Below are 230,686 nucleotides of genomic sequence, written 5' to 3' on the forward strand. Positions count from 1 at the left end.
TTGATTGAAAGAGTTGCTTTCATCTTACCATTGATCTGGACTGCAATCTCTACTGTAGACTCAACAGTCTTTGCCTCATCAAATGTTGGCCATGATGCCTGATAAAGATATCCATCGTAACCAAGAATACTCCACATTTCCTCTGTGATATGTGGTGCAACCGGATTCAATAATGTAAGGAGTGTCTTCATCTCACCCTTTGTCACTGCATTCTTCTTATAGAAATCATTTACAAGTGCCATCATAGCAGCAATAGCTGTATTATACTTCAGATTCTCAAAGTCAGTTGAAACCTTCTTGATCGTCTGATGCATCTTTGTCTCCATATCCTTAGAGTAAGCATCACCATCTACTACGATATCCTGCAGTTTCCATACTCTCTCAAGGAAACGACGACATCCCTTTACACCATCATCTGACCATGATGCAGCAAGATCAAAGGCTCCAATGAACATCTCATATGTTCTTAATGTATCTGCACCATATGCATTTACAATATCATCCGGATTTACAACATTTCCTCTGGACTTACTCATCTTCTCGCCATTCTCACCAAGGATCATACCATGGGAAGTACGCTTCTGATATGGTTCCGGTGTAGGAACAACGCCCTGATCATACAGGAATTTATGCCAGAATCTGGAATAAAGCAGATGAAGTGTTGTATGCTCCATACCACCATTGTACCAGTCAACCGGCAGCCAGTATTTTAATGCTTCCTTGCTTGCAAGTGCCTCTGTATTCTTTGGATCCGTGTATCTCAAGAAATACCACGATGAACCAGCCCACTGAGGCATGGTATCTGTCTCACGCTTTGCAGGACCTCCACAACATGGGCACTTCACATTTACCCAATCCGTCATAGCTGCAAGTGGAGATTCTCCATTATCCGTTGGCATATAGCTCTCTACCTCCGGAAGCATCAGCGGAAGTTCACTTTCATCAAGAGGTACATAGCCACATTTATCACAATGAATGATCGGAATTGGCTCGCCCCAGTATCTCTGACGGGAGAAAACCCAGTCACGGAGCTTATAATTAACTTTTGCCTTACCGATTTTCTTTTCTTCCAGGAACTCGATCATCTTCTCTTTTGCATCTTTTACCTGTAAACCATTTAAGAAGCCGGAATTGATCAGAACACCTGTTGCAACATCTGTAAATGCTGCTTCATTGATATCTACTTCTTCTCCATCCTTTGCTACAACCTGAATCAGCGGCAGATTGAATTTCTTTGCAAATTCCCAGTCTCTTTCGTCATGTGCAGGAACCGCCATGATCGCACCTGTACCATATGACATCAGTACATAATCGGATACCCAGATCGGGATCTCTTTCTCATTTACAGGATTGATTGCTACCAGACCATCAATAGCTACACCGGTCTTATCCTTTGCAAGCTCAGAACGCTCAAAATCAGACTTTCTGGCAGCCTGCTCTCTGTAGCTTTCGATCTCAGACCAGTTCTTGATCTCATCTTTATATTTATCAAGCAATGGATGCTCCGGTGATACAACCATATAGGTTGCTCCAAATAATGTATCACATCTGGTTGTGTAGATACGAAGCTTATCTTCTTTTCCTTTGATCTGGAAATCCACTTCTGCACCTGTAGAACGTCCGATCCAGTTCTTCTGTGATACCTTCACACGCTCAATATAATCAACAGTATCGAGACCTTCGATCAGCTTATCTGCATATTCTGTGATCTTTAACATCCATTCAGATTTGACCTTACGGACAACCGGTGCACCACAACGCTCACAGACACCATTTACAACTTCCTCATTTGCAAGACCAACCTTACAGGATGTACACCAGTTGATCGGCATTTCTTTCTTATATGCCAGACCTGCCTTGAATAACTTCAGGAAGATCCACTGTGTCCATTTGTAATATTCCGGATCCGTTGTATTGATCTCACGATCCCAGTCAAATGAATATCCAAGGGAATGAAGCTGTGCCTTAAATCTTGCTACGTTATTCTTTGTTACTTCCTTTGGATGGATCTTGTTCTTGATCGCATAATTCTCGGTCGGAAGTCCAAATGCATCCCAACCCATTGGATAAAGAACATTATAGCCCTGCATTCTTCTCTTTCTGGCTACAATATCGAGTGCTGTATATGGCCTTGGATGACCAACATGAAGTCCCTGTCCGGATGGATATGGGAACTCAACTAATGCGTAATATTTTGGTTTACTGTAATCATCTGTTGCAGCAAAAGCCTTGTTATCATCCCAGACCTTCTGCCACTTCTTCTCAACAACTTTATGATTATATGCTGTTGCCATGTCATTTCCTCCTGAAAAATGTTTGTAAAGTGTAATAGGAGCCTAATCATATATGACCAGCTCCTACTATCTCTCTTATATTCTGATCGAATTAAACTCTTGAAAGATACTCGCCTGTACGTGTATCGATCTTGATCGTATCTCCTTCATTTACAAATAAAGGAACATAGAGTGTTGCTCCTGTCTCAACTACACAAGGCTTTGTAGCACCTGTAGCTGTATCACCCTTTACACCAGGCTCGCACTCTGTGATCAGTAATTCTACAAATAATGGTGGCTCTACACCAAATACAGAACCATTATGGGAAACAAGCTTACAGATCTCGTTCTCCTTAACGAACTTTAATGCATCTCCGATTGCTGCTTTATTCAATGGAATCTGATCGTATGTCTCCGGATCCATGAAGTAGTAAAGATCACCATCATTGTACAGATACTGCATATCTTTTCTTTCGATATGAGCCTTCTCGCACTTCTCTGTTGGACGGAATGTCTTTTCTACAACACCACCACTCTTGATATTCTTAAGCTTTGTTCTTACAAATGCAGCACCTTTACCAGGCTTTACATGCTGGAACTCTATAATCTGATAAATATTTCCTTCAAATTCAATCGTAACACCATTTCTGAAATCACCTGCTGAGATCATCTCTGCCATAATTTTCTTTTCCTCCTTAAGATATGAACTTCTTGTGACATTTTATAATATTCTACAGAATATTTCAACTACTTTTTACCAATTCACGGATTCCCGGACGATTGGTGGCCGTGATATGTCTCTTTCATAAGTCGCTTACGCTCTATTATTTTAAAAACAAAACATTGCGTATTAGTTTTTGCTTTTAATTAAGTACATAGTTTATACTATATTTTGCTTATTATTTCTTCCACTATATGCTCAGGAGTCAATTCTGTGACAGGGATTGTCAGATCTGCCGCACGTTCATATAACGGGGTGCGGTAGGTTAAGAGATCTCGTACCTTTTGTTCCGGATTGCCGCCTGCCAGAAGTGGTCTGGTGTTGTCACCGGATAATCGTGATATGACTTCTTCCGGAGTGATCTGTAAATAAACGACTGTTCCAAGAGTTGCAAGCTCTACAGCATTCTCCTCTCGAAGCGGAAGTCCTCCGCCGGTCGAAAGTACCGCGTGTGTCAATGACGTATTTAATTCTTTTAATGTATCTGTCTCCAATTGTCTGAAATATGCTTCGCCCTTTTTACTGAATAATTCTGCGATCGTACAGCCACATTTTTCTTCTATATACTGGTCAGTATCTATAAATGTATATCCATATTTTTCAGATAAAAGCTGTCCAACTGTTGTCTTTCCGGATCCCATAAATCCTGTCAAAATAATATTATCCCGTGTTTTTTTCAACAGTTTCTGATAGATCATATCTGCTGTTTTCTCATCCACCGATATATCATTCCACAGTTCATATGCAATTATTCCTTGATATAACAGCATCTTCAGACCATTATAACTCTTTGCTCCTGCCTGTCTGCACAAAGACATAAATCTGGTACAGAATGGTTTATAGATCAGATCAATTCCCACTGATACCATCTGGTAAAATGCCGGATCTTCAATTATTACCTCATCACTATGCGGATACAGACCCTTTGAAGTTGACTGGAATACAATATATTTTTTCTCCGGAAGTTTGTGATAGTCTTGAATGCTCATAGCAGTCATATTCTGCTTTCCAAAGAAATCATTCATATGATCTGCGATTGCCTGTGCTTTCGATACCGTACGGTTTAAGATATATACATGTCCTGCTCCATTTGCCCCACACATATAGGCTACAGCCTTTGCAGCTCCGCCGGCTCCTAAAATAATGACATCATGCGCATCAAGTTCTACTCCATAAGATCTCACCTCACGAAGAAGCCCCAGCATATCCGTATTATAGCCTTTATATCCATTTTCTGTCCGCACCAGGGTATTAGCAGCACCGATCGCCTGTGCCCCTTCATCCAGCTCTGACAAATATTTCATAACCTCATTCTTATGCGGTACAGTCACATTTAAGCCCAGAATATTCAGTGCATAAGCTCCTTTCACTGCCTCTCCAAGGTCTTCTGCTTTTGTGTGAAATGGTACATACACATTATTTAGTCCAAGTGTTTCACTTAATGTATTGTGGATCAGCGGCGACATTGTATGCTCTACCGGATCTCCTAACAGACCAAGCGTTCTTGTCTTTCCATCTATCATCATTTACCTCTTCTCCTTATGATCTGTCTTAACCAAAATGGCTTATTTTTTTCTCTTTCTTCCGCTCATATACATATGTTCTCTCACCGCATTATGTAATAAAAAGGAAACATTAACATAGTAGCATCTTCTGTTTGTTCTTACAAGAATTATTCCAAATATACAGAAATAAGGCGGACATTACTGCCCGCCTTGTAATATATAAGATTGTTTGTCAATTCTTATATTTGTTAAGCCAATACAAATTTTTTCGTATAAGCTACATCATTTGCTGCAACCTGAATTGCACTATCTGATTGTGTCAGATTGAACAATGGATCAGATGCTTTTACCTTGATCATTGTATAGATCGGTTTTGTCTTACCATTGTAGTATACTTCTACAACTATGTAGGTGTAGTTTCCACCATATGGTGCGAACAGTTCATCTGTTGGCTTCAGGTTATTGGAATCTGTAAACTTATCCTTAATCTGTATCTTCTTTGTCGATGCACTATCTTCCACAATGCCTGCTTTTTCCTTATCGGATGCCGGTGTATTCCAGATCATACGATCTGTACCCTCTGCATATGCTGGACGATTGTTTGCCATATCTGTATCATCATAATCCAGATCATAGTATACGTTAATTGCATCCACTGTTACATCATTTGGAACATTGATCTTGAAGTCGAATTCCGGTGATGTTGTCTTATCTGCTACTTCATCCAAATATACGGTCTTACCAATTGACTCAGATATCTCTTCGTCCTTTGCCATTTCTTTCTTGAAATCTGTATCAGGATCATAAACATATAATGTAGGTTTTTCCTTTACTGCTTCTGCACTGTTTACAATAACGTTGATGAAGAGCTTTCTTTCATCATTATTTCTTGTTGTAGGACCTGTAACCGATCCATGACCGGCTCCACAGTATGTAATTGCTCCGTTACCATAAGATGTTGTGTAGATGTAGTAGTTCTCCATTCCATCATATGGATCTGCTGCATACAGGGATGATCTCTTCTTCGCATCACTTGAGTTGTTAGAACCTGCCAGTGTATACCATACAGTTACATCGCCTGCTTCCAGATCAAGTGCATATACCTGCTGATGTGTACCTGAAATATTCAGGGAATCACCAATCTTGTATGGATACAATGTGATCAGACCTTCATTTAACTGTTTTGCCTTTACAGTCTGTGAATTTGCTGACTGATCGGCTGTTGATGATGCTGACCATGCTGTCGCACTCTGGAAATCACTCTGTGCATATACATATGGTAAGGTGTATGTTGCACCACCGCCACCATTCTTATCATAGTACAAACTGGTCATTGACAATGCACTTACATACATTCCAATGTTTCCAACCTTGTTATAGCTGGATGCGATCTGTGTCATATTAGCATTAATACTGTTTACAAGACTCTTTCCTGCGATTGAATTATTTACATATGGTGTAAGATAATACAGGTCAGCGTCCTCCGACTTGTATGCCAGTGATGTATTCTTGTCTGAATACGTTGGCTTGCCGCCCTCCTGATAAATGTATCCTGAGGTTCCAGCCTTTGCTTCTGTCTTTGTAAAATATCCGGTATCTACGCCGCCCCAGTCGTTGATATATGAATACTGGTCATATGTTACTGCATCCTGATAAATGTATCCGGACGTTCCTGCTGTAGCTTTCTTTTTATAGAATGTACGGGTATAATTTGCTGTTAAATCCATGTAAGCATTATCTTTTTCCCATCCATTCAACGGACCCTTCCAATCATGTGTTGTTCCATATGATTCCGGCTCATAAATATATCCATCTTCTGCCAAAGTTCCCTTTATCATTCCGGCTGGTGAACCAGATGAATTCTGCTTTGTATAGATATATCCATCTTCTGTCAATGTTCCCTTTACAAGGCCTTCCCGTGTAACACCTGTAACATATCCGTCATTTACGACCTCATATGTGTTGGCATTATTTGTAAGATCTACATGGAATCTGTTCATTCCAACAATATCAAGTAATGACTTTGTCAGATTAACAGCACCTGCATCTGCATACGGTGTCATTGTGTCATGGAAGAAGAATAAATCTCCACCATTTGATACATAATCCAGAATGTATTCACAAGTACGCTGCTTCAAGTCTACCTTGAATCCACCAAAAGAATCGGATGGACCAAGAACCAGAATTGAATACTGCTTCTTCATGAAATTTTTACCATAAGAACGTCTTAAATCTTTCTTATACACATCTAATGCATCTAATTCTTTATCCTTTGCATCTCTGTACTTCTCATACAGTTCTACAAATTCACTGCCGAACATTGTAGATGAAATCTTTCCGCTGGCAAATGTAATATCTGTATTTGTACTGTATACAGGCCAGAATACCATATAGTACTCACCGGTATCGATCGTATAATTAAGGAGATCGATCAGGTCACCGTTTGAAACAGATGACTTGAAACCACCAAGGAACGTATTATAAGTACCTCTTGCTCCATAATTTGTAGAACCTGTATATGTGCCCTGTAAGGACTGAATAGCACCCTTGATGTAGCTATCCAGGTCTTCTTTTGGCTTAACGGTCTCAGATACATATTTGTTATAAGCTGCCAAAGCAATTGTTGCATCTGTTGCATACTGCTTCTTGTTTCTACCTTCTACTGTACCGCCATTCTCCAGCTTATCTGCCTCTTCTACCCAGGTATCCAGACAGTCATATGTGTCTGCCTGATTATCCTTTGTTGTAAAAGCAGCTTTATCAGCTGAAGCTACTACCATATCAAGACTGATATCGTAATCCTCTGCTAAGGTATCTGCAAAATTTGAAAGATAATCATCATTACCCTTCTGTGAACCATAGAACAGATCTGTGTCATATGGAACGATACCAAAACGATTCTCATGACGTCCCAGACATTTATACTGTGCAACATCTGCTGTATCAAGTGCTGTCTGATTTGCATAGGTGTTATACTTCAGAATCTTATGTGCTGTCTGTGACTGAATATCAAAGTACAATGTATCTGTTGCTCCCCAGGATGTTGCTCCCTGTCCTTCTGACATGGTCTGAACCTGTAAAACATTGATATCACTGATTCCGTCTGTGTTGTTTACGATCTTGCAGATACCACGCTCTTCTGCAATGATATTATCCTTACTATCCATAATAAGGATCTGCCAGTATGCAGAACCGAAGAAATCCTGATCCAGTGCAATATTTACTGTCTTATTCTTTACTGCAGAACCGGATGTTCCTGTTGATGTATCTATATCACCTGTTACATAATAGTCAATCGTCTTATCATGATCAAACTGTGTATTCTTATTCTTGTCAATACAGATTGAATATTTATAACTCTTTTCCGATCCTGCTACAGAGAAGGTAAATGATAAATTGGTTGTCTTCAGATATGTGCTTGTAATACCCTCTGAATATTCAACCGGTGCACTTGTAACTGTAAGACGCGCTCTTGATGTAGACTGTTTAACAAGATTGTTAATCGCTGCATTTGTATCCTCTGAGAATACTGTTGCATACGACTTGATAGCCGTCTCATCTGTTGCATCCTTATACCATGTCTTCTGCTGTGCCTCTGAATCAAGCATTGTCTGCTTTTCAGCAATCTTATAAGTGTACAGTGTATCACCATACTGCTTATTTGAATTATCAATCTTCTGTGTATCGGTTGCATCTACGCCCCATAATACATTTGTTCCTTTGGATCTTCTGTTATTGATCACATTCAAAAGGTCATACATTCTGGATGATGGATCCAGATAGAAGTTCTTTCTTTCCAGCTTGCCTGCATTATACCAGTAGCCCTGACTCTTCTGCGCATCTGTAAGACCATTGCCGTCTGCATCTGTTCCATTTACCTTTTCAAATACCGAAGTCAGTTCATTGCCAACCATGATCGGTCTTCCAAGATTAACGTAAGATACAAGCTCATCATACTTATTCTTTGTCAGGTCATTACCATTTTCAACAACATATGTTGTCTTATACTTTGTTGAGCCAATCACCGGTGTTGCCATAAGCTCAGAACCTGTGATTGATCTTGTCATCTTGTAAGAACCGGTACCACCCATCTCCTTCAGAACACCTGTATGGTAATACATAACAAATGTAGGAATTGCGGATACTAACTGTTCTGCGCTTGGTCCGATATAAGCAAATACACTGGAATCGTATATCTTACTCAGATCTCTGTCCAGAGCGCTGATATCTCCACCGATATATACAAGGTCATATGTAGCAGCGATATCATCTGTCATACCGATCAGTGCCTCTGATGAAACCTGTGTAAGCTCAATATCTGAATATGAGATACCATCGATCGCATATGCAATCTTTGCCTTCGTCAGATCAAAATCATAATACTCACTGCCCGGTGAAAGCTCCTCCACTGCATAGCCCTCAGCTACATCCGATGGAACGGTATAATAATTACCATAGATTTTTTCTCCGTGTGTATTGGTACCATTTGTCCATGCACCGGATCCATTCTTAACCGATGAAGATCTTGCGAGTTCTTCATCAATTGGATAATCCGGCTGAATTTCCAGAACTCTGAATTTATTATCACTGCCTCTTCGGTATACACCGGCATTGATAATATCTGCGATCACCTTTGCTGATGGACTGTTGATAATAATCTTATCTGGATCACCTGATCCACCACCATTATTGTTTCCGGATCCAATACCGTCTCCGGCTTCACTGCTTGCGATTACATACACACCCTCTTCTACTGCTGAACATAACTTCTGGTATGCTGAATCACCGATCTCATCTTTATAATCACCTGATTCAATAAAGATAAAATCATACTCTGTAAAATCAATTACATTCGTTCCTGTAACTTTTGGCAACAGGACATCATTTTTATACTTTTTATACTGAGCATCTACATAAGCATATACCTGTTCTGATGTCTCAAAGATAAGATCATCTGTATATACATCTGTTGTATAGTTTGTCGGATCAGCAGCACACTTGTCTGTGTATTCTTTATATTCATCGCAGTCATTTGTGTAGTCGTAAGCATCATCTTTGCTTTCTCCCTTTACAGAAACGATGAAATCATAGCCATTGCTTCCGATCACATAATCCTCGGTAATTGCATCCGGATTCGTTGCCGGATCAGAGCCATCGCCTGTGCCGGTGTTATCGCCTGTGCCGGAATTATCGCCTGTACCTGCATTATCACCTGTGCCGGTGTTATCGCCTGTGCCGGAATTATCGCCTGTGCCTGCGTTATCTCCTGTGCCGGAATTATCGCCTGTACCTGCGTTATCGCCTGTACCGGAATTATCTCCTGTGCCTGCGTTATCGCCTGTACCTGCGTTATCTCCTGTGCCGGAATTATCACCTGTACCGGAATTATCTCCTGTACCTGCGTTATCGCCTGTGCCTGCGTTATCGCCTGATGTATCAGAATCATCTCCATTGTCTTCATATGAAGATGGATCCACTGTTGCCTCCAAAAGAACACTGTAATCATAATCAGCATTTACTTTAGGAAATCCATATTCATATGTATAGATACCTGTCTCTTCATCATATGATCCATTTCCATCTTCACCGGTTGTAAGTTCACATGCCAGAACTGTACCATCTGTATTACCAGCCAGTTTGCTTGCTTCTCCCTTTGGAGTTACAACCAGATAAACAACAGAGCCTGCAAGATCTCCCTTAGACTTGATCGTACCGGTAATCTGCTTTGCAGCAACATCCTGGAAATAAGTCTTAGCAAGATCATTTGCTGTATACTTTGCTCCCTTTGAGCTGTCAACCGCATTTAACAGATCCTTACTCTGAATCTGATAGATATTTGCTCCACTTGGAACAAACTTATAACCCTTACCGGCATAAGCATCACTTGTAAAGTCGCTGTTTGGAGCTTTTACAACAGACTCCCACTTCTTTGTTTTACTATTATATACATAATTTTCTGCAGAGCACTGCGGTGCATCATTCTTTGATGCCAGTTCTGAGAACATACTGTTTGATGTACCATCTGTGATCACCAGAACATTTGCATTATCAAATTTCCATTCATGTCTGGAACCTGATATACCCTGCGTATTTCCAGATATCTTTGCGTATGCAGAATCAACCTTATCGGTCTTATTATTTAAGAAGTTTTCCATCTTATCATCTGTATACCATTTATAATATCTGTTCTTATTGATGTAATCCTTTCCGCCTTCTGTTGCAGAACGTTCAGCAGTCAGAATAAAGTCCGATATTGTCTTTGTGGTATTTGTCATTGGATCTGGCTTTTTACCACTTGCTTCTTTATAAAGGACATTGAAGAAACCAGGTTCTACACAGAGAACATTATCTGTTCTTCCCTTTAATGTTTTTGTTACATATTTGTATGCCAGAGATCCCATACGATACTGGTCATTATTACCTGTGATCTTTTCAGGCTCCGCTGTACATAATGCATATCGATCAAAGATGATCGGATGCTTTCCTGCATATACATCCAGCCAGTTATATAAGCTCTCGCTGATATCTGTACCGCCTGCAGCATAATCATTTGCTGTTGTTGCAACGATATAGATAAAATCCGCATTTGCAAGTATTTCCTGTGCCTCTGTACCCATGCCGTTCAGATCACTGACTGTTTTAGTCGTCAATTGAACTGCACCCGGTGCCATATCATCTTTAATATTCTTATAACCATTGAAAACTGCATATCTGAAGTATTCTCCATCATATACATATTTCCACAGATCAGATGTGCCTTTATATCCTGCTTCATCACTGATCTTTCCTGAGTAACCGGAAGCAGTCACAATCTCTGTCATTGATGTATCTGCTGTTGCATAAGATCCCAAACCATCCGGAAGGATCTGAACAATGTGATACTTATCCTCGCCTGTCTTCTTCAGACTGGAATCGTTTGAGTTAAGAATCGCCTGATCAATGTTTGAGCTGCCCACCAATGTTGAACTGCCACTTGTGTCCGCTTCACTTTTTTCAACAGGAGTTCCAGAATTAGCCAACGTAAAGTTTACGAATATAGCACATACTATAAGTGTAAATATTATCGCTACAGATGATAATACTACTTTTCTGTTCTTAAACACTATTTCTTTCCTCCTTAATCCCATGTATGCTTTTTAAGCACATATGAATTTCGAATGCCAACAACACCATTTATCTTATAAGATGCCGCCGTTGTTGAATCTTCAAGTTCCAGTGTAATTGCAATACTGTCCTCGTCCGGATTGATCTGTAATTTGAAATCCTTTACATCCTTACAAAGAACAGTGCCATCTGCTTCACTTGCATCAGTGATTCTATCTGATTGCGGTGTTTTAAACACATAAAGCTTTTTTTCGGTCTTATCATATGTGATCGTACAGGTCGTGATAACACTGTCACCGTTACTCTGTAATGCAGATGCATAATCTACTTTCAGATATAACTTCCCGGAATCATCCGGAATAATATATGTCGTGTCATCTGTCGATGGTGATGTGACATCACCAAACGACTTCATATCTGCAATATCATAACATGGACCCTTTGGTGTAAGACCAGCTCCACCCGCTTTCTCGATATAAACAGTACGTCTTCCAATACCACCAGCAGACATTAATTCACCTCCGCTGCCCTTTGTATCTGTATCATCCGGAACAATAAATACTCCGGAAACCGGGCTGTAAGATGTGACGCCCGCTGATGTAGTAGCCACATATGCGCTTCCCAATATCTTCACATCAGTCGCACCCATGATCATATCTGATATGGTATCATATGTTTCACCGGCTTCGTTCTGTATTTTCTTTCTATTTGTCATCTTTCTATTGGAGGATACCACTGTACCAACAAGTGAGGTTACCGCAACCATGAACACACTTAAAATTCCAATGTACAGTACTAATTCAATGAAAGTGAAACCTTTATTATTATTTTTCTTCACGCTTCACCCCTCCTCATGATCCTGTGTAATGGCTGCCTGTTGCCTGATTCAGTGTTACCTTTCCAACGGCATCATTGGATCCGTCCTTATAAAAGGTATATACACCACTTCCGGTTTCAACAGAACCATCTGACTTATTAAACTTAATGATCATAGATGAAACTTCACTTCCTGCGGAAGAACCATTATTTGAATAGTAAATCGTTACACGATCCAGAATCTCACGATCCTTTGAAGTATCTTCTGTGAAATCCGATCCATTCTTGCTCTTACCATATACCAGGTTATATTTTCCATCTACTTTTTCCAGTTTCATTGCCCAATCGCTTTCCTGTGTTTTTGTCAGGGACTGCAGAGTTGACAATTCCTGATTGAACGACTCCTTTGATGAAGTCGCACGAGCTGTCCGTATCGAAGAAATCGACACTGCCGCAAGTCCTGACATAACTGCGATGATAGCAAGAACAATAATCAATTCAACAAGGGAATATCCGGAATCATTTTTTATTTTTCTTATCATATTCACCCCTCCTACTCTACATTCTTCTTCCAGTTCTGGAATGCAAGAATGTCGCTATAAGAGATGTCTGATAAGCTTGAACCAGAAACCTCTGAATTGTTTTTATCGTCTACTTTAACATAGTTCTTTAAGATCTCTCTTGTGATCAGACTCAGATCTTCTACATCACTCTTGGAACACTCTTCCAGTACAGTTGCTGTAAAGGATGCGTCTGCTGAGATATCTACGCTGCTGTTACAGATAATCTTTGCACCTGATATGATCATTCCTCGGAATGACTTTACACTCTTATCAAATGTTACATTACCACCACAGATAACGATACCCTGTAAAGCACCATCAGCGGCTGTGGATTTTAATGTTACATCATTTGCATTGATGATAACAACTGCATTTGTCTCTGGCTCTACCTTGTTGATACTAAGATTTTTGGAGAAGATCTTATCATAATCAACATATTTGGTAAGAGGTGTCAGACTGTAGTTGTAATCAAATGTATCAAGGTTCTTTCCGTCAGATCCTTTGATCGGAGCGTATGTGTATGTACTTCCGTTCTTTGTATATCCGGCCACTTCCCATGCAGAAACATCTGTATCTGTATCATCCTTTTTATCTACTACAGACAGATGATCTTTCATATTGATATACATATAATTGATCTGATTGCTGACCTTCTCCTCTTTGCTAAGAGTGGTCTGATCACCAAGTGCCTCTGAATTCTTTTTAATATCTGCAAATGTATTATTATTCTCTGTAATACCCTTATTACCAAGTAACACTGAGAATGTCTTTGATCCTGTTGCATTTTTTAATGCTGTATCAACCTGCAGAGATGTATCTGCAGATGCCTTAACAAATAATGAATTGTCACTGTTCTGAGCAGTTACAGCTCCACTTGTTTTGATCTTGCTTCCATCCACATCACCATCTTTGCTTGGCAGAAGTAATTTAACTTCAAAATTTTCATAGTTAGCAACATTGTACAATTTCTTTTTCGTTTCATCGATGCCTGTGTTTAAGAGATCATAATACTTCTCTACAAACTCCTCAGCATCGTTTACTCCATCCTTATCTTTATCGCCATCCTGAATGTACAGATAATAATAATCATGTCCGGAAACTGTCTCCTTGATTGCTTCTACAATATAATTATTAGATGTGAGCTGTTTTACGAAATCAGTATACAGCTTGTTAATTTGGACATCATTTGAAAATGTCTTAGGGAACTTTAATGTTACATGTGTATAACCGTTCTCATCCACAACCTCAGTATTATCATACAGATCCCACTGTGTCAGGAAGATCAACTGATTGGACTTAACATCAAGAGACTGACCGGTTGAATAATCGTTTAATGCTGTGAATGCATAATCAGAATCTTTCGTAAGACCAAAGTTTTTTCTTTCTTTCTCATCTGTGATCGTATTTGCTGCGATCTTGGAGAATTCGATATAGGACTTACCTGCAATATACAGAGATTCCAGACTTGAAAGATCCAGAGTTGAATTCTTTCCATTGACAATGATTGCACTGTCACTGAAGTGTGATTTTAATTTGAATCCTGTTGCAAGGTTACCGGATGTACGAAGAAGGTTAATGCTTCTTACGTCATCTGCTGTATAGCTGTATCCAAAATAAGTTCCTCTTGTAAATGTAAGCTCAGATTTCTCTGCATTCAGCTCTGTATCATCATATACATAAGCATTTGCTGCCGCTTTGATCTGTCCGCCCTCATCGCCTCCGATGATGATGTTATCGGTCCAGAGTTCTGATAACAGGGATGTACGTCCTGAAAGATTAATCTTCGCACCATCAAAAGCTGCGAGAGATCCTGAGTTAACGATAATATCGGAATTCAGTGTCAGATTCGCTCTGTCACCCTGTACAAAGATACCGGAATATGCACTCTCATCTGTTGATCCCCATTTGGTTTCAACTGTACGGCTGTATTCATTTGTTACCTTTGTATCTGTTTTTCCATTATAATCTTTATTGTAATAGTCAGAAGCAGTATAAATGTTACCCTTTATATTTACTTCTGTGTCTGCTGCTGTTCCGGATACCTGAAGTCCCATATCAGCAAGCAATGCGTAATTATATAAGCTGTCACTGTTTGCACCTGCCATATCAAAAGAAACATTATATTCCGGTTTCTTTAATACAAGATCTGTTGTGATCGTCTGTACATAAGTTCCAGGCGCCATTGCTCCGCTCGCGGAATCTGTGCTGCTTAATGTGATTGTACGCTTTACACCAATATTTCTGAATGTAATCTCTTCGATATTATTCTCATCGATCGTATTGGCACTTGCTACACCTGTAACTTTTCCATTCTTTCCAGCTACATATTTGATGTACTTTTCACGACCTTCTTTATCCTTGAATACAATTCTCAGATTGTCACAGGCAAGTGATACATCCGGATCTGTAATATAGCCCTTTAAGGTTTCGATCAGAGTTGGCATATTGCTGAATGTCTTATCTGATTTGATACCCTGCATAAAGAACTGCTTAAACAGATCATTCGCTTCATCTTCTGTCAGATTGTTATACTGACCATCCTTGTAATACACAACAATCTCAGCCGTTGTCGTATACGCGGAATACAAATGCTCATTTGTCGCTGCACCAATTCCGGCATATATCTCATCCATGGCTTTTTCAACACTGTAAAAGTTATTCAGGGAATTCAGCTTATAAAAACGAAGTTTATATGCCAAAAGAGTTCCCATTAACAATGCTGACACCAGTATGCTTAAGAAAGTTGCTGATACAATAACAAGGACAAAACTCGAGCCGCGGTTATCCGCTAATTTAAGCTTGTTTTTTAACTTTTTCAGCATCTCTTATTTCCCCCTTGTTCCTGATATTTCTGTCTTATTGCCATTACTGTCTGTCAATGTAACATGAATATCATACAGGTATGTTTCATCACTTGTATCATCTGATGTGTTCTTAACTTTAATAGCAGTTGTATCTGTTTCATCATACTCAGTTCCGAAGTTTGAATATGCCTCAATCTTTCCCTTGGTATCATCACCAGTGCGGTTCACATATACCTTAACAGAAGAAGGCGAACTTGTATGACTGGTGCTCTGGTAAACCAGACTGTCAATACTGCTTACGCCAAGTGTATCGCAAATAATCTCCTCATATTTCGGATCAATTGAAGCAATTGTTTCAAATAAGTAGATCTTTGCTTTTTCATCATCATCAAGTCCTGATGTCTCAACTCTGATATAATCATTATTACAATATACACCATTACATACTGCAGGTGCATATAACAGATAGATTGGAGGAAGTATCTTGTATTCCTTCTGATATACAATTCCTTCTCCGTATTTTCCATCCGGTTTATAGGTATCGCTTGCAATTCCATTCGTGTATGCCTTAATGATAGGATTAAACGATGGTTTATCCTGATATTCTACAAAACACTGTACCATATAACCGGATAAAGTCTTTGAAACCTTAATCGTGGTTGTTTTCTGGAACGAATCATTATCCAGATAGGTAGCACCGGACAGATACTGATTATATAAAACGGAATTTCCCTTTAAGATATCCACTTTCACATCTTTAAAATATGCCGCTGCCTGATTATCCAGACTGTTTCCTTCTATACCACTGGTTGCTCCCATATAGGTTGCTCCAGCAATGATCGCTGACTGCTTGTTATCAAGATTACGTACTGTACCAACACCTGATGTAAGGCGGACATACTCAGAACCGTCTTTCTTCAGGTCATTTGTATTGGCATCCCATACATATCCCTTTGTTGCAACTGCATGCGCAATATCATTTACAGTTACTGTGCAATCATACTTCTCGTATTCTCCCCCGAGCGATATTCCACTGCATGAATATGTATTAATGTGATAATCTACAGTTCCCGCACTTTCCGGGAGGGTATAAGTCTGTGTCTGGGAATCATCCAGACCAAACTCATAATTACCTGTAGAATTGCCATCAGGGATACTGATGGCACTTCCTTTCATATTTGCAGTTTTAAAGCTTTCCATGATCTCTTCAGCTTTTTCAATCGCATATTGTTTCTTTGTTGACTTCGTATTGACATTGATCGCTGAAATCAACTGGGCGGTAAGGGGAGCAATTAATATAGCAAATACTGCTACAGCTATGATTACTTCAATCAAGCTAAAGCCTTTGTTATTATTCTTTGCCATTCTTACTTCTCACTCCGTTCAAATCGAATCTACGGGTTGCAAGTCTACATCCTACTGATTGCTATCTGTAGTTGTAGTTGTCGTACTACTCTTTACGGTTGGATTTCCGAAAATGTTATCTTTACCGGTTTGAACATTTACGTTAACCTGATCTGTGGTTCTGTCTCCACCTGTAACAGCATATTCAGAGAATGACATATCTCCTGTGTAATCACCAGTCTCCTCATCAAATGCGATTGAGATAGAGTCAACTGTCATACGGAAATCGCTCTTCTCGATGTAATCAACAACATCTTTAACAGACTGATAAGAACCTGAATATGTAACCGGGAAGCTTGCTGAATAGCAGTTGAAATTATTTTCTCCTGCTACTGCTGCAGTAGCATCTGTGCCAGCGGCTGCAGTCTCTGTTGTAGCTGCTGTTGTAGCTGCTGTAGTATTTGCATCTGTAGAAGCTGTTCCTGTTGCTGCACCATCTAATGTAGCATCACCAACAGCACCGGTTCCAAGTGTATAGAAGAGCTGTTCCTCTCCCATTGATACATCTGTGAAACGGAACTTATATTCGTCCTTGATCCCCTGTAAATACATGATTGTATTTTCCTGATAGATCTCTGATGGGAATTCTGCAAGGATTGCTTCATATTCTTTCTTATAGTTCTCTGTATCCTTGATGTACTGATCTCTGTTTACATCTTTTGCTTTCAGGCTGTTATAATAAACCTGCTGTTCATCCTTCTTTGAAACAAGCTCTTTACGGTCATCAAAATTGCTTAATGCCACAAATCTGATCGGCACAAATAAAATAACAACACCGAGTAAAAATAATAATAAATTTCTTTGTCCTTTTGTCATTGCATCCATGTTCTATGCCCTCCCTTACTCAGCTAATGTAGCATCTGTTTCAGTTGTATCAGCATCTGCCGCTGATGCGTCAACATAGATACACGTTACTGTGAAATCATATGTTATTTTACCTGTGTCTTCATCTACATTTTCTGTGATACTTCCAATGAATGAGTTATCAATACAGTCAATTTCTTTTAAGCTGATCGCAAGTCCTGCAATATCATCATATTCTGTTGCTGTTCCTGAAATTGAAACACCTGTTGAATCGGATTCAAATGCTGTGATATCAGTTCCCTTTGGCATCTTCTCTTCCAAAGCCGTGATAAATGTTACAACATTCTCATTCAAGTTCTTTGTGTAGCTGTACATGCTCATGGCATCAACATAAACGCTTTCTGCATTTTCATAATCCTTTACGATCGTCTCAATATCCTGAATAGAAGCGATCTTCTTATTTACATCATCCAGCTCTGTCTGTGCCTGATTCTTTAATACAAATGACACAGCCGTTAATCCGCCTGCCACTAACACAGCCAGGATCAGGAATGCAACTACCAGTGGAGTTGTATCCATCTGACCTTCCTTCTTGCCGGAAGCTCCGCCTTCTGAAATTGTGAATCCCATAGGTGCAAAAGCAGCACCGATTGGAACCATAAGGTATACAGGATTATATATCTTCAAATCAATCTTTGGGTCAAATTTGATATTGAATAAACTGTCCATAACTCTTGTTGAAACATTGAGCTGTACCTTGAAAAGACCATCAATTCCCTTGATCAGGGCGCCATCGCCTGTCAGGAATACATCATCGATCGGCTTATCAGGATTCTTTGATGCAAAGAAATCCATTACACGGCCAATGTTGTTGATCAGGTAACGGAAAGATCCTGTGATCGCATTATCATCAAAATCAACCGTGATCAGTCTTTCATTCTGGAGTAATGTCATTGCTGTTGTAGCATCAACACCCTTTGCATCCATTACTTCATTTACAACAACATTGGTACCATATGGTACAGTTCTCTGTAACAGAAGGATATCTCCTTTTACGATATTAAGTACAGTAGATTCGCTACCTAACTGGATTACCATAGTCGTCATGTTCTCGCTGGTCTGTGTTTTGATCAACTGCAACATGGCATTTCCAATGTAATCAAGAGCAACTACCTTCAGTCCTGCAAGTGCTGCAACTTCATAATATGAACGAACCATACTGGTTGGTGCTGCAACTGCAAGAACTCTTAACTGTTTGTTATTTTCTTCATCAGTAACTGTCTCTAATACAGAATGGGATACTGTGTAATCCTCTATATTAACAGGGAAATACTCTGATGAGTTCGCATTAATAATTCCTTTAATTTTGTTTTCCTTAACGAAAGGTACAAGAACCTCTCTGTTAACGATCTTTGTAGAGGTAAGAACGAATATTGCGTTCTTGTTAGTGATTCCGTTTGCAGCAAGCTGTGATTTGATCGCCTCTGCAATTCTTTCCTTGTCTCTAATGAAACCATCTTCATAAGCATCTTCCGGTGTCTCGAAGATGATGGCATTATGAACTGTGGAAGTCTTTTTTTCAGAAGCTGTTACTTCTGTAATAGTAATACTTTCATTTGTGATGTCGATTGTTAAGACTTTGTTATTACTCGCCATTTTAAATAGCCTCCCTCGCTAATCAGTAGTTTTTTGTGGAATATGTATATTCCAATTGCCTGAGTACCAGCCTACAAGCTGTTCACCCCACTTAAAATAAAATACAATATGCCTGTATGTACAGGCTGAAAGGTAAACAATCTGTCACCTTTAATCATAAGCACACGGATGATTGACCCGTTCATCTTTCATGCCTATTTTTCAGTTTCCAGCTTTTTTGTAAGCCGGCTGCCGCCATTAGTTCAATGCCGTTGTCATTCGCGTTTCTTCTTTCTACATTTATTCGTTTCAGACACAAACAATATAAAACCGCTGACTGCAAAATAGTCACTCGTATGTTATATAAATCTCTTCTTATTATATAAAGCTTATATAAAACGTGTGACCATGAAAGAGATACCAACATGCATATTTTTCATACATGTTGACGTTTCATGTTGTTAGACAATTTTGAAGGGCGACAAACAAGATCGAAAAACGAGGATTCTTACCAACTTATTCATCACCCTTCTGATGTCTGACTGATGTAATGATTATCTGTTTAACATCAGATCCTTACATCTGTTCACTATGCCCGCCTTTTATTATGGCTGAGGTGAAACCTGCTGAGAACCAGCTTTAACGATAACTGTGTTACCAGCTACATTGATATCAACTGTGAATTCATTTCCTTTGTCGAAGTACTTTGAAGTAATTGTGCTGTTACCAAGAATGCTGCTGATCTCTGTGCTGAATGCACCGTAGCTTGACTTCAGGTCTGAAACGCTTGCGCCTGTAACGCCTGTTCCGATTGCAACCATTGCATCTTCATCTGACATAGCTGTCTGACATGCTGTACGGATTGTGTCAGCATTTGAAATATCAGCACTTCTTCTTGACTTGTTGATGTACTTGATAAGGGCTGGTGCAAGAGCACCTGCAAGAATTGCCATAATAGCGATTACGATAATTAACTCTACTAATGAGAAACCTTTGTTGTTCTTCTTCATAATTGTTCTCTCCTTTTAAATTGATATTCTTTGTTGTTTGTTGATGCATCTTCCGATGCTATATTAAAACCAGCATCCTCGTACTGCCGGATCTAATCAATACTATAATATGTAACAGGACTTGTATTAGTACTGGTCAAGTGCACTGTACATACTCATGATAGGACCGTATACAGCCGCAACAATCATTCCTACGATACATGCAAGGACTACCATGATTAATGGTTCCATTGCTGCTGTCAGCTTGTTTGTTGCCTCTTCTACTTCTTCATCATAGTAGTCAGCAACCTTACTAAGCATCTCTTCTATATCACCGGTTTCTTCACCGATCTTTGTCATGGCGGAAAGCATTGGTGGAAGCATCTCCATATCCTTTAATGGTTTGGAAAGTGGAATACCTTTTGCTACCTGCGTCTTGGCATCTAACAGACCATCGCGAATGATCTTGTTATCCATCATCTTTGCCACCTGTTCAACAGCATCGATCATGGAAATACCGGATGCCATCAGTGTACTCATTGTTCTTGCAAATCTGGAACATGCTGACTTGATTGTCAGGTTACCAAAAATCGGCATCTTGATCGCCATATTCGCGAAAAGCTGTTCGCCAACAGAACTTCTCTTGAATGCCTTGCAGCCAACAACGATAGCTGCAACGATGATGATCAACAGCCACCACTTATGTATAATGAAATTACTTGCCGCTACCATAATTCGTGTTGCCAGCGGAAGCTGTGTTCCCATCTCCGCAAACATACTTGAGAAGTTAGGAATAACCATTACCATTACCACGATTACTACGATGATCATGACGATGAATACTACGATAGGATATGTCATCGCACCCTTGATCTTTGCTGATAACGCGTTATCTTTTTCAAAGTGCTCTGTCAGTCTGTCGAGACAGATCTCCAGGTTACCGGATAACTCTCCGGCTGCGACCATGTTGATCATGATCGGTGGAAATACCTCTGAGTTTACACGAAGTGCATCTGCAAGCGTTCCACCCTTTTCAACATATGTCTTTGCATCCATAACTGCTCTCTGCAGTGTTTTGTTTTCTATCTGGTCTCCCATCAGTTCCAGTGCTGATATAATCGTAACACCAGCTCTTATAACTGCTGAAAACTGTTTACAGAAGACTGCCAAATCTTTTGATTTTACCTTCTTCTTAATCAAACCCCCTGAAAATGGACTGTTCTGCTCTGTCAGGCTCATGATCGCATAACCATCTGCCTTCAGCTTCTTCTCCGCTCCATCTCTGTTCGGGGCCTCAATGGTACCTTTTTTATTCTTACCATTTTTGTCAACAACCTTGTAGTTAAATACTGCCATTGTTTCTCCTCCGACCCTGTCATATTTCTTCTTTTTTGTAATAGTTTTCTACTATTACCAGCTAAAAGTGCGCGTAAATTCACGGACTTTTACATATACTATACCTGTTATATTACTATATTTCTCAACCACATTCAATAATTTCTTATGATTGCAGTTTTTTTTGTAAGAATTGCACAAAAGGATTGTACATCTTATTGTCCGTTGATCTTCTTTCTGAGATACTGCTGATCCTGTGCATATGTCATAGCCATCTCTCTGGTGATCGTGCCGGACGAGAACAGATCATACAATGCATCATCCATTGTGATCATTCCGAGCTGTCTGCTGGTCTGGATCGTCGACTGGATCTGATGTGTCTTCGCTTCTCGTATCAGGCTTCGGATCGCCGGTGATGCAAGCATTACTTCAAATGCTGCAACTCGTCCCTGTCCGTTCGCTGTCGGAAGCAGTGACTGGGAAATAACACCTTCCAGTACCATCGCAAGCTGTACTCGTACCTGTTGCTGCTGGTTTGTCGGGAAGATATCGATAATACGGTCGATCGTACTTGCCGCACCGATCGTATGCAGAGTCGAGAATACCAGGTGTCCGGTCTCGGCTGCAGTGATCGCTGTTGAAATCGTTTCAAGATCTCGCATCTCTCCTACAAGAATAATATCAGGATCTTCACGGAGCGCTGCACGAAGAGCATTCGCATAACTGAGTGTATCCATACCAACTTCTCGTTGATTAACGATTGCCTTGTTGTGATGGTGAATATACTCGATAGGATCCTCCAGTGTAATGATATGATCGGTCAGGTTTTCATTTGCCTTATTAATAATAGAAGCAAGTGTTGTTGATTTACCGGAACCGGTAGGTCCTGTTACAAGTACCAGACCTCTCTTTCTCTTATATAATTCAACAACCTCTCTCGGAATACCGAGCTGATCTGGTCTTGGGATCTGTGTTTCTACTCGTCTGTATGCCGCAGCCATATTACCACGATCCATATATACGTTTACACGGAAACGACCGGTTTCTGGTGAATCGAATGAGAAATCGACCTCACCTCTATCTTTTAAAATTGCTACATGTCTCTCTTTCATCGTTGCTCCGATTGCTTCAGCCGCATCAGCCGGTGTAAGCGGAGGAACTTCAACTTCTGTCAGTCGTCCATTGATTCTGAGTTTCGGTGGTATGCCTACGGCAATATGTACATCCGACGCTTTTGCCTCAACCGAGAATGCCAGGAGCTCTTTCATATCCAGCATACTGTTTCCTTCCTTTCTTTGTTGCATTCATAATTTCAATTTTATTTTTACAGAGCCTGATCACATATTCTTCTCTGCTAAAAATCTTTTTTATCCACGCCGGTTTATCACCGGACCGGATCTTTTAATATTCATCACCTGTTGTATATACGATCTTCTTCATCTCTGACATGGAAGTAATTCCATTCAGCACATGTTTGGCAGCACCCATCTTCAGAGTAAGCATACCTTCTGCAAGTGCCTGTTTTTCAATCTTATCCGCTGTCGCTCCGGTCGAGATAACCGCCTGCAGTGCTTTGGATACCGGCATCATCTCGTATACACCGATTCGTCCTGAATAGCCTGTATCATTACACAACGGGCAGCCAGACGGCTCATAAATGATAACATCTTCTTCATCCTCCGGCACGCCGAGTACTATTCTCTCTTCATCTTCTACGAGACGAGGCTGTTTGCAGGTCGGGCACAGTCTTCTTACAAGTCGCTGTGCAATAACACCTACAACCGCATCACCTACAACATAAGGTTCGATTCCCATATCTTCCAGACGGGTGATCGTACTTGCTGCTGAGTTTGTATGGAGTGTTGATACAACCAAGTGTCCTGTGATAGCGGCCTGAACCGCGATCTGAGCAGTCTCACCATCTCGAATTTCTCCGATCATTATGATATCCGGATCCTGACGAAGAATGGATCTTAAGGCTGCTGCGAATGTCATATCTGCTTTATTATTTACCTGTACCTGGTTAATACCATTGATATTCGCCTCGACAGGGTCTTCTACTGTGATAATGTTTACATCCTCTTTGTTCAGCTCACTTAAGGATGTGTACAGTGTCGTTGATTTACCGGAACCGGTAGGTCCTGTTACAAGGATAATTCCGTGTGGATTACTCAGGATTCCATCAAATACCTTGATCTCATCCTCATCCAGACCAAGTCCGCTCTTCGGTTTTGTAAGTCCGTCCTTGGAGGTAAGTCGCATAACCGTCTTCTCTCCATATACAGTCGGAAGGATAGATACACGGACATCAAACTCTCTGCGGTCTACAAAGATCGTGATACGACCATCCTGTGGCTTTCTCTTTTCTGCAATATCCATACCACCGATGATCTTGATTCGGGCTGTGATACCCGCAAGAATACTTAAGTCGTAGGACATAACCTGTTTTAATGCACCATCGATCCTGTAGCGGACACGGACACTGCTTTCCAATGCCTCAATATGAATATCGGACGCTCTCTGTCGAACTCCGCCTTCTATGATCTGTTTTACAAGCAAAACGATAGGAGAATTATCTATATCTTCATTTACTTCATCTTCATCTCCGCCGCCAAGTGCATCTGCCTGTTCCTGACGATACATCTCAGCCGCTTCCATTGCTTTGGAGCTTCCGTAATACTTGCCGATGGCATCATTGATCTGATCCTCTGTTGCAAGCATAGGCTCCACCTGCATATTGGTTACAAGTCCAATATCATCGATCGCATTGATATCCATCGGATCTGACATGGCAAGTTTTAAAATATTCGGGTTATCCGGATCGATCTCGATAGGAATAACTTTATATTTTGCTACCATATTCTCCGGAACCAGATGAAGCACCTTCTCTTCTATCTTTGCTCCCTTTAATTCTATGTAATCAATGCCAAGCTGCTGTGTCAGAAGCGTTATCAGAATCTCATTACTGATCATACCAAGATCAACAAGAACATTTCCGAGTTTTCCGCCATTCTCTTTCTGATATGCCAGAGCCTCCTGTAACTGTTCTTCTGTAATAGCTCCTGCCGCTACGAGAATATCACCTATTCTAATCTTTTTACGACCCATTCCTAATCGCATACCGGTCTGTCCCTCCTACATTTCTGAAATATACAAGCATTACTTACAGAGTATAGCACAATCTAATAAAAAATTAAACATTTTGAACAGATTTTAGTCATTTTTTTTAATTTTTTTCACATTTTACCAATTTTATTTTTTGGGATATGCACTTTTTCCACATTTTAATCATAAAATATATACAAATCGCTAGGGGTCTATTTTCTATGCAGGCATTTAAAAAACCCCTTTTACCGGATCAGGAAGAATATTATCTGAAATTATGCAGGGCAGGGGATGCCGATGCGCGGCGGATTCTGATCGAATCCAATATGCGTCTGGTCGCCCATATTGCAAAAAAATACATTGGAACCGCTGACAATGATGATCTGCTCTCCGTCGGAACCATCGGTCTTATCAAGGCGATCGATTCCTACGATCATGCCAAAGGCAACCGTCTGGTCACATACGCTTCCAGATGTATTGACAACGAGCTGCTCATGATGCTCCGTCACTCCAGAAAATACGCCCGCGAAGTCTCCCTGTTTGAACCGATTGGTACCGACAAAGAAGGAAATGAGATCAATCTGATCGACATCATCAGTCAGGATGAAGCAACTATTCTGGATTCTATGGTGCATGCTTACCACATAAACCGTCTTCCATACTGTCTGAAGCACTGTCTGTCCGAGCAGGAAGCCAGCCTTATCATCCGTCGTTATGGTCTATACGGTCACCCTCCACGCACACAAAAAGAGATTGCCAGCCAGATGGGGATTTCCCGTTCCTATGTCTCCAGAATCGAAAAACGGGCATTACAGAAGATCCGCAGGCAGCTTGAAGCCTGACCTATTCCGAAAGCTCCTGCCGTCTGAGTATCATTCCCGCTGATACCGGGCGGTCCAGCTTTACATACAACTGCATCTTTGGATGCGGTGCTGATTCCATCGGTTCCATCCGGTCATTGTAGATCTCCTCAACCCGGCAGACCGTATTGGTTCCATCAAAGTTCATACATTCTATCTCTTCTCCGACTGAGAATTTGTTTTTCTGTTCAAATGCAACCAGTCCGTCCTCTGTAACCTCCTGTACATTGCCTATATAAGTACAGTTTTTAATATATGTGTTATTATCATAGATCTGAGAATCCTGATCTGTTTTTCCAAAATAAAATCCAGTTGTAAATTGACGGTATGTGCATTTTGCAATTTCTGATTTATAATATTCCATATTTGACCGGTACAGCTCCGGAGATTCCATATAGTCATCAATTGCTTTACGATAGGTTCTTGCTACCGTTGCAACATATAGTGCCGTTTTCATTCTTCCCTCAATCTTAAAGCTGTCAATTCCGGCATCGATCATTTCCGGGATATGCTCAATCATACAAAGATCTTTGGAATTAAAAATATAAGTACCCCTGTCATCTTCATTGACCGGCATGTACTCGCCCGGTCTTGTTTCTTCTACAATGTGATACTTCCATCTACATGGATGTGTACATGCTCCACGATTTGCATCTCTTCCTGTAAAATAACTGCTGAGCAGGCAGCGTCCGGAATAGGAAATGCACATTGCTCCATGCATAAAGGACTCAATCTCCATATCCTCCGGAATATGTTCTCTGATCTGTTTAATCTCCACAAGTGACAGTTCTCTGGCTGTGACCACTCGTTTTGCCCCCATATTATACCAGAAATTATACGTCAGGTAATTCGTGTTATTTGCCTGGGTGCTGATATGAAGTTCCATATCAGGCATGATTTCCTTTGCCAGCATAAAAATACCCGGATCTGATACCAGAACCGCATCGACACCGGTATCCTTCAACTGCTCAAAATATGCCTTCATTCCTTCAATATCATAATTATGTGCAAATATATTTGCTGTCACATATACCTTTGCATTCTTTGCATGCGCATATTTCACAGCCTTTTTCATTTCTTCAATCGAAAAATTATCTGCTTTTGCACGAAGTCCATATGCCTGTCCGCCAATATAGACTGCATCCGCACCATAATCTACTGCAACCTTTAATACCTCAAGACTACCTGCCGGAACAAGCAGTTCCACTTTACGTTCTGCCATATCTTTCAAAACCCTCTTCTTTTCTTTCCGTACAGATGACATCACCTTTTAGTCTGTTGCCATCCGCCTGTTAATATCTTCTTGTTTTTTCATTGATCCACTACTTTTTCAATGATCCTTTTTATCAGCCGTTTTTTTCACCGATAGGCTCATTCCATCTCCTATATTCAGGATGGCTGTATCCAGCCGTTCATCATGCTTTAATTCATACAGATATTCCCGCATTCTGGCATGAATTGTCCGGTTTCTTCTGGTTACTGCAAACCGCGATTCCAGTACATCTCCATCCTGCAGTACATTATCACATAGCAGGATTCCTTCCGGCGCAAGCAAAGGAACCACCTTCTGGAAAAAGCTTCCATACTGACCTTTTGCAGCATCCATAAAGACCAGATCATATTGATCCGACAATGTCGGCAGGATCTCATTTGCATCTCCCTCTAACAGAGTGATCTTCTTTTCTGCACCTGCCAGCTTTATATTCTCTTTTGCCCGATCAATTCTCGGCTGATAGTTTTCAATTGTTGTGATATGTCCACCCTCTGCAATAAACCTGCTCATAAAAATAGCAGAAAAGCCTACCGCAGTTCCTATCTCCAGTATATTTACCGGTTTCTTCATTCTAAGAAGAAGCCTGATAAATTCTCCGGCCTCTCTTCGTATGATAGGAACCCCCTGCTCTTCTGCTTCTTTTCTGATAGCAGTTATTGCATCATCATAGTCATTGTTGAATGAATTTATGAAGGATGCAATTCTCTCATCTGTTATCATTTATTATCTCCACTTTTCTTACTGTCACTATCCAGAGTTCCACCTGTTATGATCGTTATGATCTCATCATTTGTATAACTTGGTGCGATCTCATATGTTCCAGGTTTTATCTTTGCTGCATAAGATCCGATTCGGATACGTACCATCAGCGCATATGCATTTTTTACAACTCCGGCATCATCCAGAGTCTCGCATACATCCTTGATCGAAGAATCCGGCAGAACTGTGACTGTGACTACCTTTGTATCAGATTTATCCTTACAGCTATTGCTGGCAAATACATCATAGGCAAAGCTAAAGCCAAACGCAAACACTTTCACAAGTATAAACAGGATAAATACATTTACCAGTAAGCCTATCGCAAACCGCAATATCCGTTTCATTGTTACAGCACTATCTATAGCCATATCTGTTCTCCTTATCTTACGGTGTCCATCCAGACACTTCTCGTAACTGTTTTATCATATCCTACTGCTTTATGTCAACATCCAGACCATCTGCAATCTCATCATACATCGTTTTCAACATCCTGCACAGCTTTCGTTCTGCCCGAAGGAAATCATTCACGATCGTGTCGTGAACGATTGCGTCATACTCCTCAAACAGTGCAACCACCTCATCGTATGGATTATCCACAGAGCCACGGTTCTGGATCTCTGAATTTCTTTTCTTGAATTCATTCAGTCCCCGGAGAAGATCCGGATGTTCATACAGCCGTTCACGGCAGGCCAGATAATTTCTGTAGAATTCTGACTCCTTTATCGTTTCATTCAGTTTTTTGCTGAGTTCAACAACATCACTCATGTCTGTTTCCTCTTTTCTTCTTAACCTGCATCTGTGCATGGACACTATTTTTCAGGACAATTTATACTTCGGTAATGATCGGAAGGATCATCGGGCTTCTCTTCGTCCGCTTCCAAAGGAATTCACTTAAGGAATCCTTGATGGTTGTCTTGATCTTGCCCCAGTCGGTAATATTCTTCCGCAGGCATTTCTCCAGTGCTTCTTCTACTACGGCACGGCAGTCTTCCATCAATGTTTCCGATTCTCTGACATATACAAATCCACGGGAAACGATATCCGGTCCTGCAATCAGGTTATTGCTGTATTTATCGAGTGTCACTACGATGATCAGAAGACCATTCTGCGACAGAAGCTGTCTGTCTCTTAAAACGATATTTCCAACATCTCCAACTCCAAGTCCGTCAACAAAGACTCCCTGTGCAGGAACTTTTCCAGTTACTTCCAGTTTATCCTCACTGACTTCCAGAACATCTCCTGTTGTCAGGATCTTGATATTCTCTTTTGGAATACCCATCTCCTGTGCCAGCTCTGCATGGCGCTTCAGATGTCTGTACTCACCATGTACTGGTATCGCATATTTTGGTTTTGTGAGTGCATAGATCAGCTTCAATTCCTCTCTGCATGCATGTCCGGATACATGTGTATCTTCAAAAATTACATGAGCACCTTTCATTTCAAGCTCATTGATTACCTTGAATACCGCTTTTTCATTACCAGGGATTGGGTGTGAACTGAATATGACCACATCTCCCGGCATGATAGAGATCTTATTATGGATCGATGCTGCGATCCTTGATAAGGCAGCCATGTTTTCACCTTGGCTTCCTGTCGTGATCAGAACCAGCTTCTCATCCGGATAATTCTTGATCTGGCTGATATCGATCAGCGTGTTGTCCGGTATATCAATATATCCGAGTTCAGAAGCTGTACTGATGATATTCACCATACTTCTTCCTTCGATGATTACTTTTCTGCCATACTTATATGCCGAATTGATAATCTGCTGCACACGATCTACATTCGATGCAAATGTAGCAATAATAATACGATGATTCTGATTATCATTGAACAGATTATCAAAGGTTCTTCCTACTGTCTTTTCTGACTTTGTAAAGCCCTCACGTTCTGCATTTGTGGAATCTGCCATCAGTGCCAGAACGCCTTTTTTCCCAAGTTCCGCAAAACGTTGGAGATCGATCATGTCCCCAAATACCGGTGTATAATCAATCTTGAAATCTCCGGTATGGACAAGCAGTCCTGCCGGCGTATAGATCGCCAATGCTGCGGAATCAGCAATCGAATGGTTCGTCTTAATAAATTCTATCCGGAATTTTCCAAGAATGATATTCTGTCCATATTTTACAACCTTACGTCTGGTGTTGTTCATCAGATTATGTTCTTTCAGTTTATTCTCGATCAGTCCCATCGTAAGCTTTGTTGCGTAAATCGGCATATTGAGTTCTTTCTCAATGTAAGGAATGGCTCCGATATGATCCTCATGACCATGGGTAACCACAAGTCCTTTGACTTTGTCCGCGTTTTCCTTAAGGTAAGTGACATCCGGTATTACAAGATCGATTCCTAACATATCGTCCTCAGGGAATGCCAGACCGCAGTCAATGACTATAATAGAGTCCTCATACTCTATTGCAGTAATGTTCATTCCAATCTGTTCCAATCCGCCCAATGGAATGATCTTTACTGCATCACTATTCAATTTTTTCAATGTTCTATACCTCCAAATCTACGTCCTCTAGCAGTTCTTCAAATATCTTCATAACTGCTTCTAATTCTTTGTCATCTTCAACGATATCAAACGCTGCCATCTCACCTTCACTGTCTGAAGCATTCTCCTTCAGGATCAGGAAAGAACCATCATCCTCATCGTCTCCATCTTCTGTAACAAGCAGGTAATTCACTCCGCCAAGAGTTGTCTGCTCCATAACAGAAAAAGCAACCTCATTGCCATCTTCATCTGTAAATACTATGCTGTCGTTTTCCATTCTGTTTAATCCTTTCGACTATTCTGTCTGCCCTTCATGAGCCTGACTGTCAAGATAATTCTGCAAAATAACCGCAGCAGCCATCTTGTCCACATACTGCTTCCGGTTTTCTCTTCTGACTCCAGTATCCATTAAAATCCGTTCTGCTTCTACCGTAGAGAGTCTTTCATCCCACAGGATCACTTCCAGGCCTGTCCTGCGTTCCAGATCTTCTTTAAACTGTTCGGTCGCTTCTGCCCGTTCTCCAATCGTATTATTCATATTCTTCGGATATCCGAGAACGATCCGTTCCGCCTGATATTCTTCAATGATACTCTCTATCCTCGCAAGTGTCTGTCGAAGCTTGTTTGCTGATTTTCTTTCTATTGTTTCAAGTGGCTGTGCCGTGATCATCAGCGCATCACTGACCGCAACTCCTACTGTCTTTGTTCCGTAGTCCAATCCAATTATCCGCATACTCTTATCCTGTTCTTCTCTCTACCTGATTCGATTATTCTGATACACTCTTCATCTACTTGATCAGATTATTCTTGATGTAATCTTCAAACAGAACTTCAATGATCTCATCCCGTTCTGCCTTCATGATCAGACTTCTTGCATTCTTATAGCTGGTGATATATGTAGGATCTCCACTCATAATATAACCAACAAGCTGGCTGACCGGATTATATCCTTTTTCTGTCAAAGCCTCATAAACCTGTCCAATGATCTGTGTTACATCTATTGTATTATCTTTCAGTTGTGCAATATGTTGTGTATTTTCTCTATTATTCATATACTCACATCCTTACTTTTATCAAGTGCCATCGGCATCTTTGCAAAAAAATCTTATCCTATAATAATATAAAATCACGCAAAATTCAACCTAAAGCCGCATATTTGTATATGTTCCAACGCAATTCATGCATAATTTTCCCACACCGGCTGTCTATTCCATGCCATATGGAATCTGCACTATATGATTGATGATATCCACTTCTCGTCCACAAATCCTGTGCATACATTCTTCCTCTACAAAAATATCTATATAGCGTTCTGTATGTCCACGGTATCCGTCTTTTCCATTTCTCCGGACTTTTTCTTCAATCAGAACCTCCAGAGTTTCTCCCCGAAAAGAAGCTTCATATGCATGTTTGTTCTTTTCAGATAATGCCAGCAGCACATCGCTCCTCTGATTCTTGATCTCCGGTCCGATCTGATCCCTCATACCGGCTGCAACCGTTCCCTGTCTCGGTGAAAATTTAAATATATGCATTTCATACAGATTAAGTTTCGTCAGGTAGTCAACCGTTTCCTGAAATTCTTCATCCGTTTCTCCCGGAAAGCCTACGATCACATCTGTTGTCAAAGCCGGGCGGTCAAATGCCTTACGAAGTATCTCACATTTTTCAAAGTATTCTTCACAAGTATATTTCCGGTTCATCCGTTTCAATACTGTATTGCAGCCACTTTGCAGGCTTAAATGGAAATGCGGACATACCTTTTTATTATCCACAATACGATCTATAAATGTATCTGTAATGATACCCGGTTCCAGAGAACCAAGACGGATCCGTTCAATTGATTCAATTTTTGAGATTGCGTCAATTACATCTGCGAGTCCTACCTCATTTTCCTTATCCTTGCCATAAGATGAGATATGGATACCCGTCAGAACAATCTCTTTTACTCCGGTCTGTGCCAGACGTTCTACTTCTTCTGTAATCGATGCAAGCTCCCGGCTCCGGATTCTTCCTCTAACGTACGGAATAATACAATAAGAGCAGAACTGGTTACATCCATCCTGAATCTTCACATATGCCCGTGTATGTTCTAAGGTACTGTTGATCGTAAGCGGTTCATATTCCTTTTCTGCCGCAATATCGAGCATGCCTTCGTCCGTCACTCCGATCTCCAGATAGTCTTCAAGGATCTGCACAATGTCCTTCTTTTTATTATTTCCGATGATAATAGATATCCTGTCATCTTCCATCAGCTTATCTTTTGCCGCCTGCACATAACAGCCCGCTGCTATTACAACCGCATCCGGATTCAGCTTCTTGGCTCTGTGTATCATCTGTCTGGACTTTTTATCTGCCATATTGGTAACAGAGCATGTATTTATCAGATACACATCTGCTTTTTCTTCAAAGGAAACAGCCGTCATACCAGCCTCTTTTAAGAGTTCGATCATACCATCTGTCTCGTATTGATTTACCTTGCAGCCCAGTGTCAGAGGGGCTACTGTTTTTCCCTTCAGCATTCCTTATTTTTCCTTTCTTATTATTGACTTTTCCCTCTCCAAAAGATATTATAAATATATAAGCATCCGCGGTCATTATGACTCCGGATAATCTAACTTTTAGGAGGGCAATCATGAAAGCATTAATGGTTTCTTTAAATTCAATCGATAAGGTAAAAGCATTCTGCAATGAAATTGCAAAATTCGACGCAGAGTTCGACCTCATCTCAGGACGTTATGTTATTGATGCAAAATCAATTATGGGTATATTCAGCCTTGATATTTCAAAGCCAATTGAATTAAACATTCACGCTGATGACAAGGATCTTGCTGATATTCTTGCAGCAATCAAGCCTTACGTTGTTGAATAATCATAACCGACTATTTGCATACATACAGAATGCCCGTTCCGACAGTCATTCTGCATAAAAAAGCTTGCCGCCTTTGTAGTGGCAAGCTTTTTTTATCTTATCTCTGTGATCTGCACATTACAGTTTCTACAGACTCTAACGCTTTTTCATATAACGGTTCGATAATACCGGCAAGCTTTGCTTCCGATTTCTCGATCGCAGATAATATCGGTTTTGTTACCGGGTGCTTTGCTACAAATGTTGTACAGCAGTCCTCATAAGGAAGGATCGAAGTCTCATAGGTTCCGATTTTCTCTGATATGTCAACGATCTCCTGCTTATCCAGTCCGATACATGGACGGAATACCGGCAACGTACTGACATCATTGATAACAGCAAGACTGAATACCGTCTGGCTGGATACCTGTCCAATACTTTCTCCCGTCACCGTGCACTGACAGTCATTTCTCTTTGCCAGTTCTTCTGCAATCTTGATCATATAACGCTTCATAATGATCGTAAGCTCCTCATGCGGACAGTTATCATAGATTGCCATCTGAACATCTGCAAAGTTTACAACATGCAGCTTGATCGCACCTGCATAATCCGCAACCAGACATGCCAGATCAATTACCTTTTCTTTGGCACGTTCACTGGTAAATGGCGGTGCATGGAAATATACTGCTTCCATCTGAACGCCACGTTTTGCGATCATATAAGTTGCAACCGGACTGTCAATTCCACCGGATAATAATGCCATTCCCTTTCCATTTGTACCAACCGGAAGTCCTCCCGGACCCGGAATCGTGATCGAATAAATATATACCGTCTTCCGGATCTCTACATTTATGATCTCATCCGGTTCATGAACATCAACGGAAGTATCCGGAAATGCCTCTAACAGATAATGACCAAGCTCCGCATTTACCTCCATTGAGGTCATAGGATAGCTTTTATCATTTCTTCTTGTATTTACTTTAAAGGTAAAGTTCTTCTTACGATATGCCTGATCCACATATGCGATCACCTTTCCTTTGATCGCTTCAAACGATGTATCCTCCTCTACCACGATCGGGCAGATTCCAACGATACCGAATACCTTGGTCAGTGCATTCACTACATCTTCATAATCATAGTCTGATTTTGCTTCAACAAAGATCCTTCCCTGTTCCTTGCGGATATAAAAATCACCATAATTTTTGATCTTACGATTAATGTTTTTTACAAGGATATCTTCAAATATATACCGGTTTTTTCCTTTTGTACCGATCTCAGCATATTTGATCATAAATGCCTTATACTGCATATACTTCTCTCAACCTCCAATTTTCATCCTGTTTATTTATTCTTCACCTGTTTTTTACTATTATAAACAAACTTTCCATTCGTTTGATACTACTTTTTTCTGACATATTTTCTATAAACCGGCAGGATCTCCTCTATCACATCTGCTGCATAGTCTGCCTGTTCCACTGTGTTCTCTGCCGAAAAACTGAAACGGATCGTGGATTCCAACCGATTCTTCTGCAAACCGATCGAAGACAATACATGGCTGACTGCCGGTTTATTCGACGAACATGCTGATCCGGAAGAAACATAAATCTGCCGCTCTTCTAATGCATGCAGCATCACTTCGCTTCGAACACCAACAAATGATACACTTAGGATATGTGGCGCTTCCCCTTCATTGATATATACATCCGGAAGTGCCTTTAGCCGTTCGGTCAAACGGTCTTTTACCGCCCGCATACGAACAATTCTGGCTTCCAGATCTTCATAAACTATCTTTGTTGCCAGTCCAAATCCTGCAAATCCCGGTACATTTTCTGTACCTGACCGCATTCCATCCTGCTGTCCGCCGCCGTATATGATTGGCTTCACCTTCGTACGGTTCTTGATAAACAATGCTCCCGTTCCTTTTGGTCCATGTATCTTATGACCACTTACAGACATCAGATCGATACCCATCCGTTTCGGGTAAATGTGATATTTGCCAAATGCCTGAATCGCATCCACATGAAAGAGCGTCTTCGGATTCTTTTCTTTGATAATCTCTGCAATCTCCTGAATCGGCTCTACTGCACCAATCTCATTATTTACATACATAACAGATACAAGGATCGTATCCTCGTTCACTTCCTGTTCTAATTGTTCCAGATCCACGATTCCCTGGTGATCTACATTCAGATATACAACTTCAAATCCAAGGCTCTCCAAAAATGCCATCGTACTTGATACGGATGCATGTTCCACCTTAGAAGTTATAATCCGGTTACCACTTCTTTTATTCGCAAGTGCCGCTCCGATCAACGCAAGATTATTGGATTCCGTTCCACCGGAAGTCAGCACGATCTCTTTGCTGTCTACCTTCCATTCTTTTGCAAGAATCTCTTTCGTCTCCTTGATATAGTGTCCTGCATCCAGACCTTTCTGATGCAAGGAAGAAGGATTTCCATAATCTTCTTCCATTAATTTTACTACCAGATCTTTCACTTCCGGAAATACCTTTGTTGTTGCTGCATTATCAAAATATGCTTCCATCTCTATCTATCCTCTTCCAGTTCAAACATTATGATCGACATGACCGCCATTCCTGCCGTCTCTGTACGCAAAATCCTGTGTCCAAGTGTGACCATCTTCGCACCCATAGCTACCGCTGTCTCAACTTCTTCTCTGGCAAATCCACCTTCCGGACCTATAAATATACCAAGACTTTTCTTTCCTTTGATCGATGCAAAGACCTCTTTCGAATATGCGACTCCTTCTGCTTCCTCATATGGGATCATATTCATATCAAGCTCCTTTGCCATAGCAAGAGCCTCTTTCCATGTTACGGGAGCCGTCACCTCCGGGATTATGCCTCTGCCCGACTGCTTCGCCGCCGCAAGTGCGATTGCCTGATAACGTTCCGTCTTCTTTCCTGCTTTCTTCGCATCCAGCTTGACAACCGTCCGTTTCGTCATAACCGGTACGATCCTGGTCACACCAAGTTCTACCGTCTTCTGGATGATCCATTCCATTTTATCTGCCTTTGGAAATCCCTGGAACAACGTAATCCCTGTTTCAAGTTCTGCAAAATTATCACATACATCCAGAATATCTGCAACCACTTTTTCATGATCCATAACTGAAATCTGGCAGCGGTAATCTCTACCCCTGCCATCACTTATTATGATCTCATCATTTACTTTTAAACGAAGAACATTCTTAATATGATTGACATCCTCACCGGTAATATCAATGCTCTTATCAAATTCCCGTCCATCAAAATCTACAAAAAAACGATTCATCTTCCCAATCCTGTCTCTTTATGACTAATTATCCTTCTCAGCTACAAAACTGATCCAGTCTTTCATAGAGACAGTATCCACTATTCTGAAGTGATTGTCAAGAAGTGCCTGTCTGACCTCATCTTCTTTTGTATTGATAATTCCGGAACAGATAAACTTCGCATCATCCTTCATAAACTGCTGTACAACACCGGAAAGTGGGATGATTACATCTGCAAGAATATTCGCAACTACGATATCATATTTCGGCTCAATCGACTGGACAAGCTCTTTATCTGCGAGCACATTGCCACAGAGGAACTGAACCTGATCTTCAGTAATATGGTTGATCTCCCTGTTCTCGATGCTGACATGAACCGCAGTTTCATCTATATCAATTCCAAGGACCTCTTTTGCGCCAAGATTACTGCATACAAAGGAAAGAATCCCGCTTCCGCTTCCACAGTCAAGAACCAGATCTCCTTCTTTCATATATTTCTTCAACTGTCCGATACATAATCTGGTTGTCTCATGGGAACCGGTTCCGAATGCTGCACCCGGATCAATATCGATCACAATATCATCATCTGTTACGTCAGAAGGTGCATCCTCCCAGGTTGGTTTGATAACGATATTATCATACAGACGAAACGGTTTAAAATATGCTTTCCAGTTATTCATCCAGTCCACATCTTCCGTCTCGGATTCTATGATATTACAGACTCCAACCGGAATAAATTCTGACAACCGTTCCAGTTCGTTTTTTATCTTGGTCTTTATCTCTTCCTTGTCAAAGGAATCATCCAGATAGCAGGAAACCTTTGCTGTTCCGTCATCCGTCGGCATCTCATCCGGCAGAAGATCTACAAACATCGCTGCCATTTCTTCATCTGTCAGAGGCACATTGTCATCGACTTCTATACCCAAAACGCCTTCCTCATCGAGGAAGGCGCTGAGTAAATCGACAGCCTCACACGTTGTTTCAATCGTGATTTGTGTCCATTTCATAATCTATTTACCTATTTCTTCTTTCTTTTTTTGTGATCTCCAAACGAGAATGATGTCCCTACCGAATCTGTTGCAGGTCTGGTCTCAACCAATGTTGCCTGCTCGTATTCATTCAAGATACGCTTCTGTTCTGCAGTCAGCTTCTCAGGGACCTGTACAACCAGTGTTACATAATGATCACCACGCTGAGTAGGATTCTTCAGGTTTGGCACACCTTTTCCCTTCAGCTTAACCTTGGTATCGGTCTGTGTTCCTGGTGGAATCGTGTAATCAATCTCTCCCTCGATCGTATGGATCTTAATATTTCCACCCAGTGCTGCCTGTGTGAATGAGATCGGTTCGGAGGAGTAAAGATTGTATTCCTGTCTCTGAAACTTCGGATGACGATCAACAAGGATCGTAACATGAAGATCTCCTCTTTCACCACCATTAAATCCAGGTTCACCTTTTCCTTTGATACGGATATTGGTTCCGTTATCTACTCCAGGCGGAACAGCGATCTGAATCTTCTTTCTGCTCTTTACATAACCGGTTCCCGCACAGTTGCTACATTTATATCTAATGATCTTACCGGATCCGCCACAGTCCGGACAAGTCGATACATTTCTTACTACGCCAAACAAGGACTGCTGTGTTGTAACGATCTGACCTTTTCCGCCGCATTTGCCACAAACCTCCGGCTGATGTCCCGGCTGTGAACCGGTTCCCTTACATACTTCACATTCATCCTTTAACGGAAGATCCAGTTCTTTCTGTGTACCAAATATTGCTTCCTCAAAAGCAACTCTGATCGTTGTCTTGATGTTAGCACCCTTTACAGGTCCGTTTGAATTTCTCTGTCTGCTTCCACCACCGAACATATCTCCGAAAATATCTCCGAAAATATCTCCCATATCAGCAAAATCAAAGCCGCCGAAGCCACCAAAGCCACTGCCGCCGGCATTTGGATCAAATGCCGCATGACCATACTGATCATATTTTGCTCGCTTCTCCGGGTCACTAAGTACTGCATAAGCTTCCGCTGCTTCTTTAAATTTTCTTTCAGCCTCCGCATCGCCCGGGTTCATATCAGGATGATATTTCTTGGCTACGACACGATATGCTTTTTTTATCTCTGCCTCTGAGGCATTCTTGGTTACACCAAGGACCTCATAGTAATCAGTTTTTGTTTCTGCCATAACTTTTAACCTTTCATCTGCGATATACATTCATATCCACAGTAAAACAGGAAACCTTTTTCCTGTTTTACTGTCAGATATTTACTATAGACTACATTTCATATTATTTCAAGGCTTAAACCTCTGTGAAATCTCCATCTACTACATCACCCTCTGAAAAGTCCGGTGTACCTGTACCTGTTCCTGCATTTGCTCCGGGACCATTCTGCTCATAAAGCTTAGCGAACAGATTCTGAGCACTTTCCATAAGCTTATCCTTAGCCGCCTTGATCTTATCCACATCAAGATCTGTCATATTCTCTGCATCCGTGCTTTCAATTGTTGACTTTAATGAGTCTAAGTCAGCCTGTACGGCAGACTTATCTGCATCTGAAAGCTTATCTCCGACTTCATTCAGTGCTTTTTCTGTCTGGAATGCAAGTGCATCTGCTTCATTTCTTGCTTCAATGCCTTCCTTACGTTTCTTATCCTGTGCTTCGTATTCTGCAGCTTCTTTTACTGCTCTCTCGATATCATCATCTGAAAGTGATGTACCGGAAGTAATTGTAATGTGCTGTTCTCTTCCTGTTCCGAGATCCTTAGCAGATACATTTACGATACCATTCGCATCGATATCGAATGATACTTCGATCTGAGGAACGCCTCTTCTTGCAGGAGCGATACCATCCAGTCTGAAACGTCCAAGACTCTTATTATCTTTTGCAAACTGTCTTTCACCCTGTACTACGTTGATATCAACGGCATCCTGATTATCCTGTGCTGTTGAGAAAATCTGGCTCTTCTTTGTAGGAATTGTCGTGTTTCTCTCGATCAGATGTGTTGCGATACCACCCATTGTTTCGATAGAAAGTGTAAGTGGTGTAACATCAAGAAGAAGGATCTCACCGGCACCGGCATCACCTGCAAGCTTACCGCCCTGGATAGATGCACCGATTGCAACACACTCATCAGGGTTGATACCCTTGAACGGCTCTTTACCTGTTAATCTCTTAACTTCTTCCTGTACGGCGATGATACGTGTAGAACCACCAACTAATAATACCTTATCAAGATCTGCTGCAGTAAGTCCTGCATCTTCCAGTGCTGTCTGAACAGGTACCTTTGTTCTGTCAACCAGATCTGCTGTTAACTCATCAAATTTTGCTCTTGTCAGGTTCATATCAAAATGCTTTGGTCCATCCTGATTTGCTGTAATGAAAGGAAGGTTGATGTTTGTTGTCATAGCGGATGAAAGCTCTTTCTTTGCCTTCTCTGCTGCTTCCTTTAATCTCTGCATAGCCATCTTATCGCCTGAAAGATCAATACCTTCTGTCTTCTTAAACTCATCTAACATATACTGTGTGATAGCGTTATCAAAGTCATCACCACCGAGCTTGTTATCACCGGCTGTTGCTAATACTTCAATGACACCTTCACCAATCTCAATGATAGATACATCGAATGTACCACCACCTAAATCGTATACCATGATCTTCTGTTCCTGTTCATTATCAAGACCATAGGAAAGAGCTGCTGCTGTAGGCTCGTTGATGATACGCTTTACATCAAGTCCTGCAATTTTACCGGCATCCTTTGTTGCCTGTCTCTGTGCATCTGAGAAGTAAGCAGGTACTGTGATAACGGCCTCTGTAACCTTCTCACCGAGATATCCTTCTGCATCGGATTTCAGTTTCTGAAGAATCATAGCTGAAATCTCCTCCGGTGAATACTTCTTGCCATCGATCTCTACTCTGTAATCTGTACCCATATGACGCTTGATGGATGAAATTGTCTTATCTGCATTTGTAACTGCCTGACGTTTTGCAGGCTCACCGACTACTCTCTCACCTGTCTTTAAGAAACCTACTACAGATGGTGTAGTTCTCATACCTTCTGTATTCGCAATAACAACAGGCTTACCACCTTCCATTACTGCTACACATGAATTTGTTGTTCCTAAGTCAATACCAATTATCTTACCCATGATTATATTCCTCCTAAATAAAATTCTGTTTTCTTAATTTAATAAAATTTATATGCTATAGTCATTTGACTATTAGTTTGCAACCTTTACCATGCTGAATCGTAATACCTGATCCTTATACATGTAACCACGCTGCATCTCTTCGACGATCACGTTCTCTCCGTAATTCTCATCCTCTACATGCATTACTGCATTGTGGAACGCCGGATCAAACTGTTCACCCTCGCAGTTCATCGGGGTAACGCCGATGGATTCCAGTGAAGTCATAAGTGATTTGTAGATTTTATCAACTCCTGCTTCAAACGGTCTGTCTTTATCCTCTTCCGGAATTGCTGCAATCGCTCTTTCAAAGTTGTCAACTACCGGAAGTAATTTTCCAAGAACATCCTTCGCTCCGAAATCATACATTTTGGATGACTCCTTTTCATTTCTCTGGCGGATATTCTCGCACTCTGCAAGAAGACGTTTATATTTGTCTTCTGCATCCTGACAGCGCTCTTTCAATTTATCATTTTCTTCTCTTAAAGCCTTACTGCCGCGTCTGTTCTCTTTTGCAACCGGCTTCGGTTTTGCTGCTTCCGCCTGCTCTTCAGGGACATCCACGGTTTCTGTAACATTCACATCTGTAGTTGTTGTTTCTGCAGTATCTGCTGACTCTGCTGTAACTTCATCTACAATTGTTTCTGCTGCCTTTTCATCTGTCTTTACTTTCTTAGTATCTTTCTTGGTGTCTGCCATTATCGGACCCCCTATTCGTTATTATTAAATATATCATCCAATTCATCGGTCAGATTTTTTAACATCGTAACGACTTTCTTATAGTCCATACGTTTCGGACCGATGATACCTATAGTTCCTTTTGCGCCTTCCGGCATCTTATAAGTTGCCGTTACAAGGGAGCAATCTTTCAGATCCTCACTGGAATTCTCATCACCGATTCGGATCTCTATATCAGAGTTATCTTTATTGATAACTTCTTCTACATATTTTACAAAGTCTTCTTTGTCTTCTATGTCTTCAAAAGTTCCAAGCAGCTTCTCTGCTGTCGCAGAATCCATTAATTCCGGATACTTTAACATGTTGGTCATTCCGCTTGTGTAAACCTTCAGATCATCTGCTTCATGAATGGCTTCCATAATCCCCTGGAATATGGTTTCTAAAATATCTGCATACTCACCTGCCTGCGTCTTCATCGTCTGTATCAGTTCCAGATTAATATCTTCTAATGCAGCTCCCTGAAGGAATGTGTTTAATAAAATATTGAATTTTAAAATCTCGTCATTCTTCAGATCGTACGTGGTATCGATCAGCTTATTCTTTACGATATTCCCATCCACCATGATCACCGCAAGAAGCTTTGATTCAGCAACCTTGGAAAGCTGTATAAACTTCACGGTATTATTATACTGAGGTGTGGTAACCAGTGTGGCATAATTCGTATTTGCCGCTAATACCCGGGCAACCTGCTTCAGCATCTTCTCCATCTTATCAACTCGTTCAAGAAGATTTCCCTTCTCTGTCTCAGCCTCTATCTTCTCATTCATAAGGCTGTCAACGTAGAACCGATATCCTTTATCCGTTGGAATTCTTCCTGCAGATGTATGCGGCTGACATATATAACCCATGTCCTCCAGATCAGACATCTCATTCCTGATCGTCGCTGAACTCAGATTCAAATCTGTATACTTTGAAATCGTCCGCGATCCTACAGGTTCTCCGGTCTCTAAATAATTGGAAACGATAGCTTTCAGAATTTTGACTTTTCTCTCGTCAAGTTCCATCTGCTCATCCCTTTCGTTTTGTTAGCACTCAAATACTCCGAGTGCTAACCACTAAAATTAATCTAACACCCACTCCCTTGTTTGTCAACATTTATTTTGAAAAAAATCAAGAAAATTTATAACTTTTGAACTTTGAAAAAATGAATGCCGAGACTTGTAGAAATCACAGCATATAAAAGACCGACCACCAGCATGATCAATACATCTGTTCTATTAAATGCAAGATCACTTGTGGTACTCAAAAGTTCTATGATCCAGATCTGTTTTACTCCGGATGGAAGCTCAAACAAATCCACAAGAACACGATATCCCGGTGTAAATAAGAATACCAGAAAGACTATCGTTGTCATAGACAAGACGGAATGACGGATCAGGGATGTCAGCATAAATACAAACATCACACACGCTCCGGTCACTATAAACTGCAGCACGATCGCAAGCACTGTTTTTCCAGTTCGGGAAGCTACTGACATTTCATGGGAACTTCTGAAAAATAAAGCAGCTATCACCCCGGAAATCAGAATATATTCCAATAAAATGCCCCAGGCATAAGTAACTGCTGCCAGCATTCTTGCAATATAACAGGCTGTTCTGCTCTTGCTTCTCTGTAATTCACAGCGCAATGTATTCTGTTCATAATCTTCAGATATATGAAGGATAACAGGAAACATCATAAGAAGGATCAGAAGTTCGGATGCAGAAAAGGAAGAGGCAATATAAGCAATTCCGCTCATCTGGCCTTTGATCGCTTCGACCGTCTGTTCTGAGAAGCCTGCCGCCGCCAGAAAGTCACTGCTTATCCCATTACTTATATAATAAAGAAATGCTGCTGTAAGACATGCAAATGGCACTACCAGGATCATGATCATCCTGCCATAAAAGCTTTTGCTATACCGAAATACTTCTGCTCCGTAAATATTCATACTGTTGCCTGCTCCTGTTAATTAAGAAATAACCAAAGTTGCCTTCTGTTTCTCTGATGGTTTCTTCTATATTGATATCCGAATCGAATTTCTTTTGTTTTAAAGATACAATATCCGGTCACAGATCTGTTCCAGATTCCCTGGTATATGGCTGGTAAGGATAACAGCCATCCCCTGCTTTCTCCATTTTCTCAGACAGAAAAGAACGGAAGCTTTGGTAAATGGATCCAGTCCGTTTAAAGGTTCATCCAGTAGTGCCAGCTTTGTTTCCCTATGAATTGCAAGACACAGCGCCAGCTTCTGTTTATTACCTAGTGACAGCTTAGATGCTTTGATCCGATCAAATTCATGGATTCCCAGAAGTTCTGCCAGCTCCTCATCCATAAGCCCTTTTTCTCCATTCATACGATCCATCAGTCTCAGATTATCCCGCACAGAAAGATCGGAAAAAAAAGAAGGTCTGTCGATCACACATGCCATATCCCGTTCTGGTATTCCGGTAATCATCTGCCCCGAACACCTGTTGATTTCCCATGGAATAAATCCTGCCAGTAGCCGGAGCAACGTGCTCTTCCCGCTTCCATTTTGCCCTGCCAACCCGACGATTTCTCCTTTATCGATCGTAAATGTCAGATTCTTCTCCCATACCGGAGTTTTCGTTCCAGGATAGGTATAATTCAGTTCCTTCCCTTCTATGACAGTCTCTCGCTGCCCATCTGTCTCTTTTTTCATATCCGAACCTGTCCTTCGTCTCTCATTTGTTTTCATCATGCAGAAAATCTACAAGGATCCTGTTGCTTACATCGATTCCCTTTCTCGTTAGAAAGACCATTCCTTTCTCATCCTTCATATGTCCGCTCGCCACATAACTTCTTATAACATCCCCATAGACATCATATAAGGAATGTCCAAACCGGTCATAGAAATCTGCCGCACTGATCCCTCTTGTCATCCGCAGTCCAAAGATCACATATTCCTCCATCAGGGTATCAACATCAACCGTTTCATCAATGTGACGGATCGTATCCAGTGCCTGACTCTGATAAATCTCATCGGCCGACCGTTTATCAAATACATCCTCCATCGTCCGGATATACTGCTTCATATCCAATGTATTTGAGTATCTTCTTCCATTAAAAAAAGAAGCCGCACCGATACCAAGTCCGATGTATTCATCCATCGTCCAGTATACAATATTATGCCGGCATTCATATCCGGGCTTTGCATAATTGGAAATCTCATACCGCTTATACCCTGACATCTCAAGCACCTTTCTGGTTGCCTCATACATTTCGCGGTCAGTCTCCTCATCCGGGAGCTTTGCAAGAAGCTCCGTATCCTCTGCGAGCGGCGTACCATCTTCCACGATCAGACTGTAGGAGGAGATATGCTCCGGTCTGCACTTCAATACCCGTTCCAGTGTATCCAGATAGGAATGAAGTGTCTGTCCAGGAATGGCAGAGATCAGATCAATGTTGATATTCCGAAAGCCTGCCTCCCGTGCCGTCTGATAGGAAGCCAGGAACTGCTCATATGTATGGATCCTGCCAAGCATGGCAAGCTCATCATTGTGTGCAGACTGCAGTCCGATACTCATACGGTTGATCCCTGCATCCAGATATTCTGCCGCCTTGATCGCGGTCAGTGTTCCCGGATTCACCTCTATCGTGATCTCTGCTGCTTCATCTACCTTAAAGATGCTTCGAAGCGTTGCCAGAATATTCATGATCTCGCCCGGCAAAAGTATAGACGGAGTGCCTCCGCCTATAAATATCGTTCTTACAATATAGTCCTTTGATATACTTTTATAGCTCAATAATTCTCTGCAAATACTCTGGACATATGCTTTTCTGACTGCCCCACTCCGGTTGATCTGCGGATCATCCGCACCAAAAGACAGGAAATCACAATATACACACTTCTTAACGCAAAACGGAATATGTATATAAATACTCAGATTTTTTCTCATGTGTTTTTCCTGCCTTCTCATTTTTCTGTAATTTGCTTTCTTCTTATATCAAAATCACATTTGATTTATTTCATTCTAAATGTCCCGATATAACCTGCAATTATTTTATATTTATTCCTCATCAAGTTTTAATACGCTCATAAACGCCTGCTGCGGGATCTCTACATTTCCGATCTGACGCATACGTTTCTTTCCTTCCTTCTGTTTCTCCAGAAGCTTCTTCTTACGGGAGATATCTCCACCGTAACATTTTGCAAGGACATCCTTTCTGACTGCTCTTACTGTCTCTCTGGCAATGACCTTATTGCCGATTGCAGCCTGGATCGGAATCTCAAATAAATGTCTTGGAATCTCCTGCTTTAATTTCTCACACATCTTTCTTCCGCGTTCATAAGCAGTGTCCTGATGAAGAATGAAAGATAACGCATCGACCTCTTCTTTATTGATCAGAATATCCAGCTTCACCAGCTCACTTCGTACATAGCCCTTCATCTCATAATCAAAGGATGCATATCCTCTGGATCTTGATTTTAAAGCATCAAAGAAATCATAAATGATCTCATTTAACGGAAGGTCATATCGAAGCAGTGCTCTGGTTTCTTCCATATATTCCATTCCCTGATATACGCCACGTCGTTCCTGACAAAGCTGCATGATCGCACCCACATATTCTGTAGTGACCATGATCTCTGCGGATACAAATGGTTCTTCCATATATTCGATATTCGATGGATCCGGCAGATTGGATGGATTCGTCAGTTCGATCATCTTGCCGTCTGTTGTATGCACACGGTAAACAACGCCCGGTGCAGTCGTAACCAGATCCAGATTAAACTCTCGCTCCAACCGCTCCTGTATGATCTCCAAATGGAGAAGTCCCAGGAAACCACATCGGAAACCAAAACCAAGTGCGATCGAAGTCTCCGGCTCAAAGCTTAAGGATGCATCATTTAACTGCAGCTTCTCTAATGCATCACGAAGATCCGGATATTTGGCTCCATCTGCCGGATAAAGTCCGCAATAGACCATAGGCTGTGCCTTCTTATATCCCGGAAGAGCCTCTGCACATGGATTGTCGTTATCTGTAACGGTATCACCGACCGTGGTATCTCTGACATTCTTTAAGCTGGCAGTAATATAACCTACCATTCCTGCGGATAACTCATCACATGGAACGAATCTGCCAGCCCCGAAGATTCCTACTTCCACTACCTCTGCAACTGCTCCGGTTGCCATCATCCGAATGGATGTTCCACGTTTTACCACACCGTCGAATAAACGGCAAAATATGATAACACCTTTATAAGAATCATAAATACTATCAAATATAAGCGCCTGAAGCGGCTTTTCCGGATCTCCTGCTGGTGCCGGTATCTTCGTAACGATCTGCTCTAAGACCTGATCGATATTGATTCCATTCTTTGCCGATATCCTTGGAGCATCCTGTGCTTCAATTCCGATCACATCTTCAATTTCATTTACCACACGCTCCGGTTCTGCCGAAGGAAGATCGATCTTATTGATAACCGGCATAACATCCAGATCGTGATCGATCGCAAGATATACATTTGCAAGTGTCTGTGCCTCGATTCCCTGTGCAGCATCCACAACCAGGATCGCGCCCTCACAGGCAGCCAGACTTCTTGATACTTCATAATTAAAATCCACATGTCCCGGAGTATCGATCAGATTGAAGATATATTCCTCTCCATCCTGTGCTTTATAGATCGTACGGACGCACTGTGCCTTGATCGTGATTCCACGCTCCCGCTCCAGATCCATATTATCAAGCACCTGATTCTGCATCTCACGTTCAGTCAATAATCCTGTCTTTTCTATAATTCTGTCCGCAAGTGTCGATTTACCATGATCGATATGCGCTATAATGCAAAAATTTCGTATCTTTGACTGATCTATATGAGCCATCCTGTTTTCCTCCGGTATCTGAATTTCTTTTCTCTTTTTTATTTTAAGCATGCATTCCTGCAGGCAAATAATTTCGTGTTCATTATCATAACACAATCTCACTTTCCGCTCAATACTTTGTAGAGAATTGCAGCCAGCGGCTCCATGGCATTTTTTGCTTCTTCAACTGTGTTCGTCTGACTTCCGACTTCTACTAACAACGACCGTGGTTTCAGATCCAGATTATACCGGTAACCCTTAACAAATATCTTTCTTACATAGGAATCATAATTGGCCTGCGCTGTCAGATACATCTGCAGACTGAATGCAAGATTCTCTGTTTTGTACGGATTGGCAAGATATGCGATATCACCATTCTTATTAAGACGGCTCACTCCGTTTAAGAACATGACCTGTGCTGTTTTTTTGCCATCTATTTCCGTGATCAGATATGTATCTTCGGATACCCCATCCCTGTGAAGATCGATCACGACCTCAATGGACGGATACTCCGCAAGGATCTTCTGGACCCCTTCTCTTGCATAATCATAAGCAGCACTTCGATCTAACTCTCCACCTGTCATATCATAGGCCGTTGTATCATGATAGACTGCTACCCCGTAATTTTCTTCAAGAAGCTCAGTCAGATAGTCTCCAACTCCGATTACGGTATCCTCAACCTTTCCCGGCTCGGAATCTTTAAAGCTCTCCGTTCCGTGTGTATGGTAGATCAGTACCTTATAATTCTTTTCTTCTGTATCGATCGTCAGATCCATGGAAGCAAGATCCTGGCCATTTAATTCTTCTCTGGATACACTTGTTGTACTGTCTATAACATAAAAATTTGATCTCATATAATCATAATCCGTCAATTTCTCCCGCATATATCCATATTTGTCTGACATGGCGGCAACTATGGCTTCCGCCCGGTGATCCAGTGCGATCACAGTCTGCGCCGGCAGATTGTCCGTTCCTTTTTCATCCGTCATCTGTCCCGCCGACACAGTCTGATCCTTCTGTCCACTTCCCTGTACCAGTTCTCCTGCCAGACAATATTCCTGCAGCATATCCTCCAGATATTTCCCGGATGCCGACACGGTTTCCATATTTTCGGTCTGTGTTTCGTATCCATTTCCAAAAAACAGCCAGTTCACCATCCGGTTTACCAATTCCATCCGATATGTTGCGTCACAATTTGCGAACCAGATCAGTATCGACAATCCGGCCCATAAAAGGCAGTATTTTGTTTTTCTTATGATCCGTCTGTTCTTCATCCAGTAAATACTCTTATTTTAGTTATTTACCAGTATATGTTGGTTATGTGAAAATCATGCTGTTTATTGCTTCGGATATTGTGAAGCTTATTCGTTTTACCAGTTCATCGATATTTTTCGGTGTTACAAACATATCCGCAAGCTCCGGTTCAGCCAGATGATATGCCAGCTCATATCGCTGCTGTTCGGAAAAAGATTCCATCAGCTTTTTTCCATAAGACTGGTTAAATGTATCTGCAATAACATCCAGAGAACCATCTATAATGGACGGAACTGAAATAACGGTTGGAACACCGAGAGCGATCACCTTTGCTCCGATCGTCTGTGAATTGATCTCCGTACGATGATTCCCAACACCGGATCCCGGACTGATACCGGTATCCGCAAGCTGTATCGTTTTATTTAAACGTCTGCTGCTCCGGGCGGCAAGTGCATCGACTACAACCACTGCATCGACATCAATATTGTCACAGATTCCACGGATGATCTCCACCGTCTCGATCCCCGTCTGGGCCATGACACCCGGACAGATCGCAGAGATTTCATATTCCGGCTCTTCCTGCAGGTGTATATGCTCCATCTGCAAATGTCTGGTTATAAATAAATGATCGGTCACCAATGGTCCCAGCGAATCCGGTGTTACCTCCCGGTTTCCCAGTCCCACGACCAGGATGGAACGGGCTTCTCCCAGCATTTTTTTCAGATCATGTGCCAGCTCTTTACAGAGTGGCTTATGGATATCCTCATCAAATTCCCGGATTTCCGGACATTCAATGGTGATATAAGTGCCAACCGGTTTTCCCAACGTATCGGCTCCTGTCTGGTCATTTACATGTATAATAGTCGTCTTTATTTTTTCCTGGCTGATCCTTGTTTCAATTTCGATCCCGTCTATCTTCCCGCGATCCTTGATATCCTCCCGCAGCTCAATGGCAAGATCGGTTCGTATTGCCCGGTTCATGTATACGCCTCCTATCTGTTATCCCAATACATATAAAATACCCGGGTGAATTTCTTTTTATTCACCCGGGCAGTTTACATGATCTTTTTTAATATACGGCTGATCACCTCAGGATAACCACAGATCGTCATGACCGGCGGATTCCATCTGACATATGCTGTATTATAAAAACAGGTCGATACTCCTACTTCTATACCGCCTTCCATCTCGGCAGATCGTATGATACGCTTGAATTTACTCTCACTCTTTACCAGACTGAAGGCAGCTTCATGGATCGTAAAATCAACAACCGGATACCCTCCGTCATATCCTGTGACCTTCGCATCCTCAATAAAGGAAAACTCCTCTTTCCATACGGAAATTGCTTCTTCAATTGACTCAAACATCGCTGTTCTGTTTCCTCTCTGTTTATTTCTGTAACCATCATACTACAAAATCCACCTATAGTGTAACAAAAAAACTATAAAATATTTGGGATTTATCCGCATTTTTATATGTCTTAATTTTATTTCACATCAGAAGTTTTACTTTATTATTATGTAAATCTCTGCTATAATGAGTTGTATTTATGATTGAACTTAATTTAAGGAGGATTTTCCATGGATTTTAGCAAAAAGGGCGTGGAAAAGAAACAAAAAGCACTTGTTTCCAAACTACCCCGAAATAAACGAAAACTATCGGTTTCGCTGTTCAAAACACTACTGGTCATATTCCTTGCGATCATCGTACTTGGAATCGGTTCCGGTTTTGGTATGTTAAAAGGCATATTGGACGACACACCAGAGGTGAATGCCAAGGATCTGATCCCGAAAGGATATCAGACAACCCTGTATGATCAGGACGGCAAAGAGCTTATGGTTCTTGCGAGCTTTGATGCCAACCGTGAGTATGTTTACTACGATGATATACCGGAAACACTTGTAAATTCCTTCATTGCTATTGAAGATAAACGTTTCTGGGAGCATAACGGTATCGATGTCCAGGGTATCATGCGTGCCTTCGCCCACGGTCTCCAGTCCGGTGACTTTGATCAGGGTGCCAGTACACTGACCCAGCAGCTGATCAAAAACCAGATCTTCAATGTCGGCCTGGATGAAAAAACCATGTTTGACAAGATCGAACGTAAGGTGCAGGAGCAGTATCTGGCAGTTGAGATCGAAAAGGTGCTTCCGAAAAAGAGCATTGCCGAGTATTACCTGAATACGATCTATCTCGGTCAGGGACGTTACGGGGTAGAAACCGCTGCAAAATACTATTTCAATAAAGGACTGAAGGATCTGTCCATATCCGAATGTGCGGTACTGGCAGCCATCCCTCAGAACCCAAGTAAATTTGACCCTATCGTTTTCCCGGAGGAAAATGCCAAAAGACGACTGATGGTTCTTGAAAATATGCTGGATCAGAACATGATCTCCCAGTCCGATTACGATACTGCACTCGCTGATGATGTATATAGCGAGATTGAAAAGGTATCATCGATCAAGAAATCATCCCCTACCAAGGTCAACTCTTATTACATTGATGAGGTCATCAGCCAGCTTGAAGATGATTTCATGGCTATGGGCTATTCCAAGTCAGAGGCAGACAGCCTGATCTACTCCGGTGGTCTGGATGTCCGTACCTGTCAGGATACACAGATCCAGAATATCTGTGATGATGTTTTAAATGATGAAGATAACTATCCGGCTGACAGCTATCAGTTATCCTATGCACTGACACTGGTAGATGACAACGGTGAACAGTACAACTACAGTCAGAATATGATGGTAACCTGGTTCCAGGAAGAAATGGGACAATCCTCTTTCGACCTAATCTTCTCCAGTGAAGAAGATGCCCGTGCTGCTGCTGACGAATACAAAGCGCACCTGATCGAGACAACCGGTTACAAGGAACAGCTTGAAAGCTATAAGGTCACAGTGGAACCACAGATCTCCTTCACCCTGATGGATCAGGAGACCGGTCAGGTAAAAGCCATCGTCGGCGGTCGTGGTGAAAAGACAGAGGATCGTTCCTTTAACCGTGCTACAGAAGCAACCAGACAACCCGGATCAACCTTTAAGGTTGTTGCCGCTTTTCTTCCTGCACTGGACGGCTGCGGCATGAGCCTTGCAACCGTATACAAAGATGAACCATACACCTATACAAATGGCGGCGAAGTCAGAAACTGGTACAGTGGCTACCGTGGTCCAAGCACGATCCGACAGGCTATTCAGAATTCCATGAATATTCTTGCTGTTAAGACGATCACAGATGTTACTCCGGAGCTTGCTTACGAATATCTGTTAAAGCTTGGATTCACAACCCTTGTAAAAGAACGTACAAATTCAAGCGGAGGGATTGAATCGGATATCAACCAGTCCCTTGCCCTTGGTGGTCTGACAGATGGCATCACAAACCTTGAGATCACCGCTGCTTATGCAACAATTGCAAATGAAGGCAATTATATCAAACCTATCTTCTACACCGAGGTATATGATCATGACGGCAAGCTTCTGATCGATAACAGAACACCGGAAGAATCCCCGGTCATCTCTCCTCAGAATGCATGGTTATTAACAAGTGCCATGCATGATGTAGTTACAATCGGTACCGGTACTGCTGCAAACCTTTCATGTGGCCTTTATACAGCAGGTAAAACAGGTACAACCTCCAGCAACTACGATGCATGGTTTTGTGGATATACTCCATATTACACCGCTTCGATCTGGATCGGTTTTGATGTAAATACTAATTTTGCTGCTGGAAGCTATCATAAGAACATGTGGCGTAAGATCATGGATGCGATCGTGGAAGCAAAGGGTCTGGATACCTCCAAGATCTTTGAAATGCCAAGCGGAATCACCCGGGCAACCGTATGTAAGGATACCGGACTTCTCCCTGTTGAAGGCTGTCCAACAATAACAGACTATTTCGCAAAAGGAACCGTTCCTACCAAACGATGCGGTGGAAACAAGAAGGTTGTGATCTGTAATGATTCCCATAAGGTAGCAACCAATACCTGTAAGGAAACAACAACCTATTATTATACAGTAGATGATGACGGCAAGATTGAAATCATTGATGCAGACTTTGAATACGATCAGAACATCCTGAAAGAGAAATGTCCGCTTCATCCGGAGGAAGAAGAAACCGAAGACTCTTCTGATTCTGAAGATCCAAATAAGACTACAGAGGACAACAAGAAGGACAGCTTCAAGATCACTTCCGGTGTAGATGGATCCGGTGGTTCTATCTCACCAAGTACAACTGTAAAATCCGGCAAGAGCACAACCTTCTATATCACACCGGATAAGGGTTATGTGATCTCAGATGTATATGTAGACGGAAGCTCCGTCGGACCGGTTTCACAATATAAGTTCTCAAAGGTAAAAGGTAATCATACGATCACTGTTAAGTTCAAAAAGGACAAGACAGAAGAACCGACAACCGAGAAGCCTACAACAGAGGAACCGACAACGGAAGCTCCTACAACAGAAGAACCGACAACGGAAGCTCCTACAACAGAAGAACCGACAACGGAGGAACCTACCGATGAACCATCTTCTGATGAACCTTCCTCAAAAGAGAACAAACATAAAAATACAGAAGAATAAAAACGATATATGTAAAAAGGAGCCATGAGAGATCATTCTCATGGCTCCTTTTTTATTCCCTGGGATCTATATAAAAAAGTATACTTTATGCTATTTTACCATCTTGGGTTTAAAGATCAGGGATGCCAGATAGGAAAAGATCAACGCTGCCGATGTTCCAACCGCTGCCATCTTGAAGCCTCCCCGGAACAGCCCGATAAATCCATCCTGATCAACTGCTTCTTTTATTCCCTTCCAGAGATTATAGCCAAATCCGGACAGCGGAACCGAAGCTCCGCAGCCGGCAAATTCAAGAAATGGTTCATATATCCCGATTGCTCCAAGAACAGCACCGGTACATACCAGGATCACCATGATCCGTCCCGGAAGCAGCTTCGTCTTGTCCATCAGTATCTGAACAAGCACACAGACAGCACCTCCGATCACAAATGCCTTTATATAATCCATAAATAACTTTACCTCCGTTCTATTATAACTGCATGTGCCACGCCCGGTATATTCTGTCCTTCATTATAGCTTACTGTGGAAAGAAGTGCTCCGGTCGGTACAAACAATACCCTCTTCCAGGTTCCGTCCCGTAACTGCTTTAATACATAGCCAGCCAGCGTAATAGCCGAGCATCCGCAGCCGGAGCCACCGGAATGGGTATCCTGTTCCTCATTATCAAAGATCTCGATACCACAATCCATATGCTGTTTGCTGATATCTATTCCGTTGTCCTTTAAAAGATCAAACAGTATCTTCTGCCCAATCTTCCCCAGATCCCCGGTGATGATACGGTCATAATACGTTGGCTTCCGGTCAAAGTCCTTCAGGTTCTGATAGATCACATCTGCCGCTGCCGGTGCCATACAGGCTCCCATATTAAAGGAGTCCTTTACCCCATAATCCACGATCCGTCCCGTTGTAACCCCGGTAATCTGAATTGCTCCTTCTTCCGGCTCTGCCTTACCAACAACAAACGCCCCACTTCCGGTTACCGTCCAGGTCGCAGATAACGGTCTCTGATTTCCATATTCCAGAGGAAAACGGAACTGCTTCTCTGCACTTCCAAAATGACTGGACGTTGCTGCCACTACACAGTCTGCATAACCGGCAGCAACTGTCATGGATGCCAGCGACAATCCCTCTCCACAGGTAGAGCAGGCTCCATACAACCCAAATACCGGTATATCAAGATCCTTAATACCAAATGTGGTTGCGATCAATTGTCCCAACAGATCCCCCGCAAATATATACCGGATCTCCTCTTTCTTTTTATCCGCCTTTTTGATCGCAAGCTCGACCGCCTGCCGGATCATCTCACTTTCGCCCTCTTCCCAGGAATCCTTGCCAAATGTCGGATCCTCGGAACGGATATCAAAGTAATCCGCCAGAGGTCCTTCAGCTTCCTTTGGTCCACAGATAGAAGCCGCTCCCAGAATACATGGAGGATCTGAAAAACTAACACTTTGTTTTCCAACCATTTTATTCATTTTCTGCCTCCTTATTTCCATATGTTCTTCTGTTGATAGTCATTTGCTTCTTTTCTTTATTTTATTCATATTTAATATGTTCTGGACAAATCCGCTGATTCGGGGTAATCTATGAAAGAATAAAAAACGATCTGGATAGGTATAAATTATGATATTTACAAAAGAATACTGGTTAAATTGTATCGATCGTACAAAACGATACGCAAAAACATTTATTAAATGGCTGATCTGTTCTGCCATTATCGGAATCACCTGCGGGGCTGTTGGAACAGCCTTTCATTACAGCGTTGAATATGTCACACAGTTCCGTTCCGGGCACAGCTGGATCATCTTCCTGCTCCCGGCAGCCGGTCTGTTGATCGTATTCCTGTACCGTACAGGCGGCATCAAGCATGACAAGGGAACCAACCTTGTTATCGGTTCGATTCGGAATCCGGAATACAATGTGCCTTTCCGTATGGCCCCTCTGATCTTTATAACGACCGTTATCACGCATTTGTTTGGTGGATCTGCCGGCCGGGAAGGTGCTGCCCTGCAGATTGGCGGAAGTCTGGGGGCATCGATCGGCAAACTGATCAAAATGGATGATAATGATAAACATATTATGACCTTGTGTGGTATGAGTGCCGTATTCGCTGCCCTGTTTGGAACTCCTGTTACGGCCGCACTTTTCAGTGTAGAGGTTATCAGCATCGGAATTCTGTATTATAGTGCTCTGGTACCATGTATCCTGTCAGCAACCATTTCCTATGCGATCACAGAAAAATTTCACATCACCCCTACTTATTTCATTCTGAATCAGGTTCCTGAAATGTCACTGGCAACCGGAATCCGGGTGATCATTCTCTCGGTCGCTGCTGCCGTACTCAGCATCCTTTTCTGTATGTCCATGCAGGTCATCGGAAAAACATTTAAGAAATATCTGAAAAACCAGTATCTTCGTATATTGGTCGGCGGTGTGCTACTGGTTCTCCTGACGCTTGCCGTCCGCTGCAATGACTATAATGGTGCCGGTATGAACATTATTGAACAGGCGATCCATGGAACAGCGAAACCGGAAGCCTTCATTCTGAAGCTCCTGTTTACCTGCATCACGATCGGCTGCGGATTCCGTGGCGGAGAGATCGTTCCATCGTTCTTCATCGGTGCAACCTTCGGATGTACCCTTGGAGGCTGGATTGGACTGGATCCAGGATTCGGAGCTGCTATGGGGCTTGTATGTCTCTTCTGCGGCGTTGTAAACTGTCCGCTGGCATCTCTGGTCTTAAGCATCGAATTATTCGGTGCAAGCGGTATCCTGCTGTTCGCGATCGGCTGCAGTGTCAGCTATATGTTATCCGGTTATTACAGCTTATACAGTGAACAGAAAATCATATATTCCAAGCTTCGTCCTCACTATGTAAACCTGTATACCAATCAGGAGGTCAAAACAAACGACCACAGTGAAGCGGAATAATATACTATCAATAACACAAAAGAAAGCTCATATGGCTGCCTGATCCTTACGAACCGGCTTCCATATGAGCTTTTCTTTGTTTCTTTATTTAATCATCTGTCTTTGTATCATTCTTTTTCTTATTGTCTGACTTTTTATCCGATTTCTTATCATCCTTCTTGGAATCGTCTTTCTTGTCGTCCTTCTTTTCTGTCGTATCCTCAGTTGTCTTTTCCTCGGTTGTTTTTTCCTCCGTCTTCTTCTCCTCAGTCGAATTCTCCTCTGAGGTATCTTCCTTCTCTTTGGTTCCACGAAGAACTACTTTATCCCGTTTATCATACACACTGACAGATTCCGGTTCAGATGAGATTACCTCTCCATTTCCGTCATATACCGTCCGGTAGGTCTGATATTTGGTTCCTGTGATACCTGTAACGGAAACTTCCTCTTCACCTTTCTCCAGTGTATCGTCGTCCTCATATTCCGTATCATAATCATAAGTTGCTACCAGTTCACTGGACAGTGACACTCTGAAGTCCTTTAGCTTCGTTCCATAAATCGCACATGACACAACACCACCACTATAGGAGGCGGTCACCTTGAGCGGATAATCCGTATTATTTATAAAACGGTAATCCGGTCCGCCCCAGGATACCGTTGCATCAAAACCTGCATCTACATAAGTGGATGGATGCGGATGGCAATGACGTTCTGCAATTTCCAGATTCGCATACAGACAGGCATCATAAAGAGTGGATGATACCTGACAAATACCTCCGCCGACTTCATCTACTGATTCCCCATTGACATAAGACGGAGCTGCCTGAAACCCATTCTCGATGGTTCTCTGTCCTACCACATTATTGAATGAAAACTCTTCACCCGGCATCAGTATCGTGCCGTTACAATTCTCTGCCGCCTTTGCAACATTTCCTTTTCTTGCATCCGTTCCACCTACATTGGTACTGAAGGATCCCAGCGTATCACGGAAGAGATAGGCCTGTAATGTCTCCTTCGACAGCTCCGGTTCTGTATAAACCAGATCAAAGCTGACTTCTTCTCCATCGGCTGCCGCATCCAGCTTCTTCCTGGCAGCATCTTTATCAAAGCTGATTCCTACCACAGAATCTGTTACGCTGTAATCATTTTCCGGATCCAGTGTTGCATCCGCCGGTGCTACATAAATCTGATCATATACCAGATCCAGATCGACATCACTGTATGTAAGTGGACATTCAAGCTGTGCATCAAATTCTCCCTTACTGATGCAGGAAGCAATCTCATCTGCCAGCTTATCCGAATCTACCGTATAACCTCCGCGGCCCTTTGTAACAATAACCTTGTCATCCTTCACGGTGTAAGAGGAATCTTCTACCCCTTCCAGCTTCGTCAGCCCGGACTGTTCGATCGCAGTATACAACGGCTTCTTATCCTTCAGCGATGGTCGTGCAGTATATTCTGCCTCACCAAATAATGCCTTAATAAAATTAAAACCTCTTGTTAAAAATCCATGGCTTTCATCGTTTGCCTGTTGTACCGCATCGATCACATTCAGATCCAGAGCTTCTTCGATCGCAATGCAATATGTTTTACCTTCCAACGTTACGTCGATCCCGGCGTTATTGTACTCCGTTGCAAACTGATCTTCTACAGCCGCTGCAGCTTCCTTCACCGTCATGTTACTGACATCAATTCCATTTATACTGGTATTTGGAAAAAACTTTTTCTTACCAATAATTCCGCAAAATATCAGATAACACACACACAATGCAACAATAACACATACTGTTGTAGTAACACTTCTTTTTGCTTTTTTCATGATGTATCTCCATTTACTACACATGCGAGTATACGCATCCTGCTAAAGGATACAGATACCTACTATTATTAACTTAACCATTTGTTAAAGTTATCATAGGTATTTTTATCTGTCAATACAGATTCCCCTTAAATCTAATATTTCACAAAACCATCATTTTACCTTAAAACATATGTAACATTTTTGAAAAAACAGGCCGGGAATCATACCCAGCCTGCCAGCTTACAGATCCAGTATATCAGTCCCAGCACCCATGATGTAAAGATACCGTACATGATAACCGGGCCTGCAATCGTAAAACATTTTACACCTTTACCGAAGACCTCACCTTCGGTCTGAAACTCTATGATCGGAGCACAGACACCATTAGCAAAGCCCGTGATCGGTACCAGAGTTCCGGCTCCACCATATTTTGCGATCTTCTTATAGACATTCAGACCTGTGAGTACCACACTGATGAGTACAAGAACGATCGATACATAAGACGAACTGTCATCCTTATCCAGTCCCGCATATTCAAACAAATTAAATAACACCTGTCCGATCGTGCAGATCAGTCCTCCGATGAGAAACGCCCACAGGCAGTTTCTTGCCGAATTGGATACCGGAGTAATCGTTTCAACATACTGATTATATTCCTTTTCTTTTGGTTCAAACTGCATATACTTTCCTCCTGTCTTACCGGGTTCTATTCTTCAGTATTTTCCATTTGCATGAAAACTATGCATATAAATCGCATTCCTAGACCAGTCCGGTTGATATCAGACCAAGAACAGAACCCACGAGTTTCCCTGCTGCAACCATGTATATGATGTAAGGAATATAACGCCGGATTGAAAACCGTCTGGATATGATCGGAAATACATTCAGCACCTCTGCGAGCGCACCAACCAGACAGCCTGTAAAGATACCGCCAAGCAGGGTTACAAAAGCCAGCCCAGGAATTGCAAGCGGGATCCGGATATTAAATATATATACGATATTTCCTGCCACAGCACCATATGCCAGCAGACATTCCACCAGCATATAGTGCCGATTGCCTTTCACCTTTTCCGCCAGCTTGGGGAATACTCCGATCAGGGATATAAATGCAAAATAACCACTGGATATAGCTGCCCCTCCGATAAATGCAACCAGTGCATAACAGATATGTCTAATCAGCATCCCGCACATCCTTCTTTCTTACAGAATCCGTGATCACTGTCTGATTGATCTCCTGTTCATACTGCCGCATCTGCACCTGAAGCGGGGTCGGATCATCGGTAAATTTCTTATTGGCTCCATGATTAAAGAATACAATGATTCCAATGAACAAGCCCAGTGAATAGGCAACACCGCCAATCATGGCTCCTGATTCACTGCCTCCGGTAAATACATTCTGAAGCAGATCAAGCTGTCCGACCAGATTCACATCCGAGTTATAGGATATAATTGAAAATCCAGCACCAAAGAATGCGATCAGGCATAGAAATATAAATTTGAACTTCTGCTTTATCCGGTCCGACGGATCGAATGCCTTATAATATACAACGACATCAGGCTGTCCAAGATTCTGGATACACAGCTCCCCATCGCAGTTTTTTCTGATCTCCTCTATGATATCCAATATGGATATAACCTGCTGTTCCTTTGAACTGGTAGAAAAATTCATCAGTTCAATTTTTTCGATTTTATTTTTCAGATCCAGATTGTCGGATACGACCTTCGATACATCCCGGATCAATACCTTTCGTTTTTCCGCCAGAACACTTTCTGCCAACTGCAAATATACCATTTCTGCCATATTACGAAACCTGCTTTCCCATATTCTTACAGGATTAGGATATCCGCATCTGTTCTTTTTATACACTTTCTTTTAATTTCTCAAGGATCCGTTTTTCCTGCCGGCTCACCTGAACCTGGCTGATACCAAGCAGTTTTCCGGTCTCCGACTGCGTTTTGTCTTCAAAATACCGAAGCTGGATCAAACGCTGTTCCTCCGGCTCCAACCGTTCCAACATCTGCATCAACGACAAATGATCAACAATCTCCTGGCTATATTCCTCCGTTTTTGAATATACACCCGGAGCATCCAGAGACTCCGGCTCCAACGAAGCCTCCATTGCCATTACGATCTCCCCTGCATCATAAGAAAGGGCAGCAGCGATCTCTTCAATCTCAGGCTCATAGCCCTTTTCCTTGATCACCCGCTGCCGGTATTGCTCTACCTTACTATTCATCTCCTTCAGACTACGGCTGACCTTGATTGCGCCGTAATCCCGCAAAAAGCGGCGGATTTCCCCCTGGATCAGCGGAACTGCATAGGTCGAAAACTTCACATCATAGTCAAAATCAAATTTATCAATACTTTTGATCAATCCGATGCAGCCGATCTGAAACAGATCCTCGATATCATATCCACGTCCTGTAAATCTTCTGGCTACGCTCCATACAAGTCCAAGGTTCTGTTCTACCAGTTTTTCTTTTGCACTGTCATCACCCTTCTTCGCCTGTAAAAGAAGATCCAGATTATTTTCCATTTATACTGCACACCCAGCCCCTATTTTTTTTGCCATCTTTACTGTCGTTCCTTTTCCCGGCTCCGACTCTACCGTAAGCTCATCCATAAAGGCTTCCATAAAGGAAAATCCCATTCCCGACCGTCCATCCTTTCCGGTTGTAAACATTGGCTCCATTGCCTTTTCCACATCCTCGATACCACAGCCATAATCGATGATCTCTATGTACAGCTTCCGCTCTTCTATGTATGCCCGTATCTCGATTGTTCCCTCTTTTTGCCCATAACCATGAATGATCGAATTCGTAACTGCTTCCGACACGGCTGTCTTAACATCAGCGACCTCCTCCAGCGTCGGATTCGTACGGGTCATAAAGGATGCTACGACAACCCTTGCAAAGCTCTCATTTCTTGGATCACTTCCAAACTCTATTTTCATTTCATTTCTGTTCATTCTTTTCTTCTCCTTTTCATTTTATGACATATGTACTTGCTTGTACGCAGTCTCAAAATCCTCTGTCTGCTCTGCGATCTTAAATATTCCGGACATTTTAAGAAGACGCTGCATTCTGTCATTTGCATGGATCACAAACACCTTTCCGCCTCTGTCATATACATTCCGGAATCTTCTCGTGATCAGACCGATCCCGGAGCTGTCCATCACGCTTGTATGCCGGAAATCGAATATCACGTACCGGATCCTGCCATCCTGAAATACCTCTTCCGTTTCGTTCACCAGTATCGATGCCCGGTAATCATCAACTTCTTCCGGAAGCTCTATTAACACAGTATCCCCTATTTTCTCATAATTATTCATACGCCACCTCTTTTTTACAAAAAAAGACAAATAAGCAATATTGCTTATTTGTCTTTTGTATGATCTTGATTTCTTTTTATTCATTTGTCGGATCCATATCGGATTCCGTTGTTCCTTCCGAACTGCCTTCTGTCGTGCTGCCTCCATCATCTGTTTTTCCACTCGTTGTGTCTGCACCAGACAATGCTACTGCAACTGTATAATAAATAGAATTTGGACATTTCTGGATAAATGTATCAAAGGCTTCTTGGGCCTTATCCTCATCCTCCGTACCCAGATAGCACAGAGCTTTATAATACAGAGCAACATCATAATCCGGGCTGGTCTCCAGCACCTTGTCGATCTCTGTCATTGCCTTATCATATTGGGTATCATTATAATACTTCATGGCAAGCTGCATCGTAACCTTATCCGTATCTGATATATCTGCCTTGCTTTTTTCCTCATAATCTGCGACCTGCTTCGTAAGATCTTTATTCTTTGTTGTCAGGGAATCAACCTCATCCTGCAGAGAGGAAAGCTTGGTATTCTTATTGGCAATCTCTTCGCTGTAGGCAATCTTAACATTTCTGCTCTCATCATCTGCATTCTTATTATGCTGTGGCATAACAAGGAACCACATGACAGTCAGTCCCAATACCAGTCCTGCCAGAACATAGGCAAGCGAATATTTGTAGAAATTAATATCCTTATATCTGCCAACCGGAGTCGGTCTTCCATTCCGGTCAACATTATCGGATTCCACATATGCCCGTGGCTGGTCTTCCACAAACAGCAGATCCGCATCATAATCATCATCCGGATAATCACGAAAGCTCATGATCTCCTCATCCGTATGCCCCATCTCATTGAAATAGCGGACAGCCAGGGGATTGGTTCTGTCGATCTTGATGACACGTTTTAATGCTTTTCTTGCCTTATCATATTTGTTATCATCGATCAGTAGAAGTGCCATCAGCAGATAACCATTTACAAACTTCGGATTATCCGATAAGACTTTTCGAAGCTGGATAAATGCAAGATCCTTACTGCCCTGTCTGGCATAGTTTACTGCCTGATTGTATTTTCTTGCTGCATTGTTCGTTGTTTCAAGCTTGTGTGGATTGCCCTTCACCTCTTTGATATAACGTTTTGCAACATTTCGTCCGCTGAAATAATTCACACTGATGACCCAGTGGCTTAATGCCAGAACAACTTCACCGGTTTCATAATATACAAGCCCCAGCAGATTTCTGGCATCAATATTCAACTTGTCATATTTAAGGGCTGTCTTTAATGCATCTTCTGCACCACTCATATCACGGACTCTGGCTTTATCCAGACCAATATTATAATAATATTTGGATGTGTTCAGTGCCTTATTTACAAATTCACTCTTTAACCCACATTGGCTGCAATATCCGGTAACAAGGATCTTACCGCCACAATGCTTACAATTCAGTACGTCTGCCATATTATTTCTCCGTTTCCTTTGCTACACGAAGCATCTCCTGCATAATATCTGAGATATCCTTCAGATCATTATGATAAATGGCATCTTCTGCCTGGTCTACTTCCAGAGTCGGTCTGAATTTTTTTACTTCTTCATCAAAGTTTATCATACTATTCCTCCATATTCGCAGATTTCTCTTTTATCTTCTGAAGCCAGCGTTTGACTTCTCCCACCAGATAAAGAGAACCCACACAATAGACTGCTGAATCTGTGATCTGTTCTTTATAGCGGATGGCGGCATCCATTGCTTCTGCAATATCCTCATATGCCTCCACCGTATGTCCTGTGTAATTCCGGAACCTGTCTGCAATCAGAGAGACCGGCGCCTTCCGTTTATTATCTACACTTGTAACTATGATCTTCTCAAACGAAAGTGCTTCTGTCAGATCCCGTATCATCGTATCATAGTCCTTGTCCTTTACTGCTGCAAAGACCAGGATCTTCTTTTTCTTCGTATAAAGCGTCCGAAGTGTTCTGCAATAACATTCGACTGCTTCCGGATTATGTGCACCATCTACAAACAGATCCGGTGCGATCTCCTCCATCCTGCCTTCCCATGAAAAATCAAGTAATCCGCTTCTGACTGCCTGCTCTATCCTGACATCAGCACCTGCATTTTTCCCATATTCTATATCCCTGATCTGCATCAGGATATCAAAAGAAACAACTGCAAGGCAGGTATTTTCGACCTGATAAAGAGACGTTTTCGGTATCCTCAAATGGTCATAATTATAATACCGATTATGAAATGAAAAATCAATGGTTTTATCATCTATTTCATTTATTATATAGTTTGATTTTTCGACTGCTGTTACGGCAGAATCCAATTCTTTTGCATGAGTCTCTATGATTCCAGACGAAACCGCATCCCGCTTGAAATATACGACCGGAACTGACGGTTTGATGATCCCTGCTTTCTCTCCTGCGATCTTAGCGATCGTATCTCCAAGATATTCCATATGATCAAGTCCTACCGATGTGATGATGCAAAGCTCCGGTCTTACGACATTAGTTGCATCCAGCCTGCCACCCATTCCGGTCTCATAAATCACATAATCCGGCTGCTTCTTCTCATAATAAACAGCCGCCATCGCAAACATCACTTCAAAGAAAGATGGATGAACGATGAACTTCTTCCGCACCTGCTCAAACGCCCATGTAAAATCTTCATCCGATATCATTTCATCATCATATCGGATCCGCTCATTGATCGAGACAAGATGCGGTGATGTAAACAATCCTACATGAAAGCCTGCATGCATCAGTATCGTAGCAAGTGCCTTTGCCGTTGATCCCTTACCGTTTGTTCCTGCTATATGGATCACTTTGCTCTTATCCTGCGGATTCCCTAAACGTTCAAGAAGACTGGCAAGATTCTCTGTGCCAATCTTCTGTGCGAACAGTGGAATGCTTAGGATATACTCAACTGTTTCACTGTAATTCATCTGACATTCCGCCTATCTGTTATCTATCTTTTCCGGATACAGGTCATGATTTGACATTCTGTTCCATGCAACTTCTTCCCATTTTGTTCCAGGTCTTCCGTAATTACAATATGGATCGATCGAGATACCGCCTCTCGGAGTGAATTTGCCCCAGACTTCAATATATTTCGGATCCATCAATTTGATCAGATCCTTCATGATAATGTTCATGCAGTCCTCATGGAAATCTCCGTGATTTCTGAAACTGAACAAATATAATTTTAAAGACTTGCTCTCTACCATCTTCACATCCGGAACATAGGATATATATACGGTTGCAAAATCCGGCTGTCCCGTGATCGGACATAAGCTGGTAAATTCCGGACAATTGAACTTGACAAAATAATCATTGTCCTGATGTTTATTAATAAAGGTCTGTAACATCTCCGGTGCATAGTCCATGCTGTATTTTACATTCTTATTGCCGAGAAGTGTTACATCTTCCATTTCTTCTGCGGTTCTTCCCATCTTCTGTTACCTCCTTATGCATCTGCTTCTTCTGCTGCCTCTGACACACATTTAATCAGGATCTGAACAGCCTTATCGCACTGTTCCTTTGTTACGATCAGTGGCGGTGCCATACGGATCACATTTGGTCTTACCGCTGTGATCAACAGTCTGTTCTCAACAGCCAGATGCTTTACTTCGTTTGCGATTGGTTTGGTGAATTCAACGCCAACCAGAAGTCCGCGTCCGCGTACTTCCTTCACATACGGAAGGGAATAAAGCTGTTCTGCAAAATAAGCTCCTGTCTCTTTTGCATTCTCCGCAAGATGATTGTCTAAGATCTCATCGATCTCTGCAAGTGCGGCTGCACAGCATACAGGATTGGCTGCATAAGTAGAACCGTGTGCCCCCGGTGTAAATGCACTTGCAAGCTCTGCTGATGTACAAAGTGCGCCGATCGGCATACCGCCGCCGATCGCTTTTGCCATAGATACCATATCAGGCTTCACTCCATAGGTCATAAATGCCATCGTATCTCCGCATCTGCCCCATCCGGTCTGTACCTCATCGAATAACAACAGGATGCCGGTCTCGTCACAGTAAGCACGAAGTCCTTTTAAGAATTCCTCCGTTGCCGGATATACACCACCCTCGCCCTGAACAGGCTCTACCATGATTGCAACTGTGTCTTTGGTACATTTGTTCTTGAAATCCTCAAGATTATTGAACTCTGCATATGTGAAGCCCGGAAGCATCGGCTTGAAACCGATCTGACATGCATTGTCCGGCTGTCCGGTTGCTGATAACGCTCCATAGGTTCTGCCATGGAAGCTGTTAATGGCTGTAACGATATGATAATGCTCCGGTCCGTAATGATCGGTTCCGTATTTTCTTGCCATCTTGATCATTGCTTCATTTGTCTCTGTTCCTGAATTCTGGAACAGAACCTTCTCCATACCGATCGTCTCACAAATCTTCTTTGCAAGCAGGATCATAGGAAGTGTATATGCGTAATTGGATGCATGGATCACATTCTGGCACTGGTCTGCGATTGCTGCCGCAACTTTCTTGTTACAGTTACCGGTACTGTTTACTGCGATGCCGCCGAAGAAGTCAAGATATTCATTTCCTTCCTCATCATACACATACATGCCGTCTCCCTTTTCTTCAATAAAATTCCATCTTCTGGACTGCTCAGCGAGGTATTTGTCTACTATGTCAAGTAATTCGTCTTTTGTATATCCGCTTTCACTAACTTTCATCTTCCTGTCTCCTTTATATAAATACAAATTTTTAGTTCCTACTAATGTGCAAACTGTGAATTGTAAAGGGTGTAATAGAACCCTTTCTGTGCTAAAAGTGATTCATGATTACCCTGCTCTATGATATGTCCATCCTTCATAACCAGTATAATATCAGATTCTTTGATCGTTGACAAACGATGCGCTACGACAAAGCTCGTTCTTCCCTTCATCATCTTCGCAAATGCACGCTGGATCCGGATCTCGGTTCTTGTATCGATCGATGATGTTGCTTCATCAAGGATCAGCATCGGTGGCAGATCAAGCATAACTCTGGTAATACATAAGAGCTGCTTCTGTCCCTGTGACAGTCCTCCTCCATCCTCTGATATCATGGTATCATACCCCTCCGGCAGACGTTTGATAAAGCTATGTGCATGGGACTGTTTTGCTGCTTCTATAATCTCCTCATCCGTCGCATCCGGTCTTCCGTATGCGATGTTCTCCTTGATCGTTCCGGTCTTTAACCAGGTTTCCTGAAGAACCATACCATAGTTATCACGAAGGCTCTCTCTCGTTACCTGACGGATATCATGACCATCTACAGAAATGGCTCCGGCATCTACATCATAGAACCTCATTAAAAGATTGATAACGGTACTCTTACCACATCCGGTCGGTCCGACGATTGCTACACGCTTGCCCGGTTCTACCTTCAGGTTCAGATCCTTGATCAGTTCTACATCTTTATTATATGAGAAATCCACATGAGACAGATCTACCTGTCCATCTGCTTTCTCGATCACATAGGCATCTTCAGGCTCTGCGATCTCCGGTTCTTCATCGATCAGCTCAAATACTCTAGCTGCGGATGCAAGTGCATTCTGAAGCTCCGTTACGACACCTGAGATCTCATTAAATGGCTTTGTGTACTGGTTTGCATAGCTTAAGAAACTGGTAAGCTGACCAACTGATATTCTTCCCTTGATCGCCATGACCGCACCGATGATACCAACACCGGTATATACTAAGCTATTTACAAAACGGGTACATGGATTGGTGATGGATGAGAAGAAGGTCGCATCCAGTCCGGCCTTATTCAATCTCTTATTTACTTCGTTAAAGCTGTCATTTACATTTTCTTCCATGGAGAAGGCTGTTACAACCTTCTGGTTTTCTACCATCTCATTAACAAGTGAGGTCATCTCACCTTTGATCTCTGCCTGTTTTCTGAACATATGGTAGGTTTTCTTTGCGATAAATGCTGCAACAAACAGGGATGCCGGAGTGATCACAACAACTGCAACCGTGATCACAGCGTTAATCGATAACATGAAACAAAGAGTTCCAACGATAGTCATAACACCGGTAAATAACTGTGTAAAGCCCATCAGCAGACCATCTGAAAACTGGTCTACATCTGCGATCACACGGCTTACGATATCACCATGGGTGTGAGAATCCACATAGGATAACGGAAGCTGTTCTAACTTCTTATATGCAGATGTACGGACATCATTTACAACATGATAGGTAACTTTATTATTCAATATATTCATGATCCACTGGCAGATAGCCGTAACCGCAACTACGATCACAAAACGGATTGCCAGTGTCTTTAATGCTCCGAAATCAACGGCTCCTTTTCCGACGATCTTATCTACCATATGTCCGGTAATGATCGGTGCGTATAAGGTCAGAACAACGGATATCGCTGCACAGATCAGGGAAAGGACAACTAAGAAGCTGTATCGTTTGATATACTTTAATATTCTGCCAAGTGTTTTCTTATTGACAGACGTACTTTTTTCTTTTTTACTCATTGTCGCTTCCTCCTTCCTATGCCATTGCATTTCCGGCAGAAGTCTTTTTACCGGATACTTCATTTGCCGATAACTGTGACTGACAGATCTCCTGATATACCTCACAGGACTGTAACAATTCTTCGTGGGTTCCGATACCTGCAACCTGTCCATCATCTAATACGATGATCTGATCGGCTCCCATGATCGTTGATGCACGCTGGGAAACGATAAATACGGTCATACCCTTTGTCTGCTCTTTGATCGCACGACGAAGGGCTGCGTCTGTTGCAAAGTCAAGTGCCGATGCACTGTCATCCATGATCAGGATCTCAGGCTTTCTTACAACTGCTCTTGCGATCGTAAGACGCTGCTTCTGTCCACCGGATAAGTTCTTGCCACCCTGTGTGATCTTAAAGTTCATGCCATCTGTTTTCTGATCAACGAATTCTTTTGCCTGTGCGATCGTAAGTGCCTCATTGATCTCTTCTTCCGTTGCATCATTTTTACCCCAGCGGATATTCTCGGCGATCGTTCCCTGGAACAGAACTGCCTTCTGCGGAACCACACCTACCTTCATTCGAAGGGAGCGGAGATCATAGTCCTTTACATCCACACCATCGATCTTAACCGCACCACCGGTGGCATCATAGAATCTCGGGATCAGGTTGACCAGAGAACTCTTACCGGAACCGGTACCACCGATAATACCGATTGTTTCTCCTGCTTTTGCCGTAAAGGATATACCGGTCAGTGAATCTTCCGATGCTTTACCATACCGTAAGGCTACGTTGTCAAATACCACCTTAGGAACACCCTGTCCGGATGCCTTCTGTGCTTCTGGCGAAGCAGAGCCTTTTTCGTCATCTGTAATTGACGGCTTTGTATCAAATACAACATTGATTCTCTTTGCACATGCGATCGACTTTGTGATGTTAATGATCAGATTGGCAAGCTTTACAAGCTCAACTAAGATCTGTGACATGTAGTTGATCAATGCAACAACCTTACCCTGTGACAGGATACCGATATCGGTCTGTCCGGCTGCGATCCAGATGATCGCAACGGTTGCAAGATTGATGATCACATATGTGACAGGATTTAAGAATGCCGAGATTCTTCCGACATACAACTGAATATCCATCAGATCATCGGTCGATTTATCGAATTCATCAACCTCTTTCTGCTGTCTGTTAAATGCCCGGATCACACGGGCACCTTCCAGATTCTCTCGGGTCAGCAGCATGACCTTATCCAGTCTTGCCTGTACCTTCTTAAATAATGGAATGCTGACAAGCATAATTCCGAATACAACGATCGATAATGCCGGTATCGTAACCACAAAGGTCATAGCAGATTTAACATCGATCGTAAATGACATGATCATCGCACCGAATACGATAAACGGAGAACGTAAGAACAAACGGAGCACCAGATTGACACCTGTCTGGATCTGGTTGATATCACTGGTCATTCGAGTAAGCAGTGTCGATGTTCCGATCGTATCGATCTCATTATAAGAAAGACTTGTGATATGACGGAACAGATCACTTCGAAGTGCCGTTCCGAATCCGGTCGCTGCTTTTGCGGAAAAATACTGTGCTGTCAGTGAACAGCTCAGTCCAATGATACCAAGTGCGATCATAACGAGACACATCCGAAGAACATACCCCATGTCCTGATTCTTAATACCGGTATCGATAATATGTGCCATTACGATCGGGATCAGCAGTTCGAAACAGGCTTCCAGCATTTTAAATAATGGTGCCAGAACCGATTCTTTTTTATAATCCCGTAAATATCTTAATATTCCCTTCATTCTACTCTCCTACTCTTGTTGTAAAATGTATATGCTCTCTGCATTTGTTTTTAACATACCATATGCCAGGCGTGCTGCCAAACGGCTTTCTGCCGTCCTGCTGCCTGCCTGGCATACATATATGGTAGAATCTCCACAACCTCTTACATAAAATTGCATATGGATTCTGTGAAAATTCTTTCATGCACAAATGGCATGAACGATATAATTATTCCTCATCCGGAAGATTTGCATTGTGATATACGGCCTGTACATCATCATCTTCATCTAAGAGATCCAGAATTCTTGTAAACTTCTTTACAACCTCAGGATCTGTCAGATCTACATAGTTCTGTGGGATCATGGTAAGCTCTGCTTCTGCCATCTTGATTCCCTCTTTTTCAAGAGCCTCTCTGACTGCTGAGAAATCATCCGGTGTTGTGATGATCTCAAAGCTGTCTTCCTCTTCACTAAAATCCTCAGCTCCGGCATCCAGTGCCATCATCATAAGATCATCTGCATCCAGATCACATTCTTCTTTATCGATAATGATCTGTCCTTTATTATCAAACATATAAGATACACAACCGGTCGTTCCTACGTTTCCGCCGCCCTTTGTAAAGGCGTTTCTTACATTTGCTGCCGTTCTGTTCTTATTATCTGTAAGAGTATCCACGATGATCGCTGTACCGTTCGGACCATATCCTTCGTATGTATTAGCAACATAATTTACGGAGTTTGCATCACCTGCTGCTCTGTCGATACCACGCTTGATCGTATCGTTTGGCATATTGTTTGCCTTTGCCTTTGCGATTACATCACGAAGCTTACTGTTGTTATCAGGGTTTGCACCACCTTCTTTTACAGCGATTGCAATTTCCTTACCGATAATGGTAAAGATCTTACCCTTTGCAGCATCGTTCTTTTCTTTCTTATGTTTAATATTTGCAAATTTTGAATGTCCTGACATTTTTTTTACTCCTTAACTCTGTGATTCTATCTTTTGAATATCCATTTTCGGATATCGGTTTCTTTTTTGAAGCTTTATAAGCCCAACTGATTTATAATATCATACCTGATTTTCATTTTCAACCTTGGTTATCCGCACCTTATCGATCATCTTATCCTTGATCCCAATGGTCTCAAAATTATATCCCTTATATGTAATATCTATTTTTTCGTTCTCATAAGGGAGCCTTCCCAGTTCATACAGCATAAACCCGTTCAGTGTCTGAAAATCCTCATCCGGAAACTCAATTCCCAGATGTTCTGACAATTCATCCAGTTCTGCTCTGCCGCCCACGATATATCCATGACCCGCAAGTGCAATATCATCGTCATCATCGTCGTATTCATCAAAAATATTGCCGACAATTTCTTCCAGAATATCTTCCATCGCTATGATGCCTTCTGTCTGACCATACTCATCCACCACAATAACCATATGGATTTTCTCTTTCTGCATCCGTTTGAATAATTCCGATATATTCTTTGTCGGATGCACAAATGTCGGCTCAACCATGATCTGTTCGATCGTCTGGTTCTTATCCTGCAGATACGCTTTTACGAAATCCTTAAAATAAAGGATTCCGACTATATTGTCCAGATCATCATCAAACACCGGATATCTGGAATAATTATTCTCCAGCATGATCTTGATCGTTTCATCCATTGTGGTATGTTTGTCGATTCCAACTACATCGGAACGCGGAGTCATAACATCCCGGACTTCTTTCTCACTGAATTCAAAAATATTTGTGATCATCTCTACTTCGTCATCATGAATGAGTCCCTGTTCATTGCCCTCATTGACCATGGAAATAATCTCTTCCTCAACTTTTTCTTCATCAGCTTTTCTGTTATTAAATAATTTCATATACCAGACAGTCTCTGTCTACAAATCACCTCTCCTGTTCGTTTCATTCTGCATTCATAATTAATTCCACACGAATGCAAATATAATGGAAATATATCATTAATTCCAACATTCGTCAATTTTTTCATATGAGAATCTGTATAATCCGTATTCGTATGGAAATCTGTATAACTGTATGATTATACAATGTCTGCAATTTTCATGTCACAAAGATCAATATAGATCCAGACTGATCTTTAACGCAATATCTACCTTTTTCAGAATGTCATCTCCCATATGGCATACTTTTTCTTTTAATCTCTGTTTATCGATCGTACGCACCTGTTCCAACAGAACAACCGAATCCTTTGCCAGATCATACCGGCTGGAATCAATCTCAACATGTGTAGGCAGCTTCGCCTTGTTCATCTTGCTGGTGATCGCTGCACAGATCACAGTAGAACTGTGTTTATTTCCCGCTTCATTTTGTATGATAAGTACCGGTCTGACTCCTCCCTGTTCCGAACCAACGACAGGCCGTAAATCAGCATAAAATATATCGCCTCTTCTGATTACCAATTCTTTTCACTCCATTTATTTATTAATATCTTCTGTTGTGAAAAGTATTTCCAATTCTATTCTATGATATTCAGTTCCGACGTAGATAATTCACTTCCCCGACTTCTTTTCCATCCCTAATATAGACTCTTGGTACACGTCTTCCGATATTACAGATCAGTTCATAGTTGAAGCTGTTTGCTGGTTCCGCAACTTCTTCCACCGTGATCTCTTTATCTCCGCATTTTCCGATCAGAACAACTGTATCACCGACTGACGTCTCCGGTATATCACTTACATCGATCATAAACTGATCCATACAGACACGTCCGGTGATCGGTGCATACTTACCATGAATGATCACACGCCCGATATTGGACTGTGCTCTTGGATATCCGTCAGCATAACCGGCAGACACGGTTGCTATTCTCATATCATGCGGTGCGACAAATGTCCATCCATAGCCGATACCTGTTCCTGCTTTCACATCCTTCACATGAACTACCTTGGCAAGTAGTTCCATTGCCGGCTTAAGTGCCGCGATCGAATGATCGACTTCATCCGATGGATATAGTCCGTATGTTACGATACCGGATCTTACCATATCAAAGCCTTCATTATCCATCTCCATGATTCCTGCGCTGTTTGATATATGCTTTACAGGAATCGATATACCCCGTTCTTCTAATCTGCGGATCACAGACCGGAATAACGCAAGCTGTCCATTTGCAGCTGTTTTATCGTATTCGTCCGCCTTTGAATAATGTGTAAATATTCCCTCGATCTCAATTCCCGGCATATGCGCGATCTCCACGATATCATTGATACCTGCATCATCACACTGAAAGCCGATCCGGCTCATACCGGTATCCATCTTGATATGGATCTTTGCTTTTGATCCTTTCTTTACCGCATCATCTGAGAGAATGGCACATTCAGCTTTATCATACATCGCAGGTCTTACATCGTATGTGATCAGTTCATCATACTCTGATGGGTCTGTATATCCAAGTATCAACAACGGCTTCTCACATCCTGCATGACGTAGCTCTACCGCCTCATCAATACAGGCAACCGCATAAAAGTCTGCCAGATCAGAAAGGGCTCTTGAAACCTCTACTGCTCCGTGGCCATAGGCATCTGCCTTGATCACGGCAAGCATCTTCATACTCTCCGGCACACATGCCTTCATCATTTTTATATTTTCTCTGATATTATCCAGATTGATATCTGCTTCTATTCTTCTATATTTATTCATTTGTCTGCGCCTCTGCCTATTATATTTTATACATAAGAACTCATGATCGGACCGATCTCATCGATCAGACTGCCGGCGGTTATAGCCGCCTTTCCATACCGTTTCTTTGCACGATCCCCTGCAAGCCCGTGTATATACACCCCAAGTCTTGCTGCCTCTGTCGGAGATATTCCACCGGCAGATAGCCCTGCAATCATTCCGGCAAGAACATCCCCTGAACCTGCTGTTGCCATACCATCATTTCCCGAAGTGTTCATGTAAGTATGCACGCCTCCGTCACTGACACAGGTTCTTGCATCTTTTAATACACACACGAGTGTTTCTGCTTCCGCAAATGTCCTGCACTCACGAACCGGTGCTTCTTTTAATTCAGTCACTGTCTTTCCTGTCAGTCTGGACATTTCTTTTACATGAGGGGTGATAACAAGTGCTATATTCCCTGTCTGTCTGCTGATTTCCCCTGCTGCAAGCAGCTCCTTATGTGCTGACAAAAGATTAAGTCCATCTGCATCAACAACGATCGTTCCTTTGAAATTCTCCAGCACTGTCTTAAGCATACATTCCGCTTCTTTTCCGGTTCCGATACCCGGTCCGATCAGAATGATATCTGCCCATGCACATGCATTCTCCGCACAGATAACTGCTGTTTTCTCATCCTGATATGTCATCATCAATGCTTCCGGCAGATATCCCCCGACAATCACTCTGTTATCCTTATGGGTATATACCTTTACCATACCACTTCCAACCCGGTAGGCTGCTGATGCCGCAAGACAGGCCGCTCCCGATATCTCCCGACTGCCGGCTATGACTGCAACTTTTCCAAAGGTTCCTTTATTTCCATCCGGTCTTCGTTTATTCAGCCGGTTCAGATCCCCTTCATTATATGTAAATATCTCCGGCATCACCATATCAACTGCCTTATCCGGAAATCCGATATCTTTTACAAGGATCTCTCCACAATATCCATGTCCCGGATAAACGGTCATACCGACCTTCATTAACCCCATTGTTACTGTAAGATCCGCCTTTACTGCAACATTCATTACCCGTCCGGTCGTAGCCGATATACCGGATGGGATATCTACTGCTACCACATATGCCGGCATATCATTGATATGATCAATGACCTCTTTATGGATTCCTTCTATGTCACGCTTTAATCCAACTCCAAAGATTGCATCTACGATTACATCATATTCTCCATTCGGGAAATCCTCTGTAATCTTAATCCCAAGCTGTCCAAGTATACTCTCCTGAACCTTATAACTCTCTGTTGCTCTGCTAACCTGTCCGATACAGTACACATCTACCAGATATCCTTTTTCCGCCAGCATCCTTGCTACAGCCAGACCGTCCCCTCCATTATTGCCGCGTTCTGTTACAACAAGGATCCTGGTATATGCTGTCCGTCCGGTATCATGTTCTCCTGTTTTTATCCGTGAAAATCTTTTTTCTATTTCTTCTGTTACAGCAAGTGCTGCACGTTCCATCAACACCAGACCGGGAATTCCAATCTGTTCAATGGAGATCTGATCGATCTTCTGCATTTCCTCTCCGGTTGCCAGGAATCTCATATCTGTCTCCTTCCATGTTATGATTTTTATATCCATTAACTGATGCAGATATTATTTCTACATAACAGCTTATTGCACAAATGCCATGGCAATATCGCCATGGCATCCGTACATATACATATCTGTCCGCATCTCTGCTATTTATCTTTTCTTTAAAAATTCCGGTATTCTGATACTGTCATTTGACTGTACAGTCGGTCTTGCCGGTTTTGGAGACGGAGCTACATGCGGCTCAACCGGAGCGGCTGTTCTTGTTGTATTTGGAACTACCGGCTTTGCTGTCTGTGATGCTGCTCCTGCATCTGACAGGAAAGTAGGACGGATGGAAGATGATCCACCAAGTGCCTGTCCACCATAAGTAGGTGTTGTCTTTCTTGCTTCTCCAAATGATGTTGTATTAACTGTATCAAGCTTTGGAGCTGCAGTTCCTGCGAATCTGCTGACAGGTGTAGTTGTCTCTGCTTTCTCAAGGCCTGTAGCAATGATCGTGATGCTGATCTCCTCACCCATGTTATCATTGTCAACTGTACCGAAGATGATATTTACACCATCACCGGCCTGTTCAGTCAGGTAAGTAACTGCATCGTATGCTTCCACGATACCAATATTTCCTGAGAAGTTTACAATAATATCGGTTGCACCGGATACTGTTGTCTCCAGTAATGGTGAATCCATAGCTTCCTTGATCGCATCAACAGCCTTGTTCTCACCGCTTGCGGAACCGATACCGATATGTGCAATACCCTTGTCTCTCATAACAGTCTGGATGTCTGCAAAGTCGAGGTTGATAAGACCCGGTTTATTGATCAGGTCTGTTACACCCTGAACACCCTGCTGAAGAACCTGGTCTGCTTTCTTTAAAGCATCCGGAATACTGGTTCTCTTATCACAGATCTGTAATAACTTATCATTTGGAATAACGATCAGTGTATCAACATTCTCTTTTAATCTTGCAATTCCTTCCATCGCATTCTTCATACGAGGCTTTCCTTCAAAACCAAATGGCTTTGTTACAACACCAACTGTCAGGATACCAAGATTCCTTGCCATCTCCGCAACAACAGGTGCTGCACCGGTTCCGGTACCACCACCCATACCACATGTTACGAATACCATGTTGGCATCTTTGATAATATCTGCTATCTCTTCTCTATTCTCTTCAACTGCACTGGCACCGATCTCAGGCTTTGCACCTGCACCAAGTCCCTTTGTCAGCTTCTCACCAATCTGAATCTTTGTTGTAGCTCTGCTTAATGAAAGTGCCTGTTTATCCGTGTTGATCGCTATCAGCTCCACACCTTCTACATTTTCATCAATCATTCTGTTTACTGCATTGTTACCAGCGCCACCTACTCCTATTACCAGTATTCTAGCTGGTGTTCTCTCATCGTTAGACTTTATTTCGAGCAAGGTTGTTTCCTCCTTCTATATATTTCTTTATAATTCCTGTACAGCTCCCTCCCCCGGTTGTCTTCATTCTGTAAGCAAGTCACAGGCTGCAGATCTAGCACCCGCAACCCAAAGTACAGGGAGTGTACATCTATATAATCGCATTAATATCTTAATAATACGATTTTTTCATAAATAACGCAACAACTTTTTGTTTTAAATTTTACTTATTTTCCTTAAATATAGCGTTTCCACTGCTTGCCGAATAATCCGACAGATCCAGGGTTCCACTTTTCCCTTCCAGTTTGGAAAGAATGCTTTCCAGATTCATAAGCTTGTCCTCCAGCCCGGATCCGCTTCCAAGCTCTATTTTGATCTTGTCCTTATACAAGATGATCTCATTGTCATTATTAAACCGGATCTCATCGATCAACAGCTTGTTCTTATCGATCAACTGTGTCATCGTCAAGATCTCCTGAAACATATCCTCGTCCGTTACAGGGAGTTTTTCACCCACAACGATACGGTCAAATTTCAATCCCTGAATACACGGAACATCCTCCAGCTTTTCGGAAGACGTTTCAAGCACGCGGCCATCATTATCAAAATAAATATACTGATCCATATAGCTCACACAACCAGCCATGGACTTCTCATATACTGTGATCGTTATGGTATGTCTTCCAATCACTTCGATCTGAAATTTATCAATAAAGGTTACATCCTCTACCGGATGCATTCTGTTGTCCAGATAGAAAAACAGGGTATTATCCGCTTTTTTCCCTTTTGTTACAATATCTATGATCTCATCCTCTGTATAATGCACATTGCCGGACACCTGTATCTTGGTCAGACTGTAGCATTTCAGGATATAGACATAGGCACTAAGGCATATAAGCAGCAGCGCACCAAGAATGATCAACAGAATCTTACCTGCCTTTCTTCCCTTTTTCTTTTCAGTTTCGCTCTCTGTTCTCCTATTCTGCATCTTTTATATCTTCCTATCCATTTTATCTTCCCGGCTTCATCTGTCTGGCAACAGCAAGCACCAGTCCCATCTCAAGAAGCATGAAACATATCGAGCTCCCACCATAACTGATAAATGGAAGCGGTACACCGGTCGGTGGTATCGTATTTGTTACAACACTGATATTGATCAATACCTGAACAGCAACATGTGCCATAACACCGGTTGCGATCAGACCTCCAAACCGTTCACCGGAATTGATTGCGATCAGTGCGCATCTGTATATCAGGACCACAAACATTGCGATTACAAGTGCCGCACCAAATAAACCAAGTTCTTCACAGATAACGGAAAAAATCATGTCATTATGGGACTCTGGTATAAATCCCATCTTCTGGATACTGTTCCCAATGCCTCTTCCAAAAAAGCCTCCGGATCCGATCGCATAAAGGGACTGCATCGTCTGGTATCCATCATCGTATTTTTCCGGTGCAAGCCAGATACGGATACGATCTGCACGATAGCCTGCTGTTGCAATAAATATCACGCACATCAGGATTCCGATCAGCCCCATCAGCACAAACGGCCATTTTTTCGGACTGGCGACAAATACAATGATCACAACAATGCCAAAGCATATGATCGCGGTACTTAAGTTCTCGATCGCGATCAGTATGATCGTTACAAACGGAAGCAGAAGCATCTTCGCCAGACCCTTCAGTGTATTCAGGCTTCTGGGTTTTCTGGTACAGATATCTGCGGTATATACGATCAGCGCAAGCTTTGCAAATTCCGACGGCTGGAATCCAAATGCACCAATATAGATCCATCTGGTCGATCCATGGCTCGCACTTCCTATAATGTAGACCAGCACTAAAAGTGCCATTGCCACATACAGAAAATATTTGGAATATCTTGCATATCTGCGATAATCGATCTTCGATACCAGAAACATTCCAAACAGTGCAACAAGTTCAAAAACAAGCTGTCGTTTTGCAAAATATGTACTGTCACCATACAGTTCATCTGCCCGGTAGGAACTGGTGCTGTAAACCATGACCAGTCCAAACAGAACAAGCCCCAGTACAATGCCAAGCAGCGGATAGTCAAAGTAACGTCCGCTGTACCATAACGGCTTTCTTCTGCTATCTATCTCATTTGTATCTGTGTTCCTGTTTCTGTCATTCAAATATTTCACTCCTTAAAATCGCGGACATATTCTTTGAACATTCTTCCTCTTTGCTCGTAATTATCAAACATTCCCCAGCTTGCACATGCTGGAGAAAGAAGAACTGCTTCTCCATCCTTTGCATTCTCATGACAATATTTTACCGCTCCTAACAGATCGTCTTCAAATACAATATTATGGAATCCGTGTTTCTTGGCAGTCTCTGCGATCTTCTTCGCCGTCTGACCGATCAGAACCAAACATCTGACTTTTCCGTCAAATGCATCGATCCATTCATCATAGGTAGAGCCTTTATCATAGCCTCCACCGATCAGATAAGTCGGTTTTACCATTGCCTGAATTCCCTTGATGGCTGCATCCGGATTGGTTCCCTTGGAATCATTGTAATAATCCACACCAGCCACTGTCTTTACATACTCTATTCTATGCTCTACGGCTTTAAAACTGACTGCAACATCACGAATGACATTGACCGGCACTCCCATATAATAAGAGATACCAACTGCAGCGAGCACATTTTCGACATTGTGGGAACCGAGCAGGATCAGATCCTTTAATGCAAGGACATCGATCTTCTCTCCATTTGCCTCGATCACAATGTGACCATCCTCTACATATACACCGCCTGCAGGCTTCTCCAGTCTGCTGAAATATACAACTCTTGGACGGATTCCCTCTGCCATTGCTCTTGTATGATCATCATCATAGTTTAATACAACCACATCATCTTCTGTCTGATTCTTTGTGATCGACTTCTTGACATTTCCATAATTTTCAAATGTATAATGACGGTTCAGATGATCCGGTGTCAGATTTAAGATTGCACTGACATTCGGATGGAAATCCACGATCGTCTCTAACTGGAAGCTGCTGATCTCTGCCACTGTTGCACTGTCATCATCGGTCGTATCACAAAGCTCGGTATATGGAATACCGATATTTCCAACTACAATCGTCTTCGGATTCCACGCCTTTACGATCTCGCCAACAAGTGCCGTCGTCGTTGTCTTGCCATTTGTTCCTGTGATTGCAGCGATCTTTCCTTTACCAAAATAATATGCAAGTTCAATCTCACTCCATACCGGAATGCCTGCTTTCTTTATATCCTCTACAAATGCAGAATCAACCGGAATACCCGGGCTTATAACCATAATGTCTGTCTGCTTTAATACTTCATCCGTTAATTTTCCAAGCAGGATCGTAACAAGTTCTGACTGAGAGAGTTTCTCCATCAGATCATTTTTATCTCTTTTTTCATTTTCATCAAACAGCGTAACCTTTACGCCATGAGCGATCAGCAACTTTGCTGCACTGATTCCGCTCTTACCTGTACCAGCCACTAAAGCATTTTTAAAATTCATCTTCATATCCTCCGTATTAAACAGCCAGTAAACCTACAACACAAAGTACGGCTGTTACTATCGCAAATATTGATACAACCTTTGTCTCAGGCCATCCGGAAAGCTCAAAATGATGATGGATCGGTGCCATTTTGAACACTCGTTTTCCAGTCAGTTTGAATGAAACTACCTGGATGATAACCGATAATACTTCTATAAAATAAATGAATGCCACGATCAGAATAAATAATGGCATCTTCAGCATGTATGCGATCGATGCTACAAATCCGCCAAGTGCAAGAGAACCGGTGTCACCCATAAACACTCTTGCAGGGTATACATTATATACAAGGAATCCTAACAAGCTTCCCATCGCTGCACAGGAGATAGGTGCAAGACCGGATCCGGTTCCGATCGCAACAACTGTAAAGAATGTAGCGATCAATGCTGTTACGGAAGAAGCAAGGCCATCCAGACCATCTGTGAAGTTTGCACCATTTACTGTTCCAAGTACAACAAAGAATAACAAAACGATATAAACCCATTTATCAAGAACAACTGTCTTACCGACAAATGGAATAATGATCTCGTTGTTGATCTCGGTATATTTCTCAATATAATATGCAAAAACTGCTGTTACAACAAACTGTCCGAGCATCTTCTGCCATGCACGAAGTCCCAGGGAACGCTTCATAACGACTTTGATATAATCATCCAGAAATCCGATCAGACCAAAACCAAGTGTTACAAACAATACCGGAAGGATATCCGGATAATCCTTCATATAAAATAACGAGGTAATCACCAGACTCAACAGAATGATCAGTCCGCCCATTGTCGGTGTTCCTGATTTCTTCAGATGTGTTTCCGGTCCATCATCTCGTACAAACTGTCCAAATTTCAGTTTCTTTAAAAATGGGATCACGATCGGGCTTAACACCACGCTGATTCCAAACGCTATAAGTATCGGTAAAATAATTGAAAAATCCAAGTTCATTTCTTTGTACTCCTTACCCGTCATTTCATTTTGAAATGGCTATATTTTTCCTCACGTATGAGGTGATTTTCTTATTCCTCTTTTGGTATTCCCAGATATGGAAGGATATTGGAAAATACCTCCTGTATGACAGGGGCTGCTATCGTTCCTCCATAATATACTCCTGTCGGTTCATCGATCATAACAAATGCCATGACCTGCGGATCATTTGCCGGTGCAAATCCTAGGAAAGATGATATGTATTTTCCGGTTCCTCTCGGATACTTCTCACTGGTTGCTGTCTTGCCGCCAATCCGGTATCCCTCGATCTGCGCCTTGCTGCCTCCGCCTTCTGCCACAACAGACTCCAACAGATCACGCATTGTCGCCGATGTTTCACTACCGACCGCCCCTTGGGTGACCGGATATTGAAGCTCCGTCATAACCTGACTCTCCGCATCCACCACCTTCATACCGATATGTGGTGTGATCTTATTTCCACCATTTATAACGGTTGCTGCAGCAGTCACAAACTGGATCGGTGATATCTGAAAGGACTGTCCAAATGACATCGTTGCCAGTTCTACCGGTCCGATATCGGAAAGCTTATGCATAATGGAATTTGCCTCACCCGGAAGATCGATCCCGGTTTTCTGAAACAATCCAAGCTTCTGATAGGTCTGATAAAGATTCGTGGCTCCTGTCCGTTCTCCGATCGTCATAAATGCCGGATTGCAGGAATTCATCAGTGCATGCCGGAAGTCCTCCGAACCATGTCCTGTCGTCTTATGGCACCGGATCCTGCGATCCTCCACGATCTTATATCCCGGACAGTAAAAGGTATCCGATAAGGATACGGCTCCAGCCTCAAGGGCTGCTGTCGCTGTCACGATCTTAAAGGTCGATCCCGGTTCGTACGTATCACTGACTGTAAAATTACGCCACATATTGTTTAACGCATCCATCTTCTCACCGCCAGTCACACTCTCGTATCCAGCCAGATCCATGTTCAACTGAAATGGCTGGTTCAGATCATATTCCGGCACATCGACCATGGCATAGATCTCTCCATTCTGCGGATTCATAATGATCATTGCCACCCGTTTTGCCTGCTTCTCTTCCATAACGGAAAGAGCCGCCTGTGTTGCATATTTTTGTATTGTCAAGTCCAGTGAAAGTACCAGGTCATCTCCCGGTACAGGACTTACTCTCGTTTCTTTTACATTCGGCAGTTCGATTCCCTTTGCATCCGTTACTGTATGAATGCTTCCGTCCTCTCCTGCCAGGATCTCATTATACCAGACCTCAAGGCCAACGATTCCCTGATTGTCTGCTCCTGTAAAGCCAAGAACCTTGGATGCAAGGCTTCCATAAGGATAATACCTTTTATAGTCCTCGTCAACCTTAATTCCGGCAACATTTAATTCCCGGATCTGATCTCCGGTTTCCTTCGCAACGTTTGTTGCGATCAATTCACGGGATGATACCTTGGTTACTTTTTTGCGTATCTCCGCTTCTCCCTTATCCAGATATTCATTCAGAACCTGTATAACTGCTTCTTCATCCTCAATCTGGCTGTGGATGACCGATACGGAACAGACTGCTTTATTATCAGCCAGGATATTTCCATTTCTGTCGTATATCCTTCCTCTTGGTGCTTTGATGCTTCGTTCTCTTTCATGAAGCCCGGTTGCTGCACGATTATAATAATCCGCTTTTGCAACCATCAGATAAGCAAGTCTTCCCATCAGAAAAACCGCAGTCATTACGATCGCTATACATGTAAAATATATCTTTCTCCGATTATAACTATAAAGCTTCATTCTGCCCGCCGGATTTATTTATCCTTATATCTTATTACTTTTTCCGGACAAATATGCCTTTTCTGTCAGTCTGCCAGATATTCCCTTGTTTATTCATCCTGAACTTTGGCTTCTGTTGTTTCTTCGGAGGTTGTTTCTTCTGAAGTGCCATTTTCAGATACTGCTTCTGTTGTTCCCTCAGAGGTTACATTCTCTGAACCGGTATCTTCCGCTGTTGTATCTCCCTCTGCAGTGCTTCCTGCTTCTGTTGTTTCCTCGCCTGTTGAGTCTTCTACATTGCCTTCAAATGGAGAGCTGATCGGCTCATCTTTCCCATTATACGTTACATCTTCATCACTGCTCTGATATACATTCATATATGGGAGCAGATCTTCCATGATCGCATGGAATAACAGTGCTCCGGCACCGGATGTAGACTGACTTTCTACATTTGGTTCGTCAACTGCAACATACAGCATGATCTGTGGATTCTCTACCGGTGAGAAACCGATAAAGGATAATACATAATTGCCCTGATTTCTAGGAATCTTTTCTGCTGTACCTGTCTTACCGCCGATCGTATATCCATCAACGGCTGCTCTGGAACCGGTACCTTCTGTAACAACACCTGCCATATACTGCTTCATCAGATCTGAAGTTGTCTTTGAAATCGTCTTGCGGACAAGTTCCGGTTCATTATTCTCTATAATACTTCCATTTTCATCTAAAATCTGTCTGACGGTGTGAGGCGTATAATAATTTCCTCCATTGATCAGTGAACAGAACGCTGCTGCCATCTGGATCATTGTTACATTAATACCCTGTCCAAAGGATGAAGTTGCAAGCTCGACCGGATTCAGTCCTTCTTCATCATACACCAGACCGCTTCCCTCCCCGGAAAGATCAATTCCGGTCTGATTACCAAAATTAAATATATCCTGATATTTGGAAAATGTTTCTCTTCCTTCTGATTTTGCGATCTGCATCAAAGCGACATTACAGGACTGCTCTAGTGCCTGCTTTAATGTAAGCGTGCCATCACCACTTCGGTTATGACAATAGATCGGAGATGTTCCCTCTGCAACGATCTCATAGCCTTTACAGAAGAATGTATCGCCGTCTTTCACAACTCCGTCCTCAAGGGCTCCTGCAATCGTAAAAGGCTTAAATGTAGAACCTGGCTCCAAGATATCACTAATGCAATAATTTCTCCATACAGCATCTAATGCTTCATACGTCTGATCACTTGTCAGACCATCAATTGCTTTCTGGAATTCATCATCTGTCATAGATGAAAAATCATATTTGATCTTTTCCGGGTCTTTCTGTTCCTCGGTTGTTGCTTCTATCGTATCTTCAGAAGAACCTTTCTCGCTGCTGTCTTCTTCTGTTGATGGTTCTTCCGTACTTTCTGTAACGGTAACCTCCATATTACGAAGTGCATCCGTATTCATCGGTTCGTTCGGATCATATCCATAAGAGGTACTCATGCCAAGGATCTCTGCCGTATCCGGATCCATTGCGATAACACCGATCTTCTTTGCACCGGTCGTCTGCATATATTCTTTTATATTATCTTCAATGATCTTCTGGATATTCAGATCGATCGTAGACACTACAGTATAACCATTCTGTGCAGGTACTGTAACGGATTCTACGGTATTATCATTTGTCAGATATCCATATGTCTTTCCATTTACACCATTCAGGTAACTGTTATAATAGCCTTCGATTCCACCCTGTCCGACATTTCCGCTTACGGTATATCCAAGCAGGTGACAGGCAAGGCTGCCATTGGGATATTTTCTTTTGTATTCCTCCTCAAACCGTACACCAACGACATCTGCACCATCTCTTGTATCGCAATATTCCTGAAATGCTTTTACATCTGCATATTCAAGCCCTTTCATGGCTACCTTATAAAAGGAATCTGTGTTCTGCATACATTCATCGAACTTTGCATCTTCCATTCCAAAATATTTGATCAGCGCTGCCTTTGTTGCCTCTTTCCCCTTATCCGTACGCAGGATATTTTTGGGCTCCAAAATCAGATTGTACACTTTCTCACTGGTGGCAAGAATATTTCCATTTCGATCCACAATGTCTCCCCGTTCAAACGGAATATCCAGACTGTCGTAGGTCTTCTGATCCAGTACCTCTTCCTGATACTCCTGTCCTTTTGCAAGGCTGATATAGATCACACGTCCGATAAGCACAACAAAAAAGAGTAATGCGATACCAAATATTATAACCAGTCTCTGTTTCATTCTCCTAAGAAAATTCTTTGCTTTTGTCGACATATTTTTCCACCTTTGATTTTATTTTTATATTCTGTATCTTAACAGGTTCGGGTATAACGCAAAATTTCCTGAGACTTATTTGGTCTCAGGAACATTTTTGTACTGTATAACATAATCGTCACTGTTCTGTGGATAGTACACAGTCTGTCCCGGCTTCGAATATACCATACCAAGCTCAGTTGTTGCAATCTTATATATTTCATCCAGATCTGTCATGCTGTCAAGTCCTGAACTGTATTCTGCATTTACATTTAACTGTTCATTCAACTGGCTCTGCAGTGTACTAACTTCATTTTTTCCTTCTTTTACATCTGCCATTAATTTCAGCATTACAAAGCACAAGCCTACTGCACATATTACAGCAAATGATAAGAATAATCCATGTCTTAATTCATCGACCCATCTTCTGTCTCTCTGTCTGACAGCCGGCACCTGTTTGGTTCTTACCTGTTTCTTTCTCTGTGGCATCTGCTTTCTTGCAGGTGTTGCTGTCTGTTTCTCCTGTCTTCTTCTGGCAGGGCGTTCTGCCGGCATCTCTGTTCTTCTTGCCGGTTCATATTCTCTTCTGACCGGTTCTGCTGAATAATCCAGCTTCCGGACTGTACTTCCATCTATGTAGTAGTGATTCCGTCTTTCTGACATTTTAAAACACCCCTTTTATATATTCATACCTTTTTCAAATACCCGGAGTTTTGCGCTCTTGGATCTTGAATTTGCTTCCATTTCTTCTTCTGTTGGAAGAATTGGTTTTCTTGTTATCACTTTTCCTTTTGATTTTCTTCCGCATGTGCACACCGGAAAATTCGGTGGGCAGATACACGGATTTTCATTTTTACGAAATGCATTTTTTACGATTCTGTCTTCTAACGAATGGAATGTGATGATACATAATCTTCCGCCTGGTTTCAAACAGTCAATCATTCCATCAATGGAATTCGTTAGTACTTCAAGCTCATGATTTAATTCAATACGAATTGCCTGAAATGTCTGCTTGGATGGATGTCCCTGTGCATTTCGTACTTTTGCAGGAATTGATCCACGGATGATATCGTTTAATTCTTCTGTTGTTTCAATCTCTTTTTTCTCACGATACTTCACAATATGGTATGCAATACTTTTTGCAAATCGTTCTTCGCCATATTCTTTGAGTATATGAAAGAGTTCCTGCTCGGTATATCCATTTACGATATCCTTTGCAGTCTTTGTCTGGCGGTCGTCCATCCGCATATCAAGGGGCGCATCAACCCGATATGTGAATCCTCTATCCGCATTGTCGAGTTGATATGAAGATACGCCAAGATCCAGCAATATCCCGTCCACTTGAAGTATATTTAGCTCGTCTAGTATGCTTTTAAAATTCTGATAGTTATCTCTTACGACTGTAATGCGGTCACCGTACTCCGCCAGTCGTTCTTTTGCTGTTATAATCGCCTCACCATCCTGATCAATACCGATCAGATGTCCATCCGGTCCAAGTCTTTTGGCTATCTCTTTCGAATGTCCGGCTCCTCCAAGAGTTCCATCCATATAAACACCATCCGGTCTGATATTCAGATTTTCAATGGTTTCATCCAGTAAAACCGATGTATGTTTAAATTCCATAACTACCACTTCTGTCCTTATATTCTGAAATCCAGTTCATCCAGCTTGTCTGCAATCTCATCCATGTTCAGGGATTCTTCATTATTGATCTCGTCCCATGCTTCCTTATTCCAGATTTCTGCTTTCTCTCCGTTACCTATGATGACAACATCTTTTTCGATGTTGGCAAATGTACGAAGTGTCTGTGGAATGATCACTCGTCCTTGTGCATCTGTTTCGCACTTTACTGCTCCTGAGTTGAAGAAACGCTTGAACTGTCTTGCACTCTTATTCGTCATCGGAAGCTGGTTCAACTTGTCCGCAAACTGCTGCCATTCATCATTTGGATAAACGTACAGACAATTGTCCAGACCTTTTGTGATCATGAAGGTGCAGCCGAGTTCCTCTCTAAGCTTGGATGGCATGATAAGTCGCCCTTTGGTATCTAATCTGTGTTCATATTCACCTGTTAAACACTTGGACACTTATTCCACCTTCTTTCGACTCATTTCCTCCACTTTGTGGCACTAATCCACCACTTCACTCCACTTATAGGGTAATTCTATACTACTTAACTAAAAAAAGCAACCACAAATATGAAAAATTCACATTTGTAGCTGCCTTAATTTTTCATGTAATGTCTGGAACTTCAAGATGGTATGGCACTGTATATAAACACACGACCTGCTGCGTTTCTATTCGACTCGCACGCCGATTTGTCAGCAGTCGCCCTAACTCACCCTTATGGGTTCAAACAAGGGCTTGGTGCTGACAGCTAGTGCAAGTCTCATAAACGAAACTACACAAACGTCGATGTTGTTTATATACAGCGCCATACCATTCTGAAATTCCAGACTTTTTAAAAAAACAAGCAACGTACCCCTTAATTTTATCTTTACCATATAAAAAGGACATCCACACCATTGTGGATGTCCCATTTGTATGTTTGTATGTGTTTTTACACCTGAGTGTACGTTCCGGTGGAGGATGATCCCATTTTTAGAAACACGCAACTTTGTACATATTCTTTCTGCTGATCACACCGATGTCTTCCAGTGTGTTCACCATCCTGTATACCGTTGCGATTCCTATACTGTCATCTCTCTTGACAGCCTTGTAATATATTTCCTTACAAGAAGAACAGTCTTCATCCAGAATAATATCTAACAGAATGCATCTCTGTTTTGTAATGCGAAATCCCTGTTTTCTAAGCTTCTCGATCACTGCATCCTTCCGGTTTGGTTCTCCCTGATATCTTACATAACCAAACACATTGTCATTACGGATTTCCTGAACAATCATTTTATTCCTCCATTTTTATATCAATAAATATAACTACTACGTTCTTATGTTGGTTAGTATATTCTAACATTCGTTAGTTGTCAATAATTATTTATATATTTTGTGAACAAATAACTGTTTTTTTCAAATCCCGGTGACTACTGTTCAATATCCATGGCTTCTGCAGCTTCTGTCTGATCCACATCCTGATCTTCCTGTGGTTCTTTACAGTATGCAAATGTAATCACAGCCTTAAACAGATCTCCATCGATCACGATGTTAAAATCCGCATGTTGAAGCTGACACAGGCTTCTTGTAATGGATAAACCGAGTCCGCTTCCCTCTGTATTTCTGGAACTGTCACCTCTTACAAAGCGTTCCATCAGTTCATCACTTGAAATATTCAGGGGTGCTTCTGATATGTTCTTGAACTCTATGCATACCTTTGCAGGCTCTTTGATACTCTTTTTAAGATCACGGATCACCGATCCATCTTCATCGGTTATATAAGTATTTACATATAACCGAGTCCCCGGCATTGTATATTTGAATGCATTATTTAACAGATTATCAAATACTCTCCAGAGGTGTCTGCCATCTGCTTCGATCCCTGCACGATCCTTTGCGAGATTCGTTACCAGCGTGATATTCTTCTGCATCAATTTGTCAATATATTCACCGGATGCCTGTTCTGCGATCATATTCGCATCCATGTTTACAAGCTCTACCTTTACATTTCCGGTCGATGCCTTAGAAGCATCCACAAGATCCACGATCAGTTTTTTTAACCTTGCTGACTGCCTTGCTATTACTTCTATATAAGAAGCCTCAGGTTCTTTTTCAATATCCTCCTTCTGAAGCAGATCGACATAGTTAATAATAGAAGTAAGCGGTGTCTTGATATCATGCGATACATTCGTGATAAGCTCCGTCTTCATCCGTTCACTTTTCATCCGGTCATCTACCGCAAGCTGGACACCTTCATTGATATGATTCAGATTCTCGCCATGTTCTTTGAACTTTCCAAACATGAATCTTGTATTTACCTTATGACCATACTCGCCCTTTGCAAGCTTGTCACCACCCTGGAAAAGCTCCTGCATCATACAGACAAATGCCATATAGGCAATTGCACAGATGATCTTCAACAGCATTAATACAATAAATCCAGCTTCATTTATATATACAGCATTAAAAACAAGCAATGCTACTATAATTTCAACGATCGTAATTACGATATACAAAAGGAACGCTTTTATTATAAATGGAACCTTGCTGAATACATACCGGAAAAATGCGGTTATCTTTCCCGATTTTCCAAATAGTTTGCGACCCAGTCTGACAATCCATGATGTATTAAGCAGATTCGACTGTTTGACTCTTGCGATCAGATTGTTGATCAGTAAAAGTCCGACCGTACAGATACAACCCAAACCGATCAGACATACAATAGTCTCAATATCATGTCCTGTAATATTGCTATCAATAAAATAATGAAGCCGGTCTGTACCGCTGTAACTATAATAAGCATATGATAAGGAATAACTGATATTCTGTGCAAAAGCAATCAACAGACTTATCAAAACGACTATTCCAGTCAATATAATTTCAACCGGAACCTTTTCTGTTTTTCTTACAACACCGTCTTTACCGGATAATACCATACTTGTGATCATGAATATGATACACAAAACAAAATCAAGTCCAAAGAAGAGCAGGATTCTGTTCTTTCCCGAAGCAGCCTTGCTGATCGCCTGTAGGCTCTTATTCATACGTGAAGAAACGTCAGATGTGCCGTCGATATATAAATTACCGGAAGCATATATCGTAATATCGTCTCCTGCATAATTGCCAACGATTACGGTATATCCATCTTTTATGATCGGATAATACATATCATCCTCCGCATAATACTCGTACTGCTTTGTCGTTCCGTTTGCTGTGATCGCTATCTGATTTCTATTATAAGAAATCGTTACTCCCTCCGGCGTATTGTATGAACCGGAACTCTCTATTTCCTCCTCCATTGTTGTTGAATCTTCTGATGTTGCAGACTCTTCCGATATTCCTGAATTCTTGGTTTCGGCTTCCGTCTCTGCTTCCGTATCTGTGGTATTTCCCTCCAGATCACTCAGATCAATTCCATAATCATCAGACACCTCTGACCTGGAAAGAGCTGCTTCATCCGGCATACGCAGGTTAACATAATTATAATTGTTTCCTTCTTTTTCCACACCGATACTCTGTGCTTCCTTATAGGTATCATATCTCAGAATCTTTCCTGTAGGAATACCGGTCGTCGTACTGACAACTGCTTTCTCTCCTAAAACTCCATATACTAATGCTTTTTCCGGCAGATTATCTGTCTGCGCCAGCATAATGGAATTTGATTCACCCGTTTTTGAAGAATCCCAATCATCACCAACACTCACATACAGATCTGTTTTCGCATATCCATATATTTTCTCCAAATCCTCTTTATAGGTACGATCATATTTATCAAATGCATTTTCCTTTTCCGACAACAGCATCAGAAAATCACTTGCATCGACAACATTATCATGATTCATATCCTTTTTCTGCAAAGCATCGGGATCGTATTCATAGTCTCCCCATTCATCATCACTGTAACTGATATCCAGAGTATTTCTAATATACTCGGCACCACGATTCACACAGGTAGTCAACATCTCGCTCTGATAATCCGCTTCCAGTTCTGCCCGCAGCTCCGATTCCGATCTGCCCTGAAATATTCCGGCTTCATACATATCAAGCAGTACATAACCCAATATAAATCCAACGCTACAGGTGATAAAAAATAACGTATAAATCAGTAATTTAAAAGGATTGTTATTTTTTAACTTATTCATGTTTCGCATTCTCCATTCCTGTCAGACTGTATAGAGGTTTACTGATATTCCATCTTATAACCTCTGCCCCAGATCACCTTGATATATCTTGGTTCTCCGGGATTGATCTCTATCTTTTCACGCAAATGACGGATATGGACAGCTACCGAACCTTCGGCTCCGAGCGGTGTTTCTTTCCAGACTTCCTTGTAAATATCTCTCGGTGAAAATACCTGTCCCGGATGTTCCATCAGAAGTCTTAAAATATCATATTCTGTCGGTGTCAGACTGACCAGTTCGCCATCGACCGTAACCTGCTTGGAATTATCATTCAACTCAATTCCCCCGATCACGATCGCATCTTTCTTGATCTGTCCGCTTCCAAGCTGCATATATCTTCGAAGCTGCGATTTCACTCTGGCGATCACCTCTACCGGATTAAACGGCTTGGTAATGTAATCATCTGCACCCACTTCCAGTCCAAGGATCTTATCTGTATCTTCACTCTTTGCGGTCAGAAGGATAACCGGCAGATTCGTCTCCTCGCGGATCTTTAACATCGCTGTGATCCCATCCATCTCCGGCATCATGATATCCATTAACACCAAATGGATGTCATGCTCTTTGATCTGCTCTAACGCTTCTTTTCCGTTGTAAGCTTCATAAATATTATAACCGGATGTTTTCAGGTAAATCTTTAAAGCTGATACGATATCTTTCTCATCATCGCAAATTAGTATATTATACATTTCTTTTCTCCTCGTCCGAAAATATGATCGTTGTCTGTATCTTATCGGGTACGTGTGCGCACCACGCATTCCTTTTTAGGATACAGCAAACCGCTGATATTTTCCATATCTTTCTTTGACGGTATCATTGTAAGGCTTTCTACCATTAAGATACAATTTGGGATATCCTTAAGATTTATTAAGATGTGGGGACGATAGAAGTGTGGAATGATATATCTTCATTTCGCAAATCACTCTCGTTCTATCCTCGATGCAGCGGTACATAAAGTTGCAAAAGACGCAACTTAAGTACCGGCACTCGGATAGGTTTGCTACATGAAATATATCATTCCACACTTCTATCTGTATATTGGTATGGCAATATAATTATTACACATTTGTTTTTACAAATCTAAATATCATTGTTAACCATGTAAAATATTAAAAGTTATAGATGTCAATTCTTGTCTTTGTTTTTTTTAGGTGATACACTTATTAGGCTTATTTAAGATTTTTCAAATGCATAGAATGCATAAAACACATAATGCACTATTAAAGTTTTTATAAAGGAGTTTGATACATATGACAAAGAAAGAGGTTCTGGAAATCCGGCATCAGTTTGCACAGGCTACCTGTTCGATCGATAAGATCTGTGGCTGCTATGTGGATGGTGACAGACGTAAAATTGCGACAATGAAGGAAGCGTTTCTCTCTCTGCCGGAGGAGGAAGCTTTTAAATATTTTGAGATTTTTAAGAAGAACTTGTCCGGCTCGATCGGAAAGAATCTGATCACGATGCCGTTTCCCACAGATTCGGAATTTGACGGCGGTACGCAGGAATTTCTGTTAAAGCTGCGCAACAGCAAATTAGAGGATGATGAACTGATTGACCAGTTCTATGATAAGGTAATCGAGAATTATGACTATACCGGAAACTATCTGATCCTGCTGATCCATGATACATATGACGTACCCGGAAAGACCACAGACGGACTGACAATGGATGATGCCTCGGATGAGATCTACGAATACATCATGTGCTGTATCTGCCATGTTAATCTGTCAAAGGCAGGACTTAGTTATTTTGATTCGGAGAACACCTTCCACAACCGTATCCGTGACTGGATCGTGGATGTTCCTGATATCGGTTTCCTGTTCCCTGCATTTATCGACCGGACAGCCGATATCCATAATGTCCTCTACTATACGAAGAAGCCGGAGGAAATCCATGAAGAATTTATCCGCTATATTCTCGGAACGGGAATGCCTGTAACTGCCGGTAATCAGAAAGAGGCGTTCCAGACGATCATCACCGATACACTCGGAATGGACTGTGATTATGAAGTGATCCGGAATATCCATGAGAATCTAAATGAAATGATCGAGGAACAAAAGGATAGTCCGGAACCACTGACCTTATCCAGGAATTCATTAAAGAATCTTCTGGAAACCTCGGGAGTATCCGAAGAAAAACTGCAGACCTTTGATGCAAACTTTGATCGCGCCGCTGCTGCTTCCGTGAACCAGCGTCCGGTTGCCGAAGGTTCCGAGGAGACTCTTCCTGCACCGGCTCCGGGAAAAGTACAGCTCTATGCAAATAATATCGCCAGTACAAAATCATTTGAGGTAAAGACTCCGGAGGTTGTGATCAAGGTCAATCCTGACCGCGCCGATCTCGTAGAGACCCGTGAGATCGATGGACGGAAATGTATCGTAATCGAGATCACAGATGAAGTATCTGTAAACGGAATTCCTGTAAAATATTAAAAAATGCCCCACTGATCATACAAATGCCTGTAAGCAGATATCTTCCTATGATCAGTGGGGTATATTTTTTTACACCTGTATCTCCACATGACTGCCGCCCTGATGATCCTTAGTAACCAGGATCTGGCGGTCGATACGATGCTTCAGCTCTTCCACATGAGATATGATACCAACCAGATGATCGGACTCGGACAACTCAGCCAGTACATTTAATGCCTGCTCCAGAATATCAGAATCCAGAGAGCCAAAGCCTTCATCGATAAATAATGTATCAATTCTTACACCTGCCGCATTTGCAGATACAATATCGGCAAGTCCAAGTGCCATAGACAGAGATGCTACAAATGCTTCCCCGCCGGACAGTGTTTTGACATCTCTTTCTTTTCCTGTCCGATGATCCAGCACGAACAGATCAAGCCCTCTGTTTCCTGCAGTCTTCTGTCCGCGTTTCAGCTCAAACTGGTTGCATACGATCTGGCGCAGTCTGTGATTCGCACTGTCTATAATGCGGTCAAAATAGACCTCCTGTATATAGGTTTCCAGCTTATAATTACCAAGTGCAGCCTGTGAAAGATCCTGAAGCTTACTGTATCTCTTATAGATATTCAGATATGCTCCATAATCCTTCTTTAATTTGCTGTATGCTGCCTTATTCTTAGCCAATCGTTCCGCGATCGCATCATGCCTGATGGCAACACTGTTTTTCTTCCGGATCGTGCGTTCTATCTGCCCGGATATCTGTTCAAGCAGAACCGTTGATGCCGTACAGAAATGTGTATAGCATTCTCCGTAGCCGCCTGCCTGCTTTTCCAGTTCCTGTTCATCTGCAAAATCATTTTCTTGATTGCTGTCAGGAAGCTTCTGTATCACACTTTCGTCATTTACAGATGTGTTCATTTCTCCGCTGTCCGTTTCAAGTGCAGAAAGAACATCTTTCTCCAACTGCCATTCCTGTCTGTATTGCATATTCTGATCTTCTGCATCACGTTTCAGATTTGTTTCCAGTGCAGAGAGTTCCTTTGCAAGTTTATTATAAGTATCTCTTGCCTCTGTCTTCTTCCGGTTCACCTCGGCAATCTCATTTCTCACCTGTTGCAGTTGCTTCAGGATATCCGACTCATCCCCCCGGATCTCCTGTCGCATCTGTGCCGCGGCTGCCTGCTTTGCCGTGTAACTCCGGTCTGCCTCCTGATATTCCTCTGTTACCCGCACTTCCGTTTCTTCCAGTTCTTTTATCTGCAAACGAAGCTCGCCAAGCTGCCTTTTATGTTCTTGATAACTTCTGTGCTCTTTCTCAAGTGTCCGCAGTCTGGCTTCTGTTTTCTCTGTCCTTTTCTCCCAGATCACATGCAGTTTTCTGACCTCATCTATCAGAACATCAGCCTGTACCGTCTGATCCGGTATAGTAAAGGCTGCCATCTCCATAACCGCTGCTGTTGTCTGATTCCGTTTTTCTTCCAGACGACCATTCAGGCTTCCAAGCTCATTTTCTTTTCGTCTGAATGAAGCATCCGCCTGATCAAATGCAGCCCGGAGCTTCTTTACCATTTCTTCTGTTACAACAGCTCCGTCACAATGTGCCTTTTCCGGATGTGTCTTACTTCCACAGACCGGACACGGTGTTCCCTCCTGTAGGTTCGCTGCCAGTTCTCCACAGATCTGATCATTCCGATTTCTGATAGCTTCCTCGTAATTCGCATTTGCCTGATTCCGCTTCTCAAATGCACTCCGATTATCAACCACCATCTGCTGTTTCTTAATTTCCAGATGATCAATCTCCTGACATTCTTTTTCAAGCTCCTGTAACCGCTGCATACGTTCTGCAATCTGTTTCTTTTCTGTCTGAACCTTCTCAAGCTTCACCTGTGAAGTGTCACCCGGATTCACGATCTGTTCCAGCTCCTCGGTCTGCTTCTGAAGTTTCTTCTTTGTTTCAAGAATATCCTGTCTTTTCTTTCCTGCCTGATGGCATACCTGCTCCACAAGCAGCAGTTCTTTCTCCATCTCATTTAACCGCACAAAAGAATCTGCCTGTTTCTGAAGCTCCGCCTGTCTCAGCATAAGCGGTTCTGTAGACTGTGCTTCCATACTATGATTCTGTGCTTCTGCACTGACAAATTCCTGCTTCACCTGTCTGTATGCATCGAGATGTGCCACATAGCCATCATAGGTCTGACCGATGATTCTCTTATTTTTCTCGATTGCTGTATACCAGTTGTCATATTGGTTATTGGTCTGTGTATAACTCTCAATCTGATGATGCAGATCTTCCGCCTGCTTTTCTTCGATCTGATTCAGACTGTGCAGCTCTTCCAGAATATCATCAAATGCCAGATGACGGTTTTCCAGATGCTCCGGCAGATCCTGAAGTCCTGTTTTATAAAGCTCCGTTTCATCCGGCAGCTCTACTCCCTCTATTGTACGATCTACCTTTGCAACAAGCTCTGTATAGACCCCCTCTGCCTCTTTACAGTCCTGTGCGATCCTGTTCTGGATATATTCATAAATCTTCGTATCAAATATCGTCTTAAAGATATCGCTTCGGGTCTTCGTATCCGCAACTAACAGCTTCTTAAAATCTCCCTGTGCGATCATCGCAACCTGTCGGAACTGATCGGCCGTAAGTCCCAGCACCTCTCTTACCCTGCCGATCACCCCTGCTGTCCGCTTACCATCAATATCTGCCGCTTTCAGCTCTGTCTCCTGTCCATCCTCCATCCAGCGCACTTCTGCCTGCTTCATGGATTTGTATCCCGATCTCTCATACGCCGGACTTCGCCAGATCTTATATTCATGACCACCGCTTTCAAATAATAGCTCTACATAGGTAAGCTGCTTTGGATCTGCAAAATCACTTCGGAGCATTTCACCGTTTCGTCCGGTGTTATTCTTCCCGCTTCCTGCGCTGGTCTCTCCGTAAAGGGCATACATGATTCCGTCAAATATCGTTGTCTTTCCCGATCCGGTATCTCCCGATATCAGAAAAAGTCCCTGTTTCCCAAATTTTCGAAAGTCAATCTCCGTTTTTTCTATATACGTTCCAAACGCTTCCATTGTAAGTACCAGTGGCCGCATCATCTTCACCCCTGTCTCTGTTCATAATAATCCCGGATCAACTGTCTGATATAAACTGCATTTTCATCGGACAGCTCCCGTTTCATCTTTCTGTTATAGAAATCCGCAAATGCCTCATCAGGTGCAAGATTCTTCACGTCCTCAAGTGTCCGTTCCTGTTCCGGGCTGCTGCCATCTGCCATCTGGAATTCTACTGACATCAGGTTCTCATACACAGTCCGAAGTCTCGCTTGAACATCAATGATCGTTTCCTTATCCGTTAGCACAATTCTCGCATAATCTTCATTTGCTTCCCGGCTCATGGCTTCATCAAGTGTACCCGTAAAATTATACCACGCATGAAGCTGGTGCAGGGGCAGTTCACGGATTGAAAGCCTTCCTTTTTCTCCAAGCTCTACCACTGTGACAGATTTCTGATCGTCAGCTTCCGACATAGAATAGATAACCGGCGTGCCACAGTACCGGATCTCCGGCTTTCCGATCTGCTGTGGAGAATGGAGATGTCCAAGTGCCACATAGTCAAATACATCAAATACCGTACGGTCAATATTATCCAGTCCACCAATCGATATTGTCTCCGAATCCGACCGCCGGTTCACTCCACTATTTGTTACGTTCTGATGGGCGATCAGTACATTCCTTTTCCCCGGATCAACTTGCATGGCTGCAACTGCCTGCTGCATGGCTTCTGTATATGTTAAGGCTGCTGACTCTTTCTCCGGTTCTTCTGTTAAATCCGATAATGTATTTTTTACGTTTGAAGGCTTTACAAACGGCATCAGATAAAAATTCACATCTCCCCATTTATCCTGCAACGTCACCTTCATGGCTTCTCCACCATAGGTTCCTTTCATATATATATTCTGCTTTTTCATGATACTGCTGGCAAAATCCAGACGTTCTGCCGAATCATGATTGCCACTGATAATGAGGATGATCGTTCCGCTGTCTGCAAGTTCAGTCAGGAATTCATCAAATTCTGTTACTGCTTTTGCGGATGGAACTGCTTTGTCATAGATATCTCCTGCAATCATCACAGCATCCGGCTGTTCTTCTCTTACATATGCAAGAATCTGGTCAAACACATAACGCTGATCTTCCCACATCTCATATCCATTTACGATCTTGCCAATATGCAGATCCGACAAATGAAACAGCTTCATCGTTGTTATCTCCTTTCCCATACATGTTTTCCATGTTCCCCGGACGAAAGTTTCTATCCTTAGTAACTTATTACGCAAATCGCTCTCGCTCTGTTTTCATGCAGCGGTTCTAAGCTCCCACTTCGTGGATCGCTAAGTACCGGCATTCAAACAGGTTTGTTCCATAAGTTCTAAGGATAGAAACTTTCTGTCTCTGAAATGAATACCTGTTTTTCAAGTATATTCAGTTTATCATTATGAATTAACGAGGTCAACTTTCTTCGAACTTTCGAAATCGCTTCACACATGCGCATTCCGGACTATCGTCCTTCATGCTTATGTGTGTTTATCCGTCAAATAAATAAGCAGCGTTGTCTGTACACAGACACGCTGCTTATTTGCTTGACGGATTTATTTTTACATCTTGAACATTTTCTTTTTCTTGAGGATTAGCGCTATGATAATACAGATCAGAACGATGATACCACATACAATATAGAAGCCGTATGGAGTCTTTGCAAGAGGCATCCACTTACCTGATACGTTCATTCCATAGATACCGGATATGATCGTCGGGATCGCCATTACGATGGTGATAGCCGCTAAAAACTTCATGATATTGTTCAGGCGGTTATTAATAATCGTCGTCATCAATTCTCTTGTACCGCTTATGATATCTCGATAGATTCCGGTCATCTCGATAGCCTGTTTGTTCTCGACCATAACATCATCCAGAAGCTCCTGATCCTCCGGGTACTGCTTGATGCTGCTGTATCTTGCAAGCTTATCTAACACAACTCCGTTTGCACGAAGTGAAGTTGCAAAGTATACAAGGTTGGATTCCAGTTCGTGAAGATCAATCAGATCCGCATCCTCTGTCTCATCCTGGATTCGCTGTTCGATCAGGTTTCTTCTACGATCCATAACTCGCAGATAATACTGATAAGTCATGCAGTTTCTATATAAGATCTGGTACATGAAACGCATCCGTTTCTTTGTACTGAATTCCTTTACCTTTGACTCAATAAATGCATCCAGAACAGGTGTATCCTCCGCGCATACCGTGATCAGAATGTCCTTTACGAGGATAATACCCAGAGGAATAGTTGTATATGCTTCGCGTTCATTTCTCATCTCAATCGACGGAATATCGACAAGGATCAGTGTATAACCATCTTCGACCTCCACACGGGAGCTCTCCTCATCATCCAATGCGGCTCTGACATCTGCCAGATCAATCTCGAAATCTTCTGCAATCAGTTTGGTCTCATCTACTGTAGGCTTCGTCATACAAACCCACATATTGTCTTCATATTCTGTTATCTCTGACAAAACCTTATGATCTGTTCTATAGAACTTTATCATGCCAAACTACCCACTTCCATATAAGGATTTCTAACCGAATTTATATTAGCACAAAAGGCCGCCATGTTCAATCTCAAACCTTATTTTTTATATTCTGTCTGCTGCAACAAATAGAAAGCTGCTTCAAAAGAAACGGTTGTTTTTCCTTTCGGAGATGTTTATAATGATGGCATTGAGATTTTATGAAATGAGGTTTTTCTATGGATGCCTATACGAGCTTTGCACAGGTATACGACGAACTGATGGACAACATTCCTTACGATGAATGGATATCTTATATCACCAGTCTGCTTCATGAATATAATATCACTGATGGGCTGGTTGCCGAGCTTGGTTGCGGAACGGGAACGATCACGGAAGGACTTGCAGCCGCAGGCTATGATATGATCGGAATTGATGTATCTCCTGATATGTTAGAGATTGCAAATGAAAAAAAGATTGCGAATGGTTTCTCATCCATTATGTATCTCCAGCAGGATATGAGTTCCTTTGAATTATATGGAACAGTAAATGCCATTGTATGCGTCTGTGACAGCATCAACTATCTGTCAAATACAGATCAGATCACTACCGTTTTTTCTCTTGCAAATAATTATCTGGAAGCAGGGGGTATCTTTATCTGTGATTTTAAGACCAAACACTATTTCCGGGATGTCGTTGCAGATTCAGTGATTGCTGAGGATCGGGATGATGTCAGCTTCATTTGGGATAATTATTATGATGAGGAACAAAATGTCAACGAGCTTGCACTCAGCCTGTTTCTGAAAGAGGAGGACAACCTGTACCGAAAAACACAGGAATTCCATTACCAGATCGGACTGACCTGTGAGGACATGATTCGTTGTGTAGAACAGGCAGGTATGGAGCTTCTTGCCATGTATGATGCATTTACGCACACGCCAGCAACCGATAACAGTGAACGTGTCTATGTGATAGCCGGAGAAAAACATCACGAAGGCAAATTATATATCTGATCTCCTGCCCGTAGTGATTTTAGTCATCAATTTTTTATTAAGCACTACTTTTATAAGTACAAGTATTATTTTGTTATTAATCAGCACTTTATAAATGCAGGTATTATTTTTAAAAAGGCACCTTAAAAGTGCAATATTTTACGTTATATATAGAAAGAACGAGGAATAACATATGAGTGATTATATTATCAGAGGTATGGCGGCAGATGGACAGGTTCGTTTCTTTGCCGGCACCACAAAGGAAATCGTTGAAACAGCAAGAAGTATTCACAATACCAGTCCGGTTGCTACTGCTGCCCTCGGTCGTCTGCTGACCGCAGGTGCATTGATGGGGGCTGCATGTAAGAATGACTCCGATCTGCTAACGCTCCAGATCCAGTGCAGCGGTCCGATCGGCGGACTGACAGTGACTGCTGATGCGCACTGCAATGTCAAAGGCTATGTCAACAATCCGGAGGTTATCCTGCATGCAAATGATAAGGGAAAACTGGATGTTGCTAAAGCTCTTGATATGGGCGTGCTCTCCGTGATCAAGGATATCGGTTTAAAAGAGCCTTATATCGGTCAGACCCAGCTTGTTTCAGGTGAGATTGCAGAAGACCTGACGTATTATTTTGCAACCTCAGAACAGATTCCAACTTCTGTAGCTTTAGGTGTTCTGATGGAGAAGAACAACACAGTAAAACAAGCCGGGGGCTTTATCATTCAGCTTATGCCATTTGCATCCGAGGAACTGATCTCTGATCTGGAAAAACGTCTGGGTGAATTCACATCCATTACCGCTCTCCTCGACCAGGGTATGGAACCGCTTGATATCGTGAAGCAGATCTTTGAAGGCTATAATGTAGAAGTTACCGATACCATTCCTACGAAGTGGCACTGCAACTGCAGCAAGGAACGTTTCTCGCAGGCTGTTATCAGTCTTGGCAAAAAGGAGATCGCAAATCTGCTCGCAGACAATAAGCCGATCGAGGTAAACTGCCAGTTCTGCAACTCGTCTTACACCTTCTCACCGGAAGAACTGGAAAATATGTTACTTGGCAAATAAAACAGAAAACGCTGATCTGTTCCTATGTGAATACTACCAAAAAGTTTATTGGCAATGTGAACAGATCAGCGTTTTCTATATTCTTTGAATTGTCTCTATTATTTATCACTTCTTATTATGGTAACGAGTGATGTCAGCAGCAAGAACATCGGATAAAAAAGCTTCGGCATGATCTGAAAAGCAGAAATGGAATCACCCAGTTCTCCTACCGCGGCAATTGCAACTAACATCTGCGCACCATATGGGATTATTCCTTGAAAGATACAGGAAAAGGTATCAAGCAAAGAGGCAGTCTTCTTCGGAGAGATTCCATATTCCTGTGCCATTTCTCCAGCAATCGGATTTGCCATAACGATCGCTACCGTATTGTTTGCAGTTGCAATATCCATTGTTCCGACTAACAACCCCATTCCGAGCTGTCCGCCTTTCTTTCCGCGAAAGATCCTGTGTATCCAACTGAGAAGTGCATCGAAACCGCCATATTCCCGGATCAGTGCACATAACGCCGCTACTAATATTGCTACCATACAGGTTTCAAACATTCCGGAAACACCGGAGCCCATATTTGTCAGAAGATCAACAGGTGCAGTATGTCCCCATATCAGCATAATAAATGCTCCGGATACAATTCCCGTAAGTAATACGATAAATACATTCAGCCCTATAATTCCACCGATCAACACCAGAACATACGGTATGATCTGCACCAGATTATAAGTCTGGCTGACCTGACCCTGTATGTCGGTCTGAAATGAAAGTACAAGAATTAATATCAGCGTTATAACCGCTGCCGGAAACGCGATCCAGAAATTCTCCCGAAATTTGTCTTTCATCTCACATCCCTGTCCATTACATGCCGCAATCGTCGTATCTGAGATAAAAGAAAGATTATCCCCAAACATTGCTCCACCCATAACCGATGCAACACAAAATGCCATATCAAAGCCAGATGCCCTCGACACTGCAACAGCAATCGGCGTTAACAATGTGATCGTTCCAACCGAAGTTCCCATAGCAACTGATACAAAGCAGGCAACAACAAACAAAACCGCTACTGAAAATCTTGCCGGAATCAGTGTCAGCATAAAATATGCTACACTCTCTGCGCTGCTTCTTCCGACTACCCCGACAAACGAACCCGCTGCCAGGAAAATCAACAGCATCGTTATAATATTCTTATCCCCAACTCCCTGTGCCATAATCTCAAGCTTCTTATCAAATACCAATTCCCGGTTCTGGATACATGCGACCAGGATAGCTGCAAGAAATGCCACGATGATAGGCACATTATAAAAGCCCATCGGAATTTTCATCACATATTCAAATATAATCCCAAGTCCCAGATACAATACCAGAAATACACCGATCGGCAACAGTGCGATCGCTCTGCCCTTTTTCTCATTCATTTTAATACCTCTCCAAATCACTTATTTAGCAGGAACCGTTCCCGCCTGTCATACTTTCTAATAATAACATATTTTTGTACAGTTCGGCGCATTTTACCGAATATTTTGGTGTAATTTTCGGCTATCATTTCCATTGAAATGCTTTTTTTCGTATGCTAGAATGGTAAACGTTGTATTGTAAGTAATTTTAATATCATAAAGAAAGAGTGAAAAAAATGAAGATTACCAGAGATGATATCAGAAATGTTGCGATTATTGCCCATGTTGACCATGGTAAAACAACATTGGTGGATGAACTTTTGAAACAGAGTGGTGTATTCCGTGATAATCAGGAAGTTACCGAGCGTGTCATGGACTCAAATGATATTGAACGTGAACGTGGTATCACGATTCTTTCCAAGAACACTGCCGTCCGTTATGGTAAGACAAAGATCAACATTATCGACACTCCGGGACATGCTGATTTCGGCGGTGAAGTAGAACGTGTCCTGAAGATGGTAAATGGTGTTATTCTTGTTGTTGATGCTTTCGAAGGTGCCATGCCACAGACCAAATTCGTTCTGAAGAAAGCATTGGAGCTGAACCTCAGTGTTATTGTATGTGTAAATAAATGTGACCGTCCTGAAGCTCGTCCTAAAGAGGTTGTAGATGAAGTTCTTGAGCTTCTGATCGAATTGGATGCAAATGACGATCAGCTTGACTGCCCATTTGTATTTGCATCAGCAAAGACAGGTGTTGCTTCTCTTGATCCAGATGAACCGGGTACAGATATGAAGCCACTATTTGATACCATCGTTGATTATATTCCTGCTCCTACCGGTGATCCGGATGCAGGTACACAGGTTCTGATCAGCACGATCGACTACAATGAATATGTAGGCCGTATCGGTGTTGGCAAGGTTGACAACGGTAAGGTCGTTGTAAATGAGCCTGTTGTTATTGTAAATGAACACGACCCTGACAGAATGTTAAAGGTTAAAATCGGTAAGCTCTATGTTTACGAGGGTCTGAATAAAGTAGAAGTAAATGAAGCAGACATCGGATCGATCGTAGCCATCTCCGGTATTGCAGATGTTAATATCGGTGATACGATCTGTTCTCCTGAAAATCCGGAACCAATCCCATTCCAGAAAATTTCAGAGCCAACTATTTCCATGACATTCATGGTAAATGATTCTCCTTTCGCCGGTAAGGAAGGAAAGTTTGTAACCTCCAGACATTTACGTGACAGATTGTTCCGTGAATTAAATACAGATGTCAGTCTCCGTGTAGAAGAAACAGAGACAACAGAAGCTTTCAAGGTATCCGGTCGTGGCGAACTTCACTTATCCGTCCTGATCGAGAACATGAGACGTGAAGGATATGAATTTGCAGTCAGCAAAGCCGAAGTTATCTATAAGACAGACGAACGCGGTAAGAAGCTTGAACCATTTGAGATTGCATATATCGATGTTCCGGATGAATTTACCGGAACAGTTATTAATATGTTAAATTCCAGAAAGGGTGAACTTCAGGGTATGGCTCCTACCGGAAACGGTACAACCAGACTGGAGTTCCTTGTACCTTCCCGTGGACTGATCGGTTTCCGTGGTGACTTCATGACCGCTACAAAGGGAAATGGTGTTATCAATACGATCTTTGATGAATATCTCCCATATAAGGGTGATATGAACTATCGTTCACAGGGTTCTCTGATTGCATACGAGACCGGTACTTCTATCACTTATGGTCTGTTCAATGCACAGGAAAGAGGTACACTGTTCATCGGACCAGGTGAACCTGTATATGCCGGAATGGTTATCGGTGAAAATGGACGTACCGATGATATCGAAGTAAATGTCTGCAAGAAGAAACAGTTGACCAACACCCGTTCTTCCGGTGCTGATGATGCATTAAAGCTGACACCTCCTAAGGTACTCAGTCTGGAGCAGGCACTTGACTTCATCGATACAGATGAGCTTCTTGAGATCACTCCTAAGAGCTTCCGTATCCGTAAGAAGATCCTTGATCCTACACTTCGTTTCCGTGCTAAGAGAGATGCCGGAAATAAATAAGCATTTATGTTATAATAATAAATATTACAGTAAGACCGCAGGCAGTCTGATCGCTACCTGCGGTCTTTTATTTGTAGGATAACAAGAAAAGCCCTGTATTTTCATACAGAGCTTTTCTTATCAGATTTATTAATCCTCCCATGGGCGGATTCTGTATTTTGCACCGATCGAATCACAGATTCTCCGGCATTCTTCCTCTTCCTCTTTTGTAATCGTGGTATCTACAGTCGTCATAACTACATTTGGTACATACTTTGTAGAACTTCTTGCAAAGTCAAGCATCGCATCAAAGGATTTATCTCCAAACTTACTTCTGACCAGTTCATGATACCGATCTGCATTCGGCGTATTCAAGCTGATCGATACCGTATCGATCAGGCCTTCCATCTCCGGTGTGATATCTCTGCCATTTACAAGATTTCCCAGTCCATTCGTATTCAAACGCATCGGCATATGATAAGTCTCCTTTACAAATGCCGCAACCTTCTTCAACACCTCAAAGGCTTCCGTCGGTTCTCCGAATCCACAGAACACAACCTCATTAAACCGGCTCATATCGAATTTTGCAAATTCAGCAATCACTTCTTCTGCTGATGGTTCCCTCTCTAACCACAGACTCTTTGATTCACCAACATGATCCATGTTCTGTCTGAGACAGAATGTACATGCACATGGGCATTTATTTGTCAGATTTACATACAGATTATTATGAACTTTATATAATATCTCCATACTATTCGCCTCCTGTTATCTGGCAAGCTTGTACAGACATTCCTCAAAACACACTCCATCGGTCAATGGAAGCTCCATCTCAACGGAACGTTTGATACATTCTTTAATAAATACACTTGCCTTCTTAACTGATTCTGTAAAATCTACATTATTTACGGCATCCGCCGCAAGAATCGCCGAAAAGACATCTCCGGTACCGGAGCGCGACTCTCCGATCTTCTTTGTCTTCACAACGGTTACTTTTTCATTTTCATAGCAGAAGTTAGCAAGGAAGCTTCCCCGCCTGATTCCTGTTATCACAACTTTTGCCTGTCTGCTCTCTGACTGTGCTACCAGCTTCTCCGCCATAGCTTTCAGTTCATCCATATGCCAGTCATCCTTATATGGTGTATCCGTCAGAACACATGCCTCTGTGGTATTTGGAGTAAGGATATCAGCAAACCGCACCAGCTTTTTCATCTGCTGGCACAGTTCGTCTGTATAGGTCGGATATGGTTTGCCATAGTCACCCATTACCGGATCCACGATCACCTTTGTCTCCGGTCTTTTAAAATCCGTAAGGAACCGTTCCACTATACTGATCTGTTCACTGGAACCCAGGAATCCGGTACAGACACCGGAAAACTGCAGATCCAGCTTCTTCCATTCATCGATATACCTCTGCATATGATCTGTAAAATCTTCATAATAGAAGCTGTCAAACCCCGTATGATTGGAAAAAATCGACGTCGGAACCGGACAGCACTGAACCTTCATTACAGAAATAATCGGCATTGCTACTGCTATGGAACAGCGTCCAAATCCTGAGTAATCATTTATAACTGCTATCTTTTTCTGGTTATTATGCGAACCCTGCATATCTTATGCACCTTTCTAACATAAAATCTTGGGTGTATATCAAAATAATCTTCTATCCGGTCATCTTATACATAAATACCTGATTTCCTCTGTTACTGTCTTACCTTGATATGAACCTCACGGAGCTGCTGCTCTGTAACCTCACCAGGAGCGCCACACATCAGATCCTGTGCATTTCCGTTCATAGGGAACGGAATGATCTCACGAATATTTTCTTCATTACGAAGGAGCATGATCATACGATCAACACCAGGAGCCATACCTGCATGTGGTGGTGCGCCAAACTGGAATGCATTGTAAAGTGCTCCAAACTTTGTCTTCAGATCTTCTTCTGTGTATCCTGCGATCTCAAATGCTTTTACCATAATCTGCATGTCGTGATTTCTGACAGCACCGGATGAAAGCTCGATACCATTGCATACGATATCATACTGGTATGCGAGAACATCTAACGGATTCTTCTCATTTAGAGCTTCCAGACCACCCTGTGGCATGGAGAACGGATTATGTGTAAAGATGATCTTCTTTGTTTCCTTATCGTACTCGTACATAGGGAAATCGTTAATATAGCAGAATCTGTATGCATTCTTCTCGATCATATCAAGTCTTGCACCGATCTCATTACGAAGCTGTCCAGCAAAGGAAGCTGCCAGTTCTTCTACATCGGCAATGAAGAAGATAGTATCTCCTGCTTTCAGATTTGCAAGCTCTGCGATCTCGCTCTTCATATCATCCGGAATGAACTTATCGATTGGTCCCTTGTATGTCATATCGTCCAGAACTTCCAGATATCCAAGACCACCCATACCGATAGACTGAGCATACTTTAAGAGCTTCTCATGCTGTCCCTTTGACAGTTTCTTCGGTACATTGATCGCACGTACAGTCTTGCCGTGGAATGGCTTAAATGTACATCTCTGGAAGAAATCTGTCAGATCGATGATACGAAGCGGGTTACGAAGATCCGGCTTATCCGTACCGAATTCTAACATTGCCTGCTTATAGCTGATGATCGGATAAGGAGCCTGTGTTACAACAGAGCCTTCCGGTGCAAATTTCTCAAATGTTGCTGAGAGGACTTCCTCTCCTACTTTAAATACATCTTCCTGTGTTGCAAAGCTCATCTCAAAATCGAGCTGATAGAACTCACCCGGTGAACGGTCTGCTCTTGCATCCTCGTCACGGAAGCATGGTGCGATCTGGAAGTATTTGTCAAATCCTGCAACCATCAGAAGCTGCTTGTACTGCTGTGGAGCCTGTGGCAGAGCATAGAACTTGCCTTTAAATTTTCTGGATGGAACAATATAGTCTCTTGCACCTTCCGGTGATGAAGCACACAGAATCGGTGTCTGGATCTCCAAGAATCCCATCTCTGTCATCTTCTGACGAAGGAAGCTGATCACCTGTGAACGGAAGATCATATTATCCTTTACTTTTTTATTTCTAAGATCCAGATATCTGTATTTGAGTCGGACATCTTCTCTTGTCTCCTTGGATGTCATGATCTCAAACGGAACCTGCTTGTATACTCTTCCAAGCACTTCTACGGAATGTGCCTCCAGTTCGATCGTTCCTGTCGGGATCTTTGGATTGTATGTCTCCTCATCTCTGTGCTCGATCACACCTGAGATGGATACACAATCCTCTTTTGTAAGTCCATCTAATAATGAAGTGTCTCTCATAACTACCTGAAGAACACCATACATATCTCTCAGGTCGATGAAGGATACACCACCATGGTCACGGATGTTCTCGATCCATCCTGCCACCTTCAGCTCTGCGCCAACGTCGCTTTCGCTGATCTCATTTAAGGTTCTGTTACGATAAATGTTTGAAATGGTCATTGTCTGCATTATCTCCTTTGACTGATTTTTATATTTCACAGGTTGCATAAAAAAAGAACTATGCCTGCCCTGCATCCAGGACGAACATAATTCATATCCGCGGTACCACCTGATTTACTGTCTCTTATCTGACAGTCCCTTTCCTTGTTTCACGCACAATTGCGGCGCACCTACTACTGTGAGGTCCATTTCGCAGAACAACCATCTCGCATTTTCCGGTCATCTCTGCAAATGTCTTCTTCACGGGTTCAGCTTGCAGCTGTTAGAGTGTTATTCACGCTTATTCATTCTGCCGGATTCTCACCACCGCCGACTCTCTGGGAGCGATAAAAAGCGCTACTTCTCTCCGTCTTCGCCTTTTCAATGTGTCAATTATATAGCAGGGAAAATGGCTTGTCAACGGACTTTTTTTAAAAATACACCCCCATTCATAAAAAAATACTTGCCACATAAAAACAATTATGCTAGTATTGCTTTAAACCGTTGAAGGAGAGTAAGTACATGATGTGACAAACATCCCAGAGAGCTGCCGCCGGTGGAAGGCAGTATGTTTTCCATGATGGAATGGACTCCCGAGGGCAAGCTGAACGATGTGGTACGATTCCTGTATATGCATTCTGTATGTAAGCCGGAGATGATACTCCGTTAAGAACGAGATATCTGTAATGTATGTATTTGCAGACAATGAGCGGGCGTATCTGATACGTCAAGCCGGGTGGCACCGCAGGAAACAGTTTCTAATGAACAATCTCCTGTCCCAGCATTTTTATACTGGGGCAGTTTTTTTATGTCTTAACATCTATCACAAATCCATGCAAAATTCTTTGCCCACAAGGATGATGATTTTGCAAAATGCATGACATTATAAAATTCCCCGGAACATATTTATATATCCCATCAAAGATAACCGGGATAACTTAAACTATTTATACAAATGAATCAAGCATTGGAGGGTTATGATTATGAAAAAAGATGCAAACATTCCTTACAAAATCTATTTAAGTGAAAACGAGATCCCAAAAGAGTGGTATAACGTACGTGCCGATATGAAGAACAAGCCGGCACCTCTGTTAAATCCGGGAACACTTCAGCCAATGACAGCCGATGATCTTCGTCCTGTATTCTGTGACGAACTGATCGCGCAGGAGCTGGATGACACCACTCCATACATCCCGATTCCACAGGAAATTCAGGACTTCTATAAAATGTACCGTCCTGCTCCACTGGTTCGTGCATACTGTCTGGAAGAAAAACTGCAGACACCAGCTAAGATCTACTACAAATTTGAAGGAAACAACACAAGCGGCAGCCACAAATTAAACTCCGCTATCGCTCAGGCTTATTATGCTAAGCAGCAGGGTTTAAAGGGTGTTACAACCGAGACCGGTGCCGGTCAGTGGGGAACCGCCCTCTCTATGGCATGCTCCTACTTTGGTCTGGACTGTCAGGTATATATGGTTAAGGTTTCCTATGAACAGAAGCCATTCCGTCGTGAAGTTATGCGTACCTACGGTGCAACCGTAACTCCATCTCCTAGTACCACAACAGAGGTTGGCCGCAAGATCCTTGCTGAGCATCCTGGAACAACCGGAAGCCTTGGCTGTGCCATCTCAGAAGCTGTTGAAGCAGAGTCCAAGCAGGAAGGCTATCGTTATGTACTCGGAAGTGTACTGAATCAGGTATTACTTCACCAGACTGTTATCGGTCTTGAAACAAAAGCAGCACTTGACAAATATAACATCACACCGGATATCATCATCGGATGTGCCGGCGGCGGTTCAAACCTCGGTGGTCTGATCTCCCCATTTGCAGGCGAGGTTCTCCGTGGCGAGAAGAACTACCAGATCATCGCTGTAGAACCGGCATCCTGCCCAAGTCTGACAAGGGGTGTCTATGCCTATGATTTCTGTGATACCGGCAAGGTATGTCCACTGGCAAAGATGTACACCCTCGGAAGCGGATTCATTCCTTCACCAAACCATGCAGGCGGACTTCGTTATCACGGTATGAGCCCGGTTGTATCCCAGCTCTATCATGATGGCATCATTGAAGCCAGAAGCGTTGAACAGACAGCAGTATTTGAAGCAGCAACCCAATTTGCAAGAGTGGAAGGTATTCTTCCTGCTCCTGAAAGCAGCCACGCGATCCGAGTTGCTATCGACGAGGCACTGAAATGTAAAGAAACCGGAGAAGAAAAGACGATCGTCTTTGGTCTGACCGGAACCGGATACTTTGATATGGTGGCTTACGGCAAATATAACGATGGTGAGATGAGCGATTATATTCCTACCGACGAAGATTTGAAGGCAGGTTTTGACGGAATCCCTCATTTTCCCGGAAATGAGTTCTAAACTTCCCCTATAAAAAAGGAAGCTGGCAATACATAGTATTGTCAGCTTCCTTTTTCTAGTATTCAACTTATAGGATATACTTCATGCTAATATCTTTTTTCATTTTTATTCTGTTTTCTTCATTACCGCAACAGCTTCCGGACTTCGGTGTTGTAGGTATCCGGATCGTTGGCTTTGCGGATCTTTTTTAATATCTTCTGCTGGTCGGGAGCTTCAAAGAGACATCCCATAAACGACCACAACTCTTTCATCTTAAACATGACATTTCTCGCCCCAAGCCCTGCTTCCATATAACCGGCAAACAGTTCATCGTGGAATGCCAGAAGGATTCCTGCGTTATAGCAGCACCTCTGTTCTGCAATCTCCTGTGGAAGAAACGGATTTCCTATGATTCCACGTCCGATCATGATCTTATCAACCTGTGGATATCGTTTCTGAATATTTTTATAGCCGGCAACATCGGTAATATCACCATTATAGCAAAGGACACTTTCTGTCTGCTCTCCGTATCGTTCTACTGCCAGATCGAACATAGCAAGATCTACGCTGCCACCATAATAATCTTCTCTGGTTCTTGGATGAATGATCACTTCGGTAAATGGATATTTCATTAATACATCCAGTATATCCGGGAATTCATCTGCAAATTCCATTCCCAGTCTGGTCTTTACCGATATTTTGCAGATATCGGCTGCAAATATCTCCTCAAGGAAATGATCCAGCTTTGTGGGATCTGCCAGCATTCCTGAACCTTTTCCTTTTGAAACAACCGTACCGGAAGGACAACCCATGTTTATATTGATCTCATCATATCCCATATCAACTAAAGCTTTTGCCGCTTTTATAAAGCCTTCTGAATGATTCGTCAGAATCTGTGGGATCACCATTATGCCCGTATTATGTTCAGGGCGAACATCCGCCAGCTCACGATGTCTGAACGGTTTCCCCTTTGCAGGAGCTATAAAAGGCGTAAAATACCGATCGATTCCTCCAAAATATTTCTGGTATGCATTTCTGTATATATATCCGGTTATCCCCTCTAAAGGTGCCAGATAGAGCATCTTAATTCTCCTTCCAATTATTAAAACATATGTCATCATGATAATCGCAGACACAGACTTCTTATACTTTTATGTCATCACAGCAGTCGTCAAACTCAGTACTCAAATATAGCCAGTGATATATGTTATCTGCATATTCTCACCGGCTATATTCTGACTTATATTTCTATTATATACTTTTATTACTCTACACTGTAGTTTGGAGCTTCCTTTGTGATATGGATATCATGTGGATGACTCTCTTTTAATGACGCTGCTGAGATCTTAACAAACTCTGCTTTCTCATGTAATTCAGGAATGTTATGAGCACCACAGTATCCCATACCGGAACGAAGTCCGCCGATCAACTGGAATACAGTATCTTCTACAGAACCCTTGTATGCAACACGTCCTTCTACTCCTTCCGGAACAAGCTTCTTTGCATTCTCCTGGAAGTATCTGTCCTTGCTGCCGTTCTCCATAGCTGCGATAGAACCCATACCTCTGTATACCTTGTACTTACGTCCCTGATATAATTCGAAGTCACCAGGAGCTTCATCTGTACCTGCAAATAAGCTACCCATCATACATACGTTTGCACCTGCTGCAATTGCCTTTGTGATATCACCTGAATACTTGATACCACCATCAGCGATAACAGGAATACCTGCATTCATGGCTGCATCATATGCTTCCATAATAGCTGTAATCTGCGGAACACCGATACCTGCTACAACACGAGTTGTACAGATAGAACCAGGTCCGATACCAATCTTAACTGCATCTACACCCATATCGATCATTGCCTGTGTACCGGCCTTAGTCGCTACATTACCGGCGATAACCTGAAGATCCGGATACTTCTCCTTTACCATCTTGAAAGTACGAAGTACATTTGCTGAATGCCCATGTGCTGTATCAATAACAATAGCATCAACCTTTGCTGATACAAGTTCAGCGACACGATCCAGAATATTTGCTGTACATCCAACGGCTGCTGCACAGAGAAGTCTTCCCTGTGGATCCTTAGCAGAATGTGGATATTTGATCGTCTTTTCAATATCCTTAATTGTGATAAGTCCTTTTAATCTGAAATCATCGTCAACGATCGGAAGCTTTTCTTTGCGAGCCTTTGCAAGAATCTTCTTTGCTTCCGGTAATGTAATGCCTTCCTTTGCTGTGATCAGACCTTCTGAAGTCATTGACTCGCTGATCTTCTTGGAATAATCTTCTTCAAACATCAGGTCACGGTTTGTAATGATACCGACTAATTTGCCATCCTCTGTGATAGGCACACCTGAAATTCTGAACTTTGCCATAAGTGCATTTGCATCGGCAAGTGTATGCTCAGGAGATAAATAAAATGGGTCAGAAATTACACCATTCTCAGAACGCTTAACCTTATCTACTTCCTCTGCCTGCTCCTCGATTGACATATTTTTGTGAATAACACCGATACCACCCTGACGAGCCATAGCGATAGCCATTCTGTGCTCTGTTACGGTATCCATACCGGCACTCATAAGAGGAATCTGAAGCTGTATTTTCTTTGTTAAGTTAGTTGTTAAATCCACGTCATTTGGAAGCACCTCAGAATATGCAGGTACTAATAATACGTCATCAAATGTAATTCCTTCGCCTATGATCTTACCCATTTTTTTCTCTCACTTTCTTTTTTTTATTTGTAAGTTGATATAACAGGAGCATTCAAACGAACGCTCCTGTTATATCCAAAATATATGATGCTATGCTATCAAATAACCTATTTAATGTCAAGATTATTTATTACCAAAAAATTTCTTTTTTATGAGAAATTATCAGTTATCTTTAATTTTCTGCTACCGGAGCCTGATAAATAAACGCTTCCGACTTTCCGATATCAATGCTGTCATCACCAACCTGAGCAACATAGACTTCCTCGCCATCGTCAAACGTGATATCAGGAATAAACAGAGTATTCCGGTCTATATAGATTGTTTCCTTCTTGAATCCGTTGTTGATCCAAACAAAACTGCATTCATTGAAATTCTCACCCTTGATATAATATCCATGGAGCTGCTCCGGCGCTTTCTCCGGGTTATCGGACAATTTCTGATAATCGCCTTCTTTTATATCCGTAATATAGATTGGTTCTACACCATACTGCATATCGGTAGGCTCATATGGCCAGCCATCCGGATACATATATCGCTTACCGTATAACATATCATATTCTACATTCCACATTACATCGCTGTATTCAGGATCATCTTCGCTGTAAAGTGTATGCACCTTCTGCATGGCACTCTTTTCAAGTCCGATCACATCAAACAGCTTCGTACTCAGATCATAAGCCGGAATGTCTTCATCTTTATCAATGAAATGCTTCATATTGCTCCATATGAAATATTCCGTCTGGTACAAATTTCCATTCTCTACGTCATCATTTGTCAGTTCAAATCCCGGTAAATGATCACCATACATTACCAGTACTACATCTTCATCATAATTCTTCAGTTCTTCAATTAAATCCTTGATAAATTCATCCATCTCATGAAGCTGATTGCAATAATATGTCCATTCATTGTCCAGTTCTTCACTTCCCGTACCTGTTACTTTTACCGGATAAGAATAATTCTCATAATCTAATTCACTCGGATATCTTCCATGTCCCTGAACACTGACCGTGAAGATAAAATCCCTGTCCTCTGTAGATTTCAGGGTCTTCATGATCTCTCCGGTCAGTACATTATCCTTTTCCCAGTTTTTCTGGGTATGCTCTACGTCATACATGTATTCCATAGGGGTAAATGTATCAAAGCCAAGATTCTTGTATACGATATAACGGTCATAGAATGTACCGTCATGGTTATGCATCGCATGAGTAGAATAACCAAGCTTTTTAAACTGTGTCGCCATCGTCTCACAGGTTGTACTTCCAAGTACCGTCTTATATGGATATTCACCGGCACCGAAGTATGCCACATCAAATCCGGAAAGCACCTCAAATTCCGAATTTGCCGTTCCCGCTCCGATTGCAGGCATCGTAAGGAAACCTGACGAACATTCTTCTTTTAATTTTGTGAAATTCGGAATCGGATTCATATTAAAAGATAATTCTTTTACATATGATGGATCCATGAAGGATTCCAATTGAACTACAATTACGTTTGGCTTTCTCTTTGCAAATTTTGCTCCCGAAGCTTTCACCGTATCCAGTTCATCCTTGATCTCAAGCATCTTTTCTTCACTGTAATCTGACGGCTCACTGATTCCGACATCCACTACACTGTTTGAAAAGCAATATACAAAACCATATTTATCATATGCTGTTGCCAGATTTGCAAAGTTATCCGAGATTGCCTGCGCATTTAATGCAATCTTTGTAAACAGCATAACCATACAGAAAGATGCAACGATCAGAACCGTTGTACGGATTCTGTAAATATTTCCCTGGATTGTCGGGGACTTTAAGAACAATATGATAACCGCTGCCAGTGCAACAAATAACGCTACACCAATGAATACAACCTGCCATACTGAGAAATACTTATCAATGATGGTGATTGTATTTCTTGCCATCAGCATATCGATCGCTGAAAACGGAGTGATACGAAAGCCTAAAACAATACAGTTCGTTACACCACAAAGCAGCCATGCAAATGAAATAATACCATAACCAAACACTCTCTTACGCATCAGCAGTGCCAATGTCAGAGTAAAAAAGATAATGGAACAGTTATACAGGAACACCAATGGTTCATTCACAATATATTTCATCGTATTGATAAATGAGTGTCTTCCCAATATCTCCAAAATAATATCCAGCACAATTGCAATCGCAACACACTGGAATATAGCTGTACTACACAATTTCTTCAATTTGTCTTTCATCTAAAACTCCATTCTGCCGTGATTCGGCAACCACTAACCAAATACTTAATGCAATCCTGTTATCTTATTCATAAACCGGTAATTTCAGAATAAGATTAAATCGGTTTCATTATAGCATCCCTTTCTTTTTATTCAATCCGCAAATTTTACAAATAATTACCTCATTTTTTCATTTTTTGCGTGATTTTTACTTACTTTTCTTCTATCTATATCTTTGGGAATGCTTTATATGATGGGAAAATATCATATTTCGGAGGAAACTACAATAAAACAATTATTAAATCTTCTTTAGGATTATTAAGAAGAAGCCCTTTGTTCCAACATCGGATCATCGAAAGTCAGTCGTCTATGCTACTGTTTTTCTGATAAATGGCAGTGGCTCATTGAGGTTCAAAGTATCAACCACAAAAAAAGAAGCCTTAAATCTTAAGACTTCTAAAAAATAAGAGCGCGAGACGGGGATCGAACCCGCGACCCCCTCCTTGGCAAGGAGGTGCTCCACCGCTGAGCCACTCGCGCATTTTCCATTGTTGTGATTTGTTTGCCTCACAACAATGGATATGTTATCATAAGACGTTGTATCTGTCAACAACTTTTTTCAACTTTTTTAAATATTTTTTTCACGCAATGAATTGCCGCATTGAGCCTAGTTGTTTTCATCCTCTGAAGGCGCCTGAACAGACTCATTTTCAATGGTCTGCAACTGCCCTTTTGCTCTGCGAACATAGCCAACGATGAGCACAACTGCACCAACTAAAAAGCATGCAAATCCAAGAAGCTGTGATACACGGATACCGGAATTGCCGATCATTAAGGAATCTGTACGAAGTCCTTCAACGATACATCTTCCAAGTCCATAGCCTGCTACATAGATAAATGCGAATTCACCTGTAAACTTCTGATGCTTTCTATATATAAGAAGAAAGATCAGCAACATCAGATTCCAGAGTGACTCATACAGGAACGTAGGATGTACTGTTATACATTCCATACCATGAAGCATCTGTGTATTTGCAAGCATGGTATCTGAGATCACTCCACTGTTGATCAGACTGTTTAGTGTTCCTTCATGTCTGTAATAATCAAGAGGGATTCCCATCGCAAATACAGAATCTGTATACGCACCAAACGCCTCCCTGTTGAAGAAATTGCCCCAGCGTCCAAGGATCTGTCCGATCAGCAGACCAAACGCTGCTGTGTCGGCAAGCCGAAGCACATTTACCTTCCGCTTCTTCGCAAAGATGCATCCGGTAATAATACCAGCAATTACACCACCATAGATTGCAAGTCCGCCACCTCTGATATTTAACATACCAAGGATGGTTTCTTTTACATTTCCCGCCACTATATACTGATCCAGCCGGAACAATATATAATAAATTCTTGCGCCTAAAATTACCGGAATGATCAGGATCAGGATAAAGTCCAGATACATTTCCGGATCCTGCCCTGTTCGTTTCGCTTCATTTGTCACAAGGAAGTAGGCAAGGATAAATCCACACATAATGATGATACCGTAAAACCGGATCTCAAAGCTGCCAATGGATATATGATCACCTACATGCTTCAGGAAGATTCCCAAATGCGGAAAGATAATACTGTTAAAATATTCTGAAATAGTTTCCATTTTCTTGTTATCTCCTAAAGGAAGCTGTTTTATACGTTGAACTTAAAGAGGATGACATCTCCGTCCTCTACCACATATTCTTTACCTTCCTGTCTTACCAGACCTTTTTCTTTGGCAGCTACCATATTGCCACATTCCATAAGATCTTTATAGCTTACAACCTCTGCCTTGATGAATCCACGCTCAAAATCAGAATGGATCTTGCCGGCTGCTCCCGGCGCTTTTGTTCCCTTCTTGATCGTCCATGCCCTGGATTCTGTCTCACCGGCTGTCAGATAACTGATCAGTCCAAGCAGTGAATAGCTTGCCTTTATCAGCTTATCAAGACCGGATTCTTTTACTCCAAGGTCTTCCAAAAACATTTTCTTTTCTTCGTCATCCAGTTCTGCCAGCTCCTGCTCGATCTGTGCACAGACAACAAATACTTCTGAATCAAATTCTTTTGCATATTCTTTTACTTTCTGAACATACTCATTTGATGCTCCATCATCTGCTACATCGTCTTCGCTTACATTTGCTGCGAAAATAACCGGTTTCCATGTAAGAAGGTTGTATTCCTCGATCCAACCCTGTTCGTCCTCATCTGTTACTTCAAGAGTCTTTGCAAGCTTGCCTTCCTCCAAATGTGCTTTGATACGCTGCTGGAAATCCAGCTCCTTTGCAAGCATCTTATCATTTCTTGCACCTCGTATCGTCTTTGCTATTCTACGATCCAGAACTTCGATATCGGAAAAGATCAGCTCCAGATTAATCGTTTCAATATCACGGATCGGATCAACCGAACCATCTACATGAATAACATTTGTATCTTCAAAGCATCTGACAACATGAACGATCGCATCTACCTCTCTGATATTTGCAAGGAACTGGTTTCCCAGACCTTCGCCTTTGGATGCGCCCTTTACGAGTCCTGCGATATCTACGAATTCAATAACTGCAGGAGTGGTCTTTGCTGAGTGATACATCTCTGTCAGCTTGTCTAACCTCTCATCCGGTACTGCAACGACACCTACATTTGGGTCGATGGTACAGAATGGATAGTTTGCTGATTCTGCACCTGCTTTTGTCAGAGAGTTAAATAATGTACTTTTTCCAACATTGGGAAGTCCAACTATGCCGAGCTTCATGGTTATAATTCCTCCTTAAAACCTTGATTTATAAGGTCATACAACTCATACCATTCAGCCATATTACGTTATGTCAGATGGCCGTTCAAAGTTGATGCCACAAGGTAATTTTTCTCTGTATTCTTGTTCTTTACCTGTATAATGGCGCAAAAAAGCCCCAAAATAGCACGATGATTATACTACATTGGGGCATAAAATTCAATGATTATCAACCGGTTGCCGTCAAATTACTGTCAAATTCCAAGACACATTCTCAGAATTCCCAATATCAGAAGATGCACCGGATAAAACAAATAGTTCACAAGCTTATTCTGCTTTCCACGCTTTCCATTATAAGTAAGCATCAGGCCAAAACCCAGAAGTGCCCATGGTTCCTTATACATCGATGCAAAATTAAACGGAATAGCAATAATCGGTCTGTCATGAAAAAGATACAGAAAATAACCGATCAACACCGCATGGGAATCATAATCCAGACTCAGATTCATGGCTATCAGACAAGTTACTGCTACAATTATAAAAGATACCAGATACCACAAGAACTTGGGCAGCGTCTGCATCTTCTTTTTCAGGGCATCAATAATCCAGATCATCGCCAACACCAGCGCAAGCGTAAACATGATATTATTCCAGTTTGGTTCAAAAAATACATTAGATGTACACATATCAAACGGAACCTCTGATATAATTCCAAATACCAGGAGTGTTCCCAAATATCTCCATCGATTTCTCGTTTTAAAATATCCCTCCACCAACAGGGAAATAAAGATAGGAAATGCGATCCTGCCTAATATATCAAACAGTTCACTCATAACTATTAAAGCCTTACTGTTAAAATATATGAAAAATGTTTTATTAACATGATCGATCAACATTGAAGCAAATGCTATATATTTCAGTTGTGCACCGGATAATAATTTTATCTTTTCTTTCATCTTTAATAACGTTCCTCTCCTACTTAAAAATAACTCTGTCTCTCGTCAATAGCGTAACAACCTCTGTATGCTCAGTAAATGGGAAGAGATCAAATGGTGTGATCTTTAACACCTGATAGCCATGTGTGGTCAGATACTTCAGATCCCTCGCAAGGGTATCCGGTCCACAGGAAATATAAACTACCTTACGCGGAGACAGAGTCACAACAGAAGAAAGAAATTCTTCTGTGCTTCCTGAACGAGGCGGATCCATAAACACAACATCAATCTGCTCATCTGCTTCTGCCAGTTCTACCATAAACCTGCCTGCATCATTTGCATAGAACTCGATATTTTCTATCTTGTTCATCCGGCTGTTAATCTTCGCATCACGGATTGCTTCTGCATTCAGTTCCACACCGATCACTCGTTTTGCCCGGTCGCTTGCAACGATACCGATCGTTCCGATTCCGCAGTATGCATCTATCACCGTCTCTTTCTTTTTCAGATCCGCATATTTGATCGCCTTGTTATATAATTTCTCCGTCTGAACAGAATTGATCTGGTAAAAGCTTCCCGGCGACAGACGAAACCGTTTGCCACAGAGAACATCTTCTATATAGCCTTTGCCATAGATGACCTGATTTCGGTCACCTAACACCATATTCGTATCCTTTGTATTTATATTCTGAACGATCGTTGTGATCTCCGGATGAAGCTTCAAAAGTGCATTTGCAAAATTCTTCTTCGACGGAAATACCGGAGATGCCGTCACAATGATCACCATGATCTGTCCGGTCTGATGTGCTGTCCGGATCAGTACATGACGGATCAGTCCATATCCGCTGTCTTCATTATAGATCATCATTTTAAATGACCGGAACAGCCCTGTGATATCCTGAATGATCGCATCCGCCCGCTGATCTTCGATCTTGCAGCCTTTTGTCTCTATGACATTATGAGTACCCTCCTGATATCGGCCGGAGATGATCGTACCATTCTTCAGTTTTCTGAATTCCGCACATACTTTGTTCCTGTAATAATACGGATTTTCCATTCCCACGATTGGATCGACCGGTGCAAATCCTGAAAGCAGCTTTTCCATCTCTGTCTGCTTCTTTACAAGTAATCTCCGGTATTCTTCGTCTGTATATTCGTATGCCACGGGGTTGGGTTTCTTATTTGGGGACTGGACTTTTCTGCCATCCGGTTTTCTATTTCCCGGCTGTCCCTTTATATTTTCTTTCATATTTTATTTCCTTTCAAATCTCTCGTCTAAACATAGCAAAAACCAAACACATGGTCAACAACATTTCCCTGAATGTATATGACTTATGGCCTGGTTTTTTCTTTGCTCTATGCTTCACCTGTCAGGACGACTTTTGTCATATCGTGTCCGACCGCATCCAGATACAATCCGAATACATCTGCCGTGCGCATCCGCAGACTGGATGTATTCACACATGGGTGGCAGCCAAGATACTCGCCTTTTAATATGTCTTCATCCACCAGCAGCCGTACATGATGCTCCGTATCATTCATCAGTCCCATGACACTGACAGCCCCCGGTTCGATATCCAGATATTTCTCCATGTCCTCAGCCGATGCAAATGACAGTCTTGCGCTCCCGATCTGTGAAGTGATCTCCTTCGTTTTAAACGGCTTGTCTCCCGGCATCATCAACAGATAAAACTGTGTCTTCTGACGATTGCACAGGAAAAGATTCTTACAGATTGTCGCCTGCAACATCTTATCAATCTCCTCACATACTTCCATCGTAAATGCCGGTTCATGGTCGACTCTCTTATATTCTATTCCAAGATGGTCAAGAAAATCATATACCCGAATCTCCTTCTCCAGTCTTCCTTTCGTATTCTCCGGTCTTCCATCCAAAAGTTCCAACAGTACTTTGTCCTCCCGTTCCTTATATCTACCTCTGCTGCTCTGTCTGCTGTTCATCCAACATATGCTCAAACTCCGGAATCGAAACAGGCTTGGAAAAATAAAATCCCTGAGATACACTACATCCATTATCATAAAGGAAATCTGCCGTTCCTCGATTCTCTACGCCTTCTGCTATAATACTTAAGCCCAAATCATTTGACATGGATATCACATGAGAAATGATCGTCTTACCCTGTTTACTGTCCAAACATTCATCCAAAAACTGCCGATCCATCTTCAATACGTCAAATGGTGTATTCTTCAACATACAAAGGGAAGAATAACCTGATCCGAAATCATCCATTAACAATGTAAATCCCGCCTGTTTCAAACTATTGATATAAGACAATGATTCTGCATTCTCCGTTGTCTCCGTAATTTCTAACTGGAACAGCTCCATCGGAATCTGATATTTGTCGATCAGATTCTTGATATATCCTGCAACATCTTCTTTCTGAAGATAGGTTCTCGACACATTTACCGAGATTGGAAGTGGTTGCCTTCCGGTATCCAGCCATCTTCTGATAACTTTACATACCATCTCCCACATGAAACAGTCTAATTTGTATATAAATCCATTTGCCTCAAATACCGGAATAAATTCCATCGGCGACTTGCATTTTCCATTTGCATCAATCCAGCGCACAAGCGCCTCTGCTCCAACGATCTTCGCACGGCTTCTGTCATACTGGTACTTCGGCTGAAGATAAACCTGAAATTCTTCCCGTCTCAGAGCCTCCTCCTCAACTTCCTCGATCGCTCCCGTCTGTTTCACATGATTCATCAGCGTATCCTCATAGAATACAACCTTATTCAAAATCGTCCGCTTACCCTCTGCACGGGCAAGTCCTGCTTCATCTCCATGCTTGCGATATGCCGTTGAACTGCCCGGTACGATATTCACTCCATATGTAATGCTTAACTTGATATCACCATATCTCCGAATCTTTTCATCAAGTTTATCAATAAATTCCATGATTTCTTCTCTGGAATTATAATAGGTCACGATCTGGAATACATCCGCTGACAATCTACAATGCAGATGTTCCTTATCACACATCACATCCAGCGTGTCATATATATACCGAAGAATATCATCTCCTGTATCACTGCCATACTTCTCATTGATATACTTAAATCTACGGACATCAAACTGAATATATGCATACTTCCGCTCCGGATGCTCTGCCTGAAAACGCGCAATCTTCTTGAGAAAGAATGCCGGATTCTTATCATTGCTAAACGATGTCACAATCTCCCGATTCTCTAATTCCTGTTTGCGCATGATCCGTATCATGCCCACATACTCCCGAATCAATCCTTTTTCATCTTTCTCAAGGTAACAAAGGACTGCCATCAGAGCTTTCTTCCCTGATCTGGTCTCAAGATGCACCCACGTCTCCAAATCATCCATCTTGATCGGCTCTTTTGTTCCCTGCTCAATCTGTCTATACAAATTGCACATTTTATTCTTCTCTGTTTCTTCTATACATGTGCAGTCGCAAAATGCTTTTAGTAAATTTTTATCATCCGGATCCAACTCATCAGGCAGAATATCATTTTCCTCAATCGTGTAAAACCGCTCTTGCAGATTAGCGTAAAAATATATGGCGTCGCGGTGATTTTTCCTTATTCTGTTAATCTCTCTCCATGATTCAAATGCCATAATAATATCTTCTCCCAACAATGAATACTTACCTAATTTTACATGTTCTGTTCCCACAGGAACTTGCTATTATATATATATTAACATGTTCTTTAGCAAAAAGAAAGTTTGCATCCAACTTAATCATTCGGAAATTAAGTGAAATTTTAGTTAATCAATTACTTAATTTCTTGTTAATTGTCAACCAGTCAAGAAACGCCTGACAGCCTTCTACAACATCTTCATAAGTCTCCCGGAAATTTCTACTGTACCACGGATCTCTGACATCTGCATCCCGCCCGGCAAACTCCAGCATCTTATAGATCTTATCCCCACGTCTGTGTCCGGTCATTCGTTCAATATTCCTCATATTCATAGAATCCATACCGATCAGATAATCGTAATGATCATAATCTGAGGCTGTAAGCTGCACGGCTCTTTTACCTTTGCAGCTTATCCCATGTCTGGCAAGTTCTCCTCTTGCCGGCGGATACACCGGATTCCCAACACCATTCCAAATCTCTTCTGTGCTGGTGGCTGCCGATGCGATCTCAAACTGATCGGCAATACCACGTTTTGTTACTATATCTTTTAATATGAATTCTGCCATGGGGGAACGGCAGATGTTGCCGTGGCAGATAAATAATACTTTTATCATAGTTTTGTTTCTCCTTGATTTGCCCCGGAATGCCCTACCTCGACTATCGTCTCGGTCGCGGCATTCGCAAAATGCCCGATTATGCAAGCATATCGGGACACTTTGCTCGTTGCTTCGCGTATTTTGCAAGGGTTTTCGGGGTTATGGTGATGTGCTCTGAAATTACAAATTGTGGCAAATTGGAGCAGAACTCTGCAAGTTGTTACTACCTGTTAGTAGTAAAATTGGTAGTAAAAGGGAAATGGTTACTACTAAAGGTTTTGCCGTTTCTTCTGCATCTGCTCAAATAGTTCCTAATATTTCGTGGTAATCTTGTTTTTGCTCTAAAGTTACAAATTGCGGCAGATCAGAGCAGAATTGAGCAAGTTTTTACTACTTGTTAGTGTTAGTTGTAAAGTTGGTAGTAAAAAAAAGGGGGGGGCTACTAACACAGCTAGAAAATGAAATCGCTTATGTAATTTCCTACAATACCTAAAACAGTTCCAATAACAACTGTTCCCACTATAAAATTTCTTTTAGAAGCATTTTTCTCCTCAATATGGTCCTATGTCAAGATTTAGTACAAGTTAAAATGAGAAACTTTTCCCATTTTAACCCGCCAGAAGTTCAGCCTCAGTGTGTGTTCTTTCATACAATCGTTCGAATTCATTTGGTGACATATAGTTGCAATGGCTATGAATTCGTTTCGTATTATAGAAAGCTTCCAGATATTCAAAAATCAACTGGTATGCCTGCTTATAATCGCGAATTTTAAAGCGATTGAGCCATGCACGATATCCTGAACGTGAGACACCTAAAAATTTCAACATTCCGGAGACGGAACCCCGGCGTCCAGCCTTTTGGGCAGCTTCCGTCTTCTCAGACACTTCGAGATAAATGGCTTCCGTCATTTTCCCAGAATGTTGATTGCTTTTTTTAACACATCAAGTGCATCTTGGGCATCACGTAATTAACGTCTGAGACGGGCGATTTCCTTCTGTTCATCGGATGCGTAATTACCAGAACCACGAACAGGAATATCACCAGATTCCCGGAAGTCTTTCAGCCACTTTGTTAATGTGCTGTATCCGATGCCAAGATTTTCTACACATCCACGTACACCAAGATCTTTATGATCCTCGTAGTACTGGACTGCATCAAGTTTAAATTGTTTGTCATGTTGCTTTGCCATATGAGATCCTTCTTCAGCATGCTTCTATTGTATCATGCTTATGTGTACTTGGAATTTCTCATTTTGGCTTGTACTATTTATATTCTAGCATCAAGTTGATCAACTTCTGCTTCGTATACTGATTCAGTGTGAGTATCAAACAGCACCCATTCCACTAAATCAAAACTGTCCGGATTATCCTGTAAGAATCTGTTTACTGTATGTACTGCAATCTTTGCTGCCAACTCAACCGGAAAACTATATACTCCAGTTGATATGGAAGGAAATGCAATAGACCTGATTCCATTATCCATTGCCAGCTTCATAGAATTAAAATAACAGTTAGCAAGAAGTTCCTCTTCTCTATTTCTTCCACCATTCCATATTGGTCCTACAGTATGTATCACATAATCACATGGCAGATTATAGGCTTTTGTTATCTTTGCTTCTCCAGTCTCACATCCGTGAAGTGTCCTGCACTCTACCAAAAGCTCCGGTCCTGCTGCTCTATGAATCGCTCCATCTACACCACCTCCGCCAAGAAGTGAATTGTTTGCTGCATTTACGATTGCCTGCACATCTGTTACTTTCGTTATGTCACCTTTTATCGTCTTGACCAAGTACATTTTCTTCTCCTTGACTTTACATTTCAATGCCTCATACCACATCTCAATAACTTCACTAGCAATCATATGGTTACATCCATATGCTTTTGCCAGTTTTTCTTCAAACCTGTACATCTGTTGTGAAGATATATCCTTGATTGAACTTATCTCCTGTGGTATATCTTCTTCCAAACAACCAATAAGTAAATTTCTCTTTAATTTGTCATTTGGAATATAATCTAATATCAGCGCCTTAAACAACCTGATATCTGACAATACGTCAGGATATTTAATAACCAAATCACACAATACGTTTTTCCTTTGATCTTTATCATTCATACTTGAAACAGTTTCATAGACTAACCTAACATGACTTGGATATATGTGCTTACCAGATTCTTTTAATCTTCTTTCAAATTCTGAAACAAGTGCTTCTTTTAAATATAAACGATTTCCCATACCCATACCTATGCATTTCATCTCTTTGGGTTCTTTTGTTATTTTATTTGGAAATCTTCTTCTTGCCTCTACCTCTAAGTTTTCATTCTGTATATAACTGAATCTATATAGCCACATAGCATTCCCATGAATCGTTATAATCGTAATCTCACCTGGGCACCCCATTGCTCCAGGCTGAGCAAAAGTCCAAGCTATAATATCATGTTCCGATATTTCATCAATATTCTGCATTGTCAAATAAATAGGTTTATTCGTTCTATTTTGTATCAATTTTTTATTTGCTCCTTACATTCATTTGTTTCTCTTAATATTCATAACAAATATCGGATCAGCCTTCACAATATCCATAATCTCATCTCTGGTAGAATCATCAATATCCACATAAAACATGCCACAGTACTTGCATCTCTTTAACGAATACTTCTCTTTATACAGATGCTCATCACACACCAGACAACGATTCAGTTCACTGCATTTTCTGTATTTATATGGATTATTACTTCGTTCTAACTGCTCTTTTTTAGGTTCAAGACTTTTCTTATATTTGTCAATGTTATCTCTTTCAATTTGTTCCGCAGTCTTTCTGCTCTCCTGCAATTTCTTAAAATCTTCAAGTGACTCTGAATAATCCATGCAATGACTTGAACCTATGCATTTACCCGAATAATTTGCTTTCCATCCACATTGTCCATCACGATAATGAATGCATCTCGCCTTATGTCTACGTGGATCATCCTCCTGTTTCTTTGCATATCCTACATGCCAAGGTGTATCAGGTAATCTATTATTTTCTACCATACTGCCACCTGCCTTCCTCAATTTACAATGCGTCTCTACTGCCATCCTGCCTGTTTACCAACTTCATCCCCCACAACAAATCCAATCAATGCAGAAAAATAGTTGATATTCTTAGTCATCAAGCCCATTACACAAATAACAATAATTGCTCCATTGCCTACCCATATTGCAGAGTTCCCCTGATTGTGGTTTTTTCTGACCTTATGTAACAGCCACTGAAGGGAAATAGTAAATATAAAAAATCCTACTGCATACAATATTGTCTCCAACATAAATTACCACCTTCTCTCAGATTTCGTCCGGTTTCAAGAAATGTCCACAATTACATCAAATACATCATCCCTGACACTACTCTCAATCGCCTGCGCCATCAAAAACTTCTCAATATTAGAAAGTCCCATTTTAAGCTCTCTTTCACTCTTAAATGGGACTCCCTTCATAGCCTCTCCAAGCCCCGCCTGAAAAAGCATCTGCATAATATTCTTTTCCACTGAATAATCGGCAAACAAATCATTGCATAATGCGACACACAGTTTTCTATTCTGATATATATCGTATCCGTATCCCTCTGTCATTTTCTCAAATATCTTAACCATTTCTGCTGTGTGCCACATAATGTTTCCTCCCCAATACTTAGTATATTCTAATCCAGTAAGTTCCCACCTTCTCATTTGGAATCTGCTGGACTTTAACTGCCCTGCTCTGTCCTCCTGCTGCAATCTTTGCAACCATACCTGCAAGCTCTGACTGTCTTAGTTTCGGAAATAAACCATCTATCCGAAAATATAATTTATTCCGACCTTGCTCTATCTCTTGTGTTATATATGCTATCAGCTGACTTCTGCTTCTAAATGTCAGCCCGTTTCTTTCAAAATAATTATCTTTTAATGAAATGCATTTCGGCATCTCATCTTCAAAACTATGTGTCTTGCTTATAATTTCATCTGTAACATTGAAATAATCATATGCAATTCTTCCCTTAGAAGCTCCGATATCCCATGTCACATCCACCTGATATGGGCTTCCATCAATATCAATAACATTCCAAGCATGGTGTTCTTTCTTACCATTTGCCTCTGCTTCCCCAGTAGCCACAATACACTTGATATCCACCGCATTCAGCAATACTTTTACAGCTTTGGCAATTCCCTCACACTGGGCTTTCTGTTTTGCAAAAACCCCTACAATATTATGTGAGAGAACTACTCTAGCCAACTCATCCATATCTGATCCTTTAAAATCATATTTCACATTTTTGCAGAACCAGTCATGGACTCTTATTTCTTTCTCATAATCTGTGCCCTCTGTCAGCTTTAACTGTGCAGCCAGATTATTCACTGCGTTTTCTATGTTACGATTGTACTTTCGGACTGTTTCCCTGCTATAAAAATACTGTGGACATATGGCTGTATGCCCAAATGCATCCGTCGCCCAGTTGCAGGCAGATTGATTGACATAATATATCAACGGATTATCCCTTGTCATTGCCCGGAATATTTTGTTGAATACTTCTTTTGATAACTGTCCTTTGATTGGAATTGGAATGACATCCTCATGAGCCATCAGACCCTTATAAAAAAATTTGTAAATTGCTTGTTCTTGCTTATTTAATTGTGAATAATAGTAACGATCTACAATCACTCACTTTCTCCTTCGCTTTCTTATTTGACCAACTGTTTTAAAGCTTCAATTGCCTCATCCGTGTATCCGCCATATGAAATATAGATCACTTTTTTATCTAAGTCGCACATAAAAGCAATTTTTATCGCTTTTCCAGAGGATAGTACTACTTCTAACATCGCATGTTCTAGTTTTACACCCTGCGGTCTACAAGTATGAGGTTTTACCTTATATCCTCCTTGAAGAATTGTTCTTCTAATACTATTCTTTTGATTATAAGGTTTTAACCTTTTTTGAGATTGACCTTGGATACATTCTTGCTTCTTGCGTTTTTCAATACCCTCAAGCTGTTTTCTTTTTTGTTCGTAATTGCAGGTAGAATTATCAAGTTCAAAAAACCGACAATTTCTCCACGAATTATAACCATCTACCGGTAAATACAATGGACGTTTCATGCAAGATTTATCATGTCTATCATAATAACAACAAGATTTGCAATCAATTCTCTTTTTGAGCGTATCATTGTGTTCTATTACAAAACCTCGTTCATATCCCCAAGCCATATATTCACCTTCTTCAATCCTTATTTATCAATATAAGCCATAACCACAGTGATATCATCACCGCATCCAAGCTCACTTGTCTCCTTGAGCCACTTTTCAAGATTATCTCCTACTGCCTCGTATCCATGCTCGCCAATCATTTTATAATACTCTCTGCAGGTTTTATGGAACTCCTCTTCGTTCACAAAACTGTTGGAAAATCCATCTGTCGAAAGCATATACAAATATGGCACATCATCTGCTGCATTCTTTCTCCTTACGGATGCTACCGCTTTTCTCCATGCATCCAGTTTGGATAAAGAATGTGTCTCTGTGCCAAGAAATTTCTCTGGCTCTACCAATGGAGAAATCTCATCACCTGTAATATAGTTGATATCGCCATCACCTATCTGAAATGAGAATACAAAGGTATCTGTAATCAGCATTCCTAACAATGTCGTACCATACAGCAAATATACTTTCTTCCAGTCTGTATTGCCATTATCGTCCTTAACATTCTCTGCCTTATTCTTATAATAGGATTGTTTTACTCTTGCCTGCCATTCTTCACATATATCCTGTGCGAAGCGCATATCGCCTTCTCTGTTCAGAAATGTTACCAGATTTGTAAGACCATCCTTTTCTTTTCCATAATTGAGCAGATAGTTTTTCATTACTGTGCAGAAAGTATTTACCGCAATCAAAGAACCTCTGTCGCTTCTGGAGCACTTTGAGCTGCCATGTCCATCTGCTACAGCTATAATCGTGATCTTATCTGAAATTTCTTCTATTTTGCAGTTATCCTGAAGAGGTAATCCATTCTTTTCGTGAGTAGCGCCTTTTACACTTTTACCAAATACATAACGCTTCATGAAATCCCTCCTTTTTACCAAACTGCTCCATCGTCAAAGTCATCCGGACTAGGAATATTACTCATATCTATAACAAGTGGTGCTCCTCCATTTGCAGGTGCAAAAGGATCTCCACTGCCTGCAGGTGTAGATACTGCGTCAGCATTCATAGGTTTGCTTGCTGGAGCGGATACCATAGATGCAGTTGTAGACGCCCATTTAATCATCTTTGCAAGTGCAGCTGCATTATTTGCCTGTAATATCAGTTCTTTGTTACCTGTGAAGTCTTCAAGCACATCATCATCTGCATCGGAACCGATAGAAATCGCAATCTTAACTGCTTTCTTGAACCAAGGAAGTGCTTTTAACTTATTCAGTCCATCCTTGTAAGAATCTGTTGGCTGTCCATCAGACAATAAAACAATTACCGGTGGTAATGCTCGTGTTGGCATTGGCGGAATAGAAAGCTGTGCTGCCAGTAATTCAAATGCCTTTCCCATCTCTGTTACACCATTTGCTTCCAACGGATTCCATGAATAATCCTCAACCGGTACAGGCTTTGCAGTAAGCCAGCTTGCCCCGGATGAAAACTGAAGTGCCCTGATAAGCAGCTGTGCATTCGGGTTATTATCCGCAGCTGATGCCATCTCCGGAATACACTCCTCAATAGCTGTATTCACCACTTCCATCTTTCCGTCATAAGACATTGAACCTGAACAATCCACTACCCAAAAGAAATTAATCGGTCTGCTTGCCAGTTCTCCACCTGGTCTTTGTAAATCTGCCATAACAATTTTCTCCTTTTACTTGAACTCTCCGACTGACTCGGAGAAATGTATTTTTACGCCTGCTGCAATACCTGCTGTCTTTCCTACTTCAACAGGAATCTGTGTTCCATCCGCTTTTTCATAAGTCCAGTTTAATTTATCTTCATTGTGGATTCCCCATAATGCCGGATTCTTTGGATTCTGAACTACTTCTCCAACTACTGTTTCCATATCAAAATCACTATAAATGTGATGATGTAACAGCTTACTGTTCTGATTTAGTACCACAGTATTCTTTCCAATCACAATCCTGGTTGGTACTTTCACTGTCTGCTGACAATTCCAACATGTATGTGCCACACCATTTGCTTCTAGGCTTTCATCATAGAAAACACTTGCACCACAGGTGCATTTCATCAAACCACTCATCATATTTGCAAACAGGTTCATCCATTCAGGCTCCGTTACACGCTTGCTTGGATTATTAAGTCCGACTGTAAAAGATTTGATAAACAGCTGGCGCAGCTGTTCCGGATATAACGGCCAATAAATATTGGCGTTATCATGGATTCCCGGTACTGGTCTATTTGTCTTATTACCCGGATCGAAGATAAAAATAGGATCCGTTCCATAGAGTTTTACTCTGGCTGCCATATCCATACACTTGATGCTTGCTTCCTGCTTCCCCTCCAATGGGTGATTTACCATGAAAAGGTAAAACAGTAATACCGCTAATGAATATCTGTCCGTATCCCTTGATGGTCTCGCTTCACCTCTTACAATCTCAGGTGCCATAAATCCCGGTGTACCAAGAACTCCTCCCGGCTTGCTGTTGCCATATGATACATTATCATTGTCGCAAATCAAGACATCTCCGTTATCCGGATTAAAGAAAAGATTTCCAAATGAAATATCCTGATACTTTGCCCCGGCAATATGTAGATTTCGATAACCTTTTGTAAGGTTAAGTGCTGTCCTGCATATGACATAAAATGATGGATTTACACGATTCTTCATCAAATCCACTATGCTCTTATAATTCTTTGGACGAAGCGGCATGATATATCCAAACAAGTTTCCCCGCGACGGAACAATCAGTTCCATCGGCCAGAGAAACGAACTATCCGGTGCTCCCTTTGCAATAATCTCTTCCAATAATTTCTTCTGTCGTGCTGTAGCACTTCCCTTGAAATACCATTTCAATGCATAATGCTTTCCATCACATTCCACATCATAGACTTCACCTTGTCCACCGGCACCCAGAAGATTCACTACCGTATACTTATTTCCACTTTCCGAAGTAAGTATTGTTCCGTTTTTTAACTGTCCCTCCATTATGGGATCTGCCTCCTTTGCTTCACAAGCTGTAATACTTCATATAATAGATTTCCATCATCAACATACATATTGTATGTTTTACTGCCAAACTGCAGTTCACAGGCATCTACATACGGAGTTACCGCTGTTAGATATCTATATGTTTTATCAAACCCCTTTTCAGAAACTTGAAATACAATTCTCTGATTAGTCACATACAGGATTCCCCGATGCTGTACAAGCTCACCATGCTCAATAGGCTTCGCCACACCCACATTCCAACGATTGCCTTTTAACAATCCCGGTGTACTGTGTCCCACATGCCGGTATTGCTTTACTACCTTGATTTCAAGGTTGATTGCTTTATCAATATAATGGATTTTCTCACCACGCTTGAGAAATAAGCTGTCAGTATTCAATATCGGTAATCTTCCTGCACGGATCTCGTTCTTCGCAGCTGTAGGAAGTATGGAATTTATCTTAGGTGGCTGATTATTGCCAAATATTGCATCCAATAAGCCCATACATATCACCTCTTTTCTGTATTCTATCGTAATTTCGTTCTTTTTGTGTCGCATCGCTGGCGACATTACACCAGCTGATACTTAATCTTGTTCTTCCTGCAATACTGCTCTGCAAAAGAGCCAAATGAGCATTGCGCGATAAACATATCATCCGTACCTGTAAAAGCATCCTGACCAATCTGCTGTACACTGTCCGGAATCACAATAAAGTCAAGGCTGGAGCATCCGAAAAATGCTCGTTCACCAATCACATTCAGTTTTTCATGCAGCTCCACCTTTTTTAAGCCACTACAATTCATAAACATCCGATCAGTTATCCTTGCAATGTTATCCGGTATCTTAATATGCTCCAGCGATTGGCACTCTGCCAATAAATCATCACCTATCCCAAATACACTCTTTGGAATATCCAATGTCCGTAAACCTGTTCCTTTAAAAGCTGCATCTCCGATTGTCTTAAGCAGTATCGGCAAGGAGATTGATTTTAAGTTGTTACAATTCTCAAATGCTGAGTTTTCAATCTCTTCTACGCTAACTGGCAATACCACCTGATGTAATTTCTCACAGTCAGAAAAAGCCTTTAACCCTATGTATTTAAAGCCTTCCGTCAGAATTGCCTCTTCTATGGAAGATTTGCTAAAACTGTTATCCGCAATCTCTATAACATTTTCATTGCCATACCTATTTTGAAATATAATCGTCTGGTTCTTATCTCCACGGAATCCTGTTACAGCCAGTCCGTTGCCTCTGCGACTTTTCTCATATACAAATAAATCTCCATATGATTTTCCCGAAGATGACTTATTATCTTTTATCGCCGGACCACCACCCTGCTTCTGCACTGATATGTCACAGGCTTTTCCCAATACTTTATTACCATAACAAGAACACCATACTGACACGATCCAGTCTGCATTCACTCTGCTGATGCCATAGTCATCCATCAACTGCTTCACATACCGGAAAGCAAATGTATTATTGAGCAGATTCGCCGTCTGAATATCCTGTGCAATTCCCATGTTATATGCCATAAGAATCAGATTGATATTCTTTGCCTCTTCCGGGAATAAATCCTTCACCAGTGCAGTAAACTGTCGCTTATCATCTATTGAATTTTCATACTGTCGAAGCATTGCTTCAAAATCCTGCTCAAAAATAAGTCATCACCTTCTTTACTCTACGCCCAAGGCTTTATATACTGCTTCTTCCGGAGAAGAATAGAATATCAGACTAAATGCTCCAACTAAGTCAGATGGTACAGTTCCAAGATCTGCTGCCGATGTGATTGGAAGAAGTACTTTCTTAGCACCACTATCAAGACACACCTGCAATGTACTTGCTAAATCTTCTACCTTAATAAGTGTTCCACCGATACTGATCTCACCAAGTACTGCAAGACTGCTGATCGGAGGCTTACTAAGTGCTGCCGATGAAATAGCAATCAGTGTAGGAAGTGCCAGATTTCCCGTCATGCCAAGTCCCTGCATATCCTGATAATTAATGATGTAATCCTTGGTTGTAGTACTGATTGAACCCGATATTGCATTTCCGTTTGCCTTCAGATAATTAAATGCTGTATTGGTTGCTTCCTTTGGCTCTTTTCCTGATCCAATACCTGTGCAAGTCAGCTTTCCATTTCCCGGCATCATCTGCGTTTCAAGACGATAACAGCCTATCATTCCAGTCTTTGACTTTGATACTGTATATAAGCATCCCGGCTTACCCATACCTTCAGGAATCATCTTTCCGCCGCCCTGCTCCGGTACAGTTACAAAATGCTCATCAAAACTATCATTGTCTATGTATGAGAAGTTCACATCATAGAACTCCATTCCACCAATCTTCTTAAGCTGTTCTTTTACTCGTCTACGAAGTTCAAGTGAAATATCCATGATCTCTGCAACTTCTTCCTTGCTGACTTCTCCATCCGGATAAATCAATTTGATAAATCCGGAAATCAGCTTACGAACAGCAATTGCATCTCTCTGATTTAAGTTATTTCCTAATTTGAAATACTTCTCTGCTATATTGCTGTAATTATCCTTACGAAGCTCACGCATAAACTCTGAAAGATAATCTGTGATAAATCCATAATCATTTGTAAATGAATCCGGTCTGTACTTAGGGATCTCCCATCCCGGTATATATGCATGGAAACGGTCAAGGAACGCAGTATCAGTACCCATTTCAGGAGGAAATGGATCAAACAGACTTGATGTCTTCTGCAAAGTCTCCACACTCTGATTGATATTACCTACAAAGACCATAGATGCTTTTGCCTGTATCTCAGCCTTGCCACGGGAAAATGCACCTGATGCCATGTATCCCTTCATAATCTGGATACCATCTTTATCCTTAAACTTGATACCGGCAACCTCGTCAAATGCTACAACATCCCACATTCCGACAAGACCGACTGTATTGTTAGACATGTTATAAAACAGATTTGCAACAGTTGTCTGCCCACCAGCTACAAGGATACTGTTTGGAGAAATCTGCTCATATATGTATGATTTACCTGTAGAACGAGGTCCCAATTCGCACATATTAAAGTTATTCTCAACAAGTGGAATCATACGGGCTATCAATAGCCATTTTGCTCTGTCAGAAAGCTTGTCCGGCTCCATTCCGGTAGAACGAAGCAGAATATCCATCCACTCTTCCTTAGTAAATGCCTTACGACCATTCTTTACCTCATCCATATCAACATGTGGCATCTGAATAGGTGTCAGCTTTCTGATGCGGATAGGCTGTGTATTCTTTTTATCTTCCTCAATAAACTCATAGTCAAGCTGAAGAATACACCAGATACCGCCACAAAGCAGGCGGTCATAATCCTTTACATAGTCAGCACTGATAGGAATATTCTTAATTCCAAGATTAGAGAATGTTGCCTCGTATCGGTCTTCCTTTGTATTAAGGATTACTGTAATCCTGTCAATAACTGTATAGCTACCTCTCTCTCGAAGAAGAGACAAGATCTTCTGCGCTTCATCCGGACGTACATAGTTATCACGCAGAATACGCTTCACATTGTCTACTCCCTCATCAATAATCTCCTGATCATCGGAATTACAATACTGACCGAGAAGATATTCCAGTACATATACCGGAACATTTGCTCCTTCTCTAATTGATTTAGTTAAATCCTTGCGGACAATACGACCATCATAATATTGGCGGAGCTTTTGCTTTATGATTTCTCGTCGATCATCTGTTTCACTATTTAATTCAGAAGAATCCATAAATTCTGTCATGCTTATTTACCTCGCTCTTTATTTAACATATAGACTGTAGATTTATATGCGCCTTGCTTTATCAAAGTTCCTTTATCTACCATCTTACTTAGTACTTCTCGTGCTCTTCTCTGCTTAACATTCAATAACTCTTCTGCCTGACGTGAAGTTATCTTTCCATTTTTCTCTGTATAATCTAAAATCAATTTGTATTGAGCCAATAATTTATCGGCACTCTCCTGCGTTTTATCGGCACTCTCTTGTACTTTGTCGGCACTCTCTCGTATTTTATCGGCACTCTTTTGTACTTTATCGGCATTATCTGTTTCAATTCTGTTAGTTTCAAAATCATATGAATACTCATCGTTCAACGGCACAATAATTTTAAAGATATCGCCCTCTATAAACTCCGGTTCCTGTCCTGAATAATATCTGCTGTATTTAAATAAATTTCTCACACCTGATCCAAGCTGATCTGCATACCCTATATTTCTGAAAAACGAAGCAATAATAGGATTTTTAGGATTAGGTTCCAGATTATTGACAGTTATACTTCCCTCACCGGTTGCTCTGCTGGCGTTCTCAACGTACATACGCTCTTTTTCAATCACAAACTTTGCTGTGTAACTGCTTGAAAACTCCCTATGCATTAATATATTACTGACCATCTCACGTAAAATAATATTTCTCAAACTCTTGTTAACAGTATCTTCTAAAAAGAACTTGTCCGGAAGATGTTTCTTGCCAAAATCCAAAAGTCTGTCATAACTATCTACCAAATTAGTTTTTATAACCTCCCGATCGTCATAACGGTCAATATTTACCTTACGAACCAGTGCATCTGTCACATATGCCGGTGCTACATTCAAAATGACATCATCTTTTCCCAGCAACATAATAGCTGCCAGGTTAAATCCCTCATCTCCTGTAACTATATCTCTGCCATATAATCCAGCACTCTTTAATAATTCCATATCGTCCATTGTTGCCCAAGGGTGATTACCACCTGCATGATTCTGCGCCATAAGTCTGACTTTAGGTAATAAATCCTGCCTCAAATCCTCAAGCTTTGCATATGGAAAAATCTTTTTTTCTGTGAAAATTCCCTGCTTACGAATATACATTTGTGCAATAGTACCGGTTGCAGTAACCTTTACATCAGCATCATCTACCCTGTCATATATAATCTTCTTAAAGCTATGAACCTCGGCACTAGGAGGAACATGTACGTGGATAATTGTATGTGTATCATCATACTTGATAATTTCCGGCACAAGGTACACAGTAGGCGAAAATAGCATAGGATTACTCACTGTTTTGATAAAATTTTTCACCATATCCGGTGCAGCCTTTTCCGGTACTCCAATTACTGTTCCATCATCTAAAATGCCCATATATATGTCGCCACCAAATCGGTTCAGGAACGAACATACCGACTCATATACGTCTGATTCTATCCCATTTCCACACCGTTTGAACTCAACACCTATAGTCTCTCCAATTGCAAGAACAGATCTTAATATATTTAAATCCATCTGGTATCCTCCTTCTTTCTAAAATAAACATCTCTAAAATCCAAAATCATCGGCAAATGCAATATCCATAATAATCTCGTGGCGAAGAACTTCTATATCATTCTTATCGTCATAAGCAACCAAGTAGTATTTCTGTGATTTATCGTATTTCTTGTTCTTAAAGTTAAAGCGGAGTCTGAACATACGCTTCGTCGTATCTTTATCTTTCTTATCTGCAATAACAATATTCTCATTAGAAATCTTCTCGTTATTATCAGAAATAAAATATACTCGGTAACTTGTTTCTTTCACTACATCGCTTACTGGTTCTGTCTGAACAAAATCCAGTGTTGTGATAAGGTTTGTAATCTTTGAAGTCAGGCTTACAAGGGCAATTTCTGCTAGGCTTGTTTCCTTTTTGCCCTTATCCACTTTCACATCAATCATTGGTACAAGCATTTCCTGCGGAGAGCAGCCGCCATGAACGTAGTTCTGTCCTGCTCCTTCCACCTTGAAAATATCTGACGCAAGAGGAAATGATACAATACACTCATCGACACTACCAAGTACCTTACCAACTGTTGTATGGCAAACACCGTCTGCATTGATTTCTTCGGCAGATATGGAATAACGCTGTCCAACACTGTTTGATTTTGAAGCAGCTCCGGTAATCTTATCTGTTGCCTGAATTTTGTCTCTCTTATAAATAAATCCGTGGTCTGCCGTCACAATAAAATGATAAGTATTTGCCTGCGATGCAATCCTCTTTATCAAAGTATAAATTTCTTCGATTGCTTCTTCGCAGGCGGTAAACACTTCATTTTCAGAAGCCGCTTTATCTCCACGGGCATCTATCTGGTTATGATAAATATACACAACGTCCTGTCCGGTAAAGATAGAACGAAGGTCTGCCTGCTTCATTGTTTTCACCCCATCAAACTGAACACATTTACTGTTTACTTTGTACTCTTTCAGAATGGCTTCCCTCTGCTCCGTGGAACTGCACGCTTTTCCGTCTACCAGTACATCATAAGACGGACTGTACTCAATTGTCTTATGCGGAAGCAGGGAAGCCATACCTAACGGTGTATAAGATGGAAGAACGCCTTGCATTGCTCCGATAGAAGCATTGCACTTCTCATCTGCCTGCATTTTTTCAAACAACGTATGTGCAACCTCATAGCGGAGTGCATCGGATATAATAACTACCACTCTATCCTTTGAGTAGTTAATGTGCCTTGCAAAGAAATCTCTCTGCAACGTAAGTCCTGTTTCTCCATCTGCGTCTGTAAGCTCATTATTCCAGTTCACTGTAATCCGATTCAGATACTCATTCGTATAGATATTCTCAACCAGTTCCCTAATTTTTTCAAACTGTGTGGTATCTTCCAATTTATCAAAGTAAAAATAAAAGTATCTATAATAACGGTCAATCTTATAAGTTGACTCCGTATATTCCTTAACCAAGTTTTTGATACCGCTGACTGGCTGATACTTACCTTCAGCAATCATATCAAAGGCATTCTGAAGAATAAAATACTCATTGCGGAAGTTCTTTCCAAAATGTTGCTTCCTGCGTTCTACACAAAGCTCCGGAATCGTCTTTCCATTCAGCTTTGCTCCTATATCTTCATTCTCAAGTCTGCCGATAATCCAACTAATCAGAAGTTCATCAACACCTGCAAAAATATTACAATCTACAAGTGTTTCCACTTCCATCTTCTCAAGATAATTTTTACCGTTAATTGCATTATAGATAATCTCTGAAATCTTATCAAAACGTGTACCATACAGATAACTGTTCATCAGGTTATCCATAAATGCAATGATATTACCAAATTTATAAGAAATAAATGGTTTCCAAGCCTGCGGCATATCCGTATGAATACTCTTAGCCGCATAAGTAACAAACATCGTGATAACGAGTTTTTCAAGTGTTGGCTTCGGGTCATTATATCCAAATGCCACATCTGCCTGCTGCCAAAATGCAGAAAGCAAATCATACTTCTCAAACTCTGTCAGGTATTTGTTATCCTGCAAGCCATCGTCTGTCAATATTGAACGCAGCACTTCTTCAAAAGAAGCTGTCTTATCCTTGCAAAGAACGCTCATTAAGGCAACTTCAATCGTACTTCTATTGAAATTCTCTATTTCCAAATCATAGAATTTCTGCGTTCTGTCTTTATTCGCAAAGAATTTAATATAATGCTGAATGACAGGCTTGTACCGTTCTTCAATCCCCAAATCAAGCGTGAGCAAGGAAGCACGGTCAGCAAAAAATTCTTTGGAATATCGAATTGTATCTGCAAGATGGTTGTCCCTTATGTTCGGTTTTGCAAAAGGAGCGTACACAAGATAATTGGTTGTCGTATCCTCTCGTTCCAAGAAGTATTTGATATAGAACTGGTTGTCCGGCTCAAGATGCAGAACCTTTGCATTTTCCAATTCTATGCTGTCAATATCCTCCTGAAACTCCGCATTGGCATCATACCAAAATACAAGTTTACGGACATCACTTGCAAACTCACTATTTAATTTGTCTGTAATCTGTTTTAAGTTTAGTTCTGCCATTAGTATACCGCCTTAATCCTTATATCTTACATAAAGTGCATTCACAAACATCGCAAATAATATTACAGCACAAATATATTCTCCATAAGATACCCAATATGGAAAGCCATCATTGATAGTCATTCCGCTCTGACCTATAATTGCTGTAATTGCTATGAATAAATTGTCCCAAATGCTTCTAATAGGTATAATGTTTCCCAACCGAAATAACGCAACATCAACACTTTCAAGTAAGCCCCATGAAACTAATATCATTAACAAACAAGTTTTTAATGCTCGAATTGGTTTATATCCATAACCAGTACAAAAGTCTATAAGTTTTCCGAAAAACTTTTTTATACCCTTTGCTCGTTCGTAAGACTCTTTTACAATATGATATTGTGCTTCTGCACGTTCATTAAGTAATCCTTGATTAGATGCTGACTTTGATACAATACTCCATGTTCCAACATTCATTTGTGAAAAATTTTCTTTTGTGTAATAGTACGAATCAAGTATACCTGAAATATCAATATCGGTATTCTCATGATAACACCCTGCCTTCGCTACTATCCTTGATACAGTGCTTTCTTCTATCTTAAAATTCTTAATAGAATATTGCATTGTCATCGTTCCAATATTACTATTTTGCCATATTAACAGATTTTCCATAACTGCTGCCTTTGTTCTCATAGTTCCATTCATATTAAGTATGTTAATGTCACTTCGCTGAACATTAAAACGTTTGCAATTATTAAACATCTGCATAAAATGAATATGGCAATCTCTAATATCAATCTGTTCAAACTCAAAATTACTTAAATTGTTTTCATCAGGAGAAAATTTACTGAGTCCTGCATCAAATTGATTGATTTGACAATCTGCCAATAACACTTCAGCACAATCTATCTGTAACTTATCTATTGTTTGTTTTTCTATATGTATATTGATATCCGCTGCCTGTAAAATGCTAATAACTGAATTTATATTATAAAAGCCATCTATATAAACATTTTTCGTCAGTGAATAGCTCTTTATAATAAGTGCTGCATTATATAAACCAACACTTAATATACAAGAAGTTATATTTTCAATTTTCTTTTCTTGCATAACTGCTTTAACTAAATCGTCTGTCAATTCAAATATTGCTTCTGAAAATTGATATTGCTTTTCAACACTTTTTCCATTTCCATTCGATATTCTCAGTTTAACTATATTAACATCTGCCATTAGTCATTTCCTCTATATTTTCGCCAAAATCTGCATTTTCTTTCCATCGGCGGTCTGGACTTTTTCGTAATTGACTTTTACGCCATCATCAAGGTCGATGTCGATACGTGAAAGAGCTAAATGAGCAATTTTAGCATCATAGTCTTTGGTTTCTTTAATCTGTTTCTGGAGCTTTTCTTTACGCTTTGTAGCGTTGGAAATTTCCTTGTTATCGTGGCTATTGTCGATGATTTCCTGCATACGGGTAATCTCTTTTTCATACACACGCTGAATACGATGCAGGTACTCAACTCGAACATTACCAATGGTGTCTGCGTTCCAACGGTGCATATAAACAAGAGCCTTAAAGCCATTCTGCTTACCGCTGTCAAAGAGCCAATAAATCGGGCGTTTCTGATAAGTCTTAATGTGGTCTTTGATAAAATCTGTCAAGAAATAATTTCGGATTACTTCACGGCTTGTCTTACCCTTATTGCCAAGAGCATTGGCAATAAAATCAAGATTTTCTTCAAGAGTATCTTCTCCATAAACCTTTTTCAGCCACGCACAAAACAGACCAACAATATCATCTTCAAAATATTCTTCATCTGTAATAGGAATGCAGTTATCCTTATCTGGAATAAAAGTATCATATTTGCTGTTATCCCATTCTCCACCTGCATAAACAAGTCCATCTTCATCAAGAGAATAACGGCCAAGCATGCAGCCAACTGCATAGGAAATTAAACTCTTAACATCTCTTTGCAAATCGGCTTTGCGAACAGTTATATCCTTATCCTCAACATCAGGTGTAAGCTCGTCTTGTAAACCATAAATTTCAATAAATATTTTATTTAATTCTTCTTCATTGACTTTCAACTGGTTAAAACGGTTTTTGCACTCATTTTCCCACTGTCCATAGGCTTCGGCAACAGAGGAAATAGGGCGGATAAGAGGGTGTTTTGTAAAATCCCAAGATATTTCAAATGAGTCCCAATCATATTTTGCCAAACTTATATTTTCTTTAACAATATCATCAATAAAATTCTTATACGATTCATTAATGATAACTGGAATATTTGCAACATTTCCCACCTGAAAATTTAATGTTGGATTTTGCATTCTCATAAACTCAAAACTTATTTTTGAACACAATAAACCTGTTAAATAATAAACCAATTCTTTATTTGGAAAAACAGATGACCCCGCTATATCATATAACGCTCCTTCTGGTGAATATCTCACCCCAAAACAACTAGAACTAACAAAAGACCAAGTTATGCTTTCAAGAAAATAATATTGCATATTTTTAGGCTTTGAGTTACTCGGCAAACATTTTCCAATAGATAATTTATATAATTTATCTTCTTTAATATTAAATCCATCATTCCACCAATCAACTACAAACTCGTTATTTCCATACCATTTTCTAAATTCACCACCTTTATTATATCTAAACCATTTCTTTTGGCTCTTTACTGCCTCTAATTTATTTTGAGCTCTTATTCCTAATTGGTTCTCCATAACTTCGAACCAATATCTAATAAATTTTTCATTTTCTCCTGTTTGCATTCCAGCTCTTGGCTCGGCAATATCTTTCATTTGTTTTGCTTTGAAATACACATTTCTCATTTGTTTTGAAACCCAATATGCTATTGGGGAACCAGGAATTTTTACGAAGTTATTTTCATCTGCTTCATAGAAATAACCACATTCTTTGTTTGCTATTGCTTCAAGCACCTTTCGTTTTTGAATTTCCATTCCACCCTTGAAATCTGATAACCTAAAGCATAATGATTTTTCGTTACTTTTTGAATTTTTCAGAATAAACGAGCAGATTGGAACAGTTGCTTCCTCAAAAGCCGAATATTCCATTTGAATTAATGAAGTAATCGTCTTACATGAAATAATGTATTCTCTGAGTTTTTCATATGTTTTAATGAACATCCATACAAAAGGAGTCATAAAAGCAGAGTAGCCGTCTGACTTACAGAAAGCAAAGTTTCGATACATAAACACACTGAATAAATCGCCTGAATACGCTTTATAATTATCAACCACAAATTTCTTTAACTGTCCTTCCAACTTATTCATATATGGCGGATTGGTACAAACAACTGCATACTTATTACTCATAATTTCAGCCTGTTTTGCAAGCTGTACCATCTGTGGAAGTGTATCATTCAGCCATGCTGTTGAAAAAAGGTCTATCTGCCCCGCACTACGCTCAATATTATTTAAATATGCTGTAAATCCATTGTAATCTTTCTTTTCTATCGTCTGTAATGTACCAATTTCCTGTGCGTCCCTATACACTTCAACTAAGTATTCGCCAATTTTATTCTGTTCACTATCCATTGTTAAACCATTACAAGCAAATTTATCAATAGAATTACTTTCCTCAACAACTGCAAGGTTATTGAATATACCTTTTGTCAATGCATGACGATTATAACTGCGTGCTTTCATCATTACTGCAAAATACGCCAACTGATACGCACGCTTATCAATATCCATACCGAAAAGGTTATTTCCCACAATGTTTAATGCCGCATCTCTATCTGAATATCCCACTTCACGGTAGATTTCCATCAGCACATCAAACGCATATACAAGAATATGTCCGCTACCCATACATGGGTCGAAAAAGGTTAAATCAGTCGGACTAATTTTTTCATCGACATACTGGATTTCTCCATTTTTAGGCGTGACAAAAAATTCCAGTTTTTCAACCAACTTACTCTGTGGATTCCTTTCAATCCAATATCTTCCCAAAGAGTTGTCCACCATATAACGAACAACCCAATCTGTTGTAAACAACTGTGTTGCTGCCGGAATATCCGCTTTCTTTACTGTTCCTTTATAGATATTTACAATCTCGTCGTGTTTCCTTGAAATATAATACTGATACAGCCAACCAATGATTTCAACCTGACCGTCAGCCTTTATTTTTCCATCATCAGTGTACATTTCATCGTTAATACGGAAATCAGCATCTTCAATATCGTTGATAAGATGATGAATAATTCCCTCTGGGTCTGTAAATGAAATTGTGAGAAGTAATTCCGAATAATCATCGGTTTTTTCAAACAGTTCCGGTAAAATATCGTGAAGCTTGTTGCACTGCTTAATAAAGAGCATACGGAATAATTCGTCCAGTTTATTATCATCTTTTAACTGGATAATTCTGTCCTGCTCATAAGATGTAAATTCCAAATCGGTATCAAACGGTGTCGTTACCAAATCAGGCTCTGTTTTTGCCTTATTCTCGGAAGAAAGCACACGAACACCGGAAGGCAAATAATCATTGACTTCCATAAAACGAATTGCAATCAAACGGTTGAACCAAGTATATGCAACTTCTTCAATCACATTTTCAAATGCTTCCTGATAACTCTTATAGCTGCGTTCTTTTGTCTGAATTGATTTTACAAGAGCATCTCTCTGCTTAATTTCAATACCGGAGATTTTCGTATAATCCTTTGTGCCAACATCATAGAAATACGTATCACTTGTTGATTGTGGTAATTTCTCAGCAATCCCATTCTCTGTAATACCAACTGTTCCGGCTTTATATTTAATATCGTCAATGAGTTTTTCTCTTGCCCACTCTGCAAATTTTCTTATTGCTGTTTTATTCATCTTGCTTTCTCCATCTCTTATCTAATAAAGTTTTCAAGCTGTTGCAGTAACATACCCCAATCTGCTCCGGCTGCAAGTGTTACTGCAAGTTTCATAGAAAAATCGCCTGCAAACTTTTTGATACCTACAAGAGCTTTTCCTATACGGTTCTTTTTCGGATTATCAGTTTTCAACTGTTCCTGAACCATTTCCAAATCATCTTTTACATTCTCAATTTCTTCTGCATCAACACCTTGTATCTCGGGCAATGAAGCAAGTAATTTGTCAATTAACTCAATCATAGAACTGGTATCATTTGTAGTGTTATAAGTATTTATCACGCCACTATTCTGCTGACTCGCAGAGCCATTGACAGTTTCAATATTCTGAATATATGTATTTCCTCCCATAGTTTTTGCCTCCTCGTCATAAACAATCATTTCCATTGAAAGCTGATCATTGATAAAATCTATAAGCGGTTTAAATGCCATATCAAGAAAATTTTGTATAATTGTATTTATTTTCTTATCAGACCAATAATATTTCATAGCCTGACTTCTGACATTAACTGTATTCTCGTTATTTATAAAATTCAAATAATCATACTGTGCTTTAATATGACACGCTTCATCTTCTGGTGGATTATAGTCAGCCCACCCCGAACGGTCTATTGCATAACACATCTTAAAGTCATAATCGACACCTGACATTTTATCCTGAATGATTCTGGATATTAACTCATTTCCATCTATAAATTTGAGAAATCGAGAAAGATTTATATCTGCTGTGTCATTAGTGCTATTAAGCAAATTGCTTGATAATCTGCGAAATTCTAAACTCAGTTTTCTTAATTCTAATCTGTTCATATATCCACCCCACAATACGGACAAAACACCTTTGCTGCTCCTGCACAATAAAGTACCTTTACTCTGCGACCACAACAAGAACACTTAAACTCTGTTTCAGTGGTATCCTTGTCCTTTAATTCTTTCGTTACGATCTTTTTCAATGGCTTATAATCCATTTTTATCCTTATCATCCCTTTAGATCGATTAACCGACCTTTGCATTTTCTTAAATGTCTTATTCAATTCTTCTACCATATTGTTATAAGCGATTGCCTGTGCCTGCTCGATTACATCTGATGATAGAAATTCATTCTTTTCTTTCGCCAGACCACAATAAGGGCAAAACAATTCTTCAAAAGGCTCATCATCATTTTGATATTCTCCGGCTTGCAACTTAAATTCTGAATTGCAGTACGGGCATTCAAAAGTCACATATCCTTCGCTATCTCCCTGAATAGGTATTGTAGAATTTTCTGTTGACAAGGCGCCCACCTCCCCATCTCTTAAAACTCAATATTGATAATCGTATCTTCTTCCAAAGTATTCATCAGTTTTTTCTCAAGTTCTGCAATATACTTCTTAACATCTGCTTCACTCTCAAGCTGCCAAGTTGTCGCATTATTGATAGATTTAATGCTAACCGTTTTCTTTCTCTTTACCTTTGGAGCAGATACAGCTGGAACAATCGATTTCTCACCATAATTTCTGGTTTCCGCTACATGAGCAGGCTGTTCTGCTGCAATGATTTTTGCTTCTTCTTTTTCAATCTCATTTAGGCAGCGAACTTTGAGTGCGTCTGCTTCTACTTTGATATTTTGCAGTATAGCCACATTATTACAACTCATTGCCTTATCACCGATTTCTCTGAACAGATTTACATACTTATCTGCTAATTTATCGTGGCATTTCTTATCTTGTAGTTCTTCAAAGACACGTTGTCTTGCTTCCTGAATAGCATTATCTATCGGCTTCTGCATTTCGTTGAGAAGTCCACTGTAAAGATTAATAAACTTGTCCAGTAAATCCGGCAATTTGAAGATTTCTGAATAAGGAGCAGATTTCTTTAAAATGGACTTGATGTCTTCAACAACGGATTCTATCTCACTATTTACAATGAATGTTTTACTGTCATCATAAATCTTCATCAGTTTCAGAGCTTTATCAAATATGCCCTTCTGTTCTCCTGCAAAGAACTTCTTAACAGGCTCATAATTCTCCGCAAAATCAAGAAAATCATCTTTCTTATGGTCAATACCTGCAAAGAACTCATTGGAATATTTCATTTGCAAAACATCAGCCATCAATTTTTTACCGGAAGCAATCAACTGTTTGCCCGGATATGCAGGCTGCGTTGCATAGTGAATATCCAATTTTTCAAGGTCATTCTTCAGATTTGATGCGTAACCAAGGAAACTTCTCATAATCGCATCGTCATCATCACTTGCCGAAGTAACATTAAATAGTTCTTTCATTACTATACGGACAGATTTCTTCTGCTTTTCATTCGCTTTTACACGCTTCTCAGTCATCAGTTTTTCATTAAACTCTTTGCGTGTCAGATAACGGATAATTTCTTCTGGAGTCTTTGAAAGCAATGTAACTGCATCATTATTAACGAACATTGCAATTTCGCCATCTTTAAACAACTTAGCAACAAGCCACTGAACATCAGCTTCTACAAATCCATACGGTGCTTTCAAGAAGCGTTCCAAAATAGACCTCATAGAAGTTTTCATGTGACGCTGTGTGTTCAGAGCAATATAATCATTCACATCGTGGAGAGCCAGTTCATTTTTTGCTGTATTTATACCAGCAATCGTGAGCTGCTGTCCATTATTCTTGAACAATGTGCGAATGTCGGACTCACTCATTGCTGTATCAATATATGACAGCTTATGATAAACAGTGGAAACCAGCTTTCCGAGTGCTTCATTTATCTTAGAAGCAATTTCCTTTGCTCCGCTCTGAATTTTATCGCCATTCACATAGATTTCTGCATTTTTCAAACTTTCTGAAAGGAATAGCTTCGCAGCACCGTTTCTCTCACGCATTTCCACTTTCTTGGCTTCCTTAATGCTTTCAAACTGTGTAACTGCATTTGTAGCATCAAAGCGGATAAATTTTTCTATCTGTAAAGCAGAACGGATTTCATCAAGAAATGTTCTGTCGTCAGGCAATACTACAAGTACGCAACTTGACTGACCGGACAGAATTCTCATTGTTGTTTCATCTGCTCGCTCATCGCTATTTGGAGTAAGGATTTTCAATGTAATGTCATTATTCTGATTTGCTTTATACGGTTTATCATCAACAACCTGATTGAAAGCAAACGCATATCTACCATTGAATGCCGGATAGCGGTACTTCTTTTCATCGTAAATACCGTCAAAAATCATCTCAGATACCTTTGCAATGACTTCTCCAGAATCCACGTTCTGTGATTTAATCGCTCTATTAATTTCCTGCTCCTCATCTGTCAGAAATACATAAATATCCCCATTCTTCTGAACCAAAGTCTGACGAACAAGACGTTTCAATGCGTCCTCTACCTGCTGTGCAAGAGCCATACGATCATCATTTACATTGGATACCATAAGGCTTGTGATATTCGGGGTATTTGCTTTGATTTCCTTAACATACTTAATCATAAAGAGTGTTTTCAGTACATTGACATCAAAGCATTCTTTTTCATGGTTTGGATTCAGATAATCATTATCTAATGCACGGGAAATAACACCCTTGTGAGAGTGGTCAAGGAATTGCTCAAGAGCGTCATAGAACATATTAAATGGCACAATCGTTCCCGGTTCATCGTTCATAACCTTTACGGCAGATTCTTTGAACAACGCAAGCATAGAACGCTCGCCTTCTGCCAGATGCTTACCGGATGCACCATGAGTACGAATGGAAGTCAGAACACTTCCAAGTAAATTAAACTGATATGGAATAAACGGATAGATGTCCGCAAAATTTTCTCTGTCTGAATATAATTTCTTTTCAACCCCATCATTGAACAAAATAAGGTTCTTAATAACTGTCGCCTTATCATCATAAAGCAGTGTAAGTGTCTGTTTTCCTGCTTCGTTCTTTTCAAGGATTCTCTTTTTGATAACCTCATCTACATTGGCAGATGAAAGAGAAAGTCTGGTATCAAAACGCCCCTGAATTTTCGAGAAGTCATTTCCTTTTGTTTTTGTAATCGAATCAATATCCTGCTGACTTGTTACGATAATCCAAGCCTTACCGCCGCAGGCAGTACCCAAATCTTCTGTTACAGTCTGAAGATTCAGCATAAGTTTGGAATCATCGCCTATGTACTGTCCAATCTCATCAATCAGGAATACGATATGATGATCGCTCTCTTTTTTGTCAAGATATTTCTTAACAAGTCTGGCGAAATCCTCAACCTTATATGCATATTCTCCGGTAGCTTTCTCGCACCAGTTTCTGCCTGCCTCAATACTCATAAAATTAATCCCGTCAAGAACTTCTACCACGTCGTCCTGAATGAAATCAAAGTCGCTGCGTGATTCTTCCCAAGTAGAACCAAAGCTATCTTCAAATTTCTCTTTGAATAAATCGTACTTTCCTTCTTCCGTCAATTTGCGTTCCAAATCTGCAAGGAACGGATTAGAACCACTAAATCCCTGCATTTCATTGAACACATTCTGCAATACGGAAACAATGGCTTCCTTAGATTGCTTACCGTTCACTTCGCTTTTAGAGTCAATATTGAAAAGAACAACATCGGTCGGAATCGTACCTGCCAGCTTCATATCTGCAAGTACCATCTGATCAGCGATCTTATTATCATCTACAAAATAGTCAATCGCTTTCTTTCCGCCAACTTCTTTATTTTCAAGGAGATAGGATAAAATCTTCAAGAAATGAGATTTACCACTTCCAAAGAAGCCCGATATCCACACACCCATCTTGTCCGTATTTCCGATAATTCCTCTTTTGTAGCTTGAAAAAAAGTCGGAAAAATGTTTCTGAAGTTCTCTAGTCACTACATATTCTTCAAGCTCCTGCTTGATATTTGCATCATCATCCTGTCCTACTTTGATTACACCTTTAATATCCCTGTCTATAGGCTTTGAAAACATATTCTTGATAATCATATTTCCTCTCCCCTTAATCCACGAGCTTGAATGCTCTGTAATAGTTATCGTCCTTTATCTCTCCAAACAGCACTAGTTCCTGACCGTCATAATTGCCCGGATAAAACAGCACTACCGGAACATTATCTATGACCTGATGTAAATTATTCAGTACCGTATGTGAACGCAATATCGGATAGCACTTTCCAATACCAGTAATAAACACAACCGCTTTCTCCGGCGTATTCTCCCTGATATGATTCACTATCAGACTGTCTGATGATGTTATCCTCAACATATTGCTGATGGATTTTGACACTCTCTCAAAGCCTTTTGTCTTTTCAAACTGATAACACTTTTCCAAATATCCTTTTTTGATAAGAATATCAATCATAATATCGTAAAGGTCAAACACTACAACTTTGAAATCATCATCTGAGTTTTCACTTTTTTTCTTGATGTATTCTATCCTCTCACGGATATACAATTCTTTTTCAGCCGGATAATCAAAGATATAGTATCCAACTTCATTTCCTAACCCTTTATTCTCTCTAAACGAGGGTTTTTGTATCATTTCTTCTGCTTTATCTAATCGTTCGTCAAGCGATAGCATTTAGTCCACCCCCGTAATTGCTTTAATCATTGCGCTCTCTCCACACGCTTCAAGATAACGCTCTAAAGCAATATCAAGAATTGGTGGCGTTATTGTTTTCTTCTTCTCAACAACCGTTAAAAGGTTTGCATCTGTCAAATAGTTAAAATATATTGAGCGAAGCCTGCGTTTTGTACCATCTGTCCAAGCTGCAATATCTTCACTTTGAATTTCTTTATTCTTGAAAAAAATATTCACATCTGCATCTTCGATTACCGGAATACCAAGTATATTTTTTTCACGGTACACTTCAAACATAAATTCAAAGAACAATCGGTCTGTCTTGAGAATAGCAATCAAATTGATTACCTTTTGGGTTGCCAAGTCAGATGTGCAAAACAAGTCAATCAGTGTCTTATCTAGTCTTTTGGCTCTGTTCCAAATGTATCCGTATATTCTTTTTGCCCTATATTCTTTCATAACGCCGAACAAATTTTCATCTATACATAGTTTTTTTATTTCATTTTCAGCCATTCCATTGTTTATCAAATTGATTATTTTCTTTATCTCTACAAACCAAAAAGACTGAGAAATCAGCCCAGCACTATAAGTCATTGCTTCCACCATCCTTGTTCTTTTCATAGTGGATAATGTCACCGAAGTCACAGTCTAACTCATCACAGATTTTCTCCAAAATATTCATAGAAACTTTCTCTCCTTTTGTCATCTTGGCAATCGTGCTGCTACTTATTCCGAGATTATTAATCAAGTCCACTTTCTTCATATTTTTGTCAATTAACAGCTTCCACAATCCGTTATACGATACTGACATATACACTACCTCTTCTTTTTTTCTTAATCACCATCTATATAGCTTTTATCGTATATTTTATCTATACGACTCCTCATTGTGGCTATTTTATCATATATATGCTGTTTTCTCAATAAATTTATGAATGATTACTTCGACATGTCGAATTTTCTTTTTGATATACCTTATTCTTTTGTTCGATGTTCAAAATGTTCGGTGAATAGTAAGCCGAGAATCTTGCTTTTGAGGTCTTGCTTTTGAGGTCTTGCTTTTGAGTATATATCGGCGTCGTATAGTAACTAAATTGATAGTTAAAAGGCAGAGTGCTGATTATGCGCTCTGCCTCATAATTATGGCACTAACTAAATAAAATCAATTGCCATGGCATGCCTTTCAGGCATATAAGATTCTATCATTTTTCCAGTAATTTCTGCCTCATAGAACAACTGATCTGTTCCAAGCAAGCTCAACAGTTTGTCATATATTGCCAACACAATTGTATACGCAACAGAATTATTAACCTCTGGAATTTTTTTTGCCCGTTCATTCATTCTTGCTATTGCCTCTTGTAGCGTTTCTTTGATTTCATTATCTTTATCCTTATTCATTAAAATAATCCTCATATCTGCTAATACACGGGCAAACATTCTTGTAATTTCTGCCTCTAAAGCTAATTGATTTCTGTTCGCATCAAGCCAATCTGAATATGTTTTATAGCCTTCACATTTAAGCTCATACGCGATCTTATTCTTCAACAAATTTTTTACTGAAAATTTTTTCTTCTCTAAAAATTTTTCCAATCCTTTATAGGTAACAAATATAACTTCTTCCTCTGTATTATCTAATTTTCTTATTTTTTCAATAATACAATATTCTTTTTGCATTACCACTCCTAGAATTCTATTAAACATGTCCTCTTTTAAACCATAACTTGATTGAAATATATGAAGCAGTTCATTAACTCCTATTGCTCCTTTATGTTCATAAATCTGCTTTAAGAAAGCCATTTCTATTTCATACAACAATTTTTCACTCATATCTCATTCTCCAATTAAAATATTTTTTAAGTACCTACACGCTTTATCAATCGTCTAGATACAGTTTCTTTGCTTTTTCTGATACCTGTTCTCCACAATGTGGACATACTATCATTGCCATAAAATTATTCTCCCTTCTTATATGCCTACTACCTTTTTCCTGCCTTATCATGATATTCTGCGATATCATCTGCCCAAGCATAATCAAGTTCTATACTGCAGGTTCTGCTTTTTGTAACGCCTCTCAATGCTCTGCCAACAGCTTCGTAATTTAGTGCTACTCCATCATGATCATTCTCATATGTTACTGACCTGTTTCTTTCAATACCAATTTTTTCAGCTTCTTTGCCTGCATCAATATTTGCTCCAAGGAATAAGAACTCCCAGCCACATTCTTTCTTTGCTTCAATCATTCGCTTAATGTCATTGTAATTAAACTCTGTACTGGAATTTTCTAATCCATCTGTAGTGATTACAAACAATACTTTTCCGGCACGATGTTCCTCCGGCAAATGTTTCTGCACATTGTCAATTTTGTTAATTGCATGTCCTACCGCATCAAGCAATGCCGTACATCCCCGGACATAATATTCTTTATCCGTCAACGGCTGAACTGCATCAATCAGGAAACGATCATGAATGATTTCCACTTCATCATCAAAGAGGATTGTAGTCACATTAACTTTTTCTCCTTCTTTTTTCTGCCTCTCTATCATCCCGTTAAATCCACCGATTGTGTCGCTCTCCAGTCCACCCATTGAACCACTTCTGTCCAAAATAAAAACCAGCTCTGTTAATTCCGCATTCATGTGATTTACCTCCTTCGGTTTATTGTAATCACATTATATCTACGAAACTAACAGAGCTGGTCGCATGATAGGCGACAATTTCTTCACCTACTCAAAAATTGGCTGTCCATAAGCATCTAATATCTCATTAATTTCAAACATATCGTATATCTTATTCTGTAAGAAATAAGCTACGATAATATCTGTCTTTGAACTTCTTGAAAACGCAAAGCCTGCTGAATTTAGAAGATCCTTCGCTTCGTCAATAGATAGTTCTAATGCTATTGCAAACGCAAGCACAGTCTTCTTATTTGGCGTATAATTCACATCTTTTCTGATTTTTGAGAAATGTCTTCGATCCACATAAGCTTTATTATATGCTTCAGAATCAGTCATCCCTCTCTCATCAATTAAACGCAATAGTCTTTTGGAAAATGTCTCATCCATCTGCCCCATAAGGCTTTCTATATTACGGTTTGTTGCCAATGTCGAAGACATAGAGTCAGTTGCTTTTGTTTTCTGCATACTTTCAACATCAAACGATTCTACGGCACTTTCATCTATCTCAATATCTGTATCTTCTTCGGCATCGCATTTTTTTGTTGCTTTTTTCTTTCTAAATTCTGAGATTCTATCAAATATAGACTTCATTTCTTTATCCAGTTTAATATCATCCGGCTTGTCTATGTAATATTTATCTATATATTTTCCGACTGATTCATATAATTTCTGATCTCTCATTTCCAACTCCTTTATCTATGCCATATTTTCTGCATCATGTTCTCTTATCCTGTCTAATATTATATCAATACGGCTCCTTTTATCACCAAGCCTCTTCAACATTTCCTCGTCATGATACTTAATATAGCTTACCACATCATAGAACCTACTGGAAGGCAGTTTCTGCTTGTGATAACCTTCAAAGCACTTTTTATGTATTTTTAAAGCTTCATCCCTTCTTTGTCTGTAGTTCTCATGACGGAGTTTTGTCACCCTGTCATTCTGAATATATACAATCCACCCACTGAATGCTGTGCGGATAAACACCATATCTGAGGCAATATTGTAATCTAATCGGAATTTGTTGCAGATCATACTCATATTTTCATCTGTAAGCGGCAATTCTCTAAGATATTCTGCACGATTATTCTGCTTTACACCAGAGCTTACACCCCATTGCAATCTGTTCCATTCATCCTCACAACCACATATTTTACATACTCTGTTTCCCTGAAAAATCACATATTTGGCTGCTCTATTTGTAGCAAGAAAATGATTTCTATTAGCATATCTGCAGCTTCCAGTATGTATTATATGAGATCTTGGACTCAGATAACATATCTCCTGGTTAGTCCACCTCGTGTATTCCTTATAGCATTTACAAAATAAGTGATACATATAATTTGCATCATGCTTTGAATAGTGAAGAAAGTTTTTCTGATATTCAATGCCCGCCTGTTTCAATGCACGCTCAAAACCAATTTGATTTACTCCATCACTTGCAATATGCATAAGAACTTCTTGAAATACAATAACTCTATGTCTCGGCATTGAATATCCATAAGTGTCCATCCCTCTTTTAAACAATTCATAAGTATCCTTTGTCCAAACCACTACATACTTATATTTTGGAAATGACATCTTAATTTTCCGCAATACTATTTCTTCACTATTTGCCTGCATGACAGATTTTAATGTAGAATGTGATAGTACTAATGTATCCGGATTATATTTTTCTTCTGAACTCAGTCGCATCGCTCCGGAAAATGATTTTTTCAAATTCATACTTTCATCAGTCGCTACCACACCAATCTGAATTGGCTCCCTGTCTTCTATCCCATTTGTTCCCGGTGTCTGATTCCATTCGATATCTACAAACAAATATTCAAATTTTTTCCAGCTCATGTTTACCTGCCATACTTACCAATCCTCTTCAAATTCATCCATTGCGTCATCCACACCATCGGCATAATCACTATCCCTGTCATACCGATCATAATCATAATCGCCATCCATGTATATATCATCATAGCCATCATCATATGAGTTATATGTATTGCTTTTCTTTGAGCTACTTGTTCCAGTAGAACTTTTCTTTGTACTGCTGTACGATGATGCATTGCTTCCTGCTGTCGATTTATTGTTATGACTACTTGAAGAACTGCTGCTTGTTGATTTATTGGAATATGATGAACTGCTATGCGAAGAACTACTTCCAGTATAAGGCTTATGCAGATAACAATAACTGCTATTTGTTGCCTGCTTATTGTCACAGCCTGATTTAATGCACTTAGGCTCACTAGCTTCACTAATAGCACCAATAATGTAAAAAATACCTATTACCACCAAAAATACTGTTAATCCTTGTCCAAACGAATTCTTTTTCATATACGGCACCTGCTTTCATTCACCTGCATCTTCATTTATCAATCTTTCGCAATCATCAATTAATATCCTAATTGCTTCCAACTCCATCAAAGTCAAAATCCGAATCATATAATCTTCCATCTGTTCCTAACATATCCCTGTCCTCCTAATTATCGTAATGATTGAATCCACCAAACAAACCTCTGTCACTATGGCTTGTCTTATGTCCATTATTATCATATGTGTTGACACTTCCAAATAATCCAGGGCAGCTGTGTCCTACTTTGTGACCTCTATTATCGTAATGATTCATTGTACCAAATAATCCGGGACTGCTATGTCCTACTTTATGTCCATTAGCATCATAGTTGTTCATACTACCAAAGAATCCCGGTCTGCTCTCTCCAATTTTATTGCCATTTGCATCATAATGCTTCATTGTGCCAAATAATCCAGGGCGACTATATCCTTCTTTTTTCATATCAATCAGCTCCTTTCAAACAATTCTTACATGTTTTTAAGTTCTTTGTATTTACATTATACGCACACCATGTGTCCAATAAAAAGGACAACTATGAATTCAAACGATTCTTATTTCATGTGCTATCATAATTATAACAAGAACCATTTCTTATGTGTCGCATTTCAGGCGACAAAAAAGGACGCAGTTTTTCTCCCACGCCCTCAAAACTATCTGGCTTTATCTTACCTTACCTTCGCTACTTCCTTATGTGCCACTTCCTGCTTCACCTCATCCACACCTCTAGCCTCAAATGCATCTGCATTATACTGATACTCCTGCGGCTCAGCGACCATATCGGTGAATATACAACCTCTGCTTCTACTCGCTCAGCTTCTGCCCTCTCCGGCTCTGTCTGTTCCTGTGCTTTCGCATTCTCCATATGCTTTTCCTTATCAAGCTGCACATTCATAGCCAGATTATACAGCTTATCAATCGAAGCGTCCAAATGCAGCTCCATTGATACAAACAACTTTCTCACTGCTTTCATCGGAGCAAGCACCGCCTTTGTAATGGGATGTTTCTGCTCTTTCTGTGAGTAATCCACCTCCGGCTTGTCAGCAAAAGTACGGAATACATTGGCTACTGTCTGACCTGCTTCACGAAATCCTTTTACAAGAAGTGCTGTCTTTGATGCTAGAATATAAATAGTACAAGCCAAAATGAGAAATTCCAAATACACATTAACATGGTACAATAGAGACATGCTGAAGGAGGATCTCATATGGCAATGCAACATGACAAACAATTTAAACTTGATACAATCCGGTATTATCAAGATCATAAAGATCTCTGTGTACGTGGATGTGCAGAAAATCTTGGCATCGGATACAGCACATTAACAAAGTGGCTGAAAGACTTCCGGGAATCAGGTGATATTCCTGTTCGTGGTTCTGGTAATTACGCATCTGATGAGCAAAAGGAAATTGCCCGACTCAGACGTGAATTACGTGATGCCCAAGATGCACTTGATGTGTTAAAAAAGCAATCAACATTCTGGGGAAATGGCAGAAGCCATTTATCTCGAAGTGTCTGAGAAGACGGAAGCTGCCAAAAAGGCTGGACGCCGGGGTTCCGTCTCCGGAATGTTGAAATTTTTAGGTGTCTCACGTTCAGGATATCGTGCATGGCTCAACCGCTTTAAAATTCACGATTACAAGCAGGCATACCGCTTGATTTTCGAATATCTGGAAGCTTTCTACAATACGAAACGAATTCATAGCCATTGCAACTATATGTCACCAAATGAATTCGAACGATTGTATGAAAGAACACACACTGAGGCTGAGCTTCTGGCAGGTTAAAATGGGGAGAAATTTCTCATTTTAACTTGTACTAAATCTTGACATAGGACCAACTTTTTCTCACCAATATTAAAATAGGCAACAGCCTCTTTAATCGTAAAAGCATATTTATCGCAAATAGGCACATTGTCCGCTCCTTTCATATGTGATAGGGGCATCTACCCCTCCACTTTCCCACGGACAGGTTTTTTCATTTTGGTCGGGGCATTTTTTCAAGAAATAAAAAAAGACCTTGAGGAGGACCCTCAAGGCCGTGTGAATTGCTTCACATTATTTTTTATCTTCTTTTGCTTTCAAGGCTTTTCTGATTTTCAAAGCCTCTTTATAATACTTTTCTTCATAATCAGTATGTTGTTTCTCTGCCCATTCCTCTGCATAGTCCAACAGGAAATGCTCTATACATGATAGCATTCTATGATGGGCTCCAAGAAATGAATCTTCCATATTGCGTTTCTTTATCTGTAATGACTTATGGTTTCCATCCTCATTTAATAATAATGATGTATAGATGTCGGATATTTCTACTTCTTTTTCTGCACGTTCCGACCCACGAATCTGTTTATCAATATCATTCATTTCTACAATTCGACTGGCATAACTGAACCAGGACATCGGTATCGCATAATAACTGTCTCCACATAATAAATCAGACCACCACGATGTATAAGAAAAGGCATTCTCCTCATCAGAATCGCCATCGTCTTCCGGCATATTTTCAACAAGACAGTTTACGGCATCTTCGGACAGACCAGTCTTCTGGCATATGTCAGCAACCTCAAGATCAGATGACATTATCTCGGACTTTCCATATAAATAATCGAGGGAACAATCCAAGATAACGCTGTATGCATACATATACTGACTCGGCACCTTCCAAGCCTCATCATATTTATCCTGCGTTAAATGATTCTGAATGTTCCTTCTTATTGCCTCAACTTCTTCAAAAGGATTAGTATACTTTTTGTGTTCACGTATCTTTACTATTTCACGGCATCTTTTATTACTGTAGATGGCATTTGCAAGAGTTCCTGTATCTCCCATCCGCCTTGCGTCAGCAACGGTCAGCAGTCTTTTACCAAATGTATTATACTTTTCGGCTTTCTTGGACATTATCTCACCTCTTAAACGAATTACTATTCGTTATAAATATATTCATCGTCTTATAACGGTTAGTATTACGAACTGTTATTCTTTACTTTAGAATAGCACGGATGTATGATTTATACAACAAGAAAACAAATATTTTCATTCCAAAGGAGGAAACAATTATGAACACTACAGCAAACCAGATAGCAAAGATTATCTCTACACCTAACCCTTCAGCACCTATCACAACTCACGCCCTGGCAGAACTTGGTAACGGCAGTATGCAGAACGGTCTCCGAAGAATCGTTAGCTACTTCGCAGCCGAGTCAGCATCCAACTTAAGGCTCGGAAGAATACAGGGTGGCCTTGTCGGTGTAATCGGCACCGCTGCCGTAGCCGGAGGAATTGCTTTCATATACCATGAAGCACAGAAAAAGCAGTTAGAAACCGAGGGCAAGATTATCCTTAACACCCTTCAGAAGTCCGCAAACAAAAACACAGTAATAGTAGAAGAAACTCCCTCCGATGATGTGACCGAAGAGTCTGATACCGATAACAACACTCCTTCCGAAAAATAGTCTCCATTCCATATACACCTCCTTTCAGGGTGCGAATCCGTAACAGGGTTCGCACTTTTTTATAAAAATAGCCCCGAGTTCACTCCCCGGGGTCATGTGTTGTTTCATATTATTTTGTAAGTTCTTTGATTTCCTTCAATGTCTGGTTGCAAGCCTCCATCTGTTTTTCCAGCAACGAAATCTTCTCGACTAATAACTGTGATACACCTACCGGCTCAGCAGTTTCTTCTTTTTCAGTAGTTGGAAGATTAGCTATAGTATAAGCTATTATGGCTCTGTAGGTTGTCGTAACAGGCTTATTTATCGCTGCTGCAATGGTTTTCAATCTATCATTAGACTCGCTTTTTATAGTAACTTTTCTCTGTACGGTTTCATTCTCCTCACCGCTTTCAATGTAATCGAGCAAATCTTCCGGGCTTCCTTTAAACCGATCAATAGCATCATTGAAGATAAAGGCATCGCGGGTCTGATTAGAATTCGTTGTCGGGTACCACCTCTCCCTTAACACCTTTGCCTGTTCATCACTTTTTTTATCAACCAATACATTAATCTGCATCTTCATCTCCTCCTTTATTATCTGTAGCCAATATACTTTCTGGCTCATTATAAATCCTCATTACTGTTTGTTTTTGTTTATCTGTGAGTTCATCAAACCTCTTGTGTTTTACACAAATTTCGTACCATGCCGTTCCCTCAATACCCCCACAATTCCCACAAGTCCGTGGCGAGATGACCTTAAAAGGATACATTCTTGGTGCGTAGTCCCAGCCTTCAGCGAATCCCTCTTCCGGGGTTAGCCAAGCCTCAGATCCACAAATTTCGCAAATATGATGCAATTTAACATCAGAATATTCCTTATCATTATCTTTTGATGGAAGCGGCAGTTTCGTTTCATTAAGAATAACTTTCAAATCATCAAGCCTCCTCAAATAATACATTATATTTAATACCTTGTATAGCATCTTCAAGTCGCAAACTCCCAACAACCACCCCAAAGATATATGGAGCCAAGGATTCTAATAATTCTGGGATCGCCGCCGTAATAAAATCTGCAAGTTCTAACGGGGCAATTTCTATTAAAGAATAATCTGCAACAATCGTAGCTGTGATGTCGTATTCATCTGTTATATAAAACCGTGGCTGGATCAGATAACTTGAACCATAAACACGGCCATCCGCACCATCTTGATTTTTAGGCCACACATGAGAGTTAATGAAGTTAATCAATTTATATGCTTCAGCAAGATATTTCGAATCTGCCACAACAGATGGACCAGGCTCGGCATAATATACTCTGCCTTCAAAGGCTGTAGGATGCCAATAAATACAAGCCTCAATTCTCTCGGATGGGCTGTTGGGGTATCCACCAAAAGACATAGTCGTTCTCGATACCTCTTCGCACTCATCTTCTATATGATAAATATTATGCTCCCTAAGATAGGCAAGCATATATTCCTTAGGTGTTTTCTTAACCACTCCATTCTCCTCCTATATGACAGTATATCCATCCTGCGATCTAGTTCCAATTCTGCGAATGTTAGGAATAAGCCCAGCTGATACTTCTTCAAAGAACTTTCTGCACATCCTCGGTGAAACTGGATCTTTATCAAAAAGCCATGCTGGGGTAAATGATATCCCAGTAGGTGCATTTAACACTTTCCTCTTTAAGGTATTCTCATAATAATCGTGTTCTGTCTGATTCAATTTCATATTCAATTTCTTTCTGGGTAAATCCGCTTTACCCCGCGCTGTGTAGTTTTAGTGTTTCTGATTGTTTTCCGGCAAACAATATTATTCATGTATTGTGCCATTCAGTCCATTCGTTCTGTACAGCACATCTTACAAAGAAAATATATCACCGTTCTTTATGGCTGTCAACCCTATTTTAGAACGATTATGAATTTTATTTTTCCCCACCCAAATCCCACATCTCTGTCCATAGGAAAGTGAAAGGAAAAATCCACTACAACTTTTCAAAAAAATCCCGCCCAAAATCGGAAAGGATGTCCATAGGAAAGTGAAGGGATAAGAACAAACCTTTCAGGAAGGCGGTGCGAATCATGGCAGACAAGACAATGGACGCTTACGAAGAGCGTGATGCTGAACTCGATGAAGAGCTGGCTGAAGTGCTTATCGCAATAAGCGTCATATCAAAAAGGCTTGCCAAGAAAATCACAGCAAAAAATATGACAAAGGAGGCAAAAGAAGATGAGTGATCTCACACTGTTACTCGATGACCTCATCAGTTATGGAAACAAACTGACTGAGACTGCACAGGCTTTGAAGGACTACTACTCCGCTCCTGCTCCTACAGAGGAAAAAGTAGAGAAACCGAAAAAGGAAAAAACTAAGAAGGAGACTCCGAAGGAAGAACCCAAAGAGGATGAGCCTAAGACCTATAAGGATGTTGAGGTCAGGGCTGCTCTCGGAGAAAAGGCCAAGGTTGAAAACAAGAAGTACAAGCCCGAGGTCAAGGCTTTGGTTGAGAAGTATTCCAATGACGGAACTTTCACAGGAATCCCGGCAGACAAGTACACCGAACTTATGACAGAACTGGAGGGGATTGGCAATGGCTAAACACGCGCTTCTCTCCGCCTCTGCCAGCAAGCAGTGGCTTAAGCTCCAGAAGAAGCTTTATGACATCCGAATCGGTGCCTGCTCAATGTCTCGTTCAAGCATATCTTCCCGGAAAGGAATAAAATCAAAGACATATCATAATAAAGAAGTAGCATATCCGCATTCACAGGAACTGTCGCACGATATTGTGCCGCAGTATTTTCACTTTTAATATGCAATTCTAAAATAATCCAGGTATGCTTTATATCTATCTTGTGCTGTCAGGCAAGTATCAGTCAGATACCCTTTTTCATTGTCCCATTCTTTCAATCCTCGATAATAAAACATTTTCAAATTATCCTCGATAATAAAGGGAACAATATTATATTTCAGGCATTCCTTGAACATAATCAAACGTCCCACACGACCATTTCCATCCTGAAATGGATGGATATGTTCGAATTTCACATGAAAATCCAGAATATCGTCAAAGGTCTTTTCTTCCTTGTTATTGTACTCTGACAGCAATTTCTTCATCCTGTCTGCTACTTCTTCCGGAAGTGCAGTTTCCATACCGCCGACTTCATTTGGCAGTTTCTTGTAATCACCGACAGCAAACCAATCCTTTCTGGAATCACTGATTCCATTTTTCAGAATCAGATGCAGCTCCTTAATAAACTTTTCCGTCAATGCCAATTTTGCATGATCAATAATAATATCAATACACCGGAAATGATTTGCTGTTTCAATCACATCATCTACATTAAGCACTTCTTTTTCTATACCAATGGTATTCGTCTCGAAGATATATCTGGTCTGATCGTGGGTCAGCCGACTGCCTTCCATATGGTTTGAATTATATGTTAAATCAATCTGTGTCTTATGATAAATGCCTCCAGTATATTTATTCGCCTTCTCATCCTGCAAAACATCCAATAAGGTCGTTGGTTTTTCTTTCTTCTTGTTAGTGCGCTCCGGCTTTTCTGCATTTTCCGGAATATTCCATGTCTTTCCGGTAAGAAATGCTCCCGGCACACGACCATGGGCACAATAATTTCTTACACTACGTTCAGATACATCCCATTTTTTTGCCATTTCAGCAACTGAAAGATATCGCATCTGCCGCTCTCCTCCTTTCACACGATAAAAAGCATATTCTGTGAGCCTTTTATTATCATGATTTCAAAAATCACGTTTACTATAGTTAGTATACCACATTATCGGCAATAAATCCATGTTTTTGCACTCATTTTCCTGTTGTTTTTGCCGACGTAGAAAACTCTAAAAAAATACCAACCATCGAATTTGACGGTTGGTACTTATATTTTAGTTTTGGTCATCTGGATAAGTATTCAGACAAAATCCTGTTATGAATCCACCCCTTACCCCAATTCATATTTACAAAAAATCAACCACCTACCTCACCCCAAAATAGCAGGTATTTTTCCCTTTTCCTTCTTTCCTCAATTCTCCTGATGCAACCAATTTTCGCAATGCACCTTCAATAGAACTGTCACTGAGTGTAGGGCATAGCTCCCGTATATCCTGCTTATTGAAACGTCCAATTTTATTATGACTTGCTCTCCGTACCATTTCAAGTGCAGGTAGTTTTATTTCAACCAACGCCATTCTGTCTTCAAAATCTTTATAGGCAGCAAGAATGGTACCAAGTAAATATTTGATAAATGGCACTACATCTTCTGTTCCATCATGCCAGCCCGGCTGAGCCGCAGCAAGAGCCTCATAGTACAGGTCTTTATTCTTGGCAATCTTTGCTTCCAATGAGACATACTTTCCAACATAGAATCCACTCCGATACAGCAGTAATGTAGTGAGCAGACGGCTCATTCTTCCATTTCCGTCATTGAAAGGATGAATACATAGAAAGTCATGTATAAAAACAGGGATAGCAATAAGTGGCTCCAATTCCATATTTCCTATGACACGATTGTATTCCTCACAGATTCTGTCGAGTGCCTCCTGTGTTTCAAATGGCGCAAGTGGTGTAAACAGCACTTCGACATGTCCATCCGGATAAGTAGCACTAACATAATTCTGTACATTCTTTGTTTGCCCTGCAAGCGGATTGTTCATATGACTATATAACATCTTGTGCAGTTGCAAAATATAATTTTTTGTAATAGGAATCGCATCAAAGCTATCATGAATAACATTCAGAACATCACGATACCCCGCAATTTCCTGCTCATCCCGGTTCTTAGGTGTTGTCTTTTCTTCAACAAGCTGACGCATTCTGGTACTCGTCGTAACAATGCCTTCAATAGCATTAGATGCCTCGGTACTTTGTATTTTTGCAATCTCTACAAGTTTATCAAGTTCCTCTGGACGCTGCTTCAAATACATCTCCTGTTTTCCAGCTTCTTTATAAATAGCAGCAATTAACCCTAAAATCTCTGAATCCCATTTCTGATATTTAATTGCAGAATAATTGAAGTTTCGCATTCCCTTACTTCTCCTTTCTTTTCCTTAAATAATAGTGTTAATTAAGGGAATAGTCAACAAATTAAGCGAATTATCTCATAGTATTCTATCCCAATTAAAGAAATATTATTTTTACCTATCTAATCCTTATTCCTCTCCATCTCTCTCTGAATCCAGGTCATGATCACATCCACAAGATACTCCTGCTGTATCTGGCTCAATTCCCTGCCCAGCTGTATCTTATGCCATTTTCGGATGCACTCCCTGCAGCAGGTTGCAGTTGCATGCTGTGCGATAAATACCGGATGCCCTTTCATCGGCGTCTGTTTTCCATCGTTTGGAATAACCGCCGGAGCTTCCCGCTTTGCAATAAAGTCCTGCGCATGCTGTCTTATAGTATCCAGTCCTTTTTCATTTATGTAATCAATATCTTTCTGCTTTAAATGAAAGCTGCTTCGGAACTTGGAATTACCAAGTCTCTCAAATAGCTGCTTATACCATTCCTCTTTTGTCATCAAAATTCTCCAAACTTCTTATGGCATCCTAACACTTCCTGTTAGAATGCCATCTATAAACATAAATACTATATTATTTTTCCCCATGCTCCTTCACGACCAGTCTGCCTCTTCCGCTTTCCTTCGCCTCGTATAATGCATTATCTGCTTCCTCATATAACCGGTTAAAGGTTGCTTCTGACTTAGCGATGACTGCGCCCATAGAGATGCCGGTACCTCCCTCTGCAGATTTTACTGTCAGATTTACTTTGTCAAATATCTGCTGGGCATGTTCTTTGATCGCCTTCTCCGGCACACTCTTATTGAAGAACATCATTACCGCAAATTCGTCCCCACCCATACGACTGGCAAAATCTTCATTTCGTAAAGACGCAAGCAATGTCTGGGCGACTAAAATCAGATATTTATCACCATTATGATGACCATAGGTATCATTATATTGCTTAAATTTATCAACATCTATCATGATCATCATTGCATTAAAATCACCTGATAACAGCTTCATCTCCATATCATTCCGAAAAGCCGCATGGTTCAAAAGACCCGTCAGGGAATCTGTGCGATATGTATTCTCCCAATTCCGCAATCTGACTTCCGCCTTATTCTGCTCTGCATCTGTCAGGATCTTCATGGAATAAGTACTCGATACATCTGAAATAATAATCTCTGCACGATCCTGTTTAACTGCCGAATCGTAAAAGACACGTCCATAACAAAAGACATAAATATCCTTTCCATCCTTTCGATGGAGTCTGTGTTCCTGCAATACATATGTACTCTTAGCCAGATTGGCATTTGTCCGGCACAAATATTCTGTCCGATCAGCTTCAGGGATCAGATCCATCTGATTCATGGAATTTTTTTCTACATCCTCACCGGAATAACCTGTCAGCTTCTCGAAATTATCATCCACAGACAAAATATTCCATGAACCATCCAGCAAATATCTGCTGCATTGCACTGTATGTACACAGAATGCTTCCTGAAGTGTACTGTTATCCTCCGGTTTTGCCACTTGTTTGTGTTGAGGTTTTTCCTTCTCCTGCCTGAACTTATGAACTCCCTTTACGGTATCAGAATAATTCTCTGATATCATTTGAATAAACTCGGAAACAATAAACGGATCAAATTGTGTTCCGGCGCATTTTTTTAATTCTTCAAGTGCATCGGATACAGGCATTCCATTTCTATATGGACGGTCACTTACCATCGCATCAAATGCATCAACAACAGCAATTACACGTGACAGTACCGGTATACTCTCCCTGCTCAGTCCGTCCGGATAGCCCTTTCCATCCCATCTTTCATGATGATGTCTGATTTCCTCTGCGATCTGCTTCAATTCTACATTACTGTTTGCAATATCGTAGCCCTTTTCAACATGTGAACGCATGATCTTCCATTCTTCATCGGTAAGTTTTCCCGGTTTGTTCAATATCTCCATCGGAACACCGATCTTTCCGATATCATGAAGCAGACAGAGAAGGGACAAGCGGCTTTGCTGTATATCGGATAACTCTATACGTTTACCAAGCTCTGCACCCATAATCTGTGTACGGCGAACGTGATGCTCCGTATCACTGTCACATTCCTCAAGTGCCCGTATCAGAGATGCCAGCATATCCGAATGAATGGATTTGCTGTCTACTAATTTCTTTGTACGCATAGCTTTAGTTGTATTTCGAATGCTTTCAACTATACTGTGTGTCTCATCTTCTACTACACTGACTGCGTACTGAATACTTCCGTCGAACTTCTCCTTAAGTTTTCCGGCACATACTGCCATCTCATCTTCACTGCTTCGGCTACACAATGCTATAAGATGTGCCTCGGTTCCTCTGACATAATATGCCCTTTCAGGAAAACAGGTTCTCATATTTTCCGACAACAACCGGATTTTCTGATCCCCTGCTTTTTTCCCAAGTGTGCTGTTGATAACAGACAAACTATTAATATCACATACAGCAATTCCTACCGGGAACGTAAAATGATCATTTTTTTCCAATGCAAGCTGTTTGAAATTTTCCCATTTCTGAAATCCTGTAAGCATATCCGTCTCAAGTGCGATATCTGTAAATACAAACATCTGACCAATCTTATGGCCCTTTTTATTTTCAAGCTTCTTTACATCGCATCGCAATGTCTTTTCTTCCGTTTCTGACTTAATATAGCATTGCAGGGAAAAGCTGTCGTCGTCTGATTCCGGATCAAACGACAATCCATATACATCCAGAAAACTCTGAAGATCTTTACAGCCGGTCAACCGTTCTTCTCCCAGGAAAAAATCAGCTCTTTCATTATGCAGAATCAGGCGCTCGTCATCATCAAACAAAACGATGCCCTGCCCTATATTTTCAAATATACTTGTCTTCAATTTATTCAACATCCCATGTGTGGAATAATCAAAGCAGCTCCAATAAATAATAAATGATACTACACTGTATCCTCCGATCGAATAGTCCAGTAAATTCACTACAGATTCGCCCGGTAAAAATAAAAAGATTGCATTTGTCCCTACAATAATAAGAATTCCTATGATAACACTTAAATACTGCCAACGATATTCATGTGGAATCTTGCAAATCTTCCGAATCAATAAACCTACCACCAATAACACCATTACATAAGAAAATATCAGATGGAGATCATACAAGGGCTTCATGTGATAGCTATACTTTGCAATCAGCGTATCCCGTGGTTTATATTCAATTGCAATTTCCATAAATGGATTAACTGCAAACACGATCAATTCATATATACAATATAAAAAGCAGAATGCTACCATCCATTTCCCATATCCGGAAAACTTTCCTTTTGTGAAATAAACCGTGAAAATTAAAAGAGAGACAAGCATAAAATCTATACTTATAAAATATATGCTCGACATAATCGCCATGCACATATAGGAATCACTTATGATACTGATCAGATAACTAATATCTACAATAGCCGCACCCATACAGGCAAACCCCAGAAATCTACCTGTTGTTTTATTCTTTTCAAAGGATTTTACCGCTAATAGTATATCTGTAGCAGCAATAATAATTGATATGACTATATATGCATTGATCATAACTGTCTCATTCATAGAAAGCCTCCCATATTCAGGCAAAATCTGAGTTTATTTTACTATTTTTGAGGCAGTATGGCAACACCTATGCGTATCACAAGCGCCGGCAGTTTAGTTGAAATGTAAAAATTCTTGTCGGCTATCACTTTTCGCCACCTGTCGCAAATGGCAAAAATTTTTCCAGTTTCCCATTTGTTTCTTTTAAGATTATCAGATCCTTATACTGCACCTCATTTGCACTATCTTCTATATTTAATGTATAAGAAATATAAGTCTTATCTGCTATCTGATAGGTAGATGCATACTCTGAAAGAGAGTGGTCTGCCGATACATCCGGCATCGTATCTGATGCCTTCTGCATTTCATCATATGTTGCTACTTCTTTAAATTCATCCTTATTTACATCATAAAGATATCTTTTACTGTTATCTGACATATAAAATTCGACAAATTTTCCATTTTCTACAGCTTTCACACAAACATATGGATATCCCTGAATCTGTGTCATATCAAGCGGACGAAAATCACAATATCCAACCAAGTTATTTTTTGAAAAATCATATACCCATATTCCTATGTAGTCATACATAATTATTTTCTTGTCATTACAATATAGGATCTGTGGCATCGTTGCCCCGAGCTGCATATATTCTTTTCCCACTTCAGATGCGATCACCTTATACGCATTTTCTTTTCGATTGCTTATCAATATAAAACATCCGGCAAAAATAAATATAACTATTACTGCCGCAACCGATAACCACTTAATCCAGCCATGTTTTTTCTTTCTATCTACTTCAGTTATATATCGGCCATCCAAATCCTGCAACAGCTCAAACATATCTTCTCTGTTCATAATTCGAACCCCCTTTCTGACAAATATATGCGTAATTCTGCCCGCATTCGATTTAATATCACCGATACATAATTCTCCGTCATATTATACCTGTCAGCAATATTTCTAATGCTATCCGCATACCAGTATCTGCATACAAATAATTGCCTCTTTCTTTGGGATACATTTGCCAGATACTCATTTATAGTTCTAATTAATTCTTTCCGTTCTACTTCATCCACAGGAGTATTTCTCTCTGAAATGATATCTTCTAATTCATCTAAGATCAATTTCGTTTGTCCTCCACCCCTTTTGGTCGCCGTGTTTTTCTTATATCTGTCAAATGAAAGATTTCTTACAATTTTCCCTAGATAAGTTGACAACCTAACCGGTTTTTGCGGTGGTATTGAATTCCATACCCGTAAATAAGTATCATTTACACATTCCTGTGCATCCTCATAATTTCCCAGAATATTATTTGATATTGCATAACAGTACGCCTCATATTTTTCCTTTGTTTTCAAAATCGCATTTTCATCTCTATCCAGATACATCTGAACAATCACCTTGTCATCCATTCAAATACCTCCTTCTATCTATATACACGACTTTTCAACAAAAATCTTACAATATTCTTTATCTCTCCCCCACCGAATTTTCCAGCACTCCATAAATGCAATCAAAGCAGCCGGTTCCGCTTCGTATTGCGATTAAACCGGCTGCTCCATCCATTCATCGATTACAACAAGGTCCCGGCAACAACATCAAAGTCTTACCGATCTCAAGCCCTTTTTCGTCAAATCTCATAACTGCCTTCTGTCTTTTTATTTAAAAAAAGAGAGATGTCTCGCTTTTTTCAAAAATACATCAACAAAAAAGATATTGTCAAGTTTTTTCCAAGCTCCTATTGTTTATAAATTATCGTTTATTCAGTACCAGAATCTTGTTTGAAAAATTCCTTACAGACGGAATCTTTCCAAGCACTTTATATATGGGAGCAAATTCTTTCATCCCCTCTACCAGACTGATATCTCTTTCGCTCCGGAAAGAAGGTGTAACACTCTGAAATGCTTTTCCACTTTTCACACCCCAGATGAATTTCGCCCGGCTTCCCTCTATGGACTTCTCTTTCATATGCTTCACAACAAATGGTGCCATTACCTCAACCAGAACCTTTGCCTGTGTAAATGTCTGATCAATGATCTCAAACATCTTCCGCACATCCTGCTCCGTTAAATACATCGTAAGACCTTCGATCACCACCAGAACCGGTTCTCCATGATACTCGATATCCACCGTATAAGATGGATCAGTTGCAGACTTTGCGATCTGGTAAACCGGACCATTCTCCTCAAGGAAACGGCTTCGGATATCCATGGTCTCCGGAAGATCGATATTGTACCAACGCTGATATTTTCCCTTCATCCGGTAGCAACGGCTATCCAGTCCGCAGGCAATATTTACAACAATGGCATCCGGGTGTTTGGTCAGATAATCATTTACCAGACGATCCAGCACGATCGTTCTCGCAATTACACCGCTGCTCATCAGCTTATCGGATTCTGCTTTTGAGAAATCATAATCTAACTGTGATACGATCTCGATCGCTTTCTTATCATAGATATGGTGATTCTCTTTTTCGGATTCTGCCGCTCTTGCAAATAAAGTCTGCAGCATCGTCTCCGGTACTCCCTGTACTCCTACCTTTGTTTTAGCCTGTTCTCCTGTTGTTCCTGTCTGCATTACTTTTCCTTCACTCATAGCTAATTCTCCTTTTCTGTGTTTGCATAACAAATGTTATTTTTTGTTATGTTGTAAAAAAAGAACCCCACAGCTATATGCTGTGAGGCTCTCTTAGATTCTGTATTAATTTGTCTGTTCCACCCATTGAGTAGATCCCGATCTTCTCAACCAAATACAAACTATCTTCCATACTATAATTTCCTTTAATAATCTCCAGACATCCATCCAAACGGATCTTTGCCAGTATCTTTACAAGCTTTTCATCCGGCTCGTAATCCATCCGGCTCTTATAAAATGTATATATGGACTGCTCCATCAGTTGTTCTACCTTGGAGCGATACATCTCATAACAGCTTCCCTGCGCCTTTTCCAGAATGATCACCGCTTCCTTCCGATGTTCCAGAATAAACTGCATCATCTGGACATCCAACTGTGTGCCAAGCTCCGGTTCTGCAAGCTCTAACTTCATATATCTGACAAGCAATTCTTCATATTGAACGACCAATGGTTCAAATATCTCCCGAAACAATGCTTCTTTATTCTTAAAATAAAAATACATTGCACCGGTCGTAACTCCTGCCCGACTGCAGATCGTTCGAAGACTTGCTTTGTTATAGCCATGCATGAAGAATTCGTCTAATGCTGTCTGTTTAATTTTCTCTATTGTGTTTTCCTGATCATTCATCATAACACATGTTATGTTAGATACTTCTAACCAAAATGTCAAGTATTATTTTCCGGTCACGCCCTTTACCTTATAATTTCTGACACCCGAAGCCTTCTTCTCTTTTATTTTTCTGTCACCCGACATATTTTCCTGCAAAATCTGTGTCCTCTATCCCACATGATCTTACATTAGCAACAGTAAAACAATATACATTTATTTTACTTACATAATCTTTCCATCTGTTGAAATTGTAACTACATTCCACGGAAGGAATTTTCCGCTGTTCTGAAGCGCATTCTTTACAGCCATCTCAATACCACCACAACACGGAACCTCCATTCTTACAACCGTAATGCTCCGGATATTATTATTCCGGATGATCTCTGTCAGCTTTGCAGAATAATCTATCATGTCAAGCTTCGGGCAGCCCACCAAAGTGATATGTCCCTTAATAAAATCCCGGTGGAAATTCGCATATGCATACGCTGTACAATCCGCCGCAACAAGCAGCTTTGCTCCATCAAACCAAGGGGCTGTCACCGGAACAAGCTTAATCTGTACCGGCCACTGGCGCAGCTCTGACTCCTGCTGTCCCATCATCGATGCTAACTGCTGTGCAAGCTCAGGTGATATTGCACCATTCTGCGCAGTCTTACTCCCAGCTTCAACAGCTCTTGTCTTTTTGTCATACTGGTCTCTGTTAAATGTTTTCATAGCCGTACCCGGACAACCACATGGCAGAGGTTCTCCTGATGGATTGCCTGCTTCATTTGCCATCTTCTCAGCTTTTGCCGCCAATACCGCCGCCTCATCATAGTCTGCTGCTTCACGCTCAACAAATGTAATAGCCCCGGTCGGGCAGGTTGGAAGACAGTCTCCCAGTCCGTCACAATAGTCATCCCGAAGCAGCTTTGCCTTACCATTCACCATCCCGATCGCGCCCTCATGGCATGCCGATGCACATGCCCCACAGCCGTTACACTTTTCTTCATTAATTTCTATAATCCTGCGAATCATCATTTTTCCTCCTGAATACCCGATACCTGATCATTCTATGATATTTGCTGTTATATTTGTCGCTTCATTGATGGACAATATACATCATAGCTTTCTTTCATCACTTAACTGTCAATCAGGTTCTTGATTTTATGTGCTTATTCTAATATACTTATTTCAAAATGTATGTTGGATTTCCAACAAAATAACATTTAAGGAAATGGAAATTTTATGAACAAATCTGATCTTACATCCTATATTGATACCCTGTCAGCCTGTCGCCTGTTTACCGGCATCGATGAACAGAATCTGCCGGCCATGCTTACATGTCTGGATGGAAACCATATTCATGTAAAAAAAGGGAATCCCATATTCGTAGAGGGCGATCCAGCTCGCTTTATCGGAATCATCCTTACCGGAACAGCGCAGGTGATCCGAGAAGATTATTATGGAAACCGAAGCGTTATGACAAATTTACAACCCAGTGATCTGTTTGCAGAAGCCTTCTCCTGCGCAGGTCTTTCTACTGTACCAGTCAGCGTCTTTGCCATGACTGACAGTGATATTCTGCTTCTGGACTGCCATCATCTTCTGACCTCATGTTCGAATTCCTGTGATTTTCACAATACCCTGATCCGGAATCTGCTGCATGAAATTGCCCGGAAAAACCTTGCGTTAAATCAAAAAATACGCTATATGTCAGAGAAAACAACCCGTGATAAATTAATGGCATACCTCTCCGATCAGGCAAAACAGAATCATTCGGATACCTTCACGATTCCTTTCAATCGTCAGGCACTCGCAGACTATCTCGGTGTAGAACGCTCCGCCATGTCCGCTGAAATCAGCAAACTAAAAAAAGACGGAATCATTGACACTCAAAAGTCAACCTTCCGCCTACTCTAAAAACATGCTTGCAAAGAGCATACCTTACTATATAAGTTTATGGCATAAAAATGGAAGATGAATTATTATTATGCAGCAAGCCTTTCCGAGCGCCGGTACTTAAGTTACGTCTTTCGTAACTTTACGTACCGCTGCGCCGAGGAATAGAGCGAAAGCGTCTTGCGAAATAATAAGTAATTTCATCTTCCATTTTTATTCACAGCCTAATTTTCAAGAATGCTCTTTGCAAGCTTCTGCTGCTCCTCTGTTGGAGGATCGATTCCCTCTAATTTATAAGGGATTCCAAGTCTCTCCCACTCCTGAATACCCAGCTTATGATATGGAAGTACCTCTACCTTATCCACTGTTTTAAGAGTATCTATAAATTCTTTTGTCTTCTTCAGATCATCCTCATCTGTCGTAATTCCCGGAACAAGTACATGTCTGATCCACATATGCTTGCCCTGATCGGACAGATACTGTGCAAGCTCCAGAATATTCTGATTTGAGAATCCTGTTAATTCACGATGCTTATCATCATGGATCTGTTTGATATCAAGTAGAAAAAGATCTGTAAGGCTCATCAGTTCATTGAACTTTGAGAAGAACGGTTCTTCTCTGGTAAATGGATTTCCGGCCGTATCGATCGTAGTATGGATACCCTGCGCCTTTGCCAGCTTGAAAAATTCGATCAGGAAATCCATCTGAAGTAATGCTTCACCACCGCTTACAGTGATACCACCCTGACCTTTCCAGTATGGCTTATAACGAAGTGCCTGCTTTAACAGATCTTCCGGGGTTCTGGCCTCGATCTTAACACCTTTATCTTTGAGCAGTTTTGTATTCTCTTCAATTTTTTTCTCAAGTGCTTCTCTTTCATCATCGCTGACATCGTCAGCATACAGTCTGCTGTAATCTGTTACAAGATTCCATGTCTCTGGGTTATGACAATATTTGCATCTCATCTTGCATCCCTGTAAAAATACAACAAATCGAATTCCCGGACCATCGACTGCTCCAAAGCTTTCTGTTGAATGAATATATCCTAAAATCTGTTTCTTTTCCGGCATGTTCCACCTCTAAGTTCTTTCTATTATTTTACACAAATACACATTAAACAACCACGACTATGCATCTGTTTCCACCACTCACAGCTTCATAGTCTCTTTCTATTTTCTCTCTGATACACAATTTTCATACATGATATAATGAACGCAAAATTATTTGCTCGCAAGGATGCTGATTTTGCGAAATGCATAGAATGTGCGAAGCACATGATATAATGAACGCAAAATTATTTGCTCGCAAGGATGCTGATTTTGCGAAATGCATAGAATGTGCGAAGCACATGATATACGGATAAAAATCCGTCTGCCTTATGCTGTAAAAAAGTCCCGGAGATAGACTCCCCGGGACTCCAATCTTTTACTTATCTGTTAAAACATTCAGACTGTGTAAGATTTACAGTGAGTCATGGAATGTTCTGTTGATAACGTCGAGCTGCTGCTCACGTGTAAGTGAGATAAACTTAACAGCATATCCTGATACACGGATTGTGAAGTTAGCGTACTCTGGCTTATCCGGATTCTCCATTGCATCAAGGAGCTTATCCTTACCGAATACGTTTACATTTAAGTGGTGAGCACCCTGATCGAAGTATCCGTCCATAGCGCTTACAAGCTTCTCAGCTCTTTCTTCCTCGTCATGTCCGAGTGCTGATGGGTTCATTGTCTGAGTATTTGAGATACCATCTAATGACCACTCATAAGGAATCTTAGCTACTGAGTTCAGTGAAGCAAGAAGTCCTGATGTCTCTGCACCGTAACTTGGGTTAGCACCTGGTGCGAATGGTGTCCAAGCACGTCTTCCATCCGGAAGGTTACCTGTGTACTTACCATATACTACGTTTGATGTAATTGTCAGGATAGATGTTGTAGGCTCTGAATTACGATATGTGTGTCTCTTCTTGATGTCTGTAAGGAACTCATGAAGAAGCCATACACCGATGTTATCAGCTCTGTCATCATCATTACCATATTTAGGGAATTCTCCCTCGATCTCAAAGTCTTCTGCAAGACCTGTTTCTGCGTTACGAATAACCTTAACCTTAGCATACTTGATAGCTGACAGTGAGTCGATTACGTGTGAGAATCCGGCAATACCTGTTGCAAATGTACGACGTACATCTGTATCGATAAGTGCCATCTCTGCTGACTCATAGTAATACTTATCATGCATGTACTGAATCAGGTTCAGGATATTTACATAAAGTCCTGCTAACCAATCAAGCATCTTCTTGTACTTAGCAAGAACTTCATCATAGTCAAGATACTCTGCAGTAATTGGAGCATACTCAGGACCAACCTGCATTGGCTTGCCTGTCTTCTTGTCTAAGAACTTCTCATCTTTACCACCGTTGATAGCGTAAAGGAGACACTTAGCAAGGTTTGCACGAGCTCCGAAGAACTGCATCTCTTTACCTGTCTGTGTAGCTGATACACAGCAGCAGATTGAATAGTCATCACCCCAGATAGGCTTCATAACATCATCATTCTCGTACTGGATTGAGCTTGTTCTTACTGAAATCTTAGCAGCATACTTCTTGAATGTATCCTGAAGAGCTGAAGAATAAAGAACTGTAAGGTTTGGTTCTGGAGCCGGTCCCATGTTCTCAAGAGTATGAAGGAATCTGTAGTCGTTCTTTGTAACCATTGAACGTCCGTCAACACCGATACCACCAACTTCAAGTGTAGCCCATACAGGGTCACCTGAGAACAGTTCGTTGTATGACTTAATTCTTGCGAACTTAACCATACGAAGTTTCATTGTGAAATGATCGATAAGCTCCTGAGCCTCAGCCTCTGTAAGCTTTCCGGCCTTAATATCTCTCTCAATATAAATATCAAGGAATGTTGATACACGTCCTACTGACATAGCAGCACCATTCTGAGTCTTGATAGCTGAAAGGTATCCGAAGTATAACCACTGAACAGCTTCCTTAGCGTTTGAAGCAGGCTTAGAAATATCATAACCATATGACTGAGCCATAACCTTCATCTCCTGCAGACGTCTGATCTGCTCTGCAAGCTCTTCTCTCTGACGGATAACATCATCAAACATATTACCATCGCCACAGTTTGCCTTATCTTCCTCTTTCCAAGCGATCAGCTGATCGATACCGTAAAGAGCAACTCTTCTGTAGTCACCTACGATACGTCCACGTCCATAAGTATCAGGAAGACCTGTTACGATATGTGTATGACGTGCAGCTTTCATCTCTGGTGTATAGGCATCAAATACTGCCTGGTTATGTGTCTTGTGATACTCTGTAAAGATCTTATGGAAGTTCTCGTTTGGCTTGTAACCATACATCTCAAGAGCTTCCTCAGCCATCTTAATACCACCATAAGGCATGAATGCTCTCTTAAGTGGTTCATCTGTCTGAAGACCAACAACCTGCTCAAGGTCCTTTGTCTCAGGATCAATATATCCAGGGCCGTATGCTGTGATGCTTGATACAACATCAGCATCCTCCTTTAATACACCGCCATTATCTCTTTCTGCTTTCTGAAGAGCCTGAAGCTTGTCCCAGAGCTTGTTAGTAGCATCTGTTGGTCCGGCAAGGAAGCTCTCGTCTCCGTCGTACATTGTGTAGTTGTTCTGGATGAAGTCTCTGACATTACATTCTTCTTTCCAGAGTCTACCTGTGAATGAATCCCATTCCTGGTTCTGTAACATAATAATTTTTTCTCCTTTCAATTTTATATTATGTGAATATATAATACACTCTAATGGTATTATACAGAATCTTTTTTTATAATTCAACAATCCTTATCATTTTTATTGTATTTCTTTTCGTACATTCGCATAATTTTTACAAATTTTTTAATCTCTGAAAAAAAGCTTGACACAGAGTGAACTCCAAGGACTATCATTTAATTATCAAAGACAAGAAGGATCGTCAAATGAATAAATTATCAGACACATTTGAACTGAAAAATAGAGTATCAATTCCATGCATCAGATATGGAAATGAAATCAGCGTTGGCAAAGGGATTTCCGAAAGTGGAATTGCGATACATGGAACGCCATGACAGATTTGTATAAATCCGGCAAAATCAGTAACACCATATCGAATCGTTGAAAATGCCAACGTGTGCTTATCATATTGAATACCGGTTGTTTTCCTGCCGGCACATCCAGTGCCAACCGCAGCTTGGTCGCCGGCTTTATATCTATCGTTCCTGCCATTTTATCCCTTACTTTCTTCTTTATATATCGTTCATTCTGAACAGACGAATCTATACTTTATCTCCCATCCTGATTTTTGTCGATTTTTAAGTATATGTAATGAATACTTTAACATATTGTAAACAGAAAATCCAGTATTTTATATCAGGAATGCGTTAATTACGGCAAATAACCGCATACGTGAAAAAAGCTGCCGGAATCCATCATATATCTCCCTTTTCACCTGCATTATATCAGGCAAAACCGGTTAATAAATGACCAATTCCGACAGCTTTTTGTCTCAGCTATTGTTTCTTATAATATCCCATATAATAGTATACTGCTTATGATTCTCTGCTGTTCTTCTCTGCATCTGCAGATATCTTATCGCTATCCGATTCTTTTTTAATAAATGTCTCATTAATGAAAAAGAATCCTCCGAGACCGATTGCAACAACGCCAAAAACAATAGCAAATATATCCATACCCATTTTATTATTCTCCTTTTCTTCTTACATATTCGGTTTTCAAATGTAAGAAGTCAGGAGTTTCTTTCCGTCCTTTTTATGTATATACTCAAGCCTTCGATACCATTGAGATGCATGCACCAGTGTGCCAATCTTCACCCACCATTTTCTGGTATCACAAACGAGCCCGGATAAGGTAAACAGAAACGGTAAAACCAGGATCCACAGATCAACTGTTTTCTCCGATTGAAACGATTTCAAGCTCTGCGTTTCAAACACTGTACGAAGAACGCTTCCTGTCGGAAGTATCCCTACTTCATTAATTGATGTCGTCCGGACTTCACGAAGCACAGATTTATTCTGTTCAAGCCCCCGCTCCATTCTGGAACTTTCTATATCACCTATGCCAAAAACGGTGGCAGCTAATATCAATATGATACAATATATCACACATATTTGTTTCTTCTGTTGTTGAAGCATAGTTGCCACCTCACTTTCTGTAGATTTCTTTCTGCATATCCTATACTTACTGCATGCCACATAATCAGCACACTTGAGAACGAATAATTCTGCGTTCATTATCTCATAAATATAACAAAATGAATATTCTTTATTTTATTTTTATCTATTTCTTAATTTCTTCGCGGAGCTGTGTTCCAAGTTTCTGAATATCTTCTTCCAGGTCACCCTCCAGCTCATGCACATCTTTTTCAAGACGATCCTTAAACATCAGAAGGAAACTGATAAGAAGCAATCCGCTGGATACCCAGATAGCATGGAAGCCCAGATGTACCGACAGAATGCCTCCGATTCCGGCTCCGGCCGCAAAGAACAGGATCACACCGAAATAATACAGTGACATTTCTAACTGCTCCGGCTTCTTTTCTCTTAAATATACAGATAAGGCCGCTGTACCACTTCTGAGATTTCCGATACACATCGTACTCGCATAAGAATGTCCGTTGACTTTCCGGAATGTCTGAACCTGCATTGCACAGGAAAAAGATACCAATACCGTTGCCAGCATGTTCCATCCTTCTGTTAAAAATCCAACAAAAAACAAAATTAAAATCTCCATCAATAAAATGGATTGTCTCCAATGAAGCTTCTTTGCGTATTTGAACCGTCCCTGTACCTGTTCTGCAAAGAACACCCCAAATGCAAATGCAAACAATGGATACAGATAACGAAGTCCTGCCTGCCATTCACCCATCATAAAATGCTGACTCATCAGCACTACATTTCCTGTCTGCGCATTTGAAAACACTTCATCTCTTGTAAAATATGTATAAGCATCCTGAAATCCACCGGATAACGCCAGAAACACACTGGTAATAAATGCTTCCGACATCTGCCGTTCTGCCTGTCTGTTCTGCCTAACTTTCATCTCAATCAACTCTCCGTTCTTCTTCAAATAATATCAGACACAATATAGTTAGCAAGAACGATATGCCCTGCTACAAAGAAAAACCGGATGTGAAACCCACACCCGGTTCTTCTTTGTCCGAAGTATATCCTGACGTTATAGTGTCTCAGGTGTATCTCACGAACATATATTGTATTCTGATCATTCAGATATTATTTCTGAGGACCTGCTGCAACTAATGCCTTACCGGCTTCGTTGCTCTCGTACTTAGCAAAGTTCTTGATGAATCTGTCAGCAAGATCTAATGCCTTTGTCTCCCATGCAGAAGCATCTGCATATGTGTCACGAGGATCAAGGATTGCCGGATCAACACCCGGAAGCTCTGTAGGTACTTCAAAGTTGAAGTAAGGGATCTTCTTTGTAGGAGCTGAAAGGATAGCACCGCTAAGGATAGCATCGATGATACCTCTTGTATCCTTGATTGAGATACGCTTGCCTGTTCCGTTCCATCCTGTATTTACAAGATAAGCCTTAGCTCCGCTCTTCTCCATCTTCTTAACAAGCTCTTCAGCATACTTTGTAGGATGTAACTCAAGGAATGCCTGTCCGAAACATGCTGAGAATGTAGGTGTCGGCTCTGTGATTCCACGCTCTGTACCGGCAAGCTTAGCTGTGAAGCCTGACAGGAAGTAGTACTGTGTCTGCTCTGGTGTCAGAATAGATACCGGAGGAAGTACTCCGAATGCATCTGCTGAAAGGAAGATAACATTCTTTGCTGCAGGAGCTGATGAAATAGGGCGAACGATGTTCTTAATATGATCGATTGGATAAGATACACGAGTATTCTCTGTAACGCTCTTATCTGTGAAGTCGATCTTACCATTTGCATCTACTGTTACGTTCTCAAGAAGAGCATCTCTTCTGATCGCATTATAGATATCTGGCTCTGAATCCTTATCAAGGTCGATAACCTTTGCGTAGCAGCCACCTTCGAAGTTGAATACGCCGTTGTCATCCCAGCCGTGCTCATCATCACCGATCAGGAGACGCTTAGGATCTGTTGAAAGTGTTGTCTTACCTGTTCCTGAAAGACCGAAGAAGATAGCTGTGTTCTCACCGTTCATATCTGTGTTTGCTGAACAGTGCATAGCTGCCATTCCCTTAAGTGGAAGGTAGTAGTTCATCATTGAGAACATACCCTTCTTCATCTCTCCGCCGTACCATGTATTGATGATAACCTGCTCATGGCTTGTGATGTTGAATGCTACACATGTCTCTGAGTTAAGACCAAGTTCTTTATAGTTTTCTACTTTAGCCTTTGATGCGTTGTAAACAACGAAATCCGGCTCGAAGTTCTCAAGTTCTTCAGCAGTTGGCTTGATGAACATATTTGTTACGAAATGTGCCTGCCAAGCTACTTCTACGATAAAACGGATAGCCATACGAGTATCAGCGTTTGCTCCACAGAAAGCATCAACTACAAATAATTTCTTATTTGAAAGTTCCTTCTTTGCAATATCCTTAACGGATGCCCATGTCTCTTCTGTCATTGGATGATTATCGTTCTTGTAACCATCTGTTGTCCACCATACAGTGTCCTTTGAATTCTCATCAACAACAATATACTTATCTTTAGGTGAACGTCCTGTATAAATACCTGTCATTACATTAACAGCGCCAAGCTCTGTTTCCTGTCCTTTTTCATATCCTTCAAGAGTAGATTTAGTCTCTTCCTCGAAAAGTGTTTCATATGAAGGGTTGTAAACGATCTCTGTAGTTCCGGTAATGCCATACTTGCTTAAATCAATATTTTTCATTGTACACAAATCCTCTTTTCTTTCTAAGTATTATTCTATGGAGGTTAGTTTGTACTACCAACTTCCACAGTCAATTTGTATTATAGCCATCCCTAATCAAAAAGTAAAGAAAATCTTTACCGGATATGACTTTTTTACATTTTTTTTATAATCATCACGCCTGTATTTTATAATTTATATTTGTTTTAGAAACACAGACAGATTGCATAGACAAGTGCCGCCATGATCCATGCAACAACGCACTGTCCGAACACAACTACCAGTGCCCATTTGCTTCCAAGTTCCCGTTTTACGGAAGAAACGGCTGCTACACATGGAGTATACAGCAGACAGAATATCAACAATGACAGAGCGGATGCCGGTGTCAGGATCTTATGGATAACATCCATGCTTCCGGTCAGCACAGACAATGTTGATACTACACTCTCCTTGGCCATAAATCCGGATATCAGTGCCGTCGATATCCGCCAGTCTCCGAAACCAAGCGGTGCAAATACCGGTGCGATCAATCCTGCGACAACTGCAAGGATACTGTTCTGTGAATCTGCCGTCAGGTTAAAGTGCAGATCAAAGCTCTGTAAGAACCAGATCACGATCGTTGCCACAAAGATAACCGTAAATGCCCGCTGTAAGAAATCCTTTGCCTTTTCCCATAATAACTGCAATACATTTTTCAATGCCGGCATTCTGTAGTTCGGAAGCTCCATAACAAACGGAACTGCCTCACCCTTGAATAATGTCTTTCTGATAATAAGCGCCACAAGGATTCCTGTCAGTATTCCCACAACATACAACCCGACCATAACAAGCGCTTTATACTTTGGGAAAAACGCTGCCGCAAAGAATGCATAGATCGGAAGCTTTGCAGAACAGCTCATAAACGGGGTCAACAGGATCGTCATCTTACGATCACGCTCCGACGGAAGGGTACGGCTCGCCATAATGCCGGGAACCGTACAGCCGAAGCCAACCAGCATCGGCACAATACTTCTTCCGGATAACCCAATCTTTCTGAGTGGTTTGTCCATGACGAAAGCAACACGAGCCATATATCCACTGTCTTCCAATAACGAAAGAAATAAAAACAGCACCACTATGATCGGAAGAAAACTCAGCACACTTCCAACCCCCTTAAAGATACCATCGATTACAAGTGAATGAAGCACCGTGTTCACCGACCATGCAGTCAGAAGCTGATCCATCTGCGCTGTCAGATAATCAATCCCTTTCCCCAGCAGATTCTGAAGTACCGCTCCAATCACATTAAAGGTCAGAAAGAAGACCGCTCCCATGATCAATATAAAGGTCGGTATGGCGGTATACTTTCCCGTAAGAACCGCATCGATCCTCCGGCTTCTGATACGTTCCTTACTCTCTGCCGGTTTGACAACCGTTTGTCTGCAGATCCGCTGTATAAAATCGAACCGCATGTCTGCAATTGCTGCTGCACGATCAATTCCACGTTCTTCTTCCATCTGGCTTACAATGTGTTCTATCATCTCTGTCTCATTCTGTTCAAGATGCAGAGATTTTTCCATCTCTGCATCCCCTTCTGCCACCTTCGCCGCAGCAAAACGAACCGGGATTCCCGCATTCTCTGCATGGTCTTCGATCAGATGCATGATTCCATGCAAGCACCGGTGCACCGAACCACCATGATCTTCCGGATCACAGAAATCCTGTCTGCCCGGTCTCTCCTGATATCTGGCGACATGAACTGCATGTTCGATCAATTCATCTACACCCTGATTCTTGATCGCAGAGATTGGAATAACCGGAATTCCAAGCATACTTTCCAGCTGGTTAATACGGATTGATCCTCCGTTCTCACGAACTTCATCCATCATATTCAGTGCCAACACCATCGGTATATCAAGCTCCATCAGTTGCATCGTCAGATAGAGATTTCTCTCAATATTGGTCGCATCCACGATATTGATTATGCCCTTTGGTTTTTCATCGAATACAAACTGTCTGGTTACAATTTCTTCGCTGCTGTACGGTGAAAGAGAATATACACCCGGAAGGTCGGTTACTCTTGTGTCCGGATATCCTTTGATCATTCCCTCTTTCCGATCAACCGTTACTCCGGGGAAATTACCTACATGCTGATTCGAGCCTGTCAACTGGTTAAATAATGTCGTCTTGCCGCAGTTCTGGTTACCAACCAGAGCAAAGGTCAGGATCTCATCCTTCGGCAGCGGATGTTCATCTGCTTTCACATGATATTTTCCGCCTTCACCAAGTCCCGGATGTTCTACTAAAGCTTTATCCTTTTTGTTATCTTTCCTATGTTCGTCTTCATCTGATTTTTTATCTGATACCTCGATCTGCTCAGCATCCGCCAGTCGGAGCGTCAGTTCATAATCATGAATACGGATTTCAAGAGGATCGCCCATTGGTGCATATTTGATCAGTTTAACCTCAATACCGGGTATCACGCCCATGTCAAGGAAATGCTGTCTCAGTGCTCCATCACCGCCAACTGTACAGATAGTTGCGGACTGTCCCTCTTTCAAATCTTTGATTGTCATTTGTATCGCCTCTTAACTCTTTATAATAAATATTTATCAATTGCTTCTGCACATCCATCATGGTCGCAGTCATTGACAACAACCGCAGCAACTGCTTTTACATGTTCATTTGCATTTCCGACCGCAATCGCTAATCCTGCAGTTTCCAATATATTCAGATCGTTGTCTGCATCACCGACCGCGATCGTCTCTTCAGGTTCAACACCCAGGTACTCACACAGCCGGAGCAGCCCGGTTCCTTTGGTAACTCCTGTCGCCGAACATTCCAAAGCGGTCTTCTCTGCATCCGCAAGAACAAGATTCAGTCCGGCAAGTCTCTTTCTGGTTTTCTCCCTGCCTTCTGTTGTCGCATGATACAGATTCAGCTTCGGGACCTCAAATGGATGTTCCTTATAATATTCATAGATATCATCGACCTGTGTTGTAACCTTCTCATACATTGGCCGATAGACGCCCATCCCAAAGCGTTCCATCTGGGGTATGTCCTTTTTCTGCACTATGGATTCGATTGCAAGCAGATGCACCATAAGATCTTCTTTTTTACTTTCTGTCAGAATCTTTTCTGCCAGTTCAATAGAGATTGAATTCGAATACAGGATCTTTTCCTCTTTTACATCATACAGGATCGCGCCGCTAGAGCAGACAACATAACGCAGCCTCGGAATCCGCTTAAAATATTCCCGAAGCTCTGCCACACATCTTCCGGTCGAAAGGATCACTTCCTTTCCTGCATCAAATGCACGGTTCACAGCTTCCAGTGTCCGCTCTGATATCCGTTTTTCGGAATTTAATAAGGTTCCATCCATATCAAAAGCAATCAACTTGTATTTACTCATATCCATGTCCGCCTTTCTGTTTTTATATTCAGATCTGTTTCATTCCGATACTGTTATTCTCTTCCATTTATATTTGTTTTGTGTTTATTTTTTTCTTATTGCTTTAATCTCTTCCGTAATCTTTTTCCGGTTCTTTATCAATCCACGCCCCCAACGGAAAACAGTATAAAACGGCAACAGGATCTTATGATGATATACCACCGGTACATACTCTTTATAAAATCCCATATCCGGGAAAAGTCTCCGCCACATGTACCGCCATTTTGTTCCGGTTGTGATCGTGCCTCCATCTGCCTGAAGTTCTTTCAGTGACCGTTCCACCATGCCGGCGACCGTTCCGTATGTGCCGGAATACATCAGTTCGGTAAGAAGCTCCCGCTCCTGTTCTGTAAACCGGTTCTTCTGCCCCATATCCTCCGATGCAAATATCTTATGTGCAAGACTCCGCAGTGTCTGCTCAAATTCCGATGCTCCGAACACAGCTAACTCCTGCCCGATATATTCATAATCAAAATGATCGACATATGCTTCATTCAGAATATAGCAATCTGTAAGTGTCCGTATTCCGGTTCCTGAACCTTTATGATGCTTATACGCATGGGCAATCACATAAATATACAGATCATTTTCTTCAAAATGATAACCAAAGGAATTACTTCCATCTTTTATCAGTCTGTCCTTCACATCCTGATAATATTGATTCCATTCTGCTCCCGGCTTCTCTGAAAACAATACCCGGTGCATCTCGAAATTATAGACCGGTTCTTTCAGATAAGTATCATGTGCTCCAACGCCATATGATTCCGTCTGATATCCATGTTCTTCCATATAAAACCGGATCTTCCGGCTGTATGCCGGATCAAACAAAATATCATTATCTGACATTTCCCTCATTCCGGGCTTCTTATACAGATCCTTTATGATGCTCCCCTTTAATGGCATATACCAGATACCTTCGGCTTCCATATATCTAAATAACTGCTTCCTGGCAGCATCTAACAGCATATTCTTGCGTAACGCCTTATCCCTTTTCTCCCGCCATGCCGTAAGAAGCTGTGGATACGCTTCCGCAAATGTCTGGTCTACCTTTAACGCAGGTTCAATGGCATCATAAACCAGAGCACCTAACATATGATATTTGCTCCACTTCCGGACAGCCTGCAGATTCATCTGATGTAGCCGTTCCGTTGATACCGCTTTCATATGAAGTCCAAACGTCACTAACTCCAGAAAATCCCATTCATTTTTTCCAAGTGTCCTGATGTTATACTGAATCATATTATCTCATTCCTCATTCTTCCCTGTTCGTCACCATTGCTATCGTACGGTCACACACCTGCAAAGCTGCCGGCCGGTGTGTAACGATCAGGACAGTCCGATCTGTCATTGCACGGAGATTGGAAAGCAGCCGTTTCTCTGTCTGTTCATCCAGTGCACTTGTCGCTTCATCAAGGATCAGAACCGGATGTCCGGAATAAACCGCCCTTGCAACTGCCAGACGCTGGATCTGCCCCTCCGATAATCCATGTCCCTGTTCTCCAAGTGAAGTTTCCATTTGTTCCGGAAGCTGATAAACAAATTCTGCACAGGCAGCTTTGAGTGCCTGTGTCAGCTTCTCCGTGTCGATATGCTCACCAAATGCCACCGCTTCTTTTATTGTTCCACTCATCAGATGATTTCCCTGCGGCACATAAGCAAACAGCGAGCGGAAGCCTGCATGCATCTTATACCTTTCACTGCCAAGTATTACGCTGCAGTCTCCGGAATCCAGTGCATACAGACTCATTAATATTTTAAGCACTGTACTCTTTCCACACCCGGAGGGTCCGGTCAGTGCCAGAAATTCTCCTTTTGCGATATGCATATTAAAATGCTCCAGAACCTTTCTTTCACAGTGATCTGAATCTGCCAATGCTTGAACTCCCAGCAGATCCGTATCTCTCCGATAAGAAAAGGAGCCGTCTGTGATCTCAAGTGCCGTAAATGATTCCTGAAAACCGGAAGGGCTCATCTCTGATCCGGCTCTATCCGGTTCAAAGGTTTCTGCCTGCATCAGCCGTTCTGCACTGGCAAGGCAGGCAAAATATTTTGGGAAATACCCAGACAGATTCGCAAACGGTGTCTGGATCTGTGCGACAAGCTGAAGCACTGCTATAAAGGTTCCATAGGAAACCTGTCCTTTCAATATTCCATACCCACAATATATGGCTCCCAGAATATAAGCTCCATTCATTGCTGCACCGAACCCGATATTACAGATATTGGAAAATCTGTTTTTCTTCATCCGGCTGCCCTGATGTGCATTCATATACCGGTCTGCTTCATCTGCCGTTTCCTGTTCTTTTACGAATGTGTGAAGGATCACCAGACCGGATAACCGTTCCGATAAAAAAATCCGTAATCTGCCATCTGCCTCCTGCACTTTTTTATGCAGACGTTTCAACACCCGTCGGAATATCCAGGTCAGAAAGACAAGCAGAAGACCTCCCGGTATCAATACATAAGCAAGTTCCGGCATAATACCGATCAGCAGAACAACCGCGATCAGGATCCGTGTCAGCATCCCGCATACACCGGGAACGATCTGCGCCAGTCCATCCGCCACGATCACGGTATCTGAAGTCAGGCGGTTCATCCATTCTCCGGAATGGATCTGTGTGACTTCGCGGTAACTTCTTCCCATAAGTTCCGAAAACAATCGTTTCTTCCAGATATTTTCATAAGTTGACCGTGTTTTTTCTTCCAGATAACGGTCAACCGCCCGGAACGTGATCTGCAGGATCACAAGCAGTACAAGTCCTGTTCCCGCTGCCACAAAACCGGAACGTTCTCCTTCCACCGCATGATCGATCAGATTCCGGAGCAACAATGCGAGCAGGCCGCCGGACATACCAAGAAGGACAGATATTATAAGCAGGAAAACGATATAATACCGCTTTCCTGCTATACCCTGCCACATCCATACAAATGTTTTCCTGTTCTGTTCACCCTGCATCATCCTGCTTTGTTTCTTCATCTGCTCTTACCCATTTTCCTGCGCAGCCGGGCAGCTCTTGCCTTTACAAATAAAATACCTGCCCGGATATAAAAAAGATCACACCATATATGCACATACCATCTGTATCGCTTATCCGTAACCGGAATCTCTTTTCCATCCCGTATCACCCCGGTAAGCACTCCGATAATATCCGGATCCGTAATATCATATTCTCTCCTGTAATTGTGATCCCCACAGATCACATAACCATCATTTCTTACAGAAAGTATCCTGTGCAGGATATAATGATCTCCCCTTTTATAAAGCACCGCATCATACTTTTTAAGCCGTCCTTCCGGTCTGGCCTTTATGATCATAATATCACGATGTTCCCGAAGGAGAGGCATCATACTGCGTCCTACATTGGTATATATAATGGTTCCATATTTGTTTAACTGTTCCTCATAAGTAGAACAGCTATCATATCCCTGTTTCTCCGTTTTCATTTTCTCTCTTTTTGCTGTTCCGGCTTCTTAATATTCGATCGCACCAATGGAATCCAGCTTCTTCAATATTCCCTTCACATCCCTGCGGACAACAGCCTCCGATGCATCATATGCATCTGTCATTGCATGAACGATATCATCCTCTGTCACAGTTTTTTTCAGACATTCTACGATAAAGCCTGCTGTCTCATTGCTTCTGACCAAACCGGAAAAGCTGTCGGTTCCGGCAGCTACCATGATCTGTTCTCCATCTGTTTCATATGTAATAAATTCATCTTTTAATTTCATTTACCGCTCCATTATTTCTGTATATTTTCGTTTTGTTGTTTTATATGTTTTTAATCTGCATAATCTATATCTGTATTCATTCCATTGTAGGAAGTCTCCACTGCCCGCATGGACATATTGCAGCCTAGCCGGTACAGCTTTGTTTTATCCATGATCTGCTCCGCCAGACGGATTGTCGATGATAATACCGCCGGCTGATCTGAACGATAACTCTGCTGTAATATCATCTTCCATGCATCCCGCTTCCTGATCTGTTCGATATGATTGACCGTATCCCGTTCCAGAATACATACTGCCTTTAATGGAACCATGATGTTGTTCTGCAGATGATCCTTGCCCGCCCATGGGGTTCCGCATGCCAACACACCTTTGCCGGTTACTTTCAACAATGGCTTATCGTCATTTACCATCACAGCACGATTTCCAAAATATTTGCGCCACAGCTTGGTATGTGTAGATTTTCCGGTTCCACTCTTCGCCGTGAACAGATACGCTTCTCCATCCACCGCTATCACCGAACCATGAAATAACAAGGTACTGTATGCGATCATCTGATCTGCGATCTTCCGGTATAACGCCAGCGTTTCCAGATATGCATCACTGTAGTATCCAAACCACGGTCTTCCCGGTCCTTTCCTTCCACCGGCCTGTTCCTGCTTCTCCGACCGATCCCGTTCCGCTGCGATATCCCTCTGTGTGATCATTACCGAAAATGCCTCCGGTCCCGTTGTCAGGTAGTCCCGGCAATATTCTCTTGTGCTTCTGTAATTCGCATAGATTTTTATCGTTACATCCGCAAGCCGAATCCAGAATATAAATTTTTCATTTTCAAATCCCATCTTTTCATTTTTCATGTTCCACATACCACCATCATTTAAAATACTGCCTTAGTTTACCACACAGTAAGGACAGCGTGCAATAAGAAAAAAGACACCCTCGTGGCCAGGGTGCCTTCAACGCTATAGCAATTTAATGTATTGTGTTAAATATTATTTAACTTTGATCTTGATTGTCTTTGTTGTTGCTTTGTAGTTCTTTGTTGCAGCAACCTTAACAGTTACTCTGTAAGTACCTTTCTTGATACCCTTAGCCAGAGTGATCTTGCCATTCTTTACAACAATCTTCTTTGAGCTTCTCTGATAAGTTACTTTAGCCTTATCCTTTACACCAGAAACCTTGAATGTATAAGATTTAGCTTTCTTCTTAAATGTTGAAGCTTTCTTGGTCTTATAACCGTTTTTAACTGTCAGCTTCTTCTGAGTTGCCTTCTTAATTGTGTATGAAGATGACACTTTTCCGGCATACTTGCCCTTACCAGTGATCTTTACTGAGTAAGTACCAGCATTTTTGCCGCTTGTAACCTTAACAGTATAGTCTGTACCAGCCTTTAATGTTACTTTCTTGCCGCTCTTGGTTTTATACTGAACCTTGATCGTCTTAGGAGTCTGTTTCTTACCTGTATAAGTAAGTGTAGAACATGTAATTGTTGTGTTCTTCTTTGTTAACTCCTGTGAAGTAACTGACTCTGTTGCAGCCATTGCTGTACATGGAATCATAAGAGCGATAACCATGATAATAGCAATCAGCTTCTTTAAATTCTTCATATTGAGTTTTCTCCTTCCTAGCACATTTTCGGATAAAAATCGTTCTGATCATTTTGAAAACTGAAGTTCTCTCACCACTTTAACCAGAACATCTATGATAAAACAGCCGTCTGCCACGTATCGGCCGAATCATCCAACCTGTGTCCATCTGCCAGATCCTGTTGAACGGATCCGCTATCTATCTGGATCTGTTCTATTTTCCGCTTTTCTGGTCTTTTCCATAGCCGTATCCATAGCCATAGGATTTATATTTTCCATAATAACTCTTGTATGCACGTCCGGATACTTCTACCCGGTTCAGGATCACACCCAGCAGTTTACAGCGAACCTGTTCCAACTGCTGCATGGATTGTTTTATCACGTTTCTGGACGTTTCACCACTACGGACAACAAGTACTGCACCATCACATAAGGAAGCAACCTGTGCAGCATCTGCGACACTGCCAAGTGGCGGCGAATCTATAATCACATATCTATACTGCTCTGCCAGTTTATTAAGCAGTTCTGCAAAACGATCATCCTCCAATAATGCAGATGGATTCTCTAACAGATTGCAACATGGCACGATATAACCATTTGGGATATTTGTTTCATATACAACATCCTCATATTCTGCCTGCCCGGACAGATAATAACCCAGATCCTTGATCTCGCCTTCTGTCTGGATATTATGTCTGCTCTTGATCACTGATTTTCTCAAATCCACATCAAGAAATACAGTCGGAAATCCGGCTTCTGCCATCATCTTCCACAGATTCATGGAAATGGTACTTTTGCCTTCATTTGGCAGACTACTTGTGATCAACAACTTCTTTGTATTTTTTCCACAAAACTTGATATTTATACGAAGCCTGTTCATTGCTTCTTCGACAGCATACGGCATTTCTTTAAAATCAATATTTATCTTTTTCATTTGCTTCGTCTCCCTTTCAATCCAGATTTTGTTTCTCCATATTCAGAGCCGTCCTCATTCTGTCCCAGTGACTCACTGTCTGGAATTGAAGTAAGCGGAACAATTCCAAAGTATTTTTCCATATCGGATGCTGTATGGATCGTATCATCCAGGAGATATCGTATGATCAGGATCAGACAGTAAATAAATGCGCCCGCCAATGCTCCGATCAGTGTATATTTCAGATAACTTGGTCCTGCCTTCTGATCCGGTATTCTTGCAACCTGAGCAATATTCGGTGCATTGGTACTCATTGTATCCGGAAGATATTCTACCGCGATCTCAGCCAGTGTGTTTGCTATGTCTTTTGCCTGCTCCGGATCTGTGCTTGTAACTGTTATCTTCAGTACTCTTGTATCCGCCGGATTCTCAAGTACGATCATCTGTGCAAGCTCTGCCGAATCCATTGACAAATTCAATTTGGAGATTACCTGATCCAATACAGGATAACTGAGCATTAATTCCTCATAATCCTTTGTCAGCGACATACCAATATTCAGATCGGACAGATTTACAACGGAATCCTCCGATGCAGATACGACATACAGTTTTGCGGTCGACTGGTACGTCGGTTTGATCATAAAATATGCATATGCATTTAACAGGACTGCACCAAGCAAAAATGCAAGTATGATAAAATGCAACTTATCCATCAGTGCATATCCCAGATCGACCAGATCTATCTCTTTATCGTCATCATCAACGGTCACCATCGTCACCTTATTGATCTTTTCTTCTTTTCCATTGTCCGACATCGGTACTTTTTTATTTTCTGCGCTCATGTTCTCCTCCATCCAAAGTATCTCTATTCTGTATATTCTTTATAAAACAGCTCTGCGATCGCTGCATTCAGACTTTCCTCATCTGCCTCAAAGGTAGCGAAATCAAGTTCATCCAGCCCTTCTGTTCCGGAAATAGATACCTCGCCCTCATCCTTCTCTTTCACAACAAGAAGTGCCAGCTTGCTGAATTTATTTGCCGATATATTCGTCACCATATAATCTCCCAGTGCATTGTACAGATCCAACGGATAGGTACTGTCTGTCTGACATTTCTCTTTTATATTTTTCTTAAGCCCTTCCATATATACGGACTGACGTTTCATTCTGTTTTCATTTGTTTCATCAGCGACATCCCAACGGTCATGTACATAATGTACCGCCTGCTCATCACTGAGCTGAACCGTATCTCCAATCTTAAGGGATGGATCCACTTTGGAAAAATCATCCTCAATCGTAACTGTTACTCCTCCTGCCATATGATTGATGATAGAAATTGCTCCCATATTTACAGCAGCATATCCGTCAATCTTCTGACCACCAAGCAGCTCTGATACAGCATCCACGGTATTCTCGCAACTGGCTTCCAGTCCATCTCCGCTTGCATGTGCAAGTGCAATCTGTACAACAGAATCGCCCAGATAAGAATTGTCGAGATCCAGGGATTTTACATTTGTCAGTGTATTTCTGTTGATCGCCAGAGTCTTAAATGTCCCTTCACTGATATCTCTGACCATCAGCATAAGCACATCACTCTGCCCGGATTCTCCATAGTCCTCTGCTTTTTTTACTTTATCCAGTGAATCGATACCCATGAACAGATAGGTCTCTATATTCTTCTTCGGAAGATATTTCTTGCCATTTATACGGACAACTCCCTGCTCTGCCTCATATGCCTCCTGCTTCCGGAGCTTCTGCCGGTCAATTGCCCGGAACACAATAACTGCCGCTAAACAAAATATGATAACTGCTGCAATAGTAATTGTCAGTTTTTTATATAATTTCAGTTTTTCCTGTCTGGAATGTATCCTGTGTGCCATCTTTCTTTCTCTGATCAGAACAGGTTTCCTATCAGATCAGATCCTCCTGTCGGCCATGTTTTTTCACATATGATAAGTGCTGTCAATATAATAAACAGTATAATACTGATTATGATCGCTACTTTTTTTGACATCTGTCTATCCTCCAACCTTTTATCTCAAACCAAGAAGCTGACATCCATATGCATCAATCTCTGCAAGAATGTCTGCACCTGCTTTCTTTTCCAGTCTCTGTCGTCCCTCCATCAGATTCGGAGGGCGATGATGAACTCCATGACAGTCACTTCCCAGAATATGTGCCTGCCTCTTTTGAAACATGCGGATCAACATCCCGCCCTGTTTCCAGTCTGACAAACTTTCTGCATTGATCTGTATGGTAACCGGAAGCTCCATCAGCTTTTTTATGTACGGCTTATTCCCTGAAATCTTCATAAAGCGTTCCAGATGAGCGATAATGATCCGGAGTTGTCTCTCATGGATCAGCTTTTTTACCTGTAAAAGATCTTCATCCGTCCACGTCCGGAACGGCATCTCAAGCAGCAGAAGCTCTGTTCCCTGGATTGTCAGCCGGTCAACCTTATCTGCATCTCCGATTCCATCAAAAAAAGCAACTTCCGCTCCAAGCAGAAGCTGTGGGGTATCCGATATGTTTTCAGTCGTTACTGCCTCTATCAGGCTTTGATATGCATGTTCCCGTTTTTCAAGAAAATGTTCAATTCGATCCTCGTCCGCATAAAAGTGCGGTGTCGCGATCATTCTGTCTACACCGGCATTCCGACTGAGCCGAAGCATCTCTATGGATGTTTCTATATTTCTGCTTCCATCGTCAATTCCCGGAAGAACATGGGAATGGAAATCGATTACTTCCATATTTTACTGTAACCTTTCTTTTTAAGCCATTGAAATTATATTCCAGAAGCGAACAGATATCACAGCCACTCTTTTTGCACTGCGAATTTAGAAATTGCTTTCATTTTTATTTTACCCTGTCTCCCCTGTATACCCACACCAAGTGCGTTCAATAATTTCACATGAAATTATGCCACATCCGCCTTTTAATGTAAAGGTATAAGGAATATTTTCTACATTTTTACATCAACACAGCACGCATGTGGCCTTTTTATTGTCTTATTTTTATATCTTATTTTTCTCTTTTTAATTCTTTTAATGCTCTGGATAACCTGATTGGATTGCCATACCGAAGTGTTGAATTACGGAAGATCTTACCTCCCAGAACACCCATACCGATCACCGATATATATAAAATTATTGCTGATATAACAACTTCCCATGTTGCTACATCTCCCATCGCAACTCTTGCAAACATTGCACTGTAAGAACTGATCGGTAGATAAGAACAGATCCTGATGACCAGTCCGTCTACATTTGTCAGGTTCATCAGTACGACAAAATACACGATCATTACGATCATCTGCGCCGTACCGGCTGATTTGTTCAAATCCTCGATCTTAGATACCAGCGCCCCAAGTGCTCCATACATAAATGCATAGAACAGGAATCCACCAAGGCCGAATACCGCAAATGCGATCAGAACATCAGATGGGATATTTAATACAGAACCCATAAAGCCGCCCCAGTAGTCTTTATTAAAGTTGTATGAAATCAACAGGGCTGCCATGATCAATCCGACCTGAAAGAACGTAGCAACTGTTCCGGCAAATACCTTTCCAAATAAAATATCTCTGGAGTTCGTTGTTGTTACCAGAATCTCGATCGAGCGGTTGCTCTTTTCATTTGCCACACCAGTTGCGATCGACATTCCATACATAACGATCAGCATGAAGATCACGATAACCAGAATATAACAATACCAGTAATTGCTTGTGCTGTCCTTACCGAGGATAACTTCTTTTGCCTGGATATCTGCATAATCAAGACTCATAAGTTCATCAAAATCCAGATCATGTGCTTCACTGTACTGTTTCTTGGACAGCATGGACAGATAACTGTCAAAGGTACTGGTGTAATCATCAAACATGCCTTTATTATAAACATAATAGGTATATTCTGACGTACTATAAACTACATAACCAAGTTCCGCATCTTCACTTTTAACCAGCGACTCTACTTCTGCTGCATCCTTACATTTCTGCAGCTTAACATCCGGATATACCTGCGCCAGCAAACCTTCATCCATAATACCGGATGCATCATAATATGCATATACGGATTCATTCTCCTGATCCGATTCATTCTCTGCATCTGTCTCTTTATCAGACGAAGGACTTCCACTTGTAAACGATTCCTTAATTCTCGGTGCGAACATGATGCCTACGCAAAGAAGTGCCAGTAAGATCGTTGAAATCAGATAGGATTTACTGCCAAAATAATTACCGAGTTCAAACCTTAATATTGTACCAATCTTTTTCATATATCTTAACCTCTCTTTCCAAACAGACCCTTTTTCTGCTTTGGTTCAAATTCAGAAAAAGAAGTTCCGATATTATTTTTTTCTTTTATATCTTCCGGTGTCTCCTCATCTCCGACTGCCGATACAAATATATCATTCAGGGAAGGCTCATAAACTCCATAGCTCCTAAGCCTGATTCCCAACTCTTTAAAACGGGAAAGCACCTGCCATTCATCCTGTTCCGGCAGAATCTGTGTCACAACATGATGCTTGTTATGGCTGATCACCTGCACCTGATCTGCAAACTTATCACGAAGAATCTGTTCCAGTTCTTCCGACTCCATTCCAACAGCCGCAACTGCTTTATGTCCTTTTCCGTATTCTTCCTTGATCTTGTCAAGGTTGCCTGCCAGTGCCACTTCACCATGATTGATCACTACGATATCTTCACAGAATTCTTCCACATAGCTCATCTGGTGGCTGGAGAAGATAACAATCTTTCCGTCTGCGATCAGTTCATTTATAACATCCTTTAAGATCTGGGAATTCACAGGATCTAAACCGGAAAACGGCTCATCTAAGATCACGATGTCAGGATCTGCTACTAATGTTGCTGCAAGCTGTACCTTCTGCTGATTACCTTTCGATAACGTATCCAGTTTCCGGTTCTCGTACTGGATCACATCCAGACGGGTCAGCCACTTCCGCATATTCTCTTCCGCCTGCTTCTTATTCATCCCACGAAGCTTTGCCAGATATACTAACTGCTCACTGATCAGACGTTTCGGATATAAGCCACGTTCCTCCGGCAGGTATCCGACCTGCCCCGGCTGATAGACAAAGGGGGCTCCATCTAATAAGACCTGACCTTCATCTGCATGGAAAACATCCATGATGATCCGGATCGTTGTGGTCTTTCCTGCGCCATTTCTTCCCAACAGTCCGAGTGCGCTTCCACCCTCTACCGAGAAATTGATCCCGTGCAGGATTTCTGTGCCATCAAAGCTCTTTTTGATGCCCTGTAATTCTAATTTCATATCTCTCTCCTTTTTATGAACCGACATTCATATCCCTGTTATGAATGTATGATCAGTTTCAGGTTGCAATTTCCATCTACTATATCATAATTCAACTCTGAAACAATCTTTAATAAGCTTAATTATCGTTTGTAACGGTTCATATTTTCCTCTATTCCAGTTCTATTCGAAAGTAAGGAAATCCTCAAATTCTATCTCGGATGGCAGTCTCAGATCCCCTCTTGGGCTTACCGATACCGTACCGACCTTTACGCCATCCGGCATACAGTTACGTTTAAACTGCTGACGGAAAAATCTGGTATAGAATACCTTCTGCCATTTCTTTATCTCTTCATCTGTAAATGTATATGCTTCTATTTTCCCATCTTCCGAAGCTTCTACACTCTGTCTTACCGCTTCTTTACAAAGGTCATAGACATCTTCCGGCTCCATACCATAACGCAGTGTGTAATACAAGAAGAAATCATGCAGGATATAGGATCCAACAGTATCCTCTGTCTTCTGTGCGATCGTTCCATCCGCATTCGGCGGAAGCAGTTCAGGACTTACCGGCGTATCAATGATATCCTCGATCACGTCCTTGATTCCCGGGAATCCATTTCGATCCATATCATGTCCAACTTCATCTACCAGAGTCCGGACCAGAGTCTTCGGGATGCTGGTATTCACCGCATACATGCTCATGTGGTCTCCGTTATAGGTACACCAGCCAAGTGCAAGTTCTGACAAATCACCGGTTCCAATCACAAATCCGCCCTCTTTATTGGCTACATCCATCAAGATCTGTGTCCGCTCTCTCGCCTGACAGTTCTCATATGTAATATCATGTACCGTTTCATCCTGCCCGATATCTGCAAAATGCTGACGGACAGAATCTACGATGCTGATCTCCCGGATGTCACATCCAAGCAGTTCCATAAGCGTTGTTGAATTGCTTTTTGTGCGTTTCGTCGTTCCAAATCCCGGCATCGTGATACCGGTTACTGTCTCCGGTGGCAGTCCGAGATTCTTTACTGCCTGTGCGGATACCAGAAGTGCCAGCGTAGAATCCAGTCCACCGGATACGCCAACAACGATACATGACGCATGTGTGGCTTCGATTCTTCTTTGCAGACCTGCAACCTGCATTGCAAAGATCGACCGGCATCGTTCCAGTCTGTTCTTTGATGGAACAAATGGTGTCATGGAAACCTTTGCGCATACTTCTTTTTTCTCTGCAAATACCTTCTCGCAGTTTACTGTCATGTATTCTCCGGCTTCAAAATTCCGTTTACACTCCGCAAAGGATTTATTTGCCAGACGATCATGGCGGATCTTTGTCATATTAAAATCACGGATCAGGATTCCATCTTCAAATGGCTTGATCTCGCCTAATAATTTTCCGTTTTCATACATCAGATTGTGTCCGGAAAATACCATATCCGAGGTTGATTCATAGGCTCCGGCTGATGTATAGACATATCCACAGATACAGGAGGATGACATACTTCCTGTCAGTGTTCTTCTGTACTGTTCCTTTCCGATCACTTCATTGGATGCCGACAGATTGAGCAGGATCTCTGCTCCCTGAAGTGTCAGCAGTCTTCCCGGTGCGATCGGTGTCCAGAGATCCTCGCAGATCTCCATGCCAAATGTAACATGCTCCTCCTGCTGATTCGGATCCGTCATCTCGATCAGGATGGAATTGCCAAATAAAGTTTCCGATCCATCTGCCAGTTCAACTGTCCGGTTCTCTACACATCTTCCACTAAACCACCGTTTCTCATAAAACTCTCCGTAATTCGGCAGGTAGATCTTCGGAACGAGTGCGAGCACCATTCCGTTCCATAAAAAAGCTCCACAGTTAAATAATTCTCCGTCTACTTCATATGGCACACCGACAACAAGTGCTGCGCCCTTTTTGCCATATTCTGCTGTCATTTCCGCCAATTGTAACAGTCCTTCTTCTGCCCTGTCGATCAGATGACGGTTCACAAACAGATCCCCGCAGGTGTATCCGGTCAGTGACAGTTCCGGCGTCACAATAACGTCTACCTGTTCTGCATAGGTTCTATAAACTGTTTCAAGCTCCTTACAGTTCTTTGTTACATTACCAAGATGTACTCTTGGTGATACGGACGCGATTCTTACTAAATGTTTCATCATCGTTCTCCTGAATTATCTGTATATTTTCGTATCATTTGTTCTTTGATATCCGGCATCATCTGTTTACCGGCTTATAGTCTAATTTCCCTATTTCCCGGGAATAATAGGCGTTTCATTATCTCCGGTTATAACGTCTCCACTCGTACAAATGATATCCTCTGTTTCAAATTCTACAATATTCATCTGTGGCGTTTCGTATTTCTTCATAAACTTTGCCTCCTGATTTTGTTTTATATTATATATTATATTACTTACTTTCTGCAGCATTTGTTGTTATCTTTTCCTGAAGCCCATTAATATGATCAGTGACTTCTATCTTTTCCGGCTTTTTAGCCAGGTATTACAACCTTATCTAATATCCCGGTCAGATACGCGATCACCACACCATAATTGGTCATCGGGATCTGTTGCTCCTTTGCATGATCGATCCTTGACATAATATATTTGCGATTAAACATACAGCCCCCACACTGTATGACAAGATCATACCCCTGCAGATCATCCGGGAAATCCGTTCCACTGACTATATCGATCGTCATATTTTCTCCATACCGTTTCCGCAGCATCTTAGGAATCTTTTCCCGTCCGATATCTTCTTTTAACGGTGCATGTGTACAGCACTCTGCAATCAGCACATGGGATTCCCCATTCAGCTTTCCTATCGCATTTGCACCCTCTATATAATATTCGATATCTCCCTTATGTGCGGCAAATAACACAGAAAAGGAAGTCAACATAGATTTCTTAGGCTTATGCTCATAGACATAGGCAAATACCTGTGAATCCGTTATAATCAGCTTCGGTGCCTCTGTCAGATGGGATAAGGCTTCCACATACTGATCTGTCGTCACGCTCATAACAAGGCATTTTTTATCTAACAATTCTCTCAGTGTCTGCACCTGTGGCAGGATCAGTCTGCCCTTCGGTGCCTGAATATCCTGCGGCATAACAAGCATGACCAGATCTCCCTTTGTTACCAGCTCTCTAAGGATCGAAGAAGCACCATATTGCTCCGGCAGGTTCCGTACAAGCTCTTTTCTTACCTGATCCATACCGTCTCCAGTCGCGGCACTGATAACAATCGCACGCTGTCCTGTCTGTTGATACAGCGTTTCATTTACCTTTTCTGTATCATTCCGGATATCTGCCTTACCGATCACCCATATGACAGGTGTCTTCTTTTCCTTAAACTGTTCATACCAGTGAAGTTCCTCGTCCATGTCAGTATCTGCAAGCAAAATGATCGCTATATCTGTTTTCTCGGCTGCAAGCCTTGTCTTTTCCAAGCGTTCCTCCCCAAGCTCTGTCGCATCGTCAAAGCCCGCTGTATCGATCAAGGTACAAGGGCCAAGCGGATAAACTTCCATTGCTTTGTACACAGGATCAGTGGTTGTCCCTGCAACATTCGCTACGATTGATATATTCTGACCGGAAAATCGGTTGATAAAAGAAGATTTTCCGCTGTTTGTCTTTCCAAATACTCCGATATGAAGTCGATTGCCCGATGGTGTCTCATTTAACCCTGCCATGTGCTGCCCTCCCTGTTGTTATACGCTGTCTGCTTCAGCATTTATCTGCAATCTCTGTTATCTGCAATCCTTTCATCTGTTAAGATCGCTTCTTCCTATCATCTGTTAGAACCGGAAGTCTCTCTGTCCTTCTGCAATATCATGTATATGATCTGCCGTGATCTGTCTGACATTCTCATTCGGGATCCGGGCAAGCTCACGTTCGATCAGCTCCAGACCGATCTGCTTCGTCTCAGGACTTGCATAATCTTCCAGATATTCCTTCAGCGTCATAAGAGCATTTGGATGACAGCAGTTTAAGATCTGCATACTCTTACAGAGTGCCATAAACCGGTCTCCGGTTCTTCCTGCTCTGTAACATGCTGTACAGAAGCTTGGTATATAATCCATCTTCATCAGCCAGTTCACAACCTGATCCAGCGTTCTGGTATCGCTGACATCGAACTGAGCCGATGTGATATCTTCTGATGTCTCCGGGATATCATATCCGCCTACACTTGTTCTCGAACCTCCACTGATCTGTGAAACACCAAGCGGCAGCACTTTCTCACGAACTGCCTGACTCTCTCTGGTTGATATGATCATTCCCGTATATGGTACTGCAATACGGATCAGTGCGCAGATCTTTGCAAATGTATCGTCACTGATTCCGTTATCGAATACATCCGGGTCGATATCATCTGCACGTTTGATCCTCGGAACACTGATCGTATGCGGACCTACCCCATGAACCGCTTCCAGATGCTCTGCATGCATCAGTAACCCTGCAAATTCATACCGGTACATTTCCAATCCGAACAGTACACCAAGTCCTACATCATCGATACCACCTTCCATGGCACGATCCATGGCTTCGGTGTGGTAATCGTAATCATGCTTCGGACCTGTCGGATGTAATTTCAGATAGCTTTCCTTATGATAAGTCTCCTGAAACAGGATATAGGTTCCGATGCCTGCATCCTTTAACTTCGTATAATTCTCAACTGTTGTCGCTGCTATATTGACATTGACACGGCGGATTGCGCCGTTCTTATGTTTGATACTGTAGATTGTATTAATACATTCCAGAATATATTCGATCGGATTATTCACAGGATCTTCACCGGCTTCGATCGCCAGACGCTTGTGTCCCATATCCTGAAGTGCGGTAACCTCTCTTACGATATCCTCCTGTGTCAGCTTCTTTCTTGCAATATGTTTATTCTTGCTGTGATATGGACAATAGACACATCCATTCACACAATAATTGGACAGATACAGCGGCGCAAATAACACGATACGATTTCCGTAATAATCTTCCTTGATCTCCCTTGCCAGATCATACATCTCCCGGATCTTATCCGGCATCTCACAGGCCAGCAGCACAGACGCTTCTCTGTGCGTCAAGCCCTTTTTTAATCTGGCTTTTGCAAGGATCTCATCAACCATCTGTACGTTATCTTTATTCGCATCGGCATATGCCAATGTCTCTCTGATCTCTTCATCTGAAATAAATTCTTCTGCTTTTAATGATTTTACATCATACACTTGTATCTGCCTCTTTTCTTCTGCTATATAATTCTTCTTCCTGTACAATCATCCGGTCTGCCTCGCGCGTTCTATAAAATCAATATATCTGTGAGCAGACCTTTGTTATGCTTCAAGCTATACCTAATAACAGTATAGTGGAACACTCCGAAAATATCAACTGCCATAAAAATGCAGTTATATAGTTATACAAATCATAAAAATGCAGCATATAGTTATCCTTTTACAATAACCATAACCTGCATTTTCACGTTCTGACTGTTCTCTTATCCAAGTGCTACATCAAGCACCATCATCAATGAAAATCCTACCGCAAACATGATCGTACCAAGATTCGTATGCTCACCCTCTGCCATCTCCGGTATCAATTCCTCAACTACAACATATAGCATAGCTCCTGCCGCAAATCCCAGAAAATACGGAAGCACCGGCACCATGATCGAAGAAAGTGCGATCGTAAGCAGCGCTGCGATTGGCTCTACGATACCGGAAAAGAATCCATAGCCAAATGCTTTCGGTTTACTGCAGCCTTCCGAACAAAGCGGCATTGACACGATCGCTCCCTCCGGAAGATTCTGGATCGCAATACCGATGGATAATGCAAGTGCCGCCGTCAACGTAATGTTCGTGTTGCCACTGATCCATCCGGCATAGACAACACCGACTGCCATTCCTTCCGGAATATTATGTATGATGATCGCAAATACCATCATAGTCGTACGTTTGAAATTGCTCTTGACCCCCTCTGCCTCCTTACTGTCAATATGCAAATGTGGCATCAGAGTATCGATCAGTAATAAAAATATAATTCCCAGCCAGAAACCGATAGTTGCCGGAAGAAATGCAAGCTTCCCCATTGCTTCCGACTGCTCCATCGCCGGGATCAGCAGGCTCCAGATAGATGCAGCCACCATAACACCCGCCGCAAATCCGGACAATGCTTTCTGCAATAACAGATTCATCTGTTTCTTCATAAAAAATACACAGGCTGCTCCTGCCGTCGTTCCAAGAAGCGGCAGTCCCAGACCAACAATTAAACTTAATATCATATATATTCACGCTCCATAAATTATTTCCATTTATTATATGAATCATCTCTCCTCTGTTTCCTTATTATAGCGGAATACTGTTAATTATGCCATGACCTGTTTTTTTCTTATCTGTATTTTTCTATCATTTGAGGTCTGTCTGCCACAGATTCTTCAATATATTTCATATTACAAAACCGACCGTCGATGCAAGATTTAATATCCGGCTTCCGACGATCGGTCTATATTAGATAATATTCATTTGAAAACTTAATATTGCTGACAAATTATTTATATTTTACAGCTTTAAATAAATGTCAATAAACCTATCGACTTTAAGAACAGGATAAACAACAGGATCGGTGTTATGAATTTCACCATAACCACATACATACCTTTTCTGCTGAATTTTTCTCCGTTCTTCTGCACTTCTTCGATAACCGTCTGCGGTTTGGAGATCCATCCGACCAGGATACAGGTTCCGATTGCTACGATCGGCATCATAATGTTATTACTGATGTAATCCATGATATCAAGGATCTGTGCGATCGATCCGTTTGGAAGCTTTACTTCAAAGTACAGCTTGTTATATCCAAGACATACGATCGTTCCAACAATGATCGCGACAATCAACTCAATAATACCGGCCTTTGCTCTGCTTGTATGGAATTCATCCATGATACTTGCCACGATTGCTTCCATGACAGACACTGCACTGGTAAATGCCGCAAATAATACCATTGCGAAGAACAGACAACCGATCACATTTCCCACCTTACCCATCTGGGCAAATACTTTCGGAAGTGATACGAACATCAAACTTGGACCCTGTGCCATTCCCTCTGTTCCTGAGAATACATATACAGCAGGAATGATCATAACGCCTGCAAGAAATGCTACAACCGTATCAAAAATCTCAATCTGTCCAACTGATTTATTCAGAGCTGCATCATCTTTTACATAAGAACCGTAAGCGATCATAATACCCATGGCAACAGACAGACTGAAGAATAACTGTCCCATTGCATCCAATAATACCGTAAAGAAGCTTTTCACAGTAAGTCCGTCCAGATTCGGAATCAGATATAATTTCAAACCTTCTACACCGGTTCTGACAATTCCATCATCTCCGGTCTTTTTGATCGTTATGGAGAAGATCGCGATTCCTATAACCAGAAGGATCAGCAACGGCATGATGATCTTGGAAAAAGATTCAATTCCTTTATTAACACCACGAAATACGATAAATGCCGTAACAGCAAGAAATATCAACATCAAAATGACCGGTTCGATATCTGATGTAATAAAACCTGTAAAATAACCGTCCTGCGCTGCCTCTGTACCCTTACCGGTTAAAAATGCGAGGAAGTATTTGACAACCCAGCCACCGATCGTTATGTAATATGGGAAAATAATAACCGGAACCAGACTTGCAATGATTCCAAGGAATCCCCATTTCTTATTCAGCTTCTTATAAGCGGTAAGCGGACTCTGCTTGGTCTTCCGACCGATTGATACTTCTGTCACCAAAAGTGTATATCCAAATGTCAGTGCAAGGATCAGGTATATGACCAGGAACAGTCCACCGCCATCCTTTGCTGCAAGATATGGAAAACGCCAGATATTTCCAAGTCCTACTGCGCTTCCCGCGGCCGCAAGGACAAATCCAAGCGAGCCTGAAAAAGTATTACGTTTCTTTTCCATATTTTGTTTACCCCTGTCTGTATATCACAGACTCTTTCTAATTTATTTGTTATCCTCTTAGATTCTATGGAAGCTTCTCCAAATTCTCTCATAGAACAAACACCTTTTTAATATAGCATACCAAACAATCTTCTGTCATCTGAAAAATTCTACTTTTTTTACGAACTTACTCATATTGTGCCGCATACGGTCAGATTACCTTTTTGCCGATCCATCTGCCGCTTAGGTACCGCCGGATGAACAGCACGCCACGTACGAACTGATCCATGATCATAGCGACCCAGACACCAAATACACCCATACCCATATATTTGCCGAGCACATAACTGAACACGATACGGCAGATCCACATCGTACAGATGGATACGATCATGCTATACTTAACATCACCGGCTGCACGGAATGTACATGGAAGCGTAAATGCTACCGGCCAGATCGTAGATGCCGCGATACCATGAAGCATCAGGATCTTCTCGGCAGCAGACTGCGCTTCGTAAGATAGTCCATACGCTTTCATGACCAGAGGAAGAACCGCAAATGTAAACAATACCGTAACTATGATACACATATATGCCATGACCAGAACTTTGATCGTATAATATTTTGCCTGCTCGTAATCTCCTGCTCCCACGCATCTTGATACTACTGTGACCATGGCAAGGGAAGCCGCCATACCAGCCATCAACTGGAATCCGGCAATCACATTACCGACTGCATTTGCAGCGATCGCATATGTGCCAAATGTTGAGACAAGGCTGAGCACAAGGATCTTACCAAGCTGGAACATACTGTTTTCCAGTCCGTTTGGAATACCTACCAACAGAATGCTTTTCAACATATGCCAGTTCGCCCGATAATGCAGACTTTTCTTTATATAAATACGTGTACTGTCCTGCTTCGCCTGTGCACTTTTCTTCGGGATCAGCAATATGATCATGATAACCGCTGCTGCCAGTCTGGAAACCAGAGTAGGAATCGCAACGCCTTCCGTTCCGCATTTGCATACATAGATCAAAATGGCATTTCCCACTACATTGATCCCGTTCATGATCAGAGATACCCGCATGGATATATTGGAATTACCGATGGAACGGAAAATAGCCGCACCGGCATTATAAAGTGCCAGAAACGGAATCGATGCATTTACGATCATCATATAAGTATCTGCATGACCATATACGTCTGCTTCGATCTGACCAAACACATGATTTAGGATCAGTCCCTTGCCCGCATACATTAGCGCCATGACTCCGAGCGACAGGATCATCGAAAACCACACAAGCTGGGTAGCTGCCTCTCCCGCCTTTTCTTTATTCTTCTGTCCGAGATATTGTCCGACAGTAACCGCACCCCCGGTCGCAAGTGCCGCAAACAGATTGATGATCAGCTGGAAACAGCTGTCCACCAGTGATACACCGGATACTGCTGCTTCTCCTACAGAAGATACCATGATCGAATCTGCAAGTCCGACCAACATCGCAAGCATCTGTTCAATGATCAATGGCACATACAGAGCGACCAGATCTTTATTTGAAAATAAATATGTACTTGTATTCCGTTTCCTTCTATGCATAACCATACGCTTCCTGCTTTCATTTTCTATCTGCACTGTAATTTCATTTGCATGTGTATTTCCGTCCTTTCATTTCTGTCTGTCATGTTCCGGACGCAACACACCAATACTGCATTATACTCATCCCAGAATTTACTTGCAAGCCATATCCTTTTCCATCGTGCTCTTTTCTCTTTCATCCGTCTTTTTTATTATTTAAGTACTGCCTTGTTACAAATTTCTACGCCAGATTCTGAAAAATATACTTTTCTGTAGATATCCTGTTACTGTTTTATTTGAAAATTATTACAAAAAAATGTTATGCACTTATTACCGATTGTTAAGATAATTTTGGGTAGCCTGCCTGATTTTTTTATGCTAGTATGGGTTGTATTCATAGAAAAATACGATTACAGCAACAGGAAGGAGAACATATCTATGAAAAGAAAAATTTTACTGATTTTTGCCGCTCTGATCCTGATCCCGACACTCCTGAGTGCCGGATTTACCAGTCAGGCAGCCGGGAAAAAACAATCATCCGGTTTTGTCAAAGAAAAGAACGGAACCCATTATTACTATAAAAATGGGAAGCAGGCGAAAGGCCGGGTAACGATCAACGGGCACACCTACATTTTTAACAGTAAGGGTGTCATGCAGAAAAAAGGCTGGTATACGACCAAAAGGGGAAATACCTATTATCTCCGGAAAAATGGTACAGCCGTGAAGGGCAAACAGACGATCAAAGGTAAGACTTATATTTTTTCCAAAATCGGACGTATGCGAAAAGGCATGTACAAAAGTCCTTATACCGGAAAAAAATATTACCTAAATCCAAAGACAGGTGTATTACTTACCAATTCCTGGTTTACAACAAAAAAAGGAAATAAAATGTATTTCGGTTCCAGCGGTGCTGCCTACACCGGAAAGCATACGATTGGAAAACATACCTATCTGTTCTCAGACAAAGGTGCCATGAAAAAAGGCTTCCAGAAATTAAACGGGCATACCTATTATTTCCGTAAAAAAGGCGGGGCTATGGCAACCGGATTTCTCAGAATAAAAGGGGACATGTATTATTTCAACCAGAATGGTATCATGCAGACCGGTTTTCAGACCTTAAACAATAAAACATTCTACTTCAAAGAAAATGGTTGTATGTTAACCGGCTTCCAGAAATTAAACGGTCATACCTATTATTTTACCAAACGGGGTGTCATGGCAAAAGGATTTAAAAAACTGAATGGCCAAACTTATTACTTCCATGACAATGGAACTATGGCAACCGGTTTTCAGAAGATAAATGGCAAAACCTATTATTACAAAGAAAACGGAACCATGGCATATGGGATGCAGACGATTGGAAAAGACAGATATTATTTTAAATCAGATGGTACATTACTGACCGGCAGAGTTAAGATCGGCAACTGCCTGTATGTCGCAAATGACAAGGGTGTTATCTACAGAACGGTAGATGGAAATAAGAAAATGGTTGCCTTGACCTTCGATGATGGTCCTTCTCCATACACACCACTGGTATTGGACACACTGGAAAAATATAATGCAGTTGCAACCTTCTTTGTTGTTGGAAACCGCTGCTCCACATACAGTTCTTACCTGAAACGGGAATATGCACTCGGCTGCGAGATCGGTACACATACCTATGATCACGCATGGTTAAACAGATTATCCGCAGACGGAGTCAAAGAAGAGATCAAAAAGGGATCAGATGCGATCATCCGTGAGATCGGAGTTGCCCCTACTCTGATGCGTCCGCCTGGTGGCTGCGTCAATGATACTGTACGTGAGAATGTAGGTCTTCCAATGATCATGTGGTCTGTGGATACCAGAGACTGGGAAACCAGAAGCACTCCTACTACGATCACACGAGTTGTGGATGGTGCTTATGACGGAGCGATCATTCTGATACATGACCTTCACCAGTCAACCGCTATTGCCTCACAGACATTCATTCCGAAGCTGATTGAAAATGGTTATCAGCTTGTAACTGTCAGCGAAATGGCTGAGCTTCGTGGTGTAACAATGGAAGCCGGGCAGTCCTATAATTCATTCAGATAATACACAGGAATCTTGTCCTGAAACAGGCTCCCACACATATTTCCGCTTTACAGAATGGGATTTCTTATAATGAGAATCTCCCTGACAACGCAAAAAATAAGATGGAATCTTACTACCCCATTGTAATAAGATTCCATCTTTTTATTATAATCACCATAAAACCCCTGGTAATTTTTTATCTGTTGTATTTCTTATGAGCTGACTATAGCATGCCATTTTTCAAGCGTCAACCCATAATTGTCAGATTTTACAGACATTTTGTTGAATATTCAGAAAATTAATTCAGGCGGTATAAATACAATCCTGCGTACCTATACCGCCTAATAAAATTAAGTACTATTCTATTATTTTTCTATTACTTATTACTTTAAAGGCTTGCCTGTGAGAAGCTCATATGCCTGAAGATATTTGTCAATTGTTTTCTGAACAATCTCGTCAGGAAGCTCCCAGTTGTTATCCGGATTTGCCTTTAACCAGTCACGCGCAAACTGCTTATCAAAGGATGGCTGACCATGACCCGGTTCATATCCTTCCGCAGGCCAGAAACGGGAGCTGTCCGGTGTGAGCATCTCATCACCGAGAACGATATTGCCATTCTCATCCAGACCAAACTCGAACTTGGTATCTGCTATGATGATACCTCTTGATAATGCATATTCTGCACATTTCTTATATAAAGCGATCGTATAGTCACGAAGCTTTGCGCCATATTCTTCGCCCTTGCCAGGAAATCTCTTTTCCAGATATTCAACACTCTGCTCGTATGAGATATTCTCATCATGATCTCCGATCTCTGCCTTTGTGGAAGGTGTGTAGATCGGTTCCGGAAGCTTATCGGATTCTTTTAATCCTTCCGGAAGCTTGATACCACATACTGTACCGTTTTCTTTATAGCTTGCCCAGCCACTTCCTGTGATATAACCACGAACGATACACTCAACAGGGAGCATTTCCAGCTTCTTGCACATCATACTGTTTCCGTCAAATTTCTCCTGCTGGAAAAATTCAGGCATATTCTTTACGTCAACCGAGATCATATGGTTTGGAAGAATATCTTCTGTCATATCAAACCAGAATTTGGACATCTGTGTCAGGACTGTACCCTTCTTTGTAACGATGTTCTTTAAAATGACATCAAAACAACTGATACGGTCTGTTGCTACCATGATAAGGCTGTCACCATTATCATAAATCTCACGTACTTTACCCTCTTTAATCGGTTTCATTTCCTGCATTTTTGATACCTCGCTATGATTTTATGATTTGTATTTTTTACTCTTACAAACTATCACTATCTACCTTTAATGTCAAATAGGTTATATGATTTATTGTAAACGCTTTTATTTTAAAAATCCATTGATGATCTGCTCTTCCGCTTCTGCCTCTGTCAGCCCAAGTGTCATCAGCTTGATCAGCTGCTCGCCTGCAATCTTGCCGATCGCTGCTTCATGGATCAGGTTTGCATCAATGTTATTTGCCGTCAGCTTCGGACTTGCTGATACGCTTGCGCTATCCATAATGATCGCATCACATTCACTGTGACCCTTACATTCATTATTGCCATTGATCGTGGAGAAAAATTCCTGTCTGGACTGATCTCTTGCAACGGATCTGGATACTACATTTGCACTGCAGCCTTTTCCATTCAAATCCACAACAAAATCAGTCTTTGCATACTGTTTGCCATGTGTCATGATCTTCTCCCTGATCTCTAATGATGCGTTATCCTTCAGATCACCGCCGGTCTTTCTGACAGTCGAATCAATTCCCTTGATCTGAGTCGTCTCCATCTCCATCGAGGCCCCTTCTTCCAAGTGCACGATGGTTTCCGGATTCATGATATTCTCGCCATTTCCATCTCCCTCACCATAGTGTCGTTCGATGTATTTTACTTTTGCATTTTTACCAATATAAAAAGTATGGATGCCGTCATGCTTGGAGGTGTCCACACCACAGTTATGGATACCACATCCGGCTACGATCGTAACATCGCAGTCCTCTCCGATATAGAAATCATTGTATACCATATCCTGCAGACCGCTCTTACTCAAAAGAACCGGAATATGCACACTCTCATTTTTTGTTCCCGGTTTAATGATGATATCGATTCCCGGCTTATCCTCTTTTGTTACAATATCTATATTTGCAGTTGTATTTCTGCTGTCAAGCTGTCCGTTGACACGAATGTTATATGCGCCCTCCGGTACATCATGAAGTCCTGCTACCTGCTGCAATAAACTCTTCTGAATTAAATCCATGTTCTGTTACCTCACAACTTATTTCTGTTTTTCTTCCAGCACCTTGCAAGTGGCTGATTCACCAGTCAGTCTTGGCATGATCACATCTCTGCTTCCGATTGCATCAACATGACCATTTGCGATCACAACGATCTTATCTGCTATATTAAGGATCCGCTCCTGATGGGAAATGATCAGGATCGTTCCGTTGATCTCTTCACGCATCTTTTCAAATACCTTGATCAGACTGTTGAAGCTCCACAGGTCGATGCCTGCCTCCGGCTCATCAAATAATGACAGCTTCGTACCTCTTGCAATGATCATGGCGATCTCAATACGTTTTAACTCACCACCGGAAAGACTTGCATTTACTTCACGGTTCACATAATCTCTTGCACATAAACCAACTTCGGAAAGGATCTCGCAGATCTGTGAAACATTCAGTGTTTTGCCGGATGCTATAGATACCAGATCTTTTACAGTAAGCCCTTTAAAATGAACCGGCTGCTGAAATGCATAGCTGATTCCTTTCTTTGCACGTTCTGTTATATTCAGCTCTGAAATATCTTCTCCATCTAAAAGAATCTGTCCGGTTGTTGGCTTGATAATTCCGGCTATGATCTTCGCAAGTGTTGATTTACCGCCACCGTTAGGTCCGGTAATTGCTACGAAATGTTCGTTTACTGTAAGGTTAATGTCTTTTAATATTGCTTTCTCTTTTCCATCCTCATTTACAATATATGAGATGTTTTTTAACTCTAACATAGTTCCTCCATCGCTGTTTGTATTTTTTAAACACACTGTTTTATAGTATATCCTAAAATCCCCTATATTCCAATATTCTTTTAGTATTTTTTCCGGTTCTCGGCGGAAGTATGCGTGGTTTTTCTTCCTATAATCAAAAATAAGTCCATCCGGTTGTGTGGGGGGATGACTATATTCCCCCACACACAACCGGATGGACTTATTTTTTATAGACGTTTTATATAAATTAAGAATTTCTCTTCTTTGTTAATACGCCTGCGATTATGAATATAACGCCGAATGCTACGGAGATAACGCCCCAGATTACTAAATCAGCATAGGAACCTGCACATATAAGGCCGATCAGACCACCGACTATGTAGAAGCCTGCACTTGTGAATGCACCGCCTGCTCCGGTTGACTTTCTGGTTACAATTCCAACAATTCCTGCAACAAGGAAACAAACTGCAAGTAATACACCTGCAGAGCCTCCGGATTCCCCGTTTTCTTCCAGTGCATTTGATAATCCTGCCGCACAGGACTGAAATGTTACTAAGACTGATAACACGATCGTTATGATCCCTGCTACGAGTCTGAATGTTGATAAAGGTTGCTTTGTCTTTTCCATAATAAATTCTCTCCTCTTTCTGCTGTTATAAGTGTTCTTGCTATTATATTAAAATCCCCCTGTATCAGTCATCATTCAGGGTATTTTGATATAATTACAACCACTGCATATTCTATCTTATAAAATTTTCAGAAAGAGCTGGTGTGCTGACAGCACACTATCGGAATATATCCTCTACTATAACGAATACAAACATCACTAAAAAAAACCATGCCAGCGTATATAAAAACAATCCAACCAGCTTCCATATCTTCTTCGGTGAGCGCACAAGCGGGAAATAATTCCAAACGTCCAGATAATTATTCCAAAAAAACGGAGTAATAATAAACATCATAAAATACACAAAGCGATTTACATATAACCAAGTTCCGGAGAGCGGTTCTCCATGATCTTTTACTTCTACTGTCAGACAGAAATACATCCAAAATATATAATAAATGGCTGCAACAACCATATTCAGGATTTTTCCTTCCCGAAATCCCGGTGGCAGGAAACGAGTCCATGCCGGGCGGGATTTATCATTCAAGGATACTTTATCTGTAGCTTCATCTAAAATCATGCTCTGTTGCATCGCATCGAGCATTTCCTCTGCTGTCTGATATCGTTTCTCCGGATCGATCTGGGTTGCTTTCCGGATGATCTGTGACACTTCCTGATGATCTGCGTAAATTCCATCTCGGATCAATTTTCCACACAACATATAATTTAATAATACGCCAAGTCCGTAGATATCCGTCCGCGCATCTGACTGCGAAAAACCGTATTGCTCCGGAGCTGCAAATCCTCTTGTACCGATCAACTCGGTATCCCGATTCCTTTCTGCGTCAAAAACTCTTGCAGTATTGAAATCGATCAGATATACAGATACAATACCATGTCCCTTTTTGAAATCCCCCTGAAGCATTATATTTGTCGGCTTGATATCCCGGTGTACGATTGGCGGTATATGTCTGTGCAGTTTTTCCAATGTCCGGCAAAGATATTCGATCACTCTTCCGGCAGCATCCAAATCCAGACATCCAAACTGTTCAATATATGTTTCCAGCGTGATCCCCTGTATGTATTCTTCGATCAGATATAACGTACCATCCTCTTCCATACATTCATAAATCTGCGGAACGTAAGGGAGTTTTGATTGTTGTAGCCAATCATATATAGATTTATCATATTGCGTCAGCACTTTTTCTACATAAATCTGTCCGGTCTCTATATGCCGCACCAGAGAAATTCCCTTTTTATGCTCTACTTCTTCCAGTCTGCGATAAAAGGACAGACGACTTTGTATTTCTAAATTCATATCATTTTCCTATTGTTTATCTTGAAATTGCTTTATCGACAAGTATAATAAATATTATATGGTACTGATAAAAATTATCAAGGGAAAGAATGCAGGATTAATCATGAAAACGACCAGAACAACAGATCTGCTGAATGAATTATCAACCGATGATTCAAATATACATTTTAAATCATATATAACATCTCATGCAGATGATATGTCCTGTGACAATCTGCAGGATTATTTTAATCTTTACTTTAATGATCACCCGGAGTTTCTGACCGCCGATGTCATAAAACGAAGCAATCTGGACCGCGGCTATGCTTATCAGATCTTAAACGGCAGGAAACCACATCCCGGAAAATACAAGCTGGTTCTTCTGGCATTATGCGCCGGAATGAATTTGAAAGAGATCCAACGTGCACTTACAATCTCCGGAAATGCCGTGTTGTATCCCAAATTTCCACAGGATGCTGCCCTGATCGTATGTATCAATCAGAACTGTACTTCTGCATTTGAAGTGATGAATTTCTTTGCGGAAAATAATCTGGATTTCCCTGAATAAACGGAGGTATATCAAATGGATACTTTTAGAAACATGAGAAACGACAAACTGGCGAAATCCATGATAAACAAGCTGGCTGCCAGAAATATGGAAGGCTTCTATGTCCAGACAAAGGAAGAAGCTAAGGAGCTTGCACTGAGTCTGATCCCGGAAGGAAGCTCTGTCGGCTGGGGCGGTTCCATGACCGTAAAAGCAACCGGACTTTTAGATGCTCTTATCGAGGGAAACTACAAAGAGCTGAACCGTGATGCAGCAAAAACACCGGAGGAAAAAGACCGAATCTCCAAAGAATGTTTCTTCGCTGACTACTTCTTAACAAGCTGTAATGCAATCACCGAAGACGGCATTATGGTAAATATCGATGGCAATGGAAATCGTGTAGCTGCCATCGTCTATGGTCCTTCCCATGTTATCGTGATCACAGGAATGAACAAGGTAGTACGGACAGAAGAAGATGCTTTAAGCCGTGCAAGAAATGAAGCAGCTCCGATCAATGCACAGCGCTTCGGACTTTCAACCCCTTGCAGTACAACCGGCGAATGCGCAAACTGTCTGTCACCGGAAACAGTCTGCTGCCAGTTCTTAGCCACCCGCTATTCCAAGCACAAAGGACGTATCAAGGTCATCCTTGTAAATGAAGATCTGGGATTTTAGAAAACAGACAAATTTCAGGGGTTGTTTATTATTATTGCGCAAGACACTTTCGTTCTATCCTCAACGCAACGGTACATAAGGTTGCAAAATACGCAACCTAAGTACCGGCGCTCGGACAGGCTTGCTACATTATAATAAACAGCCCCTAAAATTTGTCCGTTATCCTTCTATCGAGATAATCTTCTTTTCTTCTACTTCCGGTTGGTCGTCGAATTTTGGTACATAGACATACAGAACACCATTTGCAAATCTTGCTTTAATATCTTGTTCACTGACTTTGTCGCCGACATAGAAGCTTCTCTTATAATGACCGGAATACCGTTCCTTTTTGATATAGCTTCCTTCCCTGTCTTCACGATCCTGTCCAGTATAGCTGGCAAGAATTGTCAGGTAACCACCTTTTAATTCTGCCTTGATGCTTTCCTTTGGAAATCCCGGCAGATCCATCTCTATCTCATATCCGTCCTTTGTTTCGAATATATCAGTTGCCATTGTAGTCATGGTACGAAGTCCGGAATGGCTGCCCCAGAAGGAATCATCAAAGAAGCCATTCATCATCTCAAAATTATCTGAAAAAATACTTGGTCTATCCATCCTAATTACCCCATTTCTATCTATATTTCTGATTCTCTTTCATCAGTTATATATTACTGTCATTTTCCTGCATTTTATTAGACTCACACAACTTTCTCTATTATATGCAGTTACTTCATACCATTATTTATAGCACGTTTTGTTAGCACTGTAAACAGCCGAGTGCTAATTCAAATATTATCTTTTTGTAAACTTCTCCTCCAGTACCCGGATACCATGATAGAACATCTCATTAATCGGAGTGGGCACGCCAAGCTCTTTTCCCATCTTTATGACATTGCCGGCAAACATCTCTACCTCGGTCAGCTTCTCCGCTTCCAGATCCTGCAGGGTTGATGGTTTGTTCTCGGGTGGAATTGTCTTTACTGTAACATCCTGCTCCGCTATTTCTTTTTCACCTATATCGATTCCCTTCTTCTGCGCGATCGCAGCCACTTCCCGCATGGCATTGTCACGGATCCAATTCGCACTGTCGCTGATACGGAAAAATCCAAATGGGATACCGAGCAACGCACAAGTCATATTTTCCCCAATATTGCACATGTATTTAAACCAGAGTCCCTTTAACATATCCGGATCGATCTCATATGGAATATCGGCATGATCAAATACTTCTTTTACAGCAAGTACACGATCTGACAGAACATCATTTTTATTCTCTCCGAAGTGGATCTTGCCCCAGTACGGATCAAAGTCTGCTTTTCCGTCTTTCATAACAATGGACATTCTCATATATGCATACAATACATGTTCTTCGCCAAATGCCTGAATCAACTGTTCCTCACTGTCTACACCGTTTAGCAAAGACAGGATCAATGTATGTTCGCCTACCTGATGGCGGATATCTTCTATTGCCTGTGCAAATCCATAGCCCTTTACACCGATCAGTATCAGATCCGCCGGCTCACCCTGTTCTTCGGGTGTCACGATCGGGAATCTATAGTTGACGCCATTGATCGTAACTCCTCTACTTTCCAGGCGTTTTTTACGTTCACCACCTGCAATAATATAAAAATTCTCTCCAAATGCTTCATATAATCTTGGCGCAAAAAATACACCCATCGCGCCAAGTCCGATCAATGCAATTCTTTTGATCTTCATATTTCTTATTCCTCTTTTCCACTATATTGATTCTTTGTTTAACATTCTATCCTGTTTTGGCGTGATTCCACGCCATCTTTTATATGTTCTTATAAAATGACTACAGTCAAACTGTCCTCCTCACAAAACAGTCATACATTTTCTGCAAATATGCCTGGGGGATATTTAATGTATGAATGTTGAACTTGATAACTGCATACCAGACGTTTTCTGTTCTCAATCGATGCCCCGATTGAGGGTGTTTACCTTTTCGCAGTCTTCTTCCAATAATCTGCGAAATGATCTTGCGTCTGTATTCAGTGGATGCTGGCTGTCATATATCATGCAGATATGCCGGTCAGGAATTTTCTCCTTTAGGACTGCCTGTATTACCTCTCCGCGTTCGAGCGCCTCACCTGCCATGGATTCCGGTATAAATGCCAGTCCCAGCTCACAACGGACAAGCGGCAGGATCTGATCTGTTGTCGCAGCCTCCGTATCCGGTGCAAATTCTATCCCGTACGATAAAAACAGCCGCTCATAAAATCGAAATGTCATCGTTTCTCTTCCAAGACTGATCAACGGATAATTCTTTAATTCTTTTAAAGACAACGTCTTTCCCTGCAGCTCTTTAAAGGATTGTCCACCGATCAGGATCTCCCGAAACGATCTCAACATTCTGGTTTCAAGGGGCGAGTCTGCTTCCACCGGTGTCGACACAACAGCAAAATCAATCTTACCGCTCTTTACTGCATCTACTGCCTCCGGCGTGGAATGATTATAGATTCTCAGTCGAATTCCCGGATATGCAGTATGAAATGACCTTAATTTATCAAACAAATATATATTTAACGCTGTCTCGCTGGCTCCGATCGATATACTTCCATGTACCATGCCCGAATAGTCCGCCAGTTCTTCCTCTGCCGTTAATAACTGATGCATAGCTGCCGACACATACATATATAGTTTTTCTCCCTCCGGTGTAAGCTGAACGCCCCGGTTGGTTCTTACAAATAAAGTACTGTGCATCTGCTGTTCCAGACAGTTCATCGCTCTTGTAACATTTGGCTGGCTGCTTTCCAGAACCTTCGCAGCCTTTGTAAAATTATGATATTTTGCCACATAATAGAAAATTTTATAATATTCAAAGTTAATATTCATCTGTCTTCTCCGTTTCTTTTATCATATCAAATGATTATGTCTGTCATATCAATTATATCTTTTACTTATCTTTCTGCCAATAGTATAATTGTGCAGAACAGAAAAAGAAAGGAAGTCGGTTAAGCATGAACGAAACTACAATTTTTCCACGAGAAAAAAAAGCAGATTTCTTATTTGAAAAAATCCTGAATGATCCATGGGCATGTGAGAAATTACAGGAAACATTTGCAAATTACCTGTGCTATAACGATGATGCTTACGACGCACCACTTCCGGCAGAAGAATTTGCACAGGTACTATTCAATTCCTATCATAACCGGGATCTGTCTGCATTTCTTATGGCGATCTGCAACAATACCCTGTTTGATCTTCTGCGCAATTCCTTTCTGATCCCATATCGATTCAACGCAGATGGCAAAACAAATCCTGTCATTATGACAGATGACAATGGTCAGTTGCTTCCTGAATACAAAACTTCGATCCGGGAAAAAGAATATCGTCATTTTCATAAGATCTATCAGACACTTAGAAACAATAAAAATATCTATCTAGCCCGCGCATACAGATACAGTCACGATTATGCCGCAAATGACATGAAACCGGAACAGAAGATTCTGGAAAAAAGTGACGGTGTACTGTTGATTTGCGAGCTTCCCGATACTGTAAAGCAAAAGGAGACAGAAGCAGAAGCATATTCTGCTGTATGGGATCTTATGATCGCACTGGAAAAGGAGCTTCCTATGTCCTACATTTTCTACGGGCAGGATTCTCTGGTGAAAAATAATTACCGATATGATGAAATCGGCATATTCCTTCCAAATTCATTATTCCTGACGAATCTGGAACATCATATTGAAAAAGCGGAGGAGATCATCTATGCCAAAGAACAGTAATTATACAGATATCATGGAAAAAAACCATATGGAAATTCCATGGCATGATTATGTAAAAAACGATAGCAATGTCCTGATCGCCAAGGCGGGGCTGATAGAAAAAGCCTCTGTTATTGGAAGGGTCGGGTTAATTATGCTCTCCTGTGGAACAGGTGCCTGGCGTGTTCGTACTTCCATGAACCGCCTGTCCAAAGAACTGGGCGTAACCTGCACCGTTGATGTCGGATTGATGTCCATTGAATTCAACTGTTTTGATGGAACCGACTGCGTTTCACAGTCTCTGAGCATTGCGAATACCGGTGTAAACACCTCGAAGCTCTATCGGATGGAACAATTCGTTGACAATTTCCCAAAAGAAGAAGCCCATCTGACGGGCGAAGAGATTCACCGGCGTCTTGATCAGATTGAGAAGATCCATACACTTTATTCACCTGCAAAACTGGGTCTGGCTTCAGCCCTTGCCTGCTGTGCATTTACCTTCCTATTAGGCGGCGGTCCTGTTGAAATGATCCTTGCTTTTATTGCAGCCGGTGTTGGAAATGTCATCCGTACCAAAATGATCAAGCACCATTTTACCCTTTTCTTTAACATAGCAGTATCCATATCAGCCGCATGCATGACATATGCCATCTGCTTTCACCTTGCAGAAATCTTCTTCCACGTATCTGCACTCCATGAAGCTGGCTATATCTGCTCAATGCTGTTTATCATTCCCGGATTTCCATTCATAACAAGCGGCATTGACCTGGCTAAACTGGATCTTCGGTCCGGGCTTGAACGTCTGAGCTACTCTGTCATCATAGTTTTAGTAGCCACTATGTTCGCCTGGATCATGGCATTGCTGTTACATTTTCATCCTCAGGATTTCTCCGCTTTGAATCTGGCTGTAGGTACAAAGCTTATCCTGCGGATCATTACTAGCTTCTGCGGAGTCTTCGGTTTCTCCATTATGTTTAACAGCTCGATTCCGATGGCTGCAACTGCTGCCTGTATCGGCGCAGTTGCAAATACTCTCCGGCTGGAGCTTGTCGATTACACAAGCACTCCTCCGGCTGCTGCCGCATTCGCAGGCGCATTAACCGCAGGTATTCTTGCCTCCATTATAAAAAGGAATAACGGATATCCAAGAATCTCTCTGACCGTTCCGTCCATCGTTATCATGGTTCCGGGACTTTACCTTTATCGTGCTTTCTATAATCTTGGTATCATGTCCCTAACAGAGGCTGTTTTATGGTTTTCATCTGCGATCATGATCATTGTTACCCTGCCCCTCGGTCTGATATTTGCAAGAATCCTGACAGATCGTACTTTCCGGTACTGCACCTGATTCATGTATCGGACGCAAGCCCTTATTTATCTTTTATGTTAAAAAATTATCATTGAATAATGTCGTATTCTGGCATATAATGTTTCCAGATATTTATATATTCAGGGAGCTGACAAATTAGCCGGCTGAGAGGAGAATGAAGTTCTCGACCTGTGAACCTGATTTAGGTAATGCTAACGTAGGGATGTGTATTAGAGGTGCCCTGCGGCATCTTTTTTTATTGCTCTGTGGCAGATCGGGAGCACCACTTTCTGCCACGTAAAATAACATTGGTTGTAGTAGGAGGATAATATGGAAAATTACACAACACAAATGGACGCAGCCAGAAAAGGGATCAACACTCCGCAGATGAAGATCGTAGCGAAAAAGGAACATATGGCTGTCGAGGCGCTCAGGGATTTAGTTGCAAAGGGACAGGTTGCCATCTGTGCTAATAAGAAACACACCTGTCTGAATCCTGAAGGTGTCGGCAGTATGCTGCGTACCAAAATTAACGTAAACCTTGGAGTATCCAGAGACTGCAAGGACTATAACATTGAGATGGAAAAAGTAATGAGTGCAGTTAATATGGGCGCTGAGGCGATCATGGATCTGTCCAGTCATGGAAATACACAGCCATTCCGTCAGAAGCTGACAAGCGAATGTCCTGCCATGATCGGTACGGTTCCGATCTATGACAGTGTCATCCACTATCAGCGTGATCTTGCAGAGCTGACAGCAAAGGATTTCATCGATGTTGTCCGTCTTCATGCAGAAGATGGTGTTGACTTTGTAACCTTACACTGTGGAATCACAAGAAAAACGATTGATCAGATCAAAAAACATAAACGTAAAATGAACATCGTAAGCCGGGGCGGAAGCCTTGTATTTGCATGGATGAGTATGACCGGTCAGGAAAACCCGTTCTATGAATATTTCGATGAGATCTTAGATATCTGTGAGGAATATGATGTTACGATCTCCCTCGGAGATGCATGTCGTCCGGGCTGTCTGGCAGATGCGACTGACGTATGCCAGATTGAAGAACTGGTACGTCTGGGCGAGCTAACAAAGCGTGCCTGGGCACACAATGTACAGGTTATGGTGGAAGGTCCCGGTCATGTACCACTTAACCAGATCGCTGCAAATATGGAAGTTCAGAAGACCTTATGCATGGGCGCACCATTCTATGTTCTCGGGCCTCTGGTTACAGATATTGCTCCCGGTTACGATCATATCACCAGCGCGATCGGTGGTGCTGTTGCTGCTATGAACGGAGCTGCTTTCTTATGCTACGTTACCCCAGCCGAGCATCTTGCACTTCCAAATGTAGATGATGTAAAACAGGGTATCATCGCATCGAAAATCGCTGCTCATGCAGCCGACATTGCAAAGGGTATTCCGGGTGCCAGAGATATCGATGATAAGATGGCGGATGCCAGACGTGTCCTGGACTGGGATGCACAGTATGCCTGCGCACTTGATCCTGCTACAGCCAAAGCGATCCGCGACAGTCGTATGCCAGAGGATGACCACTCCGACACCTGTAGTATGTGCGGCAAGTTCTGTGCTGTCCGCAGTATGAACAAGGCTCTCGCCGATGAGTACATCGACATTCTGTAGTACGAATGCAAATATAATGGGCACTATGTATTATCGCAACTAAATTTTCTACCAGAATACACATGTCTGATTCACTCATGCTTCTGTACCAACTCGTCCTTCGGACTCAAACAGGCACCCGCATTCGTTGACAATGTGTATTCTGCTGACGAAAATTTAGCAACCGACAATAACATAGCGCCCATTTTATTTGCTATCTTATTGCAGAATGTACTCCAACTCGCCTTCGGCTCAGACAGGCACCCGTATTTACTGGCAATGTGCATCGCGTGACGAAATCTTCGCTAATGTCAATATATAGTTAGTCAGTGACAGAAAACCGCCCATTTTATTTGCTGTCGTATAGCAGAATGTAAAACATGCAGTTCTTAATATAATCAGAATGTTTTCCAACATCTTTCTTTCATAAAATCTGCAATAACAAAGATATTTTCACCTTCAGCTAAAAAGCCTCTCCCATGTTTGCATTTCTCCAATATATGCATTCATCTTTTCTTATCATACAATGGATGGTCGCCGCGATCAACCACAACCTCGTATCCGATTCCCTGCATTCTCCGCATCATACAGCCACAGCACTCCGAGGCTTCTTCCCCGGTGCAGATCTTATTGTCATATAACAAATATTTTTTCCTGACACCGACCGGCGACAGATTCGGCATCACAACATTTGCCCCGGCAAGAATCCCCTTCTCCCTGCCAAGCGGATGGATCGTGCCAAGTGCTGTTGTCGCAGGAAGCAGCACAGTAGGATGGATCAGACGGATAATTGACAGCAGCCGTAAGGTCATCTCAAGTGTTCCGGCAGCCTCTTTTCCAAATGGTGTATCTGCCTGCGGAATAAAAGGTCCAATTCCGCACATTTCCGGTTCCAATTCTTTGATCAGACAGAGATCCTCATATAACGTATCGACCGTCTGATATGGTGAACCGACCATAAAACCACACCCAGTCTGATAACCGATCTCTTTCAGGTCATGCAGACACCGAATCCGGTTGTCAAATGACATTTCTTTCGGATGAAGCTTCTCATAATGTACCTTATCCGCAGTCTCATGGCGAAGCAGATAACGTTCCGCCCCGGCAGAAAAATACCGTTCATAGGCTTGCCTGCTTTTCTCTCCGATTGACAATGTGATCGCACAGTCCGGATGCTGATGTTTAATCTCTGATACGATCTCACAGATTAGGTCATCTGTATAAAACGGATCTTCGCCTCCCTGTAACACAAATGTCCGGAACCCGAGCCGGTATCCACTCTGACAACAGTCAAGGATCTGATCTTTGGTCAGCCGGTATCGATCAACATGGCAGTTATCTCTTCTTATCCCACAATAAATGCAGTTATTTTTACAATAATTTGTGAACTCGATCAGTCCACGCATATAGACTTTATTTCCGTATACCTTCTGCGCTTCCGTTCTGGCACATACCATCAATTCTTCAATCATTTCCTGATTGTCTGTTTCCAGCAGAAGCTGAAGCTGTTCCTTTGTAATATTCTGTTTATCGCGAATCTCTGTTATCAGTGTATGCATAAACGGTTTCCATCCTGTCTTTATTTCTAAATAGTTTATCACATTTTACTCTTATACAACATCCACTTTTCCGGATTGCATACAAACGATGCAAAAAAAGTTCAAAGATATTGCATTTCTGTGTCGGTTTTTATACAAAAATGATGCATTTCGAATATATGCTAGATACATCAAATAAATGAACAACCGCTCATGCCCGGGCAACGAGTTTCGACAACAGACCATGTGTCTGTAGATGACCAATGAGATAAATACTTACATGAAACCGGAGGAACTTGAGGACATGACAACTCTTACAATCAAAACAAATGCACTGGATAACAATATACGGATCATCAAACGCCTGGCAAACGGCGCAAAGGTCATAGCAGTATTAAAGGGAAACGCTTATGGGCTTGGACTTACAAAATTTGCATCGTTCTTACAATCAAAGGGTATTGATAACTATGGTGTAACCGAACTGTCAGATGCTGTCACCTTACGCAGAAACGGCATCACGGGAAATATCCTGTTGATGACTCCTTTATATAACTCAGAAGATATCACGACTGCGATCGATCACGATATCACGCTCAGCATCACCAGTACCGACTGTGCGCATGTGATCGATGAAACAGCCGCCTACATGAACCATCCGACAGTCCATGCACATCTCTGCATTGACACCGGATTTGGTAGATACGGCTTCTTATGTTCCGAAGAAAAACAGATTGCCGATACCGTACAGTCGCTAAGGCATGTGCGGATCACCGGTATCTTCTCTCATTTCCATGCAGCTGCATGCAGAAATGAATACTATGTAAAGAAACAGTATCAGGATTTCACTCACCTCTGTGACACACTCCAGAAAGACGGCATTCCGGTAGGCATCCGTCATATCTCATCTTCAACCTCGATGATAAAATATCCATCCATGAACTTAGATGCCATCCGCATCGGCTCTGCCTTTCTTGGCAGACTTGCGGTTCCAAATGATTATGGTTTTCATGAGGTCTGCAATCTGTCCGCCTGTGTGGACGATATCTATGAACTGCCGGCCGGTCACAACATCGGCTACGGCCACAGCTTCAAGCTGTCACATGACGCAAAGACAGCCGTTATCTCCGCCGGATATTACCACGGGCTTGGCATGGAGCGTCACACCGATTTCCGGACAAATTTCTTCTCTCCGATCCGTATTTATTATAAATTAAAAGGCACTTTCCATAAAAAATCACCGACTGCCAGCTTTAAAGACTGCCGACTCCCGGTGTTAGGTCAAATCAGTATGAACTCCGTGATCGTGGATACAACCGGATGTAATATCTCGGTAGGCGATATGGTTACATTTCCGATCAACCCGATTTTCGTCAACAGCGCTGTTCCGCGGGTATATATGTAACCTGTCTCATGTTGTCTGAGCTACTGTTATTCTGCGGGTGTATATGTGTTCGGCCTCATGTTGTCCGAGCGACTGCCGGTACACTTTGTACTGTCGTTTGCTTTTTTTCGTTATGAGATGCAAATTGTCAGCGAATGCGGGTGCCTGTTTGAGCCTGAAAGGCGAGTTGGCACAGGAGCATGAGCGAATCAGACATTTGCAACGAATAGAAAAAAACAAGACATACAAAGTATACCGGCAGTATCCCGGACAACATGAGGCCGAACACATACACATCCGTAAAATAGCAGTATCCCAAGCAACATGAGACAGCCAAACTTTATATCACATGGATGCGACAGGTGTTACTATCATATACCTTGCATCCCCGGTCAGCGGATCACGGCGTTTGTAATCGAATAATATATAGCATACTTCAGACAGACGATTTCCCGTCTCTCTGTTGTAATAAATCTTTTCTATGTGTGTCATTCTGGACATAGATTTCCAGTCACAGCCATGATAGTCTTCTTCCCGAAGGTATCTGTGGTCGTTGGCCTCACGGATGTAGAAGTCCCGGAACAAATCTCTCACACCCTCCTGTTCCGGGGCGAAATCCGGTCGGGTCTTCATATTCTCACGAAGATATAAGTCAAATACTAACATTTCCCGAATCAGTTCTGTCTTCTCAGGGAAGTGTTCTTCTGCAAAATGAAGCAGTACATGATACCGATAGATTCTCGCCGGTGTCTGGATAAAATATCCCTTTTCATCATAATAAGAAGCAAGGCTTGCATAAAAATCAAACGGGGAATCAAATTCTTCCACCAGGAATGGCAGCGTGTTCTCAAACTGACAGCTGTTATAATAAATCTCTACCATTTCTTCGATCTGCTTTAACCGCAGGATCTCATCATAAGATATCCACTTTGTAAATAATACTTCATACGGCGGACAGCTTGTATACTGTAAACCATATCGTTCTGCATTATCATGCATCTTCGAACCCTTTAGCACCTTTAAAAAACCTAGCTGAAGCTGCTCCGGCTTCATTGCATACACGTCATTAAAAGAATGTGCAAATGATTCATAGTCCTCATACGGAAGCCCCGCGATCAGATCCAGATGCACATGCACATTATGTCCCTGATGGATCCTTTCAACAATCTTTGCAAGCTTATCGACATCCATTACACGATCGATCTCCTCTATCGTCTGCAGATTTGTCGACTGCACTCCGATCTCCATCTGTATCGCACCTGGCCGCAGACTGTTGACCAACTCCAATTCTTCCTCATTTAAAATATCTGCAGCAATCTCAAAATGAAAATTCGTGATTCCATTGTCATGTTCTTTAATATACCTCCAGATCGCCATCGCATGTTCATGGGAACAGTTAAATGTCCGGTCTACAAACTTCACCTGTTTTACTTGATGATCCAGGAAAAACTGCAGCTCCTTCTTCACCAGATCAAGATTGCGGAACCGAACCCGTTTGTCAATCGATGACAGACAATAACTGCACCGGAACGGACAGCCTCTGCTGCTCTCATAATAAATGATCTTATTTTTAAAAGTGTCCAAGTCATAATACAGAAAGGGAAGCTCCGACAGATCGGTAAGTCCTCTTGGCTTCGTACAAAGAATATCTTTTCCTTCCCGAAGCACCAGGCCGTCAATATCCCGAAAACCCCCGGTATCACGGAAATTTTCAATACCACAGGAATTCCCAGTATTACAGGCGTTCCCAATATCATAGGACTTCCCAGTATTATGAATATTTCCAATATCAAGATATCTTCTCAGCACATCATAAAAGGTTGCCTCTCCTTCTCCAACCATAACTCCTGTAAGCTCCGGCATCTCCGCAAGAAGCTGATCGGCATCGTAGGTTACTTCCGGTCCGCCAACCCAGATATCTGTATCCGGAAGGAGCTTCTTTAATTCTGTAATGAGCTCACGGATCATCTCGATATTCCATATATAACAGGAAAATCCAATCGCATCCGGCCTTCTCTTATAGATATCCGCAAGAATCTCTCCTTTTTGATTGTTGATCGTATATTCTGCAATCTCAATATATTCTGCAAGAGACGGCTGTTTCTTTACCGAATAAGAATACAGGGAATAAATCCCTGGATTCGAATGAATATATTTTGTATTTAATGCTGCCAGTAAAAACTTCAAGGAATTCACAACCTCCTACTATATGATTTTCTGTATCTTTGCAGGCTTATTCATAATAATCTCTTTTTCATGTTTCTGATATATGAAATTATTTATTCATTTCAAGGATTATACCACAGATAAGATTTATTAAGCTACAAAATCCGGTATTTGCCTTTACTTTAGGAAACGCGGATGATAGACTGAGTCTGTAGACAAAATTTTATTATAGGAGGGTATCTATGAACAAAAAAATGAAACACGTACTTTTGGCATTGTGTGTCTGCATCTTTGGTCTGATGATGACCGGCTGCGGTTCTGCTATTAACACAACCGTAAAACTCACCTCTGCCACCAAAGCAACCTGTACGATTGAACAGGGTTATGATGATGAAATGTTGGATGGACTTGCCAGCATGTCTGAAATGACAAAAAAAGAACTCATTAATGAACTTAAGGGATCCGGTGCCAAATATTCAAAAAAGAAGATCGATGGTGTTACCTACCATATGTTCTCCATGACTGTAAAAAACAAGAAACTCAGTGATATCGAAGATTTACTTTCATCTGCAGGTTACACAAATGTATGTCTGACAAAGAATTTCTTCTATGCTACACTTGATCCTTCTACAGCAGGCAGTAATCTTACAATTGCAAAACTTGCCGACGCTGCACAGCTTCAGAAAAACGATCTTACTGACAGCCTGTCATTCTACATGAATGTAAAGGTTTCATTTAAGAATAAGGTTAAGACCACAAACGGTAAGCTTTCAAACAAATCAAAGACCGTTTCATGGACGATCAGGGATGCCAGCAAGAAGAAAAACTTCTACGCATCTACCAGTAAGGTTACAAAAACAGCAAAGACAACAGCCGTTAAGAACAACAAGTCCTACAAAGCCGGCAAGAAGATCACAGTATCCAACAGCAAGAGCCTTGTAAAGATGAAACTGGACGGCAAGGTAGTTAAGAAGAACGCAGTCATTAAGAAAAAGGGAACACATACCCTGACCATCTGGTCAAAGAACGGCAAGGTTCAGAACGTAACCTTTACAATTAAATAAGACGATTTATAACATAAAAAACATCCATACCTTTATTTACAGCATTTATCTGTATTATAAAATATGGATGTTTTAATTTTATAATTTTATCTTTTTATCATAGTACAGAATCCATCTGCTCTGTATTGTTATAAAGCAGATGGATTCTGTACTATAATCATATTCTTAATGTTTTCTATTTCATCCAGACATCGATATCCACTGAACCGGAGATTCCCGGCACGCTTCCCTCACTGGTATACTGCCAGCCGGTAAACAGATATGGAAAATCGGGTACATTGGAATATTGTGCCAGCCAGAGCTGATAATCACCCAATCGATCCATATCCAGATTCTGCGCATACCAGTTTCTATTTGCATAGATCATCGGTGTATATCCGGCATCTTTTATCGTCTCACAAAAACCAACGATGGCATCGGTACGCTCTTCATTTGAAATATCATTTGCGCGGGCACCTTCTGCTTCCATCTTCTCCGTATCAATTACAACCGGATAACTGATCTTATAATCTGCGATATTCTGAAGTACATACTGTGCTTCTTCTACTCCTTCATCATAGCTTACTGCCTGTGTATAGAAATATACCCCAACCGGCATTTCCGCTTCCAGAGCTGTTTCTATATTCGTCACATAGCTGTCATCCAGTGCCAGACCACCCTGTGTATATCCACGATATCCCAAACGGATCATTGCAAACTTAATACCAGCTTCTTTAACTGTCTCCCAGTCGATTGATCCCTGATGACTGGATACATCGATTCCAAGCTTTGCATGCTTGATTTTATCATCCGAATAACTCATATAGCCATTATCATCCAGTTGAAACCGTTCCAAATCATAATTATGTCTGGCTACCTTACTACTGATCTTATAAAGCTGTGCAGTTTCTTTATCATCTCCTACAATGATGTAACTCTTCTTGATATAATTCCAGTAATTGTCATAGATCAGATTTGCCAGTTCTCCCGGTGTCAGTTCTAGACCATGTTCCATTTCCGTGTACAAGGCAGGTGTCGATCTGGTTGTCTTATTATAATCAATACCAATACAGATTCCTGCAATGATTCCAATTACAATTCCTGCGCCGATGCACACTGCATATTTCATTCTTTTTGCTAATTGTTTTCTTCTGTCTGCTTCTCTCATGTCAATCACAAGCCGTTTATATTGCAATTCGTTCCGTACCTAACCGAAGCTGTATGATCTTATCATATTTTCGTCTGATCGCATGACGATATTTTCTTGCTATATCAGAAGAAAACATCTCTGTGATATCCTCCTGATTCAGGATTGCCCTGTCATACAGTACTCTGTACTTAATATTCCAGTCATACATCAGGCTGGTACAGTTATCGATACTTACTTTTATAAACGAACCTTTCTTCTTTCCTGTTAATACTTTCAGATTTGCCCGTTTTCTGCCAACGGAGTTCTTGACATCAAACAGTACCTCAGCACCCGGAAACCGCTCCCATATCGCATTCAGAAACGCCTGCAGCTTCTTATCCGTAAAATACTTCGTTACATCACAGCATACAAATAAGATTGCTTCACCCGGTTTCTTCTTCACACTGTCAAGCCATGAAAAATCAAGGATTGATTTGCCGATATTCTGCTCCCGGTCCCTGCTCTCCACCATCTTGCGCCGCAGTTCCATGGTCTCAGGCATATCTACATTGTACCATCGGATCCTGCCATTATCCATGCGGGAAAACATGGTATCTAACTCAGCTCCGACATTTACAATAACGCCATCTGCATACCTCATAATAAACTGTTTTACCCGTTTGTCAATCTCTACGATCCGTCCAATCTTAACAAGGCGATCATATTCCTGATACATCGCATTGAAATCCTTATGTGACACATTTAATTTGGCTGCAATCTTAATCGACTCATCATCCTGAAACAGCTTCGGATATCGTTCCGCTACCATTGACCGTGCCCATACTGCACGCTTGATCTCAGGATTTACAAGCTTTGCTTCATCCTTGATACTGTCGCTGATACGATTGATGATCATACGGCATTCCGGCACATGCTGATGCTCAATATAATCATGAGGCATTCCAAAATATTCAAAATAGTGAATCCGGATCTGCTCTTTCTTAAGCTTATCATATAATAATCTTGCATAGCTGTTCAGCAGATCATTTTCTACTGTGAATATGGCGATCTCATCACAGATATCAGTCAGATCCGCATAGATCGGGCAGGTATATTCATTCTGATGATACAGATCCTGAATCCAGTACCTGCTAAGAAATTCCTTAATGCCCAGCCGGTAATAATACTTCCGTACCTCTTTCTTGCGATCAAGCATATGATTGGCGAGATTTCCATCCATAAATTCTGTATCTAATGAAGGTGATAACAACACCAGCTTATCCGGTCTGCGAACACCTTCCTTCCATGCCAGAACTGCCAGTGATAACGCCAGTCCACCGCCTGTGGAATCTCCAACAACAACCAGACGGTCGATCGTCTCCTGCCTGGTCAGATGTCTGTATGTCCCGATCAGCATATCAAAAGTATCCTGTGCATTATGCTCTGGCGCCAGCGGATAGATCGGAACAGCCGCACCATATCCATTTTCCTCGACCACAGTCGCAACAAATTCCCACTGGTTTTTGTTGATTTCCATACAATGACCGCCGCCATGGATATAAAAGAAGAAATTCTTTACCTCTTTCTTCTTTGGTTTCACATAATAGCATAATCCATTCTCTGACTCTGCCTTTGTAATATGAAATGCATCCTGCATCCACTTTGGAGGCGTGCTGCATTCCCGTTTTCTTCCCTTCAGGACTTTTTTAGCAATATCATCCGCTTTCATGCGCTTATCATCCAGCATGACACCTGCAATTTTCTCTTTTATGATAACAAGACTGTTTTGTGTACTCATATAATGTATCCCTTAATATACATATGTAACCATTTTTACCTGCTACCATTTTCACATAACCGGGATTGAATATCAAGTCTAATTTTAATCTGCTGATATCTTCATTGCTACATTCAACATATCGATCACAGATCCATCGGCTGCATCTAATACCACCATCTCACTTGGATAATCCGGATCCGATTTATCATCACAGGAAGAAAAGATCCAGACAGGTTTATATTCAAATTGTCCATCTGCTGCGCCTGCTGTCAGGTAATAGGTCAGGGTCACATCATTAAAATTGATCGCGTTATATTTACATGGATAGGTTTTGTAATATTCCGGTATGGTTTCATTTGCCTTTTCAAGCAGCTCCGGAAATGAAAGGATCTCAGTCTTTGCACTTTCTCCGGTGGACTCCAGATAATCACACCAGTTCGCATTGATGATTCCATTGGAATCCATTGTGATCTCATAGCGTTCAACCGGCACATCATAATATTCCACCTGCTTCTGCAGATTTTCAACCTGATTAAATGCCATCGTTGACACCGGCTGCTTATCAACAGCTCTTACGTAGGTGAACGAATACCCATCCACATCCGTAGCAACAACCGAATTTGTCGCATCTGTATATACCCAGTAAAGATCAGAACTGTCCTGTAAGGCTACATCCTTCGCACCGATCTTCGACAGAAATTCTTCTGCCTTCATCTGTGCTTCCTCTTTGGAATAGCTGCAGGCATTCTGAACTGTATTCTCCTGATCCGCTTCTGTTCCTGTCTCTCTTTCATAGTCAGCCTTTGAATATGGCGTGACATACGTTGCCTTTTCTTTCGGACGATACATCATAAAATCTTCCCGCATATTAAAGGAACGATAAACGCTGTCGGTTTTGTAATACAATTCATATTCCTTCCCATCCACAGTACCAACATAATCATCCGCGGAATAATCTCCGGCAGCCGGATAACTGTCCGGGGCATCTGCCAGTTCCGTTTCCAGATCGCTGATCCATGAATCATAGGAATCCGCAAATACAGGATCCGGATAATTCTCCTTTGCTGTCTGATACTGTGTGATCTCTGCCTGAATGTCCTTTTTTATCCGATGCATGGAATCATATACATAGATTCCCTCATCCTTATCAAACAGATTCTCTGCCACCTGCTTCTTCACTTCATTACTCTCCGGATCTTTCTTCTTATACTGTGCGATCTGAAGGTCAGAGGTATCCGGAACACTGATATCATCATCCGTTACATGGATCTTTGATAAGCCGGTATCTCCAACCGCAATCTCCGTATCACAGGTAAATGGAATCTTATACTTACTCCACAGACTTCCACTATCCAGATCTTCTCCGGATGCAGATGTCTCCGTCTGTCCCAGATCCGCCTCTGTTTGTTTCGGCTGGGTATTATCTACATTGTAGTCTACATTTTTCCTTCCGCATCCTGTAACAGCCGCAGATACTGTAAGAGTTCCTGCAAGAAACAGTGCCATCATTTTTCTTCTTTTTGTAATGTCCATTTTCATCATTTGTATCCCTTCTTACTTAAAGATTTTCCCGTTTTCCCTCATATATCAGATAAAAATGACTTCTTTTATTATCCTTATACCGCCTCCGTTTAATCCTGTATTACACTGCATGTTCCCAGTGCCTTCGATACCTCAAGGATATCAATATAGGATCCGTCGGTTGCATCCAGCACGACCATCTGTTGAGGATCTTCATATGTAACTTCATCAAATTCATATACTTCAACCTGCGATATGATCCATGCCGGCACATATTCAAATTCACCGTCCTGTGCTCCCGGTTTCAGACAATAGGTAAGCTGCATACGATTAAATTCGATCGACTTGTACTGTGTATTATACTTTGCATAATATTCAGAAACAGATGAATCCGCCCGCTTCATCAGTTCTTTAAAAGAAAGCAGTTCTGTTTCCTCTGCCTCACCTTCGACAGACAGATTATTCGTCCAGACAGCTCCGATCACTCCATTATCATCCACCGCAATCTTACAGTAATCTGTAGGTATATCCACACCTGCTTCCTGCTGCACCATATTGTCAACATTCAATGCCTGTAAGCCCTCTCCAAGAGACTGATCCTTTATCATCCGGTTAAATGTAAAATAATACCCATCAATATCACGCTCTATAAGCGTTGATAAAGCATCATCATAGGTCCATGCCAGTGCGGAGGACTCTCCAAGTGTCATATCATTACAGTCGATCTTCTTCAGAAATTCTTCTGCTATCTCCAATGCTTCCTCTTCTGAATATTTACACTGGTTTTTATCGTTCAGTGCCTCCTCTGCACCTTCGGAACCATATTTTATACTGTCATTTAATGACACATAGCCGCCATGATCGATCATCTCCGTTCCATCCTCTGTTCCGTCTGCAGGTCTATATACCATGGCATCCTCCTTCAATGATAAATCATAGCTTAAAATCATATCATCCGGTGTCCTCAGAACAAATTCATATTGACCACATGTTCCAAGGTACTTTGTTGCAGAATAATCTCCGGCAGCCGGATAATCTTCCGGTGCTTTTTCCAGCTCATCCTGAAGCTCTGTAAGCGTATCATTTATCTCCTTAATACGTTCCGCATCGGTTCCCAGCTCTTTTTTCAGTTGTTCATAGGATGCGATCTGTTCTTCTATATCTGCCTTTGTCTGATTGTTCTCATCATAAGCATAGATTTCTTTGCTCTTATCAAATATCGCTTCCGCTATTTTTTTAAGTGCCTCTCCTGCGGTATCATTCTTTGTTAACTTCTCAGTATACATGATTGATGTATCAGGAACCGAGATCTCATCCACCTTCAATGTGATCTCACTCAAACCCGAATCCCCTACTGCTATACTGTCATCATATGACTTTGGAATATCGTACTTATCCTGAATACTTCCGCTGTCCTTTTTTCCGCCAGATCCATCGATATCATAGTCGATATCTTTTTTCCCGCATCCGGTAAATACCGCCGCCATCATCATTGTTCCAAACATCAGCCAGGCGGTTCCTCTTCTCCTGATCTGTTTTCTCATCTTCCTTCCTCCTCATATCGTAAATATATTTTATTTCTTTCCCGATCCCGGTCACTTCTCTGCACTATCTGAAGTATCCGTATCTTCTCCAATTTTTGTATTTTTTCTCCAAATTATCTTACGACTTTCTAATTAAAACACAGGGAAAAATCATTTTCGCATCATAGCTGTATATTTTCTGAATAATTAAAAATGCTCATGTACTGCTTATTACATGAAACAGTACATGAGCATATCTTTTATATTAATATTTTTATTCTTCAGAAGATGTATCTTCGGCAGAAGTGTCCTCAGCGGATGTATCTTCAGAAGATGTATCTGTGTCTGTATCCGTATCGTCTACGTCTTCTGTATCGGAATCGTCTTTGTCATCATATGTATAATATGTGCCAAGTGACTTGGCCAGTTCCAGAAGATCGATCACTGATCCGTCTCTTGCATCGACTACAACCATCTGTGT

Annotated in this window: 199 protein-coding genes, 1 tRNA gene, 2 pseudogenes, 1 riboswitch and 1 other annotated feature (2 of these 204 cut by a window edge); of the genes and pseudogenes, 25 read left to right on the forward strand and 177 right to left on the reverse strand. The window is 41.3% G+C overall.

Going from position 1 to position 230,686, the window contains the following annotated elements; all coding sequences use genetic code 11:
- The 14 genes from leuS to WKT03_RS07390 form a co-directional block, all read right to left on the reverse strand.
- On the reverse strand, nucleotides 1-2,294 hold the 5' portion of the coding sequence (gene leuS / locus WKT03_RS07325) for a leucine--tRNA ligase (protein ID WP_021943381.1). It extends 124 nt beyond the left edge of the window; only the first 2,294 of its 2,418 coding nucleotides appear in the window; it begins with the start codon at nucleotides 2,292-2,294; the stop codon falls past the left edge of the window.
- 91 nt (nucleotides 2,295-2,385) lie between these two features.
- Nucleotides 2,386-2,943: an elongation factor P gene (efp, locus tag WKT03_RS07330; protein ID WP_044946272.1), complete on the reverse strand. Its 558-nt coding sequence runs from the start codon at nucleotides 2,941-2,943 to the stop codon at nucleotides 2,386-2,388.
- A 215-nt stretch (nucleotides 2,944-3,158) separates the two neighbouring features.
- Complete coding sequence (aroE, locus tag WKT03_RS07335) at nucleotides 3,159-4,520, reverse strand: shikimate dehydrogenase (protein WP_117785443.1); 1,362 nt, start codon at nucleotides 4,518-4,520, stop codon at nucleotides 3,159-3,161.
- Between the two features lie 227 nt (nucleotides 4,521-4,747).
- Nucleotides 4,748-11,602, reverse strand: coding sequence for a DUF5057 domain-containing protein (locus WKT03_RS07340; protein ID WP_340391380.1), 6,855 nt, complete (start codon nucleotides 11,600-11,602; stop codon nucleotides 4,748-4,750).
- 14 nt (nucleotides 11,603-11,616) lie between these two features.
- A complete protein-coding gene (locus WKT03_RS07345) occupies nucleotides 11,617-12,441 on the reverse strand; it encodes a prepilin-type N-terminal cleavage/methylation domain-containing protein (protein ID WP_021943480.1) in 825 nt (274 codons plus the stop codon).
- A 13-nt stretch (nucleotides 12,442-12,454) separates the two neighbouring features.
- Nucleotides 12,455-12,961 carry a pilus assembly FimT family protein gene (locus tag WKT03_RS07350; protein ID WP_340391381.1) on the reverse strand — a complete coding sequence of 169 codons (507 nt, stop codon included), beginning with the start codon at nucleotides 12,959-12,961 and terminating at the stop codon, nucleotides 12,455-12,457.
- An 11-nt stretch (nucleotides 12,962-12,972) separates the two neighbouring features.
- The gene (locus tag WKT03_RS07355; protein ID WP_117807373.1) at nucleotides 12,973-15,804 is read right to left on the reverse strand and encodes a hypothetical protein; all 2,832 of its coding nucleotides are present in this window, start codon (nucleotides 15,802-15,804) and stop codon (nucleotides 12,973-12,975) included.
- A gap of 3 nt (nucleotides 15,805-15,807) precedes the next feature.
- A complete protein-coding gene (locus tag WKT03_RS07360; protein ID WP_118484349.1) occupies nucleotides 15,808-17,151 on the reverse strand; it encodes a prepilin-type N-terminal cleavage/methylation domain-containing protein in 1,344 nt (447 codons plus the stop codon).
- 51 nt (nucleotides 17,152-17,202) lie between these two features.
- Entirely contained in the window at nucleotides 17,203-18,015 is an 813-nt protein-coding gene (locus tag WKT03_RS07365; protein WP_117785446.1) for a hypothetical protein, read from the reverse strand.
- Between the two features lie 15 nt (nucleotides 18,016-18,030).
- Complete coding sequence (gene pilM / locus WKT03_RS07370; RefSeq protein WP_117807371.1) at nucleotides 18,031-19,650, reverse strand: type IV pilus assembly protein PilM; 1,620 nt, start codon at nucleotides 19,648-19,650, stop codon at nucleotides 18,031-18,033.
- A 584-nt stretch (nucleotides 19,651-20,234) separates the two neighbouring features.
- Nucleotides 20,235-20,639: a type II secretion system protein gene (locus WKT03_RS07375; RefSeq protein WP_021943486.1), complete on the reverse strand. Its 405-nt coding sequence runs from the start codon at nucleotides 20,637-20,639 to the stop codon at nucleotides 20,235-20,237.
- Nucleotides 20,640-20,765: 126 nt separating this feature from the next.
- Nucleotides 20,766-21,974, reverse strand: a complete 1,209-nt coding sequence (locus tag WKT03_RS07380) for a type II secretion system F family protein (RefSeq protein ID WP_021943487.1) — start codon at nucleotides 21,972-21,974, stop codon at nucleotides 20,766-20,768.
- A gap of 194 nt (nucleotides 21,975-22,168) precedes the next feature.
- The gene (locus WKT03_RS07385; protein WP_117785447.1) at nucleotides 22,169-23,230 is read right to left on the reverse strand and encodes a type IV pilus twitching motility protein PilT; all 1,062 of its coding nucleotides are present in this window, start codon (nucleotides 23,228-23,230) and stop codon (nucleotides 22,169-22,171) included.
- Nucleotides 23,231-23,354: 124 nt separating this feature from the next.
- A complete protein-coding gene (locus tag WKT03_RS07390; protein ID WP_117785448.1) occupies nucleotides 23,355-25,073 on the reverse strand; it encodes a GspE/PulE family protein in 1,719 nt (572 codons plus the stop codon).
- 146 nt (nucleotides 25,074-25,219) lie between these two features.
- Between WKT03_RS07390 and sigK the strand changes: the two genes are divergently transcribed.
- Entirely contained in the window at nucleotides 25,220-25,900 is a 681-nt protein-coding gene (sigK, locus tag WKT03_RS07395) for an RNA polymerase sporulation sigma factor SigK (RefSeq protein WP_117785449.1), read from the forward strand.
- Between the two features lies 1 nt (nucleotide 25,901).
- Here the strand turns inward: sigK and WKT03_RS07400 are convergent, their stop codons facing one another.
- From WKT03_RS07400 to mtaB, 9 genes are all read right to left on the reverse strand, one after another.
- Nucleotides 25,902-27,140, reverse strand: a complete 1,239-nt coding sequence (locus WKT03_RS07400; protein ID WP_021943454.1) for a peptidase U32 family protein — start codon at nucleotides 27,138-27,140, stop codon at nucleotides 25,902-25,904.
- A gap of 108 nt (nucleotides 27,141-27,248) precedes the next feature.
- Nucleotides 27,249-27,911, reverse strand: coding sequence for an O-methyltransferase (locus WKT03_RS07405; protein ID WP_021943455.1), 663 nt, complete (start codon nucleotides 27,909-27,911; stop codon nucleotides 27,249-27,251).
- A complete protein-coding gene (locus tag WKT03_RS07410; protein ID WP_021943456.1) occupies nucleotides 27,908-28,318 on the reverse strand; it encodes an endolytic transglycosylase MltG in 411 nt (136 codons plus the stop codon). The genes WKT03_RS07405 and WKT03_RS07410 overlap by 4 nt, the downstream gene beginning before the upstream one ends.
- Nucleotides 28,319-28,379: 61 nt before the next feature.
- Nucleotides 28,380-28,715: a YlbF family regulator gene (locus tag WKT03_RS07415; protein WP_021943457.1), complete on the reverse strand. Its 336-nt coding sequence runs from the start codon at nucleotides 28,713-28,715 to the stop codon at nucleotides 28,380-28,382.
- A 61-nt stretch (nucleotides 28,716-28,776) separates the two neighbouring features.
- Entirely contained in the window at nucleotides 28,777-30,441 is a 1,665-nt protein-coding gene (locus WKT03_RS07420) for a ribonuclease J (RefSeq protein ID WP_021943458.1), read from the reverse strand.
- 4 nt (nucleotides 30,442-30,445) lie between these two features.
- Nucleotides 30,446-30,718: a DUF1292 domain-containing protein gene (locus WKT03_RS07425; protein WP_008403031.1), complete on the reverse strand. Its 273-nt coding sequence runs from the start codon at nucleotides 30,716-30,718 to the stop codon at nucleotides 30,446-30,448.
- 18 nt (nucleotides 30,719-30,736) lie between these two features.
- On the reverse strand, nucleotides 30,737-31,174 hold the full coding sequence (gene ruvX / locus WKT03_RS07430; protein ID WP_021943459.1) for a Holliday junction resolvase RuvX: 438 nt from the start codon (nucleotides 31,172-31,174) through the stop codon (nucleotides 30,737-30,739).
- Nucleotides 31,175-31,229: 55 nt separating this feature from the next.
- Nucleotides 31,230-31,493 (reverse strand): IreB family regulatory phosphoprotein, encoded by a 264-nt coding sequence (locus WKT03_RS07435; protein ID WP_021943460.1) that lies wholly within the window; start codon nucleotides 31,491-31,493, stop codon nucleotides 31,230-31,232.
- Between the two features lie 153 nt (nucleotides 31,494-31,646).
- Nucleotides 31,647-32,960, reverse strand: coding sequence for a tRNA (N(6)-L-threonylcarbamoyladenosine(37)-C(2))-methylthiotransferase MtaB (mtaB, locus tag WKT03_RS07440; protein WP_021943461.1), 1,314 nt, complete (start codon nucleotides 32,958-32,960; stop codon nucleotides 31,647-31,649).
- A 113-nt stretch (nucleotides 32,961-33,073) separates the two neighbouring features.
- Here mtaB and WKT03_RS07445 point away from each other — a divergent pair, with 113 nt between their 5' ends.
- Nucleotides 33,074-33,310 carry an HPr family phosphocarrier protein gene (locus WKT03_RS07445; protein WP_021943462.1) on the forward strand — a complete coding sequence of 79 codons (237 nt, stop codon included), beginning with the start codon at nucleotides 33,074-33,076 and terminating at the stop codon, nucleotides 33,308-33,310.
- A gap of 97 nt (nucleotides 33,311-33,407) precedes the next feature.
- Here WKT03_RS07445 and thiI read toward each other — a convergent pair whose 3' ends face one another.
- From thiI to WKT03_RS07520, 15 genes are all read right to left on the reverse strand, one after another.
- Entirely contained in the window at nucleotides 33,408-34,595 is a 1,188-nt protein-coding gene (gene thiI / locus WKT03_RS07450) for a tRNA uracil 4-sulfurtransferase ThiI (protein ID WP_021943463.1), read from the reverse strand.
- Nucleotides 34,596-34,684: 89 nt separating this feature from the next.
- Nucleotides 34,685-35,830 (reverse strand): cysteine desulfurase family protein, encoded by a 1,146-nt coding sequence (locus WKT03_RS07455; protein ID WP_021943464.1) that lies wholly within the window; start codon nucleotides 35,828-35,830, stop codon nucleotides 34,685-34,687.
- Nucleotides 35,831-35,832: 2 nt separating this feature from the next.
- Nucleotides 35,833-36,579: a 16S rRNA (uracil(1498)-N(3))-methyltransferase gene (locus WKT03_RS07460; RefSeq protein ID WP_021943465.1), complete on the reverse strand. Its 747-nt coding sequence runs from the start codon at nucleotides 36,577-36,579 to the stop codon at nucleotides 35,833-35,835.
- A 24-nt stretch (nucleotides 36,580-36,603) separates the two neighbouring features.
- Nucleotides 36,604-37,566 carry a 50S ribosomal protein L11 methyltransferase gene (gene prmA / locus WKT03_RS07465; RefSeq protein WP_021943466.1) on the reverse strand — a complete coding sequence of 321 codons (963 nt, stop codon included), beginning with the start codon at nucleotides 37,564-37,566 and terminating at the stop codon, nucleotides 36,604-36,606.
- A gap of 11 nt (nucleotides 37,567-37,577) precedes the next feature.
- Nucleotides 37,578-38,744: a molecular chaperone DnaJ gene (gene dnaJ / locus WKT03_RS07470; protein WP_044946265.1), complete on the reverse strand. Its 1,167-nt coding sequence runs from the start codon at nucleotides 38,742-38,744 to the stop codon at nucleotides 37,578-37,580.
- A gap of 115 nt (nucleotides 38,745-38,859) precedes the next feature.
- Nucleotides 38,860-40,707, reverse strand: coding sequence for a molecular chaperone DnaK (gene dnaK / locus WKT03_RS07475; RefSeq protein ID WP_117785459.1), 1,848 nt, complete (start codon nucleotides 40,705-40,707; stop codon nucleotides 38,860-38,862).
- Nucleotides 40,708-40,779: 72 nt separating this feature from the next.
- Nucleotides 40,780-41,445 (reverse strand): nucleotide exchange factor GrpE, encoded by a 666-nt coding sequence (gene grpE, locus WKT03_RS07480; RefSeq protein WP_021943469.1) that lies wholly within the window; start codon nucleotides 41,443-41,445, stop codon nucleotides 40,780-40,782.
- Between the two features lie 11 nt (nucleotides 41,446-41,456).
- Entirely contained in the window at nucleotides 41,457-42,488 is a 1,032-nt protein-coding gene (gene hrcA / locus WKT03_RS07485) for a heat-inducible transcriptional repressor HrcA (protein ID WP_021943470.1), read from the reverse strand.
- Nucleotides 42,489-42,604: 116 nt separating this feature from the next.
- Nucleotides 42,605-43,411: a hypothetical protein gene (locus tag WKT03_RS07490; protein WP_340391388.1), complete on the reverse strand. Its 807-nt coding sequence runs from the start codon at nucleotides 43,409-43,411 to the stop codon at nucleotides 42,605-42,607.
- 99 nt (nucleotides 43,412-43,510) lie between these two features.
- Complete coding sequence (locus WKT03_RS07495) at nucleotides 43,511-44,143, reverse strand: ATP-binding cassette domain-containing protein (protein WP_021943472.1); 633 nt, start codon at nucleotides 44,141-44,143, stop codon at nucleotides 43,511-43,513.
- Between the two features lie 22 nt (nucleotides 44,144-44,165).
- Nucleotides 44,166-45,380 (reverse strand): radical SAM family heme chaperone HemW, encoded by a 1,215-nt coding sequence (gene hemW / locus WKT03_RS07500; RefSeq protein WP_173788555.1) that lies wholly within the window; start codon nucleotides 45,378-45,380, stop codon nucleotides 44,166-44,168.
- A 111-nt stretch (nucleotides 45,381-45,491) separates the two neighbouring features.
- Nucleotides 45,492-47,306 carry a translation elongation factor 4 gene (lepA, locus tag WKT03_RS07505; protein ID WP_008403015.1) on the reverse strand — a complete coding sequence of 605 codons (1,815 nt, stop codon included), beginning with the start codon at nucleotides 47,304-47,306 and terminating at the stop codon, nucleotides 45,492-45,494.
- 98 nt (nucleotides 47,307-47,404) lie between these two features.
- Nucleotides 47,405-48,559, reverse strand: a complete 1,155-nt coding sequence (gene spoIIP / locus WKT03_RS07510) for a stage II sporulation protein P (protein WP_340391389.1) — start codon at nucleotides 48,557-48,559, stop codon at nucleotides 47,405-47,407.
- 43 nt (nucleotides 48,560-48,602) lie between these two features.
- Complete coding sequence (gene gpr, locus WKT03_RS07515) at nucleotides 48,603-49,520, reverse strand: GPR endopeptidase (RefSeq protein WP_117785464.1); 918 nt, start codon at nucleotides 49,518-49,520, stop codon at nucleotides 48,603-48,605.
- A gap of 74 nt (nucleotides 49,521-49,594) precedes the next feature.
- Complete coding sequence (locus tag WKT03_RS07520; protein ID WP_021943476.1) at nucleotides 49,595-49,906, reverse strand: hypothetical protein; 312 nt, start codon at nucleotides 49,904-49,906, stop codon at nucleotides 49,595-49,597.
- Nucleotides 49,907-50,119: 213 nt separating this feature from the next.
- Between WKT03_RS07520 and WKT03_RS07525 the strand changes: the two genes are divergently transcribed.
- Nucleotides 50,120-53,113 carry a transglycosylase domain-containing protein gene (locus WKT03_RS07525; protein WP_340391390.1) on the forward strand — a complete coding sequence of 998 codons (2,994 nt, stop codon included), beginning with the start codon at nucleotides 50,120-50,122 and terminating at the stop codon, nucleotides 53,111-53,113.
- A gap of 90 nt (nucleotides 53,114-53,203) precedes the next feature.
- Here WKT03_RS07525 and spoVAE read toward each other — a convergent pair whose 3' ends face one another.
- Both spoVAE and spoVAD read right to left on the reverse strand, forming a co-directional pair.
- Nucleotides 53,204-53,560: a stage V sporulation protein AE gene (gene spoVAE, locus WKT03_RS07530; RefSeq protein WP_021943478.1), complete on the reverse strand. Its 357-nt coding sequence runs from the start codon at nucleotides 53,558-53,560 to the stop codon at nucleotides 53,204-53,206.
- Between the two features lie 8 nt (nucleotides 53,561-53,568).
- Nucleotides 53,569-54,588, reverse strand: coding sequence for a stage V sporulation protein AD (gene spoVAD / locus WKT03_RS07535; protein WP_340391391.1), 1,020 nt, complete (start codon nucleotides 54,586-54,588; stop codon nucleotides 53,569-53,571).
- Between the two features lie 148 nt (nucleotides 54,589-54,736).
- Here spoVAD and WKT03_RS07540 point away from each other — a divergent pair, with 148 nt between their 5' ends.
- Nucleotides 54,737-56,044, forward strand: coding sequence for a chloride channel protein (locus WKT03_RS07540; RefSeq protein ID WP_340391393.1), 1,308 nt, complete (start codon nucleotides 54,737-54,739; stop codon nucleotides 56,042-56,044).
- Between the two features lie 88 nt (nucleotides 56,045-56,132).
- Here the strand turns inward: WKT03_RS07540 and WKT03_RS07545 are convergent, their stop codons facing one another.
- The 32 genes and pseudogenes from WKT03_RS07545 to WKT03_RS07700 all read right to left on the reverse strand — a co-directional run bounded on the left by WKT03_RS07545 (nucleotide 56,133) and on the right by WKT03_RS07700 (nucleotide 91,091).
- Nucleotides 56,133-57,842, reverse strand: a complete 1,710-nt coding sequence (locus tag WKT03_RS07545) for a VanW family protein (RefSeq protein ID WP_340391394.1) — start codon at nucleotides 57,840-57,842, stop codon at nucleotides 56,133-56,135.
- A gap of 203 nt (nucleotides 57,843-58,045) precedes the next feature.
- Entirely contained in the window at nucleotides 58,046-58,504 is a 459-nt protein-coding gene (gene spoVAC / locus WKT03_RS07550; RefSeq protein ID WP_021944472.1) for a stage V sporulation protein AC, read from the reverse strand.
- Nucleotides 58,505-58,583: 79 nt separating this feature from the next.
- Nucleotides 58,584-59,006, reverse strand: a complete 423-nt coding sequence (locus WKT03_RS07555; protein ID WP_117785469.1) for a stage V sporulation protein AB — start codon at nucleotides 59,004-59,006, stop codon at nucleotides 58,584-58,586.
- A complete protein-coding gene (locus WKT03_RS07560) occupies nucleotides 58,996-59,625 on the reverse strand; it encodes a stage V sporulation protein AA (RefSeq protein WP_021944474.1) in 630 nt (209 codons plus the stop codon). The genes WKT03_RS07555 and WKT03_RS07560 overlap by 11 nt, the downstream gene beginning before the upstream one ends.
- 58 nt (nucleotides 59,626-59,683) lie before the next feature.
- The gene (locus tag WKT03_RS07565; protein WP_021944475.1) at nucleotides 59,684-60,361 is read right to left on the reverse strand and encodes a sigma-70 family RNA polymerase sigma factor; all 678 of its coding nucleotides are present in this window, start codon (nucleotides 60,359-60,361) and stop codon (nucleotides 59,684-59,686) included.
- Entirely contained in the window at nucleotides 60,362-60,793 is a 432-nt protein-coding gene (spoIIAB, locus tag WKT03_RS07570) for an anti-sigma F factor (protein ID WP_173788548.1), read from the reverse strand.
- A gap of 21 nt (nucleotides 60,794-60,814) precedes the next feature.
- Nucleotides 60,815-61,156 carry an STAS domain-containing protein gene (locus WKT03_RS07575; RefSeq protein ID WP_021944477.1) on the reverse strand — a complete coding sequence of 114 codons (342 nt, stop codon included), beginning with the start codon at nucleotides 61,154-61,156 and terminating at the stop codon, nucleotides 60,815-60,817.
- 76 nt (nucleotides 61,157-61,232) lie between these two features.
- Nucleotides 61,233-62,609: a tetratricopeptide repeat protein gene (locus tag WKT03_RS07580; protein WP_340391398.1), complete on the reverse strand. Its 1,377-nt coding sequence runs from the start codon at nucleotides 62,607-62,609 to the stop codon at nucleotides 61,233-61,235.
- A 1-nt stretch (nucleotide 62,610) separates the two neighbouring features.
- Entirely contained in the window at nucleotides 62,611-62,757 is a 147-nt protein-coding gene (locus WKT03_RS07585) for a hypothetical protein (protein ID WP_021944479.1), read from the reverse strand.
- A gap of 1 nt (nucleotide 62,758) precedes the next feature.
- Entirely contained in the window at nucleotides 62,759-64,093 is a 1,335-nt protein-coding gene (locus WKT03_RS07590; RefSeq protein WP_340391400.1) for a bifunctional folylpolyglutamate synthase/dihydrofolate synthase, read from the reverse strand.
- A gap of 12 nt (nucleotides 64,094-64,105) precedes the next feature.
- Nucleotides 64,106-64,600, reverse strand: a complete 495-nt coding sequence (gene queF / locus WKT03_RS07595; protein WP_008402990.1) for a preQ(1) synthase — start codon at nucleotides 64,598-64,600, stop codon at nucleotides 64,106-64,108.
- 14 nt (nucleotides 64,601-64,614) lie between these two features.
- Nucleotides 64,615-65,841 carry an aspartate aminotransferase family protein gene (locus WKT03_RS07600; protein WP_117785473.1) on the reverse strand — a complete coding sequence of 409 codons (1,227 nt, stop codon included), beginning with the start codon at nucleotides 65,839-65,841 and terminating at the stop codon, nucleotides 64,615-64,617.
- Between the two features lie 41 nt (nucleotides 65,842-65,882).
- The gene (locus tag WKT03_RS07605; protein ID WP_340391402.1) at nucleotides 65,883-67,643 is read right to left on the reverse strand and encodes an ABC transporter ATP-binding protein; all 1,761 of its coding nucleotides are present in this window, start codon (nucleotides 67,641-67,643) and stop codon (nucleotides 65,883-65,885) included.
- A gap of 16 nt (nucleotides 67,644-67,659) precedes the next feature.
- On the reverse strand, nucleotides 67,660-69,441 hold the full coding sequence (locus tag WKT03_RS07610) for an ABC transporter ATP-binding protein (RefSeq protein WP_340391403.1): 1,782 nt from the start codon (nucleotides 69,439-69,441) through the stop codon (nucleotides 67,660-67,662).
- A 208-nt stretch (nucleotides 69,442-69,649) separates the two neighbouring features.
- Entirely contained in the window at nucleotides 69,650-70,390 is a 741-nt protein-coding gene (locus WKT03_RS07615) for a YebC/PmpR family DNA-binding transcriptional regulator (protein WP_340391405.1), read from the reverse strand.
- A 99-nt stretch (nucleotides 70,391-70,489) separates the two neighbouring features.
- A complete protein-coding gene (locus WKT03_RS07620) occupies nucleotides 70,490-71,296 on the reverse strand; it encodes a hemolysin family protein (RefSeq protein WP_119962735.1) in 807 nt (268 codons plus the stop codon).
- Nucleotides 71,297-71,509: 213 nt separating this feature from the next.
- Nucleotides 71,510-71,854, reverse strand: a complete 345-nt coding sequence (locus WKT03_RS07625; RefSeq protein ID WP_008402980.1) for a type II toxin-antitoxin system PemK/MazF family toxin — start codon at nucleotides 71,852-71,854, stop codon at nucleotides 71,510-71,512.
- Nucleotides 71,855-71,924: 70 nt separating this feature from the next.
- Nucleotides 71,925-73,091, reverse strand: coding sequence for an alanine racemase (gene alr / locus WKT03_RS07630; RefSeq protein WP_117785477.1), 1,167 nt, complete (start codon nucleotides 73,089-73,091; stop codon nucleotides 71,925-71,927).
- Between the two features lie 26 nt (nucleotides 73,092-73,117).
- Nucleotides 73,118-74,668 (reverse strand): bifunctional ADP-dependent NAD(P)H-hydrate dehydratase/NAD(P)H-hydrate epimerase, encoded by a 1,551-nt coding sequence (locus WKT03_RS07635; RefSeq protein ID WP_021944486.1) that lies wholly within the window; start codon nucleotides 74,666-74,668, stop codon nucleotides 73,118-73,120.
- Nucleotides 74,669-74,809: 141 nt separating this feature from the next.
- Complete coding sequence (gene ftsZ / locus WKT03_RS07640; protein WP_021944487.1) at nucleotides 74,810-76,078, reverse strand: cell division protein FtsZ; 1,269 nt, start codon at nucleotides 76,076-76,078, stop codon at nucleotides 74,810-74,812.
- Between the two features lie 202 nt (nucleotides 76,079-76,280).
- Complete coding sequence (locus tag WKT03_RS07645; protein WP_021944488.1) at nucleotides 76,281-77,045, reverse strand: cell division protein FtsQ/DivIB; 765 nt, start codon at nucleotides 77,043-77,045, stop codon at nucleotides 76,281-76,283.
- A 22-nt stretch (nucleotides 77,046-77,067) separates the two neighbouring features.
- Nucleotides 77,068-78,213 carry a putative lipid II flippase FtsW gene (gene ftsW / locus WKT03_RS07650; RefSeq protein ID WP_021944489.1) on the reverse strand — a complete coding sequence of 382 codons (1,146 nt, stop codon included), beginning with the start codon at nucleotides 78,211-78,213 and terminating at the stop codon, nucleotides 77,068-77,070.
- A 5-nt stretch (nucleotides 78,214-78,218) separates the two neighbouring features.
- A complete protein-coding gene (murD, locus tag WKT03_RS07655) occupies nucleotides 78,219-79,580 on the reverse strand; it encodes a UDP-N-acetylmuramoyl-L-alanine--D-glutamate ligase (RefSeq protein ID WP_117785478.1) in 1,362 nt (453 codons plus the stop codon).
- Between the two features lie 10 nt (nucleotides 79,581-79,590).
- Nucleotides 79,591-80,550, reverse strand: a complete 960-nt coding sequence (gene mraY / locus WKT03_RS07660; RefSeq protein ID WP_021944491.1) for a phospho-N-acetylmuramoyl-pentapeptide-transferase — start codon at nucleotides 80,548-80,550, stop codon at nucleotides 79,591-79,593.
- A gap of 71 nt (nucleotides 80,551-80,621) precedes the next feature.
- On the reverse strand, nucleotides 80,622-82,352 hold the full coding sequence (locus tag WKT03_RS07665) for a peptidoglycan D,D-transpeptidase FtsI family protein (protein WP_340391409.1): 1,731 nt from the start codon (nucleotides 82,350-82,352) through the stop codon (nucleotides 80,622-80,624).
- 89 nt (nucleotides 82,353-82,441) lie between these two features.
- Nucleotides 82,442-84,598, reverse strand: a complete 2,157-nt coding sequence (locus tag WKT03_RS07670; RefSeq protein WP_340391410.1) for a peptidoglycan D,D-transpeptidase FtsI family protein — start codon at nucleotides 84,596-84,598, stop codon at nucleotides 82,442-82,444.
- Nucleotides 84,599-84,706: 108 nt separating this feature from the next.
- Nucleotides 84,707-85,273, reverse strand: a complete 567-nt coding sequence (locus WKT03_RS07675) for a hypothetical protein (protein ID WP_340391411.1) — start codon at nucleotides 85,271-85,273, stop codon at nucleotides 84,707-84,709.
- A gap of 15 nt (nucleotides 85,274-85,288) precedes the next feature.
- The gene (gene rsmH / locus WKT03_RS07680) at nucleotides 85,289-86,233 is read right to left on the reverse strand and encodes a 16S rRNA (cytosine(1402)-N(4))-methyltransferase RsmH (RefSeq protein WP_117785482.1); all 945 of its coding nucleotides are present in this window, start codon (nucleotides 86,231-86,233) and stop codon (nucleotides 85,289-85,291) included.
- 17 nt (nucleotides 86,234-86,250) lie between these two features.
- A complete protein-coding gene (gene mraZ, locus WKT03_RS07685) occupies nucleotides 86,251-86,697 on the reverse strand; it encodes a division/cell wall cluster transcriptional repressor MraZ (RefSeq protein WP_021944496.1) in 447 nt (148 codons plus the stop codon).
- A gap of 520 nt (nucleotides 86,698-87,217) precedes the next feature.
- Nucleotides 87,218-87,484, reverse strand: a pseudogene (locus WKT03_RS07690) (transcriptional repressor); the annotation flags it as partial.
- Nucleotides 87,485-87,651: 167 nt separating this feature from the next.
- Entirely contained in the window at nucleotides 87,652-90,363 is a 2,712-nt protein-coding gene (locus WKT03_RS07695; protein ID WP_340391413.1) for a sensor histidine kinase, read from the reverse strand.
- A 38-nt stretch (nucleotides 90,364-90,401) separates the two neighbouring features.
- A complete protein-coding gene (locus tag WKT03_RS07700; RefSeq protein ID WP_117785483.1) occupies nucleotides 90,402-91,091 on the reverse strand; it encodes a response regulator transcription factor in 690 nt (229 codons plus the stop codon).
- A gap of 561 nt (nucleotides 91,092-91,652) precedes the next feature.
- Between WKT03_RS07700 and WKT03_RS07705 the strand changes: the two genes are divergently transcribed.
- A complete protein-coding gene (locus WKT03_RS07705; RefSeq protein WP_117807334.1) occupies nucleotides 91,653-92,837 on the forward strand; it encodes a DUF4317 domain-containing protein in 1,185 nt (394 codons plus the stop codon).
- A gap of 69 nt (nucleotides 92,838-92,906) precedes the next feature.
- Here the strand turns inward: WKT03_RS07705 and WKT03_RS07710 are convergent, their stop codons facing one another.
- The 3 genes from WKT03_RS07710 to WKT03_RS07720 form a co-directional block, all read right to left on the reverse strand.
- Entirely contained in the window at nucleotides 92,907-95,915 is a 3,009-nt protein-coding gene (locus WKT03_RS07710; protein ID WP_340391416.1) for an SMC family ATPase, read from the reverse strand.
- 2 nt (nucleotides 95,916-95,917) lie between these two features.
- The gene (locus tag WKT03_RS07715; RefSeq protein ID WP_118674421.1) at nucleotides 95,918-97,096 is read right to left on the reverse strand and encodes an exonuclease SbcCD subunit D; all 1,179 of its coding nucleotides are present in this window, start codon (nucleotides 97,094-97,096) and stop codon (nucleotides 95,918-95,920) included.
- A 375-nt stretch (nucleotides 97,097-97,471) separates the two neighbouring features.
- A complete protein-coding gene (locus WKT03_RS07720) occupies nucleotides 97,472-98,419 on the reverse strand; it encodes a magnesium transporter CorA family protein (protein WP_117807331.1) in 948 nt (315 codons plus the stop codon).
- A gap of 200 nt (nucleotides 98,420-98,619) precedes the next feature.
- Here WKT03_RS07720 and WKT03_RS07725 point away from each other — a divergent pair, with 200 nt between their 5' ends.
- Nucleotides 98,620-99,393, forward strand: a complete 774-nt coding sequence (locus tag WKT03_RS07725; protein ID WP_118674419.1) for a class I SAM-dependent DNA methyltransferase — start codon at nucleotides 98,620-98,622, stop codon at nucleotides 99,391-99,393.
- Between the two features lie 172 nt (nucleotides 99,394-99,565).
- A complete protein-coding gene (gene hslO, locus WKT03_RS07730) occupies nucleotides 99,566-100,441 on the forward strand; it encodes an Hsp33 family molecular chaperone HslO (protein WP_008401816.1) in 876 nt (291 codons plus the stop codon).
- Between the two features lie 98 nt (nucleotides 100,442-100,539).
- Here the strand turns inward: hslO and WKT03_RS07735 are convergent, their stop codons facing one another.
- On the reverse strand, nucleotides 100,540-101,847 hold the full coding sequence (locus tag WKT03_RS07735) for a Na+/H+ antiporter NhaC family protein (RefSeq protein WP_118674417.1): 1,308 nt from the start codon (nucleotides 101,845-101,847) through the stop codon (nucleotides 100,540-100,542).
- Nucleotides 101,848-102,062: 215 nt separating this feature from the next.
- Here WKT03_RS07735 and typA point away from each other — a divergent pair, with 215 nt between their 5' ends.
- Nucleotides 102,063-103,901: a translational GTPase TypA gene (typA, locus tag WKT03_RS07740; protein ID WP_117821949.1), complete on the forward strand. Its 1,839-nt coding sequence runs from the start codon at nucleotides 102,063-102,065 to the stop codon at nucleotides 103,899-103,901.
- Between the two features lie 129 nt (nucleotides 103,902-104,030).
- On the opposite strand, the gene WKT03_RS07745 is transcribed toward typA, so the two are convergent.
- The 3 genes from WKT03_RS07745 to aspS form a co-directional block, all read right to left on the reverse strand.
- Nucleotides 104,031-104,633 (reverse strand): TIGR04100 family radical SAM protein, encoded by a 603-nt coding sequence (locus WKT03_RS07745; RefSeq protein WP_117821950.1) that lies wholly within the window; start codon nucleotides 104,631-104,633, stop codon nucleotides 104,031-104,033.
- 15 nt (nucleotides 104,634-104,648) lie between these two features.
- Nucleotides 104,649-105,491, reverse strand: a complete 843-nt coding sequence (locus WKT03_RS07750) for a pyridoxamine kinase (protein ID WP_117821951.1) — start codon at nucleotides 105,489-105,491, stop codon at nucleotides 104,649-104,651.
- A 92-nt stretch (nucleotides 105,492-105,583) separates the two neighbouring features.
- Complete coding sequence (gene aspS / locus WKT03_RS07755; RefSeq protein WP_117821952.1) at nucleotides 105,584-107,335, reverse strand: aspartate--tRNA ligase; 1,752 nt, start codon at nucleotides 107,333-107,335, stop codon at nucleotides 105,584-105,586.
- 73 nt (nucleotides 107,336-107,408) lie between these two features.
- Nucleotides 107,409-107,697, reverse strand: a binding site (T-box leader).
- Nucleotides 107,698-108,297: 600 nt separating this feature from the next.
- On the opposite strand from aspS, the gene WKT03_RS07760 reads away from it, so the two are divergent.
- On the forward strand, nucleotides 108,298-109,686 hold the full coding sequence (locus WKT03_RS07760) for a TrpB-like pyridoxal phosphate-dependent enzyme (RefSeq protein ID WP_117821953.1): 1,389 nt from the start codon (nucleotides 108,298-108,300) through the stop codon (nucleotides 109,684-109,686).
- A gap of 122 nt (nucleotides 109,687-109,808) precedes the next feature.
- Here WKT03_RS07760 and WKT03_RS07765 read toward each other — a convergent pair whose 3' ends face one another.
- The 42 genes and pseudogenes from WKT03_RS07765 to WKT03_RS07970 all read right to left on the reverse strand — a co-directional run.
- Nucleotides 109,809-110,747 (reverse strand): tRNA dihydrouridine synthase, encoded by a 939-nt coding sequence (locus WKT03_RS07765; protein WP_242997283.1) that lies wholly within the window; start codon nucleotides 110,745-110,747, stop codon nucleotides 109,809-109,811.
- 182 nt (nucleotides 110,748-110,929) lie between these two features.
- On the reverse strand, nucleotides 110,930-112,381 hold the full coding sequence (gene guaB / locus WKT03_RS07770; protein WP_008401827.1) for an IMP dehydrogenase: 1,452 nt from the start codon (nucleotides 112,379-112,381) through the stop codon (nucleotides 110,930-110,932).
- A gap of 172 nt (nucleotides 112,382-112,553) precedes the next feature.
- Entirely contained in the window at nucleotides 112,554-114,599 is a 2,046-nt protein-coding gene (locus tag WKT03_RS07775) for a sulfatase-like hydrolase/transferase (RefSeq protein ID WP_340391423.1), read from the reverse strand.
- 447 nt (nucleotides 114,600-115,046) lie between these two features.
- Nucleotides 115,047-115,118: transfer RNA gene (locus WKT03_RS07780), tRNA-Gly, on the reverse strand.
- A 127-nt stretch (nucleotides 115,119-115,245) separates the two neighbouring features.
- Nucleotides 115,246-116,226, reverse strand: a complete 981-nt coding sequence (gene lgt, locus WKT03_RS07785; protein WP_118674415.1) for a prolipoprotein diacylglyceryl transferase — start codon at nucleotides 116,224-116,226, stop codon at nucleotides 115,246-115,248.
- Nucleotides 116,227-116,255: 29 nt separating this feature from the next.
- Nucleotides 116,256-117,353, reverse strand: a complete 1,098-nt coding sequence (gene ychF / locus WKT03_RS07790; RefSeq protein WP_021943678.1) for a redox-regulated ATPase YchF — start codon at nucleotides 117,351-117,353, stop codon at nucleotides 116,256-116,258.
- 233 nt (nucleotides 117,354-117,586) lie between these two features.
- The gene (locus WKT03_RS07795; protein ID WP_008401875.1) at nucleotides 117,587-118,288 is read right to left on the reverse strand and encodes a TraX family protein; all 702 of its coding nucleotides are present in this window, start codon (nucleotides 118,286-118,288) and stop codon (nucleotides 117,587-117,589) included.
- Between the two features lie 19 nt (nucleotides 118,289-118,307).
- Nucleotides 118,308-119,516, reverse strand: a complete 1,209-nt coding sequence (rlmD, locus tag WKT03_RS07800) for a 23S rRNA (uracil(1939)-C(5))-methyltransferase RlmD (protein ID WP_118674413.1) — start codon at nucleotides 119,514-119,516, stop codon at nucleotides 118,308-118,310.
- Nucleotides 119,517-119,623: 107 nt separating this feature from the next.
- Complete coding sequence (locus WKT03_RS07805; RefSeq protein ID WP_021943680.1) at nucleotides 119,624-120,169, reverse strand: prolyl-tRNA synthetase associated domain-containing protein; 546 nt, start codon at nucleotides 120,167-120,169, stop codon at nucleotides 119,624-119,626.
- 28 nt (nucleotides 120,170-120,197) lie between these two features.
- Nucleotides 120,198-121,877 carry an EAL domain-containing protein gene (locus WKT03_RS07810; RefSeq protein WP_147353876.1) on the reverse strand — a complete coding sequence of 560 codons (1,680 nt, stop codon included), beginning with the start codon at nucleotides 121,875-121,877 and terminating at the stop codon, nucleotides 120,198-120,200.
- A gap of 154 nt (nucleotides 121,878-122,031) precedes the next feature.
- On the reverse strand, nucleotides 122,032-122,514 hold the full coding sequence (locus tag WKT03_RS07815; protein WP_262529886.1) for a low molecular weight protein-tyrosine-phosphatase: 483 nt from the start codon (nucleotides 122,512-122,514) through the stop codon (nucleotides 122,032-122,034).
- A 590-nt stretch (nucleotides 122,515-123,104) separates the two neighbouring features.
- A complete protein-coding gene (locus tag WKT03_RS07820) occupies nucleotides 123,105-123,404 on the reverse strand; it encodes an IS3 family transposase (RefSeq protein WP_340391431.1) in 300 nt (99 codons plus the stop codon).
- Between the two features lie 59 nt (nucleotides 123,405-123,463).
- Nucleotides 123,464-123,685 carry a hypothetical protein gene (locus WKT03_RS07825; RefSeq protein WP_340391433.1) on the reverse strand — a complete coding sequence of 74 codons (222 nt, stop codon included), beginning with the start codon at nucleotides 123,683-123,685 and terminating at the stop codon, nucleotides 123,464-123,466.
- Nucleotides 123,686-123,762: 77 nt separating this feature from the next.
- Nucleotides 123,763-124,290, reverse strand: coding sequence for an O-acetyl-ADP-ribose deacetylase (locus WKT03_RS07830; RefSeq protein ID WP_340391541.1), 528 nt, complete (start codon nucleotides 124,288-124,290; stop codon nucleotides 123,763-123,765).
- 729 nt (nucleotides 124,291-125,019) lie between these two features.
- Complete coding sequence (locus tag WKT03_RS07835; RefSeq protein ID WP_340391435.1) at nucleotides 125,020-125,526, reverse strand: hypothetical protein; 507 nt, start codon at nucleotides 125,524-125,526, stop codon at nucleotides 125,020-125,022.
- A gap of 35 nt (nucleotides 125,527-125,561) precedes the next feature.
- Nucleotides 125,562-125,798 (reverse strand): hypothetical protein, encoded by a 237-nt coding sequence (locus WKT03_RS07840; RefSeq protein WP_117821966.1) that lies wholly within the window; start codon nucleotides 125,796-125,798, stop codon nucleotides 125,562-125,564.
- Between the two features lie 33 nt (nucleotides 125,799-125,831).
- A complete protein-coding gene (locus WKT03_RS07845; protein WP_340391437.1) occupies nucleotides 125,832-126,140 on the reverse strand; it encodes a hypothetical protein in 309 nt (102 codons plus the stop codon).
- Nucleotides 126,141-126,159: 19 nt separating this feature from the next.
- On the reverse strand, nucleotides 126,160-127,167 hold the full coding sequence (locus WKT03_RS07850; protein ID WP_340391439.1) for a transglutaminase domain-containing protein: 1,008 nt from the start codon (nucleotides 127,165-127,167) through the stop codon (nucleotides 126,160-126,162).
- A gap of 20 nt (nucleotides 127,168-127,187) precedes the next feature.
- Complete coding sequence (locus WKT03_RS07855; protein ID WP_340391441.1) at nucleotides 127,188-127,709, reverse strand: hypothetical protein; 522 nt, start codon at nucleotides 127,707-127,709, stop codon at nucleotides 127,188-127,190.
- A 20-nt stretch (nucleotides 127,710-127,729) separates the two neighbouring features.
- Nucleotides 127,730-128,560: a PP2C family serine/threonine-protein phosphatase gene (locus WKT03_RS07860; protein WP_340391443.1), complete on the reverse strand. Its 831-nt coding sequence runs from the start codon at nucleotides 128,558-128,560 to the stop codon at nucleotides 127,730-127,732.
- 14 nt (nucleotides 128,561-128,574) lie between these two features.
- A complete protein-coding gene (locus WKT03_RS07865) occupies nucleotides 128,575-129,327 on the reverse strand; it encodes a vWA domain-containing protein (RefSeq protein WP_340391444.1) in 753 nt (250 codons plus the stop codon).
- Nucleotides 129,328-129,342: 15 nt separating this feature from the next.
- Complete coding sequence (locus WKT03_RS07870; RefSeq protein WP_340391445.1) at nucleotides 129,343-130,641, reverse strand: protein kinase domain-containing protein; 1,299 nt, start codon at nucleotides 130,639-130,641, stop codon at nucleotides 129,343-129,345.
- Entirely contained in the window at nucleotides 130,641-131,147 is a 507-nt protein-coding gene (locus tag WKT03_RS07875) for a hypothetical protein (protein WP_340391447.1), read from the reverse strand. The genes WKT03_RS07870 and WKT03_RS07875 overlap by 1 nt, the downstream gene beginning before the upstream one ends.
- Nucleotides 131,148-131,212: 65 nt before the next feature.
- Entirely contained in the window at nucleotides 131,213-132,280 is a 1,068-nt protein-coding gene (locus WKT03_RS07880) for a leucine-rich repeat domain-containing protein (protein WP_340391448.1), read from the reverse strand.
- Between the two features lie 39 nt (nucleotides 132,281-132,319).
- Nucleotides 132,320-134,404, reverse strand: a complete 2,085-nt coding sequence (brxL, locus tag WKT03_RS07885; RefSeq protein ID WP_340391450.1) for a protease Lon-related BREX system protein BrxL — start codon at nucleotides 134,402-134,404, stop codon at nucleotides 132,320-132,322.
- 2 nt (nucleotides 134,405-134,406) lie between these two features.
- Entirely contained in the window at nucleotides 134,407-135,918 is a 1,512-nt protein-coding gene (locus WKT03_RS07890; RefSeq protein WP_340391451.1) for an RNA-binding domain-containing protein, read from the reverse strand.
- Between the two features lie 33 nt (nucleotides 135,919-135,951).
- Nucleotides 135,952-138,468, reverse strand: a complete 2,517-nt coding sequence (gene pglZ, locus WKT03_RS07895) for a BREX-1 system phosphatase PglZ type A (protein WP_340391452.1) — start codon at nucleotides 138,466-138,468, stop codon at nucleotides 135,952-135,954.
- A gap of 12 nt (nucleotides 138,469-138,480) precedes the next feature.
- Entirely contained in the window at nucleotides 138,481-139,677 is a 1,197-nt protein-coding gene (locus tag WKT03_RS07900; RefSeq protein WP_340391454.1) for a hypothetical protein, read from the reverse strand.
- A 12-nt stretch (nucleotides 139,678-139,689) separates the two neighbouring features.
- Nucleotides 139,690-143,298 carry a BREX-1 system adenine-specific DNA-methyltransferase PglX gene (pglX, locus tag WKT03_RS07905; protein WP_340391455.1) on the reverse strand — a complete coding sequence of 1,203 codons (3,609 nt, stop codon included), beginning with the start codon at nucleotides 143,296-143,298 and terminating at the stop codon, nucleotides 139,690-139,692.
- Between the two features lie 17 nt (nucleotides 143,299-143,315).
- On the reverse strand, nucleotides 143,316-144,143 hold the full coding sequence (locus tag WKT03_RS07910) for a hypothetical protein (protein WP_340391456.1): 828 nt from the start codon (nucleotides 144,141-144,143) through the stop codon (nucleotides 143,316-143,318).
- Complete coding sequence (locus WKT03_RS07915) at nucleotides 144,140-144,607, reverse strand: hypothetical protein (RefSeq protein ID WP_340391458.1); 468 nt, start codon at nucleotides 144,605-144,607, stop codon at nucleotides 144,140-144,142. The genes WKT03_RS07910 and WKT03_RS07915 overlap by 4 nt, the downstream gene beginning before the upstream one ends.
- Before the next feature lie 20 nt (nucleotides 144,608-144,627).
- Nucleotides 144,628-148,245, reverse strand: coding sequence for a BREX system P-loop protein BrxC (gene brxC, locus WKT03_RS07920; protein WP_340391459.1), 3,618 nt, complete (start codon nucleotides 148,243-148,245; stop codon nucleotides 144,628-144,630).
- A gap of 13 nt (nucleotides 148,246-148,258) precedes the next feature.
- Nucleotides 148,259-148,837: a DUF1788 domain-containing protein gene (locus tag WKT03_RS07925; protein ID WP_340391461.1), complete on the reverse strand. Its 579-nt coding sequence runs from the start codon at nucleotides 148,835-148,837 to the stop codon at nucleotides 148,259-148,261.
- Nucleotides 148,838-149,458, reverse strand: a complete 621-nt coding sequence (locus tag WKT03_RS07930) for a DUF1819 family protein (protein WP_340391463.1) — start codon at nucleotides 149,456-149,458, stop codon at nucleotides 148,838-148,840.
- Nucleotides 149,421-149,648 (reverse strand): helix-turn-helix domain-containing protein, encoded by a 228-nt coding sequence (locus tag WKT03_RS07935; RefSeq protein ID WP_340391465.1) that lies wholly within the window; start codon nucleotides 149,646-149,648, stop codon nucleotides 149,421-149,423. The genes WKT03_RS07930 and WKT03_RS07935 overlap by 38 nt, the downstream gene beginning before the upstream one ends.
- Before the next feature lie 341 nt (nucleotides 149,649-149,989).
- Nucleotides 149,990-150,664 (reverse strand): hypothetical protein, encoded by a 675-nt coding sequence (locus WKT03_RS07940; RefSeq protein WP_340391466.1) that lies wholly within the window; start codon nucleotides 150,662-150,664, stop codon nucleotides 149,990-149,992.
- 149 nt (nucleotides 150,665-150,813) lie between these two features.
- A complete protein-coding gene (locus WKT03_RS07945) occupies nucleotides 150,814-151,473 on the reverse strand; it encodes a vWA domain-containing protein (protein ID WP_340391467.1) in 660 nt (219 codons plus the stop codon).
- 87 nt (nucleotides 151,474-151,560) lie between these two features.
- Entirely contained in the window at nucleotides 151,561-152,193 is a 633-nt protein-coding gene (locus WKT03_RS07950; RefSeq protein ID WP_117821986.1) for a helix-turn-helix domain-containing protein, read from the reverse strand.
- 15 nt (nucleotides 152,194-152,208) lie between these two features.
- Nucleotides 152,209-153,237, reverse strand: coding sequence for a hypothetical protein (locus WKT03_RS07955; RefSeq protein WP_340391469.1), 1,029 nt, complete (start codon nucleotides 153,235-153,237; stop codon nucleotides 152,209-152,211).
- A gap of 135 nt (nucleotides 153,238-153,372) precedes the next feature.
- A complete protein-coding gene (locus WKT03_RS07960) occupies nucleotides 153,373-153,840 on the reverse strand; it encodes a hypothetical protein (RefSeq protein WP_242997286.1) in 468 nt (155 codons plus the stop codon).
- A gap of 145 nt (nucleotides 153,841-153,985) precedes the next feature.
- Nucleotides 153,986-154,300: a hypothetical protein gene (locus WKT03_RS07965; RefSeq protein WP_242997287.1), complete on the reverse strand. Its 315-nt coding sequence runs from the start codon at nucleotides 154,298-154,300 to the stop codon at nucleotides 153,986-153,988.
- A 224-nt stretch (nucleotides 154,301-154,524) separates the two neighbouring features.
- Nucleotides 154,525-154,973 (reverse strand): annotated as a pseudogene (locus WKT03_RS07970) (DUF6674 family protein); the annotation flags it as partial.
- A 90-nt stretch (nucleotides 154,974-155,063) separates the two neighbouring features.
- Between WKT03_RS07970 and WKT03_RS07975 the strand changes: the two are divergent.
- Both WKT03_RS07975 and WKT03_RS07980 read left to right on the forward strand, forming a co-directional pair.
- Nucleotides 155,064-155,375 (forward strand): transposase, encoded by a 312-nt coding sequence (locus WKT03_RS07975; protein WP_340391471.1) that lies wholly within the window; start codon nucleotides 155,064-155,066, stop codon nucleotides 155,373-155,375.
- Nucleotides 155,344-155,643 carry an IS3 family transposase gene (locus WKT03_RS07980; protein WP_340391472.1) on the forward strand — a complete coding sequence of 100 codons (300 nt, stop codon included), beginning with the start codon at nucleotides 155,344-155,346 and terminating at the stop codon, nucleotides 155,641-155,643. The genes WKT03_RS07975 and WKT03_RS07980 overlap by 32 nt, the downstream gene beginning before the upstream one ends.
- Here WKT03_RS07980 and WKT03_RS07985 read toward each other — a convergent pair.
- Nucleotides 155,640-155,801: an excisionase gene (locus WKT03_RS07985; RefSeq protein WP_340391473.1), complete on the reverse strand. Its 162-nt coding sequence runs from the start codon at nucleotides 155,799-155,801 to the stop codon at nucleotides 155,640-155,642. The genes WKT03_RS07980 and WKT03_RS07985 overlap by 4 nt on opposite strands.
- 112 nt (nucleotides 155,802-155,913) lie before the next feature.
- On the reverse strand, nucleotides 155,914-156,753 hold the full coding sequence (locus WKT03_RS07990) for a hypothetical protein (RefSeq protein ID WP_340391474.1): 840 nt from the start codon (nucleotides 156,751-156,753) through the stop codon (nucleotides 155,914-155,916).
- Between the two features lie 158 nt (nucleotides 156,754-156,911).
- On the opposite strand from WKT03_RS07990, the gene WKT03_RS07995 reads away from it, so the two are divergent.
- Nucleotides 156,912-157,307, forward strand: a complete 396-nt coding sequence (locus WKT03_RS07995; RefSeq protein WP_340391476.1) for a hypothetical protein — start codon at nucleotides 156,912-156,914, stop codon at nucleotides 157,305-157,307.
- A 109-nt stretch (nucleotides 157,308-157,416) separates the two neighbouring features.
- Here the strand turns inward: WKT03_RS07995 and WKT03_RS08000 are convergent, their stop codons facing one another.
- Genes WKT03_RS08000 through WKT03_RS08015 form a run of 4 tightly spaced genes read right to left on the reverse strand, consistent with a single transcriptional unit; the run spans nucleotide 157,417 to nucleotide 159,017 of the window.
- On the reverse strand, nucleotides 157,417-157,863 hold the full coding sequence (locus tag WKT03_RS08000; RefSeq protein WP_340391477.1) for a hypothetical protein: 447 nt from the start codon (nucleotides 157,861-157,863) through the stop codon (nucleotides 157,417-157,419).
- Nucleotides 157,853-158,218, reverse strand: coding sequence for a hypothetical protein (locus WKT03_RS08005; protein WP_340391478.1), 366 nt, complete (start codon nucleotides 158,216-158,218; stop codon nucleotides 157,853-157,855). Before WKT03_RS08005 ends, WKT03_RS08000 begins: the two co-directional genes overlap by 11 nt.
- A 4-nt stretch (nucleotides 158,219-158,222) precedes the next feature.
- Nucleotides 158,223-158,783 (reverse strand): hypothetical protein, encoded by a 561-nt coding sequence (locus tag WKT03_RS08010; protein ID WP_340391480.1) that lies wholly within the window; start codon nucleotides 158,781-158,783, stop codon nucleotides 158,223-158,225.
- Nucleotides 158,784-158,795: 12 nt separating this feature from the next.
- Nucleotides 158,796-159,017, reverse strand: a complete 222-nt coding sequence (locus WKT03_RS08015) for a hypothetical protein (RefSeq protein WP_340391481.1) — start codon at nucleotides 159,015-159,017, stop codon at nucleotides 158,796-158,798.
- 350 nt (nucleotides 159,018-159,367) lie between these two features.
- On the opposite strand from WKT03_RS08015, the gene WKT03_RS08020 reads away from it, so the two are divergent.
- From WKT03_RS08020 to WKT03_RS08030, 3 genes are read left to right on the forward strand one after another with little or no spacing between them, the layout of a single operon-like run.
- Entirely contained in the window at nucleotides 159,368-159,523 is a 156-nt protein-coding gene (locus tag WKT03_RS08020) for a hypothetical protein (RefSeq protein ID WP_340391482.1), read from the forward strand.
- Nucleotides 159,516-159,884 (forward strand): hypothetical protein, encoded by a 369-nt coding sequence (locus tag WKT03_RS08025; RefSeq protein WP_340391484.1) that lies wholly within the window; start codon nucleotides 159,516-159,518, stop codon nucleotides 159,882-159,884. The genes WKT03_RS08020 and WKT03_RS08025 overlap by 8 nt, the downstream gene beginning before the upstream one ends.
- Nucleotides 159,877-160,095, forward strand: a complete 219-nt coding sequence (locus WKT03_RS08030; RefSeq protein WP_340391485.1) for a hypothetical protein — start codon at nucleotides 159,877-159,879, stop codon at nucleotides 160,093-160,095. The genes WKT03_RS08025 and WKT03_RS08030 overlap by 8 nt, the downstream gene beginning before the upstream one ends.
- On the opposite strand, the gene WKT03_RS08035 is transcribed toward WKT03_RS08030, so the two are convergent.
- The 9 genes from WKT03_RS08035 to WKT03_RS08075 all read right to left on the reverse strand — a co-directional run bounded on the left by WKT03_RS08035 (nucleotide 160,092) and on the right by WKT03_RS08075 (nucleotide 170,152).
- Entirely contained in the window at nucleotides 160,092-160,982 is an 891-nt protein-coding gene (locus tag WKT03_RS08035; protein WP_340391486.1) for a Fic family protein, read from the reverse strand. The genes WKT03_RS08030 and WKT03_RS08035 overlap by 4 nt on opposite strands.
- Before the next feature lie 297 nt (nucleotides 160,983-161,279).
- Nucleotides 161,280-162,326, reverse strand: coding sequence for a Fic family protein (locus WKT03_RS08040; RefSeq protein ID WP_340391487.1), 1,047 nt, complete (start codon nucleotides 162,324-162,326; stop codon nucleotides 161,280-161,282).
- 119 nt (nucleotides 162,327-162,445) lie between these two features.
- Nucleotides 162,446-162,820 carry a DUF4186 domain-containing protein gene (locus WKT03_RS08045; RefSeq protein WP_008401895.1) on the reverse strand — a complete coding sequence of 125 codons (375 nt, stop codon included), beginning with the start codon at nucleotides 162,818-162,820 and terminating at the stop codon, nucleotides 162,446-162,448.
- Nucleotides 162,821-162,893: 73 nt separating this feature from the next.
- Nucleotides 162,894-165,908, reverse strand: a complete 3,015-nt coding sequence (locus tag WKT03_RS08050) for a diguanylate cyclase domain-containing protein (RefSeq protein ID WP_340391489.1) — start codon at nucleotides 165,906-165,908, stop codon at nucleotides 162,894-162,896.
- Nucleotides 165,909-166,032: 124 nt separating this feature from the next.
- A complete protein-coding gene (locus tag WKT03_RS08055; RefSeq protein WP_021944122.1) occupies nucleotides 166,033-166,746 on the reverse strand; it encodes a hypothetical protein in 714 nt (237 codons plus the stop codon).
- On the reverse strand, nucleotides 166,743-167,303 hold the full coding sequence (locus WKT03_RS08060; RefSeq protein WP_021944121.1) for an RNA polymerase sigma factor: 561 nt from the start codon (nucleotides 167,301-167,303) through the stop codon (nucleotides 166,743-166,745). The genes WKT03_RS08055 and WKT03_RS08060 overlap by 4 nt, the downstream gene beginning before the upstream one ends.
- A 340-nt stretch (nucleotides 167,304-167,643) precedes the next feature.
- A complete protein-coding gene (locus tag WKT03_RS08065) occupies nucleotides 167,644-168,486 on the reverse strand; it encodes a class I SAM-dependent methyltransferase (protein WP_340391491.1) in 843 nt (280 codons plus the stop codon).
- 73 nt (nucleotides 168,487-168,559) lie between these two features.
- Nucleotides 168,560-169,153 (reverse strand): TetR/AcrR family transcriptional regulator, encoded by a 594-nt coding sequence (locus tag WKT03_RS08070; protein WP_279220244.1) that lies wholly within the window; start codon nucleotides 169,151-169,153, stop codon nucleotides 168,560-168,562.
- Nucleotides 169,154-169,357: 204 nt separating this feature from the next.
- Nucleotides 169,358-170,152, reverse strand: coding sequence for an ATP-binding protein (locus tag WKT03_RS08075; RefSeq protein WP_021944117.1), 795 nt, complete (start codon nucleotides 170,150-170,152; stop codon nucleotides 169,358-169,360).
- Nucleotides 170,153-170,362: 210 nt separating this feature from the next.
- Between WKT03_RS08075 and WKT03_RS08080 the strand changes: the two genes are divergently transcribed.
- Nucleotides 170,363-171,037, forward strand: coding sequence for a Crp/Fnr family transcriptional regulator (locus tag WKT03_RS08080; RefSeq protein WP_118662616.1), 675 nt, complete (start codon nucleotides 170,363-170,365; stop codon nucleotides 171,035-171,037).
- 203 nt (nucleotides 171,038-171,240) lie between these two features.
- Here the strand turns inward: WKT03_RS08080 and WKT03_RS08085 are convergent, their stop codons facing one another.
- Together WKT03_RS08085 and pflB are read right to left on the reverse strand one after the other, a co-directional pair.
- Nucleotides 171,241-172,086, reverse strand: a complete 846-nt coding sequence (locus WKT03_RS08085) for a radical SAM protein (protein ID WP_117807307.1) — start codon at nucleotides 172,084-172,086, stop codon at nucleotides 171,241-171,243.
- A 391-nt stretch (nucleotides 172,087-172,477) separates the two neighbouring features.
- Nucleotides 172,478-174,754 carry a formate C-acetyltransferase gene (gene pflB / locus WKT03_RS08090; protein ID WP_021944115.1) on the reverse strand — a complete coding sequence of 759 codons (2,277 nt, stop codon included), beginning with the start codon at nucleotides 174,752-174,754 and terminating at the stop codon, nucleotides 172,478-172,480.
- 227 nt (nucleotides 174,755-174,981) lie between these two features.
- Here pflB and WKT03_RS08095 point away from each other — a divergent pair, with 227 nt between their 5' ends.
- A complete protein-coding gene (locus tag WKT03_RS08095) occupies nucleotides 174,982-175,110 on the forward strand; it encodes a hypothetical protein (protein WP_021944114.1) in 129 nt (42 codons plus the stop codon).
- 480 nt (nucleotides 175,111-175,590) lie between these two features.
- Here the strand turns inward: WKT03_RS08095 and WKT03_RS08100 are convergent, their stop codons facing one another.
- The 24 genes from WKT03_RS08100 to WKT03_RS08215 all read right to left on the reverse strand — a co-directional run bounded on the left by WKT03_RS08100 (nucleotide 175,591) and on the right by WKT03_RS08215 (nucleotide 203,326).
- A complete protein-coding gene (locus WKT03_RS08100; protein WP_008401909.1) occupies nucleotides 175,591-175,737 on the reverse strand; it encodes a hypothetical protein in 147 nt (48 codons plus the stop codon).
- A gap of 36 nt (nucleotides 175,738-175,773) precedes the next feature.
- Nucleotides 175,774-176,193 (reverse strand): hypothetical protein, encoded by a 420-nt coding sequence (locus WKT03_RS08105; RefSeq protein WP_340391499.1) that lies wholly within the window; start codon nucleotides 176,191-176,193, stop codon nucleotides 175,774-175,776.
- 145 nt (nucleotides 176,194-176,338) lie between these two features.
- The gene (locus WKT03_RS08110) at nucleotides 176,339-177,100 is read right to left on the reverse strand and encodes a YoaK family protein (RefSeq protein ID WP_340391500.1); all 762 of its coding nucleotides are present in this window, start codon (nucleotides 177,098-177,100) and stop codon (nucleotides 176,339-176,341) included.
- A gap of 191 nt (nucleotides 177,101-177,291) precedes the next feature.
- The gene (gene pckA, locus WKT03_RS08115) at nucleotides 177,292-178,896 is read right to left on the reverse strand and encodes a phosphoenolpyruvate carboxykinase (ATP) (RefSeq protein WP_340391502.1); all 1,605 of its coding nucleotides are present in this window, start codon (nucleotides 178,894-178,896) and stop codon (nucleotides 177,292-177,294) included.
- Nucleotides 178,897-179,081: 185 nt separating this feature from the next.
- On the reverse strand, nucleotides 179,082-181,430 hold the full coding sequence (feoB, locus tag WKT03_RS08120) for a ferrous iron transport protein B (RefSeq protein ID WP_340391504.1): 2,349 nt from the start codon (nucleotides 181,428-181,430) through the stop codon (nucleotides 179,082-179,084).
- A 20-nt stretch (nucleotides 181,431-181,450) separates the two neighbouring features.
- On the reverse strand, nucleotides 181,451-182,266 hold the full coding sequence (locus WKT03_RS08125) for an HAD family hydrolase (protein ID WP_262529873.1): 816 nt from the start codon (nucleotides 182,264-182,266) through the stop codon (nucleotides 181,451-181,453).
- Between the two features lie 84 nt (nucleotides 182,267-182,350).
- Entirely contained in the window at nucleotides 182,351-183,544 is a 1,194-nt protein-coding gene (locus WKT03_RS08130) for a nucleotidyltransferase family protein (RefSeq protein ID WP_118674357.1), read from the reverse strand.
- Nucleotides 183,545-183,557: 13 nt separating this feature from the next.
- Nucleotides 183,558-185,282: an ABC transporter ATP-binding protein gene (locus tag WKT03_RS08135; RefSeq protein ID WP_118674355.1), complete on the reverse strand. Its 1,725-nt coding sequence runs from the start codon at nucleotides 185,280-185,282 to the stop codon at nucleotides 183,558-183,560.
- A complete protein-coding gene (locus WKT03_RS08140; RefSeq protein WP_117822002.1) occupies nucleotides 185,279-185,749 on the reverse strand; it encodes a hypothetical protein in 471 nt (156 codons plus the stop codon). Before WKT03_RS08140 ends, WKT03_RS08135 begins: the two co-directional genes overlap by 4 nt.
- 27 nt (nucleotides 185,750-185,776) lie before the next feature.
- Complete coding sequence (locus WKT03_RS08145) at nucleotides 185,777-186,037, reverse strand: PqqD family protein (RefSeq protein ID WP_262529871.1); 261 nt, start codon at nucleotides 186,035-186,037, stop codon at nucleotides 185,777-185,779.
- 50 nt (nucleotides 186,038-186,087) lie between these two features.
- On the reverse strand, nucleotides 186,088-186,891 hold the full coding sequence (locus tag WKT03_RS08150) for a hypothetical protein (protein ID WP_262529870.1): 804 nt from the start codon (nucleotides 186,889-186,891) through the stop codon (nucleotides 186,088-186,090).
- A gap of 135 nt (nucleotides 186,892-187,026) precedes the next feature.
- Complete coding sequence (locus WKT03_RS08155; protein WP_262529868.1) at nucleotides 187,027-187,641, reverse strand: hypothetical protein; 615 nt, start codon at nucleotides 187,639-187,641, stop codon at nucleotides 187,027-187,029.
- 193 nt (nucleotides 187,642-187,834) lie between these two features.
- Nucleotides 187,835-188,554 (reverse strand): CpsD/CapB family tyrosine-protein kinase, encoded by a 720-nt coding sequence (locus WKT03_RS08160; RefSeq protein WP_021944103.1) that lies wholly within the window; start codon nucleotides 188,552-188,554, stop codon nucleotides 187,835-187,837.
- The gene (locus WKT03_RS08165) at nucleotides 188,551-189,375 is read right to left on the reverse strand and encodes a YveK family protein (protein ID WP_262529867.1); all 825 of its coding nucleotides are present in this window, start codon (nucleotides 189,373-189,375) and stop codon (nucleotides 188,551-188,553) included. Before WKT03_RS08165 ends, WKT03_RS08160 begins: the two co-directional genes overlap by 4 nt.
- A 23-nt stretch (nucleotides 189,376-189,398) precedes the next feature.
- On the reverse strand, nucleotides 189,399-190,412 hold the full coding sequence (locus WKT03_RS08170; RefSeq protein ID WP_021944101.1) for an LCP family protein: 1,014 nt from the start codon (nucleotides 190,410-190,412) through the stop codon (nucleotides 189,399-189,401).
- 153 nt (nucleotides 190,413-190,565) lie between these two features.
- Nucleotides 190,566-191,282: a CpsB/CapC family capsule biosynthesis tyrosine phosphatase gene (locus tag WKT03_RS08175; protein ID WP_117807296.1), complete on the reverse strand. Its 717-nt coding sequence runs from the start codon at nucleotides 191,280-191,282 to the stop codon at nucleotides 190,566-190,568.
- Between the two features lie 271 nt (nucleotides 191,283-191,553).
- Complete coding sequence (locus WKT03_RS08180) at nucleotides 191,554-192,804, reverse strand: ABC transporter permease (protein WP_117785808.1); 1,251 nt, start codon at nucleotides 192,802-192,804, stop codon at nucleotides 191,554-191,556.
- A 5-nt stretch (nucleotides 192,805-192,809) separates the two neighbouring features.
- Nucleotides 192,810-193,820, reverse strand: a complete 1,011-nt coding sequence (locus tag WKT03_RS08185) for an ABC transporter ATP-binding protein (RefSeq protein ID WP_021944097.1) — start codon at nucleotides 193,818-193,820, stop codon at nucleotides 192,810-192,812.
- A 162-nt stretch (nucleotides 193,821-193,982) separates the two neighbouring features.
- Nucleotides 193,983-195,962, reverse strand: coding sequence for an NAD(+) synthase (locus tag WKT03_RS08190; protein ID WP_340391508.1), 1,980 nt, complete (start codon nucleotides 195,960-195,962; stop codon nucleotides 193,983-193,985).
- Nucleotides 195,963-196,294: 332 nt separating this feature from the next.
- Nucleotides 196,295-197,494: a [FeFe] hydrogenase H-cluster maturation GTPase HydF gene (hydF, locus tag WKT03_RS08195; RefSeq protein WP_340391509.1), complete on the reverse strand. Its 1,200-nt coding sequence runs from the start codon at nucleotides 197,492-197,494 to the stop codon at nucleotides 196,295-196,297.
- Between the two features lie 105 nt (nucleotides 197,495-197,599).
- Complete coding sequence (hydG, locus tag WKT03_RS08200; protein ID WP_340391510.1) at nucleotides 197,600-199,021, reverse strand: [FeFe] hydrogenase H-cluster radical SAM maturase HydG; 1,422 nt, start codon at nucleotides 199,019-199,021, stop codon at nucleotides 197,600-197,602.
- Nucleotides 199,022-199,287: 266 nt separating this feature from the next.
- Entirely contained in the window at nucleotides 199,288-200,070 is a 783-nt protein-coding gene (locus WKT03_RS08205; RefSeq protein ID WP_008401927.1) for a ZIP family metal transporter, read from the reverse strand.
- 285 nt (nucleotides 200,071-200,355) lie between these two features.
- Nucleotides 200,356-201,753: a sodium-dependent transporter gene (locus tag WKT03_RS08210; protein WP_118616287.1), complete on the reverse strand. Its 1,398-nt coding sequence runs from the start codon at nucleotides 201,751-201,753 to the stop codon at nucleotides 200,356-200,358.
- 190 nt (nucleotides 201,754-201,943) lie between these two features.
- A complete protein-coding gene (locus tag WKT03_RS08215) occupies nucleotides 201,944-203,326 on the reverse strand; it encodes an MATE family efflux transporter (protein ID WP_173783328.1) in 1,383 nt (460 codons plus the stop codon).
- A gap of 417 nt (nucleotides 203,327-203,743) precedes the next feature.
- On the opposite strand from WKT03_RS08215, the gene WKT03_RS08220 reads away from it, so the two are divergent.
- The gene (locus WKT03_RS08220) at nucleotides 203,744-205,381 is read left to right on the forward strand and encodes a polysaccharide deacetylase family protein (protein WP_340391513.1); all 1,638 of its coding nucleotides are present in this window, start codon (nucleotides 203,744-203,746) and stop codon (nucleotides 205,379-205,381) included.
- A 362-nt stretch (nucleotides 205,382-205,743) separates the two neighbouring features.
- Here the strand turns inward: WKT03_RS08220 and WKT03_RS08225 are convergent, their stop codons facing one another.
- The 5 genes from WKT03_RS08225 to WKT03_RS08245 form a co-directional block, all read right to left on the reverse strand.
- On the reverse strand, nucleotides 205,744-206,616 hold the full coding sequence (locus WKT03_RS08225) for a phosphoribosylaminoimidazolesuccinocarboxamide synthase (protein WP_340391514.1): 873 nt from the start codon (nucleotides 206,614-206,616) through the stop codon (nucleotides 205,744-205,746).
- 105 nt (nucleotides 206,617-206,721) lie between these two features.
- On the reverse strand, nucleotides 206,722-207,639 hold the full coding sequence (locus tag WKT03_RS08230) for a SufB/SufD family protein (RefSeq protein WP_117822008.1): 918 nt from the start codon (nucleotides 207,637-207,639) through the stop codon (nucleotides 206,722-206,724).
- An 18-nt stretch (nucleotides 207,640-207,657) separates the two neighbouring features.
- Nucleotides 207,658-208,383 (reverse strand): ABC transporter ATP-binding protein, encoded by a 726-nt coding sequence (locus WKT03_RS08235; protein ID WP_117785816.1) that lies wholly within the window; start codon nucleotides 208,381-208,383, stop codon nucleotides 207,658-207,660.
- A 226-nt stretch (nucleotides 208,384-208,609) separates the two neighbouring features.
- Complete coding sequence (locus WKT03_RS08240) at nucleotides 208,610-208,990, reverse strand: hypothetical protein (protein WP_008401935.1); 381 nt, start codon at nucleotides 208,988-208,990, stop codon at nucleotides 208,610-208,612.
- Between the two features lie 157 nt (nucleotides 208,991-209,147).
- Nucleotides 209,148-210,287, reverse strand: coding sequence for a serine/threonine protein kinase (locus tag WKT03_RS08245; protein WP_117807285.1), 1,140 nt, complete (start codon nucleotides 210,285-210,287; stop codon nucleotides 209,148-209,150).
- Between the two features lie 103 nt (nucleotides 210,288-210,390).
- On the opposite strand from WKT03_RS08245, the gene WKT03_RS08250 reads away from it, so the two are divergent.
- The gene (locus tag WKT03_RS08250; protein ID WP_340391516.1) at nucleotides 210,391-210,834 is read left to right on the forward strand and encodes a hypothetical protein; all 444 of its coding nucleotides are present in this window, start codon (nucleotides 210,391-210,393) and stop codon (nucleotides 210,832-210,834) included.
- A 15-nt stretch (nucleotides 210,835-210,849) separates the two neighbouring features.
- On the forward strand, nucleotides 210,850-211,488 hold the full coding sequence (locus tag WKT03_RS08255) for a lactate utilization protein (protein ID WP_340391518.1): 639 nt from the start codon (nucleotides 210,850-210,852) through the stop codon (nucleotides 211,486-211,488).
- A gap of 159 nt (nucleotides 211,489-211,647) precedes the next feature.
- Here WKT03_RS08255 and WKT03_RS08260 read toward each other — a convergent pair whose 3' ends face one another.
- The 3 genes from WKT03_RS08260 to WKT03_RS08270 form a co-directional block, all read right to left on the reverse strand.
- Nucleotides 211,648-212,082, reverse strand: coding sequence for an Hsp20/alpha crystallin family protein (locus tag WKT03_RS08260; RefSeq protein ID WP_117822011.1), 435 nt, complete (start codon nucleotides 212,080-212,082; stop codon nucleotides 211,648-211,650).
- A gap of 177 nt (nucleotides 212,083-212,259) precedes the next feature.
- Nucleotides 212,260-213,183 (reverse strand): ketopantoate reductase family protein, encoded by a 924-nt coding sequence (locus tag WKT03_RS08265; protein ID WP_173783325.1) that lies wholly within the window; start codon nucleotides 213,181-213,183, stop codon nucleotides 212,260-212,262.
- A 216-nt stretch (nucleotides 213,184-213,399) separates the two neighbouring features.
- Nucleotides 213,400-214,323, reverse strand: a complete 924-nt coding sequence (locus tag WKT03_RS08270; RefSeq protein ID WP_021944080.1) for a LysR family transcriptional regulator — start codon at nucleotides 214,321-214,323, stop codon at nucleotides 213,400-213,402.
- A gap of 125 nt (nucleotides 214,324-214,448) precedes the next feature.
- Here WKT03_RS08270 and WKT03_RS08275 point away from each other — a divergent pair, with 125 nt between their 5' ends.
- The 3 genes from WKT03_RS08275 to thiC all read left to right on the forward strand — a co-directional run bounded on the left by WKT03_RS08275 (nucleotide 214,449) and on the right by thiC (nucleotide 218,145).
- Nucleotides 214,449-215,216 carry a DUF4866 domain-containing protein gene (locus WKT03_RS08275; RefSeq protein ID WP_340391521.1) on the forward strand — a complete coding sequence of 256 codons (768 nt, stop codon included), beginning with the start codon at nucleotides 214,449-214,451 and terminating at the stop codon, nucleotides 215,214-215,216.
- Nucleotides 215,200-216,543, forward strand: a complete 1,344-nt coding sequence (locus WKT03_RS08280) for a threonine/serine exporter family protein (protein ID WP_021944078.1) — start codon at nucleotides 215,200-215,202, stop codon at nucleotides 216,541-216,543. The genes WKT03_RS08275 and WKT03_RS08280 overlap by 17 nt, the downstream gene beginning before the upstream one ends.
- A gap of 92 nt (nucleotides 216,544-216,635) precedes the next feature.
- A riboswitch (TPP riboswitch) is annotated at nucleotides 216,636-216,745 on the forward strand.
- A gap of 89 nt (nucleotides 216,746-216,834) precedes the next feature.
- Nucleotides 216,835-218,145 (forward strand): phosphomethylpyrimidine synthase ThiC, encoded by a 1,311-nt coding sequence (gene thiC / locus WKT03_RS08285; protein ID WP_340391523.1) that lies wholly within the window; start codon nucleotides 216,835-216,837, stop codon nucleotides 218,143-218,145.
- A gap of 485 nt (nucleotides 218,146-218,630) precedes the next feature.
- Here the strand turns inward: thiC and hydE are convergent, their stop codons facing one another.
- Nucleotides 218,631-219,683 carry a [FeFe] hydrogenase H-cluster radical SAM maturase HydE gene (gene hydE / locus WKT03_RS08290; RefSeq protein WP_340391524.1) on the reverse strand — a complete coding sequence of 351 codons (1,053 nt, stop codon included), beginning with the start codon at nucleotides 219,681-219,683 and terminating at the stop codon, nucleotides 218,631-218,633.
- A gap of 259 nt (nucleotides 219,684-219,942) precedes the next feature.
- Here hydE and alr (WKT03_RS08295) point away from each other — a divergent pair, with 259 nt between their 5' ends.
- The gene (alr, locus tag WKT03_RS08295) at nucleotides 219,943-221,064 is read left to right on the forward strand and encodes an alanine racemase (RefSeq protein WP_340391526.1); all 1,122 of its coding nucleotides are present in this window, start codon (nucleotides 219,943-219,945) and stop codon (nucleotides 221,062-221,064) included.
- Between the two features lie 324 nt (nucleotides 221,065-221,388).
- Here alr (WKT03_RS08295) and WKT03_RS08300 read toward each other — a convergent pair whose 3' ends face one another.
- A complete protein-coding gene (locus WKT03_RS08300) occupies nucleotides 221,389-223,230 on the reverse strand; it encodes a B12-binding domain-containing radical SAM protein (protein ID WP_340391527.1) in 1,842 nt (613 codons plus the stop codon).
- A gap of 221 nt (nucleotides 223,231-223,451) precedes the next feature.
- Between WKT03_RS08300 and WKT03_RS08305 the strand changes: the two genes are divergently transcribed.
- Nucleotides 223,452-224,273, forward strand: a complete 822-nt coding sequence (locus WKT03_RS08305; protein ID WP_340391528.1) for a hypothetical protein — start codon at nucleotides 223,452-223,454, stop codon at nucleotides 224,271-224,273.
- A 175-nt stretch (nucleotides 224,274-224,448) separates the two neighbouring features.
- Here WKT03_RS08305 and WKT03_RS08310 read toward each other — a convergent pair whose 3' ends face one another.
- The 5 genes from WKT03_RS08310 to WKT03_RS08330 form a co-directional block, all read right to left on the reverse strand.
- On the reverse strand, nucleotides 224,449-225,420 hold the full coding sequence (locus WKT03_RS08310; protein WP_340391529.1) for a glycoside hydrolase family 25 protein: 972 nt from the start codon (nucleotides 225,418-225,420) through the stop codon (nucleotides 224,449-224,451).
- 16 nt (nucleotides 225,421-225,436) lie between these two features.
- Nucleotides 225,437-227,179 (reverse strand): alpha/beta hydrolase fold domain-containing protein, encoded by a 1,743-nt coding sequence (locus WKT03_RS08315; RefSeq protein ID WP_117785825.1) that lies wholly within the window; start codon nucleotides 227,177-227,179, stop codon nucleotides 225,437-225,439.
- Nucleotides 227,180-227,263: 84 nt separating this feature from the next.
- A complete protein-coding gene (locus WKT03_RS08320; RefSeq protein WP_021944070.1) occupies nucleotides 227,264-228,703 on the reverse strand; it encodes a DUF6034 family protein in 1,440 nt (479 codons plus the stop codon).
- Nucleotides 228,704-228,792: 89 nt separating this feature from the next.
- Complete coding sequence (locus WKT03_RS08325) at nucleotides 228,793-230,226, reverse strand: hypothetical protein (protein ID WP_340391533.1); 1,434 nt, start codon at nucleotides 230,224-230,226, stop codon at nucleotides 228,793-228,795.
- A gap of 253 nt (nucleotides 230,227-230,479) precedes the next feature.
- Nucleotides 230,480-230,686: the final stretch of a DUF6034 family protein gene (locus WKT03_RS08330; RefSeq protein ID WP_021944068.1), read on the reverse strand. It continues 1,350 nt past the right edge of the window; 207 of the gene's 1,557 nt are visible here — the last part of the coding sequence; its start codon lies off the right edge, out of view — the gene reads right to left on this strand; the stop codon is at nucleotides 230,480-230,482.

This window comes from Coprococcus sp. HCN-4056, assembly GCF_037892645.1.
Lineage (GTDB): Bacteria > Bacillota > Clostridia > Lachnospirales > Lachnospiraceae > Coprococcus > Coprococcus ammoniilyticus.

Coding starts and splice junctions, on each gene's coding strand:
- WKT03_RS08140 (WP_117822002.1), bottom strand. CDS start 185,749: ATGAAAACGGAGAAACAGGGATATGATAGCTGTTCTACTTATGAGGAA.
- mtaB (WP_021943461.1), bottom strand. CDS start 32,960: ATGCTGAAGGGAAAAACAGTAGCCCCTCTGACACTGGGCTGCAAGGTA.
- ruvX (WP_021943459.1), bottom strand. CDS start 31,174: ATGCGGATAATTGGATTGGACTACGGAACAAAGACAGTAGGAGTTGCG.
- dnaK (WP_117785459.1), bottom strand. CDS start 40,707: ATGGGTAAGATAATTGGTATTGACTTAGGAACAACAAATTCATGTGTA.
- WKT03_RS07580 (WP_340391398.1), bottom strand. CDS start 62,609: ATGGCAGACGTACTGAATTGTAAGCATTGTGGCGGTAAGATCCTTGTT.
- WKT03_RS08230 (WP_117822008.1), bottom strand. CDS start 207,639: ATGGATTTAATTCAGAAGAGTTTATTGCAGCAGGTAGCAGGACTTCAT.
- WKT03_RS07445 (WP_021943462.1), top strand. CDS start 33,074: ATGAAAGCATTAATGGTTTCTTTAAATTCAATCGATAAGGTAAAAGCA.
- WKT03_RS07665 (WP_340391409.1), bottom strand. CDS start 82,352: ATGAAGCTTTATAGTTATAATCGGAGAAAGATATATTTTACATGTATA.
- WKT03_RS08060 (WP_021944121.1), bottom strand. CDS start 167,303: ATGGATGACAAGGTGATTGTTCAGATGTATCTGGATAGAGATGAAAAT.
- WKT03_RS07795 (WP_008401875.1), bottom strand. CDS start 118,288: ATGAAAGAAAAGATAAAATTATTATCCGGTGCACAACTGAAATATATA.
- WKT03_RS08275 (WP_340391521.1), top strand. CDS start 214,449: ATGAACGAAACTACAATTTTTCCACGAGAAAAAAAAGCAGATTTCTTA.
- WKT03_RS07590 (WP_340391400.1), bottom strand. CDS start 64,093: ATGAATTACAGTGAAACAGTTGAGTATATCCTAAGCATTCCACTGTTC.
- dnaJ (WP_044946265.1), bottom strand. CDS start 38,744: ATGGCAGAAACAAAAACTGATTACTATGAGGTCCTTGGTGTAACCAAG.
- WKT03_RS07925 (WP_340391461.1), bottom strand. CDS start 148,837: ATGCTATCGCTTGACGAACGATTAGATAAAGCAGAAGAAATGATACAA.
- WKT03_RS08015 (WP_340391481.1), bottom strand. CDS start 159,017: ATGAAATTGAATCAGACAGAACACGATTATTATGAGAATACCTTAAAG.
- WKT03_RS07830 (WP_340391541.1), bottom strand. CDS start 124,290: ATGTACTTGGTCAAGACGATAAAAGGTGACATAACGAAAGTAACAGAT.
- WKT03_RS07875 (WP_340391447.1), bottom strand. CDS start 131,147: ATGGGCTTATTGGATGCAATATTTGGCAATAATCAGCCACCTAAGATA.
- WKT03_RS07960 (WP_242997286.1), bottom strand. CDS start 153,840: ATGAAAAAGAATTCGTTTGGACAAGGATTAACAGTATTTTTGGTGGTA.
- prmA (WP_021943466.1), bottom strand. CDS start 37,566: ATGAAATGGACACAAATCACGATTGAAACAACGTGTGAGGCTGTCGAT.
- rsmH (WP_117785482.1), bottom strand. CDS start 86,233: ATGGAATTTAAACATACATCGGTTTTACTGGATGAAACCATTGAAAAT.
- hslO (WP_008401816.1), top strand. CDS start 99,566: ATGAGTGATTATATTATCAGAGGTATGGCGGCAGATGGACAGGTTCGT.
- WKT03_RS07700 (WP_117785483.1), bottom strand. CDS start 91,091: ATGTATAATATACTAATTTGCGATGATGAGAAAGATATCGTATCAGCT.
- sigK (WP_117785449.1), top strand. CDS start 25,220: ATGCACTTTTTCCACATTTTAATCATAAAATATATACAAATCGCTAGG.
- WKT03_RS07565 (WP_021944475.1), bottom strand. CDS start 60,361: ATGGAAAATAATCTGGATCTTCTTTTACAGGCGAAGAAGGGTGATGAC.
- WKT03_RS08315 (WP_117785825.1), bottom strand. CDS start 227,179: ATGAGTACACAAAACAGTCTTGTTATCATAAAAGAGAAAATTGCAGGT.
- brxL (WP_340391450.1), bottom strand. CDS start 134,404: ATGACAGAATTTATGGATTCTTCTGAATTAAATAGTGAAACAGATGAT.
- WKT03_RS07760 (WP_117821953.1), top strand. CDS start 108,298: ATGAAAAAAGATGCAAACATTCCTTACAAAATCTATTTAAGTGAAAAC.
- WKT03_RS07435 (WP_021943460.1), bottom strand. CDS start 31,493: ATGAATAATAGAGAAAATACACAACATATTGCACAACTGAAAGATAAT.
- WKT03_RS08075 (WP_021944117.1), bottom strand. CDS start 170,152: ATGATTCGCAGGATTATAGAAATTAATGAAGAAAAGTGTAACGGCTGT.
- WKT03_RS07840 (WP_117821966.1), bottom strand. CDS start 125,798: ATGTTGGAGACAATATTGTATGCAGTAGGATTTTTTATATTTACTATT.
- WKT03_RS08270 (WP_021944080.1), bottom strand. CDS start 214,323: ATGAATATTAACTTTGAATATTATAAAATTTTCTATTATGTGGCAAAA.
- pflB (WP_021944115.1), bottom strand. CDS start 174,754: ATGTTACAGAACCAGGAATGGGATTCATTCACAGGTAGACTCTGGAAA.
- WKT03_RS08065 (WP_340391491.1), bottom strand. CDS start 168,486: ATGAGTGAAGGAAAAGTAATGCAGACAGGAACAACAGGAGAACAGGCT.
- WKT03_RS08310 (WP_340391529.1), bottom strand. CDS start 225,420: ATGAGAGAAGCAGACAGAAGAAAACAATTAGCAAAAAGAATGAAATAT.
- WKT03_RS08235 (WP_117785816.1), bottom strand. CDS start 208,383: ATGTTAGAGTTAAAAAACATCTCATATATTGTAAATGAGGATGGAAAA.
- WKT03_RS08320 (WP_021944070.1), bottom strand. CDS start 228,703: ATGATGAAAATGGACATTACAAAAAGAAGAAAAATGATGGCACTGTTT.
- WKT03_RS08110 (WP_340391500.1), bottom strand. CDS start 177,100: ATGAAAGTTAGGCAGAACAGACAGGCAGAACGGCAGATGTCGGAAGCA.
- guaB (WP_008401827.1), bottom strand. CDS start 112,381: ATGGGTAAGATCATAGGCGAAGGAATTACATTTGATGACGTATTATTA.
- WKT03_RS07405 (WP_021943455.1), bottom strand. CDS start 27,911: ATGATAACAGATGAGAGAATTGCATCCTTCATAAATTCATTCAACAAT.
- WKT03_RS07675 (WP_340391411.1), bottom strand. CDS start 85,273: ATGTCAGAAAGACGGAATCACTACTACATAGATGGAAGTACAGTCCGG.
- WKT03_RS08050 (WP_340391489.1), bottom strand. CDS start 165,908: ATGAATGAGACAGTTATGATCAATGCATATATAGTCATATCAATTATT.
- WKT03_RS07855 (WP_340391441.1), bottom strand. CDS start 127,709: ATGGCTTGGGGATATGAACGAGGTTTTGTAATAGAACACAATGATACG.
- lepA (WP_008403015.1), bottom strand. CDS start 47,306: ATGGCTCATATAGATCAGTCAAAGATACGAAATTTTTGCATTATAGCG.
- WKT03_RS08255 (WP_340391518.1), top strand. CDS start 210,850: ATGGATACTTTTAGAAACATGAGAAACGACAAACTGGCGAAATCCATG.
- WKT03_RS08035 (WP_340391486.1), bottom strand. CDS start 160,982: ATGCGATATCTTTCAGTTGCTGAAATGGCAAAAAAATGGGATGTATCT.
- WKT03_RS07540 (WP_340391393.1), top strand. CDS start 54,737: ATGATATTTACAAAAGAATACTGGTTAAATTGTATCGATCGTACAAAA.
- WKT03_RS07940 (WP_340391466.1), bottom strand. CDS start 150,664: ATGAGTGAAAAATTGTTGTATGAAATAGAAATGGCTTTCTTAAAGCAG.
- efp (WP_044946272.1), bottom strand. CDS start 2,943: ATGATCTCAGCAGGTGATTTCAGAAATGGTGTTACGATTGAATTTGAA.
- WKT03_RS07715 (WP_118674421.1), bottom strand. CDS start 97,096: ATGGGAAAGGAGATAACAACGATGAAGCTGTTTCATTTGTCGGATCTG.
- gpr (WP_117785464.1), bottom strand. CDS start 49,520: ATGAACCGGGCAATACGAACCGATCTTGCCATTGAGCTGCGGGAGGAT.
- WKT03_RS08260 (WP_117822011.1), bottom strand. CDS start 212,082: ATGGATAGACCAAGTATTTTTTCAGATAATTTTGAGATGATGAATGGC.
- WKT03_RS07365 (WP_117785446.1), bottom strand. CDS start 18,015: ATGGATGCAATGACAAAAGGACAAAGAAATTTATTATTATTTTTACTC.
- WKT03_RS07815 (WP_262529886.1), bottom strand. CDS start 122,514: ATGATAAAAGTATTATTTATCTGCCACGGCAACATCTGCCGTTCCCCC.
- WKT03_RS07490 (WP_340391388.1), bottom strand. CDS start 43,411: ATGAATATTTACGGAGCAGAAGTATTTCGGTATAGCAAAAGCTTTTAT.
- WKT03_RS08055 (WP_021944122.1), bottom strand. CDS start 166,746: ATGAACAGAGAAGATATGTTTGAGCTGTTGCAGGATTTGGATGGCCGA.
- WKT03_RS08240 (WP_008401935.1), bottom strand. CDS start 208,990: ATGGAAAAGACAAAGCAACCTTTATCAACATTCAGACTCGTAGCAGGG.
- WKT03_RS07880 (WP_340391448.1), bottom strand. CDS start 132,280: ATGCTTCGACAGTATGAAAATTCAATAGATGATAAGCGACAGTTTACT.
- WKT03_RS07820 (WP_340391431.1), bottom strand. CDS start 123,404: ATGACGGAAGCCATTTATCTCGAAGTGTCTGAGAAGACGGAAGCTGCC.
- WKT03_RS07670 (WP_340391410.1), bottom strand. CDS start 84,598: ATGAAACAGAGACTGGTTATAATATTTGGTATCGCATTACTCTTTTTT.
- WKT03_RS07615 (WP_340391405.1), bottom strand. CDS start 70,390: ATGTCAGGACATTCAAAATTTGCAAATATTAAACATAAGAAAGAAAAG.
- WKT03_RS07600 (WP_117785473.1), bottom strand. CDS start 65,841: ATGAAAGTTAGTGAAAGCGGATATACAAAAGACGAATTACTTGACATA.
- queF (WP_008402990.1), bottom strand. CDS start 64,600: ATGGGAAGAACCGCAGAAGAAATGGAAGATGTAACACTTCTCGGCAAT.
- WKT03_RS07560 (WP_021944474.1), bottom strand. CDS start 59,625: ATGGCAGAAATGGTATATTTGCAGTTGGCAGAAAGTGTTCTGGCGGAA.
- WKT03_RS07890 (WP_340391451.1), bottom strand. CDS start 135,918: ATGGATTTAAATATATTAAGATCTGTTCTTGCAATTGGAGAGACTATA.
- WKT03_RS08105 (WP_340391499.1), bottom strand. CDS start 176,193: ATGCTTCAACAACAGAAGAAACAAATATGTGTGATATATTGTATCATA.
- WKT03_RS08280 (WP_021944078.1), top strand. CDS start 215,200: ATGCCAAAGAACAGTAATTATACAGATATCATGGAAAAAAACCATATG.
- aspS (WP_117821952.1), bottom strand. CDS start 107,335: ATGACCATTTCAAACATTTATCGTAACAGAACCTTAAATGAGATCAGC.
- WKT03_RS07610 (WP_340391403.1), bottom strand. CDS start 69,441: ATGAAGGGAATATTAAGATATTTACGGGATTATAAAAAAGAATCGGTT.
- WKT03_RS08175 (WP_117807296.1), bottom strand. CDS start 191,282: ATGGAAGTAATCGATTTCCATTCCCATGTTCTTCCGGGAATTGACGAT.
- spoVAD (WP_340391391.1), bottom strand. CDS start 54,588: ATGAATAAAATGGTTGGAAAACAAAGTGTTAGTTTTTCAGATCCTCCA.
- WKT03_RS07380 (WP_021943487.1), bottom strand. CDS start 21,974: ATGGCAGTATTTAACTACAAGGTTGTTGACAAAAATGGTAAGAATAAA.
- WKT03_RS08205 (WP_008401927.1), bottom strand. CDS start 200,070: ATGATATTAAGTTTAATTGTTGGTCTGGGACTGCCGCTTCTTGGAACG.
- WKT03_RS07695 (WP_340391413.1), bottom strand. CDS start 90,363: ATGAATAAGTTAAAAAATAACAATCCTTTTAAATTACTGATTTATACG.
- WKT03_RS08000 (WP_340391477.1), bottom strand. CDS start 157,863: ATGCAGATTAATGTATTGGTTGATAAAAAAAGTGATGAACAGGCAAAG.
- WKT03_RS08215 (WP_173783328.1), bottom strand. CDS start 203,326: ATGCATAGAAGGAAACGGAATACAAGTACATATTTATTTTCAAATAAA.
- WKT03_RS08070 (WP_279220244.1), bottom strand. CDS start 169,153: ATGAATGATCAGGAAAACACAATAGAGAAAATTAAACAGACAGCATTA.
- WKT03_RS08250 (WP_340391516.1), top strand. CDS start 210,391: ATGAAAACGACCAGAACAACAGATCTGCTGAATGAATTATCAACCGAT.
- aroE (WP_117785443.1), bottom strand. CDS start 4,520: ATGATGATAGATGGAAAGACAAGAACGCTTGGTCTGTTAGGAGATCCG.
- WKT03_RS07720 (WP_117807331.1), bottom strand. CDS start 98,419: ATGATAAAGTTCTATAGAACAGATCATAAGGTTTTGTCAGAGATAACA.
- WKT03_RS08325 (WP_340391533.1), bottom strand. CDS start 230,226: ATGAGAAAACAGATCAGGAGAAGAGGAACCGCCTGGCTGATGTTTGGA.
- WKT03_RS08130 (WP_118674357.1), bottom strand. CDS start 183,544: ATGATTCAGTATAACATCAGGACACTTGGAAAAAATGAATGGGATTTT.
- WKT03_RS08185 (WP_021944097.1), bottom strand. CDS start 193,820: ATGAAATTAGAATTACAGGGCATCAAAAAGAGCTTTGATGGCACAGAA.
- WKT03_RS07870 (WP_340391445.1), bottom strand. CDS start 130,641: ATGGAGGGACAGTTAAAAAACGGAACAATACTTACTTCGGAAAGTGGA.
- WKT03_RS07945 (WP_340391467.1), bottom strand. CDS start 151,473: ATGAATGCGGAATTAACAGAGCTGGTTTTTATTTTGGACAGAAGTGGT.
- hemW (WP_173788555.1), bottom strand. CDS start 45,380: ATGAGAAAAAATCTGAGTATTTATATACATATTCCGTTTTGCGTTAAG.
- WKT03_RS07860 (WP_340391443.1), bottom strand. CDS start 128,560: ATGAAGCGTTATGTATTTGGTAAAAGTGTAAAAGGCGCTACTCACGAA.
- WKT03_RS07390 (WP_117785448.1), bottom strand. CDS start 25,073: ATGCGATTAGGAATGGGTCGTAAAAAGATTAGAATAGGTGATATTCTC.
- WKT03_RS07410 (WP_021943456.1), bottom strand. CDS start 28,318: ATGGCTATAGATAGTGCTGTAACAATGAAACGGATATTGCGGTTTGCG.
- WKT03_RS07710 (WP_340391416.1), bottom strand. CDS start 95,915: ATGATGCGGCCACTGGTACTTACAATGGAAGCGTTTGGAACGTATATA.
- WKT03_RS07620 (WP_119962735.1), bottom strand. CDS start 71,296: ATGAAATTATTTAATAACAGAAAAGCTGATGAAGAAAAAGTTGAGGAA.
- WKT03_RS07645 (WP_021944488.1), bottom strand. CDS start 77,045: ATGCAGAATAGGAGAACAGAGAGCGAAACTGAAAAGAAAAAGGGAAGA.
- WKT03_RS07555 (WP_117785469.1), bottom strand. CDS start 59,006: ATGCTGATTAGACATATCTGTTATGCACTGGTTGCATTTATCGGAGGG.
- WKT03_RS07845 (WP_340391437.1), bottom strand. CDS start 126,140: ATGTGGCACACAGCAGAAATGGTTAAGATATTTGAGAAAATGACAGAG.
- WKT03_RS07355 (WP_117807373.1), bottom strand. CDS start 15,804: ATGCTGAAAAAGTTAAAAAACAAGCTTAAATTAGCGGATAACCGCGGC.
- WKT03_RS07605 (WP_340391402.1), bottom strand. CDS start 67,643: ATGAGTAAAAAAGAAAAAAGTACGTCTGTCAATAAGAAAACACTTGGC.
- WKT03_RS07955 (WP_340391469.1), bottom strand. CDS start 153,237: ATGAATTTGAAAAAATCATTTTCCGGAGCGATGCGACTGAGTTCAGAA.
- rlmD (WP_118674413.1), bottom strand. CDS start 119,516: ATGAAAGAAAATATAAAGGGACAGCCGGGAAATAGAAAACCGGATGGC.
- typA (WP_117821949.1), top strand. CDS start 102,063: ATGAAGATTACCAGAGATGATATCAGAAATGTTGCGATTATTGCCCAT.
- WKT03_RS07825 (WP_340391433.1), bottom strand. CDS start 123,685: ATGGCAAAGCAACATGACAAACAATTTAAACTTGATGCAGTCCAGTAC.
- WKT03_RS08165 (WP_262529867.1), bottom strand. CDS start 189,375: ATGAGCGCAGAAAATAAAAAAGTACCGATGTCGGACAATGGAAAAGAA.
- WKT03_RS08305 (WP_340391528.1), top strand. CDS start 223,452: ATGAACAAAAAAATGAAACACGTACTTTTGGCATTGTGTGTCTGCATC.
- WKT03_RS07965 (WP_242997287.1), bottom strand. CDS start 154,300: ATGAAAAAAGAAGGATATAGTCGCCCTGGATTATTTGGCACAATGAAG.
- feoB (WP_340391504.1), bottom strand. CDS start 181,430: ATGACAATCAAAGATTTGAAAGAGGGACAGTCCGCAACTATCTGTACA.
- alr (WP_340391526.1), top strand. CDS start 219,943: ATGAAACCGGAGGAACTTGAGGACATGACAACTCTTACAATCAAAACA.
- WKT03_RS07575 (WP_021944477.1), bottom strand. CDS start 61,156: ATGAATAATTATGAGAAAATAGGGGATACTGTGTTAATAGAGCTTCCG.
- WKT03_RS07495 (WP_021943472.1), bottom strand. CDS start 44,143: ATGAAAAAAGAGACAGATGGGCAGCGAGAGACTGTCATAGAAGGGAAG.
- WKT03_RS07585 (WP_021944479.1), bottom strand. CDS start 62,757: ATGATAAACTTTGATGAAGAAGTAAAAAAATTCAGACCGACTCTGGAA.
- hydF (WP_340391509.1), bottom strand. CDS start 197,494: ATGGCAGGGTTAAATGAGACACCATCGGGCAATCGACTTCATATCGGA.
- WKT03_RS08025 (WP_340391484.1), top strand. CDS start 159,516: ATGAGTGATCTCACACTGTTACTCGATGACCTCATCAGTTATGGAAAC.
- WKT03_RS07950 (WP_117821986.1), bottom strand. CDS start 152,193: ATGAGAGATCAGAAATTATATGAATCAGTCGGAAAATATATAGATAAA.
- WKT03_RS08125 (WP_262529873.1), bottom strand. CDS start 182,266: ATGAGTAAATACAAGTTGATTGCTTTTGATATGGATGGAACCTTATTA.
- WKT03_RS07415 (WP_021943457.1), bottom strand. CDS start 28,715: ATGAGTGATGTTGTTGAACTCAGCAAAAAACTGAATGAAACGATAAAG.
- WKT03_RS07385 (WP_117785447.1), bottom strand. CDS start 23,230: ATGCTGGATATGAAAGAGCTCCTGGCATTCTCGGTTGAGGCAAAAGCG.
- pilM (WP_117807371.1), bottom strand. CDS start 19,650: ATGGCGAGTAATAACAAAGTCTTAACAATCGACATCACAAATGAAAGT.
- lgt (WP_118674415.1), bottom strand. CDS start 116,226: ATGGAAACTATTTCAGAATATTTTAACAGTATTATCTTTCCGCATTTG.
- hydE (WP_340391524.1), bottom strand. CDS start 219,683: ATGCATACACTGATAACAGAGATTCGCGATAAACAGAATATTACAAAG.
- WKT03_RS08080 (WP_118662616.1), top strand. CDS start 170,363: ATGAACAAATCTGATCTTACATCCTATATTGATACCCTGTCAGCCTGT.
- spoIIAB (WP_173788548.1), bottom strand. CDS start 60,793: ATGAACAGAAATGAAATGAAAATAGAGTTTGGAAGTGATCCAAGAAAT.
- WKT03_RS08085 (WP_117807307.1), bottom strand. CDS start 172,086: ATGCCGGAAAAGAAACAGATTTTAGGATATATTCATTCAACAGAAAGC.
- spoVAC (WP_021944472.1), bottom strand. CDS start 58,504: ATGCAGTTTGAACCAAAAGAAAAGGAATATAATCAGTATGTTGAAACG.
- WKT03_RS07985 (WP_340391473.1), bottom strand. CDS start 155,801: ATGCCCCTATCACATATGAAAGGAGCGGACAATGTGCCTATTTGCGAT.
- WKT03_RS08045 (WP_008401895.1), bottom strand. CDS start 162,820: ATGACAAAAGAGGAATGGTATAAGCAGCTATTTGAGAGACTTGGTAAT.
- WKT03_RS07375 (WP_021943486.1), bottom strand. CDS start 20,639: ATGAAGAAGAACAACAAAGGTTTCTCATTAGTAGAGTTAATTATCGTA.
- WKT03_RS07735 (WP_118674417.1), bottom strand. CDS start 101,847: ATGAATGAGAAAAAGGGCAGAGCGATCGCACTGTTGCCGATCGGTGTA.
- pglX (WP_340391455.1), bottom strand. CDS start 143,298: ATGAATAAAACAGCAATAAGAAAATTTGCAGAGTGGGCAAGAGAAAAA.
- WKT03_RS08100 (WP_008401909.1), bottom strand. CDS start 175,737: ATGGGTATGGATATATTTGCTATTGTTTTTGGCGTTGTTGCAATCGGT.
- hrcA (WP_021943470.1), bottom strand. CDS start 42,488: ATGGAACTTGACGAGAGAAAAGTCAAAATTCTGAAAGCTATCGTTTCC.
- murD (WP_117785478.1), bottom strand. CDS start 79,580: ATGAAGATGAATTTTAAAAATGCTTTAGTGGCTGGTACAGGTAAGAGC.
- WKT03_RS08155 (WP_262529868.1), bottom strand. CDS start 187,641: ATGAAGAATTTAAAGAAGCTGATTGCTATTATCATGGTTATCGCTCTT.
- pckA (WP_340391502.1), bottom strand. CDS start 178,896: ATGAAAAATATTGATTTAAGCAAGTATGGCATTACCGGAACTACAGAG.
- alr (WP_117785477.1), bottom strand. CDS start 73,091: ATGAATAAATATAGAAGAATAGAAGCAGATATCAATCTGGATAATATC.
- WKT03_RS08040 (WP_340391487.1), bottom strand. CDS start 162,326: ATGCGAAACTTCAATTATTCTGCAATTAAATATCAGAAATGGGATTCA.
- WKT03_RS08180 (WP_117785808.1), bottom strand. CDS start 192,804: ATGAAAAAGATTGGTACAATATTAAGGTTTGAACTCGGTAATTATTTT.
- WKT03_RS07775 (WP_340391423.1), bottom strand. CDS start 114,599: ATGAAAGACAAATTGAAGAAATTGTGTAGTACAGCTATATTCCAGTGT.
- WKT03_RS07455 (WP_021943464.1), bottom strand. CDS start 35,830: ATGGAAGCATATTTTGATAATGCAGCAACAACAAAGGTATTTCCGGAA.
- WKT03_RS08145 (WP_262529871.1), bottom strand. CDS start 186,037: ATGAAATTAAAAGATGAATTTATTACATATGAAACAGATGGAGAACAG.
- thiC (WP_340391523.1), top strand. CDS start 216,835: ATGGAAAATTACACAACACAAATGGACGCAGCCAGAAAAGGGATCAAC.
- WKT03_RS07460 (WP_021943465.1), bottom strand. CDS start 36,579: ATGAATCGTTTTTTTGTAGATTTTGATGGACGGGAATTTGATAAGAGC.
- WKT03_RS07750 (WP_117821951.1), bottom strand. CDS start 105,491: ATGCAGGGTTCGCATAATAACCAGAAAAAGATAGCAGTTATAAATGAT.
- WKT03_RS07810 (WP_147353876.1), bottom strand. CDS start 121,877: ATGGCATTTGAATCATGGAGAGAGATTAACAGAATAAGGAAAAATCAC.
- WKT03_RS07545 (WP_340391394.1), bottom strand. CDS start 57,842: ATGAAAAAAGCAAAAAGAAGTGTTACTACAACAGTATGTGTTATTGTT.
- WKT03_RS07765 (WP_242997283.1), bottom strand. CDS start 110,747: ATGCTCTATCTGGCACCTTTAGAGGGGATAACCGGATATATATACAGA.
- WKT03_RS07635 (WP_021944486.1), bottom strand. CDS start 74,668: ATGAGATTCCTGGCAACCGGAGAGGAAATGCAGAAGATCGATCAGATC.
- brxC (WP_340391459.1), bottom strand. CDS start 148,245: ATGATTATCAAGAATATGTTTTCAAAGCCTATAGACAGGGATATTAAA.
- WKT03_RS07975 (WP_340391471.1), top strand. CDS start 155,064: ATGGCAATGCAACATGACAAACAATTTAAACTTGATACAATCCGGTAT.
- WKT03_RS07705 (WP_117807334.1), top strand. CDS start 91,653: ATGACAAAGAAAGAGGTTCTGGAAATCCGGCATCAGTTTGCACAGGCT.
- WKT03_RS07725 (WP_118674419.1), top strand. CDS start 98,620: ATGGATGCCTATACGAGCTTTGCACAGGTATACGACGAACTGATGGAC.
- WKT03_RS08150 (WP_262529870.1), bottom strand. CDS start 186,891: ATGAAAAATGAAAAGATGGGATTTGAAAATGAAAAATTTATATTCTGG.
- WKT03_RS07910 (WP_340391456.1), bottom strand. CDS start 144,143: ATGAACAGATTAGAATTAAGAAAACTGAGTTTAGAATTTCGCAGATTA.
- WKT03_RS08190 (WP_340391508.1), bottom strand. CDS start 195,962: ATGAAACATTTAGTAAGAATCGCGTCCGTATCACCAAGAGTACATCTT.
- mraY (WP_021944491.1), bottom strand. CDS start 80,550: ATGAACTTGGATTTTTCAATTATTTTACCGATACTTATAGCGTTTGGA.
- thiI (WP_021943463.1), bottom strand. CDS start 34,595: ATGCAGTATAAGGCATTTATGATCAAATATGCTGAGATCGGTACAAAA.
- ychF (WP_021943678.1), bottom strand. CDS start 117,353: ATGAAGCTCGGCATAGTTGGACTTCCCAATGTTGGAAAAAGTACATTA.
- WKT03_RS08265 (WP_173783325.1), bottom strand. CDS start 213,183: ATGAAGATCAAAAGAATTGCATTGATCGGACTTGGCGCGATGGGTGTA.
- WKT03_RS08225 (WP_340391514.1), bottom strand. CDS start 206,616: ATGCAGGAAATGAAACCGATTAAAGAGGGTAAAGTACGTGAGATTTAT.
- grpE (WP_021943469.1), bottom strand. CDS start 41,445: ATGGCAGACACCAAGAAAGATACTAAGAAAGTAAAGACAGATGAAAAG.
- spoIIP (WP_340391389.1), bottom strand. CDS start 48,559: ATGAAGAACAGACGGATCATAAGAAAAACAAAATACTGCCTTTTATGG.
- WKT03_RS07745 (WP_117821950.1), bottom strand. CDS start 104,633: ATGGAGATATTATATAAAGTTCATAATAATCTGTATGTAAATCTGACA.
- WKT03_RS07525 (WP_340391390.1), top strand. CDS start 50,120: ATGGATTTTAGCAAAAAGGGCGTGGAAAAGAAACAAAAAGCACTTGTT.
- WKT03_RS07400 (WP_021943454.1), bottom strand. CDS start 27,140: ATGGCAGAACGTAAAGTGGAACTGCTTGTTCCGGCAGGTAGTCTTGAG.
- WKT03_RS08170 (WP_021944101.1), bottom strand. CDS start 190,412: ATGGCACACAGGATACATTCCAGACAGGAAAAACTGAAATTATATAAA.
- WKT03_RS08220 (WP_340391513.1), top strand. CDS start 203,744: ATGAAAAGAAAAATTTTACTGATTTTTGCCGCTCTGATCCTGATCCCG.
- WKT03_RS08020 (WP_340391482.1), top strand. CDS start 159,368: ATGGCAGACAAGACAATGGACGCTTACGAAGAGCGTGATGCTGAACTC.
- WKT03_RS07930 (WP_340391463.1), bottom strand. CDS start 149,458: ATGAAAAGAACAAGGATGGTGGAAGCAATGACTTATAGTGCTGGGCTG.
- WKT03_RS07350 (WP_340391381.1), bottom strand. CDS start 12,961: ATGATAAGAAAAATAAAAAATGATTCCGGATATTCCCTTGTTGAATTG.
- WKT03_RS07990 (WP_340391474.1), bottom strand. CDS start 156,753: ATGTCCAAGAAAGCCGAAAAGTATAATACATTTGGTAAAAGACTGCTG.
- pglZ (WP_340391452.1), bottom strand. CDS start 138,468: ATGGCAGAACTAAACTTAAAACAGATTACAGACAAATTAAATAGTGAG.
- WKT03_RS07835 (WP_340391435.1), bottom strand. CDS start 125,526: ATGGTAGAAAATAATAGATTACCTGATACACCTTGGCATGTAGGATAT.
- WKT03_RS07865 (WP_340391444.1), bottom strand. CDS start 129,327: ATGGCAGATTTACAAAGACCAGGTGGAGAACTGGCAAGCAGACCGATT.
- WKT03_RS08210 (WP_118616287.1), bottom strand. CDS start 201,753: ATGGAAAAGAAACGTAATACTTTTTCAGGCTCGCTTGGATTTGTCCTT.
- WKT03_RS08135 (WP_118674355.1), bottom strand. CDS start 185,282: ATGAAGAAACAAAGCAGGATGATGCAGGGTGAACAGAACAGGAAAACA.
- WKT03_RS07980 (WP_340391472.1), top strand. CDS start 155,344: ATGGCAGAAGCCATTTATCTCGAAGTGTCTGAGAAGACGGAAGCTGCC.
- WKT03_RS08245 (WP_117807285.1), bottom strand. CDS start 210,287: ATGAATTTAGAAATACAAAGTCGTCTGTCCTTTTATCGCAGACTGGAA.
- WKT03_RS07425 (WP_008403031.1), bottom strand. CDS start 30,718: ATGGAAAACGACAGCATAGTATTTACAGATGAAGATGGCAATGAGGTT.
- WKT03_RS07360 (WP_118484349.1), bottom strand. CDS start 17,151: ATGGCAAAGAATAATAACAAAGGCTTTAGCTTGATTGAAGTAATCATA.
- WKT03_RS08030 (WP_340391485.1), top strand. CDS start 159,877: ATGGCTAAACACGCGCTTCTCTCCGCCTCTGCCAGCAAGCAGTGGCTT.
- spoVAE (WP_021943478.1), bottom strand. CDS start 53,560: ATGGATTATATAAAGGCATTTGTGATCGGAGGTGCTGTCTGTGTGCTT.
- WKT03_RS08160 (WP_021944103.1), bottom strand. CDS start 188,554: ATGAAAAAGATAAATATTGATTTTAAAGAAATGCCGTATGCTGTCGAA.
- WKT03_RS07995 (WP_340391476.1), top strand. CDS start 156,912: ATGAACACTACAGCAAACCAGATAGCAAAGATTATCTCTACACCTAAC.
- WKT03_RS08095 (WP_021944114.1), top strand. CDS start 174,982: ATGAATAAATTATCAGACACATTTGAACTGAAAAATAGAGTATCAATT.
- WKT03_RS07935 (WP_340391465.1), bottom strand. CDS start 149,648: ATGTCAGTATCGTATAACGGATTGTGGAAGCTGTTAATTGACAAAAAT.
- WKT03_RS07900 (WP_340391454.1), bottom strand. CDS start 139,677: ATGGCAGATGTTAATATAGTTAAACTGAGAATATCGAATGGAAATGGA.
- WKT03_RS07520 (WP_021943476.1), bottom strand. CDS start 49,906: ATGTTTGAGTCAATTGAAGAAGCAATTTCCGTATGGAAAGAGGAGTTT.